The sequence below is a fragment of the Pseudomonas sp. NCIMB 10586 genome, assembly GCF_023127895.1.
GTDB classification, from domain to species: domain Bacteria; phylum Pseudomonadota; class Gammaproteobacteria; order Pseudomonadales; family Pseudomonadaceae; genus Aquipseudomonas; species Aquipseudomonas synxantha_A.
In genome coordinates this window covers 57,672-288,357 of the sequence record NZ_SPKQ01000037.1, presented here as the reverse complement: position 1 = coordinate 288,357, position 230,686 = coordinate 57,672, and the positions used below count along the sequence as shown (strand labels likewise).

Here is a 230,686-nt window from a genome sequence, read left to right as displayed (position 1 = left end):
ACATCGAAGGCCTGGGCCGCCAGTTGTATCCGGACCTCGATCTGTGGAACACCGCGCAACCGTTCCTGGAGCGCTGGATGCGTGAGCGGATGAGCCCGAAGACCATGTTGGGCAACCTGCACAGCCAGTTCGAACAACTGCCGCACCTGGCCAACATGACCCGCGATCTACTGGAGCGCATGTCCCAGCCCCACGCCAAAGACCCCGAGCCGCCTTGGCGCAAGCGCAAGGACGACTGGTTCCTGCGCCTGCTCGGCGCCGCGCACCTGGTGGGCGGTGTGATGCTGGTGATCGGCGGGCCGCTGAATCAACTGGGTCACTGGCCAGCCGGAATCATGGTGGCGGTGGGTGTTTATCTGATCGTGCGTCGATAGCCAATCCGGTTATACACTGTCGCAAATTGCCGGAGCCGAACATGAAAAACTGGCTGGACGAGATCAAGTGGGACAGTGACGGCCTGGTGCCGGCCATTGCCCAGGACTACAAGACCGGGCGCGTATTGATGATGGCCTGGATGAACCGCGAGGCGCTGAGCCTCACCGCCACTGAGCAGCGCGCCATCTACTGGTCACGTTCGCGTGGCAGACTGTGGCGCAAGGGCGAAGAATCCGGACACGTGCAGGTTCTGCATGAAATGCGCCTGGACTGCGACGCTGACGTGGTGATCCTGATGGTCGATCAGATCGGCGACATCGCCTGCCATACCGGGCGCCACAGCTGTTTCTATCGCGTCTTCGAAGACGGCGAATGGAAGACAGTGGACCCAGTGCTTAAAGACCCGCACGCCATTTATTCGGCAGGACACTGAACATGAGCGATACCCTGAACCGTGTGGCCCAGGTGCTGGAAGACCGCAAAGGCGCGGATGCCGACAGCTCCTATGTCGCTAGCCTTTACCACAAGGGTCTGAACAAGATTCTGGAAAAACTCGGCGAAGAATCCGTCGAGACCATCATTGCGGCCAAGGACGCGCAAATCAGCGGTGATTACAGCGATGTAATCTATGAGACCGCCGACTTGTGGTTCCATAGCCTGGTCATGCTTGCCCAACTGGGGCAGCATCCACAGGCCGTGCTGGATGAACTGGACCGTCGCTTCGGCTTGTCCGGGCACGCCGAAAAGGCCTCGCGCCCGTCCGCCTGATTAACCAAGACTTGAGGATTTGCAGCATGGGCATTTTTGACTGGAAACACTGGATCGTCATTCTGGTGGTGGTTGTTCTGGTGTTCGGCACCAAAAAACTGAAAAACCTCGGCACCGACGTCGGCGAGTCGATCAAGGGCTTTCGTAAAGCCATGAACGACGACGAAAAACCCGCCGAGCCAAGCGCAAACCCGGTGCCACCGGCACAGCCTGTGCACCCGCAGGCCGCTCAGCCGATCACCGAGCGTCGTACCTTCGACGTGCAGGCTGAAAAAGTCCAAGAGCCGACCCGCAAAGACTCGTGAGCACTGACTAATGTTTGGTATCAGCTTCTCTGAACTGCTGCTCGTCGGCCTGGTAGCCCTGCTGGTACTGGGGCCGGAACGCCTGCCCGGTGCCGCACGCACCGCCGGCCTGTGGATCGGGCGCCTGAAACGCAGTTTCAACGCGATCAAACAGGAAGTTGAACGTGAAATCGGTGCCGACGAGATCCGCCGGCAATTGCACAACGAACATATCCTGTCGTTGGAGCAGGAGGCGCGCAAGATTCTTTCCCCGGTGCAGGAGCCGGCCAAGCCGGTCACTCCGGTGGCCGAGCAGAGCATCGCGCCGGTGTCCCCTGCAGAAGCCGTTCCCGCCCCGATAACGCCTGCGCCGACGCCCGTCGCGTCGCCCGCGCCCCATGACCCTACACTGCCGCCGCGAGCCCCATGAGCGCTGATAAACCGGAAAACGACCAGCACATGCCGCTGGTCTCGCACCTCACCGAGTTGCGTACCCGCCTGCTGCGTTGCGTAGCGGCCATCTTCATCATCTTTGCCGGGCTGTTTGCCTTCACCCAGCAGATCTACACTTTCGTTTCCACACCGTTGCGCCAGTACCTGCCTGTCGGTGCGACGATGATTGCCACCGACGTGTCGTCGCCGTTCCTGACGCCATTGAAGCTGACCATGATGGTTTCGCTGTTTCTGGCGATCCCGGTGATCCTGCATCAGATCTGGGGCTTTATTGCGCCGGGCCTGTACAAGCACGAGAAGCGCATCGCAGTGCCGTTGCTGGTGTCGAGCATCCTGCTGTTCTATACCGGCATGGCCTTCGCCTACTTCCTGGTGTTCCCGCTGATCTTCAAGTTCTTCGCCGCCGCCACCCCGGCCGGCGTGGAGATGATGACCGATATCACCAGCTACCTCGACTTCGTGATGACGCTGTTCTTCGCCTTTGGCGTGGCCTTCGAAATCCCGGTGGCGGTGGTGTTGCTGGTGTGGATCGGAGTGGTCGACGTCAAATATCTGAAGAAGATCCGCCCGTACGTGATCATCGGCTGCTTTGTGGTCGGCATGATCCTCACGCCGCCGGACATCTTCTCCCAGACCTTGCTGGCCGTGCCGATGTGGATGCTGTTCGAAGTGGGCATCCTGTTCAGCGGCTTGATCAGCAAGCGCGGCGAACACCCGGACGACCAGCCTGCCGACGACGACCAGCCGCCAGCGACCCAGCCGTGAACCTGCTGCTGCTGGAAGACGCCGACTTCATCGCGGCCGACCGCGTGGTGCTGCGTGATCGGCGCCTGGTGCATATGCAGGAAGTCCACCGCGCCGCCGTAGGCGACAACCTGCGTGTGGGCCGCATTGGTGGGCTGATGGGCAATGCCCAACTGCTGCGCCTGGACGCAGGCGAAGCCGAGCTGCAAGTCAGCTTCGACCAACCGCCGCCGCCAAAGCTACCCCTGACACTGCTGCTGGCCCTGCCCCGCCCGAAGATGCTGCGCCGGGTGCTGCAAACCGTGGCGGCCATGGGCGTGCCCAAGGTCGTGCTGGTCAACAGCTACCGCGTGGAAAAAAGCTTCTGGCAGACCCCTTTCCTGGAACCTGAAGCGGTTCGCGAGCAACTGATCCTCGGTCTGGAACAGGCGCGGGACACGGTGCTGCCCGAGATCATTATCGAAAAGCGCTTCAAACCGTTTGTCGAAGATCGCCTGCCGGCCATGACTGCCGGCACCCTGGGCCTGATCGGTCATCCCGGCGATTACCCTGCGTGCCCCCGGGGGCTGGATGAGCCGGTGACGCTGGCGATTGGCCCAGAAGGTGGTTGGATTCCCTATGAGGTGGACCTGCTGACCAAGGCCGGTCTACAGCCGGTGCAGCTAGGTGCGCGCATCCTGCGGGTTGAAACCGCCGTGACGGCCCTGCTCGCCCGACTGTTCTGATATCAAATCCAAAAACACTACAGCCCCCTCCCACATTGGATCTCTGGCGCTACAGAATCCTATGCCCATGCCGATAGCCTCTGAATAAGTCCAAGCCTTGTTCCAGGGGAGTTCGCAGCATGTATCGTTGGTTAGCCGAGAAACTGGGGAATGTAAGCGTCAACCGCAAGCTGAGCGTCGGCTTTGGCCTGGTGTTGATCCTGACGCTGTTGATCACCTTTACCGGCTGGACCGGCCTGGGCGACGTAATCAATCGCGGCGATAAGCTGGGTTTTATCTCCAGCCTCAATGGCCTGACCAAAGACCTGCGCCTGGCGCGCCTGGACTTTGATATGCGCCGCGGCGAACAAGGCACCGACGCGGTCACCGGCCTGATTACTCAGTTGGACAATGGCCTTGAAACCGCCGCGCAGTTAATCGAACAGCCCAATGACAAGGCCCTCGTCGAACAACAACAGGAAGCGTTGAGCCAATACAAAAAAGCCTTCGCGGCCATGGTCCAGGCGGGCCTCAAGCGTGAGGGCGCGCGCAGCAAGCTCGGCGACACCGCCGACAATGCCGTGGCCAAAACCAACGAGATTGAAAAAAGCCTCCTGCAAGGCGACAGCGTCACCCAGTTCAACAGCGTGGTTGACCTGAGCAAGCTGATCCAGCAAGCGCGCTTCCAGGTACGCGGTTACACCTACAGCGGCAAAGTCGAGGCCGAGCAACCGGCCCTTGATGCCATCGACAATGCCCTGAAAAAAATCACCGAACTGCAAAGCCAACTGCCAGCGCCCTACCAGGCCAACCTGCAAGAGGCTGGTGTCTCACTGCAAGCCTATCGCGCCGCCGTCAGCCAATATCGCGACTCCCAAGTGGCCAGTGCCGCCGCCCTTAAAATCATGAGCGCCCAGGGCGATATTCTGCTGGGCCATAGCGAGAAACTCACCACGTCGCAAACCGCAGTGCGCGACCACGATGTGGCCCAGGCCAAGTATCTGTTGCTGCTCGCCACCGTACTGGCGATGGTCTTCGGCCTGTTCGCAGCCTGGGCCATCACCCGCCAGATCGTCATCCCGCTAAACCAGACCCTCAAGGTCGCCGAGCGCGTGGCCTCCGGCGACCTGAGCCACAACCTGGACTCTGGCCGCCAGGACGAGCTGGGCCAGTTGCAACGCGCCATGCAGAGCATGACCGTGGGCCTGCGCGCGTTGATCGGTGGTATCAGCGACGGCGTCACCCAGATCGCCAGCGCGGCCGAGCAGTTGTCGGCCGTGACTGAACAGACCAGCGCGGGGGTCAACAGCCAAAAGGTCGAGACCGATCAGGTCGCCACCGCCATGAACGAAATGGCCGCCACCGTGCAGGAAGTTGCACGCAATGCCGAGCAAGCCTCGGAAGCTGCTGTAGCCGCAGACCAACAGGCCCGTGAAGGTGACAAGGTGGTCGGCGAAGCCATCGCCCAGATCGAACGCCTGGCGACCGAAGTCGGCAACTCCACCCTCGCCATGGGCGACCTGAAGCGCGAAAGCGACAAGATCGGCAGCGTGCTTGACGTGATCAAATCCGTAGCCCAGCAAACCAACCTGCTGGCGCTGAATGCGGCCATTGAAGCGGCGCGTGCCGGGGAGGCCGGGCGTGGCTTCGCGGTGGTGGCCGATGAAGTGCGCAGCCTGGCCCAGCGCACACAGAAGTCCACCGAAGAGATTGAAGAGCTGATCGTCGGCCTGCAAAACGGTACCCAGCAGGTGGCCTCCATCATGGACAACAGCCGTGGGCTGACCGACAGCAGCGTTGAACTGACGCGTCGCGCCGGCAGCGCATTGGCGAATATCACCCGCACGGTTTCAACCATCCAGGCGATGAACTCACAAATCGCCACCGCCGCCGAGCAACAGAGCGCCGTAGCCGAAGAGATCAACCGCAGCGTGTTGAATGTGCGTGACGTATCCGAACAGACGTCCTCGGCCAGCGAAGAAACCGCTGCGTCGAGTGCAGAACTGGCGCGCCTGGGCATTCATCTGCAAGCATTGGTCGGCCGCTTCAGGGTCTGACACGCTCACACCAGGGAGTGGCCCGTGCGGGGTCCTCCCTGCAACTTGTGAAATTTCCTACACGTCTTTCAGGTCAACACTTACGCGCCCCGTGCCGAAAAGATTTAGCGTTCCCACTCCTCCTGACCTGCGTCAGTCGGACTGCGAGACGCTTTCTCTTTGCTGATGGAGGTGCATCATGTTTCGACCACTGACCCGCGTATTGGGCAATACCAGCGTCACCCTCAAGCTTATCCTTGGCTTCGGCCTGGTGCTGGCACTGTGCATGGCTGTCGCCCTGACGGGATGGCAGGCACTGAACGACTCGCTCTTTCGTGCACAAACCTTGACCACCCTTTCTCGATTGGCCGTGGCCGGTGAAGAGCTACGCGCCGAACGGATTGTGTACCGCACCCTCAATGAACCGACGAACTTCGACAAGATCGGCCGGCACATGGAAAAAATCGACGGTTACCTGGTCGAGTTGGCGGATCGCCTGAAAATCCAGGCACATCTGCAGCAAGTCCAAGACTCCAGTCGCCTCAGCGCGCGCTTCAAGACCGCACTGGGCGGGCTACCCACCTTGATGCAACAACGTGAGCAAGCGCAGAAGGGGCTCACCAGCAGTTCTGTGGCGGCCAGCGACACCCTTGGACAATTTTCCAGTGACTTGCCCGACCAGAACGATGAGAAAGCCTTGGATAGCGTGGAAAACCTGCGCCTGGCGTTGGAAAAAGCCGAAGACCGCGCCAAGGCACCGGCATGGGCCGCAGACACACTGCAGATTTACACCCAAGGCGTGGACGACGCGCTCAAGGCCCTCGACGGTGCTCAGTCTGCCGTGACGGCTTTACCGGTCGACAGCACCGCTCTGAATAGCGCCCTGCTCGACTATCGCGCCCAACTCAACCGCGTCAAGGACGCGCAGGTCACTGTTGAAAACACCCAGAATCAACTGGAGCAGTGGCTGGACCAGTTACTCTCGCAAAGCGACCGCCTGAGCGAGGAACAGACCCTGCAACGCGATAAAGAAGCAGACTTGGCTCGCCTGATGTTGCTCTACGTGACAGGCGCAGCGCTGCTGCTCGGGGCCCTCGCCGCCTGGCTGATCGCCGGCCAGATCGTGCGGCCGTTGCGCCAGGCGCTGCTGACAGCCAACCGCATCGCCGAGGGCGACCTGAGCCACGATATCACTACCTCGCGGCGCGACGAACTGGGCCAATTGCAACGCAGCATCGGCCAGATGACGCTCAACCTGCGCGCCCTGATCGGCGGTATCAACGACAGCGCCCGCCAGATCGCAAGCGCCGCCGAGCAACTGTCCGCCGTCACCGAGCAAACCCGCGCCGGGGTCAATGGCCAGAAACTGGAAACCGAGCAAGTCGCCGCCGCCATGAACGAAATGCTCGCTACCTCCCAAGAGGTCGCTCGTCATGCAGAGCAAGCCTCGATTGCCGCCACTGAGGCTGATCAACAAGCGGGGGTGGGCGACCAGGTGGTGGCCGAAGCGATTACCCATATCGAACATCTGGCCGAGCAGATGAACCGCTCGAGCCTGGCGATGCAAGGCTTGCAACAGGAAAGCCAGAAGATCGGCAGCGTGCTGGAGGTGATCAAATCGGTGTCCGAGCAAACCAACCTGCTGGCCCTTAACGCCGCTATCGAAGCGGCACGCGCGGGTGAAGCCGGTCGCGGTTTCGCTGTAGTGGCCGACGAAGTACGCACCCTGGCCCAGCGCACCCAGCAATCAGCCGAGGAAATCGAGGTATTGATCGAGGGTTTGCAGCGTGGCACGCAACACACCGCCGATATCCTGGACAACAGCCTCAGCCTGACCGACAACAGCGTGGAGCTGACGCGCCGCGCAGGCGCAGCCCTTGCCAACATCACCCGTACGGTATCGGTGATTCAGGAGATGAACCCGCAGATTGCCGCAGCAGCCGAGGAGCAAAGCGCGGTGGCCGAAGAGATCAACCGCAGCGTACTGAAGGTCAAGGATGCGTCGGAACAAACCTCGACCGCCAGTGAGCAGACGGCGGCGGCCAGCATCGAGCTGGCGCGCCTGGGCACAGACCTGGCGCGCTCGGTAGGCCGGTTCAAGGTCTGAGCAGTTACAACACCTGGCGCAGGAAGGCTTGAGCCCGCGGGTCCTGGGGGGCTGCAAAGAAGGCTGCGGGCGCGGCATCTTCGAGCAGTTTGCCATGGTCGAAGAACAGCACCCGGTCCGCCACTTCGCGAGCAAAGCCCATCTCGTGGGTCACGCAGACCATGGTCATGCCTTCCAGGGCCAGGGTCTTCATGACGTCGAGGACTTCGCCAACCATTTCCGGGTCGAGCGCCGAGGTGGGCTCGTCAAACAGCATCACCTTGGGCTCCATGGCCAGCGCTCGGGCAATCGCGACCCGCTGCTGTTGGCCGCCAGACAGGCGCGATGGAAACTCATGGGCCTTCTGCGCGATACCCACCTTTTCCAACAGAGCCAGGGCCTTGGCCTCGCGCTCTTGCTTGCCGCGCTTGCGCACGACCTTTTGCGCCAGGCACAGGTTTTCCAGCACGGTCATGTGGGGGAACAGGTTGAAATGCTGAAACACCATGCCGACTTCACGGCGATAGGCGTTCACATCGGTTTTAGGATCGGCCAATTGCAGGCCATCAATGCTCACCGAGCCCGAGTCGAACTCCTCCAACCCATTGAGGCAGCGCAGGAAGGTGGACTTGCCGGAACCGGACGGGCCAATGACAACCAGCACTTCGCCCTTGGCCACCTGGGTGGTGACGTGATCAACCGCGCGTACCACATGCCCACGGGTGTTGAAGACTTTTACCAGATCGCGCACTTCAATCACTTTGGGCGAGCCTCCGCTCAAGCCGGCTGGCCATTTTCGACAGCGGCAGGTTGATCAGCAGGTACAGGCCTGCCACACAGAACAGGATCTCGAATGGCGAAAACGAGGTGGTGATCACTTCGCGGCCACTCTTGAGCAATTCGGTAATCGCGATCACCGACACCAGGGACGTGTCCTTGACCAGGCTGATAAATTGCCCGGCCAGGGGTGGCAGCACGCGCTTGAAGGCTTGCGGCAACACCACATGGCGCATCGACTGGCTGGCGCTCAAGCCCAAGGAACGCGCCGCTTCATCCTGGCCACGGGTGATAGACTGCACGCCGGCGCGGACGATTTCGGCCACGTAGGCGCCGGTGAACAACGACAGCGCGGCGATCCCGGCAAACTCCCGGGAGAGGTTGAGCACCGTGCCGATGAAGAAATAGAAAATGAAAATCTGCACCAGCAGCGGCGTACCGCGCACCAGTTCGACGTAGATCGTCGACAAATCCCGCAGGGTCGGGTTTTTGGAGAGCCGGCACAAACCGGTCGCCAAACCTATCGCCAAGCCCAGGATGCCGGACACCACCGACAGCCACAGCGTGGTCCACAAGCCCCACATCAGCGGCCCCAACGCCCACTGGCGGGTCACGCCGACCACATCGCCCTCAGCCACATCATCACCGCGCGCCACTTGCAGGCTGTTGTCGGCAACCGTGAGCTTTTGCTCGGCCCCCGCGTCGTTGCGCAGGGTGACTTCGGCCACATCGCCTTTGCGCACCAACTCGACCACGGTGGAAATATCCGCGGCGCGCTGGGAGGTTTCGGCTTGATAGGCGAAGTATTGCGGCACGCGGTTCCAGCGCCACTCGTAGGACATCAACGAAGTGGCGTAGTACAAGGCGCCAGCCAGGCCGACCAGCACGACCACCGTCAGCAGGTGCCAGGGCCATTGGGCTTTTTTCTGTTTCATTTCACTTTCCGGATATGTGTTGCCTGATAGGCCGCCATCGAGGGCAAGCCCCCTCCCACATTTGATGTGTAAATACAGTCAAATGTGGGAGCTGGCTTGCCTGCGATGCAGGCAACTCGGTGTCAGGCCTTATTCCATGTCCTTGAGCCACTCGGAGCTCTTGAACCACTTGTCATGGATACGATCGTAGGTGCCGTCGTTACGGATCTGGTGCAGGAAGTTATTGATGAAGTTGATGCTGTCGTAATCGCCTTTCTTCAAACCGAACGCCAGGGGTTCAAAGGTGAAGGGTTCTTCCAGGAACACCAGCTTGCCGTTGCCGACTTTCTTCTCGGCTACTACGTTATACGGTGCGTCATAGACGAAGGCGTCAGCCTTGCCGTTGACCACATCCAGCACGCCTTCCTGCTCGTTGTCGTAGCCGTGGTACTTGGCCTTGGAAATCAGCTTTTTGGCGACCATCTCACCGGTGGTGCCGAGCTTGGAGGTCAGACGGTATTTCTCATCGTTCAGGTCTTTGTAGGACTTGATGGTGCCTTCCAGGTCCTTGCGGATCAGCAGGGTCTGGCCGACCACGATGAAGGGTTCGCTGAAGTTCAGGCGCAGGTTGCGCTCCTGGGTCAGGGTCATGCCGCTGCCGATCATGTCGAACTTGCCGGTCAGGAAGGCCGGGATGATGCCGTCATAACCGGTGGACACCAGCTCCAGCTTGACCCCCATGGACTTGGCCATGGCCTTGAGGATGTCGACTTCGAAGCCGATGATTTCACCGCGCTTGTCAGTCATTTCGAACGGCATGTAGGTCGGGTCCATGCCGACTTTCAACGTGCCGCGCTTGACCGCATCGTCGATGGCACCGGCCTGGGCCGCAGTGGCAGCGACCATCGCGGTGACGCCGAGCATCAGCATCGAAAGATACTTTTTCATCTTCAAGACCCCTGAACGATTCTTATAAGGTCGGCGCACAAAAGGGCTGCGCCATTTCGGGATGCGATCCTAACCCACTCGTTGTCCGTCACAAAGGTTTCAGCGGTAAATGTTATCGGCGTATGTCGTAAAAGTCCTACGGCGGCGCAGTCAAGCGCAGGGGTAGACGCGTCTACGCAGCCCCTCGACAATTGATTGATATGTAAGTAGTTATGACGATCACTCAATCTCTGCCATCCAGGCCGTGTCCCTGAACCACTTGTCATGCAGGTGATCGTAGGAGCCATCCTGAGCGATCTGGTTGAGAAAGTGATTGATCCAGTTGAGGCTGTCGTAATCACCCTTTTTCAAACCAAACGCCAGGGGCTCAAAGGTGAAGGGTTGTTCCAGTGTCAACAAGGCGCTGTTCTGCGGCCGGCTCATCGCGATCAGGTTGTAGGGCGCATCATGGATAAACGCATCGAACTTGCCTTCCACGACCTGCCGCACACCGTCTTCCGGGGTCGTCACCGTGCTCAGTTGAGCAGCCCCCAGAAAACGCTGGGCTGCTGCCTCTCCGGTCGTGCCCTGGATAGTCACCACCCGGTAGCTGGCGTCGTCCAGCTCTTCGATGCTGGAAACGATGCCGGCCAGGCGGGGGTGCAGCAGCACGGTCTGACCCACCACAATGAAAGAGTCGCTGAAGTTGAGCTTCAGGTTGCGCTCTTGGGTGACGGTCATGCCACTGCCAATCAGGTCGAATTTCTTCGCCATCAACCCCGGTACCAAATCCGTATAGGGCACCGCAATCAGCTCAAGTTCCACGCCCAGTGCACGGCTCATGGCGCGGAGCAAGTCAATTTCAAAACCGACGATGCGCCCCTGCTTATCGAGCATCTCGAAGGGCACGTAATTGGGCGTGGTCCCCACCTTCAACACGCCGCGACGAACAGCATCGTCCAGGGCGCCCGCACTCAGCAGACCCGCGTAAGCCCATAGGAAAACGCTAACCAGCAATACCGAACAATACCTTTTGATCATGAATGCCCCCGTGGCGAGTCAAATTTTGGGGGGCGATGCTAACCCAGCGACAGGCACGACAATACGCCTCGATCAAAGGTCTTTTGTTTCGAAATAACAAGGAGTTAGGGATAAAAGGAAGCGACTGTAAACGCTGTAGGACCAGCGTCTGCAGCGCCCCCGAGGCGAGCCCTCGGGGGCGTCTGAATCAGGCCGGTTGGGCCTGCGGCGACTGCGGTTGCAGAGGCAGCAATGGCGCGTGCGGATCTGCCTTGATCGAAGCACGCCAGGCACCGAGCCACTCGGCATGACCTTCGTTCCAGACCTGCTCATGCAGGCGAGCCAGGGCTACCGGGTCGCTGAGCAGGGCCAGGCGTTCGCTGTTGTTGAGGCCGGCAGGCCCGACTTTCAACGCATGGCGAACGCGCTCCATGCGCAGGTACTCGATCGGCTCGGCCTCACGGTGACGCGAGGTCGCCAAGGCACAGGCCAGGGCGTTCTGCTGCGGGTCGACCACCGAACGCACGAAACCGTCATTGAGGGCGTGCCAACGGTTTTCGTGGGTGTACTTCTCGGTCGACAGCAGCGCTTGCGGCGGATTGTACTCCTCGGGGATCAGGAACAGGCTCTCGTCACGGGACTTGAGGCCCAGCTTGACCCGGCTGGAAATCACCGACACCGGAATCGACAGCATCAGCGAGCCGACAATCGGCACCAGCCACCACAGGAAACTTGGGTTCAACCACACCACCAACAGCGCCCACAGGAAGCCGAGGATAGTTTGCGGGCCGTGACGCTTGACCGCTTCACTCCAAGGCGTGGAGTCGTCGTCACGCTGCGGCGAGTTCCAGGTGGCAGCCCAACCGAGGAAAGCGGCGAGGACGAAACGGGTGTGGAAAATCATCCGCACCGGCGCCAGCAGCATGGAGAACAGCATCTCCAGCAGCATCGACAAGGTCACCTTGAACTTGCCGCCGAACTCCTTGGCACCCTTGGCCCAGATCAGGATGATGCTGAGCAGCTTGGGCAGGAACAACAGCACGATGGTGGTGGAGAACAGCGCCACCGCCTTGTCCGGGTGCCATTGTGGCCATAGTGGGTACAACTGGCGCGGCGCCATGAAGTACTGCGGCTCCATCAGGGTGTTCACCGCCAGCAACGCCGTGGACAACACCAGGAAGAAGAACCACAACGGCGCCGACAGGTAGGACATCACGCCGGTCAGGAACACCGCACGGTGCACCGGGTGCATGCCTTTAACCAGGAACAGGCGGAAGTTCATCAGGTTACCGTGGCACCAGCGACGGTCACGCTTGAGTTCGTCCAGCAGGTTCGGCGGCAGTTCTTCGTAACTGCCCGGCAAGTCGTAGGCAATCCACACGCCCCAGCCGGCACGGCGCATCAGCGCGGCTTCAACGAAGTCGTGGGAAAGGATTGCACCGGCGAATGCGCCCTTACCTGGCAACGGCGCCAGGGCGCAGTGTTCGATAAACGGTTTCATGCGGATAATGGCGTTGTGACCCCAATAGTGGGATTCACCCAACTGCCAGAAGTGCAGGCCGGCGGTAAACAATGGGCCGTATACGCGGGTAGCGAACTGCTGCATACGCGCATACAGGGTGTCCATGCCCGACGCCCGCGGCGCGGTCTGGATAATCCCCGCATCCGGCGTGGCTTCCATCAGGCGTACCAGGCTGGTCAGGCATTCGCCGCTCATCACTGAGTCCGCGTCGAGAACGACCATGTATTTGTAGTCGCCACCCCAGCGACGGCAGAAGTCGTCGAGGTTGCCGCTCTTGCGCTTTACACGACGGCGGCGGCGGCGATAGAAGATCTTGCCAAAGCCGCCAGCTTCGCGGCACACGTCGAGCCAGGCTTGCTGTTCGGCGATGCAGATGTCGGCGTCGTTACTGTCGCTGAGCACAAAGAAATCGAAGCGATCCAGGTCACCGGTGGCGGCTACCGATTCGAACGTGGCACGCAAACCTGCGAATACCCGCGGCACGTCTTCGTTGCAGATCGGCATTACCAGTGCGGTGCGCGCATCCTTCGGAATTGGCTCGTTACCGGCACTTTTACCGGAGATGCGGTATTTATCGTGACCGGTCAGCAGCTCCAGGAAGCCCATGAGTGCGGTCCAGAAACCGGCCGAGACCCAGCAGAACAGAATCCCGAACATGATCAGGATGCTGGTTTGCAGCGCGTAAGGCATTACCTGAGTGGCGGTTTGCAGCAGGGTCTGGTTGCGGATTTCATCGAAGTCGACCAGCGACCAGCCCTGGTACGGCATGATGCCTTTCATGTACCAGCCGGCGACAATGGTCTGGCCCAGCATCAACACCAGCAGGATATAGCGACGGATCGAACCCACGGTACGCCAGCGGGCAGCGGGCAGTACGCGCTCATCCTTGGGTGGCTTGGGCGGGTTGGTGCGACCCGTCATCCGGCGCCAGCCGCGCACCAGGATGTTGGTGCGCCAGGGCTCGGGCACCACTTTGGTCCGGCGGATCGGCGGCGTGGCTTTAAGGCACACGCGACCGCTGGCGTCGAGCGCCAGCATCTCGGCGTCTTGCAGCTCTTCGGCGCTGTTGAGGGTCAAGCGACGGCCGACCGAAGCCTGGGCGGCCTCAGTCGGCGCGTCGAAAGTCGACGACGACAAGCGTTCGTGCAATTCGCTGAACGAGTTGCAGCCCGCCAGCTCGGCGCGCTGCTCAGCGGTCAACGGGAGGTGCGCCAGATACTCGCTCAGAGTCTCTGGCCGGACATTTGAATTACTCATCGGCAGGCAACTGATAGCTCCAGGTTTCGGTCAGGACTTGTTCGGTCTTGGCCGGCTCCGGTGTGGCTGGGGCAGCTTCTGGCTGCGGGTCTTGCTTGTCTTTTGCGTCTTTCTTGGCCTGTTTCTCGTGCTGCTTGGCCAGGACTTTGTCAGCCTTCAACACGTGATTGGAAACCGGCTCAGGCGCTGGTTGCACCACATCCTGCACCAGTGCCGCACGCATTTCGGTCGGTTTGCCTGCGTCCTTGATCTTCATACGCAGGGTCAGGCGCCAGCCTTTGGTGTGTTCGTTGTAGCGCACACTGTTTTCAACCAGTTCGGCGTTGTCGCCCACGCTCACCTGGCTGCGCACCGGGGCGTCCGGCAGCAGTTTCTTCAGGGCTGGGCCCTCGAAGTCCACCAGGTAGGCCACGCTGCCATCGGGCTGACGGATCAGGTTGGATTGCTTCACGTCACCGGTAGAACGCAGGGTCTGCTTGACCCAGGCGCTGTCCGGCGAATGGAATGCAGCATCGTCCAGGGTCCAGTGCAGACGGTAGGCGATGTCCAGCGGCTTGCCGACTTCCGGCAGTTCGGCCGGGCTCCAGAACGCCACGATGTTGTCGTTGGTTTCATCGGCAGTCGGGATCTCTACCAGGTCAACGGAGCCTTTGCCCCAATCGCCTTCAGGTTCGATCCAGGCGCTTGGGCGCTTGTCGTAGTTGTCGTCCAGGTCTTCGTAGTGGCTGAAGTTGCGGCCACGTTGCAGCAGGCCGAAGCCACGCGGGTTCTCGACGCTGAAGTTGCTGACCGACAGGTGTTTAGGGTTGTTCAACGGGCGCCAGATCCACTCGCCATTGCCGGCGTGGATCGACAGGCCGCTGGAATCGTGGAGCTCGCGACGGTAGTTAAGCACCTTGGAAGGCTGGTTGGCGCCGAACAGGAACATCGAGGTCAACGGGGCAACCCCCAGCTTGCTGACCTTGTCGCGCAGGAACATCTGGGATTTCACATCGACCACGGTGTCAGTGCCGGGGCGCAGGATCAGGCGATAGGCACCGGTAGCGCGCGGCGAGTCCAGCAGGGCGAAGATCACCAGGTGCTTGTCGCCCGGCTTTGGTCGCTCGATCCAGAACTCGGTGAACCGTGGGAACTCTTCACCGGACGGCAGCGCGGTATCGATAGCCATGCCACGGGCAGACAGGCCATACACCTGGTCCTTGCCGACGACGCGGAAATAGCTCGCGCCGAGCATGGTCATGATTTCGTCTTGCTTGTCGGCCTTGTTGATCGGGAAAAGCACACGGAAACCGGCATAGCCCAGCTGTTCGGTGGCTTTGGGATCAAATTTCACGTCACCGAAATCGAAGCGAGTCGGGTCGTACTTGATTTCATGCACGCTGTCGGCGGTGACTTCATTGATTTTCACCGGCGTATCGAAATGCATACCCTGGTGATAGAAGGACAGCTTGAACGGGGTGTTCTGATCGGCCCACTCGGCTTTTTCGTTGCGGAAACGAATCTTCTGGTAGTCAGCGAATTTCATTTCGCGGAATTCGTTCGGCAGATTGCTGCGCGGAGCTTCGTATTTCTGCCCGGCCAGCTCTTTTGCCTTGGCCGACACATCATCCAGACTGAATGCCCACAGTTGACCCGCGCCGAACAGGCAAAACAGGGCAGAGCCCGTTACCAGTGCGTTTCGTAACCGTTTGGCAGACAATTTTGGTGCATTACAGGGACTAACAATCACGAGCAACCCTCGCCGAAAACAGATCAAAAAACCAACGGCCAGCTATCTATATGCCAGGTTGGCGAGCAATGTTCCGACTCCCCCAAGGCAAAATGATTCCCCAAAGGCTATCGGACAAGGCTCTACCTAAGTCAAAAATGGACCAAACAACGCTGATCCCCGTAGCGCGCGATTATCTAGTAGCCCGCGAGACAACGCATCAGGGACAGCGAAGTATTTGTAGCGAAAACCTGCGTTTTTAGGCATTAAAGTCGTTTTTCATACATTCATGTCTGTAAGAGAAAGGTCACAGGGCCATCATTGACCAAATGCACCTGCATATCAGCGCCAAAACGCCCTGACGCCACCTTGCCATGCAATTGTTGCGCTTGTAACAACAAGTGCTCAAAAAGCGCCGCTCCCAAGGCCGGAGGGGCAGCGGTGGAGAAGCTTGGCCGCAGCCCGCTCTTCGTGTCCGCCGCCAGGGTGAACTGCGACACCAGCAGCAACCCGCCGCCGATATCCTTGAGCGAGAGGTTCATCTTGCCCTCGGCGTCACTGAACACCCGGTAGTTAAGCAGCTTGTGCAGCAGTTTGTCGGCGCTCTCGGGCGTATCTGTAGGTTCGACGGCGACCAGCACCAGCAAACCTTGGTCAATCGCCCCCACGACCTCACCGGCTACTTCGACGCGGGCGCCACGCACCCGCTGCAACAGGCCCTTCATGCTTCTTCAGGCGGCAGATCAAGCAGGCGCCGTGCCATCTCGCCGGTGGCGCGCACCAGCGCGTCGGTGATGCCCGGCTCAGACGCGGCATGGCCAGCCTCGCGAATCACCTGCAATTCACTGTTGGGCCAGGCCTGATGCAGCTCCCAGGCGTTATCCAGCGGGCAGATCATGTCGTAGCGACCATGGATGATGATCCCCGGCAGATGGGCGATCTTGTGCATATCGCGAATCAGCTGGTTGGGCTCCAGGAAGGAGTTGTTGGTGAAGTAATGGCACTCGATACGCGCAATGGACAGCGCGCGTTGCGGTTCGGAAAAACGCTCCACATGCTGCGGGCTCGGGCACAGGCCGAGCATGCGCCCTTCCCAACCCGACCAGGCTTTGGCCGCATGCATCTGGGCGATCTGGTCGTTGCCGGTGAGGCGCTTGTGGTAGGCGGCAATCATGTCGTGGCGTTCTTCCACCGGGATTGGCGCCAGGTAGTCCTGCCAGTAGTCCGGGAAAAGACGGCTCGCGCCCTCTTGGTAGAACCAGTGAATATCCTGCGGGCGGGCCAGGAAGATGCCGCGCACAATCAGGCCAAGCACACGCTCTGGATGGGTTTGTGCGTAGGCCAGGGCCAGGGTTGAACCCCAGGAGCCGCCGAACAGCACCCATTTGTCGATGCCCAGGTGCTCGCGGATGCGCTCAAGGTCGGCGACCAGATCCCAGGTGGTGTTGTTCTCAAGGTTGGCGCGGGGGGTGGAGCGCCCGCAGCCACGCTGGTCGAAGGTGACGATGTGGTAGAGGTTCGGATCGAAATAGCAGCGGCTCTGGGCGTCGCAACCGGCACCTGGCCCCCCGTGGATGAACACGACGGGCAAGCCCTCGGGAGAGCCACTTTCATCGACATACAGCGTGTGGGTGTCATCGACTGCCAGATCATGCCGGGCGTAGGGTTTGATCTGCGGGTACCAAGTCTGCATTGCGCGCTCCGTAGGGTGTCGGGTTCATCCCTGGGGGGACGTCTATTATTTTGCCGTCTCGCATCATAAACCCGAATTGTGCAATGAGCATGTCATTGAGCGCTTAGACCTGTGTCAGCCCTTCGCTGCTCAGGTAATGCAGCACGTTATCGTCGAGTTGCTGCAATTGCGTCACTGCCCTTTCCTACAAATCAGCGAGCAAGACATCTCACTACTGCGGAAAACTCTTAATTGCGACTGGATTCGACATCGCCAAGCTCAGAGCTCGCCAACTTTGAATAGAGAATCCCATGTCGATCAGCAGACTTCCCCCGCAAGGAAGTGCCACATATCAACAAGTTGAACAGTTCAGGCGTCGTGATGATCGTGGCGGGCACATCGAAATCAACGGCCTGAAGTCCAAGACCGCAGAGGAAGCCACTGCGCGACTGATAAGCCCGAATCCGATCTGGAAGGATAAGAACGGCGATGGCGTCATCACCATCACCTATTCATTTACCCCCGGCTCCGATAAACCTGAAGGGCAACATGACAGTTACCAAGGCGTGACTGATGTGTCCGAAGCAAACAAAGCCAAAACCCGCGAGGCACTCAAGCTCTGGGAAGATGTGACAAACGTGAAATTTGTAGAAGGGCCGAGAAATGAACAAAGCGAAGGTCATATCAACTTCGGCAACTTCAAAACCAGACTGAATGACAAAGGTCAGTACACCCCTTTCAACCCCCACGCCTTGCCGCCGACGAAAGACAGGCTAACGGCGCATGTCTGGACCACAGAAAAAGAAAGTGCAGGCCCGAGCGGCATGACGACTCTGATCCATGAAGTCGGCCACACGCTTGGCTTGAAGCATCCAGGAGGCAACTACGGAACAAAATATGAACAGCAAAAACTCGGTTATGTGGAAGATTCCCGTTCCCACACCATTATGAGCAAATACCAGCATGGCTCGGTTGCGAAGTCCCCCCTACAGGATGACATCACCGCCATACAGACCCGGTACGGTGTGAACCACAATACTCGCAAAGAGGACACCGTCTACGGCTTCAACTCCAACGCCAACCGAAACTTCCTCAAGCTCAAGTCCGACAAGGATGAGCTCAGAGGTACCCTTTGGGATAGCGGCGGCAACGACACACTGGATTTATCCGGCTATCAGAAAAACCAAAAGATCAACCTGACGCCTGGCACCTTCACCAATGCCAATGGCCGCGATCGAAACCTCTCTATTGCCCGGGGCGTCATCATCGAAAACGCGATTGGTGGCAAAGGCAATGACCTGATAATCGGTAACGACGCCGACAACATACTCAAGGGTGGTGATGGCGACGACATTATTGATGGTGGCAGAGGCGCGGATAAACTGTGGGGCGGAAAAGGTGCCGACACCTATGTTTATGGTAGTTGGACTGAATCGAACAGCGTGGATGGAACCGACGAAATCATGGATTTTGAAAGCGGCAAGGACAAGGTCGATGTGTCGGGCATACGCAGTAAAATCGGAGACGCCCCATTGCGATTTGTCGATGGCAAATCGGCGCAGATGCAAAAAGGCGACGCCTCCATATCCTACGACCCACACAAGAACATCAGCACACTGCGGGTCTTCGATGGCCAAGGTCAGCCACTGGAGGTGAAGGTGCACGGCGACCTGAAACAAAGCGATATTGTCCAGTGACGGTCAAACGCGCGTGCAACTCTTAGCAACACCGCCCGCCTCCTCAGCGCTGCTGTCGATTCCTGGCCGAGCCACCGATCACAGCGGTCATCCACAGGCCGGCAACGATCAGCAGGCGCGACTGGCTTGCGGTGGCGATTTCAGCCGTACTGCTTTTTCCCCCAGGCCAAACAACCTTGCAACAACTGCTTCAATACCTCCCGCGTCGGCTCAGCCAAATCCGCCCGATACCGAAACGGCTCAACCTCTTCCATATACGTGCATTGCCCCAACTCCAACTGCACCGCATGAATATCCTGCGCGGGGTTGCCGTAGTGACGGGTGATATGCCCGCCCTTGAAGCGCCCGTTCAACACATGGCTGTACCGCGGATGCCCGGCGCAGATGGCCTCCAGTTGGCTGGCCAACTCGGGATCACAGGCAGCGCCGTTGAAGGTGCCGAGGTTGAAGTCCGGCAGCTTGCCGTCGAACAGGTGCGGGATCACCGAGCGGATCGAGTGCGCATCGAACAGCAACGCGTAGCCGAATTCGGCCTTGAGCCGTGCCAGTTCCTCCTGCAGCGTGCGGTGATACGGGCCCCAAATCTTCTGCAAGTAACTGGCGCGCTCGGTCTCGTTCGGCTCCAGCCCCTCGCGGAACAAGGGCACACCATCGAACAGCGTCTCCGGGTACAGGCCAGTGGTAGCGCCGGCATAGAGCGGCTTGTTGTCGGAAGGCCGGTTCAAGTCGATGACAAACCGCGAGTACTCCGCCGCCAGGGTGCTGGCGCCCAGTTCTTCGGCAAAGTCATACAGCAGCGGAATATGCCAGTCGGTGTCCGGCAGGCTTTGCGCTTGGGGAATCAACCCGGCCTCGACCGCAGGCGTCAGGCGCACGCCGGCGTGGGGCATGCTGATCAGCAGCGGTACGCGGCCTTGTTTGAATGTCAGAACCTTATCCACAACACCACTCCTTACACAGTGACGTCGGCGCCGTGGCGCACAACGCGTTTATCCAGCTCGCCGCCCAGCCAGTAGGCCAGGTCAGCGGGGCGATCAATCTGCCAGGCGACAAAGTCAGCGACCTTGCCCGCTTCCAGGGAGCCATGGGTGTCGCCCATGCCCAACGCGGTGGCGGCGTGTTGCGTGGCACCGGCCAAGGCTTCTTCGGGAGTCATGCGGAACAGGGTGCAGGCCATGTTCAGCATCAGACGCACCGACAACGCAGGGGAAGTGCCGGGGTTGAGGTCGCTGGCGATGGCGATCTTCACGCCGTGCTTGCGCAGGGCCTCCATGGGCGGCAACTGGGTTTCGCGCAGGAAGTAAAAAGCGCCCGGCAGCAACACGGCGACCGTGCCGGCAGCGGCCATGGCGATGGCATCTTCTTCAGTCATGAACTCAAGATGGTCGGCCGACAACGCGTGATAGCGCGCCGCCAGGCTGGAACCGTGCAGCGATGAGAGTTGCTCGGCGTGCAGCTTTACCGGCAAGCCAAGCTGGTGGGCAACCTTGAACACGCGCTCGACCTGTTCGGGGGAAAACGCCAGGTATTCACAGAAGGCATCCACCGCATCCACCAGGCCCTCTGCGGCCAGCGCCGGCAGCATCTCATTGCAGATGTGCTCAATGTAGTCATCGGCGCGGTCCTTGTACTCCGGCGGCAGCGCGTGAGCGGCCAGGCACGTGGCGCGCACGCTGACCGGCAGCGCTTCACCCAGGCGCCGGGCCACGCGCAGCATCTTGCGCTCGTTGGGCAGATCCAGGCCGTAGCCGGACTTGATCTCCACGGTAGTCACGCCGTCACGCAAAAGGCTGCGCAGACGTTTTTCAGCGCTCAGGAACAATTGATCTTCCGTGGCTGCACGCGTGGCACGCACGGTACTGGCAATCCCGCCGCCCTTGGCCGCGATCTCGGCGTAGCTGACGCCTTCGAGGCGCTGCTCGAATTCGCCGCTGCGATTGCCACCAAACACGGTATGGGTGTGGCAGTCGATCAGCCCGGGGGTGACCCACGCGCCTTGCAGGTCATGCACCTGGGCGTAATCGGCCGTAGGTGCCTGGCTGCGCGGGCCGATCCACTCGATCAGCGAGCCCGCTGTCACCATGGCGGCATCCTCGATAATCGAGTATTTGCCTTGGGCCATGGTTGCGACGTGGCAGTGTTGCCAAAGGGTTTTCATCAACGCCTCCCTAAGTTATCGATGAGACAAAGCCTGTTCGTAATGGACCTTGGCCGCTTGCCCGGCAGCGGGCTTGACCCACAGCAGGTACGCGACGATCAGCAGCACGATCCACACAGCGCCGACCATCAAGGCCGCCTGGGTGTCCGGGAAGTAACCGAGCACACCAAACACAAACAGCATGAACACAATGGCCGCTGCCGGCGCATAGGGCCAGAACGGCACCGGGAATTTCAGTTCGGCGACCTGCTCCCTGGTCATCGAGCGACGCATGGCGACCTGGGTAAACAGGATCATCAGCCAGACCCACACGGTGGCAAAGGTGGCGATCGAAGCGATCAGCAGGAAGACGTTTTCCGGGATCAGGTAGTTGAGCACCACGCCGCCGAGCAACGCGGCGCCCATCACCACCACGGTCATCCACGGCACGCCTTGTTTGGACAGCTGCGCAAAGCCCTTGGGCGCCTGCCCTTGCTGGGCCAGGCCGTACATCATGCGACCGGCGCCGAAGATGTCACTGTTGATGGCCGAGACCGCCGCCGAGATCACCACGATATTGAGAATGGTCGCCGCCGAGCCTATCCCCAGGTTACTGAAGATCTGCACGAACGGGCTGCCCTGGCTGCCAATTTGCGGCCACGGGTAGATCGCCATCAGCACGAACAGGGTCAGCACGTAGAACAACAGGATACGCAGCGGTACCGCGTTGATCGCCTTGGGGATCACTCGCTGCGGGTCCTTGGCTTCACCGGCAGTGATGCCGATGATTTCGATACCGCCGAACGCAAACATCACCACCGCAAACGAGGCGATCAAGCCACCAATGCCGTTGGGCATGAAGCCGCCGTGCGCCCACAGGTTGCTCAGGCCGCTAGCCTGGGTTTCACCCGCCGAGTGAATGCCGAACAGCATGATGCCGAAACCGCCGAGGATCATCGCCACGATGGCACCGACCTTGAGCAACGACAGCCAGAACTCCATTTCGCCAAAGACCTTGACGTTGCACAGGTTCAGGCCGCCGATCAAAAACACGATGCCCAGCACCCAGACCCAACGGGCCACCTCGGGAAACCAGAAGCCCATGTAGATACCGAACGCGGTGACGTCGGCCAGGCAGACGATGATCATTTCAAAGGCGTAGGTCCAGCCGAGGATAAACCCCGCCATGGGCCCCAGGTAGGTGCTGGCGTAGTGGCCGAACGAGCCGGACACCGGGTTGTGCACGGCCATTTCACCGAGGGCGCGCATCACCATGAACACGGCGGCGCCGCCGATGAGGTAAGCCAGCAGTACGGCGGGGCCGGCCATCTGGATAGCGGAGGCAGAACCATAGAACAGCCCGGTGCCGATCGCGGAACCGAGTGCCATGAAGCGAATATGTCGGGCGTTGAGCCCGCGTTTCAAACCTTTTTCTGGCTGGTGCATTTCTCTTCCCTATTATTCTTATCCCGAGAAAATCTGAATCTGGCGAAAATCAATGTGGGAGCTGGCTTGCCTGCGATGGCGGACTTCCAGCCAGCCCATCTGGCGCAGACACACCGCTATCGCAGGCAAGCCAGCTCCCACATTGGGTACCGGGGTGCTTAAAGGCTCGGCAGCAACTTGGCCGGTACCAGCTCATTCAGGCAGCGGGTGGCGAGCAGTTCGCTGGCGGCGTTGATGTCTGGGGCGAAGAAGCGATCCTTGTCATAGAACGCCACCTTATCGCGCAGGATGCCGCGGGCTTTTTCAAGTTTCGGCGAGGTCTTCAGGCCGTCGCGCAAATCCAGGCCCTGGCACGCTGCCAGCCATTCCACCGCGAGGATGCCACGGGTGTTCTCGGCCATTTCCCACAGACGCTTGCCCGCAGCCGGGGCCATGGACACGTGGTCTTCCTGGTTCGCCGAGGTCGGCAGGCTGTCGACGCTATGGGGATGGGCCAGCGCCTTGTTCTCGCTGGCGAGCGCAGCAGCCGTCACCTGGGCAATCATGAAGCCGGAGTTCACCCCGCCATTGCCCACCAAAAACGGTGGCAGTTGCGACATGTGCTTGTCCATCATCAACGAGATGCGTCGCTCGCTCAGGGAGCCGATTTCGGCAATCGCCAGGGCCATGTTATCGGCGGCCATGGCCACCGGTTCGGCGTGGAAGTTGCCACCGGAAATCACATCGCCTTCGGCGGCAAATACCAGTGGGTTATCCGACACCGCGTTGGCTTCCACCACCAGCACTTCGGCAGCCTGGCGGAACTGGGTCAGGCAGGCGCCCATGACCTGTGGCTGGCAACGCAGGGAGTAAGGGTCTTGCACTTTGTCGCAGTTCTGGTGCGACTGCGAGACCTGGCTGCTTTCGCCCAGCAGGTCACGATAGGCCGCAGCCGCATCGACCTGCCCACGCTGGCCACGCGCCGCATGAATACGCGCATCGAACGGCGAGCGCGAACCCAGTACGGCTTCTACGGTGAGGCCGCCGCAGGCAAGGGCGCCGGCGAACAGGTCTTCACCTTCGAACAGGCCGCGCAATGCATAAGCGGTGGACACCTGGGTACCGTTGAGCAGGGCCAGGCCCTCTTTGGCGGCCAGGGTCAGCGGTGTGAGGCCAGCCACTTTCAGCGCTGCGGTCGCGTCCAGCCATTCGCCTTTGTAGCGCGCCTTGCCTTCGCCGAGCAGCACCAGGGACATATGCGCCAATGGCGCCAGGTCACCGGATGCACCGACCGAACCCTTGAGCGGAATGTGCGGGTACACCTGGGCGTTGATCAGCGCAATCAGCGCGTCGATCACCTGGCGACGGATCCCGGAGAAACCACGGCTCAGGCTGTTGACCTTGAGCACCATGACCAGCCGCACCAGCGCATCGCTGATCGGCTCACCGACGCCGGCAGCATGGGACAGCACCAGTGAACGCTGGAGGTTTTCCAGGTCTTCGCTGGCGATACGGGTCGAGGCCAGCAGGCCAAAACCGGTGTTGATGCCATAGGCGGTGCGGTTCTCGGCGAGGATCTGCTCCACGCAGGCAACGCTGGCTTCGATCTGGGCCGAGGCGCTGTCATCCAGGCTGAGGGTTACCGGCTGCTGGTAGATGGCACGCAGTTGGGCGAGGCTCAGTTGGCCTGGAATCAGGTTTAGCGCAGTCACATTCGTTCTCCTTGTGAATTATTCTTAAGTGTTCAGTGCAAATTCGGTAACGCAGTGTCTTTAAGCAACTGGGCAGCGGCGGCAATATCCGGCGCCAGCCAGCGGTCCTGCTCGTAAGCGGGGACCACTTCGCGCAGCAAGCGCCAGGCGTGGTCGGTACCGGCGCCCAAGCGCTGGTCCTTGAGGAACTCGAACGCCTGGGCCGCCAGCAAGTATTCGATGGCAAGAATCTGGGTGACGTTGGCCAATACCTGGTGCAGCTTGAGCGCGGCGTTGGTGCCCATGCTCAGGTGGTCTTCCTGCAGGCCCGAGGTGACGAAGTTGTCGAGCACCGCCGGTTGCGCCAACTGGCGGTTTTGCCCGCACAAGGACGCGGCGACGTACTGCACGATCATCATCCCGGAGTTGACCCCGGGGTTGCTGACCAGAAAGGCCGGCAAGCCGCTGACGTGCGGATTGATCAGGCGATCCAGGCGGCGCTCGGCCACCGAGCCGATTTCGGCCATGGCGATGGCGAGCATGTCGGCCGCCAGCGCCACGGACTGGCCGTGGGGGTTGGCCTGGGACACCACGCGGTAGCTGACCGGCGTGCCGAGCACCAAAGGGTTGTCGGTGGCGCTGTTGAGTTCGGTCTCGATCTGGCGCGTGGCGTGCTCCACCTGATCGCGGGCCGCGCCGTGGATCTGCGGGATCGAGCGAATGCTCAAGGCGTCCTGGGTGCGGATACCTTTGCTGCTGGCGATCACCTCACTGCCGTCGAGCAACGCACGCAGGTTGCTGCCCACTTGCTGCATACCCGGGTGCGGCTTGAGGGCGATGATTTCTTCGTCGAAGGCATCGATCTGGCCGCGCTGGGCTTCGAAACTCATGGCGCCGATCACGTCGGCCCATTGCAACAGGTGGTGCGCGTCGGCCAGGGCCAGGCAACTCAGGCCGGTCATGCACGGCGTGCCGTTGACCAGGCACAGGCCATCCTTGGCACCGAGTACCACGGGCTGCAAGCCTTCAGCCTGCAACGCGTATTGCGCCGTGACGATCCGGCCGCGGTAACTCACATTGCCGATGCCGAGCAAGGCCACACCGACATGGGCCATGTGGGTCAAATACCCCACCGAACCCTGGGATGGCACTTGCGGCGTGATGCCGTGATTGAGCAGCGCCAGCAACGCGTGCACCACCTGCGGGTGCAGGCCGGATTTACCGTGGCTGTAGTTGATGATTGCCGCGCACATGATCGCGCGGGTCTGCTCGTCGCTGAGCACCGGGCCGACGCCGCAGGCATGGCTGAGCAGCGTATTGCGCGACAGTTGGCTCAGTTGCCCGCCCTCAAGCGACACATTGCACAACGCGCCCAGGCCGGTGTTCACGCCATAGGCGCGCTCGCCGCTGGCGACGATGCGCTGCACGATGGCCTGGGCATTGTCGATGCGCGCCCAGGCGTGGCCCGAGAGTTCGAGCACTGCGCCGTGGCGAGCAACGGCGGCGACGTCCTGCCAGCGCATCGGGGCGTCGGCGATGATGATTTTGGTTGCCTGGGACATCGTTGACCTCTTCATATTCTCTAAACCTTTGGCGGCCTCATCGCGGGCAAGCCCGGCTCCCACATTTGAACTGTGTGAACCCAATCAAATGTGGGAGCTGGCTTGCCTGCGATGGCGTCCGTCAGACCACCGCCGCCCGCCGCTGAACAAACCGGTCCACATACTCATCCGCCGGCGAATGCAAAATCTCCCGCGGCGTGCCGACCTGGATCAACTTGCCGTCCTTGAGGATCGCAATGCGATTACCAATGCGCACGGCTTCGTCGAGGTCATGGGTGATAAACACGATGGTCTTGTGCAGGGTCTTTTGCAGCTCGAGCAACTGGTCCTGCATTTCGGCGCGGATCAGCGGGTCGAGGGCGCTGAAGGCTTCGTCCATCAGGATGATGTCGGTGTCTGCGGCCAAGGCGCGGGCCAGGCCCACTCGCTGGCGCATACCGCCGGAAAGCTGGTGTGGGTATTTGCTTTCGTAGCCCTTGAGCCCCACGGTTTCGATCCAGTGCAGGGCGCGCTCAGCGCATACCTGCTTGGTTTCACCGCGCACTTTGAGACCGTAGGCGACGTTGTCGAGCACGCTCTTGTGGGGCAACAGGCCGAAGCTCTGGAACACCATGCTGATCTTGTGGCGACGGAATTGGCGCAGGGCTTCCATGTCCAGTTGCAGGATGTCTTCGCCGTCCACCAGGATCGCGCCGCTGGTGGGATCGATCAGGCGGTTGAAGTGGCGCACCAGGGTGGACTTGCCGGAACCTGACAGGCCCATGATCACGAAGATCTCACCCGTGCCGATGCTCAGGGACAGATCGTTCACGCCGACCACGCAACCGGTCTCGGCCAGTACCTGGTCCTTGGTCTTGCCCTGGCCGACCATCGCCAGGGCGTCCTTGGAACGGGCGCCGAAGATCTTGAAGACGTTCTTTACTTCGATTTTGCTGACAGTCGTCATTTGCTCGCCTCATGCCGTGGGCGGCCATAAGCCTGGGTAATGCGGTCGATGACCACTGCGAGAATCACGATCGCCAGCCCGGCTTCCAGGCCACGGCCGACGTTGAGGGTCTGGATGCCGACGAGCACGTCTTCACCCAAGCCGCGGGCGCCGATCATCGAGGCGATTACCACCATCGACAGCGCCATCATGGTGGTCTGGTTGATCCCGGCCATGATGCTCGGCAGCGCCAGCGGCAGTTGCACGCCGAACAGTTGCTGCCAGCGGTTGGCGCCAAAGGCGTTGATGGCTTCCATGACCTCGCCATCGACCTGGCGAATGCCCAGGTCCGTCAGGCGAATCAGCGGCGGCGCGGCGTAGATCACCGTGGCGAAAATCGCCGGCACCTTGCCCAGGCCGAACAACATCAGCACCGGGATCAGGTACACGAAGCTGGGCATGGTCTGCATGATGTCCAGCAGCGGCATCAGCACCGAACGCAGGCGATTGCTGCGCGCCGACAGGATGCCCAGGGGAATGCCGATCAGCACCGAGATCACCGTGGCGACCATCATCAGTGCCAGGGTTTGCATCAGCTTGTCCCACAGGCCAACCGCGCCCACCAGGAACAGCAAACCGACGATCACCGCTGTGGTCACCAGCTTGCGCGTGGCGTGCCAGGCGATGCCCCCGACAATGGCCAGCATCAGCCACCAGGGCGCCATGCGGAGCAGGCCTTCCAGGTTGACGATGGCCCATAGCAGGGTGTCGGAGATGTGCCGGAACACATCGCCGTAGTTGGTGACCAGCGAGTCCACCCAACCGTTGACCCAGTCGGCGATGGAAAACGTAAAACTCTCAGGAAACATATCGTGCTCTCGATCCAGTGGGTTGTGGCCAGCCGCCCGGCCACCCCTGAGGGTAGCCGTGCACACTTGACCTACAAGGCCGCTTCGATTTTCTTGGCTACGTCGTCGCTCACCCAGGCGTGCCAGACTTCAGGATGTTCCTTGAGGAAAATTTTCGCCAGTTTCGGCGACTCGATTCGCTCCTTGGCCATGCGGCCGAGGTTCTGGTTGAGCAGGTCGATGGGCAGGTTGACCTTTTCCAGCACGGCCACCAGTTCTGGCGCTTGTTCGTGGAAGGTCTTGGACAGGCCGACCTTGATGCTTACGCTCTTATCCACGCCGGGCTTTTCTTCCAGCTTGACCAGGTCGACCTGGCCCATCAGCGGTGTCGGTGACCAGTAGTAGAACAGGATCGGTTCGCCGCGCTTGTAGCTCGACAGCACCGCCGCATCCAGCGCCGGGCCGGTGCCTGGGCGGAAGTTGGTGTAGGTGCTTTCCAGGCCGTAGCTCTTGAGCATTTCGCTGTTGTCCAGCTCACAGGTCCAGCCGGCCGGGCAGTTGTAGAAACGGCCCTTGGAGGGCTCTTCCTGGTCCTTGAACACCGAGGCGTATTTGGCCAGGTCGGCGATGTTTTTCAGGTCCGGGGCCTTGGCTTCCAGCTTGCGCTTGGCGTCGCCCTCGATCACATAACGCGGCACGTACCAGCCTTCCACCGCGCCGACCACCGGGGCACCTACACCGACGACTTTGCCGGCCTTCTCGGCCTTGTTCCAGACTTCGCTGCGGCCCACCCACTCTTCGGCGAACACCTGAATATCGTTGCTGCTCAAGGCGTTTTCCATGGTGATGGAATTGCCTGGCAGGCTGTCGGTTTTGCAGTCGTAGCCTTTTTCCAGCACGGTTTGCAGGATGTCGGTGAGCAACATGCCGCTTTCCCAATTCAGGCCGGCGAATTTCACCGGTTTGCCGGATTCGCACCAGCCGGCCGCCTGGGCGCCGGCACTCGCCAGCAAGCCCGCAGAGAGCAACGTAGTCAGCAGGGTCTTATGCATTTTCATTGTTGTGACGCTCCCAATCATGAAATGGATTACGGCAGTCAAAAGGCGTCCTGCCTTGTCCACGTCCCATCAGGCTTGTGCAGCCAGCCCGTCTGTTGTGGGTAAAGCGCCCTGCTCTGTCGGCAGGATCAGGTGATCGGGTACCGTGCCGTGCCATTTTTTCGCACACACGTAATAGAGGGCCGCGGGCAGCACCAGGCCGATGATCCAGGAAATATCCACGTCACCCAGCGCGGCCACCAAAGGGCCGGTGTAGAACTTGGTCGAGATGAACGGCAACTGCACCAGCACGCCGAAGACATAGACACTGATACCCAAGAGGTTCCAGCGGCCATAGCGACCGTTCGGGTCGGCCAGTGCCGGCACGTCATAGCGCTCGCGGGTGATGCAGTAGTAATCCACCAGGTTGATCGCGCTCCAGGGCGTGAAAAACGCCAGCAGGAACAGGATGAACGACTTGAATGCACCGAGAAACGAGTGCTGGCCGAGCAAGGCGATCAGGGTTGCCGTACCGACGATGGCGAGCACGAACACCAGGCGTTGCAGACGCGTAACCTCCAGGCGGCCACGGAAACCGCTGATAATGGTCGCGATGCACATGAAGCTGCCGTAGGAGTTGAGCGTGGAGATGGTGACCTTGCCGAACGCGATGCTGAAGTACAGCAGTGCAGCGGTGGCCCCCGTGCCGCTCAAGCCAACGATGTAGGCCACTTCATGCCCGGCAAATTGGCCGTTGGACATGGCCGCGGCGAACACGCCGAGCACCATTGCCACCTGCGCGCCGATGACCGAACCCGCGCCGGCGGCGAGAAAGGTTTTCACTGACGACGTGTTGCTCGGCAGATAACGCGAATAGTCCGCCACGTAGGGGCCGAAAGCGATCTGCCAGGAGGCCGCAAGCGACACGGCCAACAGAAAGCTGCTCCAGCTGAAGTGGCGGATTTGCAGGAGCGCGCCAACGTCGGTCTGGCTCATCAGGCGACTGAACAGATATACAAAGGCAATCACACCGATGATGCTGGCGACACGGCCGATGAAGTGGATCACCCGGTAACCCAGTACGGTGACCAGCACGATGACACTGGCGAAAATCAGAATACCTACGCTGTCGCTGACTCCGAACAATTGGCCCAGCGCCTGACCCGACAGCACGGTGCCGGTCGCGGTGAAACCCACGTACATCAAGCACACCAGCACGATCGGGATAGCCGCGCCATACACGCCGAACTGCACCCGGCTGGAGATCATCTGCGGCAAGCCGAGCTTGGGGCCTTGCGCCGCGTGCAGCGCCATGACGCCGCCGCCGATCAGTTGACCGATGAGCAGGCCGATCAACGACCAGAACACATCACCACCCAGCACCACGGCCAGGGCCCCGGTGACAATCGCGGTGATCTGCAGGTTGGCACCCATCCATAGGGTGAACTGGCTCAATAGACGACCGTGTCTTTCCGCTTCCGGGATGTAGTCGATCGAGCGCCTTTCGATCAACGGGGTAGTGTCGTTTGCAGCCATGTGGTTCAACCTCTGATGGATTGTCTTGGGGTTGCCGCCGATCCAATGTGGGAGGGGGCTTGCCCCCGATTGCGGTGTATCAGCCAACAGATCAGATGACTGACCCGCCGCTATCGGGGGCAAGCCCCCTCCCACATGGGTCACTTGATCATCGGCAGGTTGAGGCCCTGCTCTTTGGCGCAATCGATAGCAATCTGATAACCGGCATCGGCATGACGCATCACCCCGGTCGCCGGGTCGTTATGCAGCACCCGCGCAATCCGCTCGGCCGCTTCATCGGTACCGTCGCAGACGATCACCATGCCTGAGTGCTGAGAGAAGCCCATGCCCACGCCACCACCGTGGTGCAGCGAGACCCAGGTCGCGCCGCTGGCGGTGTTGAGCAAGGCGTTGAGCAGTGGCCAGTCGGACACGGCATCGGAACCGTCCTGCATGGCCTCGGTTTCGCGGTTCGGGCTGGATACGGAACCGGAGTCCAGGTGGTCACGACCGATCACCACAGGGGCGGACAGCTCGCCGCTGCGTACCATTTCGTTGAAGGCCAGGCCGAGCTTGGCGCGCTGGCCCAGGCCGACCCAGCAGATACGTGCCGGCAGGCCCTGGAAGCTGATGCGCTCGCGGGCCATGTCCAGCCAGTTGTGCAGGTGGGCGTCGTCCGGGATCAACTCTTTGACTTTGGCGTCGGTCTTGTAGATGTCTTGCGGGTCGCCAGACAGCGCCGCCCAGCGGAACGGGCCAATGCCACGGCAGAACAGCGGGCGAATGTAGGCCGGTACGAAACCCGGGAAGTCGAAGGCATTTTCCACGCCCTCTTCCTGGGCCATCTGGCGGATGTTATTGCCGTAGTCGAAGGTTGGGATGCCTTGCTTCTGGAATTCCAGCATGGCCTTGACGTGCACGGCCATGGACTGCTTGGCGGCCTTGATCACGGCAGCCGGCTCGGTTTTGGCGCGGGCGCGGTATTCGTCCCAGGTCCAGCCGGCCGGCAGGTAGCCGTTGAGCGGGTCGTGGGCGCTGGTCTGGTCGGTGACCATGTCCGGGCGCACGCCACGCTTGACCAGCTCTGGCAGAATTTCGGCGGCGTTGCCCAGCAGGGCGATGGAAATGGCCTTGCCTTCCTTGGTGTACTTGGCGATGCGCGCCAGGGCGTCATCGAGGTCGGTGGCTTGTTCGTCGACATAGCGGCTGGCCAGGCGGAAGTCGATGCTGACCTGTTGGCACTCGATATTCAGCGAGCAGGCGCCGGCCAGGGTCGCGGCCAACGGTTGCGCGCCGCCCATGCCGCCGAGGCCAGCGGTGAGGACCCAACGGCCCTGAAGGTTTGAATCGTAGTGCTGACGGCCAGCTTCGACGAACGTTTCATAGGTGCCCTGGACGATGCCTTGGCTACCGATGTAGATCCAGCTGCCGGCGGTCATCTGGCCGTACATGGCCAGGCCCTTGGCATCCAGTTCGTTGAAGTGCTCCCAACTGGCCCAGTGTGGTACCAGGTTGGAGTTGGCGATCAGTACGCGCGGGGCGTTGCTATGGGTCTTGAACACGCCGACCGGCTTGCCGGACTGCACCAGCAGGGTTTCGTCATCGTTCAAATGGGTGAGGCTCTCGACAATCTGGTCGTAACATTCCCAGTTGCGCGCCGCACGGCCAATACCGCCGTAAACCACGAGTTCCTTGGGGTTCTCGGCCACTTGTGGGTCGAGGTTGTTCATCAACATGCGCAGCGGCGCTTCGGTCAGCCAGCTTTTGGCGGTGAGCTTGTTACCGCGGGCGGCGCGGATTTCGACGTCACGGTATTTTGTAGACTTGGTCACTGCTAGGACTCCTCGGCGATCGATGCGCGAACATGGATGGTGCGAAGGAAGCTCTTACGCACACATCTTTACTTGTATGTACAAGCATATGCAATCGAGCGGCCAACTTTAGCCGGGAGTGGTTGGGATTTTTTTGCACGGGGCGTGCGAGCCTTGTAAATCAAGGCTTCAACGCTTGATGAAATTTCTTACGGAGGTTTTTTGCAGCAAGGGAAATTTGTCACGGCAGCGAAGCTTTGCATCACGCTGGGGCATTCGGTAACAAATTGGTGCGCGGGCTGGAAACAGATTTTGTGAACAATGCAAAAACAAATGTGGGAGCTGGCTTGCCTGCGATAGCAGTGTGTCAGTCAGCACATCCTAGGCTGATACACCGCTATCGCAGGCAAGCCAGCTCCCACAGTTTTTAACCGAGTGCGGTCAATTCGATTACGCAGCTGCGGCCGCTGACCGAGATATCCAGCAAGCCAGTGTTACCGTCCACTTGCAGGCAATCGTGATGGCCGAGCTTCTCGCCCAACACCTTCACCTCATCCGCCACGCTGAACACCAACACCGTCTGCGCCGTGCTGAAAAACTGCTGCACACCGTCCACCCACTGCAACCGTGCATGGTAACGCTCGGGCGAGTAGATCAGGTTGAAGTCGCGGATCGGCCCAGTGATCAAGCGGCAGGAAACCTGGCTTTCACCCTGGAACGCGAACGGCTGCAACGGTAACAAGCCGCGCTGCTCCTCGCCGTCCACGGTCAACACCATGCCCGCGCCCTTGATCACCGTGATCACGCGCTGGTAACCGGCGAAGGTGGAAAAACCACCCGACTCGGCGATATCGGCAATCGACACACGCCAGCCAAATCCATCCAGGCCGATGCCGGCGTCGCGGCTGATTTCTTCGGTGCTGCCGCCACCGTTTTTCCACGGCATGCGCACGTAGTCGGCGGCGCGCCAGACCTTCACTGTACTCATTTGCTGAAACGTCCTTCCAGGCTGTGACGGGAACCGGGGTGGATCAATCGCGCAGCGGTTACCGGCTGGCGACCCGACCAGGTGCGACGGCGAATCAACAGGCACGGCTCGCTCGGCTCGATCTGCAACAGCTTGCACTCGGCTGCGTCGGCAAGGATCGCTTCGACCACATGCTCACCCTCGGTCAACGGCGCGACCTGGTTCAGATAGGCATAGGGGGTTTGCTGGGTGAAGTCCTGCTGCAAATATTGCGGCGCAACCAGGGCGTTGACGAAACGATCTTCGATTTGCACGGGAATATCGTTCTCGTAATGCACAATCAACGAGTGGAACACTCGCCCACCTTCACGCATTTCCAGGGCGACGGCGCGTTCGGAACCCGCGGCCTCTTCGCCCAGGGTGATGACCTGGCACGTGTGCCGATGCCCGCGGGAAGCGATTTCATCGGCAATGTTGTGCACTTCAAACAGCGCCGACTGGCTCTTCGGCTCGGCCACGAACGTACCCACGCCTTGCATGCGCACCAGCAGACCTTCGGCGGTAAGCTCACGCAGGGCGCGGTTAATGGTCATGCGGCTGAAACCCAGCTGGCTGACCAGTTCGCTTTCCGACGGCACGCGGTAATGGGGCGGCCAGTTGCCGTTGAGGATCTGCTGGCTGATCATCTGTTTGACGCGGGCATACAAGGGCGCCGGACTTTCGTCCATGTGGGCAGCCAGCGAAGACTTGGCAGGCGGAGTCGGCACGAGGAATCCTTGCAGGGGAAAAAGATGCATAGATTGCCGGAGTTTACCGAGCAGGCAAACGTCTGTATATGTATATACAAATAAACACACGACCGGGGTGCCTTGATCATGTCCGCTTTCTTTGCCGAACGCGCGCTGCTGCCTAATGGATGGGCCAACGATGTACGTCTTGAAGTCAGCGCCGATGGCCTGCTGACCCATGTTGAGCCCAATGCCAGTGCAGACGCTGCCGAACGGCTCAGGGGCCCAGTATTGGCGGGCATGCCAAACCTGCATTCCCATGCCTTCCAGCGCGCAATGGCAGGTCTGGCCGAAGTGGCCGGCAACCCCAATGACAGCTTCTGGACCTGGCGCGATTTGATGTACCGCATGGTCGGCAAGATCAACCCCGAGCAGTTACAGGTCATCGCCCGCCAGCTGTATATCGAAATGCTCAAGGCTGGGTACACCTCGGTGGCCGAGTTTCATTATGTGCATCACGATACCAACGGCCAGCCATATGCCGACCGTACGGAACTGTCACGCCAGATCAGCCTGGCAGCCGCCAGCAGCGGGATCGGCCTGACCTTGCTGCCGGTGCTCTATACCCACGCAGGTTTCGGTGGCCAGGCGCCGAATGAGGGGCAGCGCCGGTTTATCAATAGCACCGAGCACTACCTGGACCTGCAAGCGCGTTTGCAGCCGATCCTGGCGGCACAACCTGCGCAGCAACTGGGCCTGTGTTTCCACTCCCTGCGTGCGGTCACCCCCGAACAGATCCAGCAAGTGCTGGCGGCCAGTGACAAGACCTGCCCGGTGCATATCCATATCGCCGAGCAGCAAAAAGAAGTCGACGATTGCCTGGCCTGGAGCGGCAAGCGCCCGCTGCAATGGCTGTATGACAACGTTGAAGTGGACGAGCGCTGGTGCCTGGTGCACGCCACTCATGCCGATGCTGACGAAGTGACGCGCATGGCCAACAGCCGAGCGATTGCCGGTTTGTGCCTGACCACCGAAGCCAACCTGGGCGATGGGATTTTCCCGGCGGTGGATTTCCTTGCCCAGGGCGGACGCATGGGTATCGGCTCCGACAGCCATGTTTCACTGAGCGTGGTGGAGGAATTACGTTGGCTGGAATACGGCCAGCGTCTTCGCGATCAACGGCGTAATCGCCTGTATCGCAGTGATCAGCCAATGGTTGGCCGCACGCTGTTCGATGCTGCGCTGGATGGTGGCGCACAGGCGCTTGGCCAGCCGATCGGGCGGCTGGAAGTCGGCAAGCGGGCGGATTGGATTGTGCTGGACGGTAGCGACCCGTACCTGGCGACCGCCAGTGAGGATGGGATTCTCAATCGCTGGCTGTTTGCAGGTGGCGATCGCCAAGTGCGCGACGTGCTGGTCAATGGCAAGTGGGTGGTGCGGGATGGGCATCATGCCGGCGAAGAGGAAAGCAACCGGGCATTCACCCAGGTCTTGAAGGCTTTGTTGGGCTAACGGCCAACACCTAACAAATGTGGGAGGGGGCTTGCTCCCGATAGCGGTGTGTCAGTATCAGATGTACTGGCTGACACACTGCATCGGGAGCAAGCCCCCTCCCACATTTGATTACTGCGAACTCTTGGCCATTTGTTTATCTGAAGTACGCCAGATCAACCGCGTAGTGTCATACCCCTGCTGTCGCGCCCTGCTCAACAGGTCTTCACGCGTCTCGGCACTCACCGTCGGCGTGCGCGACAGGATCCACATATAGCGCCGGCTCGGGCTGCCGACGATGGCGGTCTTGTAGTCATCGCTGACATACAGCACCCAGTAATCGCCCTTGGCAACGCCCGGCAACAGTGACGTAAACCAGTTATTGAATTCCACCCAGAGCTTGTCGGTTTTGCCAGGCACCTGCGGCGTGGCCGTGCCTTTGGCTTCTTGCCACTTCCATTCAGGCGTCAGGCAGCGGTTGAACACCGACATGTCGCCATCCGGCAGCAAGGTGTAACGCGCCTCGGACTGCGCGCAGTTGCGCTGGAAGTACATCGGCAATCGGGCCAACTCATACCAGGTGCCCTGATAACGCTTGAGGTTGACGTTGGTTGCCGTCTTGGGTTGCAGATCATCGCCAGAATGGCTGGCGCAGCCCGCCAAAAACAGGCTGGCGCAAAGGAACAAAACAAAACGCATCATTCTTCTTCTCCCGCAGGCTCGCGCCCCGGTTTACTTCAGGCCTTGCCCGGAAAACATCAGAACTTTGTCACCGGCGTACTGCACGCTGATAAAGCTGTTTTTATCGCCCCAGGTGCAGCTGGACATGCCCAGCGCACCGGAACAATCGGTCGGCTTACCCAGCAACGACTCCACCTCGGCCTTGGCCATGCCAGCCGACAGTTTCTGGTAGTTTTCTTGAGTGACCTTGCTGCAAGCGGCTAACAGCACGCAAAAAGTCAGCAGGGCGAGACGGCGTAAAGACATGGAAAAGCTCCTGGAGAGACAAAGCAGCTGGGGTATCTGCCAGAAGCTTAGAAGGGAAAAGGGGTGTCTGGTTCCCGACGAGCGAAAACAAAAAAGCCCCGAAAACGCTGAAACGTTTCGGGGCTTCTTCAAGGGTGAACGGCCTCACAACACAGTGGATAACTTATCGCCGTGTATTACTTCTTGTGGTAGCTGGTCACACGCTCAACTTCTTCCTTGGAACCCAGGAACACCGCCACACGCTGGTGCAAACCTTCAGGCTGGATGTCGAGGATGCGCTGGTGGCCATCGGTGGACGCACCGCCTGCCTGCTCAACCAGGAACGACATCGGGTTGGCTTCGTACATCAGGCGCAGTTTGCCCGGCTTGGACGGCTCGCGGCTGTCGCGTGGGTACATGAACAGGCCACCACGGGTCAGGATGCGGTGCACATCGGCAACCATCGCAGCGACCCAGCGCATATTGAAGTTCTTCTTCAACGGGCCTTCTTCGCCTTCCATCAACTCGTTGACGTAGCGTTTCACCGGTTCTTCCCAGTGACGCTGGTTAGACATGTTGATGGCGAATTCCTGGGTAGAAGCAGGAATCGAAATGTCTTCGTGGGTCAGCACGAAGCTGCCCATTTCGCGGTCCAGGGTGAAGCCTTTGACGCCATCACCCAGGGTCAGCACCAGCATGGTCTGTGGACCGTAGATGGCATAACCGGCAGCGACCTGCTCGGTGCCCGGCTGCAGGAAGGCCTTTTCGTTCAGGGCTTCGTTCTGGCTCAGGTATTCATTCGGGCAACGCAGTACCGAGAAGATGGTGCCGACCGGTGCATTGATGTCGATGTTGGACGAACCGTCCAGTGGGTCGAATACCAGCAGGTAAGCGCCTTTCGGGTACTTGCCAGGGATCTGGTAGGCATTGTCCATTTCTTCGGACGCCATGCCGGCCAGGTGACCGCCCCATTCGTTGGCTTCGAGCAGGATTTCATTGGAGAGTACGTCGAGCTTCTTCTGCACTTCACCTTGGACGTTTTCAGTGCCCATGCTGCCCAGGACGCCGCCCAGTGCGCCTTTGGAAACGGCGTGGCTGATTTCCTTGCAAGCACGCGCCACCACTTCGATAAGGAAGCGCAGATCGGCAGGCGTGTTGTTGCTGCGGGTCTGCTCGATCAAATAGCGACTCAGGGTAACGCGGGACATGGAAGGCTCCGGAGAATGGGGGGCTGAAAACCCGCGCAGTTTAACGCGAGTCGAGGGTTATTTCCTCTAATCAGAGGATTTAACGCCAATAGAGTTCACGACCTGGCGCCACGACCCTCTCCAACATCGCAGAACCCATGTGGGAAGGGGCTTGCCCCTCCCACATTTTTTAACCGCAGTGGTCAGTCGAGGGCTTTCCAGATCTCGGTGGCGTACTCGCGAATGGTCCGGTCCGAGCTGAACCAGCCCATGCGCGCGGTATTGAGCACCGCCGAACGCCACCATTCCTTGGAATCGTGCCAGTGGGCTTCGACCCGCGCCTGGGCGTCCCAGTAGGAATCAAAGTCGGCACACACCAGGAAACGGTCGTAGTCGATCAGCCCATCGATCAGGCCCACATAGCGCCCCGGATCATCCGGCGAGAACACCCCGCCACGGATCGCTTGCAACACGTCGTTCAAGCGATGGGACGCGGCGATGTCCGGCCCGGCGTTGAACTCACCGGCGTGCTTGCGGGCTTCCACCTGCTGGGCACTGAGGCCGAAGATAAACATGTGCTCGGCGCCGACCCGCTCGTGCATCTCCACGTTGGCGCCGTCCATGGTGCCGATGGTCAGCGCGCCGTTGAGGCCGAACTTCATGTTGCTGGTACCCGAGGCTTCAAAGCCGGCAGTGGAAATCTGCTCCGACAAGTCCGCCGCCGGAATAATGCTCTCCGCCAGGCTGACGTTGTAGTTGGGCAGGAACACCACTTTGAGCAGACCGCGCACGGTCGGGTCGTTGTTGACGGTGCGGGCGATGTCGTTGGTCAACTTGATGATCAGCTTGGCCTGGTGGTAGCTGGCTGCAGCCTTGCCGGCGAAGATTTTCACCCGTGGCACCCAGTCGGTGCCCGGCTCGGCGCGGATCGCCTGGTACAGCGCCACGGTGTGCAGCAGGTTGAGCAGTTGGCGCTTGTACTCATGAATGCGCTTGACCTGCACATCGAACATCGCCGCCGGGTTGATCGCGATACCCAGGCGCTCATGGATGATCTGGGCCAGTGCACGCTTGCTGTGCAGGCGCTGTTCAGCGAAGGACTTGCGGAAAGCCTGCTTCTCGGCGAACGGCTCCAATTCGATCAAGCGCTGCTCGGGCTGGTCGAGAATATCCGGCCCCAGGGCTTCCACCAGCATATCGGTCAGCTTGGGGTTGGCCTGGTACAACCAGCGGCGGAAGGTGATGCCGTTGGTTTTATTGTTGATGCGCTCGGGATACAGCTTGTGCAGCTCGGAGAACACCGTGCTGCGCATCAACTGGGTATGCAGGCCCGATACGCCGTTGACGCTATGGGAGCCGAGGAACGCCAGGTTGCCCATGCGCACGCGGCGGCCGTTGTCCTCTTCGATCAGCGAGACGGCGCGCAGTACGTCGAAGTCATGGATGCCCTTGGCGCGCAGCGAGTCGATGTGTTGGGCGTTGATCAGGTAGATGATCTGCATGTGCCGGGGCAACATGCGCTCCATCAGACCTACGGGCCAGGTTTCCAGCGCTTCGGGCAGCAAGGTGTGGTTGGTGTACGACAGGGTTTCGACGGTGACATCCCACGCGGCTTCCCACGGCACGTCATGCAGGTCGACCAGTTGGCGCATCAGCTCGGCCACGGCGATGGACGGATGGGTGTCGTTGAGCTGGATCGCGGCATGTTCGCCCAGGCTCAGCACCGAACCGTGCATGTTCTTGTGGCGGCGCAGCAAATCCTGCAAGGACGCCGAAACGAAGAAGTACTCCTGGCGCAGGCGCAGTTCCTGCCCCGCTTCAGTGCTGTCGGCCGGGTAAAGCACGCGAGAGATGCTTTCGGCACGGGCCACCTCGGCGACGGCGCCCAAGTGGTCACCGGCATTGAAGCGCTCCAGGTGCAAGTCTTCCACAGCCCGTGCACGCCAAAGGCGCAGGGTGTTGACGCTGGCGCCACGCCAGCCGACTACCGGGGTGTCATAGGCAACAGCCCTGACAGTTTCGTTGGGCGACCACACCTGGATCATCTTGCCGGAGGCGTCCGCCAGGGTTTCGACGCTGCCGCCAAAGCCGATCGGGTAAATCACTTCGGCGCGTTCGAACTCCCAAGGGTTACCAAAATCCAGCCAGCGTTCGGTCTGCTCCTGCTGCCAGCCATCAACGATGGCCTGGCGGAACAAGCCGTGCTCATAGCGAATGCCATAGCCATGGCCGGCAATCCCCAAGGTCGACATGCTTTCCATAAAGCACGCCGCCAGACGGCCCAGGCCACCATTGCCGAGCGCCGCGTCGGGCTCCAGCAGGCGGATGCGCTCCAGATCGACGCCCAACTCCGACAGCGCTTCACGGGCGATCTCCAACACGCCCAGATTGCTCAGGCTGTCGTACAAAAGACGGCCAATGAGAAATTCCAGCGAGAGGTAATAAACGCGCTTCTGGCCTTTGCGATAAATACGCCGCGTGTGGTCCATCCAGTGATCGACCATCTGGTCGCGGGCGGCCAGGGCAATGGCTTCGAACCAGTCATGGTCAAAGGCGTGATCCGGGTCTTTGCCCACCGCGTAGGTGAGTTTGGTCAAGACAGCATCGCGGAATGCGGCTACCTCTGCTTCTCGTGCAAGCGGTTCCTGAGACATCGGTGCGACCTCGGGCGAGATTGAAGGAGTTGCTAGAGCCTAGTCGGTCTGACAGACGGTAGACGTGCTGGTTCGGCAGTTTTTTAACTCATTCACCATTGGCTGAATTTGATGCAGGGGTCGTGCCCGATCAGGCCGCGGCGAAGCCTTTGAGCTGAAACCTGCAAAATATTGTTCAAAAAACCACCAATCCCGGTATGATCCCGCGCCCGTATACCGCCCCACCCTGGAACCCTGATGAAGCCTCAACTGATCGCCGCCGCGGAACTCGACCGTCTCGAAACGTGGCAGAAATATTCCGCCCACATGTGCGGCGGCTGCGTGTCCAGCTGTTGCACCCTGCCGGTTGAGGTGAAGATCAAGGACCTGATCCGCATTGGCATCGTCGACGAGTTCGAGCGCGGCGACCCGCCGAAGAACATCGCCAAGCGTTTGCAGAAAGAAGGCATCGTCGAGCGCTACAACAACAAATCCGAGATTTTTACCCTGCAGCGCATGAGCAACAACGACTGCCTGTACCTGGATCGTAAGACGCGCTTCTGCACTATTTATGACAAGCGCCCGGATACTTGCCGCAACCACCCGAAAATCGGGCCGCGGCCGGGGTATTGCGCTTACAAGCCCAAGGAAGTGGTACGCGAGACCAACTTCAAGACTCTCGATAAATTCTGACTCGGGTTTTGTAGTGTTCTGAAGGGCCTCATCGGGGGCAAGCCCCCTCCCACATTTTGATTTGGGAACACATTCAAATGTGGGAGCTGGCTTGCCTGCGATGGGGCCAGTAAAGACGACACACAAACTGCGGGCACAAAAAAACGCCCCCGGCCTTTCGACCGGGGGCGTTTTTCATTCAGCCTGAGTTAACTCAGTTCTTGGCTTTCTTGGCAGCGCGGGTACGCTCGCCTTCGTCCAGGATCTTCTTACGCAGGCGGATCGACTTAGGCGTGACTTCGCACAGCTCGTCGTCCTGGATGAATTCCAGGGCCTGTTCCAGGGTGAAGCGAACAGGTGGAACCAGAGCGATGGTTTCGTCTTTGCCCGAAGCACGCATGTTGTCGAGCTTCTTGCCTTTGGTTGGGTTGACGCCCATGTCGTTGTCACGGCTGTTCAGACCAACGATCTGGCCGTTGTAGATCTCTTGACCGTGTTCAACGAACAGCTTGCCACGCGCCTGGAGGGTTTCCAGGGAGTAGGTCAGCGCCTTGCCGGTTTCTACCGATACCAGAACACCGTTCTGACGGCCGGACATGTCGCCGGACTTCATGGTGTCGTAGCGATCGAAGATCGAGGTCAGGATGCCAGCACCGTTGGTCAGGGTCAGGAACTGGTTACGGAAACCGATCAGACCGCGAGCAGGGATGTTGTATTCCAGACGTACACGGCCTTTGCCATCCGGCACCATGTTGGTCAGGTCGCCCTTACGCAGGCCCATCTCTTCCATGACCTTGCCCTGGGATTCTTCAGGGGTGTCGATGGTGACGTTTTCGAACGGTTCCTGCTTCACGCCGTCAACAGTACGGATGATCACTTCCGGACGACCAACACCCATTTCGAAACCTTCGCGACGCATGGTTTCGATCAGTACCGAGAGGTGCAGCTCACCACGGCCGGAGACCTTGAACTTGTCAGCCGAGTCGCCTTCTTCAACGCGCAGAGCAACGTTGTACAGCAGCTCCTTGTCCAGACGCTCCTTGATGTTACGGGAGGTCACGAACTTGCCTTCTTTACCGCAGAACGGCGAGTCGTTTACCTGGAAGGTCATGGAAACGGTTGGCTCGTCAACGGTCAGAGGCTTCATCGCCTCAACGTTGTCCGGCTGGCACAGGGTGTCGGAGATGAACAGCGAGTCCATGCCGCTTACGCATACGATGTCGCCAGCGAAAGCTTCTTCAACGTCGATACGGTGCAGACCGTGGTGACCCATCAGCTTCAGGATACGACCGTTACGCTTCTTGCCGTCGGCGCCGATAGCCACAACCGGGGTGTTCGGCTTGACGCTACCACGAGCGATACGGCCAACGCCGATAACACCCAGGAAGCTGTTGTAGTCCAGTGCCGAGATTTGCATCTGGAACGGGCCGTCACGGTCAACTTTCGGCGCGGGTACGTTGTCGACGATCGACTGGTACAGCGGGGTCATGTCTTCAGCCATGTCGGTGTGGTCAAGACCAGCAATACCGTTCAGGGCCGAGGCGTAGATGACCTGGAAGTCCAGCTGTTCTTCGGTGGCACCCAGGTTGTCGAACAGGTCGAAGATCTGGTCCAGAACCCAGTCCGGACGCGCGCCTGGACGGTCAACCTTGTTGATGCACACGATCGGACGCAGGCCGGCTTCGAAGGCCTTCTTGGTCACGAAACGGGTTTGCGGCATAGGGCCGTCTTGAGCGTCAACCAGCAGCAGAACGGAGTCAACCATCGACATTACGCGTTCTACTTCGCCGCCGAAGTCGGCGTGGCCCGGGGTGTCCACGATGTTGATGTGGTAGCCGTTCCAGTTGATGGCGGTGTTTTTTGCCAGGATGGTAATACCGCGCTCTTTTTCCTGGTCGTTGGAGTCCATCACGCGCTCGTCGTTGAGCTCGTTGCGCTCCAGGGTGCCGGATTGACGCAGGAGTTTGTCTACCAGGGTGGTTTTACCATGGTCAACGTGAGCAATGATGGCGATGTTACGTAGATTTTCGATCACTTGTGTATCTCGATCAGAGGATTCGGTGTGCTGACAGGTCGTGGCAGCGATTAACAGTAGAGTCAGGCCTTGCCGTTACAGCTTGACGGCAGAGTCGGGGGGCCGGTGACGCAGGCCACAGGCAAACAGCCCCGGGCTCTTAGCTCGGTCGATAAACGCGCACATTGGCATGCCCCTCACTGAGCAAATGGTGGGCATGCAGGCGACTCATCACGCCTTTGTCGCAATACAACAGGTACTGACGGCTGTTATCCAGTTCCTTGAAACGCGCGTTCAGTGCGTAGAACGGCAGCGTTTGCACGTCGATGCCGGCGATTTCCAGCGGCTCATCCTCAGCGGCATCCGGGTGACGGATGTCGATGACGATCTGGCCGGCCAGGGCTTCGCTGACTTCTTCGATTTTTACATCCTGGCCCAACTCGTCGATCACCCGATCGATTGGGACCAGCTTGGCGTTCTCGAGCGCACGCTCCAGAATCGCCATGTCGAATTCTTTCTCTTCATGCTCCACGCGGTGACGCTTGGCGTGGGTCTTGGGGTTCACCGAGATGACCCCACAGTACTCGGGCATGTGCTTGGCAAAGTCGGCGGTGCCGATTTGCTCTGCCAGGTCGATGATGTCCTGCTTGTGGCTGGCGATCAGCGGGCGCAACACCAGCTTCTCGGTGACGCAGTCGATGATCGACAGGTTTGGCAGCGTCTGGCTGGACACCTGGGAAATCGCCTCGCCGGTCACCAGCGCGTCGATCTGCAATTGATCGGCGATTCGGGACGCGGCGCGCAACATCATACGCTTCAATACCACGCCCATATGACTGTTATCGACTTTGCCGAGAATTTCGCCCAGCACTTCCTCGAACGGCACGCTTACAAATAGCACGCGCTGGGAGCTGCCGTACTTCTTCCAGATAAAGTGCGCAACTTCCATCACGCCCAATTCATGGGCACGCCCGCCCAAGTTAAAGAAGCAGAAGTGGCTCATCAGGCCGCGACGCATGATCTGGTAGGCCGCCACCGTGGAATCGAAACCGCCGGACATCAATACCAGGGTCTGTTCCAGGGCGCCCAGCGGGTAGCCGCCGATGCTGTTGTGCTGGCTGTGGATCACAAACAACCGTTGGTCGCGAATTTCCATGCGCACTTCAATTTGCGGCGCTTTAAGGGAAATTCCAGCGGCGCCGCACTCGCGACGCAGCTTGCTGCCGACGTATTTCTCGACATCCATGGAGCTGAAGGTGTGCTTGCCGGCACGCTTGCAGCGCACCGAAAAAATCTTCCCTTCAAGTGCACTGCCGTAGTGCTGCTTGCACTTTTCGGTGATGTCGTCGAAGTCGCCCAGCGGGTACTCATCCACCTGCAGGAAATGCGCGATGCCCGGCATGCAGCTCAGGCGCTCGGTCATGTCCTTCAAGGCTTTGGCGTCAGTAATGCGGGTTTCCAGCTCGAGGTTGTCCCACACACCGTTCACCACCACAGCCGGGTCCAGGTCACGGAGCACGGCACGGATGTTCTTGGCCAACTGACGGATGAAACGCGTCCGTACCGGTCGGCTTTTGATGGTGATCTCGGGGAAGACTTTAACGATTAATTTCATGGAAACAGCGCGCGCCGGGCCTGCTGAAAAAGGGGGGCGCGGATTATAGCGGAAATCGCTCAAGGTTTAACCAGTTAATATGCATCGAACGTGCAACGCACCAAAACGGGTCATTTACACAAATAAACGCTACATTGCAGTGCGCTATTTCTCGCACTTTGGCCTATTGCACCGCTATAGGGGCCATTTTGAGGCAAAAAGACCATGTTGGCGCACTGGCATGTAATTTGCTCTCTTGTGAGGCAGGTTGCCTTGGCGGAGTATCCGCGCCGGCATCACCCACATTTTAAGGGCTAACTCCACTACCCAAGCCCGAAGCCACCCGGAGGACACCATGTCGAAGTCGGTTCAACTCATCAAAGATCATGACGTTAAATGGATTGATCTGCGCTTCACGGACACAAAAGGCACTCAGCACCACGTGACCATGCCGGCTCGCGACGCGCTGGATGATGCTTTCTTCGAAGAAGGCAAAATGTTCGACGGTTCCTCCATCGCCGGCTGGAAAGGCATTGAAGCTTCCGACATGATCCTGATGCCGGACGACAGCACTGCCGTGCTGGACCCGTTCACCGAAGAGCCGACCCTGATCCTGGTCTGCGACGTGATCGAGCCGTCGACCATGCAAGGCTACGACCGCGACCCACGTGCGATCGCCAAGCGTGCCGAGGAATACCTGAAGTCCACCGGTATTGGTGACACTGTATTCGTGGGCCCGGAGCCAGAGTTCTTCATCTTCGACCAGGTGAAGTTCAAGTCCGACATCTCCGGCTCCATGTTCAAGATCTACTCCGAACAAGGTTCGTGGATGTCCGACCAGGACGTGGAAGGCGGCAACCATGGCCACCGTCCAGGCATCAAAGGCGGCTACTTCCCGGTTCCACCGTTCGACCACGACCACGAAATCCGTACCTCCATGTGCAACGCCATGGAAGACATGGGCCTGGTCATCGAAGTGCATCACCACGAAGTGGCGACTGCCGGCCAGAACGAAATCGGTGTGAAGTTCAACACCCTGGTGGCCAAGGCTGACGAAGTTCAGACCCTGAAGTACTGCGTACACAACACTGCCGTCGCTTACGGCCGTACCGCTACCTTCATGCCCAAGCCTCTGTACGGCGATAACGGTTCGGGCATGCACGTTCACCTGTCCATCGCCAAAGAAGGCAAGAACACCTTCGCAGGTGAAGGTTATGCCGGCCTGTCCGACACCGCCCTGTACTTCATCGGCGGCATCATCAAGCACGGTAAGGCCCTGAACGGCTTCACCAACCCGTCGACCAACTCCTACAAGCGTCTGGTCCCAGGTTTCGAAGCTCCGGTAATGCTGGCCTACTCGGCGCGTAACCGCTCTGCCTCGATCCGTATTCCTTACGTGTCCAGCCCGCGCGCTCGCCGTATCGAAGCTCGCTTCCCGGACCCGGCTGCCAACCCATACCTGGCCTTCGCTGCACTGGTCATGGCCGGCCTGGACGGTATCCAGAACAAGATCCACCCTGGCGACGCCGCCGACAAGAACTTGTACGACCTGCCGCCTGAAGAGGCCAAAGAGATCCCACAAGTGTGCGGCAGCCTGAAAGAAGCCCTGGAAGAGCTGGACAAGGGCCGTGCGTTCCTGACCAAAGGCGGCGTGTTCAGCGACGACTTCATCGACGCTTACATCGCCCTGAAAAGCGAAGAAGAAATCAAGGTGCGCACCTTCGTACACCCACTGGAATACGAGCTGTACTACAGCTGCTGATCCGGTAGCGTTGCTAAGGTAGCGTGATGAAAAAGACCTCCTTCGGGAGGTCTTTTTTTTGCCTGGGCGTTATGCAGCTTCAAATCTGCAAACCCAATCAAAAAGGTGGGAGGGGGCTTGCTCCCGATGGCAGAGTGTCAGGCAATATGTGTGTTACTGACACACCGCCATCGGGAGCAAGCCCCCTCCCACAAGGAGATCTGCGTTGAAACATAAATTCGTGTTCGCCCTGCTGTTCGTCAGCGCCGGTGTTTACGCCGCCCCACCTACCTTGGAGCCACTGCTCAACAGCATCGCCGAACGCCTGGAGATTGCCGATCAGGTGGCCTTGAGCAAATGGGACAGCCACAAACCCGTCGAAGACAAAAACCGCGAGCAGGAAGTGATCGCCAGCGTCGTCGCCCAAGCCCCGAGCTACAAGCTTGACCCCGCCGCCGCCGAGCAGTTTTTCTCGGCACAGATCGAAGCCAACAAACTGGTGCAATACACCCACCTGTCCGACTGGCAGTTCCAGGGCAAGGCCCCCGACGATCCGCGCCCGGATTTGGTCAAGCAGATCCGCCCGCAACTGGACGAGTTGCAAAAACGCTTGCTGCAACAGTTGGCCGACTTCACCCCGCAACGCACCGACCCGCAATGCCCGCAATGGCTGGCCGAGGCGGTGCATGAGCCTTTGAACGATCCGCTGCGCCAACTGGCAATGATCCGCGCCACCGCCGAACTCTGCATCTACAAAGGTTAATGACTGCAAACCCGGTAAAAATGTGGGAGCGAGCCCCTCCCACATTTGGACTGTATCCATTCAGGGCCATCTCTGGCAGCTTCCTGAACAACCTTCACAAAACCGCACTATATTGGTGCGATAGGTTGCACCCTTACTCCAGCCACAGCCCATTTTGGTTCGAATCTTCCCGACAAAGCTGGCAGAACGCCACAGTTTCGCGCCACAAACCCCTATTTCAGGGCTTTAACGCTTCTTTTCGGAGCCTTGGTTTGGTTTTTGCATTTTCCTTGTATCAGCGTGTGCCTCAAGCCTGCGCCTTGCTCCAAAAGAGGTCCCGATGACCATCAGCGATGCACTGCACCGTTTGTTACTCGACAACCTGACCACCGCGACCATCCTGCTCAATGCCGACCTGCGCCTTGAGTACATGAACCCGGCGGCGGAGATGCTCCTGGCCATCAGCGGCCAGCGCAGCCATGGGCAGTTCATCAGCGAGCTGTTCACCGAGTCGGCCGAAGCCTTGAGCTCGTTGCGCCAGGCCGTGGAGCAGGCACATCCGTTCACCAAGCGCGAAGCGATGCTCACCGCCCTCACCGGCCAGACCCTGACGGTCGATTACGCCGTAACCCCCATTCTGAGCAATGGCGCCACGCTGCTATTGCTCGAAGTACACCCCCGCGACCGCCTGCTGCGCATCACCAAGGAAGAGGCGCAGCTGTCCAAGCAGGAAACCAGCAAGATGCTGGTGCGCGGCCTGGCTCACGAGATCAAGAACCCGCTCGGCGGGATTCGCGGCGCCGCGCAGCTGCTGGCCCGCGAGCTGCCCGAGGAGCATCTCAAGGACTACACCAACGTCATCATCGAAGAAGCCGACCGCCTGCGTAACCTGGTGGACCGGATGCTCGGCTCCAACAAGTTGCCGTCATTGGCGATGACCAACGTGCATGAGGTGCTGGAGCGCGTCTGCCAACTGGTCGAGGCCGAAAGCCAGGGCTGTATCACCCTGGTACGCGACTATGACCCAAGCATTCCCGATGTATTGATCGACCGCGAGCAGATGATCCAGGCGGTGCTCAATATCGTGCGCAACGCCATGCAGGCCATCAGCAGCCAAAACGAGCTGCGCCTGGGCCGCATCAGTTTGCGCACCCGCGCCCTGCGCCAGTTCACCATCGGCCATGTGCGCCATCGCCTGGTGACCAAGGTCGAGATCATCGACAACGGCCCCGGCATTCCCGCCGAACTGCAGGAAACCATCTTCTTCCCCATGGTCAGTGGCCGCCCGGACGGTACCGGGCTGGGCCTGGCCATTACCCAGAACATCATCAGCCAGCACCAGGGCCTGATCGAATGTGAGAGCCATCCCGGCCACACCACGTTCTCGATCTTCCTGCCATTGGAACAAGGAGCCCCCACGACATGAGCCGTAGTGAAACTGTCTGGATCGTCGATGACGACCGTTCTATCCGTTGGGTCCTGGAAAAAGCCTTGCAACAGGAAGGCATGACCACCCAGAGCTTCGACAGCGCCGACGGAGTGATGAGCCGCCTGGCACGCCAGCAGCCGGACGTGATCATCTCCGACATTCGTATGCCCGGCGCAAGCGGCCTGGACTTGCTGGCGCGCATCCGCGAGCAGCACCCGCGCTTGCCGGTGATCATCATGACTGCGCACTCGGACCTGGACAGCGCTGTCGCGTCCTACCAGGGCGGCGCCTTTGAATACCTGCCCAAGCCATTCGACGTGGATGAGGCGGTGGCGCTGGTCAAGCGCGCCAACCAGCACGCCCAGGAACAACAGAACCAGGAAGCCCCGCCAACCCTGACCCGCACCCCGGAAATCATCGGTGAAGCGCCAGCGATGCAGGAAGTGTTTCGCGCCATCGGGCGCTTGAGCCACTCCAACATCACTGTGCTGATCAATGGCGAGTCGGGCACCGGTAAAGAGCTGGTGGCCCATGCCCTGCACCGTCACAGCCCGCGTGCGGCCTCGCCGTTTATCGCGCTGAACATGGCGGCGATCCCCAAGGACCTGATGGAGTCCGAGCTGTTCGGCCATGAGAAAGGCGCGTTTACCGGCGCGGCCAACCTGCGGCGCGGGCGCTTTGAACAGGCCGACGGCGGCACGCTGTTTCTCGATGAGATCGGCGACATGCCGGCCGATACCCAGACCCGCTTGCTACGGGTGTTGGCAGACGGTGAGTTCTATCGTGTCGGCGGGCACACACCGGTCAAGGTTGATGTGCGCATCATTGCGGCCACCCACCAGAACCTCGAAACCCTGGTACACGCGGGCAAGTTCCGTGAGGACTTGTTCCACCGCCTCAATGTGATCCGCATCCATATCCCGCGCATGTCGGACCGCCGCGAAGACATCCCCACCCTCGCCCGCCACTTCCTCAGCCGCGCCGCCTTGGAGCTGGCGGTGGAGCCCAAGCTGCTCAAAAGCGAGACCGAGGAATACCTCAAGAACCTGCCGTGGCCCGGCAACGTGCGCCAGCTGGAGAACACGTGCCGCTGGATCACCGTAATGGCCTCCGGGCGTGAAGTGCATATCAGCGACCTGCCGCCTGAGCTGCTGAGCCTGCCGCAGGATTCGGCACCGGTAACCAACTGGGAACAAGCGCTGCGTCAATGGGCCGACCAGGCACTGGCGCGCGGCCAGTCGAACCTGCTGGACAGCGCCGTGCCGGCATTCGAGCGGATCATGATCGAGACCGCGTTGAAGCATACCGCCGGCCGTCGTCGCGATGCGGCCGTGCTACTGGGTTGGGGGCGCAATACCCTGACGCGCAAGATCAAGGAATTGGGGATGAAGGTAGATGGTGGGGATGATGATGAGGGTGATGAGGCCTGATCACACCTCCCAGTTCCACTGAAAGTCTAATGTGGGAGGGGGCTTGCTCCCGATAGCAGTAGTTCAGTCACCACATCTGTGTCTGACCCACCGCTATCGGGAGCAAGCCCCCTCCCACATTTGGATCTCTGCAATTCCACGACTGTGCACCGCTTCAATGCACCATGAACCGGCATCGGGCACGGGCTGGATACGTGGAAGACCGTTATCGCGGGACAACTCTCGCAAGCTGAAACCACCAAAGCCCCGTATTCCGGGGCTTTGCGCTTTTTGGAAAAATTTTATGGGTGAAATTGCAAACTCTGGCACGCGCCCTGCAATAACCCTCGTACAACCCAGTTTCGGGGACCTTGGTACAGGCAGGCCGAGAATCCCCTCTTTAACACCGAAGCCTTAGGCTTCACCCCGTTTTGGGAGCCCTGGTACAGGCAGGCCGGGAACTCCCTCTTTTATTGCTCCTGGAGATGGACCTCCAGCCGCCAGCGGTCATCGACCTGCTCGCCTTTCCACTCCCCACGCAACGGTCGCGCCGCCACCAGGTTCAGCAGCAAACCACCATCGGTCTTGCGCACACGCCAGTTCACGTCCTTGTCATTGACCTTCAGTTGCCCGCTGGCCGCCTTGCCCTGGGCGTCAAACAGCAGCGCCACGGTGCCGTCGATATGCTCACCGTGCAGCTTGGGCTCACGGTTGAACCACACCGCTACACCGTCGACAGCAGGCACCACCTCCAGTAACTGGACTGGGTCTGGCGTGGTCAGGCGACCGATCATCAAACCCACCATCAAGCCGACAATCGCCAACGAGCCCAAAACCCTCGGCAATAGCTTCGGCCTCGGGTCTTCTTCAGGGGTAGAATGCAGCGCATCTTTGCCTTCGGAGCCGTGCATGTTTCACGTCATCCTTTTTCAACCAGAAATTCCGCCGAATACCGGCAACGTTATCAGGCTGTGCGCCAACAGTGGCTGCCACCTGCATTTGATCGAGCCGCTGGGCTTCGACATGGACGACAAGCGCCTGCGCCGCGCTGGGCTGGACTACTACGAGTACGCCACCCTCAAGCGCCATGCAGACCTGGCCAGTTGCCTGGAAAGCCTGGGCCATCCGCGCCTGTTCGCATTCACCACCAAGGGTTCGCGACCATTTCACGATGCCAGCTTTGCCGAGGGCGATGCCTTCCTGTTCGGCCCGGAAAGCCGTGGCCTGCCGGCCGAGGTGCTCGACGCCCTGCCCGATGGCCATCGCCTGCGTTTGCCGATGCGTGAGGGCTGCCGCAGCCTGAACCTGTCCAACACCGTAGCCGTCGCCGTCTATGAAGGCTGGCGCCAGCTTGGCTTTAAATAACACCGCATAACAAATGTGGGAGGGGGCTTGCTCCCGATGGCGGAGTGTCAGTCGACATCTAAGTGACTGTTCCACCGCTATCGGGAGCAAGCCCCCTCCCACATTGAGTGCTGCGTCGGGTTCGAGATTACTGAACCGTCGGCGCGCCTTCCTGTTGCATGCGCTGCAGCTCTTGGGCGTACAGGGCATCGAAGTTCACCGGAGCCAGCATCAGTGCCGGGAACGAGCCACGGGTGACCAGGCTGTCCAGGGTCTCACGGGCGTACGGGAACAGGATGTTCGGGCAGAACGCGCCCAGGGTGTGGCTCATGGACGCTTCGTCCAGGCCCTGGATCAGGAAGATACCGGCCTGTTGCACTTCAGCGATGAAGGCCACTTCTTCGCCGTTCTTGACGGTGACCGACAGAGTCAGCACCACTTCGTGGAAGTCGCCTTCCAGGGCTTTCTGACGGGTGTTCAAGTCCAAGGCAACGCTTGGGGTCCATTCCTGACGGAAGATCGCCGGGCTTTTCGGCGCCTCGAACGACAGGTCGCGCACGTAGATGCGCTGCAGCGAAAATTGTGGGCCTTGGTCTTGCGCTGCTTCGGTGTTCTGTTGATCAGTCATCGCAGATCCTTCTTTATCTTGGGGTTCTTAAGGGGTTAGCAGTCAGACGGACAGCAGCGCATCAAGTTTACCGGCGCGCTCCAGGGCGAACAGGTCATCGCAACCACCGATGTGCTTGGCGCCGATCCAGATCTGCGGGACCGACGTGCGGCCGGCCTTCTGGGCCATTTCGGCACGCACCTGGGGCTTGCCATCGACCTTGATCTCTTCGAAGGCAACACCCTTTTTCTCAAGCAGGGCCTTGGCCCGCATGCAGTAAGGGCACCAATCGCTGGAATACACGACAACCTTATTCATGTCACTTCACCAACGGCAGGTTATCGCCACGCCAGCTGCTGATACCACCCGACAGCTTGGCGGCGGTGAAGCCGGTCTTGAGCATCTCGCGGGCGTGGGTGCCGGAGTGCTGGCCTTGGGCGTCGACCAGAATGATGGTCTTGGCCTTGTATTTTTCCAGCTCGGCCAAGCGTGCAATCAGCTTATCCTGCGGGATGTTAAGGGCACCAACGATATGGCCGGCGGCATAATCCTTGGCCGGGCGAATATCGACGACAACGGCCTCATCCTTGTTGACCAGCGCGGTCAGCTCCGACGTGCTCAGGCTGCGACCACCGCGGCTCAGTTCATGTGCGATCAGCAACGCCAGCAGGATGACGAAGGCACCCACGAGCAGGTAGTGGGCAGTGGCAAATGCAATCAGGTGATCAACCATCAAGGAGGTTCCAGGGCGTTAAAATGGCGGTAAGTATACACAGCCGCCAAGGAGGGCCAACCCCCGTAAAGCGGTGACGCGCTCGGAACTTCGCTTTAAACTGCCACTCCCTTTTCCATTGTCTTCCTTTATTACCGCCGCGAGAGGATCTATGACTACCACGCCTAAACCTTTGGTCCTGATAATTCTCGATGGCTTCGGACACAGTGAAAGCCACCACGACAACGCCGTGTACTCGGCCAACAAGCCCGTGCTGGACCGCCTGAGCGCTACCGTCCCCAACGGATTGATCTCCGGTTCCGGCATGGACGTGGGCCTGCCGGACGGCCAGATGGGCAACTCGGAAGTCGGCCACATGAACCTCGGCGCCGGACGAGTGGTATACCAGGACTTCACCCGCGTCACCAAAGCGATCCGCGATGGCGAGTTCTTCGAGAACCCGACCATCTGCGCCGCGGTCGATAAAGCCGTGGCCGCCGGCAAGGCCGTGCATTTCATGGGCCTGCTGTCGGACGGCGGCGTACACAGCCATCAGGATCATCTGGTGGCAATGGCCGAACTGGCCTTCAAGCGCGGCGCCGACAAGATCTACCTGCACGCCTTCCTCGACGGTCGCGACACCCCGCCGAAAAGCGCGCAATCGTCCATCGAACTGCTCGACACCACCTTCGCCGCCCTCGGCAAGGGCCGCATCGCCAGCCTGGTGGGCCGTTACTTCGCCATGGACCGCGACAACCGCTGGGACCGCGTGTCCCAGGCCTACAACCTGATCGTCGACGGCCAGGCCGAATTCAATGCCGCCACGGCCCAGGAAGGCCTGGAAGCGGCCTACGCCCGTGGCGAGAGCGATGAGTTCGTCAAGGCCACCACCATCGGCGAGCCGGTGAAGGTCGAAGACGGCGACGCCGTAGTATTCATGAACTTCCGTGCCGACCGTGCCCGCGAGCTGAGCCATGTGTTCGTCGATGAAGGTTTCAAGGACTTCGAGCGCGCACGCCAGCCGAAAGTCGAGTTCGTCATGCTCACCCAGTACGCCGCCAACATCCCGGCCCCGTCGGCGTTCGCCCCGGGCAGCCTGGAAAACGTGCTGGGTGATTACCTGGCGAAAAACGGCAAGACCCAGCTGCGCATCGCCGAGACCGAGAAGTACGCCCACGTGACGTTCTTCTTCTCCGGTGGCCGTGAAGAACCGTTCCCGGGCGAAGAGCGCATCCTGATCCCATCGCCAAAAGTCGCCACCTACGACCTGCAGCCGGAAATGAGTGCGCCGGAAGTGACCGACAAGATCGTCGATGCCATCGACAACCAGCGTTACGACGTGATCGTCGTCAACTACGCCAACGGCGACATGGTCGGCCATAGCGGTAACCTGGAAGCGGCGGTCAAGGCCGTTGAATGCCTGGACCTGTGCGTTGGCCGCATTGTCGACGCCCTGGAAAAAGTCGGCGGCGAAGCGCTGATCACCGCAGACCATGGCAACTGCGAGCAGATGTCCGACGAGTCCACCGGCCAGGCACACACCGCCCACACCACCGAGCCGGTGCCGTTCATCTATGTCGGCAAACGTGACCTGAAAGTGCGTGAAGGTGGCGTGCTGGCGGATGTGGCGCCGACCATGCTGATGCTGATGGGGCTGGAGAAGCCTGAAGAGATGACTGGGACCTCGATCCTGGTCTGATCTAAATGTGGGAGGGGGCTTGCTCCCGATAGCGGTTTATCAGTCAGCTCATAGGTAGCTGACCCACCGCAATCGGGAGCAAGTCGAATCGTCGCACCGCCCCTCCCACATTGGTTTTGTGGTGTTTGATAGATGTCTTTTTGCCATACCCCCGCCACTCGGCACCTATCTTGCCGTAACTCCCCAATTGGGCGTTTTTTTTGCAGCGCTTGGCGGGCATACTAGGCCGTCCTTTTCCCCTGGTGTCGCCCGCCTCTATGCTTCGCGCCTTGATAACCCTTGCTCTTGTCTGCCTGCTTCAACCGGCGTTTGCCGATGAGCGCGCACAAACCCAACAACAGTTGGACGCTACGCGTCAGGACATTACCGAGCTGAAAAAGCTGCTCGGCAAGCTCCAGGAAGAAAAATCCGGGGTGCAAAAAGACCTGCGCGGCACCGAAACCGAAATGGGCAAGCTTGAGAAGCAGGTCCAGGAGCTGCAAAAAGAACTAAAGAAGAGCGAGTCGGAACTGGAGCGACTCGACGCTGAGAAAAAAAAACTCCAGAGCGCACGCGTTGAACAGCAACGCCTGATCGCGATCCAGGCCCGTGCCGCCTACCAGAGCGGTCGCCAGGAATACCTCAAGCTGCTGCTCAACCAGCAGAACCCGGAAAAATTCGCCCGCACCCTCACCTATTACGATTACCTGAGCTAGGCGCGCCTGGCGCAATTGAAGGGTTTCAATGAAACCCTGCGCCAATTGGCCAATGTCGAGCAGGAAATTGCCGACCAGCAATCGCAACTGCTCGACCAGAAAAGCGCCCTCGACGTTCAGCGCGACCAGTTGGACAAGGTGCGCAAGGAGCGCCAGCAGGCCCTGGCCAAGCTCAACAGCGATGTAAAAGCCCGCGACGCCAAGCTCCAGGCCCGCGAGCAGGATCAGGCCGACCTGGCCAAAGTGCTCAAGACCATCGAAGAAACCCTGGCCCGCCAGGCACGCGAGGCCGAAGAAGCGCGGCAAAAAGCGCTGATCGCCCAGCAGGAAGCGGAAAAAAAGCGCCAGCGTGAGGCCGAACTGGCTGCCACCAGCGACGCGCCGGCACCGCGCAAACCCGCGCGCGCCAGCCCCGGCCCGCTGGTTTCCAGCAGCGGCGAGTCGTTCGGCGGCCCTTTTGCTTCGGCACGGGGCAAACTTCCATGGCCGGTTGATGGTCGACTATTGGCACGCTTTGGGGAAACCCGTGGCGATGACACCCGCGCCAAGTGGGATGGGGTGATGATCAGCGCCTCAGCCGGCAGCCAGGTCCATGCCGTTCACGGTGGGCGCGTGGTGTTTGCCGATTGGCTGCGGGGCGCCGGTTTACTGGTGATTCTCGACCATGGAAATGGCTATTTGAGCCTTTACGGCCACAATCAGACATTACTCAAGTCGGCAGGTGATGTTGTAAAAGCCGGTGAATCCATCTCCACTGTCGGTAACAGTGGCGGCCAGGACACACCGGCGCTGTACTTCGCTATTCGTCAGCAGGGTCGCCCGAGCGATCCCGCACAATGGTGCCGTTCCCAAGGATAGGGCCGCATCTACATTAGGAGTTCGTTCGACATGCTGCATTTGTCCCGCCTCACTTCGCTGGCCCTGACGATCGCCCTGGTGATCGGCGCGCCTCTGGCTTTTGCCGACCAGGCTGCACCCGCTGCAATGGCCGCGACCACCAAGGCGCCGTTGCCGCTGGATGAGCTGCGCACCTTTGCCGAGGTCATGGACCGGATCAAGGCAGCGTATGTCGAACCCGTAGACGACAAGGCCCTGCTGGAAAATGCCATCAAGGGCATGCTCAGCAACCTCGACCCGCACTCCGCCTACCTGGGCCCGGAAGATTTCGCCGAGCTGCAGGAAAGCACCAGCGGTGAGTTCGGCGGCCTGGGCATCGAAGTGGGCTCCGAAGACGGCCAGATCAAAGTGGTCTCGCCCATCGACGATACCCCTGCGTCCAAGGCCGGTATTCAGGCCGGCGATCTGATCGTGAAGATCAACGGCCAGCCGACCCGTGGCCAGAGCATGACCGAGGCCGTCGACAAGATGCGCGGCAAGCTCGGCCAGAAAATCACCCTGACCCTGGTGCGCGACGGCGGCAACCCGTTTGACGTGACCCTGGCCCGCGCGACCATCACGGTCAAGAGCGTGAAGAGCCAGTTGCTGGAGTCGGGTTACGGCTACATCCGTATCACCCAGTTCCAGGTCAAGACCGGCGACGAAGTGGCCAAGGCCCTGGCCAAGCTGCGCAAAGACAATGGCAAGAAACTCAACGGCATCGTGCTCGACCTGCGCAACAACCCCGGCGGCGTGTTGCAGTCGGCAGTTGAGGTGGTCGACCACTTTGTCACCAAGGGCCTGATCGTTTATACCAAAGGCCGTATCGCCAATTCCGAACTGCGCTTCTCGGCCACCGGCAACGACCTGAGCGAAAACGTGCCACTGGCGGTGCTGATCAACGGCGGCAGTGCCTCGGCGTCGGAAATCGTCGCCGGCGCGCTGCAAGACCTCAAGCGCGGCGTGCTGATGGGCACCACCAGTTTTGGCAAAGGTTCGGTGCAGACGGTGTTGCCGTTGAACAACGAACGCGCATTGAAAATCACCACAGCGCTGTATTACACACCGAACGGCCGCTCGATCCAGGCCCAAGGCATCGTGCCGGACATCGAAGTGCGCAGGGCCAAGATCACCAACGAGATCGACGGCGAGTACTACAAGGAGGCCGACCTGCAGGGTCACCTGGGCAATGGCAACGGCGGCGCCGACCAGCCTACCGGCAGTGGCGCCAAGGCCAAGCCGATGCCGCAGGACGATGACTACCAACTGGCCCAGGCACTGAGCCTGCTCAAGGGCCTGAGCATCACTCGCAGCCGTTGATCATGCGTTTTGCCCTGATCATCGCTGTGCTGTGCAGCCTGGCAGGGGTCGCTCACGCGGCCCCTGCCGGCGAACCCCACAAAGCCTACCTGACTCTCATCATCGACGACCTGGGGCAAAACCTGCCGCGCGATCGCCGTGTACTTGCGCTGCCCGGCCCGGTGACCACCGCGATCATGCCCGACACGCCCCATGCCGCCGAATTCGCCCGCGAGGCGCACAAGGCCGGCAAGATCGTGATCCTGCACATGCCCATGGACCCGGCCACCGGCCCCTTCGCCTGGCACCCCGAGTTACCGGTGGAGGAACTCGGCAAGCGCCTGGACGCCGCGTTCCAGGCTGTGCCCTATACCGCCGGCATCAACAACCACATGGGCAGCCGCATGACCGCGCAACCGCAGGCCATGGCGTGGTTGATGGCCGAGCTACAACGGCGCCACAAGTTCTTCGTGGACAGCCGCACCAGCGCGCAGACCGTCGCCGCCGCCGAGGCGCAGAAAATCGGCTTGGCGCATGTTTCGCGGGATGTGTTCCTCGATGACGAACGCACCGAGGCAGCAATTACCACCCAACTGCAAACCGCAATCAAGCTGGCGCATAAGCAGGGTTCGGCGGTGATGATCGGGCACCCTTACCCGCAGACCCTGGCGGTGCTGGAGCGCGAGCTGCCCAAGCTCAAGGCCCAGGGTATCGACTGGATCGATATCAAGCTGATGATCAGCGTGCGCAGTAATCGGGCCATGAGTGCCCACGGCAAAAACGGCATTTACCGCTAAATGAAGGCAGCGAAGATCCAATGTGGGAGGGGGCTTGCCCCCGATGGCGGTGTGTCAGCTGAAAATGTATTGGCTGATCTACTGCTATCGGGGCAAGCCCCCTCCCACATTTTGACCGCGTTTATTCTGCGCAACTGCCAACTTCAGAGGTAACGCGCCATGATTTCGTCTACACGACCGCTCTTGCGCAACTCATCCAGCGCCGTCTGGAGCTTGGCGACCACCTCATCAGGCACTTCCCTGTTCAACGCCAAATAAAGCTGCGCACTGTTGAACCGCAACACCGTCTTGAGCCCGCTCACACCAACCTGGCGCGCCAGGTAACGCCCGGCGGGATCGCCGGTGGCCCACAGGTCGATCTGGCCGTCCATGAGCTTTTGCGCATTGTCCTGATCGCGCAGAGCGACAACCGGGTTAAGCCCCTGTTTCCCCAAGGTTTCCGCAATCGCATCGCCCTTGTAAGCACCGATCTTGTAGCGGCGGGCGTGCTCAAGATCGTTGAGCTGGATTGTGCTGTCGGCCTTGGCCAGTAATACCCAATCGTCCGGCCCGATGGGGCCGACCCATTTGAACAAGGCTTCACGGTCCGGCAGCCGCGCCATCACAAATACACCGTAACCAGGCTTTTCCAGGGCGAGTTTGTAGATTCGCTCCCAAGGAAAACGCAACGTAAGGTTGTAGGAAATGCCGGCGCGCTGGAAGGTTTCGCGCACAATGTCCACGGCGATGCCTTCGATGTTCTCGTCCTTGGCGAAGTTCTTGCCGTTTTTCGCCATGTTGTAGGGCGGGAAATTTTCCGTCAGCAGCACCAGGGAGGCGTCAGACGGCTCTTCGGCTTGGGCCGTACCGGCCATGAGCATGGAGGTACTGGCGAGGGCGAGCAGCAGGTGTTTGAACATGAAGGCTACCGGAATCCATGGCAAGCGCAGAGAGTGCCGCGAGCCTGCCATGGTGTCCAGCAGCGTTTAGCGAACGACGATACCGCGCGCTGCCATGTAGGCCTTGGCCTCAGGTACGGTGTATTCACCAAAGTGGAAAATACTCGCCGCCAGCACTGCGCTGGCATGGCCTTCGATAACACCGTCGGCCAAATGCTGCAGGTTACCGACGCCACCGGAGGCGATCACCGGGATACCCAGTGCATCGCTGATAGCGCGGGTCACGCCCAGGTCGAAGCCGTTTTTCATGCCGTCCTGGTCCATGCTGGTCAGCAGGATTTCACCGGCGCCCAGGCCTTCCATCTTCATCGCCCACTCCACCGCGTCCAGCCCGGTAGGTTTGCGCCCGCCGTGGGTGAAGATCTCCCAGCGCGGGGTTTCGCCCGGGCCGGAGACCTTCTTGGCGTCGATTGCGACCACGATGCACTGCGAGCCAAAGTGTTGCGCGGCTTCACCGACGAACTCGGGGTTGAATACCGCGGCGGTGTTGATCGAGACCTTGTCCGCGCCGGCATTGAGCAGGTTGCGGATGTCTTGCACAGTGCGCACGCCACCGCCCACGGTCAACGGGATGAACACCTGGCTGGCCATGCGCTCGACGGTATGCAATGTGGTGTCGCGGCCATCGACGCTGGCGGTAATGTCGAGAAAGGTAATCTCGTCGGCACCTTGCTCATCGTAGCGACGGGCGATTTCCACCGGGTCGCCGGCATCGCGGATGTTCTCGAACTTGACGCCCTTGACCACCCGACCGTTGTCGACGTCCAGGCAAGGGATGATGCGTTTGGCCAGCGCCATGGTCAGTCCTCAGCCGTTGTAGGCGTCGCAGTAAGCCTGGGCTTGCGCAACGTCCAGGGTGCCTTCGTAAATCGCACGGCCAGTGATGGCGCCAATGATGCCAGGCGCCTTGGCGTCCAGCAGCGACTTGATATCGCCCAGGTTGTGAATGCCGCCGGAAGCGATCACCGGAATCTTCGTGGCCGCTGCCAAGGCTGCGGTGAACGGCACATTGCAGCCCTGCATCATGCCGTCTTTGGCGATATCGGTATAAACAATGGCGGACACGCCGTCGGCTTCGAACTGCCTGGCCAGGTCGATCACCTGCACGGTGCTGATCTCAGCCCAGCCGTCGGTAGCCACGAAGCCGTCTTTGGCATCCAGGCCAACGATGACCTTGCCAGGAAACGCACGGCAGGCTTCGGCGACGAAGGCCGGGTCTTTCACGGCCTTGGTGCCGATGATCACGTAGCTCACGCCAGCTTTGACGTAATGCTCGATGGTTTCCAGGGAGCGAATGCCGCCGCCGATCTGGATCGGCAGGTTCGGGTAGCGCTTGGCAATCGCGGTGACCACCTCACCATTGACCGGCTGGCCTTCGAAGGCACCGTTCAAGTCCACCAGATGCAAACGACGGCAGCCACCTTCCACCCATTTGGCGGCCATGCTCACCGGGTCGTCGGAGAACACCGTGGAATCTTCCATGCGGCCCTGGCGCAGGCGTACACAAGCGCCGTCCTTGAGATCGATAGCGGGGATAATCAGCATCTGGCAAACCTTATTCGATATTCAGCAATGCTTGGGAAATCAGGGTTTCTCAAGCGACCACAAGTCGCTTTCGATGCTTTCGAACCTTTCCTTAAGGAGCGTCTGCGTGTCGAAAATCGCCCTGTTGTAATAGTGCGGTGCCACTTCGGTGGTGAACAGCTCAAGAATCTCGGCGACCTCGAACGAGCCCAGCTTGAGCTCGAAGCGGTCTTCCATGAAACGCTTGATCTTGTCGGTTGCCTCACGCTCTTGCTCGGGCGTGAGGTTCAAGATCGGCGGCTTCGGTTTCCTGGCCATTTACCAGCGACCATCCCACGCGGCGAAGTTCTGCAGCAATTGCAGGCCATGGGTATGGCTCTTTTCCGGGTGGAATTGCACGGCAAAACGTGAACCTTCGGCCAGCGCTGCGGCGAAGTCGACACCATAGTGCCCGCCACCCACCACCTGGCGCGGGTTACCGGCAGCGATGTAGTAGCTGTGCACGAAGTAGAAACGCGCCATGTCCGGGATTTCGTGCCACAGCGGGTGGTCGACGGTACGGCGCACCTCGTTCCAGCCCATGTGCGGGACCTTCAAATGCTCACCGTCTTCATGCAAGTCTTTGCCGAAGAACTTCACCTGGCCGGGAAACATACCGATGCAATCGACGCCGCCGTTCTCCTCACTGCTGTCGAGCAAGGCTTGCATGCCGACGCAGATACCGAGGAATGGACGATCCTGGCTGACCTCGCGCACCAGGCTGTCAAAGCCCAGGCGGCGGATTTCGGCCATGCAATCGCGAATCGCGCCAACACCGGGGAACACCACACGGTCGGCTTCGCGAATCACGTTGGCATCGCTGGTGATCAGCACCTTGCCGGCGCCTACGTGCTCGAGGGCCTTGGCCACCGAGTGCAGGTTGCCCATGCCGTAGTCGATAACCGCGACCGTCTGCATTACAGGACGCCCTTGGTCGACGGCATTTGCCCGCCCATGCGCTCATCGACTTCCACAGCCATGCGCAACGCGCGGCCGAAAGCCTTGAACACGGTTTCGATCTGGTGGTGGGTGTTGGTGCCGCGCAGGTTGTCGATATGCAGGCTGACCAGTGCGTGGTTGACGAAGCCCTGGAAGAATTCCTGGAACAGGTCCACATCAAAGCCACGGCCCACGTTGGCGCGGGTGTAGGGCACGTGCATCTGCAGGCCTGGGCGGCCGGAGAAGTCGATCACCACACGCGACAGCGCTTCATCCAGCGGAACATAGGCATGACCGTAGCGACGGATGCCTTTCTTGTCGCCGATGGCCTTGGCAAATGCCTGGCCGAGGGTTATGCCCACGTCTTCCACCATGTGGTGGTCGTCGATGTGCAGGTCGCCCTTGCCGACGATATCCAGGTCGATCAGTCCATGACGGGCGATCTGGTCCAGCATGTGCTCAAGAAAAGGGACACCGATATCAAATCGGGCCTTTCCGGTGCCATCCAGGTTGATCGAGGCTTTGATCTGGGTTTCCAGAGTGTCGCGCTCAACAGACGCCTTACGTTCGGCCATCACCAGCTCCGCAAAATCATTGGGCGAAAAAGGCAGCCATTATAGGGGCGCGGGCGCCAAACAGAAACATCGAAGGGGATAAGACTGACGGCGTGTCGGGGTTAGACATGTGCATACATGCATAACCAATGTGGGAGGGGGCTTGCTCCCGATAGCGGTAGATCAGTCAACAATGCACTGACTGATGCGCCGCCATCGGGAGCAAGCCCCCTCCCACAAGGGTTTTGCAGTGTTAGTGGAACAGTACCGCGGTCTTCTGCAGGGTCACCCACACACCCCACGCCAACGGAATACCCACCACCAGCCAGGCGGCGATCGCCAACGGCTTGCTGGCGGCGGAGGCCTTCCACTCCAGCACGGTGGACGCATCGGCACCCTTGTCATGCCCGAGCGCCTGTTCGGCGGCCAGTTCGGCATCGGTCATGAAGTACTTGTCGGCCACCGGGCGTACCAGCAGGTTGCAGATGAAACCCAGCACCAGCAGACCGGCAAGGATGTACAAGGTGATGTCATACGCCGCGGCGCGTTCAACGCCGATGCTCAGCTGATATTCACGCAGGTAGTTCACCAGTACCGGCCCCAACACGCCCGCAGCAGCCCAGGCGGTCAACAGGCGACCGTGAATAGCACCGACCATCTGGGTACCGAACAAGTCGGCCAGGTAAGCCGGAACCGTCGCAAAACCACCGCCGTACATCGACAGGATGATGCAGAACGCCGCCACGAACAGCGCCACGTTGCCCAGATGCCCCAGGTTCGGGATCAGCGCGTACAGGGCAAAGCCCAGGGCGAAGAACACAAAGTAGGTATTCTTACGTCCCAGGTAGTCGGAGAACGACGCCCAGAAGAACCGGCCACCGATGTTGAACAGGCTCAACAGGCCGGTAAAACCAGCGGCAATGGCTGCAATGGAGGCAAGCTGACCGGCATCCAGCTGGCCAAATGGCACATCAACACCCAGCAACTTGCCGCCGAACACTTCCTGCAACAGTGGCGAGGCCATGCCGAGGATGCCGATACCGGCCGATACGTTCAGGCACAGCACCAGCCATACCAGGCGGAATTGCGGGGTTTTCCACGCGACATTCACATGCACGTGACGGTGAGTGATCATCGCGTTGCTGGCTTTTTTCGCCGGCGCGGTCCAGCCCTCAGGCTTCCAGCCGGTCGGCGGAACGCGATACAGCAGTGCGCCACCGATCATGAACACGAAGTAAATCGCCGCCATGACCACAAAGCTCTGCCATACACCTACGCTGGTCGGCGAAGAGAAATGGCCCATCAGTGCCGCAGCCAGGGGCGCACCCACCATCGCGCCGCCGCCAAAGCCCATGATCGCCATGCCGGTAGCCATGCCGCGCTTGTCCGGGAACCACTTGATCAAGGTCGAAACGGGCGAGATATAGCCCAGGCCCAGGCCGATACCGCCAATGACACCGGAGCCGATCCACATCAGCCAGATCTGGTGGGTATAGATGCCCAGCGCCGAGATCAGCAGGCCACCGCACCAGCACAACGCCGAGACCACACCGGCCTTGCGTGGCCCGGCATGTTCGAGCCAGCCGCCCCAGATCGCGGCCGAGCAGCCCAGGAAGATGAAGAACAGGGTGTAGATCCAGCCCAGCATGGAGATGGGCCAGTCGCATTGGGACGAGAAGACCTGGGCGATGAAGCTCATGTCTGGCGCGCAGGCGACCGGTGCGGTGATACCCAGCGCTTTGGACAACGGCAGCCAAAACACCGAGAAGCCGTAGGCCATGCCGATGCACAGGTGGATGGCCAGGGCGGCCGGTGGAACCAGCCAGCGGTTGAACCCCGGCTTGGCGATGATGCGCTCCTTGGACAGGAACGCAGGCTGTGCGGCGGCGGTGCCGGCCACAGTGCTAGTGCTCATTGGTGTTTCCCCCAGTTATTGGTATGCGTCCGTCAGGCGCTCTCCTCCTCGGCCTTGCACGCAAAGCGTGGCCGTTTTTTTGAGTGAAGCTCCATTTAAAGCGCGACGATACGTCGCAGAAGGCGGACGAACGTGCAGAGATTAGCATCAGTGGATGACAGAAAAATCAAACTGCCACTACCTTTTTTGGATTATCTGTACTTTTCTGACGTCAAAATCCCATTTCCGAGCCCCTGGATACAATGTAACGATCCGTGAACTGACGCAGGCCGTCGGGCGTTATACTCTTCGGCTAAATTTTGAAATCGACATACAAGGACTCGCCCATGAAAGCGTTCGGCAAAATCCTGGGTCTGGTACTTCTCGGGCTGTTGCTGATCATTGTGGCGCTCGGCTTTGCCCTGACCCACCTCTTCGATCCCAACGACTACAAAGAAGAAATTCGCCAGATAGCCCGCGACAAGGCCCACATCGAGCTGACGCTCAATGGCGATATCGGCTGGAGCCTGTTCCCCTGGCTGGGCCTGGAGTTGCACGAGGCCAGCGTCGCGACCCTGACTGCACCGACTCAACCTTTCGCCGATTTGCAGATGCTCGGCCTGTCGGTACGCGTACTGCCGCTGCTGCGCCGCGAAGTGCAGATGAGCGATGTGCGTGTGGAGGGCCTGAACCTGCGCCTGAACCGCGACAAGCAAGGCCATGGCAACTGGGAAGACATCGGCAAGAACCTGCCCGACGAAACCACGGATACCCCTGCGCCGGCCCCCGTCGAACCGGTGGCTGAAACCAAACCGGAAAAACCCCCGCAGCCGATCCGCCTGGACATCGACAGCCTGACCATCAACAACGCTCGCGTGGAATACACCGATGAACAGACCGGCAAGCAATTGAGTGCCGAGAGCATCCAGTTGAGCGCCGGGGCCATCCACGAGGGCGCCAGCATTCCGCTCAAACTCACCGCGTTCCTGGGCAGCAACCAGCCACTGATGCGCGTCAAGACCGAGCTGAACGGCAACTTGCGCATCCAGCGTGCCCTCAAGCGCTACCAGTTCGAAGACATGCGCCTGAGCGGCGAAGCCACCGGCGAGCCGCTGCAAGGCAAGACCGTGAGTTTCTCCACCCAGGGCCAATTGTTGGTGGATCTGGCGGCCAACGTCGCCGAATGGACCAACCTGAAACTGTCGGCCAACCAGTTGCGCGCCTTGGGCGAACTGAAGGTCAACGACCTGGACAAGACCCCGCAGGTCAGTGGTGCTTTGTCTGTGGCCCAGTTCGATCTGGCCAAGTTCCTTGAGAGCGTCGGCCACCCGCTGCCGGCCATGGCCCCTGGCAGCCTGAGCAAGGTCGAGCTGGTGAGTCGCCTCAAGGGCACGCCCACCAGCGTCGCCCTGGAAAATCTGAACCTGAAACTCGACGAAAGCACCTTCAGCGGCCGTGTCGCTGTCGATGATTTCGCCAAGCAGTCGCTGCGCGTACAGCTCAAGGCCGATACCTTCAATGCCGACAACTACTTGCCGGCCAAATCAGAAGCCGCCAAAGGCGCAACCGCCGCTCGCCAGGCCGAAGTGCAGAACAGCGAGGCCGGTGCGATGGCAGCCGGCGGCAACACGCCACTGCCGGACGCCCCGACCAAAGGCGCCTGGAGCACCGACAAGCTGCTGCCGCTGACCCGCCTGCGCAGCCTGGATATCGACGCCGACCTTGCGTTCGGACAATTGACCCTGAGCCAGCTGCCGATCCAGAACGCGGCGCTGAAAGCCTCCGGCATCGACGGCCAGCTCAAGCTCGACACCCTGAGCGGTGGTCTCTACAACGGTACCTTCCAGGCCAATGGCACGCTCGATGTGCGCCAGGATCTCCCGCTTCTGGCCATGCAAACCCATATCAAGCAAGTACCGGTTGAGAAAATCCTGCAGGCCCAAGGGAAAAACCCGCCGGTCAAAGGCCAGGTCACCCTGGACAGCAACCTGACCGGGCGTGGCAACAGCCAGAAGGCACTGATCGACAGCCTCAACGGCACCGCCAGCTTTGTGATCAATAACGGTGTGTTGCTCAACGCCAATATCGAGCAACAGGTCTGCACCGGTATCGCCCTGCTCAACCGCAAGACCCTGGCCAGCACGCCACCGGGCAAGGACACCCCCTTCCAGGAACTGCGCGGCAACCTGACGTTGCGTAACGGCGTGGCCAGCAACCCTGACCTGAAAGTGCGTATCCCAGGGCTGACGGTCAATGGCAACGGCGATGTCGACTTGCGCGTGCTGGGCATGGACTACCGCGTCGGCATCATTGTCGAAGGCGACAAGCGCGAGGTGCCGGACCCGGCCTGCCAGGTCGGCGCCAACTTCCAGGGCATTGAAGTGCCGCTGCGCTGCCGTGGCCCGCTGGAGCTTGGCGCCAAGGCCTGCCGTCTGGACAAGGACGGCCTGGGCCAGGTCGCCCTCAAGGCTGCCGGCAATCGCCTGAACGAGAAATTGGAAGAGAAGCTCGACAAGGTCAATCCAAAAATCAAGGACGCCTTGAAAGGTCTGTTCAACCGATGAGAGACGAGCAGTTTTCAGCGGCGGTACTCGATTGGTACGACCGCCACGGCCGTCATGACCTGCCCTGGCAACAGGGCATCACCCCGTACCGGGTGTGGGTGTCGGAGATCATGCTGCAACAGACCCAGGTGAGCACTGTGCTCAATTACTTCGACCGGTTCATGGCATCCCTGCCGACGGTCGAAGCCCTGGCCGCCGCACCGGAAGACGAAGTGCTGCACCTGTGGACCGGCCTGGGCTACTACACCCGGGCGCGCAACCTGCAAAAGACCGCCAGGATCGTGGTGGCCGAATACGGCGGCGAATTCCCCCGCGACGTCGAAAAGCTCACCGAACTGCCGGGCATCGGCCTATCGACTGCCGGTGCGATAGCCAGCCTGAGCATGGGCCTGCGCGCGCCGATCCTCGACGGCAACGTCAAGCGCGTGCTGGCACGCTTTACCGCGCAGGAGGGCTACCCGGGCGAGCCAAAGGTGGCCAAACAACTGTGGGCCACCGCAGAGCGCTTCACACCCTTTGAGCGCGTCAACGCCTACACCCAGGCGATGATGGACATGGGTGCCACCCTTTGCACCCGCAGCAAACCCAGCTGTCTGCTGTGCCCGCTGGAAAAAGGCTGCGAAGCCCACATGCTCGGCCTGGAGACGCGTTATCCGATCCCCAAACCGCGCAAGACCATCCCGCAAAAGCGCACGCTGATGCCCATGCTGGCGAACGCCGAGGGCGCGATCCTGCTTTACCGTCGCCCTTCCACGGGCCTGTGGGGCGGTTTGTGGAGCTTGCCCGAGCTGGATGACCTGAGCGACCTCGACCACCTGGCCAACCAGCACGCCCTCGCACTGGGCAAGCATCAGGAACTGCCGGGGCTGATCCACACCTTCAGCCACTTCCAGCTGGCTATCGAACCCTGGCTGGTCCAGGTCGAGGAATCCGCCCATCACGTGGCCGAGGCCGACTGGCTTTGGTATAACCTCGCCACCCCGCCGCGCCTGGGCCTTGCCGCCCCGGTGAAAAAACTGCTGAAGCGCGCGGCGCAAGCATTGAACGCAGGAGTTTCGTCATGACCCGCACCGTTATCTGCCGCAAGTACAAAGAAGAACTGCCAGCCCTGGAACGCCCTCCGTACCCAGGTGCCAAGGGCCAGGACATCTACGACCACGTCTCCGCCAAAGCCTGGGGTGACTGGTTGAAACACCAGACCCTGCTGATCAACGAAAAACGCCTGAACATGATGAACGCCGAAGACCGCAAATACCTGGCCGGCGAAATGGATAAGTTCTTTTCCGGCGAGGAATACGCCCAAGCCGAAGGTTACGTGCCACCTGCTCAATAATTGATCAAAAACCGGGGTCGGCACGTAAGCGACGGTAATAATTAAATATTTTTTGAAAACTTGCTTGACGACCCCCTGAAAAACCCGTTTAATGCGCCCCGTTGCCCAGATAGCTCAGTCGGTAGAGCAGGGGATTGAAAATCCCCGTGTCGGCGGTTCGATTCCGTCTCTGGGCACCAAAATACCGAGAAACCCCAAGGAACAATGTGTTCCTTGGGGTTTTTTATTGCCTGCGATTTAATGTGCTCTGGATCACCTTGGACCCGGATGCCGAGCAGGAGCGCCTTGAATAAAGGCAATCACGATACCGGCACCGATCAGGCCCATCGAGAGAGCCGTCGAGGGAGTGAGCCTTCCAAGCGCCTGGATTTGAATACTCTGTGGCGCCAGATAGTACGGACGCAAAAAATGCTCAAGGAAATATGTATGAAGTATTGCTGGATCGCACTTGCCCTGCTGCTTGGCGCCTGCGCAAGAACCCCTTCCCCAGAGCAACTGGCAGAACAGCAGCTATGGGAACAACAGTTGATAAGCCATATACAACTGTTCAAATTTTACCCGGCAAACGCTCAGGCGCAGGGGCTGGAAGGCCAGGTCAATATTGAATTCATCATCGATGCCCACGGCAACTTGTTGCGTCAGCGCGTGATCAGTCACTCAGGCTCTGAGCTTTTTGTTGCTGCCGTGCAGGCATCTCTTCCAGCAGCATCGCCAATGCCTGCTCCGCCTGCGTCAGTTCTCAAGGATGGTGAAGTCGAGGTGCGCGCACCCTTTGTGTTTTGCGTGACCCCATCCTGCGCAGGCTAAGCTAAGCCCCAGAGCGATTGAGGCTTGTTTTTCACTGGCTTCAATCGTCCACCCTTTACCCCATTCACAGCTGTAAGGTTTCTTTCATGACACGCCTCTTGCTCTGCTCGCTATTACTGCTGACTGCACTACTCAGTGGATGCGCCACGCAAATGGACGTAGCGATCAACGCGACACCCGATCCGGACTATCACTTCGATCGCCAGGCAACCGTACTGGTGACGTCTGTCGGGGGCAGCGACGAAAACGCACTCAATGCCCGGTACTACCTGCGCGACATGGTCAGCGCCATGAAGGACCAGGGCTTTCGCAATGTCTTTACCGACACCACGCTGCCCAAGAACCATGCACCGATCAAAATGACCATCACCCTTGATGTCGAAAGCAAGCAGGTCACTTACCGCTACACCGCTACCGAGTATGGCCAGGTAGCAAACAGCACCACCACACAGTGCAAGAAGAACAAGAAAAAGACCGATCAACTGACCTGCACCAGCACCCCGAACACCTCCTATGGCCCGGTAGGCACATCGGAACGCACCGGCTACACCACCCTCACCACCTTCCGGGCTACCGCTCGGGACGAGGCGAGCAGGCGCGCGGTGTATGTGCTTCGAGTATCGTCCTATAACGACGATTGCCAGGCGGCGAAGGTCGAAGCCTTCCTGGTACAGCAGGGCCTGCAGAACCTGAACTTCCAGGACCGCGTGCAGCGCAATTACACGGTGACGATGCCTGAGGGGTATCGCTGCAAATAGCTTGCTCCCGTCCGGATACAGCTTGGGCACCCTGACCAAAGTCAACCGGACCTAGTTTCATTGGGGATGTTTTTCACTTATCCGAACTGTTTTTTTGAGATAGTGTAGGGCCTCATCAGGCCCCTAACGCCTTCCCTACGGGCATCAAATCAGCCTGCTTTCGAGATAATCAAAATATCAATTGGAGATACTTTCCATATGCCCGAGTTTGCTCATCACGATCTGGAGCTATTGAACCCCTCGTTCGACTCGGGCCTGGTTGATGTTCTGAGCGAGCTGGAACACCTGCGCCGCCTGCAACTGGGTGGCGATACACCGCCTGCTGTTTTTTTCCAGTTGAAAGCCCTGTTTCATACGCTGGAAAGCCTGGGCTCTGCACGTATCGAGGGCAACCACACGACACTGGCCGACTACATCGAAAGCAAAGTCGAAGGGGCAGCCGAGGCTTCAGATCCGTTGCGGGAAATTGCGAATATCGAAAAGGCCATGGACTACGTCGAAAGCATCATGCAGACCGGCGCTGATCTCACGGAGTTTGCGATTCGAGAGCTTCACTCAATCACCGTCCAGGGACTGCAACGCGAAGGTGATCGTACGCCAGGTGCTTACCGCGAGTCCGGGGTCAGCATTGCCCAGTCCGATCACCTCCCGCCCGAGGCGGTGATGGTGCCAGGCTACATGCAAGAACTCGTCGCCTTTGTGAATAAGCAGGATGCCCCCAAGTACGATCTGATGAAAGTCGCGCTGGCCCACCACCGGTTTGGCTGGATCCACCCATTTGGCAACGGCAATGGCCGCGTCGTGCGCCTTCTGACGTACGCAATGTTGATGAAGTACGGCTTCAACGTGAGCGCTGGCGGCCGAGTCCTGAATCCGACGGCAGTCTTCTGTATCGACCGCGAAAAGTATTACTCGATGCTTTCCACCGCTGACACAGGCACCAAGGAAGGCCTTGAGGCTTGGTGTACGTATGTGCTGGCAGGCATTAGAGATGAATTAGAGAAAGTCAGCAGGCTGACGGACTACCGCTACCTGACCAGGCACATTCTTGCCCCCACCATTGCATTGGCGAAAGACCGCGCATGGATAACGCCTCTTGAAGAGAAAATTCTGAGCACGGCGATCCAACTGAAGGTGGTCAAGTCGGGCGATATCGCTGACGCTCTACCGACACTGTCCGCCGCCCAAAGAACCTATCAAATAAAAAAACTGGTCGACCAAGGGATGCTGCTTCCCATCAGTCCAGGCGCTCGGCAGTACACAATCGGGTTCTCAAATAATTATTTGATCAGAGGGGTTATCAAATCCCTGCGCGAAGAAGGCTTTATCCCTGAGCAGCTGGACAAACCTTATCCATGAGGAGGCCCGCCAAGTTGCCCCCTCACTTCAGCAAAAACACCATCAACGGATTGTCATTCAGCCGCCCCGCAAAGCTTGGCGCCAATTGCTCCACCGGCGAGCCCTTCAACAGCGCAGTCTCCTTGCGCGGCACAATCACCCAGGATGGCCGGGGCAGCTCACTCAGTTTCTCAAGCTGGTGACGCCCGACAAACAGTGGCTGCTCATCGTGATCCAGATTCATCATGTAGCGCACCGCCCAGGTGTCTCGGGCCAGGTCGACAAATACCAAAGGGCCCGGCTGTGATTCCCGCAGCGCCTCCACCTGGCTGACAAACCGTCGGGTGTCGAATTGCAGGTCCTTGGCCGGTTCTATCACCGCTACCAGCAACAACCATTGCGCCGCCAGTGCGATCACGCTGAGCCATACCAGACGCAACGGCCGGCGCCAGGCAATCAACGCCGCGAGTTGCAACACCACCAACACACCAATCATCAGCGGCAGGGAAATATCCGGCCAATAGCCCTGCTTGTGCCAGGCGTTCCGACACACAAACAACACAACCACGCACAACGCCGGTAACGCTGCGACAAGCCCTTCGTAACAACGGCGCACGCCCAACAGCCAGCCTTGCGCCTGGAGCAGCCCATAGGCCGCGACAGCCGCAAACATCGGCACCATCGGCAAGATGTAATAAGCGCGCTTGAAGTGCGGCACCGACAACCCGAGCAGAATCATCAAGCCACACGCCCCGAGGCGCACTAGCAGTTGCACCTGCCCGTCGACCCAGCGCTCCGGCCAGCGATGGCGCAGCGCGACCAGAGTGGCTAACGCCAGCGGCACCACCGGGAAGTAACGGTACAAACTCAGCTGGAAATAGAAATAGAACGGCTCACCGGACTCATCCAGGCGCCCGCCGACCTGCATCCTGAACACTTCATCAGCAAAGGCATCACCGCCACTCAATCGCGCAAGCTTCATCAGCAGCCACCAGCACACTGCTAGCAGCACCAGGCCGATAACGCCGTGGATCAGGACTTGCCGGACGCGTTCGCCCGGCCTGCCCAGCGCCCAATACACGCACACCACCCCACAGACCTCAATCAACCCCAGGGGGCCACGAATGGCAAAGGCCAGGACGAACAACGGGAACACCGCCAATTGCCGCAGCCGCGACCCCAGGCGCTCGCCACTGTGCAGCAGATAGAAACTGCCGACACACAGCAGCGCGATCATCTGGTCCAGGCAGACCGAGCGCGATTTTTCGAGCAACTGGGTGGTGAGCAGCGTCAGCAGCACCGTCAAAAATGCCCATGGGCGACTGAACGGCGCCAGCAGGCGGTACATCAGTGCGATCACACCGGCCGATGCAAGCGCGGTGGGCAGCACATTCGCCAGATGGTTCGGCGCATCAAACCAGCGAGCGAATACAAAACTGAAGAAGGTCGCGGTGCCTGGGTAGTCCGCGTAAGGCTGACCGTAAGTAGTGGGGAAAAAACTTGCGCCGTGGCGAAACATTTCCTGCATGAACAGCGCCCAGCGCCCATCAAAGCCCTGAGGCTGCTGATCCCAGATCCCCAACGTGAACAACAACAGGGCGATCAGAAAGAGGCCCAAGGACTCCAGGCGAAAACGGTTGCGATGATCCATCGGGTGACCTGTCAGGTGGGAAGCGCTGGCGTATGGTGCCGAGCACTGCCCTGAATAGCGCCTGAACAAACCTGAACATTCACGCTTTTATCGACTTGCGGGCCACACCACTGCCGGGATCAGGCGAACGTAGACCAACTCGGCCACCAACTCGACCAGGGTTTGCAGGATCACCGCCGCGGCAGCCAACCCGCGCATGTCCTCCGGCAAGGCCAGCGCCAATGGCAATACCACCAGCGAGTTGCGCGTCGAAGCACTGAACGTCACCGCCCGTGCGCTTGGCGCAGGCAGCGCAAACAGTCGCGCAGCCAGGATCCCCATCAACGGCGCCAGCAGTACGAAGCCCAGGTAGATCGCAAGCACTGGCAGCAACAGGTCGAAGTCGCGCATGACCGATGTGATTTGCGACCCAATCACCACGAACAACACCAGGGCCATCGCCGGCACCGGCAACCAAGCCCACGCACTGCTCCATTTGTCGACCAGCCTTGATCGTCGCGCCAGGTAGGCCGTCAGCACAGCCAGCAGCAACGGCACCACGATCAACAACAGGAATGCCTCGATAAATGGGCCGATCTCAACCACCACACCCGAGTGTGCGCCCAGCATAAAACCCAGGTACACCGGCAGCAGTGCCAACTGCAACAGCAACAGCAACGGTGTGGCCGCCAGCATCAACCGCGAATCGCCCTTGCCGATGTGGGTGAACACCACCACGTAATCAATACAGGGCGTCAACAACACCAGCAAGGCCCCCACCAACAGCCCGGGATGCCCCAGCAGGCCACGGGTCAGCGCCCACACCAGCAATGGCACCAGAACAAAGTTGGCCAGCAACAACGCCGAGACAAAGCGAATATTGCCCAAACCCTGGCGCAGATCGAGGAAAGGAATCTGCAGGAACATCGCGTACATCAATACCGCGATGGCGGGCGTGATCAATACGCTCAAGCCGTGAGCCACTAGAGGCGCGAACACACCACAGGCAGCGGCCAGCAGGATGGCGACAAAATAGAAGGGGATCTGGTTATGCTCAAGGGCATCGCGGGTCATGAAGACGCTCTGGCAGATGACAAAGGCATAGCCTATTGATCTATGGCCTGGTGGTCGAGCGCGATGAACGACCAAACCCGCCCGGATTTCCTTGGGATTTGCCCCAACCTGCGCTTCAATACTCCACCCCGATCCAGAACCCAAGGATGTTGAGCCCATGGCTTCGCCGAACAAGCAGCAAAAACGCGCCCAGCGGGCAAAGACCAAGGCCAAGCAAAACCGCACCCAGCGCGCCGTCGCGGCCAAGCCGGATGCGTTCGCCGGCGACGACAGCCGCATCGATCTTGAATCGGTGGACTTGACCGAACTGTTCGTCGAGATGCGCACCGCAGGCGAGATCAGCCAGCAGGCACTGTGCGCGGTATTCCTCGCACACCCGCTGTTGGCGCTGGTGCTGGAGCAGGAAGGCGAAGAGGAAGCGACCGACTTTATCCTGGCGGCGCTGATTGAATATCGGCAGTGGGCCACTGACAGCGATGACGAGGCCGCTGCGTTGGCGTGGATCGAATCGCCGCAGTTCCAGGCGGACTATGTAGCAGCATCCCAGGCGCTGACAGCCTCAACAGACTGACACATATCAAAATGTGGGAGGGGGCTTGCTCCCTCCCACATTTGCACCACATTCCGTCAGTTGAGCACTGCTGCGCCTGATTTCTAGGCCTTGCCGCAGCTCGCCACTACCAATACCACCTGCAAGCTCAGCATCTCAGTCGCTGACAACCTCAGCAGACTGACGCGCATCAAAATGTGGGAGGGGGCTTGCTCCCGATGGCAGAGTCTCAGTCGACATCTCAGTGACTGACACACTGCATCGGGGGCAAGCCCCCTCCCACATTTGCGTCACATTCCGTCAGTTGAGCACTGCTGCGCCTACCTTCTGGGCCTTGCGGCGGCTCGCCACGAACAACCCAGCCAGCACCACCAGCAAGCTCAACACTCCCGTCGCGATGATCTCGACCCGGTGCGCTTCCTGGAACAGCATGATGGTCAACGTACCGACGATAAACACCATCACGGCGTACGTCAGGCCAGGAAACAGCCACATCTTGAACACGATCTTCTCGCCCGCCGCCGCACGCTTTTGACGCATGCGCAGTTGCGACACGGCAATCACCAGGTACACCAGCAACGCAATGGCGCCGGAGCTGGCCAGCAGGAATTCGAACACGGCCGCCGGGGCCACGTAGTTGGCAAATACCGCCAGGAACGCCGCACCGGTGGACAGCAACACCGCCCAATAAGGTGTACCACTTTTGTTGGTGCGCTTGGCCACCGCTGGTGCATCACCGCGACGCCCGAGGGAGAACAACATACGCGAGGCGGTGTAGAGCGCCGAGTTGAGGCAACTGGTAACAGCCACCAGTACCACCAGGTCGACGATCAGTTTGGCATTCGGGATGCCCATGCGCTCAAGTACCGTCTGGTAGGAACCTACGGCGGCCAGGGCCGGATCGTTCCAAGGCACCAGCGACACGACAATGAAGATCGACAGCAGGTAGAACAAACCAATCCGCCAGATGACCGAGTTGGTGGCCTTGGTGATTTGCTGGCCGGGGTTCTTGGATTCCGCTGCAGCGATGGTCACGATCTCAGTGCCCATGAACGAGAACATGGTGGTCAGGATCGCTGCCAGAACCGCGCCCATCCCATTAGGCATAAAGCCCTGGGTATCGAACAGGTGCGAAACACCGCTGACCTGGCTGGTGGGCAAAAAGCCGAAAATCGCGGCCAGGCCGAGGATTACAAAGCCGACGATGGCCACGACTTTAATCAACGCAAACCAGAACTCGAACTCACCGTAGTTCTTCACGCTGAACAGGTTGGTTGCAGTCAGCAACAACGTAATGACCAGGGTAAACACCCAAATCGCCACGTCGGGGAACCAGGCGTGCAGGATAGTCGCCGCCGCGTTGGCTTCCAACGGAATCACCAGCACCCAGAACCACCAGTACAACCAACCAATGGTAAACCCAGCCCAGTGACCGATTGCGCGGTCGGCATAGGTAGAGAACGAACCGGTATCGGGTGACGCAACAGCCATCTCGGCCAGCATCCGCATCACCAGCACCACCAACGTACCGGCGGCCGCATAGGCCAGCAGCACGGCGGGGCCGGCGGCAGCAATCGCATGGCCAGAGCCGACAAACAAACCTGCGCCGATTACGCCGGCAATCGACAGCATGGTGACATGCCGCGGCTTGAGCCCCTGTTCGAGGTCATTGGAGCTTTGAGTACTACTCATTGACACACCTTTGCGAGGAATTGCGAAAACGGGTTCGCCCGGCCTGCAGCCTTTCTCGTGAAAAGAATCCAACAGGGCGTTCTTTATTTTTTACGCAAGATTTGCGCCAAAATGTAACAGAGCCGCCATTGACGCGGGCTGTAGGACAATTCATCGGCGCTCGCAAGTCTTTGAGAATCATGGCATTCCGCTATAGCGTTACCGTGCGACTCACCTTCAAGCCAATCAAGCGCACCAAAAACACACACTAAAAGTACGTGACGCCCCATAAACGGGCTGATATGGACCGTTTGCCCGGTTAACCCTTCCAACACCCGGCCAAAGCTGGCACCATCGCGCCCTTTTTACGCGAAGCCTGTGGATCTTTCGGGTTCAAACGTCTGTAGGTTGTTGATGGCGCGACACGCTACTGCGCCGATGCGACACACTGCCGCAGACCACCAGTTAACCGTCCGCAGCGCTGTTGGCTGTCATCCAAACGCTATGCTAGCTTGGCGCCTCGCCAGGAAGGCGGCCCAACAGCGAAGATCGCAACGAACACAATGAGGACCGCACATGGCCCAGGCCACGCCCGCGCTTGAAATCCGCAACTTGCACAAACGCTATGGTGAGCTTGAGGTACTCAAGGGTATCTCGCTGACCGCTCGCGACGGCGATGTGATCTCGATCCTGGGTTCCTCCGGTTCCGGCAAGTCCACCTTCCTGCGTTGCATCAACCTGCTGGAAAACCCGCATCAGGGCCAGATCCTGGTAGCCGGCGAAGAGCTCAAGCTCAAAGCCGCAAAAAACGGCGAGCTGATGGCCGCCGACGGCAAGCAGATCAACCGCCTGCGCAGCGAAATTGGTTTTGTGTTTCAAAACTTTAACCTGTGGCCGCACATGAGCATCCTCGACAACATCATCGAGGCCCCTCGTCGCGTGCTCGGCCAAAGCAAGGCTGAAGCAATAGAAGTGGCCGAGGCCTTGCTGGCCAAGGTCGGTATTGCCGACAAGCGTCACGCCTACCCTGCACAACTCTCCGGCGGCCAGCAACAACGGGCGGCGATTGCGCGCACCCTGGCGATGCAACCCAAGGTCATCCTGTTCGATGAACCCACGTCGGCGCTTGACCCGGAAATGGTTCAGGAAGTACTTAATGTGATCCGCGCACTGGCCGAAGAAGGCCGCACCATGCTGCTGGTCACCCACGAAATGGGCTTCGCCCGCCAGGTATCCAGCGAAGTGGTGTTTTTGCACCAGGGCCTGGTCGAAGAGCAAGGATCGCCACAGCAGGTGTTTGAAAACCCGCTTTCGGCGCGCTGCAAACAATTCATGTCCAGCAACCGCTAACGGAGCAACATGCATGCAGACCTATAAGAAATTCCTTCTGGCCGCGGCCGTCTCGATGGCGTTCAGCGCCACGGCCATGGCAGAAACCTTGAAAATGGGGATCGAAGCGGCTTACCCGCCGTTCAACAATAAAGACGCCAGCGGCAACGTAGTGGGCTTCGACAAGGACATCGGCGACGCCCTGTGCGCCAAGATGAAAGTCGAGAAGTGCGAAGTGTATGTGTCCGACTGGGACGGCATCATCCCGGCCTTGAACGCCAAGAAGTTCGACTTCCTGGTGTCTTCGCTGTCGATCACCGATGAGCGCAAGCAAGCGGTTGACTTCACCGACCCGTACTACTCGAACAAGCTGCAGTTCATTGCGCCAAAAGCCACGGCAGACTTCAAGACTGACGCCGCTTACCTGAAGGGCAAGGTGATCGGTGCACAGCGCGCAACGCTGGCCGGTACCTACCTGGAAGACAAGCTGCCGGACACCGAAGCCAAGCTCTACGACACCCAGGAAAACGCCTACCTCGACCTGACCTCCGGTCGCCTCGACGGCATCCTGGCTGACAAATACGTGCAGTACGAATGGCTCAAGAGCAAAGACGGTTCGGCCTATGAATTCAAAGGCGACCCGGTGGTAGAAAGCGACAAGATCGGTATCGCCGTGCGCAAAGGCGACCCATTGCGCGAGCGCCTGAACAAAGCCCTGGCAGAGATCAAGGCAGACGGCACCTACAAAAAGATCAACGACAAGTACTTCCCGTTCAGCATCGAATGATCTGAACGACCTGCCCGGCGCGCTCCTGGGAGCGCGTCGGCTTTTAGCAATGCCTGCCGCGATATGAAAACACCATGAATTTCGATCTCTACGGATTCGGCCCGGCCCTCGCCGCCGGCGCGCTGATGACCGTCAAACTGGCGCTCACGGCCCTGTGCCTGGGGCTGGTGCTCGGCCTTGCCGGCGCCTTGGCCAAGACTTCGCCGTACAAGCCGCTGCAATGGCTGGGCGGTGCGTATTCGACCATCGTTCGCGGTATTCCCGAATTACTGTGGGTGCTGCTGATTTACTTCGGCACCGTCAACCTGATGCGCGCCCTGGGTGAGTTTTTTGGCAACCCCGACCTGTCGCTGAGTGCCTTCGCCGCCGGCGTCATCGCCCTGGGCCTGTGCTTCGGCGCCTACGCCACCGAAGTGTTTCGCGGCGCGATCCTCGCCATTCCCAAGGGCCACCGCGAAGCCGGTGTGGCATTGGGGCTGTCGAAATTTCGGATTTTCACCCGGTTGATCATGCCGCAGATGTGGCGTATCGCCCTGCCGGGCCTGGGCAATTTGTTCATGATCCTGATGAAAGACACCGCACTGGTGTCGGTGATCGGCCTTGAAGAAATCATGCGCCACGCGCAAATCGGCGTGACAGTGACCAAACAGCCATTCACCTTCTTCATGGTCGCGGCGTTCATGTACCTGGGCCTGACCGTACTGGCGATGACCAGCATGCACTTCCTGGAAAAACGCGCCGCCCGCGGCTTTGCAAGGAGCACCCAATGAGCGGCGACTACAGCTGGCTATCGCACTTTGACCTGGGCCTGAACTGGGCCGTGATCATCAAGTGGCTGCCGAAGTTGGCCCAGGGTGCAACCCTGACCCTGGAGCTGGTGGCAATCGCCGTGATCGCTGGCCTGCTGCTGGCGATTCCACTGGGTATCGCGCGCTCTTCGCGCCGCTGGTACGTGAGCGCCCTGCCCTATGGCTACATCTTCTTCTTCCGTGGCACGCCGTTGCTGGTGCAGTTGTTCCTGGTGTATTACGGCCTGGCGCAGTTCGATGCCGTGCGCAACAGCTTCATGTGGCCGTACCTGCGCGATCCGTTCTGGTGCGCCACGGCCACCATGACCTTGCACACCGCCGCCTATATCGCCGAGATCCTGCGCGGTGCAATCCAGGCCATTCCGCCGGGCGAGATCGAAGCAGCGCGGGCATTGGGCATGTCCAAACCGAAAACGCTGTTCTACATCATCCTGCCCCGCGCCTCACGCATCGGCCTGCCGGCCTACAGCAACGAAGTGATCCTGATGCTCAAGGCCAGTGCCCTGGCCAGTACCGTGACCCTGCTGGAACTGACCGGCATGGCCCGCACCATCATTGCCCGCACTTACCTGCCGGTAGAGATTTTCTTCGCCGCGGGCTTGTTCTACCTGCTGATGGCCTACGTGCTGGTGCGCGGTTTCAAACTGCTGGAAAAGTGGCTGCGCGTCGATGCGTGCCAAGGACGTTGAGGCACGCTTCCAGGCACTGGATGCATTCCTGATCGAGTACCAAGGGCTGTGGCGACCACGGCCCTTTACTCAGTTGCAGCTGCCCTGGGAAACCGAGCATCCCGAGTTATCCCAGTGGCTGCGTCGGCGTTCGCTGGCCGAAGCTGAAGCCAGTCACAACCACCCCCACAACCTGCCTGCGCCTGCGCCGTTTCCACAGCTGGCCGCTCAAGCGCTGCGCCTGAGTGCTGTGGGTAAGTTACCCGCCCACTCACTGGACCCCGCTCGCCACCGTATGAATGTGGACGTGCCCGGGCGCAAGTGGCAACAGATCGAAGCCTTCGGCGCCGCACTGACTTTTGCCCAGACGCCTGCCCACTGGCTGGACTGGTGCGCCGGCAAAGGCCATCTTGGCCGTCGCCTGCTGCAACCCGGCCAACGGTTGACCTGCCTGGAATATGACCCGGCCCTGATTGCGTCCGGCCAAGCCCTGAGCGATCACCACGGCTTGCCCGCTGCCCATTGCCTGCAAGACGTGATGGCCGATGTAGCGATCGACCCCGAACACACACCTGTGGCCCTGCACGCCTGCGGCGACCTGCACGTGCGCCTGCTGCAACTGGCCAGCGCCGCTGGCTGCAAACAATTGGCCCTGGCGCCCTGCTGCTACAACCGCATCAATGCCGAGCGCTACCAGGCACTGTCCGGCGCCGGGCGCGCATCCCTGCTAACCCTGTCGATTGATGATCTGGGATTACCCCTGAGCGAAACCGTCACCGCCGGCAACCGCGTGCGCCAGCAACGAGACACCTCCATGGCGCGGCGCCTTGGCTTTGATCGACTACAGCGACAACTGCGCGGCTCCAACGACTACCTGCCGACGCCCTCCCTGCCTGCCAGTTGGCTGGATAAATCCTTCGCCGACTACTGCCGCGAGCTGGCAAACCTCAAGAATTTATCCACAGATGAACAAGACTGGCCGGCGCTCGAAGCTCACGGCTGGCAGCGCCTGGCCGAAGTGCGAAACCTGGAATTGGTAAGGGGTTTGTTTCGGCGCCCACTGGAAATGTGGCTGGTGCTGGACCGCGCACTTTTTTTGAGCGAAAAGGGCTACAACGTCGAGGTCGGCACCTTCTGCGAACCAACGCTCACCCCACGCAACCTGATGGTGCTGGCCCAGCGCGAATAAGGTGCAAAATTTCCAACACGCGCCCTGTGGATAACTCTGTTGATGGAATCTTTGCAGAAGCTGTAGCAATGGGCGCTGAACGCCAAAAGCGAGGCTGGTCATTTTTTGTTCACAAAATAAAACGCACACAAAACAGGCAGTTGCAGCGTGTTGAGAACGGCTGCACAAAATGGCTGTTTCGTGACAGCTGTTACCAACCGATTGTGCATAAGCATCAGACGTTAAATATATAAAGCGGACTTTGCAGGGTGGTTTTTGGCGGTTTCAGCGGGTGGAGAAGCTCGTTGGACGTCGGATCGCTCAGGTACGCGGGGTACCTGGCCTGACGCCGAAGTGACGGCTTTTTATGCTGCCACGCCGTGTGGAAAACACGCTAATCGCAAGAAACCTTGGTTTTTGCAAAAATAGTCAGAATTCAGGGGTTTACAGAAGCTTTCCAATCGCTATAATCGTCGCCCTAACACGCCGGTATAGCTCAGTTGGTAGAGCAACTGACTTGTAATCAGTAGGTCCCGGGTTCGACTCCTGGTGCCGGCACCATACAAAACGAAGCCTCCACAGAAATGTGGGGGCTTTGTTGTTTCTGGGGATCTATATTCCTCACCTCTGACGCCACCCTTTCAAAGCCTCTGAAATTGCGATGTGCTGTACCAGAAGTTCATTTTTTGAGCTTTATGCTAAATTATGAACTGGCAATAATTATGGCGTATCCATAAAAAGGGATAATTGCATGAGCAGCATATTTCAGCGCCCTGAATTGGCTGAATCGATGGCGAACCAGCTTCTGAACCCAGGCGTGCTTGATGAAGGCTTGCGCTCAGGCCTTTTTCTGTCTGGCCTGCGCCGCACGGGTAAAACGACTTTTCTGAGAAATGACCTGATCCCAGCCTTGGAAGCAGCAGGCGCCCTGGTGATCTACGTCGACCTCTGGAGTGACACGCTGGCCAACCCGGCAACGCTCGTACACAACGCCATCTACAAAACCTTGAAAGAACTACAAACCCCAGGCTCGTCGGCACTGGAGATGCTCAAGCGCGTCAGCAACGTTGACTTCGGTGCAGCGGGATTCAAATTCGGTTTCAAGCTCGACAGCGTCGGTAACCCAGACGGCCCGACATTGGCTCAAGCACTGACAGAGGTGGTCGACCAGGCGAAGACCGATCTAGTGCTGATCATCGACGAAGTGCAACACGCCATTTCCTCTGATGACGGGAATCAGCTGCTACTGGCACTCAAGGCTGCACGTGATGCGATCAATCCACGCCCTGATACGCCAGGATATTTCCTCTTTATTGGTACTGGCTCTCATAGGGCGCAAGTAAGTGAGCTAACCGCCAAACGCAATCAGGCATTTTCCGGCGCCACGTCAGCTGCGTATCCGCTGCTAAAAGGTGATTACGTCGAGTTTCTGCTCAATCGTCTTGCGATGACGGTAAAGAAAGAAAAGCTCCCCTCTCTCAAAGTTGCCATTGAGGCATTCAACACCTTGGGGAATAGACCTGAGGAAATGCTAAAGGCCCTGCGCCAACTCTTGCAGCAGGAGGGTGATCCCGACCTTTTCCTCCCCGTGATTGCAAGCACATTACGCTCGGCGGCAGCGAATATTGAGCTTGAAAAAGTCGAGCAACTGGGCAGCCTCGCTCAGGCGATTTTCAACAAAATCGCCGCAACCGAAGGGGATGCCCGCGGGATATTCTCTATTGATGCAGCCGCTGAGTATTCAAAAATGGTCGGCCGCGAGGTGCGGGTTGAAGAGATTCAACCGGTAGTGATTGCACTAGTGGCGGAGAACATCATCATGCGGCGCGGGCATGGGATTTACGCGATTACGGATCAGTTTGTTCAGGAGATTTGGTTGGAGGAGCGGGCGTTGATAGAGGGGAGTTAGGGAGCACTCAAAATAAATCTGTCACCTTTTTCGTCACCTTTTTCCTTCGGCATGGTCAATGCGCACAGTGATGGGTGGCAGGCGTTTGTCTGCGGGTGTCGATTGCCAAGCGGAAGCAAATAGAGTCTTGAAAATGGTCGTATTCGCCAGAGGCACAAGCACACCGTATTCACACGGAAAATGAACGGCAGTTCACCTTGAAATCATCCCGCTCATCGAGCCCCCCTAACCCACTACTTGATTTAGTGGATGAGCATCGGCATCTTTGCAAACATTAACGACTGGCCTTTTGCCAGGTCGACGAAAACCAGCTACTGAGGCTGGTAGGTGAGCTATGGAACGCTATTTAGACCCCGATAGGATTTTGTCAGGGGACAAAGACGAAAATTTCTATTTTTTTACAGAGTTCAGAGATCTGCTCGTTCTTCTGATCAACACGTCCTTCAGTAACTTACCAAGCCCTGTCAGGCTCGACAGGAACGGTCGTTTAAAATCGACAGCGGAGGTATTTGGTATTTTAAAAACCAAAGAACTTCACATCAATCACGTAGGTTTTCCCGGAGACTGGGAGGGTGAGGAAATAATAAAAATCCTAGAACACTTCGGTAGCATACGCTTCACCCAATGCCAATTTTACCTAAAAAAAATAGATTTACGGTCGCCCAGAATCTCATTTTTCGAATGTCGATTTAGTGCCACGCACGAGGTTCTCAATGTAAGACTACGCAAAGACCATAGCTATGATGACTGCATTTATCAAAACTGCATATTCGATGGAGATCTGCATTGCGGGATTGATGACGAGAAAGAAAGAACTATAATTCAACACCCTCTATTTTCAAAATGCACGTTCTCAAAAAATTTAAAATTAAGAAATGTAGAACTTGAGGGTTATTTATTTGACCCAGACCAACGGTACCCCACAACACTTCACAGCATTACTGCAACAAACTGCATTTTTCAATCTGGCACATATCTCAACATTAAAAATTTAATGGACGCAGCAGTTTTTCGCTCATGCATATTCAAAGGGAAATTTGAATTCAAACGGAACCGTATCGGAGCATTGATAATTAACAACTGCAACTTCGAAAAAGTTGCCGACTTCCATGGAAGTCTATTTCTACGTTTCAAAATAAACAAAAGTATCTTCAGCACATTTGCAGGATTTGAAAACTGTATCTTTGGTCAAACGCCGCTTGAAGAAAAAAAGGCAACAAAACTAGCGCGAGCCTCGCGAATAGTCGCAGACTTCAGCTATGTAACATTTCTTGAGCACTCAAGCTTTCGAAATGCTGTTTTTGTAACGGGATTAAATATAGAAAAAATAAATACAATTGAGCCGCCAAACTTTCACAACACCCAAGTCTCCTTCGAACACACAAACAGGGAGACATTCAGAATAATAAAGCATGCACTGGATGCTCATGGCTCTCATATAGAAGCAAACAAATACTTCGCTTTAGAAATGAAGAAATTTCAAAAAGAGTTAAGCACAAATTTTTGGGACAGCTTAATCTACAAAATAAACGGGCTCACGTCAGATTTTGGCCAAAGCTATCTACGTGCAACTTCGTGCATTATTATTCTTTCTATCACCTTCAGTTTATTGAGCCTAGGCCAAGAAAATAACATCCTGTACAAAATTTATCCTCCTGCGAATGACATTATCCGTTTCATCTCAAGCTTATTTAACGGCTTTGCATCTGGCTTTCTACCATTCAAACAATTCCTACGCACAGACATGGAATTTATTAGTCTAATATTTTACATAATGTTCGGTATTCTTATTTGGCAAACCATCATAGCAGTCAAGCGGCTTATCAAACGATAGTGCTTAATGAATAGCATATAAAATATATCTCCCGAGACCGTTGCCGAGCGCTTAACCATCAGTAAGCGCTTCATAAACCCGCACAAAAGCCACTACCTAATCTGCGATGCTATGCTCCCGATTCCGTTTCAGCGTTTGCTTTCGGCTCATCAGGAAAGGCAGCTAGTTGCTTGGGCCCCACTCGTTGACCGCTCGGACTTATCCCAAGAGATAGGCGCCGCTACTCTGCGACTCTTTAAGGATCAGCTTCTGGCCGAGGCTGTGTAGAAACGTTTTCTATCGGTGCGCCTAAGCGGAATGCCTAATCTATAAAATTCATAACCGGCCCTTCAATCTCATCTCTCAACACAGAGGGCACACAACCAATCCATTTTCCCGATTGCTCCCCACGCCCCACCACGCTACCCTCCCTCCTGTCGCTGCCAATTCAGCGACCGGGCCTGAGAACCCGGCAAGATGCAGGCGCACCAAGCGCACCAAAAACCCGATTTGCAGGCGTTTTTTTTCGCCTCACAATTCGTGCAATGGCGGCTGTGCGTGGGAGACCTTCGGGTCTGCCGGGTTCCTGTATCTCCGGTTTCTCAGCCTGCGCATAGCTGCCACCCATTCGCCTGAGAACGAACGTGGTAGCTCTCACTCGATACGGGAGTTCTACCAATGACCGCTCCAAATCCGTCCGCGTTAACCACCCTCGGCGTCACCCCCTTTTCCTTTCACTCCGACCAACCTCTGTTCCGCGTCAACAGCGGTGTTTCCCTGCATGAAGCCTTGCATCACGTTTCTGACCTGCTCCACCTCGCCAAGCTGCTCGCAGAAGATGCGGCGATGACGAAGGACACGGACCGTTACGCCTGGGCGTCGCATTTTTTGCAGGAGATGAGCAAGGCGGTGATTGATGATGTGGTGAAGGTGTTGGAGTCGCTTGGGAATATTGAGCAATAAAGAAGTCGTGTGGCTCGCGGGCTGACGTCATCGCGGGCAAGCCCGGCTCCCACAGAGGAAAGCCCTGGCCTGAATAGGTCGGGGCTTTTTGCGAAAGACGAGCCAAAGGCAATATGGCACTTAGCCACTTATTCGATTGACACCCCCTCCCCACTCCTTTAAAAACCCCGCCTTGCTTGCGCTTTTATCGAGACATGGATGTTGTCCAACCCCCCGCTGTTCAAATACCGCCGCTATTGGCTGGCGGTCATCATCGTGTTGCTGGCGATTCTTGATCCTTTCGGCCTGGCCAGTTCCAGCGACAAGGCGTCGGCGCAGTGGCTCAATCGTATGTTCGCCAGCCACTACCCGAGCCTTGGGCAGCAGCGGGTGGCGGTGGTGTTGATTGATGATGCCTACCTGATGCGCAATGACAGCTCATGGCCCATGCCCTATGGCGAGCAGAGCAAGTTGTTCAAGCGTTTGCTGGCGTACAAGCCTGCGGCGGTGTTTGTGGATTTGCTGTACAGCCATGACCACTCGTTGGGCGACCCGGCGCGGGGCAGTCAGTTGCTGGCGAATGTGTTTGAGCGTTATCAACGCCAGGGCATCCCGCTGTGGTTGGCCAATACCGGGTTGACGCGTGCGGAGGCGGGCCAGGCCAACACGCTGGCGCCTTTTATGCAGGTCAGCCGCCCAGCCTTGGTGGTGTGGGAAGGGGTGGATGACAAGTATCCACTGGCCAAGCACACCCAGGCCGGGCTGATGGAAACCCCCGCCTTGGCGCTGTACCGGGTGTTCTGTGCCACGCATGGCTGCAAGCCGCCGCCGGTGGATGCGCAGACCGCTGTGCAGCGCCAGCCCATCGCGGTGCAATGGGGGCTGAAGCTGGCGGCGGAACAGGCGCGTATTGCTGATATCCGCCACTGCGCAGCGGCGCGGCATTTCTTGCTGGATGGGGTGGCGCAGTTCTTTCAGGCCGTGTTCTGGAAGCTTGATGACTCGGCCCAGGCACGGTGCCCTTATACGCTGACATTGTCGGCCAGTGACCTGGAGGTCAGCGACCCCGACGATCAGGCACTGATCGCAGAGTTGCTGCGCGACCGCCTGGTGCTGGTGGGCGCCAATATCGCGTCCACGGGGGATCTGGTTGAGTCGCCGGTACATGGCCAACTCCCCGGCGTGTACTTGCACGCCATGGCCCTGGATAACCTGATCAATTCTGGCATGGACTACGACCATGAACCGGCCGACTTTCCCCGCTTGCCCTTCAATTGGCTGGACCTGCTCGAGCTCGGGCTGTTGGCGTTGATTGCCGTGCTCAAGGCGCTGCACGCACGTCGCCTTGCGGGCCAGCGCACCTGGAGCCGGTGGCGGCGCCAGGAAATCTGGTTTTTTACTTCGCCGTGCCCCTCGTGGCTGTTGGTGATGTCGATGTTGGCGGCGGTCAGTGTGTTGCTGAGCCTCAATGACATCACCCCGGTCAACGTGCTGGGCATTGTTTTGCTGTCGTTGGTGTTGTTCAGCGAGCGAATCGAAGCCTTCTTCGACCGCGACCGCTGAGTGTGCCGTTTTGTCATTTGACTCAAGGAATTCAAGGATGAACAGAAGTCTCATCGTTTTGCTCACCGCCCTCTTCACCCAGGGTGCCTGGGCGGAAACTCACAGTATCAAAGCGTTTCTGGCCGACCCGGTGACCGTACTGGACGAGCAAGGCAAGCAACAACGTGAGCTGGCGAAAAAGGATGCGCCCACCCAGCCCCTGCCGGTGTTGCAGTACAACCAGGCGCTGGACCTGGTGCAGGTCGAGCTGGCGGGCCAGAAGGTCTGGCTGGACACCATGGACCTGCGCATCGAGCCGCCGCTGAACGTCGTCGACCTGCCCTGCCAGGGCCTGACCAAAAGCCAGGCCAAAGACAGCCGCAATAACTCCACCATTGGTTTTGGTGCCGGTTGCAATCAATAAAAGGAGCGGTGCGGTGAAGGGATATCTAGTCGCGGCCAGCCTATTGGCCAGTTCGGTGCTCAGCGGTTGCGCCACCTTGAAGGGCGCGGACCAGGCGTTCCTGAACCTGGTGGGGCCTTCGACCCAATCCCGGGTTCAGGGCCACTACGTGGACAACACTGACGTACGCCAGTATTACAAGCTCGACCCACAGCGCCAGAGCCAACAGCGCCTGAGCTACGACGGGCGGGCGGTGCCGGCTGCCGAAGCGCGTCAGCAGAACCTGGTGGATATCCCGATGCTGCAAGCCTACTTGCAGGGCATTGTCACGCGCTTGTCCAAGGGCTGGCCGGGGGAGTTGCCGCCGCTGCAGGTGAAGATCACCGACAGTTATGGTTTCGGGCCATCGGCAGACCCTTACGGCAACCTGTTCGTGCCGCTGGGTATGCTGGACAACGTCGCCAGCGAAGACGAAATCGCGGCGATGCTTGGCCATGAAATGAGCCACGTGTTGCTGCATCACCATGACCGCATGGCTGCCTTCCAGCAGCAGAAAGACATGTTCACCACCGTCGCCTCCACGGTCGCCTTGGCCACCATGGCTGCCGATACGGGCGTCGACCGCAGCTCCGGGACGATGAAGCTGTTCAGTAAAGACCCGGCCGGCACGCAAAAGACCATCGGTAACACCGTGCTGTACACCGCACTGGCCAATACCTTTTCCGATCAGGTATGGAGCACCGCCTGGGGCCGCAGCCAGGAAGACCAGGCCGACTTGCTGGGCACTGACTTGATGATCCGCGCCGGTTACGCCCCGCGTGCCGCCACCCATAGTCTGGAGCGCCTCAATGACTTTCAAGGCAAGCAAAAACCCTTGCTCACGGGCTTCCTCACGGCGCGCAAGAATGCCATGCAGGATTCGCTGCAGCAGTTCAATCTCAACCAGTTCACCAAAGAGCTGGACGTGCTGGTCAAGGACGGCTTGACCACCGGCATCACCGCAACCACGCAATACTTCAACCGCTCGCACATGTCGGCGATGGACCGTGACACCGAGCTGCGCCAGTACTTGCAACGCGAATATCGCCAGGAACGCCGCGCTCGGGTCAACCCACAAAGCTGGTCGAAGATGAAGACTACGCCGCAAGTGGCGAAGGCCTTACAGGGTTATAAAGACGCGTACTTCGCCATCGATGCCCTGGAGAAAAACAAAGTGCCGGATGCTGAAGGGTTTATCCGCAAGGCCCTGGCGTCACCGGTCAAGGACCAGCCGAGCATTCGGCGCACGGCCTATACCGTGCGCCTGGCCCAGGGCAAAAACAGCGAAGCGCTGAAAGAGTTGCAGACGATCAAGGACTGGTCCCTGGCTGGCCCTTCTACCTATGACTTGATGATCAGCTACCACCTCAAGCGGGGTGATGGGCAAGCGGCACTGGCGATGATCGACAAGGCCGAACGTAATCTGGGCTCGGAGGAGCTGTTCATCACCGAAAAGCTGCTGGCCAACCAGCAGCTGCAGAATGCGCAGCAGGTGCAAACGGTGTTGCGCAAGTGCGAGCAGTACCCGACACGCAAGGAAAACTGCAAGAAGCTCGCACCGGCCAAGGCCTAGGCGGCAACATTCGCACCTGGCATAAAAAAACCCCGAACCAGTCGGGGTTTTTTATTGCCTGGCATCAGGCACGACGCTCGATCAATTAGAAAACGTTGATCGGGTAGTCGGCGAACAGACGGATTTCGTTACCGCCTACGTTGTAGTTGCTGGCGTTGTTGGAAACGCGCAGCCACGAGGCGCGAGCACGCAGGCTCAGGTCTTTGGCTGGGCCGCTCTGTACGACGTACTTGAACTGGTTCCAGATTTCACGCTCGGTGCCATCGCCACGGCCTGTGCCGTCGTCGATGTTGGTGCCACGCACGTAGGCAATGTTGTAGGTCAGGCCCGGTACGCCGAAGGTGGCGAAATCGATGCCGTAACCTGCTTGCCAGGAACGCTCGTCCTTGCCGTTGAAGTCAGACCAGTAGGAGTTGGCCAGCAAGATGGTATTGCCGCCGTCGCCGATGCCGCCAGCGTTGCGGTAGCCGCCGTACAGGTAGCCAGTGTCGCCGGTGCTGCGCTGGTGAGCGATGGTGAAGCTGTGCGCTCCAACGGCCCAGGTCGCGCCCAGGCTCCAGATCTTGTTGTCGCGCGCGTCCGCATCACCTTGGTTTTCCAGGGCGAAACTGCGATCAAGCTTGGTTTTGTAGCCGTTGAAGTCAAACGTCAGCGATTGCTTCTCTGGCAGGGCCAGCACGTAGTTGACGTTGACGTATTGCTTTTTCAGCACGTCTTGCATGTCGGAGGCATACAGGGCAGCCGACAGGCTTTCGGTGAATTTGTAGCTACCGCCGATGTAGTTGATGCTCTTCAAGCGGCCGCTGTCGCTGCCCTCGGCGCTCTTGCGAGCTTCCTTGGTGAAGTGACCGGCGTCCAGTTGCAGGCCGGCGATCTCTTTGGAAACAATCGAGGTGCCCTCATAGGTTTCCGACAGCAAGCGCGAGTTATCGTACTGCAGGACCGGTACGGCCGGCATTTGCTGACCGTATTTGATCACGGTGTTGGAGATACGCGCCTTCACGGCCGCGCCGCCTTTGGCCAGGTCGTTGGCGGCTTCACCGCTGTCACCTTGCTTGAAGAAGTCGATACCGCCAGCGCCGCTGCGGCCTTTACCACCGTCCAGGCGGATAGCGTATTGGCCAATCACGTCCACACCCACACCCACGGTGCCTTGGGTGAAGCCGGACTCGAACTTGCCGATGAAGCCTTGGCCCCATTCAGCTTTGTCCTGCTTGCCGTTTTTGTAGTCACGGCTGATGTAGGCGTTACGTGCGGCGATGTTCAGGTGGCTATCTTCAACAAACCCCTTGGATTGCTCCTGGTCGTTTGCCATTGCTGTCGATGCGCTCAAAATCCCCAGAGCGATCAGACTCATCCGTTGCTTCAACATATTCTTATATTCCTTATTACGGGTTGAGTACGCGCTGTGACACCAGGCTCCATGTTGCTATTTCTGGTGTCGACCTTTGCCGCAAAAAGAAAGCCCGCGGACGACTGAACTGCCGCGGGCCTTTTTTATTGGAGTAAGTCATGGCGGTGAGCCACAGGCGTTGGGCGCAATCCTATGCGGGCGTTGAACTATGTGTCAATTTCGTGAATCGTCTGTATTTAGGCGATATTCGTCTAAGGGGCGAGCTAAAGCACTACGCTGAAAACGATTGAATGACCTACGGCACCGGTAAATAACACATCAAGTAACAAATCTGCCAGCGACACGACAGGGAATAGATAACACGCGCAAATGCAAAGCATTACCATTCGTGCAAATTTCCTGCCCAACTTGTTGGATACACCCCCATGCCCACCCCTTGCCTGACGCCCATCGCCCTTGGGCTCTCCATGCTGCTGTCTGCCGGTTTTGCCTGCGCGACTACGGTATTGCCCGAGACCTCGATCAATGCCGAAGCGGATGAAGACGACCCACGGGTCAAAGAGACCAACACCGCCACGCGCACCGCGACCTCCGTACGCTATGTGCCCCAGGCGATCGACTCGGTAAAAACCGACAATCTGCGGTCCTACGGCACCAACGACCTGGGCCAGGCGTTAAGCGGTATTCCCAACGTCAGCAGCGGCGCCGACACACGCTTCGACAGCCTGCGCATACGCGGTTTCGACGCCAGCAATGACTTCTATCTGGACGGCATTCGCGACGACAGCCAGTACGTGCGCGACCTGCACAACATCGAGCGTATCGAAGTGCTCAAGGGCCCGGCCGCCGTGCTGTACGGGCGAGGTGGCCAGGGTGGGATCGTCAACCGCGTAAGCAAATTGCCCACGCCGGGTCATAAGTCGAGTATCGAAGCCCAAGGTGGCAGCAACGATTTGCGCAGCCTGTATGCCGACCTGAGCGCCGACCCGAGCGACACCATCAGCCTGCGTCTGAACATGGGCAACCAGGACAACAACAGCTTTCGCGATGGCGTCAGCGGCAACCGCCAGTTGTTTGCGCCGTCGATGAGCTGGCAGCTCACCCCCGACCTGAACTGGCTGGTGCAATACGAATACAGCCGCTACAACCGCACGCCGGACCGTGGCATTCCCGGGGTCAACGGGCGCCCGGCGGATGTGAGCCGCAGCACCACTTATTTCGATCAAGGCGACTACATCGACGATAAATCCCAGTCACTGCGCTCCAAGCTCGCCTACGAGCTCAACGCCAACTGGCAACTGCGCCACACCCTCGGTGTGTTCAAGCTCGACAGCGATTTCGACAACACCTACCAGACCGGCTACGACGCGAAAACCAACAGCGTCAGCCGCCAACACTGGCAGCAAGACCTGACCACCCGCAATGTTTTCAACAACCTTGAGCTGGAGGGTGGTTTCGACACATTTGGCCTGGAGCATCGCCTGCTCACCGGTATCGAGCTGGGCAGCCAGCGCCGCGATCCGAAGCTGTACTCGGCTCGGGATGCCAAAACGGTACCCAGCCTGGACCTCAACCAACCCAATCGCCGCCTGAGCCACACCGGGAGCATGCGACTGTCGAGTTACAACCACACTGAAGTCGAAAGCAGCGCGCTGTACGTGCAGGATCAACTGCGCCTGAACGACCAGTGGCAACTATTGGGCGGGCTGCGTTATGACCGCTTTGAAGTGGACACCACCAGCAAGGTGCTCAACACCCAAGAGAACGTGAAGAGCCACAGCACCAGCCCGCGCGTCGGCCTGGTGTGGACGCCGCTGGAGCATCATTCGTTCTATGCCTCGTGGAGCAAAACCTTCTCGCCAGCGGGCGGCGGCCTGATCGGTATCACGCCGAACGCCGCCGGGAACGTCAACGACCTTAGCCCGGAGCTGACCAAGCAGAAGGAAATCGGCGTGAAGAGCGACTGGTTCGACGACCGCCTGAGCACCACCCTCGCTGTGTACGAGCTGGAACTCTACAACCGCCGCACCAGCGACCCGCTGGACCGCACCATTACCCTGCTCACCGGCGAGCAACGCTCACGCGGCGTGGAGCTGACGGCTACCGGCAAGATCATCGACAACTGGTACGTACGCGGTGGTGTAGGCCTGCAGGACGCCAAGGTGGAGAAGGACAACAACGGCTTTGAAGGCAAACGTATCAGCGACGTGGCCAAGCGCAATGCCAGCGTGTTCATCACCTGGAAACCGGAAATGGGCTGGTACGCCGAAACCGGTTTGACCCTGGTGGGTGATCGCTACGCCGACAACCTCAACACCGTGGTACTGCCGGGATACGGGCGCTGGGACGCGCTGGCCGGGTTCCGTCAGAAAGAGTGGGACGTGAGAGCGGCGCTGAACAATATTGCCGACAAAAATTACTACGCCTCGGCGACCAGTGCGGCGCAGATTCAACCAGGGGAGCCGCGTAGCCTGGTGGTCACCGGTACCTACAGTTTCTAATATTTCATCTGGCACACTGACTGCAGTGTGCCTTCACTTACTCATCAACTCGCATAACGCCTGCACTTCATCCTCCGTGAACAACCCCACCGGGTAGCGTTCTCTCATCACCCTGCGCAAGTCAGGCACCTGCCTGACCTGGCGCGAGCGGTTTGCCTTCAACCACAGCGCCAACGCATGGATCGCATCGCCGTTGACTCGCAAGGGGTGAAACGTGCGCATGTTCATCAGGTCGATATCGGCATTCATTTCAGCGCTCTCTCCTGCTGCGTGAGCGGCTAACTTACTCAAGGTTTGTGACAGAACTGCGCAGTCATCGCACAGATTCACTGTGCCGACAGCGATACAAGAGCTATGCCAATGTGCCGTCCGCCTTGGCATTCAGATACAAAAAAGCCCGCGACCTGGCTGGGTCGCGGGCTTGGCTGGAACACTGCGGTTGCGCAGCGCACACGCGCCCTCAAAGCACCGTTACAACTGCACTCAATTTCTGTGCGGTGCGGGCTGCTGTTGGGTCAGGCAATGAATATTGCCTCCCCCCAGTAACAGTTCGCGGCCCGGCACCATCACCACTTCGTGCTGCGGGAACAGGCTCTGCAGGATTTGTTTGGCCTGGTGGTCCAGCGGGTCATCGAAACTCGGCGCGATGATGCCGCCGTTGACGATCAGGAAGTTGACGTAGGACCCGGCCAACCGCACGCTCGGGTTACGTTCCTGGCTGCCGTCCACCGGGTCGACACCGGCGCATTCTTCCTCGGTGGCATACAGCGGTCCCGGGATTGGCATTTTATGCACGATGAACGCGCGCCCCTTGGCGTCGGTGCTGTTTTGCAGCACATCCATGGCTGCGTGGCAGCGTGGGTAGTTCGGATCTTGCGGGTCATCGGTCCAGGCCAGCAACACTTCGCCCGGGCGCACATAGCAGCAGAAGTTATCCACATGGCCATCGGTTTCATCGTTGAACAGGCCATCCGGCAACCAGATGATCTTATCCACCGCGAGGTGATCAGCCAGTACAGCTTCAATGGCCGCACGATCCAGGTGCGGGTTGCGATTGCGGTTCAACAGGCACTCTTCGGTGGTGATCAGGGTGCCTTCGCCATCCACATGGATCGAACCCCCTTCAAGCACGAAGCCTTGGGTGCGATAGCGCGGCGCGCGCTCGATCTCGAGGATCTTGCCGCCTACCTGGGAGTCACGGTTCCACGGTGCATACAGGCCGCCGTCAAAACCACCCCAGGCATTGAAATCCCAATTCACACCCCGCACTTCGCCGCTGTCGTTGATCACGAACGTGGGGCCCGTATCGCGGACCCAGGCATCGTCGGAAGACATTTCCACCAAGCGAATATTGGGTACATCCAGGCGTGCACGGGCGTTCTCGTACTGGCCGGCGGAAACCGCAACGGTCACGGGCTCAAAGCGGGCGATGGCCTTGGCCACAGCCACGTGGGCGGCCTGCGCAGGCTTGCCGCCCAGACGCCAGTTGTCGGGGCGCTCGGGCCAGATCATCCAGGTTTGGGTCTGTGGCGCCCATTCGGCAGGCATATGGAAGCCGTCGGCGCGAGGTGTGCTGTGCAGGGTGGTCATGGCGTTCAAAACTCCGAATGGGGTGAAGACCGACTTGATATGGATAAAAATCGGCTTTGGAAGCGTTTAACGATTATAGATCCCGAATATTACACAAAATAGCCGATAACAATCGATCTATCACAGCTGCTCATCCAGTACTTTCGACAACATGTCGACAAAGAAGTCCACGCTTTGCCGGGTGGTCACCATCGGCGGTTTGATCTTGAGAATATTCAGGTAGTCACCCGTAGGCTGCATGAAAATCCCCAATTCCCGAAGACGATCACATAACAGCGCCGTCTCTTGCGTCGCTGGTTCCAGGGTGTGTCGGTCACGCACCAGTTCCAGGCCCAGATAGAAGCCCGAACCGTGTACCGCTCCGACCAGCGGATGGCGGTCGATCAGGGCTTGCAGCCGAGCCTTGAAATGCCCGCCAACCACCTGGGCGTTTTCCCAGAGTTTCTCTTCTTCCATCACGTCCAGCACCGCCATGCCGATTTGACAACTGACCGGGCTGCCCCCCGATGACGAGAAGAAATACCCTTCGGTCTCCAGCGCCTCGGCAATTTCTCGACGGGTGATCACCGCCCCCAAAGGCTGGCCGTTGCCCATGCCTTTGGCCATGGTGATGATGTCGGGCACCACGCCCTGCTCTTCAAAGCCCCAGAAGAAGTGGCCCATGCGGCCGTAACCTACCTGCACCTCATCGGCGATGCACACGCCCCCCTGGGCACGGACCAAGCCATAAACCTGCTGTAAATAACCCGGCGGCAGAGAGATGCCCCCGGCATTGCCGTATACCGGCTCACAGATAAATCCGGCCAATTGGCGCTGGCTTGCGGCAATTTTCGCCAGGTTGTGTTCCACGCTTCGCACGTAGTCCGGTGCGCTGTCCGGCCCGCGGAATTCGCCGCGGTAGGTATTGGGTGCTGTCACCGGGTGCACCCAGTCCGGGCGGCTGCTCAATGCCTGGGGGTTATCGGCAATTGATGTGGACACGGCGTCTGCCGCCACTGACCAACCGTGGTACGCCTCCAGCACGCTGAGCATGTCGCGCCCACCGCTGTAGGCCCAGGTCAGGCGAATCGCCAGGTCATTGGCTTCGGTGCCGCTGTTGACCAGGAACACGCGGTCCATGCCCTTGGGCGCCAGCGCCAGCAACCGTTCGGAAAACTCGGCAATCGCAGCATAGTGAAACCGCGAGTTGGTGTTGAGCAGCGACCACTGCCGCGCTGCCACCGCGGCCATGCGCGGGTGACCATGGCCCAGCACGGCTACGTTGTTGAGCATGTCCAGGTAGGATCGGCCCTGCATGTCGATCAGGTGGTTGCGCCAGCCCCGCTCGATACGTGGCGGGTCCACGTAGTAATGCTTCTGGGAGCGGGCGAAGCTGGCATCACGCCGGGCCAGCAGAGCCTGCGGGTCCAGTTCCGGCTCGGCATCGCAGGCCAGCCCCAACAGCGCCGCCGGTGACGGGCACAACGCCTGCCAGGCCGAGGCTCGGGAGGGCGTGCAGAACAGTGGCGGTTCAAGGTCGGCGCTGCATAACTGCACAGTCAACGGCGCGTGAACCTCCCCCATTACTTGCCCTTTCACCACCAACGCTCCAGGCGTGAGTGACGTTTTTAAGCCCCACACACGCAGGCTCAGCCTAGGGTCGTGCAAGCACAGCAAGCCATCGGCGCCTTCACGCAGCGTGCCTGCAAAGGGGGCTTGCAGCACGCTGCCGTGGGGCAGGTGCAGTTCGACATGGAGGGGCAAGGTCTGCGGCTCTACCGCGCTGTCGGCACAGGTACGCGACAAGCGGTATTGCCCATACCGGCTGGCCGCCAGCCCATGTACTGCCGCTGCTTCAGCCAGCAACCGCCGATCTATTCCCGGGGTTTCCCAATTACCGGCCTCCCAATGCGGGCTGAGTACGCCCAGGTCGATCAGCGCGAACTCGCGGCCCACCAGGCCCGGCAACAAGGGTGCAAAGTCATGGCTGGCAACCGGTGGCAACGTCTCGCCAACGCCAGTGAGAATCGCCGCTTGCATCAGCGCAAACGGCACCGCCGTCGCAACATGGAAAATTTCCCACTCGTGCTCAGCGTTTTTCTTTAAATACGTGTTATCCGGGTCCAGGCGTTGCTGCTGTTCACTGCTGAGCACCAGCACCGCCGCGCGTGCGACGATCAGCGGCCACAACACTTCCAATTCTTCGCGCTGTAACGGCATCACCGCGTGACAGGCCTGGATTGCCGGCAGAATCGCAAACGGGTCACCGTGGGTGTGGTGCAACAGGGACGCGCAGGTTACCGACAGGTCAGCAATCCGCCAGGTGTGCACCAGATCGCCGAAATCAATCACGCCGTGGATACGCCAGCGCCGCTGAGCATCACGCTGGCACACCACATTGTCATCGGTGATGTCCAGATGTACCGCTTGCCACGGCAGGCGTGGTGCCAACGGTTGGACATACGCCTCGACCTGCGTGGCTACGTGCTCCAATACGGCGCGTTGCGGCAGGTCAGGCAAGGTTGCCAGCAGATGAGTGATCAACGCCTGCGCATGGCGCGGATCCCATTGCAGGGTGCGCGCAAGGCCCGGATGCTCGAAACCTTGCAGCGCGAGGCTCATCTGTGCGCACAGCTCACCGAAGCCTGCGATCACATCGCGGCCCAGGTGCGGTAAATGCGTGAGGGGCTGGCCGTCGATGTACTCCAGTAGCCGCAGGTGCAGGGTGTGCCCGTCGACGCTTACCGTCAGCAGCTCATTACCATCCAACGCTTGAATCACCTTGGGCACGCGCAGATGGACATGTGCTTGCAGACTATTGAGGGCCGCGTGTTGGGCCTCGAGTTCAACGGCGGCGTAGTCACCGCGACAGATTTTGAGAACAAAACGGCCCTGGGCGTTGTCAATCTTGTAGTTGAGGTCTTGTTGACTGCCCAACGCTTGCAGCACACCGCTCATCCCATAATGCCGCTCGAGTAGGCTGGCCGCCTGGTCGGGGCTTACTTGTGGGCAAGGTAAACTGGCGCGGTGGGTCAATGTGGCTAACGACATTGTGACGACCTTTGTTTTTTCAGACGTCTATATCGCCATTGTTCCGGGTCACAAGGCAACCCCCAGTAAACGCCGGACTTGCACCACCCGGCCCACACAACTCAAGCTATGCTTCATTCGCTTAATGTCCATCTAAGGAAAGGGCCCTCCGATATGCGCATTCTCGTTACTGGCGGCGCTGGCTTTATCGGCTCAGCCCTGATCCGCTATTTGATTCAAGATACCGAACATGAAGTGCTCAATCTGGACAAGCTCACCTATGCCGGCAACCTTGAATCGCTGACCAGCATCGCGTCCAACAGCCGCTATGAGTTTGTCCAGGCCGATATCATCGACCAGGCCGCCGTCAGCACCGTACTCGCACGCTTTGAACCTGATGCGATCATGCACTTGGCGGCCGAATCCCACGTTGACCGCTCCATTGACGGTCCGTCGGATTTTATCCAGACCAACATCGTCGGCACCTACAGCCTGCTGGAAGCCACACGGGCTTACTGGCAGAAGCTGGCAGAACCGGCCAAAAGCGCGTTCCGCTTCCACCACATTTCCACTGACGAAGTGTATGGCGACCTGCACGGCGTAGACGACCTCTTCACCGAAACCACGCCTTACGCGCCCAGCTCTCCCTACTCCGCGAGCAAGGCGGCATCCGACCACCTGGTACGCGCCTGGCAGCGTACATACGGCCTGCCGATACTGCTGACCAATTGCTCGAACAACTACGGGCCATTCCACTTCCCCGAAAAATTGATCCCGCTGGTTATTCTCAACGCCTTGGCGGGCAAGCCACTGCCTGTCTACGGCGATGGTTTGCAGGTACGTGACTGGCTGTTCGTCGAGGATCATGCCCGTGCACTGCTCAAAGTAGTGACCACTGGCGTTGTGGGCGAGACCTACAACATCGGCGGTCATAACGAGCAGAAGAACATCGACGTGGTTCGTGGCATTTGCGGCCTGCTGGAAGAGCTGGCGCCGCAGCGCCCCGCCGGCGTGGAAAAATTCACTGACCTGATCACCTTCGTCAAGGATCGCCCTGGCCACGACCAGCGCTACGCCATCGACGCCAGCAAGATCGAACGCGAACTGGGCTGGGTCCCGGAAGAAACCTTTGAGACCGGCCTGCGCAAAACCGTACAGTGGTACCTCGATAACCTGGAATGGTGCCGCAGGGTCCAGGACGGTAGTTATCAGGGCGAACGATTGGGCAACACCGACTTGAAGGATCTAATCGCATGATGAAGGGCATCGTATTGGCTGGCGGCTCCGGCACCCGCTTGCACCCCATTACTCTGGGAGTGTCCAAACAGCTGTTGCCGGTGTACGACAAACCCATGATCTACTACCCGATATCCGTGCTGATGCTTGCCGGGATCAAGGACATCCTGGTGATCTCCACGCCGGTAGACTTGCCACAGTACCGAAACCTGCTGGGAGATGGCAGCCAGTTTGGCGTGCATTTCACCTATGCCGAACAGCCGTCTCCAGACGGGTTGGCTCAAGCATTTATCATTGGCGAAGAGTTCATCGGTGATGACGCCGTGTGCCTGATTCTGGGGGACAACATCTTCCACGGCCAACATTTTAGTGATCAATTACGCACTGCAGCCGAGCGTTCATCGGGCGCTACGGTATTCGGCTACTGGGTAAAAGACCCGGAGCGCTTCGGTGTGATTGATTTCGACAAAGAGGGCCGCGCCCTGTCCATCGAAGAAAAACCGGCGAAGCCCAAGTCACCCTATGCCGTCACCGGCCTGTATTTCTACGATAACGACGTGATCAAGATCGCCAAGGCCGTCAAGCCTTCGCCGCGCGGCGAGTTGGAAATCACCGACGTCAACAACGCCTATCTTCAGCGCGGCGACCTGCATGTAGAACGCTTCGGTCGCGGCTTTGCCTGGCTCGACACCGGCACCCATGACAGCCTGCTGGAGGCCTCGACTTACGTGCAGACCATCGAGCACCGCCAGGGCTTGAAAGTGGCTTGCCTGGAAGAGATCGCCTACGAAAACGGCTGGATCGACCGCGACTATCTGCTGGAACGCGCCAAATACTTCGGCAAGACCGGCTATGGCCAGTACCTGTATTCCCTCGCCGGAGAGACCCAGTGAACATAGTTGAAACCACACTACCTGGCGTGCTGATCCTTGAGCCAAAGGTATTCGGTGACGAGCGCGGTTTCTTCTACGAAAGCTTCAACGCCCGCGCTTTTGAAGCAGCTACCGGGCTCAAGCGTGATTTTGTGCAGGATAACCACTCGCGCTCGCAAAAAGGCGTACTGCGGGGCTTGCACTATCAGCTTGAGCACACTCAAGGCAAGCTGGTGCGTGTCACTCACGGCGAAGTGCTGGATGTAGCCGTCGACATCCGTCGCAGCTCCCCAAACTTCGGACACTGGGTGGGTGTACGCCTGTCGGCACAGAACCATCGTCAATTGTGGGTGCCGGAAGGTTTTGCGCATGGTTTCGTGGTGTTGAGCGACCACGCAGAGTTCCTGTACAAAACCACCGATTACTACCAGCCAAGCGCCGAGCGCAGCATTCTCTGGAATGACCCAACGCTGGCTATCGACTGGGAGCTGGTCGAGCCGCCGCAATTGTCTGCCAAAGACCAGGTCGGAAAACTGCTGATGGAAGCCGACCTGTTCCCATGAAAATATTAATCACCGGCCAACACGGCCAAGTCTCCCTGGAGCTGCAACAGCGGCTCCAGGGTCTTGGCGAACTCGTCATCCTGGGCCGCGACCAGCTTGACCTGGCCGACGCTGACCTCATCCGCCAACAGGTACGCGCCCACCGCCCTGGCCTGATCATCAACGCGGCAGCCCACACGGCCGTCGATCTGGCCGAGAGCGAACCGGACGCAGCCTTTGCGATCAACGCCATCGCCCCCGGCATCCTCGCCGAGGAAGCCAAGGCACTGGGCATCCCGCTGATTCATTACTCGACCGACTACGTGTTCGATGGCAGCAAACCTGCCCCTTACATCGAAAGCGACACGCCGAACCCATTGGGTGTCTATGGTCAGAGCAAACTGGCGGGTGAACAGGCGATTGCTGCCGTGGGTGGCGAACACCTGATCTTGCGCACCAGTTGGGTGTATTCGAGCCATGGCAAGAATTTCCTGCTGACCATGCAGCGCCTGCTGCAGGAAAAACCGCAGATGCGCATCGTCGCCGACCAGATCGGTGCGCCGACCTGGGCCGGGACCATCGCCAGCAGCACCCGCGCGCTGATTCAGCAGTGGCAGGCTGGCAAGGCCGGGGACTGGGGGGTTTACCACCTCACCGCACAAGGTGAGACCTCGTGGTTCGGCTTTGCCCAAGCCATTGGCGAGCAATTGCGGATCGAAGGCAAAGCCTGCGCCGAACTGGAGCCGATCCCTTCCAGTGCCTACCCCACCCCCGCCAAGCGCCCGCTGAACTCGCGCCTGGATTGCTCGCGTCTGCAACAGCAATGGCACGTCAGCCAGCCCCATTGGCAAGATGCATTGCACGAGTGTCTTGCCAAGCAGCACTAGGCATAATGCGCCTGTACCCACAGGCGCACACTCCCCATGACTCCACCCCTTCCGCGAAGACCCCGCTGGCGCAGCCTCGCCCTGCTGGCATTGTGCTTGGCACCGCTGCTGTGGCCGCTGGAGCATTTGGCCGAGCGCTACTACCGCAGCGAATTGGCCGGGCAAAACCGCCAGACTCTCGACCTGTATGTCGCCAACCTGTTGGGCACCCTGCACCGCTATGAAGTGTTGCCGCAAATCCTCGGCGATTTGCCGGCCCTGCGCATCGCCCTGGACGCACCTCACGTCAGTACCAACCTGGCCAATGCCAACCTGCTGCTCAAGGATGTCGCCGCCCAGGCGGGCGTGGAAGTGATGTACCTGATGGACACCACCGGCAAGACCCTTGCCGCTTCCAACTGGGACAAACAAGACAGCTTCGTCGGGCGCAATTTCTCCTTTCGCCCCTATTTCAGCGAAGCCATGGCCGGGCGCCTGGGTCGGTTTTTCGGCCTGGGCACCACCTCAGCCAAGCGCGGCTACTTCTTCGCCGCCGCGGTGCGTGACGGCGACACCATCATCGGCGTGCTGGTGGTCAAGGTCGACCTTGATCACACCGAAAGCCTGTGGGGCAATACCCCGGAACAACTGCTGGTCACCGACCACAACGGCGTGGTGATCCTCACCTCGCGCCCGCAATGGCGTTTCCGCGCCACGCGGCCACTGACCGCCGAAGAGCGCCAGGCCATCATCGCCATACAGCCCTACCCCACCCGTGACCCGCAGCCGCTGAGCCTGAGCAGCAGCGCCTGGCTGCGCCAATCCACCGCCATCGCCGAAACCGGCTGGAATGTGGAAATCCTGGCGCCACGCTCGCTGATCAACCGTCCGGTGCGCACGGTTGTCGCCGTGGGCGGTGCCACGTTGTTGGTGCTGATGCTGTTGCTGGGATTGTTGATGCAGCGCCGTCGGCACTACCTGGAACGCATCGCCTTCGAAGCCAAGGCCCGCCGTGAGCTGGAAATGCGCGTGGCCGAGCGTACCAGCGACCTGGAGGGCCTGAACCGGCGCCTGAAACAGGAAGTGCTGGAGCGCGAACACGCCCAGCAGGAACTGGTGCGCGCCCAGGACGACCTGGTCCAGGCCGGTAAACTCTCGGCCCTGGGCACCATGTCGGCGAGTATCAGCCATGAGCTGAACCAACCGTTGGCGGCGATTCGCAGCTATGCAGAAAACGCCGAAATCCTCCTCGACCATGAGCGCACCAGCGATGCCCGCGGCAACCTCAAACTGATCAGCGAGCTGACCGGGCGCATGGCCTCGATCATCGCCCATTTGCGTGCATTCGCTCGCCGTGATCGTCACGCGCCGGAGAGCGTAGCCTTGCAACCGGCCCTGGACGACGCCCTGGCGTTGCTGGCCAAGCGGCGGCGCTCGATGGAAGTGGAATTGATCCGCGACCTGCCGGAAGCAACCCTATGGGTGCAGGCCGGTGAAACCCGCCTGCGCCAGGTACTGGGTAACTTGCTGGCCAACGCCCTGGACGCCCTCACTGAAAAAGGCCCGCCGCGCAAACTCTGGCTGAGTGCCGAAACCACGCCCCAGGGCGTCAACCTGTACATTCGCGACAACGGCCCAGGCTTTTGCATGGAAGCCCTGGGCCGCGCCAGCGAGCCGTTCTACACCACCAAGACGCGCACCCAGGGCCTGGGCTTGGGCCTGGCAATCTGCGACACCCTGATGCGCGCCTTTGGTGGCGAACTGCTGTTCGCCAACCACAAGGAAGGCGGCGCGCTGTTAACCTTGAAATTGCGTGCCGGCTCGCCGGGCGTCAGTCTGCAACCGTCCGAGGACCGCAGTGTATGAGCATCGACAACCAGATTCAGGTGGTGTTGATCGACGACGATCCACACCTGCGTCAAGCCCTGTGCCAAACCCTGGACCTGGCCGGACTCAAAGTCCTGCCCCTGGGCGAAGCCACCGGCCTCACCGCACGCCTGTCCCGCGACTGGCCTGGAGTGGTGGTCAGCGACATCCGTATGCCCGGCATGGACGGCCTGGAGCTGCTGGCCGAACTGCATGGCCAGGACCCGGACCTGCCGGTGCTGCTGATCACCGGCCACGGCGACGTACCGTTGGCGGTGCAGGCCATGCGTGCCGGCGCGTATGACTTCCTCGAAAAACCCTTCGCCAGCGACGCACTGCTCGACAGCGTGCGCCGCGCCCTGGCCTTGCGTCGCCTGGTGCTGGACAACCGCAGCCTGCGCCTGGCCCTCAGCGATCGTCAGCAACTGAGCACGCGCCTGGTGGGGCACTCCCCGCAAATGTTGCGCCTGCGCGAGCAGATTGGCGCCTTGGCCGCGACCAAGGCCGATGTGCTGATCCTGGGCGAAACCGGTGCTGGCAAAGAAGTCGTCGCCCGCGCCCTGCATGACCTTTCAAGCCGCCGCAGTGGCCCATTTGTGGCGATCAACGCCGGGGCGCTGGCCGAATCGGTGGTAGAAAGCGAACTGTTCGGCCATGAGCCGGGGGCGTTCACCGGCGCGCAGAAACGCCGCATCGGCAAGTTCGAGTTCGCCAATGGCGGCACGCTGTTTCTCGATGAAATCGAAAGCATGAGCCTGGATGTGCAGGTCAAGTTGCTGCGCCTGTTGCAGGAGCGCGTGGTGGAGCGCTTGGGCGGCAATCAGCTGATTCCGCTGGATATCCGCATTATCGCCGCCACCAAGGAAGACCTGCGCCAAGCCGCCGACCAGGGCCGTTTCCGTGCCGACTTGTATTACCGCCTCAACGTCGCACCGCTACGCATCCCGCCTCTGCGCGAGCGTGGTGAAGATGCATTGATGCTGTTCCAGCACTTCGCCGACGAGGCCAGCAGCCGCCACGGCCTGCCCCTGCATGAGCTGCAACCGGGCCAACGCGCGCTGTTATTGCGCCACAGCTGGCCGGGCAATGTGCGGGAACTGCAAAACGCCGCTGAGCGTTTCGCCCTGGGCCTGGAGTTGGCGCTCGATAGCGCCCAGGACAATCCCGCCGCGGGCGTGCTGACGTCCACGCCCGGCGGCTTGAGCGAGCAAGTCGAGCAGTTCGAAAAAAGCTTGATCGCCGCCGAACTCACCCGCCCTCACAGCTCCGTGCGCAGCCTCGCCGAAGCGTTGGGCGTGCCGCGCAAGACCTTGCACGACAAGTTACGCAAACACGGTCTGAACTTCGCCGACAGCACCAGCCACAGCGCCGACGACGAATGAACCCGCCTACCACCAAGAGACCGCTATGAGCCGCGACAGCCGTTACCTGGAAGCCGTCCTTCACCACGACATTCCCCTCACCCGGGAGATGGGTCTCAAGGTGCTCGACTGGCGACACGACCAACTGCAGCTGCACCTGCCCTTGCAAGCCAATATCAACCACAAAAGCACCATGTTCGGTGGCAGCCTCTACTGTGGCGCCGTACTGGCAGGCTGGGGTTGGCTGCACCTGAAGCTGCGCGAAGCGGGGATAGAAGACGGTCATATCGTGATTCAGGAAGGGCAGATCAGCTATCCGCTGCCGGTGACGCAGGATGCAACGGCCATTTGCGCGGCGCCGGAAGAAAAAGTGTGGAAGCGTTTCCTGGCGACGTACAAGCGTTATGGACGGGCGCGGTTGGCGCTGGAGACATGGATTGTGAATGAAGGCAGTGAGGAGCGTGCAGTGGCCTTTACCGGCCAGTACGTCCTGCACCGCTAGCAGCCATTACATAAAATAAAAGTGGGAGCTGGCTTGCCTGCGATAGCGGTGGATCAGCCAATACCTGTATGACTGACACTCCGTCATCGCGGGCAAGCGATGCTCCCACATTTTGCTCTGCAGTGATCTTAAGATCTGGCCAGGGTCAACAGGCGCTCACGCCATGCGGCCTTGGCTGGCAGCGCCAGAAAGAACGGGTTCAATAGCGATTCCCGCGCCGGGTAGCTGAACGGCTGACCATTCAACTCCAACACTTCACCTCCCGCGCCTTCCAGTACGCCCTGTGCCGCAGCGGTATCCCACTGTGAGGTCGGTGCCAGGCGCGGATAGCAGTCAGCACTGCCTTCGGCCAGCAGGCAAAACTTCAACGAGCTGCCGATATTCGCCAGCTTCAGCGCGCCCAAACCTTCGCTCAAGCCATCCAGCAGGCGTTCCTGCTCAGGGCTGGTATGCCGACGACTGGCGACCACAGTAAAGGCTTCGCCCACGGCCGGGGTCTGGCGTACCTGGATCTGCTTGGGTGCGGCCTTCACATCTGAACGCCATGCCCCAAGGCCCGCGCCACCGAAGTAGCAACGGCCAGTGGTCGGCATCGACACTACGCCGAACACCACGCGGCCCTGTTCGATCAAGGCAATATTGACAGTGAATTCTTCGCTGCCGGAAATGAATTCCTTGGTGCCATCCAATGGGTCCACCAGCCACCAGCGCTGCCACTGGGCACGCACGCTCAGATCGATATCGGCGTCTTCTTCGGAGAGTACCGGAATACTCGGATCGAGCGCGGTCAGGCCCGCGAGAATCAGATGGTGAGCGGCCAGATCGGCAGCCGTCACCGGCGAATCATCCGCTTTGGAGGTCACGGCTACATTGGCGCGCCAGTAGGGCAGGATAGCTTCGCCGGCCTGGCGGGCCAGCTCAATCACGGGGGCGATAAACGGGTGGCCTAAAAACAGTTCGCTCATGCGTTGAACGCTCCACGCTGGGTCAACAGATCGCGTACCAGGTACAGCGCGGCAAGCGCTCGGCCCTCGCTGAATTGCTCGTTTTGCGCAAGCGCAGAAAGCTCCCGCAGGTTGACCCTGTCCACGCGCATCGGCTCAGGCTCATCGCCCTCCAGGCGCTCTTCGTAAAGGTCGGTGGCCAGTACTACCTGAATTTTCTGGCTCATATAGCCCGGCGATAACGACAGCTCGGTGATGTGCTCCAACTGCCGTGCGCCATAGCCAGCTTCTTCCTTGAGCTCGCGGTCCGCCGCCGCCAGCACGTCCTCGCCGGGCTCGATCAAACCTTTGGGCAAGGACAATTCATATTCGTCAGTGCCACCGCAGTATTCTTCGACCAGCAATGCATGATCCTCGTCGATCATCGCCACAATCATCACCGCGCCGTAGCCCGCGCCGCGCCCCACCAGGCGCTCGTAGGTCCGTTCAACGCCATTGGAAAAGCGCAACTGCACTTCCTCCACGCGGAACAAACGGCTACTGGCGACTATTTCGCGGGCGAGGACGGTGGGTTTCTGGCGCATAAGCGGCTCCTTGGCGTGATCGGGTTACTATACCGTGGCTTTTCCGATTGTCTGTGTCGGATATCTTTACTTACATGAGAACGCACCATGCCCTCTTTGCCCTGGCACGCCATCGACACCGTCCTGCTGGACATGGACGGCACCCTGCTCGACCTGCATTACGACAACCATTTCTGGATGGAACATCTGCCCCACCGATACGCCGAACTGCACGGCGTGAGCCGGGCCATGGCCGAAATGGAGTTGCAGCCGTTGTTTGAGCGTAACGCCGGACAGTTGCAATGGTATTGCCTGGATTTCTGGAGCACTGAACTGGCGATCCCGGTGCGCGAACTCAAGTTGGAAACCGCCCACCTGATCGCCCTGCGCCCGGATGCCGATACTTTTCTGAAGGCGATCAAACAGGCCGGCAAGCGCGTGATCATGATCACCAACGCTCATCGTGATTCGCTGTCATTGAAGTTGGAACGCATTGAACTGGCGCCGTATTTCGAGCGATTGATCAGCTCCCATGACTACGGTTTTCCCAAGGAAAACCCACAGTTCTGGGAAGCGTTGCAAGCCGATATCCACTTTGACCCGGCCCGTAGTCTGTTTATCGACGACACCTTGCCGATCCTGCGCAGTGCCCGGGATTTCGGCGTGGGGCATTTGCTGGCAGTCAAAGAGCCCGATAGCAAGAAAGGCCCGAAGGACACCGCAGAATTCGCGGCTGTCGGGGATTACCGAGATCTCATTGTCGGGCTCTAAACCCATGTGGGAGGGGGCTTGCTCCCGATAGCGGTGTATCAGCCAAGTATCAGGTGACTGAACCACCGCCATCGGGAGCAAGCCCCCTCCCACATTTTGTCCTGCGTATTACTCAGGGATACGCAGTGTCTGGCCTGGATAGATTTTGTCCGGGTGCGACAGCAGCGGCTTGTTAGCCTCGAAAATCTTGTTGTACTGGTTGGCGTTACCGTACACCGCGAGAGAAATCGCGCTGAGTGTGTCGCCCTTTTTCACCACGACGAAGCGAGCCGCGGCAACTGCAGGGCCGGTGACAGTGATCTGGTCATCTACGCTTGCCACGCCGGCAATGTTGCCCAGTGCCAAAAGGATCTTTTCTTTCTCTTCCTGGCTCGCCACTTCACCAGTCACAGTGACCTTGTCGCCGTCCACCGTGGTCTGCACGTTTGGATTACCCAGGCCCACCTTGCTCACATGTTCCTTCAGCTGCTCACTGGCGTTCGCATTACCCGGCGTCAACAGGTCGACAATCTTTTCGCCGGCTTCTTTGATAAAGCTAAAAATACTCATGGTGCGCTCTCCTTGGGATTTAATTTCCAGATGCCCAAGACTAGACCAGTCCAGCAGACTTGGGTTCCAAACCGGCTAAAGACTCAAAAGTATCCAGATCCGCCGTCCCTGGAATAAGCCCCCGGCGAAATGGGCGGGAACCTTGATCGACGCCATCTATCAATACATCAATACTGGCAATTAGACGCGACCCTTTGTCGCGCCTAGTCTGAACACTGATCAATCCGTCGGTGGTACTGCCCCATGAACGCCAAGCGCCCAACCTGCGCGGCGCCCGCCCTTGAAACGCCCGCGCCCGCCGCCAGCCAGAGCTACCAATACTGCAATCTTGAACACACTGAAGTCGGCAGCACTGCGTTGGCCGAAGAGGTGGCGTTGGCCATTGCCTATAACGATATCAGTCAGGCTGTCATGTTGGTCACACCGACTGATCTTGAGGATTTTATCGTCGGCTTCAGCCTCGGCAGCGGCATTATTGCCGACGTTAGCGATATTTATGATCTCAAAATCAGCGGCGCGGGCTCCGCTCAGTATGCTCAGGTACAGATTTCCAGCCGCGCCTTCTGGAGTCTCAAGCAGCAGCGCCGCCAATTAGCGGGCACCAGCGGCTGCGGCCTGTGCGGTGTAGAAGCGGTTGAGCAGGCCCTGCCCGACCTTCAAGTGCTGCCCGGCGCGCCCTTGCCGCCAGCGCAATGGCTCGACGGCCTGCGCCAGCGCATCAGTGCGTTCCAACCGTTGGGCCAGTACAGCGGTGCAGTGCACGCAGCGGTGTTTATGAACGATCAAGGCGAATTGCTGTTGGGCCGTGAAGACATCGGCCGGCATAACGCCTTGGATAAATTGATCGGCGCGTTGATCCGCCAAAAGATTCAGACCGACGGCGGCCTGGCGATTGTTACCAGCCGCTGCAGCCTTGAATTGATCCAGAAAGTCTTGCGTGCAGGCATCCAAACCCTGGTCAGCCTGTCGTCGCCCACCGGCCTGGCCTTGCAATGGGCGCGCCGGCATAACCTCAATCTCATCCACCTGCCGCAGAAAAGCGCGCCACGGGTCTACAGCCCAGCGATGGAGCACCAGCCATGAGCCTTCACCACCAAGCCGACCAAACCCCGACTCCGCGCTACAAGCCTTATAAAGGCCCGGCCGGCGGCTGGGGCGCCCTGATCAGCGTGGCGCAAGCCTGGCTGACCAGCGATAACGCGCTTAAAAACCTGCGCATGATGCTCAAGACCAACCAGAACGGCGGCTTCGACTGCCCGGGCTGCGCCTGGGGCGACTCGCCGGAAAGCGGCATGGTCAAGTTCTGCGAAAACGGCGCCAAGGCGGTCAACTGGGAAGCCACCAAGCGCCGCGTCGATGCAGCCTTCTTCGCCAAGCACAGCGTCACGGCATTGCTGGAGCAAAGCGACTATTGGCTGGAATACCAGGGCCGCCTGACCGAGCCGATGCGCTATGACGCACAAACCGACCGCTACACCCCCATCAGCTGGGATGCGGCATTTGACTTGGTCGGCAAGCACCTCAACGCGTTACCCAGCCCGAACATGGCCGAGTTCTACACCTCGGGTCGCGCCAGCAACGAAGCCGCCTACCTGTATCAGCTGTTTGTGCGCGCCTACGGCACCAACAATTTCCCGGACTGCTCGAACATGTGCCACGAAGCCAGCGGCGTAGCCCTGGCGCAGAGTGTGGGCGTGGGCAAAGGCACCGTGACCTTTGACGACTTCGAACATGCCGACGCTATTTTCGTCTGGGGCCAGAACCCCGGCACCAACCACCCGCGCATGCTTGAACCGTTGCGCGAAGCGGTGAAGCGCGGTGCCCAGGTGGTGTGCATCAACCCCCTGAAAGAGCGCGGCCTGGAGCGCTTCCAGCACCCGCAACATCCGCTCGAAATGCTCACTAACGGCGACAAGCCGACCAACACTGCCTACTTCCGCCCGGCCCTGGGCGGCGACATGGCGATTCTGCGCGGCATGGCCAAGTTCCTGCTGCTGTGGGAACGCCAAGCGCTGGCCGAAGGCAAGGAAGCGGTATTCGACCATGACTTTCTCAATGAGCACACCGCAAACGTTTTGGAGTATCTGGGCCAGATCGACGACACCTCATGGGAAGAAATCGTCGAGCAATCCGGCCTGACCCTGGTCGAGATCGAGCAAGCGGCGCGCATGTACGCCAAAGGCAAGAACGTGATCATGTGCTGGGCAATGGGGATTACCCAGCACCGTCACTCGGTGCCGACCATCCAGGAAATCGCCAACCTGATGCTACTGCGTGGCAATATCGGCCGCCCTGGTGCCGGCCTGTGCCCCGTGCGCGGTCACAGCAACGTGCAGGGCGATCGAACCATGGGCATCAACGAGCGCCCACCGGTGGCGTTCCTTGACGCGCTGGAGCGTCGTTTCCAGTTTCAGGTGCCGCGAGACAATGGTCACAACGTGGTGGAAGCGATTCACGCCATGCTCGAAGGCCGCTCCAAGGTGTTTATCGGCCTGGGCGGCAACTTCGCCCAAGCCACGCCAGACAGCCCGCGTACCTTCGAAGCCCTGCGCAATTGCGACCTCACCGTGCAAATCAGCACCAAGCTCAACCGCAGCCACCTGATGCACGGTAAAGACGCACTGATCCTGCCGTGCCTGGGCCGTACTGATATCGACATCCAGGCCGACGGCCCGCAAGCGGTGACGGTGGAAGATTCGTTCAGCATGGTCCATGGCTCCAATGGCCAACTGCAACCGCTGTCGGCGCTGATGAAATCCGAGCCCGCGATCCTGGCCGGAATTGCCGCCGCCACCCTGGGCAGCACACCGGTGGACTGGAACTGGCTGGTAGCCGACTACGGGCGCATCCGCGACCTGATCGCCGACACCATCCCGGGCTTCAAGGATTTCAACGAACGCATCAAGCACCCAGGTGGTTTTTACCTTGGCAACTCGGCCGGTGCACGTCGCTGGAACACGCCGTCGGGCCGCGCCAATTTCCGCCCTAACATCCTGCCCAAAGACCTGATCCACGAACGCACCCACGCCACGGGCCGGGTACCAGACCTGATCATGCAGTCGATGCGCTCCCACGATCAGTACAACACCACTATTTACGGCCTGGACGACCGTTACCGTGGCGTCAAGGGCCAGCGTGACGTGCTGTTCGTCAACGAAGCCGACATCATCCGCCTGGGCTTCAAGCCAGGGCAGAAGGCCGACATTGTGTCGCTGTGGGAGGACGGCCGTGAGCGCCGGGTGAAGGGCTTTACCTTGCTGGCGTTTGATATTCCGGCCGGACAGGCGGCGGCGTACTACCCGGAAGTGAACCCACTGGTGCCGTTGGAAAGCACCGGCGACGGCAGCCATACGCCAACGTCGAAGTTCGTCGCAATTCGTCTGGAGGCGGCGAGTGATACTGGGTTGATCATGGCGCGCTCGGCCTGACCCGGGATCTTTGTTGTTTGAATGACCGCTTTCGAGGCCCGCACAATCTCTACATATTCTACGGGCACAAAAAAGGCCGCTTTTGCATAAAAGCGGCCGTTCCGAAGTAACTAGAGACCTGTAAAAACAACTTAAGTTCCCCATACAAAACAGCAACTTAGCAAATTGTATACAACCTCTGCCGCCGGTCGGATTTCGATTGTCAGCGGCTCGATACAACCTCAGGATCGCGCCGTCATCCCCTTGAGGTTTCCCTGAATGAAGTTCTCCTCGATTCTCTTGTTGTCCCTTGGCCTGGTCAGTGGCGCAGCCATGGCCGGTGGCACCACCGAAGCCGGTGTAGGCGGCGCATTGGGCGGGGTTCTAGGTTCTGTTGTCGGCCAGCAGCTGGGCGGCAATACCGGTTCGACCATCGGCGCGGCCCTGGGCGGCGCGGGTGGTAGTGCGGTCGGCGCCGACAAGCGCAGCCGTGGCGAAGCCGCCATTGGCGGCGCACTGGGCGCAGCTGGCGGCAACGTCGTGGGCCGCAGTGTCGGCGGCAGTACCGGCGCACTGATCGGCTCGGCGGCCGGCGGTGGCGCGGGCGGTGCACTGGGCAACTACATGGGTAACGAAAGTGACCGCGACGACCGCCGTTATCGCGACCGCGACCGTGACGACCGTCGCTACTACCGCGATGGCCATCCAGGCCGTGGTCATGCCTATGGGCATCGCAAGAACAAGCACCACTACCGTCATCGGTAAGCTCTGAAGAGCACCTCAGTAATAATGTGGGAGGAGCAAGCCCCCTCCCACATGGGGTGCCGCAAGGTCAGACCACCAGTCGCTGCAACGCCTCGCGCAACATCCCCGGTATCGGCACAGGCTGGTTCGAGGCCCGATCCACAAACACATGCACAAAGCGCCCCGCCGCACAGGCTTCTTCTTCGCCTGCCTTGAACACCGCCAGCTCATACTGCACCGAACTGTTGCCCAACTTGCCCACTCGCAGGCCGATTTCAATGCGCTCGGGAAAGGCAATCGAGGCAAAATAGTCACAGGCCGAACTCACCACAAACCCCACCACCTCACCGTCGTGAATATCCAGCCCGCCCTGTTCAATCAGGTAGGTATTCACCGCCGTATCGAAAAAGCTGTAGTAGGTGACGTTGTTCACATGGCCGTAGGCATCGTTGTCGTGCCAACGCGTGGTGATCGGCTGGAAGTAGCGGTAATCGGCGCGCAGGGGCGTTGAGTCAGGCATCGGCAAGTCTCTTCAGAGTAGGTCTAATTGAGCGCGGGCCCATTCGCGCACTTCGGCGTAGGGGTAGTCCTCCAGCGCGGCGAAACCGGGAATGCCCCGCGCCTTCAACTTGGTAAACAACGGCACGCTGATACCGCCAAGAAACCGCGTCAGCCGCTCGGCACTGGGTAGCTCGCCAGTGTGCTCATGATGCCTGTGGATAAAATCGCCGCACAGCCCCATGAAGCTTTTATCCACAAGCGGCGGCAGGCTTGGCGGAGGCGGCAGATACGCGACATGGCCGTGGCACACCGAACAATGTCCACAACGCTGGGGAGCGTTTTCATCACCAAAGTACTGCGCCAGGCGCTGCCCCAGGCAGTGCTCGGTGGCGAACAGGTCGAGCATGGCGTGAATCCGCGCCACCTCCGTTACTTCATGCTGCTTGAAGCCTGTGTATAACTCGGCGCTCAACACCACTGTATCGAAATCGGTGTCGAGCAAACTGTAGACCTCGGTCATCTGTTTGCTTTCCAGCTCGATCAGGCCCTGCTCCTGGAAGTAATCCAGCGCCTTGACCACCCGGCTGCGCTCGGCATTGTGCTGTTGATACAGCGCGTCGAAATCCACCGTTGCCCAGGTTTTCGCACGCTTGCACACCTGGATGATCGCCGCGACGAACTGCTGCCGCTCGCCGGAAAAACGTGCGAGCAAAGCGTCGGGCTCGACCAGGTACTTGAAACGGTATTCGGCATAAAACGCGTAGCGCGGCGCGATCACACCCTTGAGTTCCAACTGCACCAGCAGCGTCTTGAGTGGCAGCTCGCGAATATTGCTGTGATCGGACAACGACCTGAGCAGGAACTCCCACTGCCCTTCACTGCGTGCGGCCTGCAACTCCTCGAGGACACGGCCAATGCCCTCTTGCTCCGGCGTGTCGCCGTAGACGAAATTTTCCAGCACATTGAGGCTGTCGCGATTGGCCAACACCAGGCAATCCGACGGCAGCCCGTCACGCCCTGCACGGCCGATTTCCTGGCTGTAGTTCTCGATGGACTTTGGCAGGTCGAAGTGCACCACATTGCGGATATCGCTTTTATCGATGCCCATGCCGAACGCGATCGTCGCGACAATGCAATTGGAGCGCCCACCCATGAACCGCTGCTGGATGCCCTCGCGTTTATCGTGGGGCAGCCCCGCGTGGTAAGCCTCGGCCTGAATGCCGTGGCGGTTCAGATGCTCGGCAATCTGCTCGGCGGTTTTTTGCAAAGTGACATAGACGATGCTCGGTTGGTTGGCCCGCTCCTGCATCCATTCAACCAACCTGCGGCGCTTGTGCTGACCGCTGACCGGTTCCACCAGCAGGTTGAGGTTGGGCCGATAGAAGCCGGTGGTCACCACATCCCCGGGGGCAATCGCGAACTTGGCCTGCATGTCGGCGATTACCTTGGGCGTCGCCGTGGCCGTCAGCAGCAACGCTTGTGGGATATTGAACTGGCGCTGGTAGTCCGGCAGCTTCAAGTAATCCGGGCGGAAGTTATGGCCCCATTCGGAGATACAGTGCGCTTCATCCACCACCAGCAGCGAAATCTGCACGCTGTGCAGGAAGTTACGAAAGCGCTCGTTCTTCAAACGCTCCACCGAAATCATAAGGATTTTCAACTCGCCCGAACGCGCACGGGCCATCACATCGTTGGCCTCATCACGGCTCTGGGCCGAATCGATACTGCCTGCCGAAATGCCATGGTGCTGCAGAAACCCCAATTGATCCTGCATCAACGCCAGTAAAGGCGACACCACCAGCGTCAGGTGCGGCAGCAACACCGCCGACAGCTGGTAGCACAAAGATTTACCCGACCCCGTAGGGAAAATTGCTGCTGCCGAACGCCCGGCCAGGACCGCGCTGACCGTCTCTTCCTGGCCCAGGCGAAACTGTGGATAACCAAAGACCTGCTGGAGGGTGTCGTGCATAAGGCTGTCACTGCATTGACCGCTGAACGTGGCTTAAAAACATAGCCCAGTAAGTTCGGCGAATCGAGAAAGGTCGCAAGGAAATAAGAGACAGGATGATACACAGGCAGGGGATGGCCCAGGGCCCACGGGGAATATTGCGAAAACTCACATTGAATTAAGATCTTCGGCGGGATTTTGATACAGGTTACGACTTGGTTTTTATACTGCCTTCCCCCTGAAGCATTGCGCTACAATCACAGCCTTGCTACCCAGGAGTACGCTGCAATGAGCGAACTGACGTTTGAGCAAAAGCAGGATCACTATCACAAGATCCGCCGTTCCAATTACCTGGCCAGCCTGCGCCTGGAAGGGTTCGATACCCAACCGACCGATGTCGACAAGCCCCTGCCGACCCGCGAAGCCGTCCTGGCCAAATACCGCAACACCTCACGCTGATGCTCGACAAATACGGGGTGGGCCAGGACCCGTACTGCTACCCCGGTAGCAGCGTCCTGCGCAACCGCCTCGATTTGGTCGATGAACACCGCCTGCACGAGGCAGAGCGGGAGTTATCCGAGATTGCAGTAGGCAACCTTCCGCTGTTTCCGCCGCCCTACGACCTTGATCGTCTGCAACACATCCACCGCGTCCTGTTCGGTGACATCTACGATTGGGCCGGTGAACTGCGCAGCGTCAACATCCAGAAAGGTAAGACGCTGTTCTGCACCCCGGAGCGCATCCCGCCGGAAGCGGCGAAGATCAGTCGGCATATGCAGGAAGCCAATTGGTATACCGGCGCGTCCCAGGCCGATCTCGTTCACCACATCGCTGAAGCTTATGGCGATCTGAATGTCATCCATCCCTTCCGTGAAGGTAATGGACGGGCTCAGCGGATCCTCTTTGAACAGATCATCGTGAATGCGGGATTTTCGGTGAATTGGTGGCTGGTGAAACACGCGGCATGGATACCCGCGAATATTGATGCGGTGGCGTGTGACTATCGAGGACTGGAGGCGATTTTTGAGCGGTGTATCAGTAAGCCTCCCAGAGCCTGATCGAACCGCGAACGACTAAACCATATGTTTATTGCTCGAGAACAACCTCACTTCTAAGGTTCAGCTCGTCGCTGCCAAATCAGCGACCGGGTTTGGTCACCCGAAAAACAGCAGAGACAAACGTGCCAGCTCCTCTGGCGTATTTCTTTGAATCTGTATTGGAACACTGTGATGACATCCAATCCGCCGCCCACCAGCGTATCCGCGCCGCCAGCGATTTAGTGGAAACCTTCTCTTGCCTGACCTTCGAACACGCCGACCTCAAAGACATTTCTCACATCATCAATGCGCTGTACCTGCTCGTTCAGGACGGCTGTGATTTGCTCGAAGCTACTCAACACGTGCAAATGCGACCAGCGGCCGACCAACCAACACAAAGCGATCCGCTACACAGCTAAACGTGTGGGAGCTGGCTTGCCTGCGATGGCGGCGTATCGGGCTATATTTTTTAAACCTGACGCACCGCCATCGCGGGCAAGCCCGGCTCCCACTTTTTGCCAGTTCAGCCTGCCAAATCGGTATCAAGCCGTAAACCCAGGAAACCACTGTAAGAAACCACCAAATGGCGCGACGTCCGCTTCCCAAACTGCTTCAAACAATCGCTCGCCCTCTACGGAAATACCTTTCGCCTGAGCGAAACTAGCGCCCTCTCCAAGCTCTGTCGGCATAAATTTGTGAACATCGAAAGGACTCAATATGTCGGTCACTATGGCATCACTTTCACGGTGATTCGCCTTACGATTTTACCAACCCACCGACACGTGCTGGCAAAGCTGTGTTTATTAGAAGCTGGCTCCAGCGCAAACGAGGTGCGTCATCGACTAGTCGATCTCTACGAAAAAATGCTTGCCCGTGATTTGCCTTGCAAGATGACTGTTGCTATCTCCAAACCGCTGACCCGGCAACGAGCTGACTTGCTCAACGTTCGCGGGGAAATCGTTGCAGGACTCATCGGCGGCGCAGTATCAGCTCCAATGAGCCTGGTATCGCCTCCAATTGGGCTCGCTGCCGGAGCAGCTGTTAGCCTGACGATTAAAGGCATTATTCGCAGCTATCACGCCGGTGACGTTGTTATCGGCGTCGACGCACAGGTCAACGGCGGAATTGGTCCTCAGCGATCATTGTCGGCAATGGTTCGGCAGTTCCAAGGTGGCTAGTGCGGTGAATGAACACATGCAGTGGATCAATCTGCTTCTCTTCCTAGTACTGGCCGCCGTTATTGATAAGACAATAAAGTTGCCCGTACTCAGAAAATGGCTTGGGCTCTGTCTATTGATAACAGGCCCAACAGTTCTGCTGTATGCCACTTCTTGGACCATAGGGGCACAGCTTGAAAGCCTGCCGATAGTCGCCTTCGTGACAGGCATCGGGTTGCTGAGCACCCCGAATATCTATCGCAGAGTAAAAACCACTCACCCTTTGTTGATTGCCCCAATCTTGAACCTTGCGCCTGACTTCCCTGACGACCCGATCATGCTTCACCTTCTGCAAGTCCTGCACGAAGGTATCGGCCTGCCCAAGCACAAGGCGATCACCCTCGACACATCGGTCAATCATGATCTTGGCTGTAGCAGTACCGAAGCCAAGCAATTAATGAGGGTACTGAAGCAAGAATTTGGCCTGAGATCAGGCGACTACAAAAACAGCCGCTACTTCAAACACCGCAGCCTTGACGCACATTTGCGATATGTAGAAAGAGGCAGTGAGGAAAAGCTCCCACTTACCATCGACATGCTCTATCAGGCTGTCAAAGCCAAGCACTGGGATACCCAGACACTCGAAGCGAAGAGGTGCCATGAGCCATGAACCTCTACCTGCAATTAGTGTGCTTTATCGGGCTATACCTTTTGCTGCACTACCAAATAACCGACTGCTCATTAAGAAAGCGTTTCGCCGTTACCTTCATCATAACGGGACTGGTTCTATTGTTCTGGCTGCCCTACGTCGCCATCATTCTGAACATTCAACTCCTTCCCCTGGCACTGTTCTTGATAGGCTTGGCTCTCTTTATCACTCGAAACAAATACCGCCTGAAGCGTAACAGGCCCCCTCACCCACTCCTACGTGCCCCCACCATGAACCTGGCCCCCCACTTCCCCGAAGACCCCGTCATGCAGCAGCTCCTGCAATTGCTGCATGAAGAAATCGGTCTGCCGCAACACAAGACCATTCGCCTGCAAACCTCGCTCAACTTCGACCTTGCTTGCGATGGCGTTGAGGCCAAGCAATTCATGGAGGCACTGGAACAGGATTTTGGGGTCGACCTAAGCGACTACGACGCTTATCGTTACTTTCAGCCGCCGGTGTTCGACGTGTTCTTGAAGCGTCGCGCCAAGGGCCGCGGGGACAAAATACCGCTGACCATCGGTATGCTCTACCTGGCGATCAAGACCCAAAGGTGGGACACGCAGACCTTGGAAAACCTGAGCTGATCCCAAGAGCACTGAGATCCAAATGTGGGAGGGGGCTTGCCCCCGATTGCGGTGGGTCAGCTATAGATAAGCTGACTGATTCACCGCCATCGGGAGCAAGCCCCCTCCCACATTGGTTCTGCGTTAATCTGGCGAGCGGTATGCATAACAAGGACCTTACATGGACGTACTAATGGGCCTGCTGGCCGCCCTGCTCTGGGGTGGCACGGACTTTCTCGTGGGCCTCAATGCCCGCGCCGTTGGCGTTAAACGCGCGGTGTATTTTGGCCAAGCCCTTGGCTTTCTGATCATGACTCTGCTGCTGGTCATATTCCCGACCTACCTTTTCAAATCCCTCGATGCGCCGTTGAGCGTCTGGCTCCTGGGCATCGCAGCGGCCCTGCTGACCGTCTCTGGCGCCCTCGCACTGTCCAAGGCATTCGCCCTGGGCAAAGCCGCCATCGTCGCGCCATTGGTCACTTCTTATGGTGTAGTAACCACCCTGTTGTCCTGGGCCAGCGGTGAACATATCAGCCTGGTCCAACTCGGCTGCATCGCGCTGTGCGTACTCGGAGTGATCCTCTCCAGCATCCACAAGGACAACGGCACGCCCCACAACAACCCGCGCCTGTCCATCGCCTACGCCATGCTCGCAGCAACGCTGTACGGCACCAGTTTCTGGCTGCAAGGTCGCTACACCCTGCCGGCACTGGGGCCGATCACCATGTTGTGGTTGGGGTACCTGGTGGGCCTGTGCGTGCTGGTGGTGATGGTGCTGAAGATCAAGGACGGCCTGAAGATCCCACCGCTGAAAAATTGCGCGACGTTGACCGGTGCGAGCCTGATGAACCTCGGCGGGTTCTCGGCGTTTTCGTGGGGTGCGATGGCAGGGTCGGTATCGGTGGTGACGGTGATCAGTACGCTATCGGGCGGTATTGCGGCGATCCTGGGGTTTGTGTTTTTCAAGGAGCGCTTGTCGGCGGTACAGGTGCTCGGGGTTGTGCTGGTGCTGGTCGGCGCGGTGCTGCTGCACATCGCCCACTAACCCTGTACGCACAAAAAAGCCGCCTACAGGAGGCGGCTTTTTCACAACAGCTAAGTCTTACAACTTAGGACCCGCAGCCTTGATCGCATCGCTCACTTCAAACTTCTTGAAGTTCTCGATGAACAGGCCAGCCAGCGCTTTCGCAGCTTCGTCGTAGGCGGCTTTGTCAGCCCAGGTGTTGCGTGGGTTCAACAGACCCGTCTCAACGCCCGGCACGGCCAACGGCACGTCGAGGTTGATGGTGTCCAGGTGCTCGGTTTGCGCACCGATCAACGCGCCGCTCTGGATCGCGGCGATCACGCCGCGAGTAGTCGGGATGTTGAAGCGCTTGCCAACGCCGTAGCCGCCGCCGGTCCAGCCGGTGTTGACCAGGTAGACCTTGGAGCCGAAACCACGGATACGCTTGATCAAAAGCTCAGCGTATTCGCCGGCCGGACGCGGGAAGAACGGCGCGCCGAAGCAGGTGGAGAAGGTCGACTTGATACCGCTGCCGGAACCCATTTCAGTCGAGCCCACCAACGCGGTGTAGCCGGACAGGAAGTGGTAGGCCGCTTGTTCTTCGCTGAGGATCGACACTGGCGGCAGTACGCCGGTCAGGTCGCAGGTCAGGAAGATCACTGCGTTTGGCTCGCCGCCCAGGTTCTTCTCGGAACGCTTGGCAACGTGCTCCAGCGGGTAGGCGGCACGGCTGTTCTGGGTCAGGCTGACATCAGCGTAGTCGGCGTGCTTGGCCTCGTCGATCACGACGTTTTCCAGCACGGCGCCGTGCTTGATGGCTTTCCAGATAACCGGCTCGTTCTTCTCCGACAGGTCGATGCACTTGGCATAGCAACCGCCTTCGATGTTGAACACTACGCCTTCGCCCCAGCCGTGTTCGTCGTCACCGATCAGGTAACGGCTTTCGTCGGCCGACAGGGTGGTCTTGCCGGTGCCGGACAGGCCGAAGAACAGGGTCACGTCGCCTGCTTCGCCAATGTTGGCGGCGCAGTGCATCGGCAGTACGTCGGCGGCCGGCAGCAGGAAGTTCTGCACCGAGAACATGGCTTTTTTCATTTCACCGGCGTAACGCATACCGGCGATCAGCACTTTTTTCTGCGCGAAGTTGAGGATCACGCAACCGTCGGAGTTGGTGCCGTCACGCTCTGGCACGCACTCGAAGTTAGCCACGTTGAGCACTTGCCACTCTTCACGACCGGCCGGGTTGTACTGGGCCGGGTTGATGAACAGGCAACGACCGAACAGGTTCTGCCAGGCAGTCTGGGTGGTCATTTTCACGGCCAGGTAGTGGTCTTCTGCGGCCCCTACGTGAACATGGGAAACGAAATGCTCTTGCGCGTTGTTGAACGCCTCGACGCGAGCCCACAGGGCATCGAACTTGTCGGCCGGGAACTTGCGGTTGATCGGGCCCCAGGCAATGGCGTCCTGGGTGGAAGGCTCTTCAACGATAAAACGGTCGACCGGCGAACGACCGGTGCGGTGACCGGTTTCGACAACCAGCGCACCAGTATCGGCAAGCACGCCTTCACCGCGCTGCAGGGCTTCTTTGACCAGATCGTCAACACTCAGATCGGTGTATACGGCGTTATTGGCTTGCGTCATGAGGTTCCCCGTCGGCCTATGGCCGAGTGCTCCAAACGTTTTGTAGTAGAAAGTTGCGCACTACTACCGCGAAAAAAGTGGGCCGGATTATGCCAGAAAAGCCCAAAAAGAGTAGGGCCCTCCCGTCAGAACACCTCTAATCCGGCGTTTGTCAGGTGATTTACCTGTGCTTAAACGTTTTAGTGGCGGGTGTCGGAAGGGGTGTCGATGCCCGCTCCGGCGAACAATTGGGCTACATCAGCGGCATCGAACAGGTAGCGCTGGTTGCAGAACTGGCAATCAATCTCGATATGGCCGCCGTGTTCCACCACCAAATTTTGCGCATCTTCCAGGCCCAGGCTGACCAAGGCGTTGCCTGAACGCTCGCGCGAACAGCTGCAATGAAAGTGCAAGGCTTGCGAGTCAAACAACCGCACAGCCTCTTCATGGTAAAGGCGGTGCAGGATGGTTTCGTTGTCCAGGCCCAGCAGTTCTTCGGCCTTCAACGTATCAGCCAAGGCGATGATATGCCGCCAGCTTTCGGCACGATCATCCTCATCCTTGATGCGGTCGGCCGGCAATTGTTGCACCAGCAAACCACGGGCACGTTTGCCGTCGGCGTTAAGCCAGAACTTGGTGCCCACCTGCTGGGACATTACGAAGTAGTTGGTGAAGCACTCCGACAGGGTTTGGCCATCGAGGTCGACAATGCCCTGGTAGCGTTGGCCTTCGGTCGGGTCGACGGTGAGTGCCAGGACGCCATTGGGCATCAGGTCGGCCAGGGTGGCGTCCGCGGCGATCTGGTCGGCTTCATAACGGGCCAGGCCACGGATTTCGCGCTCGCTGGAGCACTCGATCATCAACATGGGCACCGGCCCTTCGGAACGGGCCTGCAAGATCAGCAACCCGTCGAACTTCATGGTGCCAACCAGCAGCGCCGCGGCGGCCATCAGCTCGCCGAGCAATTGCGCGACCGGCTCCGGATAGGCGTGCTTGGCAAGGACTTCGGCATAGCTGAGCTCCAACGACACCATCTCGCCGCGGGCATCGCTCTCATCGAAGATGAAGCGTTGGGTGAAGTCGGTATCCGGTAGATCAGTCATAGGTCTGGGTATCTGAAGTGATGACAAAATGATTACAAGGTTTATAAAATTAAACGCTTTAGCACCATCTTGGTGCGACTTCTCCTGAATTCAAGGAGCTGAATAGAGCGATGAGGGACAGTTTATGAACAATCCGGGTTTGTTCCAAGCCAACTGGAACCTCCGGCGATGGGCTCTTTGCAATCTACTCGCTATCGGACTGCTGTGTTTTTGGCTGTGGCCCACGGGCCAGATGCTGTGTGTGATTTTCGACGAGTGGCTGTTTCATCTGCTCAATGGCCCGCTGGCCACCAATTCGACCTGGCTGCATGTGTGGGCCGTGGCCAGTCTGCGGCCGTTTGATGCAGTGGTCGGCGTTATTTTGCTGACGCTGCTGATCCGCGGCGACTGGGTGTTCAAGGCCGTGCAGGTGCGCCAGGCGTTTTTTGGTTTTCTCGGCATTCTGCTGCTGTTGCTGTTTATTCGCATGTTGTTCTCCAAACTCGCGGCGCATATGGGCTGGCAGCACAGCAGCCCATCCATGGTGATCAGCGGCGCGATTCAGATGAGTGATTTTTTCCCGGGACTGGAGAAAACCTGGGAGTTGAAGGACCGTTCCAGCCAGAGCTTCCCGGGCGACCATGCCTCGGTGCTGTTGATCTGGGGGATGTTCATGACCGTATTTGCCAAGCGTATCGGCCAGGTGCTGGTGATCTGGGGCCTGGCGCTGCTGTTCATGATGCCGCGCCTGGTTGCGGGCGCGCACTGGGGTCAGGACGATTACATAGGTGGCGTACTGCTGGCGCTGTTGGCGCTGGGGTGGGGGTATTACACGCCGTTTGCGGCGAAGGTGTCGGGGTTCCTGTTGCGGGTAACCGCGCCGGTGTTCGGGTTGCTTGGAAAACTGCCGGTGATCGGGCGATTGAGCGTCATACGCACCGCTCCTTAAATGCGCGGGTTAAATGTGGGAGGGGGCTTGCTCCCGATTTGCAGTGGCTCAGTCACAAGTGTAATGGCTGACACTCTGCTATCGGCAGCAAGCCACCTCCCACATTTTGATCTGCTGCCGGCAGGAGATTCGTAATCAATCGTCGTTGCCGCTGCCGCGGAACTTGAATAGATCGCGGCGCTGCTTCTTGCTTGGCTTGCCATCGGTGGTCATTCCAGTCGCTCCAGCCTTGCGCATGGCCGCTGCATTTTCGCGCTTGGCGATACTCGCTTCGGTCTCGGTGTACAGCGCCTGCGCTTCGGGTGCCCCACGGCGCACGACAGACAGCGCCTGCACCACGACGGTCTTTTCATCAAACCCTGTACGAATCTGAAACTCATCGCCGATACGTGGCTCCTTGCCCGGCTTGCAGCGCTCGCCGCGATGATGAACCTTCCCGCTTTCGATTGCGGCCTTGGCCAGGGCACGGGTTTTGTAGAACCGCGCGGCCCACAACCACTTGTCCAGTCGGACCTTTTCTTCCTCTTCCTGTTTTTGACCCACTTGAATTCCTCACTCTGAAAAATGTCGCAACCTTACCGTTGAAACCCTTCGACGCATAAACCCCAAGGCTCACCTAAGATACGCCAGGTAGCACCCTGTTTTCGCGAGGATACGCTGTGACCGACTTCCCCCTTTCACTCACCTCGCCCAACCAGCGGTGCGTGGGTTGCCAGCAAAGCGAGCCTCTGGGGTTCGACTTTGCGTTCGCCTACCAGCCTATCGTAGACCTGCGTGACCACTCGATATTCGCCAACGAAGCCTTGGTGCGCGGTACCCAGGGAGAAGGCGCGCTCTCGGTGCTGGCCCAGGTCAACGAAACCAATCGCTACCGCTTCGATCAGCGCTGCCGAACCAAGGCCATTGCCGGTGCCGCAGCGCTGGGCATGCAGACTCACCTTTCCATCAATTTCATGCCCAATGCCGTATACCGTCCGGAACTGTGTATTCGCAGTACCCTGGAGGCCGCCCGGGCGCACAATTTCCCGCTGGACCGGCTGATTTTCGAGACACTGGAAAGCGAGCATGTAGATAACTATCGCCATTTGACGAATATTCTGCGTGAATATCGCGAATTCGGCTTCAAGACCGCCATCGACGACTTCGGTGCGGGCTATTCGGGGCTGAACCTGCTGGCCGATTTCCAACCCGACCTGATCAAACTCGACATGGCGTTGATTCGCGATGTCGATCAAGACCGTGTCCGTCAGGTGATCGTCCGGGGGATTGTCACAATCTGTGAGCAGTTGGGAGTTACTGTCATCGCCGAAGGCATCGAAAGTGCTGGCGAGCGGGATTTCCTCTCCGACTGTGGAATATTTCTGATGCAGGGTTTTTGGTTCGCCAAACCTGCATTCAATGCCCTGGCCAAGGTTTCTCCTCAAGCCTGGGCAAATTGACCGGTACCCATATTGAAGACATTTGACCATTTGACCGTTGTGGGTCTGCGTGAATGGGTGGCACTTCCCGACCTGGGAGTGGCGGGCCTGCGCGCGAAGATCGACACCGGTGCCAGCACCTCAAGCCTGCATGCCACCGATATCGAGCCGTTTGAGCGCGACGGTGAAAAGTGGGTGCGCTTTACCGCGCACCTGGGCAGCGTGGTGCAACTGCGTCACCGTCGCTGCGAAGCGCCCCTGGTGACGATGAAAACCATCAAGAGCTCCAACGGCCATGCGCAGGTGCGCTACGTGATCAGCACCACCCTGGCGCTGGGTGACCGGGTATGGCGGGTGGAATTCACCCTCGCCTGTCGCAAAGCCATGCGTTATCGCCTGTTACTGGGCTCCAAGGCGTTGATTGACGGCCAGTTGCTCGTCAATCCAGGCGTCAAGTACGTTCAAGACAAGCCGGTGTTCCCGGTCTCCACTATTTCTGCCCCAGGTGCTGCATGAAGATTGCTGTGCTGTCGCGAAACCCGCGTCTGTATTCCACCCGCCGCCTGGTCGAGGCCGGCACTGAACGTGGCCATGAAATGGTGGTGATCGACACGTTGCGTGCCTACATGAACATTGCCAGCCACAAGCCGCAGATCCACTACCGGGGCAAACCCCTGGAAGGCTTTGATGCGGTGATCCCGCGTATCGGCGCTTCGGTGACGTTTTATGGCTGCGCGGTGTTGCGTCAGTTTGAAATGATGGGGGTGTTTCCTCTCAACGAATCCGTGGCCATTGCCCGCTCGCGGGACAAACTGCGTTCGCTGCAGTTGCTGTCACGCCGGGGTATCGGCTTGCCGGTCACCGGCTTTGCCCACTCCCCGGATGACATCCCTGACCTGATCGAGATGGTCAATGGTGCACCGCTGGTGATCAAGGTACTGGAAGGCACCCAAGGCATCGGTGTGGTGCTGTGTGAAACGGCGACGGCAGCTGAATCGGTGATCGAGGCGTTCATGGGCCTCAAGCAGAACATCATGGTGCAGGAGTACATCAAGGAAGCCGGCGGCGCGGATATTCGCTGCTTCGTGGTGGGCGACAAAGTGATCGCGGCGATGAAGCGCCAGGCCAAGCCCGGTGAGTTCCGCTCCAATCTGCACCGTGGCGGCAGCGCCAGCCTGATCAAGATCACACCGGAAGAACGCATGACCGCACTGCGGGCAGCCAAGGTGATGGGCTTGAGCGTGGCAGGCGTGGATATCCTGCGCTCCAATCATGGGCCGCTGGTGATGGAAGTGAACTCATCGCCGGGCCTGGAAGGGATCGAGACCACCACCGGCAAGGACGTGGCGGGGATCATCATTCAGCACTTGGAGAAGAATGGTGGGCCGAATATGACTCGGACCAAGGGCAAAGGCTAAAAGCCTATTTTAATCCCGACATGAAACCAATGTGGGAGGGGGCTTGCTCCCGATAGCGGTGTCACAGTCACTGAACTTCTTGACTGAAAGACCGCCATCGGGAGCAAGCCCCCTCCCACATTTTTGATATTTGTTGTTTGTCAGACCGCATCTCTAGGCAGCATCAGCCCAAGCGGCAAGCGCACCCGCGCCTCCAACCCGCCTTCTTCCCGGTTACGCAACTCGACATTGCCGCCATGCATCGAGGCGATTCGTCGCACGATCGCCAACCCCAACCCGGTGCCCTTGCCACCTCGGGCTCGGTCGCCACGGGTGAACGGGTTGAAGATACCCTCAAGCTCGGCAGGGTCGATCCCCGTGCCACGGTCCATCACGCTCAGCACCACGTAAGGCGCGGCACTGTCACCGGAGACATACGCCGCCACCTCCACATCGGAACCGGCATGATGCAAGGCATTGCCGATCAGGTTGTTCAGCAGGCGCTTCATCGAGACCCGGCGCAATGCAAACGGCTGGATCGGCTCCAGGCGCATGCGCACCTGCTCACCGTTCTGGTTATAGGGCGCAACCACCTCACGCACGAGGTCCGTGAGGTCCACCTCCTCAACCACTTCATCACGCCCGTCGCGGATGAAGGCCAGGAACTGGTCCAGGATAGCGTCCATGTCCTCGATATCGCGCACCATGTCATCGGTGAGGTCGGTATGGTCCCCCATCAGCTCCAGGGACAGGCGCAATCGCGTCAACGGTGTGCGCAAGTCATGGGACACACCTGCCAGCATCAGCTCGCGCTCGCGCCCGGCCTGCTCGACGTCTTCCGCCATCTGGTTGAACGCGCCGTACACCTCGGTCATCTCACTGGGCGTGTCGCTGACCGGCAGGCGCACACTGCGCCCCTGGCCCAATTGGCGAGCGGCAAATACCAGGCGCTTGAGTGGTTGGTTGAGCTGACGGACGAAGATCCACGCGGAGGCCGTTGAAAGCAAGCCGATGGCCAGGAACCAGCCCAGCACGTTCCAGATTTTCTGCCCGCGCAGCGGGTGCGGATAAAGCGGCACCTTGATCCAGGCATCGCCCAGGCTAGGTGCCCGCACCCATAACGCCGGTGAAACATGCATGCGCAGCCTCACCTCGGTGTCGGCGCCCAGTTCGGCCTGCATCTGGCGCTGATAGATCTCGCTGTAAGGCCAATGCTGCTCGCCTTCAGGCACGCCGGCCCCATCAACCCGAGTCAAGGTCGACGCCTTGGCCACCTTTTCTCGGTTCTCAGGGTCTACGGCCCAATAGCCCCGCAACGTCAGGGCCACACCGTGGCTGTACTGCCGATCCACCAGCACGTCTTCGTTCATCAACAGATAAACCAGCGTGAGCGCCTTGGAAAACAGAACGACAATAAGCACCAGCCAAAGGGTGCGAGAGAAGAAACTTTGTGGGAACCACAGCGGGGTTTTCATAGATGAAAGCTGCACACCTTGCAGGAACGAGCGGTGCTCGCAGAATTGCAGACGCCGGGCATCCCGTCGACTCTTATGGAGTCAAACGCCGGATACCCGCCCCTGCAAATCATCGGTCACTTGGTTGCGGTGCCATCCGGCACAAACACATAACCCACGCCCCACACCGTCTGGATATACCGCGGCTTGGAGGGGTCCGGCTCAATCATCCGGCGCAGTCGGGAAATCTGCACGTCGATGGAGCGCTCCAGGGCGTCCCATTCACGGCCACGGGCCAGGTTCATCAGCTTGTCACGGGTCAGCGGCTGACGGGCGTTCATCACCAGAGCCTTGAGCACCGCAAATTCGCCGGTGGTAAGCATGTGCACTTCTTCGCCACGCTTGAGCTCACGGGTGGCCAACGACAGTTCGTAGTCGCCAAAGGTGACGCTTTCGTCTTCGCTGCCCGGTGCGCCCGGCACGGCCGGTGCCTGGCGACGCAATACGGCCTTGACCCGCGCCATCAGCTCATCAGGGTTGAACGGCTTGGCCAGGTAGTCATCAGCGCCCAGTTCAAGGCCCTTGATGCGGCTCAACTCATCGCCCTTGGCGGTGAGCATGATGATTGGAATCTGGTTGTTGGCACCACGCAGGCGCTTGCAGGCGGTAAGGCCGTCTTCGCCGGGCAGCATCAGATCGAGCACGACCAGGTTGAACACTTCACGCCCCAACAGGCGGTCCATTTGCTCGGTGTTCGGCACCGCGCGGGCACGGTAGCCCTTGGAGTTGAAAAAACGCTCCAGCAGGCTGCTCAGCCCCGGATCGTCATCAACGATGAGAATTTTTTCGCCTTCAGCAGTTTGTGCGGTGCTGCTCATTGGATGCTCCTCTTATCTCGGCGCGCATTATGGCGTAGCTGCCGTTATACGCACCGTGTGCATTGTTAGCAGATTTTTCATCTACTGCCAGCGAACCCACGCCCTACAACCTCCGGCGCAGTACCCCCCAATAGCAGAACGCTGGTTATAATGCGGCGCCTCCGTGCAGGGCAACGTCAGATCGTTACCGTTTGCTGCCGGGCTTTTTTTACCCGCTTGTCGTGAATTTTTCGATTTCGAGGGTCAATAGGCAGCCTCTTGACCCAGGCAGCGGCGCCAGTCGGGCCGCTCAACCAGCCTCGCCGGGCCTTGTTTTTACGGGCCGGCGCGCTGATTTTAAGAATTTCAGGTGGTTTTATGGACAGCATCAACAGCCGCATCGCCGAGGAACTCGGTGTACGCCCACAACAGGTCGAAGCGGCCGTCGCTCTACTGGATGAAGGCTCCACGGTGCCTTTCATCGCCCGTTACCGAAAAGAAGTGACCGGCAGCCTCGACGACACTCAACTGCGTCACCTGGAAGAGCGCCTGCGCTACCTGCGAGAACTCGACGAACGGCGTATCAGCATCCTCGCCAGCATTGAGGAACAGGGCAAGTTGACCCCTCAACTGGAGCGCGACATCAAACTCGCGGACACCAAGACCCGCCTCGAAGACCTTTACCTGCCATACAAACAGAAACGTCGTACAAAGGGCCAGATCGCTCTGGAAGCCGGCCTGGGCGATTTGGCCGATGGCCTGTTCAACGACCCATCGTTGACGCCGGAAACCGAAGCCGCTCGCTTCATCGACGCGGAAAAAGGCGTCGCCGACGTCAAGGCTGCCCTCGAAGGCGCCAAGTACATCCTGATGGAGCGCTTCGCCGAAAACGCCAGCCTCCTGGAAAAACTGCGTACCTACTTGAAGCAGGAAGCCATCCTCAGCGCCCGCGTCATCGCCGGCAAAGAGGAGGAAGGCGCCAAATTCCGCGACTACTTCGAACACGACGAGCCGCTCAAAAGCATGCCGTCCCACCGCGCCCTGGCGATTTTCCGCGGCCGCAACGAAGGCATTCTCAGCTCCGCGCTGAAAGTCGGTGACGAACTGCCAGGCACCATGCACCCGTGCGAAGGCATGATCGGTCAACAATTCGGCATCCAGAACCAGAATCGCCCTGCGGACAAGTGGCTCGGTGAAGTCGTGCGCTGGACCTGGAAGGTCAAGCTCTACACCCATCTGGAAACCGACCTGCTAGGCGAGTTGCGCGACGGCGCCGAAACCGAGGCGATCAACGTGTTCGCCCACAACCTGCACGACCTGCTGCTGGCCGCACCGGCCGGCCCGCGTGCCACCCTGGGCCTCGACCCGGGCCTGCGCACCGGTTGCAAGGTCGCTGTGGTCGATGCCACCGGCAAGCTGCTGGACCACGCCACCGTGTACCCGCACGTTCCGCACAACAAGTGGGACCAGACCCTGGCGATCCTTGCCGCCCTGTGCGCCAAGCACGCGGTAGATCTGATCGCCATCGGCAACGGCACTGCCAGCCGCGAAACCGATAAGCTGGCCGCCGAGCTGATCAAAAAATACCCGGCCATGAAGATGACCAAGGTCATGGTCTCCGAGGCGGGTGCTTCGGTGTACTCGGCTTCGGAGCTGGCGTCCAAGGAGTTCCCGGACCTCGACGTGTCGATCCGTGGCGCCGTCTCCATCGCCCGTCGCCTGCAAGACCCGCTGGCCGAGTTGGTGAAGATCGACCCCAAATCCATCGGCGTCGGCCAGTACCAGCACGACGTGTCGCAGCTTAAACTGGCACGCGGCCTGGATGCGGTGGTGGAAGACTGCGTAAACGCCGTGGGCGTAGACGTGAACACCGCTTCAGTAGCGCTGCTGGCGCGAATCTCGGGCCTCAACGCGACCCTGGCGCAGAACATCGTCAGCCATCGCGACGAAAATGGTGCGTTCAAAACCCGTGCTGCGCTGAAAAAAGTCGCACGCCTGGGTGAAAAAACCTTTGAACAAGCGGCCGGCTTCCTACGCGTGATGAATGGCGATAACCCGCTCGACGCCTCGGCGGTTCACCCGGAAGCCTACCCGCTGGTGCAACGCATTGCCGCCGAGACCGACCGTGATATCCGCTCGCTGATCGGCGACGCCGCCTTCCTCAAGCGTCTGGATCCAAAGAAGTACACCGACGAAACCTTCGGTGTGCCGACCATCACCGACATCCTGCAAGAGCTGGAAAAACCTGGCCGCGACCCACGTCCCGAGTTCAAGACCGCCGAGTTCCAGGACGGCGTCGAAGACCTCAAGGACCTGCAACCGGGCATGATCCTCGAAGGCGTGGTGACCAACGTGACCAACTTTGGCGCCTTCGTGGATATTGGCGTGCATCAGGACGGTTTGGTGCATATCTCCGCGCTTTCGGAGAAGTTCATCAAGGACCCGCGTGAAGCGGTCAAAGCCGGTGACGTGGTCAAGGTCAAGGTCATGGAAGTCGATATCCCGCGCAAACGCGTGGGCCTGTCGATGCGCATGAGCGATACCCCGGGCGAGAAGATCGACGGTGCTCGTGGCGCTCGCCCAGGTTCGGCACCGCGCCAGTCGCAGAACAACGCGCCGCGCAAGGACGCTACGACTGCCGCGCCGAGCAACAACGCCATGGCATCGCTGTTCGCCAATGCCAAACAGTTGAAGAAGCGTTGATGGAAATCCCGGCGGGTTTGACCCAGAGCGCGTTCAGCGAGCTGATCGGCTGCCGCCTGCAACGCCTGGATGAAGGCGTTGCCGAGGTGGCCCTGACCCTGGAGCCGCACCTGCGCAACCGTGCAGGCAAGCTCCATGGCGGGGCGATTTTCAGCCTGGTGGACATCACGATGGGCCTGGCCTGTTCCAGCGCCCATGGTTTCGACCAGCAGAGCGCCACCATCGAATGCAAGATCAATTATATTCGCGCCGTCGAAGACGGTGACGTGCTGTGCACCAGCCGGGTAATTCACGCCGGCCGGCGCACGTTGGTGGTCGAAGCCGACGTGTACCAGGGCGAAAGACTTGTCGCAAAAGCGCAGGGCACGTTCGCTGTCCTATAGCTCCCTACCCTCGATTTGAGTTAATTTCGGCGCTGCGATAACAGCGTCGGAATTTTCTCGCTGCGCTGTAGCCCAATTCATGGAGTGAAGTCGGCATTTTCAGAGCGGGTCAAATCGACTCAGAACCAGGCGATCACGCCAGTTTCCACTTCACCCTTGTAGACCGTCCTGCCCACCCCCATATTGGGGCGACTGACGCGTGAAGGAATCCAACTTGAGCGAACTTCTCAACCGCCGCCTGGCCCTGCTCGGCAAGCGCGAACACCTCTCCCTGCTAGAGCAGTGCTTGCACGGCATCGAGCGCGAATGCCTGCGCGTCACCAGCGAGGGTCGCCTGGCGCAAACGCCGCACCCTGAAGCCCTGGGCGCTGCGTTGACCAACGAACAGATCACCACTGACTATTCGGAATCGCTGCTGGAGTTCATCACCCCAGCCCTGCCCAACCCGGCCGAGACCCTGGGCAGCCTGGACAAGATCCATCGCTTTGCCTACTCCAAGCTGGGCAGCGAATACCTGTGGAGCCCCTCGATGCCGTGCCCGTTACCGGCCGAGGAAGATATTCCGATCGCCTACTACGGCACCTCCAATATCGGCCAGCTCAAGTACGTGTACCGCAAGGGCCTGGCCCTGCGCTACGGCAAGACCATGCAGTGCATTGCCGGCATCCATTACAACTTCTCGCTGCCGGAAGAGCTGTGGCCGTTGCTCAAGGAAGCCGAAGGCTTTGTCGGTACGGACCGTGACTATCAGTCCACGGCCTATATCGCGCTGATCCGTAATTTCCGTCGCTACAGCTGGCTGTTGATGTACCTCTTTGGTGCCTCGCCAGCCCTGGACGCCGGTTTCCTGCGCGGCCGCTCGCACCAGCTTGAAGTCCTGGATGCCGACACCCTGTACCTGCCCTACGCCACGAGCCTGCGCATGAGCGACCTGGGTTACCAGAGCAACGCCCAGGCTGGCCTGACGCCTTGCTACAACGACCTGGCCAGCTACACCGACAGCCTGCGCGAAGCAGTGGCAACGCCCTACGCGCCGTATGTTGAAGTCGGCACACACAAGGATGGTGAGTGGGTGCAGCTCAACACCAACATCCTGCAGATCGAAAACGAGTACTACTCCAATATCCGCCCCAAGCGTGTGACCTACACCGGCGAGCGGCCGATCCAGGCGCTGATGGCCCGCGGTATCCAGTACATCGAAGTACGCTGCCTGGATATCAACCCGTTCCTGCCGATGGGGATCGACTTGCCGGAGTCGCGATTCCTCGACGCATTCCTGCTGTATTGCGCGCTGAACGACAGCCCGCTGTTCGCCAACAACGAGTGCGGCAACGCCACCTCCAACTTCCTCAGCGTGGTCAAGGAAGGTCGGCGTCCGGGCCTGCAATTGCAACGTGACGGCCAGCCGGTGGACATGAAGGAATGGGCTGCGCAGTTGCTGGAGAAGATTGCACCGTTGGCCGCCTTGCTCGACGAGAGCCAGGGCATGACCGAACACAGTGAAGCGCTGGATGCCCAACTGGCCAAGGTCAAGGACCCGTCCCTGACGCCGTCGGCCCAGGTGTTGGCGGCCATGGCTGAACGCAAGGAAAGCTTTGCGCAGTTCTCTCTGCATCAAAGCGAAGTACATGCCGAATACTTCCGCAAGGAGCCTTTGGCGCCTGAGGAACAAGCGCACTTTGAAGAATTGGCCCGTGCGTCGCTGGCGCAACAGGCGGAGCTTGAGCAGAACGAAGTGGGCGATTTCGATGTGTTTGTCGGGTCGTACCAGGCCAGCATCCTCGCCATCAGCAACTAACCGGAGCTCTACTCAGTTCCAATGTGGGAGGGGGCTTGCTCCCGATAGCAGTGGGTCCGTCAACAGATGCAGTGACTGACACTCAGCAATCGGGAGCAAGCCCCCTCCCACATTTGGTCATCACGGGTACAAAGATTTGCTTCAACCTTTCTACTCATAAGCTAATTCGAAAAGGTTATTTATTTTCGAGTTCTTAGATCATTTAGTCTCCTCACACGCCGACTCTCGGCCGCCTGATTGAGGAGCTTCCCCTTGAAACTGCTGACCCCTCTGCGCTTGCTGGCCGCGTTGTCCCTGGCCGGTGCCAGTCTGTTTGCCCAGGCGGCGGACGTGACTATCGCTTACCAGACCACCGTCGACCCGGCCAAAGTCGCCCAGGCTGACGGGGCCTATGAAAAAGCTACCAACGCCAAAATCGACTGGCGCAAATTCGACAATGGCGCCGACATCATCGCCGCCATTGCCTCCGGCGACGTGCAGATCGGCTACCTCGGTTCCAGCCCGCTGACCGCCGCGGTAACCCGCAAAGTCCCAGTAGAAACCTTCCTCGTCGCCACCCAGATCGGCGGGGCCGAAGCCCTGGTGGCGCGCAATGGGTCGGGGATCAACAGCCCGCAGGACCTGGTCGGCAAAAAAATCGCCGTGCCCTTCGTCTCCACCGGCCACTACAGCCTGCTTGCCGCGCTGAAACACTGGAACATCGACCCGGCCAAAGTCACCATTCTCAACCTGGCGCCTCCGGCCATCATCGCCGCGTGGAAGCGCGGTGATATCGATGCCACCTACGTGTGGGACCCGGCTCTGGGCGTAGCCAAGGAAAACGGCAAGGTGCTGATCACCTCCGGCGAACTGGCCAAGTTCGGCGCGCCAACATTCGATGCCTGGATCGTGCGCAAGGATTTTGCCGAGAAGCACCCGGACATCGTCACCGCCTTCGCCAAGGTCACCCTGGATGCCTACGCCGCCTACCGTAAAGACCCACAAGCCTGGCTGGCCGACACCGGCAACGTCGACAAGCTGGTGAAACTCTCCGGCGCCAAGGCCAGCGATATTCCCTTGCTGCTGCAAGGCAACGTCTACCCGCTGGCCGCTGACCAGGTGACCCTGCTGGGCGCGCCGACCACCAAGGCAGTCACCGACACTGCTGTGTTCCTCAAGGAACAAGGCAAGGTCGATGCCGTACTGCCCGACTACGCCCCTTACGTCAGCGCCAAGTTCATTTCTAACTGATCCAAGGAGTTCATCGCGATGGCCTTGCTACAGCTGGAGCGCATCAGCGCACAGTACCCAGGCGCCCCGGAACCGGTACTGTCCGATATTTCACTGGAGCTTGGGCCCCAGCAGCTGCTGGTTGCCCTGGGCCCGTCCGGCAGTGGCAAGACATCGCTGTTGAACCTGATTGCCGGTTTCGTCGAGCCTTCTGCCGGGCGTATCACCCTCGACGGTGTGCCGGTCAAAGGGCCCAGCGCCGAACGCGGTGTGGTGTTCCAGGACGACGCCCTGTTGCCCTGGCAGGACGTGCTGACCAACGTCGCCTTCGGCCTGGAACTGGCCGGCGTGCCCAAGGCGCAGCGTGAAGTACGCGCCCGCGAAATGCTCGCTCTGGTGGACCTGGCCGGTTTCGACAGCCGGCGCATCTGGCAACTCTCCGGCGGCCAGAAGCAACGCGTCGGCCTCGCCCGCGCCCTGGCGGCCGACCCTCGCGTATTACTGATGGACGAACCCTTCGGTGCGCTGGATGCCTTCACCCGCGAACAAATGCAGGAGTTGCTGCTGCAAGTGTGGCGGCGCACGGCCAAGCCGGTGTTCCTGATTACCCATGACATTGAAGAAGCGGTGTTCCTGGCCACGGACCTGATCCTGCTGGCGCCCAACCCCGGCCAGATCGTCGAACGCCTGCAGCTGGATTTCGGCCAACGTTACGCTGCCGGTGAATCAGCCCGCGCAATCAAGTCCGACCCGCGCTTTATCGAAACCCGCGAACACGTGCTGGGCAAAGTGTTCTCCCAACGGCAGGTGTACGCATGAGCAGCTACGAACTTCCCGCCACCGCCAGCAAGCCGGTGGCACCCGCCGTTATCCCGTTACGCCGCAGCCTGAGCACACGCTGGATCAGCGTACTGACCCTGGTCGCTCTGCTTGCCTTGTGGTGGGCGGTGACCGCCACCGGTTTGATCGAACCTTTGTTCCTGCCGCCACCGTCCGCCGTGTTGCAAAAAGGCTGGCTGCTGGCGACCACCGGCTACATGGATTCCACCTTGTGGCAGCACCTGGGCGCGAGCCTGAGCCGCATCGGCCTGGGCCTGGGTTTTGCAGTGCTGACCGCCGTGCCGGTGGGGATTGCCATCGGTGCCAACCGCATTGCCCGAGGCATTTTCGATCCGTTGATCGAGTTCTACCGGCCGATTCCGCCGCTGGCCTACCTGCCGCTGATCGTGATCTGGTGCGGCATTGGCGAGCTGTCCAAGGTGCTGCTGATTTACTTGGCGATTTTCGCCCCGATCGCCATCGCCACCGCAACCGGGGTGCGCACCGTCGACCCGGCCAAGCTGCGAGCTGCGCAGTCGTTGGGCGCCACCCGTGCGCAACTGATTCGCCATGTGATCCTGCCCAGCGCCCTGCCCGATATCCTCACCGGTGTGCGTATCGGCCTGGGTGTGGGCTGGTCGACCCTGGTCGCCGCCGAGTTGATTGCCGCCACCAGCGGCCTGGGTTTCATGGTGCAGTCGGCGGCGCAGTTTCTGGTCACCGATGTGGTGCTGCTGGGGATCCTGGTGATCGCCCTGATCGCCTTCGCCATGGAAATGGGCCTGCGCGCCCTGCAGCGTAAATTAGTGCCCTGGCATGGCCAGGCACACTGAGTGAAGAATCTACAATGAGCAGCCTGACCGTTACCCCATTAAGTACCGCCCTGGGCGCCCAGATCAGTGGCGTCGACATCACTCAGCCGCTGGCCCCTGAACAGCGCGACGCCATTGAACAGGCGTTGCTCGACTATTCGGTGCTGTTCTTCCGTGATCAGCCAATCACCCCGCAACAACAGGCACGGTTCGCGGCCAATTTTGGCGACCTGCACATCCACCCGATCTACCCCAACGTGCCGGAACAGCCCGAAGTGCTGATCCTCGACACCGCGGTCACCGACGTGCGTGACAACGCCGTTTGGCACACCGACGTGACCTTTCTGCCCACGCCTGCTCTGGGCGCTGTGCTCAGCGCCAAGCTGTTGCCGGCGTTTGGCGGCGATACGCTGTGGGCCAGTGGTATTGCGGCGTATGAGGCGCTTTCCGAACCGTTGAAGGTATTGCTCAACGGGCTCACCGCCACCCACGATTTCACCAAATCTTTTCCGCTGGAGCGTTTTGGCAATACCGCCGAAGACTTGTTGCGTTGGGAGCAAACCCGCCGCAAGAACCCACCGTTGTCGCATCCGGTGGTGCGTACCCATCCCGTCAGTGGGCGTAAATCGCTGTTCGTCAGCGACGGTTTCACCACCCGAATCAATGAACTGGAAGCGGCCGAAAGCGAGGCCATTCTCAAGCTGCTGTTCGCCCACGCCACCCGCCCGGAATTCACCATCCGCTGGCGCTGGCAAGAGAATGACGTGGCGTTCTGGGATAACCGCGTGACCCAGCATTACGCCGTGGATGACTACCGGCCACAGCGGCGGGTGATGCACCGGGCGACGATTCTTGGGGATGTGCCGTTCTAGTCGCCACACCGAAAACCAAATGTGGGAGGGGCGGTGCGACGATTCGACTTGCTCCCGATGGCGGTGGTTCAGTCAGCTCATCCGTAGCTGACCCACTGCTATCGGGAGCAAGTCGAATCGTCGCACCGCCCCTCCCACATTTTTGACCCAGTTGTGTCAGTTATTCAGCAGTGGATGGCTTTTCCCACAAGTTGATCCCGCCTTCCTGCGCAAACCGATCAATCTCCGCCAGTTCTTCAGCGCTGAAGCTCAAGTTCTTCAACGCCCCGACGTTCTCGATGATCTGCTCCGGCCGGCTCGCGCCGATCAGCGCGCTGGTCACCCGTGGATCACGCAGGGTCCAGGCCAGCGCCAATTGCGCGAGGCTCTGGCCGCGACGCTGGGCGATTTCATTCAGGCCGCGTACATGGGCAATGTTGGCCTCGGACAGGTGCTGGGCCTGCAACGAACCACCACCCGGACGATTGACCCGTGCATCGGCCGGTATGCCATTGAGGTACTTGTCGGTGAGCAAACCCTGGGCCAGCGGCGTGAAGGCGATCACCCCAGCGCCAAGTTCTTCGGTGGTGTCGAGCAGGTCCTTTTCCACCCAGCGGTTGAGCAGGTTGTAAGCCGGTTGGTGAATCAACAGCGGCACTTTCCACTCTTTGAGCAAGGCTGCGATTTCGCGGGTTTTCACCCCGGAATAGGACGAGATACCGATGTACAACGCCTTGCCTTGTTGCACAGCGGTGGCGAGGGCGCTGGCGGTTTCTTCCAGGGGCGTGTCGGGGTCAAAACGGTGGGAGTAGAAAATATCCACGTAGTCGACGCCCAGGCGTTGCAGGCTTTGATCCAGGCTCGCCAGGATGTATTTGCGCGAGCCACCGCCCTGGCCGTAGGGGCCGGGCCACATGTCCCAACCGGCTTTGCTGGAGATGATCAATTCGTCGCGGTAGTGCTTGAAGTCTTCACGCAGCAACCGACCGAAGTTGATCTCGGCGCTGCCATAGGGCGGGCCGTAGTTGTTGGCCAGGTCGAAGTGGTTGATACCCAGGTCAAACGCCGTGCGCAGCAAAGCGCGCTGGGTGTCGATCGGGGTGCTGTCGCCAAAGTTGTGCCACAGCCCCAGGGACAGTGCCGGCAGCACCAATCCACTGCGGCCTACGCGGCGATAGGGAATAGATTCATAGCGGTTTTCGGCAGCAATGTACGTCATCGAACCCTCTCTGGACTGAGGGTTAAAAGGCCCGGGAATAAGGTTATTCCCAAGCCTTTTAACCCGCTGAATCGCTTAAGTCTGCCTCTTCCTTTTACAGCAAAGACCTACTTGAGAGGAACGGTATCAGCGCACCAAATGCAGGAACTGCAGATGGCGCTCGTACTGGTCGAGGATGTCGTTGATGATCTGCTCCTTGGTATAGCCCACCAGGTCATAGTCCTGGCTACCCTCACTCAAGTGCACCTCCGCACGATAGTAACGGCGGTTGTTGATCTCTTTGGAACCCATGCCACCGCGGGCAAACGACGGCGTGAAATAGCCGCGCATCTGCACCTGGTAGATGAACGGATGCTCCTCGCCATGGCCGATTTCCAGGCTGACGCTGTCGTTGGACGGGTCCGGCTGAGTGACTACATTCAGGCCCTTCTCGACAAACACCGCCGTCACTTCTTCGATCGCCGGGCGCACCGTCGATTCAAGGAAGCGATACACCTCATCACGTGACGGGAAATGCACGGCCTGGCTCAAGCGCTGGCGCCAGCCGCCACGGCCTTTGCGTGAAGCCGATATTGGCGCCAGGGAATGCAACTGCGCGATCTGCTTTTGCGACTCCAGGTAAAACGCCTTGTGCAGCCCCCACATCATCAGCAGCAGAATCAGCGAGAACGGCAGCGAGGTCAGGACCACCGCAGATTTCAACGAATCGATACTGCCGGCGAACAGCAGGGCACTGGTCACCAGTGCTGTCATCGCACCCCAGAACACCCGCAGCCACTTCGGCCCGTCTTCATCAGCGTTGCCGCCTTTGGACGACAGGGTGGACAGCACCACCGTGCCTGAGTCCGCCGAGGTCACAAAGAACACAAAGCTGATAAACACCGTGACCGCAATCACCGTCTTGCTCCACGGGTAGGTTTCCAGCAGCAGGTAGAGGCTCATCGACGGGTCATCGATGGCCGACTGGCCCAGCGCGGCCATGCCATGGTTGAGCACTTGGTCGATGGCGCTGTTACCGAAGATCGACATCCACGCCAGGGTAAAGCCCAGCGGAATCAGCAGCACGCCAAACACGAATTCGCGGATGGTACGGCCACGGGAGATACGCGCAATAAACAGACCTACGAACGGTGACCATGCGATCCACCAGGCCCAGTAGAACACTGTCCAGCCGCCCAGCCAGTCGCTTGGCTTGTCGTAGGCGTACACATCGAAACTCTTGGTCGGCAGCGCGCCCAGGTAGTCCCCGATGTTCTGGATCAAAGTGTTGAGCAGGTGCTGGGTAGGCCCGGCGAATAACACAAACAGCAACAGCGCACAGGCCAGCAGCATGTTGATGTCGGACATCACCCGTACGCCCTTGTCGACGCCGGCTACCGCAACAATGATCGCCGCGCCCATCATCAACGTGATCAGGCCCACCTGGATCCACTGGGTGTGAGCAATGCCAAACAGGTAGTCCAGGCCGGAATTGAGGTGCAACACGCCAAAACCCATGTCAGCGCCCAGGCCGAACACCGTCGCGATGATACCGAAGCCATCCACCGCATAACCGATAGGGCCATTGATGCGCTTGCCGATCAGCGGGTACAGCGCCGAACGCAATGCCAGCGGCAGGTTATGCCGGTAGGCGAAATACGCCAGGGCCATGCCCACGAACGCGAACACACCCCAGCCATGCAGGCCCCAGTGCAGGAACAGCACCTGCATGGCCTGGCGCGCTGCATCGGCGTTCATCGCTTCGCCCTGGGGCGGCTGCACCAGGTGCGTCAACGGCTCCGAGACGCAGAAGAAAAACAGCGTGATGCTGATTCCGGCGGCGAACAACATGCCGGCCCAGGACAGGTAACTGAATTCGGGCTCGTCGTGGTCGGCACCGAGTTTTATCTTGCCGTAGCCCGATAGCGCGGTGACCACCACGAAGACCAGATACAGGGTCATCGCCAGCATGTAGTACCAGCCGACCGTATTGGCCGCCCAGTTTTGCGCCGCCAGCAGCCAGGCTCCGGCCTGTTGCGGGATAGCGATGACTGTGATGCCAAACAGCAGGATGAAGGTGGCGGCAAAGTAGAAAACGGGCGCATTCATGCGCACCATGCCGCTGGAAGGGGTGGACGATGCACTCATGAACGATGCACCTCAAGGTTGCGGGATATGGCTGTAAATAACGGACTCAGCAAAGGTAAGCCTCCTGTTGTGAGCGGGCAGCGAACCACCGGGTTTAACTTGAACGAACGTTCAAGTTAAACATGAATAGGCGGTCTGGGACTAATCGCAGGGCTGAGTGGTAGATGATTCCTACACTAGCTCAAGGATTGGTATGACGGATGAAGAAGGCAAATCGTTCAGCGACCCCACGTTGAAATACATACGAAATGTGGGAGCTGGCTTGCCTGCTCCCACACGGGTCGGCGGTTGGCTCAGGTATTACTTCTGCGCCCCATCGTCATGCTGCAAGTTCGCCTGGGTGATATTCGCCCCCGCCGGCACGCTGCGGGTCAGCCACACATTGCCGCCAATGGTCGAACCCTGGCCGATGGTAATCCGCCCCAAAATCGTCGCCCCGGCATAGATCACCACATCATTCTCAACAATGGGGTGCCGCGGATGGCCTTTTTGCAGCTGCCCATCCTCATCGGCTGGGAAGCGCTTGGCGCCCAGTGTCACCGCCTGGTAGATACGCACGCGCTCGCCGATGATCGCCGTTTCGCCAATCACTACGCCAGTCCCGTGATCGATGAAGAAACTCGGGCCAATCTGCGCGCCGGGGTGGATATCAATGCCAGTGGCCGAGTGGGCGATTTCTGCACTGATGCGCGCCAGCAGCGGCAAACCTGCGCGGTACAGGTGGTGGGCCAGGCGATGGTGAATCACCGCCAGGATGCCCGGGTAGCACAGCAGCACTTCATCCACACTGCGTGCAGCCGGGTCGCCGTGGTAGGCGGCCAGTACGTCGGTATCCAACAGGCTGCGCAGAGCCGGCAATGCCAGGGCAAAATCCTGGATCAGCCGAATGGCATGGGCATCCACACCGCTGTCATCTTCGCCGCCCTGGCGTGCGGCGTAGCGCAACTCCAGGCGCGCCTGGGCGAGCAAGGCGTTTAGCGCCACGTCGAGGGTATGCCCCACGTAGAAGTCTTCGCTTTCTTCACGCAGGTCCACCGGGCCCAGGCGCATGGGAAATAGCGCGCCGCACAAGGCTTCGAGGATTTGCGCCACCGCCTCACGGGACGGCAATTCACGGCCACCGTGCTCGCCGCTCAAGCGACCGTTGCGCGTTCGCCACTGGTCCCGCGCGCCGCGCAGTTGGCTGACGATGGTCTGCAATTGCCAATGACTGGAACGCTCACTCACGGTATTCACTCCTGACGAAATGGCCATCACTTTACGGTATGCACCCTGGCAGCTCTTAAGAACCAATGGTGTGGTCGTAAGAACTATTGTTCATAAGCGATTGACGGTTGCCCGATGAAAAGTGCCTGCCTATAGTCCTCCCCATCATTCAGTCACCGTGCGTAGCCATGATCAAACAACAGCTCGAGCGCTTTAACCGTCTGGAACTACTGGGCGGTGCCACCGCTCTGGAAAAACTTGAACGGCTGTCGGCCTGGCTGGGCAGGGACATTTACGTCAAGCGCGATGACACCACGCCCCTGGCCATGGGTGGCAACAAGCTGCGCAAACTCGAATACCTGGCGGCCGACGCCATTGCCCAGGGCGCCGACACCTTGGTCACCGCCGGCGCGATCCAGTCCAACCACGTCCGCCAGACCGCCGCACTGGCCGCCAAACTCGGCCTGGGCTGCGTTGCTCTGCTGGAAAACCCTACTGGCACCGAAGACGCCAACTACCTGGCCAATGGCAACCGCCTGCTGCTGGAGCTGTTTGACGCCAAAGTGGAACTGGTGGAAAACCTCGACAACGCCGACGCCCAACTCGCCGCCCTCGCCGACCGCCTGCGCAGCAATGGCAAGAAGCCCTACCTGGTGCCTATCGGTGGTTCCAATGCACTCGGCGCTTTGGGTTACGTGCGCGCAGGGCTGGAACTGGCCGCGCAGATTGAAGACAGCGGGATTGAGTTCGCCGCCGTGGTGCTCGCCTCAGGCAGTGCCGGCACGCACAGCGGCCTGGCCCTGGCCTTGAGCGAAGTACTGCCGCAGTTGCCGGTGATCGGCATCACCGTGTCGCGCACCGAGCAAGCGCAGTTGCCCAAAGTGCAAAGCCTGGCAGAACGCACTGCCGAGTTGCTCGGAGTGGCTATTCCCGACGCCTTCAAAGTGATCCTGTGGGACGAGTATTTCGGCCCCCGTTATGGCGAACCGAATGCCGGCACACTTTCCGCGATCAAACTTTTGGCCAGCCAGGAAGGTCTGCTGCTGGACCCGGTCTATACCGGCAAGGCCATGGCCGGTTTGCTGGACGGCATCGGGCGCCAGCGGTTTGAAGAGGGGCCGATCATTTTCCTGCATACCGGTGGGGCGCCGGCATTGTTTGCCTATGACTCAGTATTCAATTGATTGAATGGCATATATTCTCAAAAGAAATATGAAATTGTTTTTTTATTATTTTCAAGTCTTAAAAACCCGCTTTATCATCGCGCCGAAGGCGAAGACGCGCTTCGCGCTTTAAGGCAGGATACGACTACTGCGTCACCTGCTTCGCTCACCATAAAAACACAGGGGCTCTTCATGACTATTTCTGTATTGCGTCGCACGCTGCTGGTCAGCACTTTGGGCCTGGCGCTTGGCGCCGGTTGGTTGGGCCAGGCGGTTGCCGGCGAGCAGTTGAACACCATCAAGAAGGCCGGCGAGATCAAGATCGGTCTGGAAGGCACCTACCCACCGTTCAGCTTCGTCGATGAAAGCGGCAAGCTCAGCGGTTTCGAAGTGGAACTGTCCGAAGCACTGGCCAAGGAGCTGGGCGTCAAGGTCAAGCTGCAAGCTACACCGTGGGACGGCATTCTCGCCGCGCTGGAATCCAAGCGCCTGGACGCCGTGGTCAACCAGGTGACCATCTCTGAAGAGCGTAAGAAAAAGTACGATTTCTCCAAGCCATACACCGTGTCCGGCATCCAGGCACTGGTCCTGAAAAAGAACGTCGACTCGATCAAGAAAGCCGACGACCTGGCCGGTAAAAAGGTCGGCGTGGGCCTGGGCACCAACTACGAACAATGGCTCAAGGACAATCAACCCAAAGCCATTATCAAGACCTACAACGACGACCCAACCAAGTTCCAGGACCTGCGCATCGGCCGTATCGACGCGATCCTGATCGACCGCCTGGCCGCCCTCGAATACGCCAAGAAAGCCCCCGACACTGCCGCTGCCGGCGACGCCTTCTCCCGTCAGGAATCCGGTATCGCCCTGCGCAAAGGCGAGCCTGAATTGCTCGATGCGGTTAACACGGCCCTCGACAAACTGCGCGCCGACGGCACCTTGAAGAAGCTGTCCGAGAAGTACTTCAACGCTGACGTCACTCAATAATGGAAGCAGGTCTTCAACTCGCGCTGGACTCCGCGCCCTTTCTGCTCAAGGGCGCGTACTACACGGTAATCCTCAGCCTGGGCGGGATGTTTTTCGGCTTGCTGCTGGGCTTCGGCCTGGCCTTGATGCGCCTGTCGCGCTTCAAGTTGCTGAGCTGGACGGCCCGAGTCTACGTGTCGTTCTTTCGCGGTACGCCGTTGCTGGTGCAGCTGTTCCTGATCTACTACGGCTTGCCGCAAGTGGGCATCGAGCTGGATCCGATCCCGGCGGCCATGATCGGCTTTTCGCTGAACATGGCCGCTTATGCGTGTGAAATCCTGCGGGCCGCCATCGCCTCCATCGAGCGTGGCCAGTGGGAAGCCGCCGCCAGTATTGGCATGACCCGCGCGCAAACCCTGCGCCGGGCCATTCTGCCGCAAGCGATGCGCACGGCATTGCCGCCCCTGGGCAACAGCTTCATTTCGCTGGTCAAGGACACTGCGCTGGCCGCCACCATCCAGGTACCCGAGCTGTTCCGTCAGGCCCAACTGGTATCGGCGCGGACCTTCGAAATTTTCACCATGTATCTGTCCGCAGCCCTGATCTACTGGATCCTGGCGAGCATCCTGGCGCATCTGCAAAATCGTCTGGAAGACCGGGTCAACCGGCATGACCTGGAGTCCTGAAGCATGATCGTGGTTGAAAAACTGACCAAACAATTCAACGGTCAAGTGGTGCTTGACGGCATCGACCTTGAGGTCAAGGAAGGCGAAGTGGTCGCCATCATCGGCCCCAGCGGTTCCGGCAAGACCACCTTCCTGCGCTGCCTGAATTTCCTCGAAGAACCCACCAGCGGCCGCATCAAGGTGGGGGATATCCAGATCGACGGCAGCAAGCCGCTCAACCAGCAACAGGAGCTGGTGCGTCGTCTGCGCCAGCACGTGGGCTTTGTGTTCCAGAACTTCAACCTGTTCCCCCACCGCACTGCGCTGGAAAACGTCATCGAAGGCCCGATTGTGGTCAAGAAGATGCCACGGGAAGCGGCCACCGAACTGGGGCGCAAGCTGTTGGCCAGGGTCGGCCTGGCGGGCAAGGAGGCGTCCTACCCAAGGCGGCTGTCCGGCGGCCAGCAACAGCGTGTGGCGATTGCCCGTGCGTTGGCCATGGAGCCGGAGGTGATTCTGTTCGACGAACCCACCTCGGCTCTCGACCCGGAACTGGTGGGCGAAGTGCTGGCAACCATTCGCAGCCTGGTCGAAGAAAACCGCACCATGGTCATCGTGACCCACGAAATGAGCTTTGCGCGGGACGTAGCCAACCGGGTGATCTTTTTCGACAAGGGCGTGATCGTTGAACAGGGTGAAGCCAAAGCGTTGTTCGCCAACCCCAGGGAAGAACGCACCCGGCAGTTTCTGAGCAAATTCCTCGCCCACTGACCCACCCTCTGTAGGAGCGAGCTTGCTCGCGAAAAACGCCCAGGCAACTCGGTCGATCTGAATCACCGCGTTACCGTTTACGTTCTTCGCGAGCAAGCTCACTCCTACAACGGGTTACCATTTCAGCGCATAAAATACCCCCGCCGTCCCCCCCTTAAAATCCCCCTCCCCGTCAGACCCTTCTGAATATCCTCAAACCCGCCGTTTAGCCTTTTGCCTCCATTGACGCTCCCCGGCCAACCCTCTTATCTAGCGCCTTGAGGATTGGATCCCATCCCGGCTACTGACTGAATCGTTCCTTTCGAATCGCCCTGTGCCTATGCGCCGAAGGTTCGGAACGATGACTGCTGGCTGCAACAAGGAGATTACTTATGACACATACCCAAACCCTGGCCATGCTGCCTGCCCCGAAGCTGCCCCAGGCGGTAGGAAACGGCATCAGCGCCCTGGCCTCCACCCATCTGCAGGTCGACATATCCCCCTACTCGGGCATGGAGGAAGGCGACCTGATCGAACTGTTCTGGAACAACTGCTTTGCCGCCTCGCGCAAGGTGACGGCGTGCAAGATCGGCACGTTCACTCATCTGTGGGTACCGGAAAGCTTCGTGCAGGACGGGCCGGCACGCGTCCACTACCAGGTCCTGCAAATCGGCCATGGCCCGATGCGCTCGGCCGTCGCCCTGGTGCGGGTCAAGACCAACTACCCCGGAGGCCAGCCTGCGCCATGCCTCAACCACGAAAGTGATGAAAACCAGAATCTCGCCCCCGTGGGTTTGCCCGAGACGATCCGCCGCCATGGCGTCAATCGCAACCAGGTTCGGCGCGGCATTCCGCTGACCATCGAACCTTACTTGAACATGAGTGCCGGCGATGCCATCACACTGCGCTGGGGTGATGTGCGCCTGGACCTGCCGAAAATCCAAGCCAAAAACGTCGGCCTGGCAGTGCAGGTGTGGGTACCGTCCCAGATCATTGTCGAAGCGGGCGACGACTGCCGATTGGAAGTCACGTACTGCATTCTCGATCGCGTGGGCAATAATTCACGCTGGGCACCGGCCCGCACGCTACGTATCGCCGCTTGCACGCCAGTCGTGCCAACCCCACCTGCTTCGCCCGCGCCGGGCTATCAACCGCGTCGCTTCGGCTCACCCTGTGAACCGGGGTGACAGCCCTTCTATGCATATTCCTAAAAGTTAGTTTATTTAAAGAATTAACACGCTTAGGGTATATGCACCGGACCACCGGACATTCCTGATTTTTCTGTTTTTATTTCATTGAATGCGAGGTCGGTATGGTCAGAATTACCCCGGTGCATAACGCCAGGGCATTGCGTGCAGCCAAGGAGCGGCGCTGATGTCTAACTTGGCTCTAACACCCCCCCAGAGTGATCTGGACGTAGCCCCCCTGTTGTTGCCCGCCACGGTGCTGCGCAACGACGCCCAGGCACTGAGTGCGGCTCATGAGCTGGCCCAGGCTGCGCGCCTGCAGGCCGCTACGCGCGACCAGCAGCGCAAACTGCCGTGGGCGCAACTCGAACAATTCACCCGCAGCGGCCTGGGCAGTATTTCCATTCCCCGCGAATACGGCGGCCCACAGGTGTCGTTTGTGACCCTGGCCGAAGTCTTCGCGATCATCAGCGCAGCCGACCCGGCCCTCGGGCAGATCCCGCAGAACCATTTCGGCATCCTGCACGTATTGCAGGGCACCGCGACCGAGCGCCAGAAAAAGCAGCTGTTCCAGAGCGTGCTCGACGGTTGGCGCATCGGCAACGGCGGCCCGGAACGCGGTACCAAAAACACGCTGGAGCTCAAGGCACGCCTCACGGCCGAAGGCGATGGGTTCGTGGTCAGCGGCCAGAAGTTCTACTCCACCGGCGCACTATTTGCCCACTGGGTCGCGATAAAGGCATTGAACGATGACGGCAAGCAAGTCATGGCCTTCGTGCGGCGCGGCAGCGAGGGGTTGCGCATCGTCGATGACTGGTCCGGTTTTGGCCAACGCACCACTGCCAGCGGCACCGTACTGCTCGACCGGGTGGCGGTAGACCCGGAGTTGGTCATCGACAACTGGCGCCTGGGCGAAAGCCCGAATATCCAGGGTGCCGTGTCGCAACTGATCCAGGCAGCCATTGACGCCGGCATCGCCCGTGGTGCCCTCGACGACACTATCGCCTTTGTACGCGAGCGTTCACGCCCCTGGATCGACGCCAAGGTCGAGCGGGCCAGCGATGACCTGTATGTGATCGCCGATATCGGCAAGTTGAAGATCGAACTGCACGCTGCCGAGGCACTGTTGCGCAAGGCCGGTCAGGTGCTGGACCAGGTCAGCGCGGCGCCGATCACCGCGCAGTCCGCCGCGCGCGCCTCGATTGCCGTGGCCGAGGCCAAGGTGCTCACCACCGAAGTGGCATTGCAGGTTACCGAAAAGCTCTTCGAACTGGCCGGCAGCCGCGCCACCCTCGCCGAATTCAACCTTGACCGTCACTGGCGCAACGCGCGGGTGCATACCCTGCACGATCCGGTGCGCTGGAAGTATCACGCCATCGGCGCCTATCGACTGAACGGCACCTTACCTGCTCGTCATTCCTGGATTTAACCGACCAGAACACTTTTTCCACGAGCTTCTGGAGAAACTCATGACCCTTTCTCACCACGTCGCGGTTATCACCAGCGATGAGCAAGCCCTTATCGTCGCCAGCGACCTCGCTGAAGATTTGCGCCGCGACAGCGCCCAGCGCGACCGCGAACGCCGCCTGCCGTGGCCCGAGCTGGACGTGTTTTCGCGCTCCGGCCTGTGGGGTATCACGGTGCCCAAGGCATTCGGCGGCGCGGGCGTATCCAATGTCACCCTGGCCAAGGTGATTGCACTGATTTCCCAGGCCGATGGTTCCTTGGGCCAGATCCCGCAAAATCATTTTTATGCCCTTGAAGTGCTGCGCGTAAACGGCAACCCCGAGCAGCAAAAGCGCCTGTACGCCGAGGTGCTGGCCGGTCAGCGCTTTGGTAACGCCTTGGCGGAACTGGGCACCAAGACCGCCCATGACCGCGTGACCAGCCTCACCCGCGACGGCGACGGTTTTCGCATCAACGGGCGCAAGTTCTACGCCACCGGCGCGATCTATGCCCAACGCATTCCCACCTCGGTGGTGGATGAAAACGGCATCCAGCAACTGGCGTTCGTACCCCGTGACAGCGAGGGCCTGACGGTCATCGACGACTGGAGCGGCTTCGGCCAGCGCACCACTGGCAGCGGCTCAGTGGTATTCGATAACGTGTGGGTCGCAGCGCAGGACGTGATCCCATTCCAGAGCGCCTTCGAACGCCCGACCACCGTGGGCCCCTTGGCGCAGATCCTTCACGCCGCCATCGACACCGGCATCGCCCGCGCAGCGTTTGAAGATGCGTTGCATTTTGTGCGCACCAAGACCCGCCCGTGGATCGATTCCGGCAACGACAAGGCCACCGAAGACCCGCTGACTCTAAAGAGCTTCGGCCACCTGAGCATTCGCTTGCACGCCGCCGAGGCGTTGCTGGAGCGCTCCGGCGAATTCCTCGACCGCGCCCAGGCCGACAGCAATGCCCAGACCGTCGCCGCCGCGTCCATCGCCGTGGCCGAAGTGCGCGCCCTGAGCACCGAGATTTCCCTCGCAGCGGGCAGCACCTTGTTCGAACTGGCCGGCAGCCAGGCGACTTTGGCCGAGCATGGCCTGGACCGCCATTGGCGCAACGCCCGGGTGCACACCCTGCATGATCCGGTGCGCTGGAAATATCATGCGGTAGGCAACTATTACCTCAACGATGAAAACCCGCCGCTGCGGGGGACCATCTGATGAGCAAGAAAAAGATCCTGCTCAATGCCTTCAACATGAACTGCATCGGGCATATCAACCACGGTTTGTGGACTCACCCACGGGACAACTCGACCGAGTACAAGAGCCTCGAATACTGGACCGAATTGGCGCAGATTCTTGAGCGCGGGTTGTTCGATGGTTTGTTTATCGCCGATATCGTCGGCGTCTATGACGTGTACCAGAACTCGATTGACGTGCCGCTCAAGGAGTCCATCCAACTACCGGTCAACGACCCGTTGCTGCTGGTCTCGGCCATGGCCGCCGTCACCCGGCACCTTGGCTTCGGCCTTACCGCCAACCTGACCTACGAGCCGCCCTATCTGTTCGCCCGGCGCATGTCCACGCTCGATCACCTGAGCCGTGGCCGCGTCGGCTGGAACATCGTCACCGGCTATCTCGATAGCGCGGCCAAAGCCATGGGCCTCACCGAACAGGTCGAACATGACCGGCGCTACGACCAGGCCGATGAATACCTGGAGGTGTTGTACAAACTCTGGGAAGGCAGCTGGGAAGACGACGCGGTGCTCAACGACCCGCAAACGCGGGTGTATGCGCAACCGGGCAAGGTGCACAAGGTGGAGCACCACGGTGAGTTTTATCAGGTAGAGGGTTATCACCTGTGCGAGCCATCGCCGCAGCGTACGCCAGTGTTGTTCCAGGCCGGCAGTTCCGAGCGCGGGCTGCTGTTCGCCGGGCGCCACGCCGAGTGCGTGTTCATCAGCGGGCAGAACAAGGCCGCGACCAGGCTACAGGTGGACAAGGTGCGCGCCAGCGCAGTGGAGGCTGGGCGCAACCCGGATGACATCAAGGTGTTCATGGGCCTCAACGTGATCGTGGGCGCCACCGAAGAACTTGCATGGGCCAAGCACGCCGAGTACCTGAGCTATGCCAGTGCGGAAGCCGGCGTGGCGCACTTTTCGGCGTCCACAGCGATTGATTTTTCTGCCTACGAACTGGACGAACCGATCCAGTACGTGAAGAGCAACGCGATCCAGTCGGCCACCAAGAACCTGCAAAACAACGACTGGACCCGGCGCAAATTGCTCGAACAGCACGCCCTGGGTGGGCGCTATATCACCTTGGTGGGCTCGCCTGAGCAGGTGGCGGATGAACTGGAATCCTGGATCAGCGAAACCGGGCTGGATGGTTTCAACCTGACGCGCATTGTGACGCCGGAGAGCTATGTGGATTTCATTGACCTAGTGATACCGGAACTACAACGACGTGGGTCGTACAAGACCGCCTATGAGCAGGGCACCCTGCGGGAAAAAGTTTTCCACGGCACCGCTCGGCTACCCGAACAACACACCGGCGCCACCTACCGTCACTGATCAAAAAATGTGGGAGGGGGCTTGCTCCCTCCCACATTGGATCTCCATTGTTTGTGCCTATACCTTATGACTGGAAATTGATTATGAAAAAAACACTGCTCACCCACCCAGTCAAAGCACTGGCCCTGGCCTTCGGGTTATTCAGCACAGCGGTCTTCGCCGCCGACCCTCCCCTGAAAATCGGCACCACCGCCGCCTTCGCCATTGCGCTGGAAGCGGCCGTTGAAGAGGCCGGCAAACAGGGCCTGAAAGTCGAACTGGTCGAGTTCAGCGACTGGATCGCCCCCAACGTCAGCCTCGCCGCCGGCGATATCGACGTGAACTACTTCCAGCACATTCCCTTCCTGGAAAACGCCAAGGCCGCCGCCGGGTTCGACCTGGTGTCTTACGCACCGGGCATCATCAACAACGTCGGCCTGTATTCGAAGCAATACAAAAGCTTCAACGACCTGCCCGAAGGCGCCAGCGTGGCCATTGCCAACGACCCGATCAACAGCGGGCGCGGCCTGCAACTGCTGGCCAAGGCCGGGTTGATTACCCTCAAGCCGGGCGTGGGCTACAAGGCCACCGAAGAAGACATCGTCAGCAACCCCAAAAAGCTCAAGATCCTGCAGGTGGAAGCCGTGCAACTGGTACGCGCCTACGACGACGCCGACCTGGTGCAGGGCTACCCGGCGTATATCCGCCTGTCCAAGACCTTCGATGCGCAATCGGCGCTGCTGTTCGATGGCCTCGACCACCCGGAGTACGTGATTCAGTTCGTGATTCAGCCCAAGAGCAAGACCGACCCACGAGTGATCAAGTTCGTCGACATCTACCAGCACTCGCCGGTGGTACGTGCCGCATTGAATAAATCCCTGGGCAAGCTCTACCAAGTCGGCTGGGAAGATAAAAAATGACCGCCGCCAACGCCCAACTGCGCGACCTGGGCCATGCGCCCAGGGACGCCGAGCAAACTGAACTGCACCCGGACCTCAATCGCGCCCACGTGCGTTTTATCAACCTGGGCAAAACCTATGGCGGCACCGTGCACGCCCTGCAAGGCATCGACCTGGCGATCCAGCGTGGCGAAGTGTTCGGCATCATCGGCCGCAGCGGCGCCGGCAAGTCGTCGCTGATCCGCACCATCAACCGCCTGGAACAACCCAGCAGCGGGCGCGTACTGATCGATCAGGTGGACATCGGCGGCTTCGATGAAGACCACCTGGTAGCGCTGCGCCGGCGCATCGGCATGATCTTCCAGCACTTCAACCTGATGTCGGCCAAGACCGTGTGGCAAAACGTCGAACTGCCTCTCAAGGTCGCCGGCGTGAACCAGGCACAACGCGTGCGTAAGGTGCATGAACTGCTGGAGCTGGTAGGTCTGCAAGACAAGCACAAGGCGTATCCGGCGCAGCTTTCCGGAGGGCAGAAACAGCGCGTCGGCATCGCCCGCGCGCTGGTGCACGACCCCGAGATTCTGCTGTGCGACGAGGCCACCTCGGCCCTCGATCCGGAGACCACCCAGTCGATCCTCGGCCTGCTGCGTGAGATCAACCAACGCCTGGGCCTGACCATCGTATTGATCACCCATGAGATGGCGGTGATCCGCGAAATCTGCGACCGCGTGGTGGTGCTGGAACACGGGCGCATCGTCGAGCAAGGCCCGGTGTGGCAAGTGTTCGGCAACCCGCAGCATGAGGTCAGCAAGACCCTGCTCGCACCGCTGCAACACGGCCTGCCGCCCGAATTGCAAGCCCGCCTACAACCGACACAAACCTCGGCTGATGCGGCGCTGGTGCTGCGCTTGCAGTTCACCGGCAGCGATACCGATGAGCCGGACCTGGCCGCACTGTTCAGCGCCCTCGGCGGCCGCGTGCGTTTGCTGCAAGGCGGTGTGGAGCGGATCCAGGGGCACGCTCTGGGGCAATTACTGCTGGCGGTGAATGGGTCGCCGCACAATGCCGAAGAGCTGCGTAACCGCGCCGGCAATTGGGCACAACGGGTGGAGGTGCTGGGCTATGTGGTTTGATCGTTTAGTACAGGGCGCTATCGACACCTTGTTGATGGTCGGTGTGTCGTCGCTGATCGCCTTGCTGGTCGGTATCCCGCTGGCGGTATTGCTGGTTACCAGCGACAAGGGCGGCATCTACCAGGCGCCGACGCTTAACCGCGTGCTGGGGGCGTTCGTCAATCTGTTCCGCTCCATTCCGTTCCTGATCCTGATGGTGGCGTTGATCCCGTTCACTCGGCTGATCGTCGGCACCACCTACGGTGTATGGGCGGCCGTGGTGCCGCTGACCATCGCCGCCACACCGTTCTTTGCGCGCATTGCCGAAGTCAGCCTGCGCGAGGTCGACCACGGCCTGATCGAAGCGGCTCAGGCCATGGGTTGCCGGCGCTGGCACATCATCTGGCATGTGCTGCTGCCGGAAGCCCTGCCGGGGATCGTCGGCGGGTTCACCATCACCCTGGTCACCATGATCAACTCATCGGCCATGGCCGGTGCGATCGGTGCCGGTGGCCTGGGCGACATTGCCTACCGCTATGGCTATCAGCGATTTGATTCGCAGATCATGCTCACGGTGATTGTGTTGTTGGTGGTGCTGGTGGCGGTAATTCAACTGAGTGGGGATCGCTTGGCGCGGGTATTGAACAAGCGCTGAACTCACGGGCATTCGTCCAACTGCGCGACGCTGGCATGGGGTACGAAGCTGACGGTTTTTTCCTTGGCCTGCCAGGGGCGCACGATGTAGCTGCCGTCCGAGTCTGCCATTACCCGCAGTTTTACACTGCGCTGCGGGTTGTCGGCGTCTACCAGCCCGCGAAGAACCTTGGCGTCGTCCGACCAGGTCATCAGCGTACACACGCGCCCTCCGGAGGCGGAGCCTTGCAATGGCAACCCACCCAGCTTCGACCCGCTTGCCGGGATCAGCCCGAGGAAGACGATGAGTGCAAAGGCTGCCAGTGATGCGAAGGCAACCGGGTTCTTGTGATCGCGCATGTACACCACAAGGCAGGCCCCACAGCCCTGGACCAGGAACAGCACGACCACCTCGGCAAACATGAACGGTGCAAAGAGCACAGCGCTGTCGGAATACTCAAGGAAGGCGCGGGAGACCGGCACGGTTACCATCAGGATTACCAGCATTTGAACCGCGCCAGCACCCACACTGGCCAGCCAGAACTCGCCGGATATGTCACGCAATCCAACCTGAGCAGGGCGTGCGCGCATGATGATGCCGACATAGGCGAGTACCGCCACCACGATCGCCACAATCCAACTGACAGTCAGCAAAGGCCCACTTTCGGCGTTCACCGACAGGTACACGGCGCACATCCAGAAGATGGCCATGACGACCAGGCTGGCAGCCCAGTGCAACAATAAACGCCGGTGCTGGGCCGTCAACTGAGGGGAAAGCGGACTGAGATTCAGCTGATCACTAAGGCGCACGCCCGTGTCGTTAAGGCGTTTGAACAAGATGAATGTAGGGATCAGGATCGACGCGCCCATCATGCCGATGACGAATACCAACATGGCGAACATGGCCGGCAATGCGGTGAACGCCGCGGCCGACAGAATGCTCAGGGGTACTTTTTCCACCTGGATGTACTGGTACAAATACAAGCCTGCCACCGACAGGATCCCCACCGTCAGCGGCCAGGCGCGTTCATTGAGCCAGAACAGGCCGCTGCTGAGTTTCGTGGCGTATTGGTCCACCTTGTTTGCAGTGAATTTCTGACCCTCACGTGAACGTTTTTCTTCTTCCATGAATGTACAACCCTCTTTGAATGAGGGCCGAATCTTACCCAGAATCCTGCGGGGCGGTCTGTCGGATTCTCCCTACACGCACACAATGAACCGCCCTACACCAGATACACGTCTTTCAACTCAAGGGTGAGCCTGAGGTATAGTCCAACGACCTCAACCGCAGCGGTGCGCCACACCATGAAACTCGCCCCCGACGACCTCAACCAGATCACCTCCACCACCCTCGGCCATTACAACAAAGTCGCCGAAGACTTCCGTGAAGGCACCCGTGATCACGATGTGAGCCAGAACATCGACGCGCTGTTGCGACATATCCAGGGCTCGGCGCCGTTTACCGTGCTGGATTTCGGCTGCGGGCCGGGGCGGGATTTGCAGACTTTTACGCGCATGGGGCATATCGCCGTGGGGCTGGATGGCTCCGAGCGGTTTGCGCAGATGGCGCGGGACGACAGCGGCTGTGAGGTATTGCAACAGGATTTTCTCAAGCTGGACCTGCCACCCGAGCGCTTCGATGGCGTGTTTGCCAATGCGGTGCTGTTTCATATTCCCAAGCAGGAATTGCCGCGGGTTCTCAAGCAGCTGCATGGCACGTTGAAGCCTGGAGGCGTGCTGTTCAGCTCCAACCCTCGAGGTGAAAACCAGGAGGGTTGGAATGGGCCGCGGTATGGCTCTTATCACGACCTGGAGGCGTGGCGGGGCTTGCTGACCGAGGCCGGATTTGAAGAGCTGGAGCACTACTACCGGCCGGCCGGGTTGCCGCGGGAACAGCAGCCTTGGTTGGCGAGTGTGTGGCGTAAAATTTAGTGCCGCATCGCCTGTACCGACCTCATCGCAGGCAAGCCAGCTCCCACATTCGGAATGCATTTCACTGTGGGAGCCGGGCTTGCCCGCGATGGCGCCGTAACAGGCAGCGTTATTTCACCTGATACACCACCGGCTTCTCCCCCTCCACCAGCGCCGTCACACTGCGCCCGGCATACCCATCTTTCTGCGCGTCCGAAAAATTCGCCACCAACCGCGTCCCATCGGCGAAGGTGGTTTGCTGCAACAGTTTGTCCGCTGTCAGCCAGCGAAACTCAGTCATTGCCTGAGTCCCCAACCGTTGATGCAGCGGCCGAAAGAACCGGTCCTGGCGCTGAATCACCGGCAGCCTGTCCTTGAGTGTCGTCGCGCTCAGGTGATACAGCGGCGGTACGTTGTAGAGCAGTTGGGCCAGTTCATTTTCAGCCCGTACATTGCTCAGCTTGAGGTTGTCGAACAGCCAGTGATGAGTGGTGATTACCGAGCCATGGAACACCGCCTGATACAACGGCAGCCGCATCGTCGGGTCGAAATACACCGTGCGCAGCGACGCTTTCAACGGCACAGGCTTGAAGAACACCGCCGGCTGCTCCGCCGGGTACCAGTTGCCGACGTAATAGGGCGACTGCCGGTCGCGGGTCATGTCCCGGTCACCCCAGCCGATCACCGGAGTTTGCATACCATGGGCAAACATAATGCCCTGAGCGGTGACGGCGTTGCCGTCTTCGGAACCTGCGGGCAGTTTTAGCGAAGTGTTGATCCAGCGCGAGGCGTCGATATTGCCCTGGGCATTCTGCACCTGACTCATGGAGGCGCCGTCGCGGTAGCTGTCAAAGATCATGCTGGTGGCGTACGCATCGAGGAACCAGGCATTGAATCCGGCTGCGGCCTGCACCGCCTTTACCCGTGCTTCCAGCAACGGTCGCACACAGCGCGGGTCCGTGTAGTGGCCGGATTGTTGGAAACCGGCTTTCGGCTGGCCGTTCTTCAATATGATTGCGCAGTCACGGTACGCCTTGCCGCCCAGGTGGGCAGTGGCCCAATCCGGATTTTCGCTGGCCGACAGCGCCGTTTCATACGAATCGTAAGGCGCCATCAGATACCCGGCATCCACGCCTGCGCGAATCGCTTCGGGATGCCAGAGCCCGCCTTCCCAGCCATCACCCAGGGTCAACAGCAGACGCGAGAGCCCCGCGTCACGCAAGGCTTGGATAGTCGAATGCCCCCAGGTTTCGGGGCGATCACTCAAGGCTGAGGCGAAATCCACGGCCAGCTCGCTACGCAACTCGCCGTAGCGAGTGGCAAGGCGACTCATGTCGGGCTCTTCCACTTGCCAGGCTTGCCGGGCCTTCTGGTTGATGGCCGCATTGAGGCCGCGCAGCAACACGGTTTGCTCATAACGATTCAATGCGGTTGTCTGTGCGAGCACCTTCGCAGACTCTTTGTCCAGCAGCCTGCCAAGCTCATGGGTGCGCAGCCGTTTGATCAACGTTGGCCAATCACGGACATCATCCAGCGTCAGCAAGCCGTTGCCCCAGAGGTAAACGTGACTGGCGCCGAGCAATTTCACCGCCTCGGGGGTTTGCCGCAGCTTGTCCGCCAGCGGCTCGTAACGGCCCTGCTCCACCAACCATTGGCGATAATGCTTGGCCCCGGCCAATGGGTCTGCATCGCCCAGGTACAGGCGCAGCGTCATCGGTACGTCGGGGGCAAGGGTGGTGAATTCATGGGCCGCTGACAGCGCCAGACCCTGGCCGTCCGCTTGCCATTCAAGGCGATTGTTGTAAGGGTTGGTCAGCAGCCAGTTAAGCGTGAAGCGCCCGTGATCCAGGCCCCACAAGGGCAAGCTCAGGTCCTGGGTGGTATTGACTTCGCCGTGCTCAAGCAGGAACGCCTTCCACACGGGGTTATCAAAGGGCACATAATGCCCTTCAGCCAACGGCCAGATCAGCGCCTGGCCCATGGCCGTGGCCGGCTGGCGCAGCAGGGCCAATTCACCCGGCTCGCGGGCGCTGATAGACAGGGACAGTTCGCGCTGTTCAAGCCGGGCCGTCAGGCGATAGGCGCCGCTGTCCCATTGCCAGGAGACCTGTGCGGCATCAGCTTGCAACGCACTGACAGCGTGCACGGCGACACCGCTGGAGGCTTGTACCGGGGCCTCCCCCGCTGGCGTGACACGCAGCGCCAGGGTTGCAGGGTCGAGGTCAACGCGCCACAGGGCGTTTTCCAGCATGGTGGAGGCAAAGACTGAGGGCGCAAGAACAAGCGCACAGAGCACAAAGATGAGGCGCAGGCACTGCATGGGAATCGACCTGGACGGAGAAGTTAGGTCGAGAGGGTAAAACATGCAGACAGTGGCCGGGGCAACAAGTGGATCTTTCGGAAGCTTCCCACAGCCTCAAGCGAGATGAAGATCCAAATGTGGGAGGGGGCTTGCTCCCGATGGCGATGGGCCAGATACAGATGCACTGACTGAACCATCGCCATCGGGAGCAAGCCCCCTCCCACATTTTTAACCGCGCTGTTCCTGATGCTCTTGTTTGGGTTCGCGGATTTTGTACCAGGCCACATACAGCGCCGGCAGGAACAAAAGCGTCAGCAACGTGGCGATGATAATCCCGCCAATCATCGCGTAGGCCATCGGCCCCCAGAACACTTCCCGGGCAATCGGGATCATGCCCAGGCTCGCCGCTGCCGCCGTAAGCAGAATCGGCCGACGCCGGTGTTCGGTCGCTTCCACCACCGCATCCCACGGCGTATAGCCCGCCACTTCATACTCATGAATCTGTGTGACCAGGATCACCGAGTTGCGGATGATGATGCCGATCAGCGCCAGGATCCCCAGGATCGCCACAAACCCCATCGGCGTACCGGTGGGGATCAACGCCAGCACCACGCCGATCAGCCCCAGCGGTGCAACGCTGGCCACCAGGAACATTTTCTGCACGCTGTGCAACTGGATCATCAGGAACGTGGCCATCAGGAACAGCATCAACGGCACCACACTGGCAATCGGGCCCTGGGCCTTGCCGCTTTCTTCCACGGTGCCGCCGGTGGCGACTTTGTAGCCCACCGGCAGGCCGTCACTGAATTTCTGGATGGTCGGCGCCAGTTGCTTGACCAGGTCGGTCGGCTGCATCTCATCGCGCACCGCGGCCTTGATGGTAATCGTCGGCTTGCGGTCACGACGCCACACCAGCGGCTGCTCCAACTCGTAACGCACCGTGGCAAACGCGAGCAACGGGATCGAGGTGCCGTTGGGCGTAACGATCTGCAGGTTCTGCAAGGTTTCCGGCGTACCGCGCTCGGCATCTTCGGCGCGACCGACCACATTGATCAGGTAGATATCGTCGTGCACCTGGGTCACCGCCGCGCCGCTGACCACGCTGTTCATCAACTGCGCCACGTCTTCCGACGACAGCCCCAGTTGCCGCGCCTTGTCCTGGGCGATGTCGACGCGTAGCACTTTGCCCGGCTCGTTCCAGTCGTAGATGATCTCGCCCAAGTGGGTGTTCTGGTCCAGCAAGGTCGCCAGTTCGATGGCGTGCTTGCGCACCTGGTCGGTGTCTTTACCGGAGACGCGGTACTGAATCGGCCGCCCGACCGGCGGGCCCATTTCCAGCGGCTGCACATAGCTGCCGATACCGACAAAATCATCGCGCAGGCGTTTCTGCAATCGCGCAATCAAGGCGCTGCGCTCCTCCAGGCCCTTGCTGACGATCACCAACTGCGCGTAGTACGGGTTCTCCAGTTGTTGGTCCAGCGGCAGGTAAAAACGGATCGCGCCCTGGCCGATGTAGGTGCTCCAGCGAGAAATGTCCGGGTCGTCCTTGATGATCGCTTCGAGGCGGTCAACCGCCTTGCGCGTCTCGTTGATCGAGGCGTTTTGCGGCAGGTTCAGATCAACCAGGATTTCCGGGCGATCCGATGACGGGAAAAACTGGTTCTGCACAAACTGCATGGAAAACACCGAGGCCGCAAACAGCGCCACGGTGATACCGATGGCCCACCAGCGGTTGCGCATGGCCCAGAGCATACCGCCATTGAACGCGCGACCAATACGCCCAGGTTCGGCGTTATGCGGCTTCACATTGGCGCTGAGGATATGCACGCCGATCACCGGCGCAAACAGCACCGCCACGACCCACGACACCAACATCGCCACGGCGATCACCGCGAACAGGGTAAAGGTGTACTCGCCCGCCGAACTGGCATTGAGGCCAATCGGCACGAAACCCGCCACGGTCACCAGCGTACCGGTGAGCATCGGGAACGCTGTTGAGGTGTAGGCGTAGGTGGCGGCCTGCTCCTTGGTTTCGCCTTTTTCCAGGCGCGTGATCATCATCTCCACGGTGATCATCGCATCATCCACCAACAGGCCGAGAGCAATGATCAAGGCGCCCAACGATACCCGCTGCATGGTGATGCCGCTGTATTCCATAAACACGAACACCAGCGCCAGCACCAACGGAATCGAGCACGCCACCACCAGCCCGGCGCGCATACCGAGGCTGATAAAGCTCACCACCAGCACGATGATCACGGCTTCGAACAACGCGCTGGTAAAGCCGCCGACGGCCTCTTCCACCACTTCGGCCTGATCAGACACCTTGTGCACACCGACGCCCACCGGCAGGTCGGCAGTCAGCTCATCCATGCGCCCGTGCAGCGCCTTGCCGAACGACTGGATATTGCCGCCCTTTTGCATGGCGATCGCCAAGCCAATCGCCGGCTTGCCATTGAAGCGGAACATCGGCCTTGCCGGGTCGACGTAACCGCGACTGATGTCAGCGATATCCGCCAGCCGATAGAAGCGGTCATTGAGGCGCAGGTTGACGTTGGCCAGGTCTTTCTCCGAAGCGAACTGCCCGGAGGTGCGCACCGAAATCCGCTCCGGCCCGGCCTCGATCACCCCGGCGGGCGTTACCGCATTCTGCGATTGCAGGCTTTGCACGACCTGACGTTGATCAATGCCCAATGCCGCCAGTTTGCGCGTGGAGAAGTTCAAGTAGATCACTTCGTCCTGCTGGCCGATCATCTCGACCTTGCCCAGCCCCGGCACCGAGCGGATTTCGGCGCGCACCTGCTCCACGTAGTCGCGCAACTGGCGCATCGACAAGCCGTCGCCAGTAAAGGCGTACACCGAGCCGAACACATCACCGAACTCATCGTTGAACGACGGCCCCTGCAGCCCCTGGGGGAAGGTGCCGCGAATATCATCGATCTTCTTGCGAACCTGGTACCAGATCTCCGGAATGGCCTTGGCGCTGGTGGTGTCCTTGAGGAACACGAACACCGTGGACTCACCCGGTCGCGTATAACTTTTCACGTAGTCGAGGGAGTCGAGCTCTTCGAGTTTTTTCTCGATGCGATCGGTGACCTGCTTGAGGGTTTCCTCCTGGGTAGCGCCCGGCCAGCGGGTCTGGATCACCATGGTCTTGATGGTGAACGAGGGGTCTTCTTCGCGGCCCAGGTTCATATACGAGAACACGCCCATCAGTAGCGCGACGAACATCAGGTACCAGACGAAGGACTGATGCTTGAGTGCCCAGTCGGATAAGTTGAAGCTCCCTTTCATCGCGGGCTGTCCTCGTCGATTTTGACTTTTTGCCCGGGTTTCAGGCTGTTCACGCCGGCGGTGACGATGCGTTCACCGGCTTTGATGCCGCCATTGACCAAGGCGCTGTCAGCATCCCGGCTGACCACACTGACGTCGCGTGGCTGCACGGTCTGGCTCTGGGTATCAAGCAGCCAGATGCGCGTCTTGCCGTCGACGTCCTGCAAGGCGCTCAAGGGCAATTCGATACGCGGCGTAATGGCGCTGCTCAAGGTCACGCTGATGGCGGTGCCCAGGCGGAACGCGGCGGGAGTGTCGGTCAGGCTCAGACGTGCGCGGCGGGTGCGCGTGGCACTTTGGGCCTGGGGTTCGATCTCGCGCACGATGGCGGTGGTATGCACGCTGGGGTCCAGTTGCCCGGCGACCAGAAACACCACATCCGTCGGCAGGCGCTCGGCCAGGCCGGCAGGCAGGTCGATCACCGCCTCCTTGATGTCCGGGCGAGCCAGGGTCACCACCTGCTGCCCCGCGCTGACTACCTGGCCAGCCTCGGCATTCCAGGCGGTGACGATACCGGCGTGGTCAGTGTGCAGTTCGGCGTAATTGAGCTGGTCCTTGGCTTGATTGACCGAGGCGCGGGCCTGATCAAGGGTGGCCTGGGTGGTTTTCAGGTCAGTCTGCGCCACATCCAACTGAGCCTGGGCGCCGACGCCCCGGTTGAACAGCTCCTGCTGGCGACGGGCATTGGCCTGGGCATTGATAAACTGTGCCTGCACGCGGGCGAGGTCGCCCTGGGCGGCACGCAGTTGGTTCTGCTGGTCGGTGGGGTCGAGCACGGCAAGCAAGGCCCCCTTCTCCACCTCGGCGCCCACGTCGACGGCGCGACGGGCGATGCGGCCCGACACCCGGAAACCCAGGTTGCTTTCGTAGCGGGCCTGGATAGTGCCGGCGAAGCGGCCGAGGTTTTCCTGATCTTCAGCCTTCACTTGCATGGACAACACCGGGCGCACAGGTTCAGGCGGCGCCTCTTCCTTGGAGCAAGCCATCAGCAACAGGCTGGCGGCGACGATAACCGTCAGTTGCTTCATGGCTGGGCTCCTTGCTGGGCGATCTCGACTACCATGCCGGGGTGCAGCAATTGCCCACCGGCCACTACGACTTTTTCGCCGCCTTCAAGGCCCTCGCCAATAATCACCTTGCCGGTGAGGTAACGCGCCACCTTGACCTTGTGCAGCTGCGCCTTGCCGTCGGCATCCACCAGCCATACGGCAGGCTCGCTGAGGTCTTTGGTCAAGGCCGCCCAGGGTAATTCGATGCTGGCCTTGGCCGGGCCGTTGGCGGTGGCGCTCACCACCGAACCCAGCTCCATGCCTTTAGGCAGGTTTTGCAGGGCGATCTTCACTTGTATGGTGCCGGTATTGGCCGCCACTGCCGGGGTCACTTCCCGCACCTTGCCCACGGCTTTGATGCTCGGGTTGTCCAGCAGGCTGACGGTAATCGGCGCATCCGGCGGCGGCTCCACCAGCAGGGATTCATACACGTTGAACACCGCGTCACGTTCGCCATCACGGGCCAGGCTGAAGATCGGTACGGTGGCTTGTACCACTTGGCCGACTTCGGCCTGGCGCGCCGTGATGATCCCCGGTGCATCGGCGACCAGCGCCGTGTAGCCAAGTTGCTCACGGGCGTTGGCCAATTGCGCCTGCGCGGCGGCCAGGGCACTTTGGCTGCTGCGCAACGCGGCCTGGGCGGCGTCGTATTCGCTGCGACTGGTGTAGCCCTTGGGTAAGAGTTTTTCCTGGCGCACGAAGGCGGCGGCGGTCTGCTTGACCCGCGCCTGTTCGGCCACAACCTGGGCCTGGGCGGAATCGACGTTGGTTTGCAGGTCCTTGGGGTCAAGCTTGGCCAGTACTTGCTTGGCCGTTACTCGGTCGCCCACGTCCACCATGCGCTGAATGATCTTGCCACCCACGCGAAAGGACAAATCGGTCTGCACCCGCGCCTGGATATCGCCCGTCAGCGTGACCGCCGCGGCAAAATCCGCCGGCTGCACGGTTTGCACAAATACCCGTGAATGCTGCTTGGGCTCGGCTTTGTCTTGGCCACAGCCGCTCAGCAGCGCCAGGAGGCCAAGGCTGAAAATTAATGTCGAAGCGCGACCGCCCATGCAGGCTCCTTTTGCGTGATGCTCACGTACAAGTGTGTATGCGACTGTGAGCTTAGAACAGGGTTCCTTATCTGCATGGAGGATCCCATACTCCAATGGTTCCCCAGCCGATTAAATGCATATGCTGAAAACCCTCGCGGTGGCCAATTACCGCTCGATCAACAAATTGGTAGTGCCGCTGGACCGCTTGAACCTGATCACCGGGCCCAATGGCAGCGGCAAGTCCAACCTGTACCGGGCCCTGCGCCTGCTGGCAGAAACCGCCCAGGGCGGAGTGATCAATGCCCTGGCCCGTGAAGGCGGGCTGGATTCGACCTTCTGGGCCGGGCCGGAAACCATCAGCCGGCGTATGCGCACTGGTGAAGTACCGATCGAATCCAATGTGCGCCAAGGCGTCAAACGCCTGCGCCTGGGGTTTGCCGCCGAAGATTTCAGCTACGCCATTTCCCTGGGATTGCCGGAGCCCTGCGAGTCGTTTTTCAGCCTCGACCCGCAGGTAAAGAAGGAATGCATCTGGGCCGGCCACGTCTACCGCCCGGCCAGCCTGTTGGTGCAGCGCTCAGGTGCCATGGTGCGTGCCCGCGAAGGCCGTGCCTGGGATGTACTGGCGCAGCACACACCCAACTACCACAGCCTGTTCGATCAGGTCGGCAGCCTGCGCGGCTCGCCGGAAGTGCTGCTGTTGCGTGAAAGCATTCGTGGCTGGCGCTTTTATGATCACTTTCGCAGCGACGTGGACGCGCCAGTGCGCCAGCCCCAGTTGGGTACGCGTACGCCGGTGTTGCACCACGATGGCCGCGATTTGGCGGCCGCGTTGCAGACTATCCGCGAGATCGGCGACCCCGAGGCGCTGCAACGTGCCGTAAGCGATGCATTCCCGGGGGCGCGCCTGAACATTGAACCGTTGCAAGGCGGACGCTTTGCCATTGAGTTCTATCAGGAAGGCTTGCTGCGGCCGTTGTCGGCGGCGGAGCTGTCGGACGGCACCTTGCGCTACCTGCTGCTGATCGCAGCGCTGCTGACGCCACGCCCGCCGACCATGATGGTGCTGAACGAACCGGAGACCAGCCTGCACCCGGACCTGCTGCCCGCCTTGGCGCGCCTGATTATCGAAGCGTCGAAGCAGTGCCAGGTGTGGGTGGTGTCCCATGCCAGCCGCTTGATTGCGGCGTTGCAGCAGGATGAGGGGTGCAATTCGATTGTGCTGGAGAAGGTGTTGGGGGAAACGCGGATCGTGGGGCAAGGGATTCTGGATGGGCCGGCCTGGCATTGGCCGGAGTAGGTGGTGACTGTACCGGCCTCATCGGGAGCAAGCCCCCTCCCACATTTTGACCTGTGAGTACATTCAAATGTGGGAGCTGGCTTGCCTGCGATAGCTATATCAGCCCTGCCACTTCCCGCCTTCAACAATCACACTTTCAGGCTTGGTGTCATCGCTCAGTTCTTTGCGCACATATTGGTCATAGAGCTTGAGCAGAAACTTCTCCTCGCCCAGCTTCGCCAGCTCGGCATTCACCCAGTCGCGCAGTTCGGTATTGCCCTTCTTCACCGCCGGAGCAATCGGTGCTTCATCACCCAGCTTTTCTTCCAGCACACGGTAGCCCGGGTTCTGCTTGGCCCAGCTGAACAGCACCAGGTTGTCCTGGGCATATGCATCGCCACGCCCGGCCGACAGCGCTTGCAGCGACTCGGAGTTTTTCTCGAACTTGAGCAGCTTCCAGTCCGGGTGGTTTTTGGTCAGCCAGATGTCGGCGGTGGTGCCGGTGGTGACAATGGTGGTGCGAGTGGCCAGGTCATCCAGGCTTTTTACCGTGCTGTCATTCGGTACAAGGGCCTGCACCGCGACTTTCAGGTTGGGGTTGGTAAAGTCCACCGCTTCCTTGCGCTCGGGCGTCACCGTCATGTTGGCGAGAATCAGGTCGACCTTGTCGCTTTGCAGGAACGGAATGCGGCTGGCGGGCTCAACGGCGACAAACTCCACCTTGTTTTCGTCGCCCAACAGGTCCTTGGCGAATTGACGGCCAATGTCAGTATCGAAGCCGACGTAGCGGCCAGCCTCGTCGACAAAGCCAAACGGTGGCTTGTCGGTGAAGACGCCAACGATCAGCTTGTCCCGCGCTTTTATTTTGTCGATGTAGCTGACAGCCGCGGGTTTTACCGGCTCTTCGGCCTTTTTATCGCAGCCGGCCAGCACGGCGACGGCAAACAGTGGCAGCAGTAACTTTTTCATATCAGCTCCAGTTCCTTGATCTTTTTGGGCAGTGTTGAAACGAAGGAGAACTTCTCCAGGAACTGCTGCGCGCGTGCGGTCTGCGGGTTCGTAAAGAATGCCTCGGGGGTGTTGTGTTCGAGGATGCGACCGGCCTCCATGAACACCACGCGGTCAGCGACGGCGCGGGCGAAGGCCATTTCGTGGGTGACGATCAGCAGGGTCATGCCATCGCGGGCCAGGCCCTGGATCACTTCCAGCACTTCCTTGACCATCTCCGGGTCAAGGGCCGCCGTGACCTCATCAAAGAGCATGACCTGGGGGTTCATGCACAACGAACGCACGATGGCGATGCGTTGCTGCTGGCCGCCGGAGAGCTGGCGCGGGAACGCGTCGCGCTTGTCGGCCAGGCCCACGCGCTCCAGCAGTTTTTGCGCCTGCTCACGAGCCTCGCGGGGGTCACGCTTTTGCACTTTCAGCGGGCCGAGCAGGATGTTGTCGAGCACGCTCATGTGCGGGAACAGGTGGTAGCTCTGGAACACCATGCCGATGTCCTGGCGCACCTGGCGCCAGTCGGTGTTTTTATCCAGCAGCTCAACGCCTGCAAACCGCAGGCTGCCGCTGTGCGCGACTTCCAGCCCATTGAGGCAGCGCAGCAAAGTGCTTTTGCCACAGCCGCTGGGGCCGAGGATCACCACCACTTCGCCGCTTTGCACGCTCAAGTCGATGCCCTTGAGTACCTGCGCCTGGCCAAAGAATTTGTTGAAACCCTGGAACTCGATCAATGCGCTCATGCGTGGGCCCAGCGCCGTTCCAGCACCTTGGAGGCGGCCGACAACGGGTAGCAGATAAAGAAGAAAAACAGGAACAGCGCGCCGTAGATCAATACCGACTCGTAGGTACGCTCGATGATTTGCTGGCCGACCTTAATCACATCCACCACGCCAATCAGCACCGCAAGGGAACTGGTCTTGATGATGCGCGTGTAGACGTTGATGGTCGGCGGCGTCATGCGTTTAAGGGCCTGGGGCAGCAGCACGTAGCCGTACAACTGCGGGTCGGACAGGCCAATCGACAAGCCCGCTTCACGCTGGCCACGCGGCAGCGAATGCAATGCACCGCGCACCACCTCGCCGACTTCGCTGGCGCCCCATAGCGACAACACCAGCACCGCGCACCAGAAGCTCGGCAGGCTCACACCAAAGAAAATCGGCAGGCCGAAAAACAGCAGGTACAACCACACCAGCACCGGAATCGCCCGGAACAGCTCCAGGTAGATGCGCAGCACACCGTTGATCACCTTGTTATTCAAGGTGCGCAGCACGCCATACAGCACGCCGCCGACCGTACTGAAAGCGATGCTCAAAAACGAAATCGACAGGGTTTGCGCAGCGCCTTTGCCCAGTTGTGGCAACGACACCCACAGCAACTCAAGACCCGAACTGGCCATGCTGGAGCCTCCTTTCCAAACGGCTGAGCAGCAACGACAACGGCAAAAACAGCAGCACGCAAATCAGCGTCAGCACGGCGAGCATCTCGTAGGTCTTGTAGTAGAGGGCGATGTAGCTCTTGGTGGTGTAGAGAATCTCCGGCACCGCCACCGCGGAAACCACCGTGGTTTCCTTGAGCAGAAAGATGAAATTGGCGAACAGCGCCGGCAGGCTGAGGATGCCGGCCTGGGGCAGAATCACATGGCGCAGCAGCTGCCAGTCGGACAGGCCAATGGACTTGCCCGACTCGATCTGCGCCAGCGGCACCGCTTCCACACCGGCGCGCAACACTTCAGTGAGGTAGGCGCCGCCGAGAAAGGTCATGGTGATGATTGCCGCCCAGAACCCGGAGATATTCAAACCCAGGGCCGGCAGTGCGAAGTAGACGAAAAACAGTTGGATCAACAGCGGCGTGTTCCGCGCCAGCTCCACATACAGCGCTACCAGCCGTGACAGGTACGGCGTGCGAAACACCAACAAGGCTGCATTGATCAGCGCCACCAGCAAGGAGGTGCCGATGGCGATCAGGCCCACTTGCAGGGTTACGCCCACCGCTTGCAGGAACGCCGGCAAGGTGCTGAGGATAAAAGCGAAATCGAAGGTCATGTGCAGTCCATATCGCCGCATGGGTAATGCTGCGAGCGCAATCCGTTCCGGCGTGGATAACGTCGGGTAGCGCGAACTTTAAAGGTATAAAAAGCAAAATTTAAATACCGAAATAGCATATTGATATCACCCAAAAAACTAACCTTCGCCAGGGCGATCAATGTGGGAGGGGCAGCCCCCTCCCACAAAAAAACGCCGACGCTGTAGTAGCCGTCGGCGTTGAAACCTTGAAGGGGGTTTTGAGTTACATCAGAACGCCGGCACGACTGCGCCGTTGTACTTCTTCTCGATGAAAGCTTTGACTTCCGGGCTGGTCAGGGCCTTGGACAGTTTCTGGATAGCGTCGCTGTCCTTGTTGTCCGGGCGCGCTACCAGGAAGTTCACGTAAGGGGATTTGGCATCTTCGATGATCAACGCGTCCTTGGCCGGGTTCAGACCGGCTTCCAGGGCGTAGTTGGTGTTGATCACATCCAGATCAACCTGATCCAGCACGCGTGGCAGCAGGGCCGATTCCAGCTCTTTGAATTTGAGGTTTTTCGGGTTGTCCTTGATGTCTTTTGGCGTGGACAACGCGTTGGTCGGGTCTTTCAGGGTGATCAGCCCGTTCTTCTGCAGTAGCAACAGGGCGCGTCCACTGTTGGAGCCTTCGTTCGGGATGGCCACGGTCGCGCCGTCTTTCAGATCTTCAATTTTCTTGATCTTTTTCGAGTAGCCGCCGATGGGTTCAACATGCACACCGACTACAGTGACCAGGTTAGTGCCCTTGCCCTTGTTGAAGTTTTCCAGGTACGGCAGGGTCTGGAAGTAGTTGGCGTCCAGGCGCTTCTCAGCGACTTGCACGTTTGGCTGCACGTAATCGGTGAAGACTTTGATCTGCAGGTCCACGCCTTCCTTGGCCAGGGTCGGCTTGATCAACTCCAGGATCTCAGCGTGCGGAATCGGCGTGGCCGCTACCACCAGCTTTTCGTTGGCCTGGGCGAAGCCGGCAGTCAGGGCAGCCGCCAGGGCGGTAAACAACAGAACCTTTTTCATGCAGTGTCCTTTTCTAACGACCATTTTTTATGTGAGGTGCCAGCGAAATGCTATCGCGGCGTAGGAAGGACAATACCTAGATTTTTTATTCCCGAACAATATCTTTTATTCACGTTGATATTCCATTTTGTTCATACAGGAAGGTACGCAGCGATTCGCGCTCGGTCGCACTGGCGCTGGCAAAAATTCGTCGCACTTGCTCCAGCGGCGAGCCGGCCACCGGCAGGTTCAAATGCTCGGGCAAGATTTCATCGCCACTGCTCACCAGCAAGGCAAAGTGAATGACGTTTTCCAGTTCGCGGGTATTGCCCGGCCAGGTGTGACGCTCCAGTACCTGTTGAGCGGCGTCGCTGATAAGCGGCACCGGCAGGTCCAGGCGCTGGCTGTAGATGCCGAGGAAATACTCGGCCAGAGACAAAATATCCCCCACCCGCTCGCGCAACGCCGGCAGGTCCAGCCGGCCTTCGCTCAAGTAATGAAACAGGCGCTCGTGAAACTTGCCAACGGCCACAGCCTGGGCCAGGTCGATGCTGGTAGCGGCCACCAGACGTACGTCTACCGGGCTGGGCTGATGGGCACCGACGCGGGTGACCTCATGATTTTCCAGGGCCGCGAGCAATTTCACCTGGATCGGCAGTGGCAAGTCACCAATCTCATCCAGGTACAAGGTGCCGCCGTTGGCAGAGCCAAACCAGCCAGCTCGACTGCTCGCTGCGCCGCTGTGGCTGCCGGCGGCATAGCCAAACAACTCCGCATCCGCATAGGTAGGACTGATGGCGCCACAGTTGACCGAGACAAACAGGCCAGTACGGTCACTGCCACGGTGGATGTGTCGCGCCAGCAGTTCTTTACCACTGCCGGTTTCACCGCGGATCAATACGGGTAAGGCGCGCGGCGCAAGGCTTTCCAATTCTTCACGCAGTTGGCGTGAGCGTGGGTCGACGAACACCAACGCCTTGGCGCGGATGCTCAGTGGGCTCTTTTCGGCATCGGGAAAGGTCAGCAAAGGCTGGCCGTAGGTTTCATGCAAACTCATGGCAGGCTCCCGCCCCAATCCACTCAGGGACGGGGCGTTGAAAAATATCAGGCACTACGCCGAGCATGGTGCTCGAGGCGGCTCTGCAGGCGATAGAGATAGGCGAAACCCTGCTCCCAGCGGCGGTGGCCGGACTTCACATTGATATGCCCGGCGCCGGACAAAATGCCGGCTTCGGCCCCCCATTGACGCGCCAACTCCAGAGCCCGGGGCGCGCTGACGGCGCTATCGTTGTCGGAGCTGACCACCTGGCTGGGAAACGGCAGCAGGTCGGTGGGAATTGGTGCGAAGTTACGCAGGGCGGGGGCACAGGCTGCGCGCTCGACATCGGCTGGGGCTACCAGCAAGGCGCCGCGAACCTGACGCAAGAAATGCACGGGGGCAGTGGCCACCCAATGAGCCACGGTGATGCATCCCAGGCTATGGGCAATCAGGATTACCGGTGTGCTGTCGGCGGCAATCGCCTCGGCCAGTGCAGCTACCCAATCCTCTCGACGCGGCGTCAGCCAATCGGCCTGCTCCACGCGAGCGCTGTTGGGCAGGCTGTGCTGCCAATGGGTTTGCCAATGATCTTCTGGCGATCCTTGCCAGCCCGGCACGATCAGATAACGAATCGACTCGCTGTGCATGGGTGTGCCCTCCTGCAGCTTTTAACGTTGCTGACCAGTATAGGGGCGCCCCAACAATCAAATAAGGAATAAAAAGGAATTTATTAATAACCAAAAACTCATCACATCATTTATTCGAATCCGACTCCCTTCCACATTCCAGAAAACCCAACCATTGTGCCCCCCGACACCATGGCATCGGGGGGCCGGTAATGTTGAGTTGGATAACCCAATGCTCAACGACCGCTACCGCTATACCGACTCAACGAGAATGATGCATAGAGTGCTCCGAGCCGATATCGACCCCAAATTTACGATTCATGGGCATATAGAAATCGCGTACTTCCGTGTACTTTTTTCCGAAATCTTCGGGCAAAAGAAGACGCGCATTCAAAAGTTCAGTCATGTCATCAACAAACGGGAAGAAACCATATTCCTCTTGTGCCACTACATCACCAAACATTCTCGGCCCGGTAACCTCGAAGATTTTCGTTTCGTACTCTTTATAGGCTTGCCGTTCTATGTCTGTCGAACCTTCTCTTAAAAACGGACGATTATTGTTAAACCACGACTCGTTGGCTTTGAACCGCTGATATGACTCCTCCAGAATCTTGTCAAATAATGGATTGTCTGCATGGCTTGCGAAATTACTTGTATTGAACCCATTGAAATCCGCTCCCTCATAAGTAATGGGCGAGTTCATCAATAGATCACTTGGTGTGGCTTTCAGCGTGACATCCTCCACGTTGAAGGTCAGCGTGTCATCCGTATCCAGGTATATTCCACCGTGCTTCTTTATCAGTGCAACGCGCATCACATCCGATGAAGCCGCTAAATTTTGCTCTTGACCTGATCTAAAATACTGATACATCTCTCCATATTTACTTGCCGTTAGCTCTCGAAAAGCTTCATCCTCTTTCAGATCATGCACCTCCAGCCCACCCACTTTGTGATCCAGAGCAGATTTTATTTTCTGAAACGCACTCCCGCTGTTTGCATCCACGTGAACGACAGACTTGTAACCCGGGCTTTTCCTGGCGTTCTCAATAATGTTCTGGATTAAATGCTCCGGCATTTCATTGCCAGCCCAAAAATAATGAATGACTTTGGGCACTTCTGTCGTGCCGGATGGCAGCGACGGCAACCGCGGCAACTTAAGCGTCTTACTTATCATCGAAGGAGGTGCGTTTTTATTCCCTTCGATCGCTTCGGCTTTAGTACCACCCAACCATCTTCCTCGGCCTTTACGCCAATAATATACGTCATTCACTTGACCATTTTCGTTGAGCCCACGCCAGAGGCGTGCCTCAACGTCATAAGTGACTTTAGTACCGTACTGCCCGACAAAAACCATGTAGTCCTGAGAAAACATTCGCTGCACGTCATCCATGGGGACCGTGAACTCATCGAGGATAACGGGAGGCGTAGTAGGCCCCATTGGGTAGCCGATATGCCCATTGACTCGTCGTGGGGGATTGAAGAATGGACGCTCCTGTTCAGCCACTTGAGTGGGCGCCTGGGCTGCGGCGTCAACCCCTGCTGTAACGCCCCCGTTGGCCATTCTCTCTGTCATCGCTTTCGCCAGCGGCGCCCCCGCATGGGTGACCAAGGGCGGTATCGCGTTCAGTACTCCAAATACAATCCGGTCAGAACCCGTGGCCTTTCCTTTGACGGCATCATCAATACCGATACCTGTTTGAGTGGCTCCGGCTGCCATGAAAAAAACATCCAAGCCTATCGCTACTTCCGGCATGACCAATGCCAGAGGCGTCATGAACATGGCAACCTTCGTGGCCTCTTCCACACCTTGCAAGACTTTGTTCTTGGTGTAGTCACCATCGCTGACGATCGCGTTTTCTGCATCCGAATAAGACCGCGCCTTTTGCCGGACCTTGACCGCTTCAAAAGGGTCGCTGCGCAAAGGCTCAACCGAGATAAAGCGATCGGGCACCCAGCCGTTGATCCTTGCAAGGAAGCCGTTGCCAGATACTTGCGCATTGGACCAATGTGCCATCCCGTCCAAGGATTGACGCACACCGTCTGCCAACAGCTTTTGGGCCTGGTCCTTGAGGGAAAAATGCGTCAGCAGTGATTCAAGTTTCACAGGATCAGTGGCTTGCTTGGCCAGCCAGATATTCATTTGCTGTGGGTTATCGAAACGATGTATCGGCGAGGAGTTACCAGGGATGTAAAGCAAGGTCAGCTGGGTTTTGCGATCGGTCACACACATCAAGTCGGTTGACTGCAGGCCATTGATGCTCAGCAACCCGATATCCAGGTTCGGATCCTTGACGGCAGGTGCTGAAAAGTCCTGAACCGTCAGCTCGGACCATTCCTTTTGCGCAACAGGCCCCAACGCCCTCTGGGCGAGTGCCGCCTCGACTGGGCCAAGCGTGCCTTCCAAGCGCTGTAGGTTGATCGCTTTAACAAAGGATATTTTACTCAATGAAGCATAGGAACTACTGTGCTTGTCCCAAAACCCGTCAAGGGTGTTCTTGTAAAGTTTGGTTCGGTCTGTATCCCAGACCAAGGCTTTGAAGTCTTCAACAGGAATGGACACTTGAGTGTCTGCACTATACAGCGCAGAACCTGGGGAACTCGGCTCTCGGTAAATAGCTTGTCGACTGTGTGCTTCCTGCACCCAGCCGTCAACTTTATTGTAAATATAAACTGCCGGCGAAAAATACTTGACAATCTTTACAAACCAGCCCTCATTATCCTCAATCGTTACATCTTGTCTGTTTTTCAACGCCGCTTGTGTCAGCGTTATTTTTTCCACAACATCTTTATCATCTTTACCATTATCTTTAAACGTAACCAGATACGTTTTATCAGGATCAACGTCGACGCCCCAATGTTGTTTTATTTTCGCCGAGAGTATCGTCGAAATTTCTTTCTCGGGAGAAATGTAGTCAAAAGAGTGTGTGCTGATATAAGCATCTATTTCAGGGTTTGGTTTCAACACCGGCGCCCCGGCCTTTGGCGCTTTACTCTCTCGATAATCAGCGCGACTTAATGATTTTTTGGGAAGCGGATGCTGCACACCCGGCCTATCAGGCCGCGAATAAATCCTTGCAGTGGGGGTTTCTTCGAGCTGAGGGGGAGTTGATTGTGGGTTAACAAATGCACTTACCGAATGAATAGGAAAGCGTACGTTCATGCAACTTCTCCATTAGTTAAATTTCTCCATGCGCCGACTAGAGTAATCATACCGTTGTGAATTGCACGCCCAGAAATATTCAAATACGTGAAAATTCTTTTCCTCTATAAACACTGTAACCACAAAATAAAAAAAGGCCGCACCCTGCCAAGGAAACGGCCTAAAAAACGTGTCGCGGCGGATGAAACTAACGTGCGGTAATCACCGATAATTTGGTAATCCCCGCACGTTCAATCGACGCCATGGCGCGTGCCACTTCGCCGTAGTTCACTCCATCGTCAGCCTGCAATTGCACCCGCACATCGGGGTCCTTGGCCTTGGCCGCCTGCAGGTTGAATTCCAGCAGGTCCGGCTGGATTTCGTCCTTGTTGATAAACAGTTTGCCGGCGCCGTCGATGCTCACCACCAGCGGGTCTTTCTGCTCGACAGGCGCCACGGCCTGGGTCTTGGGCAGGTTGATCGGGATCGAGTTGGTCAACAGCGGAGCGGTGACGATAAACACCACCAGCAGCACCAGCATCACATCCACCAGGGGCGTGACGTTGATCTCGCTCAGCACCTCATCACTGTCTTGCGTGGAGAAGGCCATGTCAGGACGCCTCCTTCACTTTTTGCGGGCTGGCGGCGCTGGCTTTGGTCAGTGTCGGGTGCAACAGCACGCGGAATGAGTTCTTCTGCGCCAGGCTGTAAAAGTCGTGGGCAAAGTCATCCAGGTCTGCCGCTGTCAGCTTCAGGCGGCGCAGGAAATAGTTGTAGACCAGCACCGCAGGCACGGCCACGGCGATCCCCACGCCGGTCGCCACCAGCGCCGCACCAATCGGCCCCGCCACGGTTTCCAGGCTGGCGGACCCGGCGGCGCTGATCCCCTTCAGGGCTTCCATGATGCCCCACACGGTGCCAAACAGGCCGATGAACGGCGAGGTGCTGCCGATACTGGCGACCACAGCCAGGCCGGTCTCCAGGGAGCGGCGCTCGCGCACGATTTGCTGGCGCAGGGCGCGTTCGAGGCGGTCCTGATGATTGATCGCCTGGCTTAGATCCGCAGCGTGAGGGGTATCGCCCACCTGGATTGCGGCATAGCCGGCCTGGGCCACACGCGCGGCGGCGCCGGGCTGGGTTTCGGCGAGTTCGGCGGCTGAATCGAGGCTCGATGCCGCCCAGAACTGTTTGTGAAACTTGCGATCCTGGGCCTTGAGGCGACCGAACTGCACGCCCTTGAGCAAGGCCAGGCCCCAGGTGGCGACCGAAAAGATCACCAGCAGCCAGATCACCGCGCTTTCGATGGATTCAAGTGGAGACGCTAATGCCATGATGTTTTCCCTCTTGTGCAGGTCGCGGCGTGTGCACACCGCGGCCGAATAATTAATGAATCTTGAAGTCGATCGGTACGCTGACCCAGCCGTCCTGGGCCACATCCCCCTGCTTGGCCGGTACGAAGCTCCAGCGCTTTACGGCGGCCAGTGCGGCGTCATCGAGCTGCTGGCGCCCGCTGCTTTTCTGCACCTGAATCTCACCCGGTTTACCGCTGGCCAGCACATGCACCCTTAACAACACCGTGCCTTCCCAACCGCGTCGCTGAGCCAGTGACGGGTACTCCGGTGCCGGGTTTTTCAGGTACGCGGCGTTGGCCGAAGCCGGCGTCACCGGCGCGGGTGCGGGCGGAGCAGGTGGGGCTGGCGTCGGTGGCGCAGGCGGCTGCTCGACGGCTTTGGGGGCCGGCTTGGGCTCAGGTTTCGGCGCGGGCTTGGGTTTCACAACAGGTTTGGGCGGCGCCGGCTTGGCCGCCAACTCATCCACCACCGGCGGTGGCTCGACCACAGGCGACGGCGGTGGTGGCGGTACAGGCGGTGGCGGTTCAACCACCGGCGGCGCCGGCTGGGAAAATTCGATGGTCATCGGCGGAATTTCCGGCGGCACAATCGGCAGCACCGGCGTGGGTTTCTGGCTCACCCAATAGATCACTGCGCCATGCAGCGCCAACACCAGCAACCCGAGCAAAATCCCTTCGCGGCGGCTGGAAAAACGCTTCGGGGTCTTCTGCAGGCGCAATTGCCCCAACGGCGCGCGATGCGGCCGGCCAAGGTCGACCAACTCACCACTCGGTGCCTGGCGCCATTGCGCCTCGGGTGCACTGGCGGCGGTCTGGACATTGCCCATTGATTCACTCCCTACGGTTTTGAAAAACCGACGGGCCAGCGTGCAGCCCGTCGAGGGCTGAATCATCGGGGCCAGACACTTATCTCTTAAAGTAATCTTTAAAGTTATATATAGAACAAAAACGCATAAATGAGACAACCGCTGACGTCAAAGCCACGTGACTCGGGGCCTGGCGCCAGACCCTTGTTTTTCAATGCTTTAAAGGCATACAAAATATTCAGCAAAGGTATGGCTCAGTGCGGGTTTCCACTGCACAACGCCAGCAATTCTCCCAACAAACTCTGGCCCGCTGCGCCCAAACCACTGCGGCCATACAGGGCCAATCGCACACCATGAACAGGCGGCAGGCCACTCTCTGGGCCGAGTATGCAATGGCCCGGTTGCAACACCCGCTCCGGCAACAGGCTGATGCCCAAGCCTGCCGCCACCGCTGAACACACGCTGGCCAGGCTGGCGCTGGAGTAGCCGATGCGCCAACGCCAGCCGGCCCGCTCAAGATGGTGAAGCATGTCGTTGCGGTACAAGCCGCCCACCGGGAAAGCCACCAGCGGCAGCGGGTCGCGACCCAGCGCCGGGGTGCTCAGGCTGTCGACCCAATACAAGGGCTCCGGCCACGACGCCACACAGTCGTCGCTGTCGCCCATCTGCTTGACCAGCAACACATCGAACTCACCGCTCCGGTACTGGCGCTGCAATTCAGGGCCCAGACCGCTGGTGACTTCCAGCCGCACCCGTGGATAGGCCACGACAAACGCTGAAAGCAGCGGCATCAGGCGCTCGGCGGCAAAGTCCTCCGGCACGCCAAGGCGTAACACACCGTCGCTCTGCTGGTTGATCAGCACGTCAGCGGCTTCTTCGTGCAGTGCGAGAATGCGGCGCGCATACGCGAGCAGACGCTCACCCTCGGCGGTAGCCACCACGCGGCGCTGGTCGCGGTCCAGTAACTGACAAGCCACGGCGTCTTCCAGCCGGCGGATCTGCTGGCTGACAGTGGACTGGGTCAAATGCAGGCGCTCGGCAGCGCGGGTGAAATTGCCGCAGTCCACCACGGCGACAAAACTGCGCAACAACACGGGATCGAACAACGTCATCACCATTGCGTTTGCCACTGATTGGCATGTTTATATTTAATTTCAGCATACCCCGGTGGCTGACCATACTTCACCTTTCATCGCGCCCGGGGGGGCTTGTATGACCAACGATCAACCACACCTGCAACGCGCTATCGGCTTGGCCCGCACCAACGTCGCCCAAGGTGGCCGACCCTTCGGCGCGGTGCTGACGCGCAACGGTGAAGTGCTGGTGGAAGCCGTGAATGAGATCCACCTGACCCAGGACCCCACCGCCCACGCCGAGCTGCTGGCGATCCGTGCAGCGAGCCGCCAACTGGGTGCACGCCTGGACGGCTGCGTGATCTACGCCAGCGGCCAGCCTTGCCCGATGTGCCTGAGCGCCATGTACCTGTGCGGTGTAGAACGTGTGGTGTTTGCCGCCAGCAACGAAATGGCCGAGCCGTTCGGCCTGTCGACCGCAGCCATTAGCCAACAGGTCGGCTTGCCCATCGGTGCGCAACGCCTGCCCATCCAGCACCTGCCCGACCCAGCAATGACTGCGCTGTATCACCAGTGGAAAACCCTGCATGACCCTGAATAAATCCCTTGCCGGCTGGGGCCTGCTGCTGGTGCTCGGCCTGAACCTGCGCCCCATCCTCAGCTCCATCAGCCCGTTGCTCGGCGAGATTCGCCAGGCCACCGGGCTGAGCTTCCAGAGCAGCGCCTTGCTCACCAGCCTGCCGGTGATCTGCATGGGGTTGGTGGCACTGGTCGGCGTGCGCGTGGAGGCTCGCTTGGGCGAACGTCGCGGCATCGCCCTGGGCTTGTTGATGATTTTGCTGGCGTGCCTGGCGCGCTGGTTGATGGGCCAGGCTTCGGCGCTGTTGGTTACCGCACTGCTCGGCGGCGCGGGCGTGGCGCTGATCCAGGCGCTGGTGCCCGCGATGATCAAGCGCGAATTTCATCACCGCGTGCCGGTGGCGATGGGCGTGTATTCGGCCTCGCTGATGGCCGGGGGTGGGCTGGCGGCGCTGCTTAGCCCTGTGGTGGCCCTGCATTTCCAGCAATGGCAGGCAGGCCTGGGGGTGTGGTTATTGCCGGCGCTGGGGGCATTGCTGCTATGGGCCTGGCTGCCGCTGGGTGCCGCGCGAAACCCACAACAGGCACCTGCGTTCAAAGGGTTGCGCAACCGGCGTGCTTGGCTGCTGGCGCTGTATTTCGGCCTGGTCAATTGTGGCTACATGAGCATGGTCGCGTGGCTGCCCGCCTACTATCAGCAACTGGGTTGGGGCGTGCTGCCCAGCGGCTCGTTGCTGGCGTTCATGACCATCTTCCAGGTGATCGCCGCATTGCTGATGCCAGTGCTGGCACAACGTGGGATTGATCGGCGCCCGTTGCTGAGCATCAGCCTGCTGGCGCAAACCATCGGCTACCTCGGCCTGCTGATGGCGCCACAGCAATTCCCGCACCTGTGGGTGGCGCTGATCGGCTTCGGCCTGGGCGCGTGTTTCGCCCTGAGCCTGCTGCTGACCCTCGACCACCACCGCGACCCACGCCAAGCCGGGCAGCTGGCGGCATTCGTGCAAGGCGTAGGCTTTTTGATCAATGCGATTTCGCCGTGGCTGACCGGTTGGCTGCGCGAACTCACCGGCACTTTTGTCAGCGCCTGGGTGGTGCTGACCGTGACGGTGGTGGCGATGCTGCTGGTGACTCGGGTGTTCAGTCCGGCCACCTATCGCACCGACCTAGAAGTCGTAGCGCCCAGTCACGCCTAGGGTGCGCGGCGTGCCCAACAGGCCCTCGTAACCGCCGTTACCGCCGGTCCACAGGGTGGTGTAGTAGGTTTTGTCGAAGGCGTTTTTCAGCCACAGCGACACGTCCCACTGCCCCTGCTCATAGTTACCGCGCAGGCCGGTGGACAGGTTGACCACCGCATACGCCGGGATCTGCCCGTAGTCGGAATCTTCCACCGTGCCCACCGCCTTGGAACGGAACGCGTAGCTGGCGGTGACGTAGGGTTCCAAACCGTTAGCCAGGTTCCATTTGTATTCGCCGTTGGCGTTGGCGATCCACTTCGAGGCGCCCACCACCTGGTGGCCGGTCAAGTCGCACGACGCCGGTGCACCGGGGCGCAAGCTGGTTTCGGGTGGGCACGGTGCATCCTTGTACGACAGGTAGCTCACGTCGTTGAACGAGCCGTTGATATTCAGGGTCAGGCCCTTGATCGGCACCAGTGTGCTTTCCACTTCCACGCCCCGCGAACGCACGGAACCGGCGTTGGTCAGGTACTGCACGCGGTTGTCCTGGTCGTAGGCGTTGGTCTGGTAGCCGTTGACCTGGGTCCAGAACAGGTTGGCGTTGAGTTGCAGGCGGCGGTCCCACAACGTGCTCTTGAAACCCAACTCGGCGTTGTTGGCGCGCTCGGTGCCGATCAGTAACGAGTCGGCCCCGGCCGTGGGCGCAGACCCTACCGCCAGGTTGACCCCACCAGACTTCTCGCCATGGGACAGCGTCGCGTAGCCCAGCAGGTTGTCATTGAAGTGATAACTGAGGTTGAGCAGCCCCGAAGGGGTGGCGCTGTACTGCGTCAGGTCGCCCGAGTCATACGCCCCGGTGCGCCCCCGCCGTGCAGTGGCCCCCGCACCGCTCACCGCAGCACCGCCCAGCGGCGCATTGCGCGTGACCCAGGCGCTTTTTTCTTCGTAGGTGCCGCGCAGGCCGGCGGTAAAATCCAGGCGCTCGGTGAGGTGCCAGGTGCCTTGGGCGAACAGGGCAAAACTGTCGGTGCGGATATGCCCGTTGCCGACGCTGCTCACATTGCTCAAAGCGCCGTTCGGCGTGCCGTTCCAGATATCGGCCTTGGGGCCGTAATAAGCGAAGGATTTGTTGTCCAGGTCGGAGCCGAAGTAATAGGCGCCGAGCACGTAATCGAAGAAGCCGCCGGTAGGCGATGCCAGGCGAAACTCCTGGGACCACTGCTTATCTTCCACCGAAACCCCGGCGTTATACGACGCCGGTACGTTGAGGCCGTCATCATTGCGTGGGGTGAAATTCCACCAGCGATAGGCACTCACCGACGTCAGGGTGAAGTCGCTTGGCAGCGCCCAGTTGGCCTCCAGCGAGGTACCACCCTGGAACACGGTGACATGCTGGTCGTTGTCCAGGTTGACCTTGCGATGGGTGCCATCCACCAGGGTCGCCCCCGCTGCGTTGGCCCGGGATTGATACAGGTTGGTGCCATTGATGGTCGGCCCGGTGCTGTACAACACGCGGGTGCCGGCGCTGGAATCTTCTTCGTTGTAATCACCGATCCAGCGCAGGTTGAACGCCTCGTTGGGCTTGTACAACAGTTGCCCGCGAAAGCCCTGGCGCGAACCGCCGTTAAGCTCATGGCCGTCGTGCTCGTTCTTGATGTCGCCGTCGCTGCGGGTGCGATAGGCCGAGAAACGCCCCGCCAGGTCCTCGGTGAGTGGGCCGGAGATCGTGCCCTTGGTCTGGAAATAACCGTCCTCGCCCAGAGAGGTTTCGATGCTGCGCTCCGGGGTAAAGCTCGGTGCGCGGGTGCTGATGTTGATGACCCCGGCGGTGGTGTTCTTGCCGAACAACGTCCCTTGCGGGCCACGCAGTACTTCAAGCTGCTCGATGTCCATCAGGTCGAACACCGCCATGCCCGGGCGCCCGAGATAGACGTTGTCGATGTACAACCCCACGCTGCCTTCCAGGCCATCGCTGGCCGGGTTGTTGCCCAGGCCGCGAATCGACACGCTGGACTGGCGCGCGTGCATGTAGGCGACGTTGACGCTGGGCACCAGTTGCTGCAAATCCTGGATGCGGTACACCCGCTGGGTTTCCAGCGCCTGGCCGCCGACCACGCTCATGGGCGTTGGCACGGCCTGGGCACTTTCGGTACGCCGCCGGGCCGTCACGGTGACGGTTTCCAGTTGGCCACTGGCGCTTTCGCCCTTGCCGGCAGGCGCGGGTGTTTCAGCGGCCTGGGAAGGCGACCAACTGCTGCTACCGGCCACCAGCATCGCCAGCGGCAAGGACTTGAACAGACTCATAAGCGGCTCCAGAACCCGGAGATATCCGTCGCCAGATATTCCTAAAGGTTATTTATTTATGTTTTTACGAACATTTACTGCATAAGAGATAGCCTTTATAAGGAGTCGACCTAATGCATAGCCAATGCATTTCCCGGATATTTTTGATGTGAAAAATGCATATCGATTTGCGCCAGCTTCGCCACTTCATCGCCCTCGCCGAGCAACGCAGTTTTGTCGCGGCAGCCTTGGCCGTGAACCTGTCGCAGTCGGCGTTCAGTCGCAGCATCCAGGCCCTTGAACACAGCGCCGGCTGCCAGCTGGTAGACCGTGGCCGCAAGGACCTGGCGCCCACCAAGCAAGGTCAGGTACTGCTCGAACATGCCCGGCGCCTGGTCAGCGGCGCCCAGCAATTGGCCAACGAGATCAGCCAGTTCAACGGCCTGGAAGCCGGCGAGCTGCGCTTCGGCTGCGGCCCGGCCCCGGCAGGTGGGTTGATCCCGCGCGCCATCGGCAGTTTTATCGGGCGCTACCCCAAGGCCCGCGTGCAGTTCCAGGTGGATGACTGGCAAAGCCTGGGCAAACGCCTGCTCAGCGAAGAGTTCGAATTCTTCGTCGCCGACACTCGCCACTTCGAAGCCAACCCCGACTACCACACCCACCGCCTGCGCGCCCGTCGCTGGTATTTCTGCTGCCGCGCCGGCCACCCCCTGGCCGGCCGCGAAAGCATCCGCGCCGATGAACTGATGAGTTATCCGCTGGCGGTCACCATTCGCCCGCCGAACCTGCGCAAGGTCATCGCCGACCTCAGCGGCCGGCCCGATTACCAACCCAATGTGGAGTGCGAAAACGGCTATAGCCTGATGGGCGTGGTGCTGCGCTCGGATGCCATCGGCATCGTCAGCGCCAACAGCGATGTGCTGCACATGGCGCGGGGCGAACTGGTGTGTTTGAAGATCGATGACCTGGATGAAAACCTGGAGGAGCGTTACACCCGCTACGGGATTGTCAGCCGTGCGGGGTATCGATTGTCGCCGTTGGCGGAGGCGATGATTGAGCAGATCAAGGAGATTGATACCTTGGATGAAGAGGTGTGTGCACTGGAGAATGTCGCCGTCTGAACTGGCCTTTCGCGAGCAAGCTCGCTCCCACACTTCAAATGCGTTCCAAATGTGGGAGCGAGCTTGCTCGCGAAAGCGCCGGTGGCAACACCCATGCATTCATTGCATGGAACCCAGTCCCCAAATGCACTTGCCAGAGCACCCCTCGAACGGCGAAAAAAACCACCTGTCCTCCGTTCGGTAAATTCCCATGTCTGATCCCAAACCCGTGCGCAATGTGCTCTACATCATGTGCGACCAACTGCGTCGCGATTACCTGTCGTGCTACGGCCATGCCCATCTGCACACGCCGAATATCGACCGCCTGGCCGCTGCCGGTGTGCGTTTCAGCCGTGCCTACACCCAGGGCACGATCTGCGGCCCGTCGCGCATGTCGGCCTATACCGGGCGTTACGTCAGCAGCCATCAGGTGGCATGGAACGCCGTACCGCTGCCGCTGGAAGAGCTGACGATTGGCGACTACCTGCGCCCCCACGGCATCCGCACCGCACTGGTGGGCAAGACCCACGCCACGCCGAACCTGGAGGCGTTGCACCGCCTGCATATCGACCCCGACAGCGCCCAGGCCGAACAGCTCAATGAGGTGGGCTTTGATGCGTACCTGCGCCACGACGGCATCTATCCTGACAGCCCGCTGTTCGACGACAAACGCGAGTCGGCGCCCTACACCCAGTACCTGCGCGAGCAGGGCTACGGTGGTCGCAACCCCTGGCATGACTGGGCCAATGCGGCCCAAGGTGAAGACGGTGAAGTGCTCAGCGGCTGGCACATGCGCAATGCCGGCAAACCTGCGCGGGTGGCCGAACAACATTCGGAGACCGTCTACACCACCGACCGCGCCATCGACTTTATCTGCGAGCAGGGGCAGCAGCCATGGTGCCTGCACCTGTCGTACATCAAGCCGCACTGGCCCTACATCGCCCCGGCGCCGTACCACGCGCTGTATGGCGCCGAGCATATCCAGGCGCCGATTCAACCTGAACACACCAGCGATCACCCGGTGTACCAGGCGTTTCGCCAACACCAGGAGAGCCTGAATTTTTCCAGGGATGAAGTGCGCCTGACGGTGATTCCCACGTACATGGGCCTGATCAAACAGATCGACGATCAACTCGGGCGGCTGTTTGATTTTCTGCAAAGCAACGACCGCTGGGACGACACGCTGATCGTGTTTACCAGCGACCATGGTGACTTCCTCGGCGATCATTACCTCGGCGAAAAAGAGTTTTTGCTGGAGCCCGCCGTGGGCGTGCCATTGATCGTGCGCGACCCGCGAGCCAGTGCCGATATCAGCCGTGGCACCGTGGACGCACGCCTGGTAGAAACCATCGACGCCCTGCCCACTTTCCTCGACGCTCTGGGCCTGCCCGCAGCCGACCATCGCCTCGAAGGCCGCTCGCTGATCCCGCTGTTGCACGGCGAGCAACCCACCTGGCGCCACTACGCCATTGCCGAATACGACTACGCCTTCCAGGCCCCGGCTCGGGAACGCCTGGCGCAGCCCATCGACCGTTGCCGCATGACCATGGTGCGCAGCGAACGCTGGAAGTACCTGGCCTATGACGGCTTTCGCCCGCAGCTGTTCGACCTGGAAAACGACCCGCAGGAAATCCACGACCTGGGCAGCGATCCCGCCTATGCCCAGGTGCGCGAGACTCACTTGGGTTATCTGTTCGAATGGCTGCGTGGGTTGAAGCGGCGTACCACCATCAGCCACACCGAGATCGAAGTGCGCGGGCAATGGTTTCGCTATGGGGAGCCGGAGGCGGAAAAAGTGGTGCAAATTGGGGTCTGGTAAACGCCACAAATCCAATGTGGGAGGGGGCTTGCTCCCGATAGCGGAGTGTCAGTCACAACATCTTTGACTGGCCCACTGCTATCGGGAGCAAGCCCCCTCCCACATTTTAATCTCCAACCGGCTTAAAGACCTTTAGTGGTTTTGCTTGATTGCCCCTGCACACCCACCGGCACATCACCCTTGAGCGTGACCCGGCGTACGACGCGCTCTTGGGTGCCATAGTCGTCTACCGCGTAATGCTGGGTGGCGCGGTTATCCCAGATCGCCACGTCACCGGTATTCCAGCGCCAGCGCACGGTGTTTTCCAGGCGGGTGACGTGGCCTTGCAGCAGGTTGAACAGCTGGGTCGACTCCGCCTGGGAATAGCCTTTCAGGCGCTTGACGAAGTGCCCCAGCAGCAGGGTTTTCTCACCGCTGACCGGGTGCACACGCACCACCGGGTGTTCGGTTTCGTACACTGTCGAAGTGAAGACCTTGCGGTATTCCTCCAGCTTCTCCACCGCCACATCCGGCTTGCGTGCGGCGTAGTCGTATTCGTTGCTGTGCACCGCCCATAGGTGGTCAGCCAACGCACGCAGCTCGACGCTGAGGTCGTTGTAAGCGGCGGCGGTATTGGCCCAGACGGTGTCGCCGCCGGACGCTGGCGCCAGCACCGAACGCAGGATCGAAGCTTTCGGGTAGGCATCGACGAAAGTCACGTCGGTGTGCCAGGAGTTGGCGCGCTGTCCACGGGTGCCATCCAACTCCATCAGAAAGCGCGTACCGTCGCGCACCGGCACCGTAGGGTGTGCAATCGGCTCACCAAGCAGGTGGGCGAAGGCTTCCTGGCTCTGGTCATCAAGGTGGGTTTGCTCGCGGAAGAAGATCACTTTGTACTGCACCAGTGCCTGCTGGATGGCCTCAACGGTGGCGGCATCCAGGTCACCAGACAGTTTGATGCCACGGATCTCGGCGCCGATACGACCGGCCACCGGGTGGATGTCGAGCGCGTGGGCGATGGGTTGAACAGCTAATGCGGCGTTGCTCATTGTGATGACCCTCATGTGCCTGCTGATGGTGGAGATGCTTTCCAGCAACGCTCTATCCATATGCATTTTAGATCTAGCAAATGAATCAATGCTTCGTTGACGGAATAAGAGCTTGCATTTAAAACCTCAGCTTGCTCGGTCGCAAATGCCTTCGACCTATTTTTAAAATGCCGGGAAAGCATATGGATCTTCGCCAACTGCGCTACTTCATCGCCCTTAACGAACACCGCAGTTTCGTGCGTGCGGCGGACGCCATGGGCATCACCCAACCGGCGTTCAGCCGCAGCATCCAGGGGCTGGAACAGGAGTTTGGTTGCCTGCTGGTAGACCGCGGCCACAAGGACCTGCGCCCCACACCGGAAGGTCAGGTGGTGCTGCAACATGCCCTGAGCCTGGTGCATGGCGCAGCGCTGCTGAGCAGTGAAGTGACGCGTATGACCAAGCTCGACGCCGGCGACCTGCGCTTCGGCTGCGGCCCCGCGCCAGCGGTGAAGTTGGTGCCGGATGCGGTGGCGCGATTTATCAACGCCCACCCGAAAATCCGCACGAGTTTCCAGGTGGACAACTGGGAAACCCTCAGCCGCAGCCTGAGCCGTGAAGAGATCGAATTCTTTATCGCCGACATCCGTCAGTTCGAGGCCGACCCGAATTTCCAGACCCGCGCACTGACACCCAAGCGCGGCGTCTTTTTCTGCCGCCCTGGGCACCCGTTGCTGGCCAAGGACAGCCTGTCGACCAACGACATGTTCGACTATCCGCTGGCCGCGCCGCTGATCTCCCAGGGTATTCGCAAACTGCTGGCGAACCTGAGTGGGCGCATGGATTTTTCCCCGAGCATCCAGACCGAGCACTTCCCGGCGCTGGTGAAGATTGTGCTGCAATCCAACGCCATCGGCGTCGGCACCGAGGAAGCGTTCGCCGAGGATGTGGCCAGCGGTTCGCTGGTGCTGCTGCATTGGCGCAACCTGCCGCAGCACATGGATACCCTGAGCGCACGCTGCGGGATCGTCAGCCGCACGGGGTCGCGGTTGTCGCCAGCGGCGAAGGCGATGATCGAGACGTTGGTGGAGGTGGATAGTCAGCAGGTAAGTGTGGCGGTTTGAAGGGCCTCATCGCAGGCAAGCCAGCTCCCACATTGAGCGGTGAACACATTCAAGTGTGGGAGCTGGCTTGCCTGCGATAGCGATAGCCCAGGCACCGACAAGCTCAGAGCCCCGCCGCCACCAAACCCGGCGCCACCCAATCGCTCACCTGAAACGACTTGCGAATCAGCTTCTCCTTCGAGGCCAAATCCACCGCATCCTGCAATTTGCCCAGGAACACCGGGTCCAGGGTCGAGGGGAAAATCTCACTGAGTTTCTGGTCTTTCAAATCATTGGTCAGGATCACCGGCGGGTAACTGGCCAACCCCGACACCAGCGCGATATAGGCCTGCTTGTTGTTGTCATCGGTCAACCACTGCACTGCTTGCTGCTGGGCCTTGAGCAGCTTGGCCACAGCATCTGGGTGTTCGTCGACAAACTTGGCGCTGCCCACCAGCACGGCCTGGATGCTGCCGGCATCGCCCAGGTCCTTGGTGGTCAGCGGTATTTCTGCCAAACCTTTGGCCTGCAACGCCGTGAGAGTGGAGCCGCCCCAGGTTGCGTCAATCTGCTTGGCGGCCAACGCAGCGCTGGCGGCATTGAAGTCCAGGTTGATGACCTTCAGGTCCTTCTCACTCAAGCCCTGGCTGGCCAATGCGCTGTCGAACGACAACTGGCTGGCCGTGCCGCGGAACACCGCCACGCGCTTGCCCTTGAGGTCTTGCAGCGTCTTGATGCCAGAGCCCGGCACCACGCCGAGGTAGTGCTTCACACCACGCGCGGTGGCGCTGAGCAGGCGAGTATCCAGGCCATTGGAGCGGCCGATGATTGCCGCCAGGTCACCCAGATAGGCAAGGTCCACCTGGCCATTGGCGAAGGCTTCATTGATCACAGGGCCCGCGCCCTTGAAGTAATTCCACTGGATCTTGATGCCTTGGTCGGCAAAGGCTTTTTCATAGATTTGCTGTTCACGCAAAACGTCGGTGATGCCGCCGCCACTGTGCTGGCTGCCGGCACTGAGGTCGGGCACGGCGATGCGAATTTCCTTGAGGTCCGCGGCATGTACCAGCCCGGCCAGGGCGGTACCGGCGAACAGACTGATCAGACGTTTGAAGGGCAGTTTCATAAGCGCAGCTCCTGGTGGGCGACGGTCGCCTGGGGAGCAAAAAATAGGCACAGCACGAACAAAACTTTAAATACTATAAATGCACAATTTAATAGCTTTTTGGACTATGCGAGCGAATACACAGGCTCCAGAGCGGTATGCATGAACAGCATCGAAAATATTCTTCGAATGCATTGGATGCGTGGGGAGCTGAGGCTTTAAATGATTTCTCTTATCTCGCAATCATCTTGATTACGTTTTTATAAGATCGAAATCACATAATGCATTTGGCGACACGGAGGTCTTCCATGGCCCGGATTTCACTTTTGAGCCTACCTCTGCCGGCCCCGTCCAACGGCAGAGTGCCGCGTTGGCCGCAGCTGAGTCAGCGCCTGTTGCCGTGGCTGCTGCCGTTCACGTTGTTTGCCCTATGGTGGTTGGCCAGTCGCAATCACTGGATGAGCGAACAGATTCTGCCCGCCCCCACCCTGGTGTGGAGCAGCGCAGTGGAGTTGGCCGGTGGCGAGTTATGGAGCCATCTTGCGATCAGCTTGCAGCGCCTGTTCTGGGGCCTGCTGGCCGGTATCGGCGTGGGCGCGATACTCGGCGCAGTCCTGGGTTTCAGCGCCCGCGCCGAGCGTTTGGTATTCCCCACGTTCAGCGCGCTGTCGCAGGTCCCGACCTTGGCGTGGATTCCGCTGTTCATGGTGTTTTTCGGCATTGGCGAAACCTTGAAACTGGTGGTGCTGGTCAAGGCCATTGTGGTGCCCGTAACCCTGCACACCTTGGTGGGCGTGCGCGACGCCCAACCCAACCTGCGCGAAGCCGCCCGCGTGTTGCGCCTGCCCACCCACTTGCTGATCCGCCGCCTGATCCTGCCCGCTGCGCTACCAGCGTTCATGGCCGGGGTACGCCTGGCCCTGGCGGCGGGCTGGACATCGTTGCTGGCCGTGGAGTTGCTGGCCTCCAGCGAAGGCATCGGCTACCTGATGGTGTGGGCGCGCCAGTTGTTCATGCTCGATATTGTCTTTGTGTGCATCGTGGTCATCGGTGTGCTGGGCGTAGTGATGGACCGCGGCATCGGTTGGCTGGATCGCAAGTGGGTGTACTGGCCCCATCCGGCTACAGCGCAGATCCGCCGCGGGCCACGCTATGAAGGCTGGCAACGCTTGCAACCGTGGCTGCTGCCGCTGCTGTTGCTGGCGCTGTGGCAGCTGGCGACGCAACAGGGCTGGGTCGACCCGAATATTCTGGTCAGCCCCTGGGCGGTGCTGCAAACCACCATGGCCGGTGTGCTGGATGGCAGCCTGAGCGCGGCTTTAGGCAAAAGCCTCGGCCGGGCCGTGGGTGGCTTGCTGCTCGGCGGCAGCCTGGGCTTTGCCGTGGGCTTGTGGCTGGGGCTGTCGCGGCGCAGTGAGCGGGTACTCGGCCCGACCCTGGCCGCGCTGCGCCAGATCGCGATTTTCGCCTGGGTGCCGCTGCTCACCGCCTGGTTCGGCCTGGGTGAACTGGCCAAGTGGGTGTTTATTGCCCTCGCCGCGTTCTTCCCGTTATTCATCGCCACTCAGCGCAGCGTGCTCAACCTGTCGCCGCAACTGCGCGAAGCCGCGCAAGTGCTGCGCCTGAGCCTGTGGCAACGTCTGCGTCGCCTGGTACTGCCGGGCGCAGCGGCGGGTATTTTCGCCGGCCTGCGCCTGAGCCTGATCTACGCCTGGATGGGCACCATCGGCGCGGAATATTTCATGCCTTCGGACGGCGGCATCGGCAGCCTGATGATCGGCGCCCAACAGTTGCTGCGCATGGACCTGATCATGAGCGGAATGCTCCTGGTCGGCCTCACCGGCGGCGCCCTCAACCTGATCGGCCAACGCATCGAAACCCGTGCCACCCGCTGGAGACACGCATGAACGCACCAATTGTCAGCTTCAACCATGTGGGCAAAAGCTTCGACGTCGACGGCTTCGAACTGGAAGCCATCCGCGAATTCAACCTGCAGATTGCCGAAGGGGAATTTGTCGCGATTGTCGGCGCCAGCGGTTGCGGCAAGTCCACCCTGCTGCGTCTGCTGGTGGGGCTCGACACGCAATATCGCGGCGAGATCCAGGTTGATGGCAAGGCCGTCAGCGGTATCAGTGGCGAGCGCGGCATCGTGTTCCAGGAGCACCGCCTGTTTCCCTGGCTGACCGTGGCGCAGAACATCGGCCTGGGCCTGGTCAACGAGCCGCTGAACGAGGCCGAGCGCAACCGGCGCATCCGTGACTTTATCGAGCTGGTGGGCCTCACTGACTTCACTCGCGCCTACCCGCATCAACTTTCCGGCGGCATGGCGCAACGGGTGGCGATCGCTCGTGGCCTGGTGGCCAGCCCGCGCATCCTGTTGCTGGACGAACCGTTCGGCGCCCTGGATGCACTCACTCGCCAGCAGATGCAGGACGAACTCCTGGCAATTCGCGCCCGCGCCAGGATCACCACGGTACTGGTCACCCACGACGTGGAAGAGGCGATTTTCCTCGCCGATCGCGTAGTGGTGATGGAGCCCCGGCCCGGGCGCATCAAGCAGATGGTGGACATCGCCCTGCCCCATCCGCGCCAGCGCAGCAGCTTTGAATTCCACCAACTGCGCGAAGAACTGCTGCATGAATTGATCAGTGATGACCACTACCAGCCGCCGGTGCGCGAACACATCCGCGACCTGCCCCTGGCGTTCATCGCTTGCTGAAAGCGAGTTTGACGTCCGGCTGCTCCTGGCGCTCAAACCGATTGGCCCGGGCGAAGGTGCCGAAATCATTGAAGCGCACGCCCATCTGGGCCATGACCTTATGCGCCACCTTGACGGTCATCTGGCGAATGTAGAACGGCTCCTTCACCACAAAGTGATGGATGCCATGGGTGCTGCCGAAGTTGAAGCAGAACGCCTGCAACGGCCACAGCCACCAGGGGTTCAATACCTGGGTCTGCTGGATCACGTTGCCCAGTTCCACATCGCCGTAGTAGTGCATGTTGGAGCTGACAAAGTGCAGGCAGAACGTACGCAATACGTTGGGGCCGATGATCACCACTGCAGCGATGTCGATCACCTGCATCATCTGCAAGGTGCCGGCCGACCACATGATCGGCGCGCCCAACAGGCTGGCGATGCCGTTGGCGGCATGAAAGCCCAGGAAGACGTACCAGGCGCCCCAATGCAGCAGTGCCAGCGGGGCATACACCAGCACCACGCGCTTGAGGATGCTGAGCTTGTGTGCCCAGGTCTTGGCCCGCAGCATTCGGATCAAGGCCGACATCATGTTGTCGCCCACCATCAGCAAGCGCGCAACCCCCCAGGGCTCGCCGTTGGTAATGGCGCGCTCTTCCATATCGGTCTCCGTGCCGGAGACCTTGTGATGGTTGAGGTGCAAATGCCGGCGTATCCACGGGTTGATCGTGCTTGGCCGTGCCAGCCATACCAGGCCCATCATCAGGTTGTGGGGCAGGCGCTGCTTGCGAAAGTACATGCTGTGGATCAGGTCGTGCTCTAACTCGTGGGTCAGTGAAGCAAAGAACGCATTGAGCAGCAGGCACGCCCACCAGGCCAGGTGACCGCTGATATAGAGCGCCGCCGAGCCGAGCATGCCCAACAAGGCAAACGCCAGGATGCCCGCGCCCAGGGCGTCCTGATGCAGCAGCCAGGGATGGCGCTGGCGCAATCGGGCGCCCTCGGCCAGCACCACCTCACGGATATGCGCTGAACGTTGTTGTGCGTTCATCTGTTGGGGACTTGCAGAAGTACCGTCCATGCTTCCATCCTCTTGTACATTGATGTGTCCATCCTGCCCTAAGCGATCGGGCAGGACGCTAGCCCCGGACGCCAACCTGTTGACCGCAAGCGCCAATCGCCATGACCGAACCCACTTCCCTCGCCAGTTGGACCCGCGCCCTGCGCAAGCAGCTCGACGCCCTGGGCCTGAACAGCGCCACGCTGTGCGCCGAGGCCGGACTCGACCCGCAGCAGATGGACGACCCCAACGCACGCTATCCGTTGTCGGCCACCACGCGCCTCTGGCAACTGGCGGTGCAGGCCAGCGGTGATCCGGCGATTGGCTTGCGGGTGTCGCGGTTCGTCAGCCCCACCACCTTTCACGCCCTCGGTTATGCCCTGGTGGCCAGCGGCAGCTTGCGCGAGGTGTTCGAGCGCATCGTGCGCTATCACCAGGTGGTCAGTGACGCCCTGAGCCTGGAGCTGACCCGCCATGGCGACGCGTATCACTTTCGCCTGCTCCAACCCCAAGGCAGCCCCGCGCCGGCGCCGGAGGCCATCGACGCCTTCGTGGCGATCTATGTGCGCACTTGCCGCAACCGCCTGGGGCGTGACTACGCGCCGTTGGCCGTTTATCTAATGCGCCCGGAACCCGCCGACCCCACGCCGTGGCATACGGTCTTCCGCTCGCCGGTGTTTTTTGCCGCCGAGGAAGATCGCCTGGAGTTCGCTGCCCACGACTTCGACAGCCATCTTGACGACGCCAATCCGGAATTGGCCGAACACAATGAAACCGTGCTCAAGCGCACCCTCGCCCACCTGCAACCGCTGACCTGGGAGCGCAAGGTGCGCGCCGTGATCGAGGCGCAATTGCCCGATGGCGAGCCGAGTGCCGAACGCGTTGCCCAGGCCTTGCACCTGAGCTTGCGCAGCTTGCAGCGCCACTTGGCGGATGAAGGCTGTCGGTTTGATGCGCTACTCAATGAGTGCAGGCAGAACCTGGCGTTGCTGCACCTGAGGGATCCGCAGTGTTCGTTGGCCGAGATCAGCCATTTGCTCGGGTTTGCCGATACCAGCAGTTTCAACCGGGCGTTCAAGCGCTGGACGGGGATGACGCCCGGGCAATTTCGGGAGGGATTGCGGTAGGAGGATTTTCAGTGGCTGTGATGGCCTCATCGGGGGCAAGCCCCCTCCCACACTGAACTGTGAACGCGGTCAAATGTGGGAGGGGGCTTGCTCCCGATAGCGGTCGCCAGGCAATCAGCGCCCACGATCCCGGCGCAATACTTTCCTCACCCGCGCCACCAACACCTTGGCGTCAAACGGCTTTAGCAGGTAATCATCCTCGTGCAGCTCCAACCCCCGCAACCGGTCTTCAATCCCGCCAGGCGTGGTCAAAAACAAAATCGGCGTTTTGCCGCGTTGGCGAATCGCCTGCTGCAATTTCCAGGCGTTCAAGCCCGGCAGCATCACATCCAGAATCACCAGCTCGTACACAGTGCTTTCCACAAACCGCTGCGCCGCCATGCCGTTGGCCGCAACTTCCACAGAGAAGCCGGCCTCGCTCAGGCCCTGGGCCATAAGCTGCGCCAGTTGCGGCTGGTCTTCCACTAACAACACCTGCATGTCTTACCTCTGGGTTTGATTACAAACCTGTCATCCAATTGTGCGGCTTTTGTCCGCGTCCACTGGCTACCGTGAGCACCTGCCTCCTGGAGCCACAAACATGTATCGCACCGCTTTGTTCTTGAGCCTCGCTGTGACCACCGCTGCACAGGCAACGCCACCACTGCCACGCCATGCCGAGCTGGATTTGCACACTGCGCGCCAACTGGCCGACGCCAGCCTGGCCCACTGCACGGCCGCGCTGACGGTATTGGACCGCGGTGGCAATTTGCTGGTGGCCCTGCGGGCGGACGGTGTCGGCCCGCACAACAGCTTCGCCAGCCAACGCAAGGCATACACGGCGCTGTCGACCAAAACCCCAACCCGGCTGTTTGCCGAGCGTGCGCGTAACAACCCTGAAGCCGCCAACCTTAACAGCTTGCCCGAGTTGCTGTTGCTCGGCGGCGGCGTGCCGCTGTTTGCCGAGGCTGAGCTGGTCGGCGCGCTGGGCATCGCCGGTGCCGGCGGCGCTGCGCAGGACGAAGCCTGCGCCGTACAGGCTGCCGAGCAACTGGGCTTGAAAATCACCCCCTGACTTGACCCCTTCCAAAAGGACTTCCCCATGAAAACCCTAAGCACGACCCTTGCCGCCCTCAGCCTGAGCGGCCTGTGCAACCTGGCCCTGGCCGCCGGCAACCCGCTGAGCGTACACGTGCTCAACCTGGAAAACGGCCTGCCATCGGCCGGTGTCAGCGTCACCCTGGAACAGCATGTGGGCGATCAGTGGCAATCACTGTCCCAGGGCGTGACCAATCAACAGGGACGCATCGCCGAACTGTTCCCCGCCGACCAGAGCATGAAGCCGGGCGAGTACCGTGTGGTGTTCAAGACCGGCGATTACTACAAGAAGGCCAACCGCGAGACGTTCTTCCCCGAGGTGCCGGTGATTTTCCAGGTCAAGCAGGTCGACCAGCACTACCACATCCCGCTGTTGCTCAGCCCTTACGGCTTCTCCACCTATCGTGGTTCATAGGCCCGCGGCAAGGCGCAGCCCGGCGAGGTCCAGTATCTCGATGGCGCCGTAGCTCAAACCAATGATGCCCTGTTGCTCCAGCGCCTTGAGCAGACTGTTGATGGTCTGGCGCGACAGGCCCAGCATCGCCGCCAGATCCTCCTGAGGCAGTTGCAACATGCGGCGCGCCTGCTCTATTTCGCCGTAACCCTGGGCGATCATCAGCAACCGATGGGCCAGACGCTTTGAGGCGGGCATCAGGCTTATCTGCTCAATGTTGATCAAAGACAGGCGCAGTTTATGGCTCATCAACAGCGCCATATCGCGCCAGAACACCGGATGCTGTTCGAGAATGGCGAGGATGGCCGCCTGCGGTACCTGCAACAGCGTGCAGGCTCCCGTGGCGAGGGCATCGTGGGTGCGTGGCAGGTTGTCGAACAGGCAGATCTCGCCGAACCAGTGAGGGGTTTCCACCAGGCTCAATACCGCTTCCTTGCCTTGGGCGCTGACGGCACTGATGCGCACCGCCCCTTCCAGCACCGCATACAGGCCACACGGCGGGTCGCCGCGTTTGAACAGGAACTGCCCCGTTGCCAGTACGCGCAACCGCGCCGCCCCCAGCAGGCTACGCTGAAAGTCTGGCGGCAAGTGGCTGAACCACTGACCGCGAACCAATTGCGCGTGCCATTTGCCTGTGTCCATGGGAACTCCGAAGATTGTCGCCCAATTGACAGTTAGGCACCGACTGACAGGGCATGATCAAACATCCTACAGGAGGAACAACAATGAAAAGCCTCGTCGACCACCTCAGTCAATACGCCGCCTACCACCGCGACCCGCGCAATATTGTCAGTCACTTTATCGGTATCCCATTGATAGTGGTTGCCGTGGCTGTGCTGCTGTCACGCCCCGAGTGGACGGTGGGTGGCCTTTGGGTCTCGCCAGCGGTGCTCCTGGCGTTGTTCTCGGCGTGGTTCTACCTGCGCCTGGAACTGGCCCTGGGCGCGCTGATGACGGTGTTGATGGGTCTGTCGGTATGGGCTGGGCATGTATTGGCGGCACAGAGCACGATGGTATGGCTGAGCAGTGGCGTGGGTATGTTTGTGGTGGGCTGGGTGATTCAGTTTGTCGGGCACTACTACGAAGGCAAGAAACCCGCGTTTGTGGACGATGTGTCGGGGCTGATCGTGGGGCCGTTGTTTGTGGTGGCGGAGTTGGCGTTTTTGCTGGGGTTGCGGCAGGACCTGCAAAAGCAGATTGAACAACGTTCAGGCCCGGTGGGACGCCGCGATCTCAAGCCAAGTGAAGTCTAAATGTGGGAGGGGCGGTGCGACGATTCGACTTGCCCCCTCCCACATTGGGTTCTGTATTGAGCTTAAGCTTTTTGCCAGACCTTGGGTTTGAAGAACAGGGTCTCGCCACGGGCCAGCCCGGTGAGGCTGTCGTGGTCTTTCACCACCTCAGCCTCGATCAGCTCGCTTTGCCCTTCCACCTTCAAGGTCACGCGAGTCGTTGCGCCCAGCGGACGAATATCGCGTACCTCGGCCGCATGGTGATCTTCCAGTTCATGCCGCGACAACGACACTTCGTGGGGGCGGAACAGCAGGTGCTTGTCTTCGCCCAAATGCAGGCGGTTCGAATCACCCAGGAAGTGATAAACAAAATCGCTTGCCGGGTTTTCGTAGACATCCCCCGGTGAGCCGATCTGCTCGATCACGCCCTTGTTCATCACCACGATGCGGTCGGCGACTTCCATGGCCTCTTCCTGGTCGTGGGTCACAAACACCGAGGTCAGGTTGATGTCTTCGTGCAGGCGCGCCAGCCAGCGGCGCAGCTCTTTACGCACCTTGGCATCAAGGGCGCCGAAGGGCTCGTCCAGCAGCAGCACTTTAGGCTCCACCGCCAGCGCGCGGGCCAGGGCGATACGCTGGCGCTGGCCACCGGAGAGTTGTTCCGGGTAGCGGTCGGACAACCAATCGAGTTGCACCATGTTGAGCAGCTCATGGACCTTGGCCGCGATCTGGCTTTCATTCGGGCGCTGGTTTTTCGGCTTCATGCGCAGGCCGAAGGCGACGTTGTCGAACACGGTCATGTGGCGGAACAAGGCGTAGTGCTGGAACACAAAGCCAACATTGCGATCCCGCACATCGTGGCCGGACACGTCTTCGCCGTGGAACACGATGCTGCCGGCATCCGGGGTTTCCAGGCCGGCGATGATGCGCAGCAAGGTGGTCTTGCCGCAGCCGGACGGGCCCAGCAACGCCACCAGCTCGCCACTCTGGATATCCAGGTTGATGCTGTCCAGGGCCTTGAAGGCGTTGAAGTTCTTGCTGACATTACGGACTTCGATCGACATGACTTATTCCTCACCGGCGCTGTTGCGCAGGCGGTTGATTCGGTTCTCGCTCCACTGCTTGAGCAGCAGGATGAAGAGCGCCAGGATCAGCAACAGGCTGGCCACCGCAAACGCGGCAACATGGTTGTATTCGTTGTAGAGGATCTCGACGTGCAGCGGCAGGGTGTTGGTGACGCCGCGAATGTGCCCGGACACCACCGACACCGCGCCGAACTCGCCCATGGCCCGCGCCGTGCACAGCACCACGCCGTAGATCAGGCCCCATTTGATGTTCGGCACGGTGACATGCCAGAACATCTGCCAGCCATTGGCGCCCAGCAGGCGCGCGGCCTCTTCTTCCTGAGTGCCTTGCTCCTGCATCAGCGGGATCAGCTCACGGGCCACGAACGGCACAGTAACGAAGATGGTCGCCAGCACGATGCCGGGCAAGGCGAACACGATCTGGATGTCATGGTCCTGCAACCATGGGCCGAAGAAGCCCTGGGCGCCGAACATCAGCACGTAGACCAGGCCCGCAATCACCGGTGAAACCGAGAACGGCAGGTCGATCAACGTGACCAGGATGCTTTTGCCACGGAACGAATACTTGCTTACGCACCAGGCCGCGCTGACCCCGAACACCAGGTTGAGCGGCACCGAAATCAACACGGCGATCACCGTGAGTTTCAGCGCCGACAGCGCGTCCGGCTCAAGGATCGCGGTGAAGAACGAACCCAGGCCATTCTTCAGGCCCTGGGACACCACGATCACCAGCGGCAACAGCAGGAACAGGGCGAACACCAGCCAGCCAAGGCCGATCAGGATACGTCGCGACGTCGCGCTGCCACGGCGGGCAGCGTTGGCCGAGGACGCGGCGGAAATAGACGATTGGGACATGTTCCGCGCCTCCTTATGGACGTTCGATGCGCCGCTGCAACAAGTTGATCAGCAGCAGCAAGACAAAGGAAACCACCAGCATCAGCACACCAATGGAGGTGGCGCCGCGGTAGTCGTATTGGTCCAGCTTGACCATGATCAGCAACGGCAGGATTTCGGTTTTCATCGGCATGTTGCCGGCGATGAAGATCACCGAACCGTACTCACCCACGCCACGGGCGAAGGCCAACGCGAACCCGGTCAGCCAGGCAGGCAACAATGCCGGCACGAGGATATGGCGGAACACCTGCAGTGGCTTGGCGCCCAGGCAAGCGGCGGCCTCTTCGACTTCCCGGGGGATATCGGCCAGTACCGGCTGCACCGTGCGCACCACGAAGGGCAAGGTCACGAAGGTCAGCGCCAGGGTGATGCCCAAGGGGGTATAGGCGATCTTGAAGCCCAGGTCGGTTGCGAACTGGCCGACCAGGCCGTTAGGCGCATACAGCGCGGTCAAGGCAATACCGGCGACGGCGGTGGGCAAGGCGAACGGCAGGTCGATCATCGCATCGATGATCTTGCGGCCGGGGAAGGTGTAACGCACCAACACCCAGGCCAGCAGCGTGCCGATCACGCCGTTGATCAGCGCGGCGTACAGCGCGGTGCTGAAGCTCAGCTTTAACGCCGCCAGCACGCGAGGTGCGGAGATGATGTTCCAGAACTGATCCCAGGTGAGTTGGGCGGCGTGTACAAACATCGCCGCCAGCGGGATGAGCACGATCAGGCTGAGGTACACGACGGTGTAGCCCAGCGTCAGCCCGAAGCCGGGTATGACGGGGGAAATACGACGCGACATAAGAGTCCTTGGTTAAAGGGTAGACACCACTGTAGGAGCGCGCTTTTTGTGGCAGCTGGCTTTTCTGTGGGAGCCGGGCTTGCCCGCGATGCAGGCACCTCGGTGTATCAGCCACACCACGGTGATGCTATCGCAGGCAAGCCAGCTCCCACACAAGCCCAGTTCCTACAGAAAGTCAGGCCCCTACAGTTACTTTGGCTTACTGCGCCGTGTAGATCTGGTCGAACACGCCACCGTCGTTAAAGAATTTCGGTTGGGCAGTTTTCCAGCCGCCGAAATCTTTGTCGATAGTCACCAGGTCCAGTTTCGGGAACTGCTGGGCGTATTTGGCGGCTACTTTCGCATCGCGTGGGCGGTAGAAGTTTTTCGCCGCAATCTCCTGGCCGGCCGGGCTGTACAGGTGTTTGAGGTATTCGGTGGCGATCTCGGCATTGCCTTTTTTCTCGGCGTTCTTGTCGACCACAGCCACCGGCGGCTCCGCCAGGATCGACAGGGACGGCACGACAATGTCGAACTTGTCGGCGCCGCCGTCTTCTTTCAAGGCCAGGAACGCCTCGTTTTCCCAGGCCAGCAATACGTCACCCTGACCGTTGTTGACGAAGGTAATGGTAGAACCCCGGGCGCCGGTGTCCAGTACCGGGACGTGCTTGAACAGCTCTTTCACGTACTCCTGAGCCTTGGCTTCGCTGCCTCCGGCCTTGAGGCCATAGGCCCAGGCAGCAAGGAAGTTCCAGCGCGCCCCGCCGGAGGTTTTCGGGTTGGGCGTGATCACCGACACGTCTTTCTTGATCAGGTCGCCCCAATCCTTGATGCCTTTAGGGTTGCCCTTGCGCACCAGGAACACGATGGTCGAGGTGTACGGGGTGCTGGCGTCCGGCAGACGCGTCTGCCAGTTTTCCGGCAGGGTCTTGCCCAGCTTGGCGACTTCATCGATGTCACCGGCCAGGGCCAGGGTCACCACGTCGGCGCGCAGGCCGTCGATCACTGCTCGTGCCTGCTTGCCCGAGCCGCCGTGGGACTGCTGGATCTTGACGTTGTCGCCGGGGTGAGACTGCTTCCAGAAGTTGGTGAACTCTGCGTTGTAGTCCTGGTACAGCTCACGGGTCGGATCGTACGAGACATTGAGCAACTCGTAGTCCTTGGCAACAGCGGAACCGGCAAACACGGCACTGGCCAGCGCGGCCAAGGCATAACGGCGAATCGACGACATAGAAGCTCCTGAAATTCTTGAGTGTTGGCTTTTCTTATAGTTGCGGGTCTATCGCCGTTCTTGCTCAGCTCGGTTTGTTACCCGGGTTCTGCAGACGGAATTTTTCCTTGCGCTCGATCTGTACCACTTGGGCGTTGTGCACAGTGATTTCCACCGCGCCAAAGCGCAGATCGCGCAAGGCGCTCTGGATCTCACGCAAAATGGCTGCTTCGTCCTGGCCGTCGACGCTACGTAGAGATGCGCTCATGGTCTCGCTCCTGAAATGAATAGTGCCTGGCAGTGACGACACTGCTTGCGGCGTGAGGGCGATAGTAGATAAGCGTGGATATTCTTAAAAATACTATTTAAGAATGTTTATATAACCAGAAAGAATTTTCTGATAGGGCGCGGGGTTGCGTGTGGATTTTCTGCTCAGATGCTGAAGTTAAGGCCTGATGTGATCCAAATGTGGGAGGGTCGGGGCGGTCGCACCGCCCCTCCCACAGTTTGACCGTGTTTCAAGGTCGGATGGCGGGGGCTCGTGACCAATCAATCTCCTGGGCCGGCATCGGTCGTCCAAACCAATACCCCTGGCCCATATCGCACTCCTGACCCAACAGGAACCGCGCCTGTTCCACCTGCTCGATTCCTTCGGCATGTACCTGCATCCCCATGCTTTTGGCCAGGGCGATGACCACGCGCACGATCGCAGCGTCGTCTTCGTCCCACGGCAGACCGGCGACGAAGCCTTGGTCGATCTTCAGCTTCTGCACCGGCAGGCGCTTGAGGCGCAACAGCGAAGAGTAGCCGGTGCCGAAATCGTCGATGGCCAGGCGCAAGCCCAGTTCGCGCAGACGGTGCAGTTGCTCCAGAGCCACTTCGGGGTCGTCCATCACTGCGCTTTCGGTGACTTCCAGCTCAAGAAACGCCGGGTCCAGGCCCGTGTCGTGCAGCACCTGAGCCACTTGTTCATAGAGTTCACGCCGGGCAAACAGGCGGCTGGAGACGTTGACGGCGATAAAGCCCAACGGCGCGCCGTCCGCCAGCCATTGGCACATCTGCCGGCACGCCTGGTCCATCACCCACGCGTCGATATCGGCAATCAACCCGGTGCGTTCGGCGATGGGGATGAATTCGCCAGGGGGCACCAGGCCGCGCTCCGGATGCTGCCAGCGCACCAGCGCTTCAACGCCCACCAAACGGCTGTCGGGCAGGTTATGCACCGGCTGGTAGTAGACGCGCAGTTCCTGCTGGTCGAGGGCACGGCGCAGTTCGCTGGCGATCTCCACGCGATTTTGCGCGTGAGCGGTCAGCTCTTCGGTGTACAGGGCATAGCCCTCGCGGCCGGCGCTCTTGGCCTTGAACAACGCGGAGTCGGCGTTGCGCAGCAATTGCTCGGCGCTCAAGGCATCGCTGGGGAACAGGCTGATGCCGATACTGGCGCTGATAAACAATTGATTACCGTCAAAAACAAACGGGTCTTTCATGGCATTGAGCATGCGCTGCGCCAAGGCAGCGGCCTGGATCACCTGTGGACAACTTTCCGCCAGCACAGCGAACTCGTCGCCGCCCAGCCGCGCGAGTGTGACCCCAGGCCCGAACAGGCCCTTGAGACGGTCAGCCACCAGCTTGAGCAACTGGTCTCCAACATTGTGGCCCAGGCTGTCATTGATGATCTTGAAGTGGTCCAGGTCCATCAACAGCAGGGCACAGCCACGCTTGTGCACTTGCGCCGAGGCCAGGGCCTGCTCGGTACGATCGGTGAATAAAAGGCGGTTGGGCAGGTCGGTGAGCGGGTCGTGATGGGCCAGGTGCGCCAGTTCGTGTTCGGAGTCCTTGATGGCGCTGATGTCCGAGAACACCGCGACGTAATGGCTGATATGGCCCCGCTCATCGCGAATCACACGGATGGTTTGCCACTGTGGATACACCTCGCCGCTTTTGCGGCGGTTCCAGATTTCGCCGCTCCATTCGCCTTCGCGTTCCAGGGTCTGAAACATCTGTTGATAGAAAGCCGACGAATGGCGCCCGGACTTGAACAGGCTGGGCGGCTGGCCCATGACGTCGTCCCGGCGGTAGCCGGTAATCTCCATGAATGCCCGGTTGACGTGCACGATCAGGCCCTGGGCATCGGTGACCAATACACCTTCGCGGGTGCAATCGAACACGGCTGCCGCCTGTTGCAGGCGTACGCGGTTTTCTTGCAGGGGCAGCTGCAGTTGGTGGGCGCGGGCGAAACGTACGCCCATCAGGTATATAGCCAGCGCACTCAGGGCTACCCAGACGTAGCCGCGAAGTTGCAGCCAATGCGCCAGCGCCCCCGGTTCATCAATAAAGTTGATCAATAATTGGTGGCTGAGTCTGAGCCATACAACGGAAATCAGCAGGTATACCAGCCCCGCACGTAGGGCTCCTCGGTATGAAAACAGCATATGGTCAGTAATCCTTACCAAAAAAACAGAATCGCCCTACGAAGGCTGGGGATTATAGAATAAGAAACATCCAGTCACTCCTATCTGAAAGAGCGGCTGGTTTTCTCTGTAGGCTTAGTGATAATGCGTGAGCTGTTCTTTTCTTTATCTGAGGGCCATACAGCCTATGTGGTACAACGGTTTTCTTGACCTGTCAGCCTGGCAACTGGTGGCAGTCACGCTGTTGATGACCCACGTGACCATTATTGGGGTCACTGTCTATCTGCACCGTTATTCGGCCCATCGCTCCCTTGAGCTCAATGCCGGCCTGAAACACTTCTTCCGCTTCTGGCTGTGGCTGACCACGGCGCAGAACACCCGCGAGTGGACCGCCATCCACCGCAAGCACCACGCCAAATGCGAAACCGTCGATGACCCGCACAGCCCGGTGATCAAGGGCCTGTCCACCGTGCTGCGCAAAGGCGCCGAGCTGTACCGTGCCGAGGCGGAAAACCCCGAGACCCTGCGCATCTACGGCAAGAACTGCCCGGACGACTGGATCGAACGCAAGCTCTACACGCGCTACCCGCTGTTGGGCGTGGCGCTCATGGGCGTGATCGACCTGCTGCTGTTCGGCACCATCGGTATCACCATCTGGGCGATCCAGATGATGTGGATTCCGTTCTGGGCCGCCGGCGTGATCAATGGCCTGGGCCATGCCGTGGGCTATCGCAACTTCGAATGCCGTGACGCCGCCACCAACCTGGTGCCGTGGGGCATCATCGTCGGCGGCGAAGAGCTGCATAACAACCACCACACCTACCCCAACTCGGCCAAGCTGTCGGTGAAGAAGTGGGAGTTCGACCTGGGCTGGGCCTGGATCAAGGTGTTCAGCTTCCTGCGCCTGGCCAAGGTGCAGCGTGTTGCCCCCATCGCCCACCGCGTCGAAGGCAAGGGCAGCCTGGACATGGACACCGCCATGGCGATCCTCAACAACCGCTTCCAGATCATGGCCCAATACCGCAAGTTGGTGATCGGCCCGCTGGTCAAGCAGGAGTTGGAGAAGGTCGATCACTCGGTACGTCACCAGTTCCACCGTGCCAAGCGCCTGTTGTCACGGGAAACCAGCTTGCTGGATGACCGTCACCACTTGCGCATCCAAAGCATGTTGGAGCACAGCCATGCGCTGACCGTGATCTATGAAAAGCGTCTGGCGCTCCAGCAGATCTGGCTCAAGACCAGCACCAATGGCCACGATATGCTGGCCGCGATCAAGGAATGGGTGCACGAAGCCGAGGCCAGTGGCATTCAATCCCTGCGCGACTTTGCCCACCAGTTGAAGACCTACTCGCTGCGCCCTGCGGCGGTCTGACGGTACTGTGGGAGGGCTTGCCCTCCCACACACTGGCTTTTTGGCGCCATTTTCCGGGCACCGTCAATCCACGCCGATCACGGAACTTCACTGCAAATCCCCTCTCTCAAAGAACACTTCGCCATCATGGTGACCCCTTGTAGTGACCGCTGCTCCATCCTGCGGCGCGCCCAGAGAGAGTTGTACCGATGGTTCACGAAAAGCCCTGCCTGCCCGATGTGCCCACTGCCGAGCCGCCGCGTCCGGCTGCGGCGGCGACCCTGTTGGCGCTGATGCATGCCCAGGGCGAAGTGGAGCGGCTGAGTGAGCGCGAGCAGTTGCTCAGTTCGCTGTTGGTCAGCGTGAACGCCGTGCTCTGGGCCATCGATTGGGCAACCCGTCGCGTGCTGTATGTGAGCCCAGCCTACGAGCGCATATTCGGTCGTTCGGCCGGTTTGCTGTTGGCCGACCACCGCGAATGGCGCAACAGCGTTCACCCCGAAGACCTCGATTACGCCGAACACAGCCTGGCCCGCGTGCTGGAACAAGGCGCCGTGGAAGACCGCGAGTACCGCATCATCACCGCCGACGGGCAAATCCGCTGGCTGAGTGACAAGTGCTACATCAACCAGCAGGTGGTGCCCGGTGAACCGCTGATTGTGGTTGGCATGGCCGAAGACATCACCGAAAAGAAGCTGCTGGAGCTGGAACTGCAACGTCTGGCCACCACCGACGTGCTGACCCAAAGCAGCAACCGCCGGTATTTTTTCGAATGCGCCAACCAGGCGTTCGACAACGCCTGCGTTCAGGGCACACCGCTGGCGTTCCTGTTGCTGGACATCGATGACTTCAAGGACGTCAACGACACCTACGGCCACCTGGAGGGCGATCAGGTGCTGCGGCGCATCGCTGAGAGTGGTCGGGGGGTATTGCGCCGTGGCGACCTGTTCGGGCGCATTGGCGGCGAAGAATTCGCCGCTGTGCTGCCCGGTTGCGCGCCAGAAATGGCCCTGCAAGTAGCCGAACGGCTGGGCAAGGAGATCCAGGCCTTGTTGTTCAGCTATGAAGGGCGCGAGTTCAGCGTGACCGTCAGCCAGGGCCTGGCCAGCTTGCGTGAAGATGACTCCACCCTCGACAGCCTGTTCGCCCGGGCGGATGCAGCGATGTATGAGGCAAAACGCCAAGGCAAGAACCGCGTTATAGCCGGTTAATACCGATCAACTGTGGGAGCTGGCTTGCCTGCGATGGCGTCTTGGCTGACCCACCGCTATCGCAGGCAAGCCAGCTCCCACAATTGATCGGTGTGTGTTTCAGGTTTTGCGTACTCGCGTCAGTTCGGACAAGCCCACCTTTAGCAGCCGTGCGGTCTTGCTGCCGGCCAGCTCTTGCAGCCCTTCGTGCTCGGTCAACCGCGCCATCTGCGTCGCCAGGTTCACCACCAAGGCTTCGCGTGAATACACACCGCCTTCCAGTGAATAGGTGGCCGCGATCAATTGGCGCAATTCCAACGGCAAGCGCCAACGCGTGCGCAACGCCGAACCGTAGGCGGCGCCAAAGGCGTCGAGGGATTCGCCTATGGCTTCGTCATCCAGGGCGCCGCCGCCCTGGCGCCAGTCCTCCAGGCAGCGCAACAAGGCCAGGTCGCCCAACCGATGCAGGATGCAGGCGCTGTAGCAGCGCTGGTGATCCAGTTCCAACATGCGTGCCAGGCGCCGGGCGTACTCGGCGCTGTCCTCGGACAACTGCCAGTGCCGCTCGGCGTAGGCCACCAGCCCAGGGTCACCCAGCACCACGTTGTGCTTGAGCGCAAGGCCCAGGATGAGGTTCATGCTTTGCCCGGGGACCAGCTTGTTCAGGGCTGCGTGCAGGGTCTGCACCGGCGTGCCGTGATACCCGGCACTGTTGGCGGCAGCGATCAGCACAGCGGTGATTTGCGGGTCCATGCGCACCTGATCTTCAAGCTGCTGCAGGTCCACGCCCTCGGGGCCCAGGCTGCGATGCACCGCCGCTTTCACGTCCACACGCAACGGTGCGCCATCGCAGACCTCTCGGCGCTGCTCCAGGAATGCTGGCAAGGTCATTCCCGGTGCCAGCGCCGGGATCTCGCAATACACGCTTTCGCCTTCGTTAAGCAGCAGGTCTTGCAGGCGCTGGGTCAGGCTCTCCATGTTCAGCGGGCGGGTCAGGTAGGCCGTGGGCGCCAGGGGCAAGGCTTCGCGTACGCTGGCGCTGTCGTTGCGACTGCTCAGCAGAATAAATGGCAATGCGGGGGAGCGGCGCTGCTGGCGCACACTGCGCAGCAGGCTCAGACCATCGACGCCTGCAAGCTCCCAATCCGCCAGGATCAGGTCATAGCTTTTCTCACGCAACAGCGCAGCAGCGTGGTCACCATCTGCGCACACATCCAGCCGCGCGTCACAACGCACATTCAACAACACTTGCTTGAGCAGGTCCCGCGACCAGGGGTCCGCCTCGGCAATCAACACTCGGGGTACAGCAGGTAAATCAACAGCAGTCATCCAGCACGCTCCATCGGCAATGCTTGCACCTTAGACAATGCCGCCGCGTGCGTACAATGAAGCAGGCACAAAAAAACCGCCGAAGCGGTTTTTTTGCTTTTCGTAGAAGCGGGGCGTGTCAGAGTTCGGAGAAACACTCTTCGATAATCGCCAGACCCTTGTCCAACTGCTCGTCCGGCGAGGTCAGCGGCACCAGTACGCGCAACACGTTGCCGTAAGTACCACAGGACAGCAGGATCAAGCCCTTGTCACGCGCCTTGGCCACCACGGAGGCAACGGCGGCAGCGTTTGGCTTGTGGGTGTCGCCGTCTTCGAACAGCTCGACCGCGATCATCGCGCCCAGGGCACGCACTTCGCCGATCACCGGGTACTTGGCCTGGATGGCCTTGAGGCCGGTCACCAGGCGCTCGCCGACAGCCTTGCAGCGGTCCAGCAGGTGCTCTTCTTCGAACACTTCCATCACCGCAAGGGCTGCCGCACAGGCAATCGGGCTACCGGCATAGGTACCGCCCAGGCCGCCTGGGGCAATGGCGTCCATGTATTCGGCCTTGCCGCACACACCGGCCAGTGGGAAGCCGCCAGCGATGGATTTGGCGAAGGTGGTCAGGTCGGCGGCAACGCCCATCTGTTCCATGGCGAAGAAGGTACCGGTACGGCCGGCACCAGTTTGCACTTCGTCGGCGATCAGCAGGATGCCGTGCTTGTCGCACAGTTCGCGCAGGCGCTGCATGAAGGCTTTCGGCGCGACGTAGAAACCGCCTTCGCCCTGTACCGGTTCGATGATGATTGCAGCGATATCACGTGGCTCGGCATCGTTCTTGAAGATGCGTTCGATGCTGGCGATCGAGTCATCGACGCTCACACCGTGCAGTTCGTTCGGGTACAGCGCCCGGAACACGCCACCTGGCATCAGGCCCATGCCCGCCGAGTACGGCACGACCTTACCGGTCAGGCCCAGGGTCATCATGGTGCGGCCGTGGTAAGCGCCAGTGAAGGCGATCACACCAGCACGGCCCGTGGCGGCGCGGGCGATCTTCACCGCGTTTTCCACCGCTTCGGAACCGGTGGTGACCAGCAGGGTTTTCTTGGCGAAATTACCCGGCACCTTGGCGGCGACTTTTTCGCACACTTCGACGTAGGGCTCGTAGGCCAATACCTGGAAGCAGGTGTGGGTCAGCTTGTTCAACTGCTCGGTCACGGCCGCGATGATTTTGGGGTGCACGTGGCCGGTGTTCAGCACGGCGATACCGCCGGCGAAGTCGATGAACTCGCGACCTTCAACGTCGGTCACGGTGGCGTTCTTCGCAGAGTCGGCGAAGATCGGGTGAATCTGGCCAACACCGCGCGGTACAGCGGCTTCGCGGCGTTTCATCAGGGAAGCGTTGGTCTTGCTCATAAAGTCCTCATTCGCCACTCATCGGGTGGCGTGGTCCAAGGCATACGTGGCGGGGAGGCAACTACGGCAGCATTCGATGATCGACTGCCCCAGCTTTCCCGGCCACTACGAATTACGATGTGAAACACGCAAAGGGACAGCGCTCTCGTGCCCTCTGCGTTTACTGCAATCCCGCGCCTTAGATACCCAGGCAGAGGTATTTGATTTCCAGGTAATCCTCGATCCCGTACTTGGAGCCTTCACGGCCCAGGCCCGACGCCTTGATGCCGCCGAACGGTGCCACTTCGTTGGAGATCAACCCGGTGTTGACGCCGACCATGCCGTACTCCAGGGCCTCGGCCACACGGAACACACGGCCCAGGTCACGGGCGTAGAAGTAAGAGGCCAGGCCGAACTCGGTGTCGTTGGCCATCGCGATAACGTCGGCTTCATCTTTGAAGCGGAACAGCGGCGCCAGCGGGCCGAAGGTTTCTTCCTTGGCCACGGCGGCGTCTTTGGAGACGTTGGTGAGGATGGTCGGCTCAAAGAAGTTGCCTTCCATCGCCTTGCCACCGGCCAGCAGCGTGGCGCCTTTGCTCAGGGCATCCGCGATATGTTCCTGAACCTTGGCCACGGCTTTTTCGTCGATCAGCGGGCCCGTGGTGGTGCCTTCTTCCAGACCGTTACCGATCTTCAATTTGGTCACCGCCACCTTGAGCTTTTCAGCGAAGGCGTCGTACACCGAATCCTGAATGTACAGACGGTTGGCGCACACGCAGGTCTGGCCGTTGTTGCGGTACTTGGAGATGATCGCGCCTTCGACGGCCTTATCCAGGTCAGCGTCGTCGAACACGATGAACGGCGCGTTACCGCCCAGCTCCAGGGAGACTTTCTTGATGTCCTTGGCGCATTCGGCCATCAACTGGCGACCAATTTCGGTCGAGCCGGTGAAGGACAATTTACGCACGATCGGGTTGCTGGTCAGCTCGCCGCCGATATCGCCGGCGCTGCCGGTGACTACGCTGAGCACGCCTTTGGGGATACCGGCGCGGTGCGCCAGCTCAACCAGGGCCAGGGCCGAGAACGGCGTTTGCGAGGCCGGCTTGATCACCATGGTGCAACCGGCGGCCAGGGCCGGGCCGGCTTTGCGGGTGATCATCGCCGCAGGGAAGTTCCACGGGGTGATGGCTGCGGTCACGCCGATAGGCTGCTTGATCACGATCAGGCGCTTGTCGGGCTGGTGGCCGGGGATCACGTCACCGTAGATGCGCTTGGCTTCTTCGGCGAACCACTCGATAAAGGAGGCGGCGTAGACGATTTCGCCCTTGGCTTCGGCCAGTGGCTTGCCTTGTTCGAGGGTCATCAGGCGGCCGAGGTCGTCCTGGTTTTCGATCAACAGTTCAAACCAGCGGCGCAGCTTGTTGGCGCGCTCCTTGGCGGTGAGTGCACGCCAGGCCGGCAGCGCCTTGTCGGCGGCTTCGATGGCGCGGCGGGTTTCCGCGGCGCCCATCTTCGGCACGGTGCCGAGAATCTCGCCCGTGGCGGGGTTGTTGACCTTGATGGTCTGACCGTTGTCCGCATCGACCCAAGCGCCATCGATAAAGGCTTGCTGGCGGAACAATTGGGTATCTTTGAGCTGCATGTCGGCTTTCCTTAACAGCACCGCGCGCACGCGGAGCGAATTAGAGTTGTTGAAAGGCGCCTTGTGGGCTGCCGTCAGGGAAATCAGCCCCAGCGCGCAGAAGAAATGAAAGTGCGCACGGGAGACAGAGCGTTTGAAATCTCAAACGAATCCTAGGATCAATGGGGGTACAGGGCAATAGGATGTTCGAAAAAAAGAACGAATATGGCGCATCCGGCTCATCTTTCAGATCAAGCGCACACACGACAACAGCCCCGGAGCCTTGTGGGCGCCGGGGCCGTTGGGGACCTCGCAGCTTAAGGTTGGAACGACTTGAGCACGGCCAGCAGGCTGGTCAAGTTGTCGGCCACGCCGCCCTGGGCGACTTTTTCGGTGGCCGCGGCGCCAGCGGTGGTGTCGACACTGTAGATCTGCATCACGCCCTGGTTGGTGGCCGCCTGAGCCAGGGTGTTTTGTTGCTGTTGGGCCGAGACCGAGTTCTGGAACAGGATCGCCGTGGCCTGGCCCATGGATTGGTAGATGGTGCTCATGGCCATCGCGGGTGATTCGGCAACCACCTTGACGTTGGTCTGGGTGACGGCATCGGTGATTTGCGGGCTGACTGTACTCATGGTTGAAACTCCTGGGTTGAGAAAGAACAACATCCGTTATCGCTCAGTGCTTAAGGCTGGAAAGACTTGAGCACGGTCAACAGGCTGGTGAGGTTATCCGACACGCCGCCCTGGGCGACTTTCTCGGTGGCCGCCGCACCTGCGGTGGTATCGACGCTGTAGATCTGCATCACGCCCTGGTTGGTGGCCGCCTGGGCCAGGGTGTTTTGCTGCTGTTGGGCCGACACGGCGTTCTGGAACAGAATCGCCGTGGCCTGCGCCATGGATTGATAGATGGTGCTCATCGCCATCGCTGGCGATTCGGCCACCACTTTGACGTTGGTCTGGGTGACCGCGTCGGTAATTTGCTCGTTAACAAATGCCATGATCAATTTCCTTATTTAGTACACGGTGCATTCCGTGTTCATCAATGAACGTTGCCAAACAAGGGCTGTGAAACCTGTGGCTTCAGGATTTCGCAGGTCCGGCCAGGGCGGCCTCGATCCGTGCGATCAACTGCTGGATCTCCTTGTTCACTTCACGCTTGAGATCCAACTGCTCGACGCTTTGATCGGGCGCGCCATTCAGCGCTTGGCGTACCGCCGCCTCGCTCTGCTGGGCGGCCTGGCGAATGGCCTGCTCGTTGGTCTTCGATTGTTCAAGCACCTGCACCGCGCGCTTGAGGCTTTCGTCAACGATGGCTCGCGGCGCACCCTCGAACATCTGCGGGCTGCGCAGCATCGCCTCAAGCCGCTGGCGATCAGCGCTGGATAGAACCGGTGGCTGCATGTGAACCTCCTGCGGCACTGGCTGGGCGGCAACAGCGCCGCTAAAGCCGCACCTCAACGTTGTCCTGCCAGAACCCTGCAAAGTAAAAGTGCGGCGAGGAATCACAGAAGGTCGCCAACTCCGCAGGCGTTATGGCGCTAGGCTGGTTGGGGAAAATGGCAGGCGGAGGCGGCAGCAGATTGGCCTCGTTGTAGAGGTTGCCGACTTCATAGCAGTTGGCCGCGAACTGCGAACAAAAGGACCCGCTGCCGATGTCGATGGACTCGTTGATCCGCGTCACCAGGCTGGTATCGGAAGTCCAGCGCCGGAACGCTGAAATCATCGCGTTCCACACGCTGTAGCGGCCCCGAATATCACCGCCGATCTTGTCGAAGTAGAACTGCTTGGCAGCTACCGTCGCCGCCTCGCCCAGTTCGGTATCCACGCAGGAAAACACCATCGCCGAGCGCGGCGGTTTTTCCAGGCTCAGGTCGGTCAGGGCCAGGCCACTGCCCACACTTTCGATCACCATCGTGTCGCTTACCGCAATCGCCGGGTGAACCACATTCAGGTAGGTCGTGTCCTGCGAGAACACCTTGGCCTTGACCAGTTGACCTGCTTTGATAAACGCCCGCGTAGCGCTGTCGTCATCTTGTTTGACAGAAAAAATAATATCTCCAGGCTGCATGATGTCGCTCCTCACTCAAGAAAAGTTGCTTTCAAGTTGCTGTTGCACCGCTCCAGCCGAACGCTGGAGCGCTGTGCTGGGTTCAGGCCGCTGGCGCGGCCCGGTTGGCCAGGGTGCTCGCGTACTTGGCGATGCTCTGGTCGATCTTGTCGATGGCCACGCTGGCGGCTTCGGCTTCCATGGCTCCGGCGGCGGCGGCCACGGCGGCAGCGGCGCCCACCAGCAGGTCGGTGGCCAAGGCGCCCAAGGCGTCTTCGGCAGCGCCTGGCAGGTTGTCGTTGACGATGTTCTCGGTCATTTGCTGGAGCAGCACGGCCTGGGCCGCCAGGGCGATCTTGCTGACCCCGTCGAAGTACCCCGCCGCCGCCTGCGCCACCAGCCCGGCCGCCTGGCTGATCATCATGTCGGCCGGCACCGCGATCTGCGCCGGGGCATAGGCAAAGTTCTGCGCGTTGGTGAACTGCACCGCCTGCACGATCTGGCTATTGAGCGCCGCCGTGCTATCGGGCGACGGCGTGCTTACCTGGTTGAGCAGGTGCTCGTTCATGCGCGCCATGATCGAGCGCGAGGCCGGTGCAGCGGGCGCTGGCGGCGGCGGGTCGGCGGCGGGCGTTGCTTGGGAGGCGGCGGGTTTCTTTCTGCTGAACCACGACATAATCAATCTCCCGAGGCCTCAGCCCTTCTCGCCAATCTGCATGATCAGCGCCACGGCCTTGGAGATCACCGCGTTGGAAATCTGATTCATCGCCTGCTGGCTGTTGACCGCGTTCTGCAACGACAGGCCCGCCGCGCTGCTGGCCACCTGGTACAGCGACGCGATGGCCTGGGCCGGCGCCTCGGCCACCACCTTGACGTTGGTTTGAGTGACCGCGTCGGTGATCTGGCTGTTGACCTCTGTCATACATCTCTCCTTGATGGCATTCACCCAGGTTTGGGTGTGGATAGCGGCGGCGTGCTGCGCTCATATCACTAGAACGCCCCACGCCAACGTCTGTGAATCACCTTCAGCGCAAAGCACTGCGCAGCAGTTGCACGCGCTTGCGCACCAGCGGCAGCTTCACGTGCAACTCGGCGGCGATTTGCGGGTAAGGCAGGTCGTCGACAAAACGCATCTCGAACAAACGCTGCTGCAACAGCGGTAACCGTGCGACGTGCGCCTCGATCTGCTCCAGGCGCTCATAACATTCCACCCGCTCCAGCACCGAAGCGCAGGGCGCGGCGAGCGCGGCCAAGTGATCGTGTTCAAGATCCACCGAATCATCGAACAGCCGCCCCTCGCGCTTGCTGCGCCGCAAGCTGTCGAGAAACACATGATCGAGTACCAGAAACAGAAACCCCTCAGGGTCACGAATGCGCTCCGGCGAACGCCGAAAAAACAGCAGGGCCTTGATCGCCGTGGCCGACAACCACTCCTGGCCCTGATCCAGATTGCCCTTGGCCCGCCGCAACGCCCGGCGCTTTAGCTCGCCCTGCACGGCGCGCCAACTCGCTTCGAACAAACGGTCATCGGCGGCCCATTGATCCTTGAACTCAACAGTCATCCCCATCGCCAGCACTCCTGTGCATCCTTGATGAAGGGCCAGTCTGCGAGGGCTCGACGGGGGTACGCTGTTACCTGGGGAACACTGCGGCAACTAATTCAAGGCAAACGCCTTGCGCCGCAAATGCTCAAGATCGTTGATCACCATGCGCTCCAGATTGCCGCTGATCACGCCACTGCGGCGCCACAACTGCAGCTGCACATTAAGCTTGGGACGGCTGGTATTCAGCATCGACGCCAACACCCCCTGGCTGGCGGGCAGCGACACACTGGGCAAGGCCAGCGCCAGGTCGATCTCGCCCAGGTTGGCCAACAGAAACCGCGCCAACCGCGACTCCAGCCGATGCAGGCACACCAACTCCAGCAACTCGATGGCGTGCAGCAAACGCAGCATCATCAACATCAACAAACGCCGCAGAAACGCCGGTTCCTCAAACAGCACAGCAAAATGCCGGCTACCCAACTGCAACAAGCGCGTAGGGCCACTGGCAAAGGTGGAAGACTCGCGCCCATGATCCTTGATCAACGCCGTCTCCCCCACCACCTGCCCGGCCCCGGTGCTTCCGATGATCTGCTCGCGCCCATCCGGCCCATGCACCACCGAATAAATCCGGCCCTCCACCACCAGTGCAATGAATTCGAGGGTGTCGTCCTTGAAATACAACAGCTCACGATCATCCAGCGTGCGCTCCACCATATGGGTGGCAACGTAGCGCAAGAGGTGCTCCGGCATACCTCGAAACAAATCGGAGCGAGCCAGCAGGGTTTGTCTGAGCGGGAGATCGAGCATCACGGTTCCTTTGGAATGCATGCGTTCACCTGAGGAATTGCGGCGTGGAAGCGGGTTAAAGCCACAAGAGCAAAGCAAACAAAGGGACGCGCGGCGCGGGGAGTTGTGAATGAGGGTGGCGATTAGCCATTTTTTATCGGAAATGGACGACAGGGGGCGGGGGAAATGCCGGAATGGACGCATCAGGTCGACATGGGTATGATGTCGCCCGCACAAGCATCCGTAGCTCAGCTGGATAGAGTACTGCCCTCCGAAGGCAGGGGTCGTGGGTTCGAATCCCGCCGGGTGCACCATATAGCAGTCTCGGGCTGTCTCAGACAGTCTACGAAACACCCCAAGAAGCCCGCCCCGTGCGGGCTTTCTTGTTTCTGGCTATCCGTCCCTGTCCACCCCTATAACTTCCCGCCGTGTATGCCCACGTGTATGCTTTGAGATTCCTATAACTGGAGGCATACAGGAAGTGAAGCGCTCTGAAATCAAACGCCGCCCCTTAGCAGACACCACGCTCGCAGGCCTGGAGCCCGAGCACGCTACGTATCGGGAGCAGGACGGGAATGGTCTGTACTTTCGGGTAAAACCTAACGGACAAAAATCGTGGGAGCTGCGATACAAAAAGCCAGACGGCAAATGGTCTTGGCTGGGCCTCGGCGGCTACCCGGAAATCAGTGGCTCATTAGCGAGACAGAAAGCAGCTCAACTTCGGGATGATGCATCGACTGGCAAAAATCCTTTGGTGAGCAAGCAAGCTCGCAAGGTTGCAGACCAGGTTGCTGCCAACAACACCTTTGAAGCGCTAGGCCGCGAGTGGTTTGAGGCCAGACGCACAAGCTGGGAATCAGGTACGTCTCGACGAGTACTTGGCGCACTTGAGCTTCACGTGTTCCCCGTCTTCGGCAAACGCGTGTACACAGAAATATTGCCCCTAGAATGGATGGAGTTTCTACGTGGCATGGAGCAGAAGGGGATCATTGAACAAATGGGCCGAGTTCGTGCCTTTTGCAAAGAGATCTATGACCTGGCCCGTGTAACAGGACGAGCCGTCCACAACCCCCTTGAAGGTCTCAGCAAATTCCTGCAATCACGTAGCGCTGAAAACTATGCACACGTTTCGATTGAAGAACTGCCTGCGCTACTTCGAGCGATCAACTCCTACCCTCACGCAAAGGACGTTCGTATAGGGCTTCGCTTGCTTTCCTTATTAGCATCGCGCCCGAGCGAGATCCGAGAAGCACGCTGGTCAGAAATCGATCTTTCCAAAAAGCTATGGACGATCCCAGCCGAGCGAATGAAACGTCGTCGCGAACATGTGGTGCCTCTCTCTCGACAGGCAATTGAAGCGCTCACTGAGTTACGAACACTGACAGGTGCGTACCCTCTCCTATTTCCAGGCAGGAAAGACAGGACAATCCCCCGTAGCAATACAGTCTTTCTAATGGCGCTCCACAGACTGGGATATGCCGGTCGGCAAACAGGTCACGGCTTTCGTCACATCGCGAGCACCATACTCAATGAGCAGGGTTTCGATGAGAATCACATTGAGGCCCAGCTCTCTCACGCAAAGGAAGGAATAGCAGGGGTGTACAACAAGGCGGTTTACCTGCCTCAGCGCAGAGTGATGATGCAGTGGTACGCAGATCATCTGGATGAGCTAGTAGATGGCAACATTATTCAGGGACAGTTTGGCAAGGCGGGTTGAATACGCCAACCCCACACCCATCAAAAATCGGTGTTACTGGTGTTACGCACGTTACGCACCCGATCAACCAATTGATTTTATTGAATATTTCTTGCGTAACACGTATTAAAAGAGATCCGTACACCATGTGTTACGCGTCAAAAGCGTGTTACGCCTAAGGCGCCCAAAACCTCTGGCGGCCATCTCTTATTGGTCGCCGCACGCTTAGGAGAGGCGCTGTTATCGGACTACCAGAAGGGGCTCAGGGGATTACCGTTCGTCGGAACTTCACTGGATTTTATTTCTCACGCTCCAATTTTTAACTGTATAGAAAACCAGTAGGTCAAGGTAGGACAGCCCCGAAAAAAACTGAAACTTTGCTGCGATCTTGCTGACTTAAATTGCCTTATCCATAAAACCAGCGTCGAAAACTATAAAAATAAAACTTTTAAAAAATAGAAAATCGTTTACATAGCTGGGGCCTGTACGAACTACGACAGGAAACGCGCTATGCAGCCTCACGACACTTCAGACCACTCCACTACCTCTCTCACCCCTGCTTGTCTGCTCACTACCGATCAAGTCGCTAATGCACTAGGTCTGTCCAGCCGAACGCTTGCCGCCTGGCGAAGTTCTCGCAGCAACTCACTTCCCTATATCAAAACCGGGTCTCGGGTTCGCTATCGCTACCAAGACGTGGTCGCGTGGCTTGAAACCCAACTGCGCTCACCTGCAAAAACCGCTGGAGACAGGACCTGATGGGCGCCCCAAAGCAATCTGCAAAAGTTGTGGGGCTTGCGCCCTCCACTCCACGAGAAAGTCACCAAAAGGCCCCTAGCGGATCCGCATGCTTGCCGATCAGCGCGCCTCATACGGAAATTGGACAGTTCGATCCGGCCGCCACGCTGATACGCATCAATCAAGTCATAGCCCTGACGGGTATCGGCCGCGCAACGGTTTACAAACTTATGAGCCAGCCAGAGAGCGGCTTTCCGCAAGCGGTAAAGCTCACCGACAGCAATGCGCGTGGGGCTCCGGTCGCTTGGGTATTAGCCGAAATTTTGAATTGGACAAGGGCGCGTATCGCGGCCCGCGACCGGGTGGCGGCATGACGAATCGTGTCGCTAACAAGGCCATTTTGCAGCCCTTCTCTGTACTCAAAAAAGTCGGTTTCTCGTCGCGGTGGATGCGACGTTTTGAGCTTCACAGAACGCAACAAAAACGCCTGAATCGAGTAGTTGTAGTCATGCAATGGGCAGACGGCACTTGGTGTGCACTTTCAGTACCCAGCGAAGCCCCGCGTGCCGTGATCGTGGATGAAGGGCAACAAATCGAAGCTTACGAAGATGCACGATCTTGCCTCGACGGCGACTTCCTCCCACTGCTATCCCTGCGCTGGGAAGCCAATGCCTGAAACGAAAACGCCCCCGGCGGCAACCGGAGGCGTTGAGGTAAATCTACATGCCTGAGCAATTTATTCCCCACCGAAAAAATCCGCAAGCGATCTGCACGGTTGCACTTTCAAAAAACCGACGTTACTCTCTGGCCGTCGTTGCAAATTCAACGACCGGGTTTAGCGGCCCGAGCACATACAGGCGCACAAGCGCTTCCGACTCGATTGCATGCGCTTTTTTTGTGCCTGCGACTCTCGTTTATGGTGGCTGTGCGTGGGAGACCTTCGGGTCTGCCGGGATCCTGTATGCCCGGTCCGCTAACCCGCGCACAGCTGCCACCCTAATTCGTTTAGCGGCGAACCGTGGCAGCTCCTCACATACAGGAGCTTCACCAGATGCACGCCATCAATCCGTCCAAAATTCGCGCCGCCGCTCATCGAGCAATGGCTCTCGCCGCTTTACACGCCAACTCCAGCCTCGCCACACGCCTTTCCCGTTACAACGCCCATATGTCCAAGGCTCGCGCCCTGGAAGCCGCAGGGGGTGCACAATGAGCATGCTCCCAGGCTTTGCACTGCCCGAAGATCTACTCTGCGTCAGCCAAGACGCCGAAGCCGGCCTGCCTATCGACGCGATCACCTGTGCGCTCGACCGTGCCGATTCAGTGCTCATGCTGTTGGAAGATCACTTAGACGGCGATAAACCCCTGCTTTCCAACCGCGTGCTGTCGTCTGTTATTTGGGACGTGCGCGGCACCTTGGGCTTGATCAAAACACTCACCATGTACGGTGACGCCTCCTCTGTGCCGATGGGCCAGAAAGGCGGTGCGCTGTGACCCACTCCAGCACGTGTGGACGGTCCGAGTTTTCCCCTGCCAACGGTAACGGCCAAAACCTGTTTCGGGTGAATGCCGGTATCCCGCTGGAGGACGCACTTGAAGCCGTCTCCCAGATTCTGCACCACGCCAATCAACTGATCCTCGACGCCGCCATCAGCGATGCGGGCGAGCGTTTTAGTTGGCCTGCGTTCTACCTCGGCGAGATGGCCAAGGCACTGATCGACGACGTGAACGAGGCGTTGCTTGAGTCGAGGACCGCACCATGACTCAACGCACCGGCAACACCTCAAAACGCCCCAGCTTTGCCGACGTAAAAAGCGTTGCCCTGAAGCACATCGACCGTGTGCTTGCGCACTGGCTGCCGAACGGCAAACGCGTCGATGGTGGCAAGGAATACACCGCACCAAACCCGACGCGCACGGACAAACGCGCAGGCTCACTCAAGGTCAATTTGAGCAAAGGCACCTGGGCGGATTTTGCCACCGGCGATAAAGGCGGCGACCTGATTGACCTGGTGCGCTACATCGACGGCGGCACGGACGTTGAAGCCTGCAAAAAACTGGCGGATCTGCTCAACGTCTCCACTGGTTCCGCGACCACCAAAAGCGCACCGGCCAAAAGCGCAACGCCGGAGTGGATCACGATTCAACCGATCCCGGCCGAGGCCATGAACAAGTGTCCAACCAAACACCGGCAACACGGTGTTCCGTCCAAAGTGTGGATCTATCGCGATGCTCAGGGCCAGCCGGTCATGGCGCTGTATCGCTTCGACCTGGGTCCCGATGAAGACGGCAAGCCGCGAAAGGTTTTCGCACCATTGACCTGGTGCAAGCGCTCCGATGGACAAACCACACAATGGCGCTGGCAAGGTTTGCCGGAACCTCGGCCCCTGCTGCGCTTGGATGAGCTGGCACAGCGCGCCGATGCGCCTGTAGTGTTGTGTGAAGGCGAAAAGGCTGCTGATGCCGCCGCTGAACTGATGCCCGACCATGTAGCCACGTGCTGGCCGAACGGCTCCAACTCTTGGCACAAGGCCGACCTGACGCCACTCAAAGGGCTCACGGTGGTGCTATGGCCGGATAACGATGCCAGCGGCAAGACCTGCATGGACGCCATCGAGCTCAAGCTGAATGAGCTGGGCGCAGCCTCAGTACAACGAATCTCGCTCGACGTGTTCAAGCTCAAGCCCAGCAGCAAAGGCGGCAAGCCTACGCTGATCAAGGGTGGAAAATGGGCAGACGGCGATGACGCAGCGGATGCGTTAGCCAAAGGCTGGACCGCTGGTCACGTCGCCGAGCTGGTGCGCAACGGTGAGTTTTTCGGCGGTGCCGTTGAGCCAACTGAACCCCAAGAACAGACGGCCAAGGCGCCCGCCAAACGCCCCGCGAAATCGAAAAATGATCTGTTGCCGGGCGGCTTTCGCCTGACGCCTGAAGGGGTGTTTTATTCCGGCGATGATGGCGAGGCGCGCCCCGTGTGTTCGCCTTTGGAAATCATCGCCCGCACTCGCGACGACAAGGGCCACAACTGGGGTTTATTGGTCGAGTTCGATGACCCGGACGGCGCCAAAAAGCGCTGGAACATTCCAGCCCGAACCATGACCGGCGACTTCGGCAAGGACGTACTTGGGCCACTGGTAGATATGGGCCTACGCCTCGCTGGGAGTCGGTCGGGGCGCAATGCCCGTAATGACCTGCAGAGCTATCTCGGCGGCTTCGATAGCGCCCAGCGCGCACGATTGGTGACGCGCCTGGGCTGGCACGACAACGCCTTCCTTTTGCCCGAACAGCAAATCGGCTCGCATGCCGAACACCTGCATTTTTATGAAGCCGGTGCGCAGCTTCCACCAATCAGCGAAGCGGGCTCTCTGGAGCAATGGCAGCAGCAAATCGGCGCACTGTGCATTGGTAATCACCGCTTGGCTTTTGTCGTCTCTGTGGCCTTTGCAGGGCCTCTGTTGAACCTGCTCGGGCATGAATCGGGCGGCTTCCACCTGTATGGCGACAGTTCCGGGGGCAAGACTACCCACTTGCAGGTCGCTGCCTCGGTTTATGGCGGGCCGCGTCTGGTGCGTTCGTGGCGCTCGACAGACAACGCCCTGGAGTCCATCGCCGCTGCGCACTCAGACGGTCTCCTGGTGCTGGATGAAATCGGCATGTGCGACCCGCGCATTATTGGCGAGACGGTCTACATGCTCGGTAACGGCACCGGTAAGGCCCGGGCGAATGATCGAGGACAAGCGGGCCGACAGGTGCAGGAGTGGCGCTTGCTGTTTCTCTCTACGGGAGAGAAGACGTTGGCGCAGCACATGGCGGATGCCAACAAGGAGCTGAAAGCCGGTATGGAGGTACGCATGCTCGCTCTCCCTGCCGATGCGAGCAAAGGCCTCGGCATGTTCGATGTGCTGAACGGTTTTGAGGACGCTGCCACCCTCTCCGATGCGCTCAAGGCCCGCGTTGCCAAATACTACGGCACGCCCCTCACCACTTTCCTGCATGCACTGTGTGCGCCTGGCGAAATGCTCAGATGGACGGTGATCATTCGCCGCACGGTTGAACAGTTCATCACCCAAAACCTGCCCGCCTCGGCCAGTGGTCAGGCCCAGCGTGCCGCTCTTCGCTTCGGGCTCGCAGCAGCGGCCGGAGAGTTGGCCACCGCCTTCGGCGTCACCGGCTGGCCGGACGGTACAGCCACGACCGCCGCTCGGGTGTGTCTGCATGCGTGGCTGGCCGAACGCGGCGGCGCCGGTAACTTCGAGGGAGATGCGATCTTGGCTCGGTTGCGCCAGGTCATCGAACGCTTTGGAGAAAGCCGCTTTACCCGCTGGGAATCTGCCGCCGCCAAGATCGATGAACACGGCCCACGCACGATTGATCGGTTGGGCTTTCGCAAGACGATGGAACATGGGATGGGCGACGCCCTGCACACCACCAACACCTACTACGTGCTGCCTGAAGCCTGGAGGGCCGAAATCTTCAAGGGAATGAACATCAGCGCGGTGAACAAGGAGCTGCTGCAACGGGGCGTACTTGAGCCGGGAAGCGACGGAAAAGCGTACAGCCTGATTCGCCTGCCCGGGTTAGGGCCTCAACGCTGCTACGTGGTGAAGACCGTACCAGGAACGGACGAAGGCGAGGCTAAGGCCGCCTGACGGCATGCCTGCTGATCGAGGTAGCGCCGGCTGATTACCGGCCTCGCCAGCCGTTCGACAACCATCCCTATCAACCGCAGTACCCAGAGACAATTCAGATGAACACTATCCAAGAACTGAAAGACCGCCGCGACACACTGACCCTCGAAATGGAGAGCATTCAGGGTGACCTGGCTCCCTTCGAAGAGGCGCTGGAAAGCCCGGAGGTTATCCAGCAGGGCCGTCAACGAGCCGTGCAGGATGAAATCAACGATCACAAAAGACGTATCGACTCGCGAAATCTGGAGATCAGCAACCTGAATCAAAAGATTCTTCGCCATGAGAGATTGGCAAACCGTGAGAGCTTGGCTGCGGGATATCTCAGCGATATGGCGAACTGGAAAGCCGACGAGATGGAACTCAACGAAAAGCGCAGCAGTATCGAGACCCGGTTGCAGCAGGTCCGCCAGAGCGATCAGGAAGACATGGCAAAAGCTCGACAAGCTGAAACGGACGCGGCTACCGCTTATGCACAGGCTGTCGCCTGGGGCGACGTAGAGGGCGAAAAAGCGGCTAACGCAGAAGCTCAAAAGGCAGCAAAAAACCTCACGGCTGCGGCTGAGCATCACCGCCGCCAACAACTGCTCATCACCGCACTGGAGCAGGAGCTGGTGACGATTGATCTGCATATCACAGAGGCACAAAAGGAACGCACCGAGATCGAGAATAAAGCGGCTCACCTGGCAAACACTGTGCTGGAAGAACAGTGGAATGAGGCCGCCAAAACACTGCTGGAGACCGGCGGCAAGCTGTGGGCCGCACGCAACCTGATTAGTCGTGACCCGGTTGCACTGATGAAGCTGGATATCCCTGAACTGGGCGAGCACTTTGGAAGCTGGACCTGGCGAGAACTCGCGGCTCGCTCACACCAACACAGCCTGCTTGACCTGTTGGCGGCCTAACTCAAACCTTCCCCGAAGCAACCGGCAAGGGTCGGCTGCTTCGGGCCAACCATCGGTCTAACCATGAATAAACCACCACAGAACAGTGCACAGATGCCTGATTATCTAAAGACCCGAAAGCTCCATTTGAACGGGATAATGGTCGGCATGGCAGGCGCGAAAAAGCTCAACGCGAAAGCAAACACTGAAACTAAAGTTGAGAGGCTCACGATTGATGCGATCAAGGCAGAGCTTGATTTCATTGACATCCAACTCAAAAGAAAGGGAGGGTGATACAGAAGCGAAAGCCTAGGCAACTCCTCTTCGCTAGATCCTCCCATTACAAACAAGGCTCCAGATTTTTCTGACTTCTGATCTGTGGCGGCTGTGGTCTTATGACCGCGGTCGGCCGAGGCTGTGTAAAAACGTTTTTGAGTGCGACAGGTACTCAAAACCGGACTGGAAATCGCGCGTCTACGCGAAATCCACATCTGCTGACGTGCCGATAAATTTCAGATTTAACGTAGGCGCACACACTTCAATTTTGGCGAAACGTTTTGACACCCTCGGGGCCAAAAGCGGTCGTCGGGTGTCAACGAAAAAAGTGCGCTTCAGTATGTCCTGTACGGTAAAGAATCAAGTCATACCTTCCCAGGAATTTGTCAGTATCGATCATCATCCCAAAGCGGCATACTACTTGGTGCCTTGAGGGGCGGCTTCATACGTCACTTTGAATATAGGAAAGTAGGTCATACGGAATGAAATTTCTCGACGATATAATGCAGTCAATCTCTGGAAATACAAAAACAAAGGTCGAAGATCCATTTATTGGCGCATTCATAGGGTCATGGATAGTTTGTAATTGGAATCACCTGGCGATATTAATATGGGGTGAGGGGACTGCTGCAGAACGAATTAGTACTCTCAGCGGCTACTTTAAAGACGCTCGCATACTTGAATTAAATACAATCCTTATAATCCCTTTTCTCATGACATTGCTATTTTTGTTTGCTTTTCCTTGGGCGTCGCTCTTGTTAAAGTCCTTACAGAAGTTTGCAAATGAGCGTTTGCACCAACAAGCCATATCAATTGAAGTTGGCAAGGTCAAGCAACAGGAAGCATTAAATAAGCAAAAGCTACTGGCAGATCCCGATAAGAAGTTTTTAGAACAGAACGTCCAGTTAGATATTGATCACCGACAAGAGATAATCGAACAATTAAAACTCAGAACTTCAAGATTTAAACAAAAAGCCGAAGCAGCGACAGCAGCTTTGGAAGCGGCTGTAGCCGCAGCTGCGGAAGCTAAAAGCCGAGCGATTCAAACCGAGCTTGAAGAAGAGAAAAAACAGAAAAACGCTGCACTGGAACGACAACGTTTCGATGTGGAAAGCGCTCAATTAAAGTCAACACAGGCCTCTAACCGATTTCCATCATCTTACAACTTCATGTTGGAAATCGAAGAGAGCTTGAAGGCGGATGGAATAAACTTATCTCTAAGTGGGCTTGGGGAGATAGTTGCTATGGTTTTTGGTTACGCAGGCTTTTACTCTCTGGTTCATGATGAAAACTTTAATAATGATAAACTATCACAAGTTTTATGGATCTACTACGACCCTAAAGAGTTTGCGTCAAGGCTCGAAACAATCGTGCAAGACGAAGAACCCAATATAAACTTAGAATCTGGCAACCTATTTGATCATGTGATATTAGTTCTGGAAAATCTAGATTACAAATTTCTCACAGAGGATCAAGTAGAAGAGGTTTGTAGAGATGCCTGCGAGGGCTTTAAGTATGACTTACTAAATAGGGAAGAATTTTCAGGATCCATCGCAGAGTCTGATACGATCATTGAAGAGGTTGAAATCGGAGAGTTGGACTCTTTTTCATTTAATGGTGGTTTGAGTGCTATTTTTAGCGGTTCAGCAGGCGGCTCTCATAGAAACGACTCTGAGGTCCCTGGTCGCGATATTAAATTCACTGTCGAAATTAAAAGTACGGTGCTTTTCGGTACCAGAGCTTTAGGCAAATTTGAGCTTGGTGAAGTGTCGGCAAGCTTGATTGATTACGATTATGATTATGAGATCGAAGATGACACCGATTTATCGTGGGGGCCACGCAATTGACGCTGGACAGTTGGGAAAGGCGAGGAGCCAGTGTATAACCGACACGACAGGTGCAAGTGAGTCGTTTCTGATTCCGTAGAACCTGAACGTCTGCGCTGACCGAGAGCGACCGTTGGTGAATACGGCCAAGAGAGGACGTCGTTGGACAGCGGCCACCGGCCAACTCGCACCACAGCTATCAGGCTAAAGATGTTCTTCAACGGGCTACGCACCAGAAGGCATTTTTCACTTGATTGCAGGGCGAGATCTGAGGCCGAACGAAACTGCTGAGAATCTTGATTCTGCTGCTACAATATTGACATGCCTTATAATAGCCAGCCAAATATGCTTGGCACACCAGCCGCATTCAAGGACGCTTTCAATGCGCCATTCTTTTTCAGGGATAATCGTCAGGTATTTATCTGACACAGAGATACCCGTTCAATGTGACTGCGATCAGAGAAAAGCGGTCTCTCTAGGCGATCAGCCGAAGCAGACAGCTCCAGTGCCCTCCACTGCATCTGAAAGCGAGTCCGATAGCCACGTAGACAATAATGCTAATTTTTCAACTCGTAGCTGGAAAGCCTTTACAAAAAAAGCAACTGCAGAACGTATTGCTGAGAAAGAGGCTGAAAGGCGTAAAGCCACGGGTGATCTATGGGAAAGGGAACTAGAAGACGAGCTCCATGTAAATCTTTGGGAGACAGGACGAGATCGTATTTCTCCATTTATGGATGTTGGAGTAATGATAGGTCAGCGGGACAAGTACTGCGCGGTCGTAGTTGACCTACCTTGGAAAGTCGAGCTGAAGGATGTTAGTGATTTAGGGGCAAGATTAAATGGCGAAAAAAGCGTAGCTGCAATATTTAACGAAGTTGTACACTATGATGGTTTTGCGGAAGGAAACTTCGCCAATATTAGCTTTCGAAAAGATGGCATAGATGAAAAGCCGTTCTCACTCCTTAGACTAAATACGCAACTTTTTAAAATCGAACCTATATTCTTAAGCGATGAGAACCTTTGCACTCGATTAACCATTGCACTACCTGGCCGCCCCGGCTTTGTTAAGCCAGAAGATAAGCGACAATCAGCTTATATACGATTTCGAATCAGGAATATACCATCAACTGTATATAGCATGAATTTCTTACAGAAAGACCGGGCGCTCATTAGTTCCAATACAGAAACCCGCATTATTGACTTTAGAATTAATGTTTTACGCGGAGTTCCGGAAGAGCTATTAAGCGGTAACGAAAAACTAGAATTTCCAAAATTCAAGCGCATTCATTGTTTTCTGACAACGATTCGTGACGAAGTCTGCGTTTCTGACACTAAAGACTATAAAGGTTATCGTTCCTTAATGGACGAAGAAGTCTGGAATGAATATATTCGCTTGGATAATAGCGTAGGGGTTTCGGAGGAGAACAGTGTTAGAAACTACCTGGGATACCAATGGACGGCAAGTAGAGAGGACAGCACAAGAGTAAAGGACTTAATAGTGCTCGGTCGATTTTCCAAGGTGAAATCGGATTATCTATCGATTATTAGATTTATAGCACTAGTACTAATATTCGGAGTTGCCGGTAGTGCTTTGTGGGACATCACCAATGACTGCATAATACAAAAATTCCCAAATGGTTGCGGTGTAAAAACTAGCTGGCTTTTTATGTACCTAGGTATTGGCTTTCTAATAATCGGGGCGAAGCCATTATTTGAAAGCGCAAAGAAAAGAATGCTACGGTATTTACGTAGTAAAAACTAACTTACTTTGGGCGCTCGAAACACGTTTAAAACTTGGCTCAGGCTCAATCAAGCCATTGAAGCTCAACTCGTCTTTTTGCGGACGGTAATAGCTATAGTATTTTTTTGCGAGCTCGAAGCCATAGTATTTAAAAAGTTTCTCAAATACATGTTTTTGCTCTTCGGCGATTGAAAGTAATGGTGCGCTATTATTCAGCGCCTCGAAAGACCTTTCAAACAGCTTCAGACCTACTCCAGTTCCTTGGAACTTCGGCAGAACACGTAAACAGCACAGTTTCTGTTCTGCTGAATCATCCTTGACGATTGCTATGCCAGCGAGTTGACCACGGCTGTGCTCCAAGAGAATTGATCTCTCACCCGATACTAGACCAGGAATAATCTTATGATTCACCCATTGATTAAACTCTGGATAATAACCAGATAATTCACAAAGGTGCCCCATAATAAGAGGCATTAACTCATCGTACGCCCACGGATTCGCAATAAGAAACTTACGATCAACAACTTTCAATAAGCCCGAATCCCACGCCATACCCCCCCCTAACACTAGTCTTGTCACCACTGAAAGCCCCTATACAAGCTCAAGCTCTCGCTGTCGGTCACAGTCGACAGCTTTAATATAGCAGAAAGATTGAGGAGGAGAGATTCCCATCCCGATATCCGATAAGCTTTTAGGCTTTTCGTATTCGTGGACAGCACCAACTGCAATCGCTACCGCTAAACTTTTACCTTCGTAGTAGCTGTCGAAATATTTTTTATCAATACCCGCATAGCGCTTCGTCCGCCTCCAGATATTTGTAGGTGAATCACTATAAATCTTCAAAACCTCAAACTCACCAACGACTTTGCCAACTGGTTTCGTTGCATAAATCACCACAGTTTTGATTTCGCTATTAGTAAAAGATACTTTTCGAAATTCAAATTTCTTTTCACCGCTAAGGATTTTGCTGGCATATTCGGGCTTAATTGACAATAATACTTTCATTTATTTCACCTTTATCCGCGATCCATCTTAGCTGAGCTTCTTTAATCCGGGTGAAATCCCATCGAGTACGAGTGCTAATTAAACATTCTTCAATTAATCGCTTTCGGATAATTCTTTTCTTCAGAGCCGCATTGTAAGTAAATTTTATTATATATGATTTTTGCTTGTTGGTAAAATATTCTTTTAGCTGCTCAATAGTAAATATGCTATAAGGCTTTGCATATTTAATAAACTGAGATTCGTTTTTGAATGATCTTATTTGACGAACCTCTTCTACCACGCCTAATGATGAAACCACTGAACGGTAATATGCTTTTCCCTTCCCGTCGTTGGTTCGGTAAATAGCAATAATGTCTCCGGGCCTCAGGCACTTTGTGCGATTTATACCTGAGATATAAATCTTGTGAATGCTGTTCGTGTGAGATACATCTTCCAATATATCATGGTTCTCTCCATTTAGTATTGAGTCAGGCAAAAATGAGGAATGGTATTGGGGATAGATAGCCAATAGATAATATTGTTTATTGGAGACATCGAAATGAGGAAAATCTTTGACTACATCTCCGGATATCTCATTTAAAGTTCGGACCAAGACGTGTTCGGCTCCATTATGACTAATTTTCTCTCCCCGCTTTTCAAATCCATAACGTTCTAGTAATGCAATGAGCCCGTCATGCTTCTCAAACACTGTTACGTAAATATAATCAACGCCTAGACTGATTGCATGATCAAAAACTTTTTTTACGAATCGTTCTCCAAGCTTTGTGCCATGGGCGTTGATTTTCAATGTGCCCACTTTAAGAGCCGTTCCCGCTGGGAGAGGTGGATCGATAGTAATGTCAGCGGCGGCTTCCTTTTTTAAATATAGGAAGCCGTCCATCCTGCGGCGGGAATTATAGAAGACGTAGGCTTCCTCTCCCGCGACTGACTTCTTCAAAAACCAATCTGTGAACTCACTATAGTCAGCTTTTAATGAGTCAAAAAAAATGTCATTGATGTTAATCTCGGAGAATTTATTATATTGCAGGCCGTTCACTTGCCGCTCCTTGATCCGTAGATCATTTTTTATTGCTATTTTCGATATCTAATATAAATCTCACAATTTTTTGCAATTCATTTCTTTGAAAAATCGCAATGGGGATACCACTTTCGCGATGAAATCTGAGCGCGCCTTCTCGCTCAGCTGTTATTAAGCTTTCTAAGACATGTAACTCCCAACTAACAGAATCCCTTAGATTTAAGCGTGCTAGTATTTCTGCGGGTTGATCTTCAATCAACAGCACTGCATCAATATTTAATGCTAAAAAAACATTAACATCGATCTTCAGAATTTCTCCCGCATTATCTAAAAGCGCGAAATGACCATCCAATATACTCTTTTTATTGGTATTTTGAAAATCATGTACTGCTTGGATTAAATGATTCTGATTTGTTGGGATGTCGCTCGTTCTTTTTAAACGGTCCCAATTCCACTCACCCCGACGCCTTTTAATTAGTGCGCTAGCGCTAACTGAAACATAGCCAAGACTACTTGCCAAAAAGTTGCAAATAGTTGTTTTTCCAACACCATATACGCCCGCCACAAATATCATCATTGTGCTAAAAAAACATGATTGTTGCGTCGACTTACAACGGAAAGCATTGCGATGGTTGCGTTATACATGGAATCCGCCCCGTAGCCTGTCGGTGGACCAGCACTCTTTGCATGACGGTACCAACGTCAGTAACGCATGTCCATGGCTCTCGAGGCAGAATATTATTCCATCGGCTTGAGCGATTACGGGCAGGGATGGTAATTGACCAATGAAGGCGGCTATAGCCGATGACAGTCGCTAGCAGTAGAGAATTTTAACCGCTCATCTCTCGCCAAAACGGCGAGCCGATCGCAACCTTTCTTGATACCTCGATGCAACGAACTTTGATACCCGTAACTCCTTATGAGTTATTAGAAACTATGACGATGAGCAAGAGCTCATCGGTTAGGTACCGGTAAGGGCCGTACTCTCCGTGCCACTGAAGCCTGTTCTCATGTTTCCCCTCCCCGTCGAGTCTGTACCCCGAAGAGAAACGGCGAGAGCGCGTATTGATCAGTTTACGAGAGGCTATGCATACCCCTTTGCTGAGACTCAGGGGATACACATGCGCCCCTGTCGGTCCACCGTCCGCTCTTGGACCAAGTGTGTAAAAACTCTTCGCCAAGACTGAAGTGTCCGTGTCTACGTTAAATCTGAAATTTATCGCCACGTCTGCAGATGTAGATTTCGCGTAGAAACGCGATTTCCAGTCCGTTTTTACACAGCCTCGGCCAGTAGCGGCCCTTCTAGGCGAAAGCCCACAGTTCGATGGCACCCGACGTAATCATCACAACTGCTCCTCCCAAGGCATTCATTGATGTAACACCTATTTGCCATGTAACACGCATATCGACAAACCGGCCACATCTGCGTAACGCCATATAAACCCTTTTAAATCATGTAGTTATATAATTGTGTAACACGCGTAACACCCGTAACACTGTTTTATTAGCGTATCCCCCTAGCCCCGTTAGCATTGCTCCTTCAGCGAAGCGCGGTGGGTCATACTCTTAACCTTGGTTCGATGGAGGGGCCCCTGAAGCATTCTTCTAGGTACGGGGAATAGAACCCGCCGGATCTCGTTAGTGGCTGGGTTCCAAAGTGAGTTGACTGGTTGACCGAGTTGACCGGGCCAATCGTTCACTATCCTGAACGAAACCCATGACCGTTACAGATCCGGTAAGGATGCCCTTTTCTCTTCAAGATCCTTTCAATTTCAATGTTGAAATTTCAGTAAGCTGGTGCGGCTGCCGCTACCACGATCCCGCGGGTTTCATGCCCCGTGTGTTTAAGAATCCCCCAGGGGCCCCGCCAATTTCCTCAGCGTAGATCAGACAGCGGCTATTCTCCGGGCGGGTAACCAACCCAGAATGCATGAGTTTCGGACAATGACTCGTACGGCAAACCACGGAGCTCATGAGCGTCACGAACTCTTGAGTCGTTCATCACAAAAATCAGCGCGGCCATTCGGTGACTACCATCAACCAGGTGAATTTGAGCAGCTGTATTCACGATCACAGGTGGCTCGGTGAATCCTCCTAATTTCAGAAGGTCACCCACTTGCCGAAAGAAACGCCCTTTGCTGCTCTCCCCGAGAAATATGGTCAACAGCGTTTGCTGACCATAGGCATGACCCAAGATCATGTCATGCAGATCTCGAAGCTCCTTCTCAGTAAAGGTCAGTTGGTCTGGTCTCAAATACTCCAATTTCCAGACCACAGTGCGCCAGTAGTGAAGTGGCTTTTTTAGGATTGATTGCCAACGTGCAATCTTCATCGTCGGATCGGCGTTGAATACCGGCGGCCACCCTATGTCCTCCGCGAAGGGAAGTAGCCAGTGATAGATCAGGCTTTCCGGAAAATTTGGCAGCTCCCTACGGATGTCGTTGAACATTTGCTCTTGAGCTTCGGTTGCAAATACCAAGGGTTCGAAATCATTTTCAAGAGGCACGGTAATAACCTTCCTGCATAGCGCTGAGCTTCAATCTACACAGCTTTGCAACCCTCAGCAGCCAGCACCGTGTATGCCAGCTTGTATGCCTAACCGATCAACGCCCGACAAAGCCCATATAAACCGGGCATAAAACCATCCAGTTCAAACGACGCCGGGGCACCAGATATGAATGAGAAAGCCCCAAGATCGTGAGATCTGGGGCTTTTTTGTGCGTTTCGACTCAGCGCTTGCGCAACACCTCCAACCGCGCCGGCAGATCCTCCTTCGGAAAGCGCTTATGCAGCGCCAGCAGCTTTTCATCAGCCGCCTTGCTCTCCCCTGCCTCACGCAGCCTCACGATGGCCTGCAACTCCTGCTCCAACGATGGCAACGCACTCGGCGCCGTCTTGCTGAGTCTTTCCGCTGGCGGGGCCGCCATTACGTCAGCGATTTCAGCCTGTGCAGGCGCACTTTCAACCCGTGGCGCCATCGCCATGCGGGCCATTGGCGCGGGGGCGGAAAACGCTTGCGGCGCTGGGTGGGCGGCTTCTTCGTGGCGCAGGGCGGAGAATGTCGCCGTAGAGATTTCGGGTTGCGGCACGGGGGAGCGCATGAACACGCCGATCATCAGCGCCAACCCGGCGACGGTGGCGAATGCCATTTGCCAGCGCGGGCGTTGGCAGGCTTGCAGCCAGCGTTGCCACAAGCTGGGTTGCGGCTGCGGGGTTTCGCGGCGGGCGGCGTTGAGGATGAAGGCGTCGAGGGACGCGGGCGGTTCGCCGGTGCTGTGTTGACGGTAGTGCTGGAGCAGCGCGTCGTCCGGGGTGTGTCGGGGGTCATTCATACAGGTACCTCCTCGGCCAGCAGGCGCCGCAATTTTTGTAGGGCGTAGCGCAAGCGGCTTTTTACGGTTTCCAGCGGGGCGCCGGTGAGGGTGGCGATTTGCGGCACTTCGAGGTCGCCATGCAGGCGTAACAAAAACACCTCGCGCTGGTCTTCGGGCAGTTCTTGCAGGGCGGCGTCGAGGCGCGCCTGGTCGCGGCTCAGGCTCAGTTGTTGCTCGGGGCCGACGCTGTCGTCGGGTAGGGCGTGCAGTTGTTCGTCGTAGCTGTCGTGCAGGGGGTTGTGGATGCCGTGCCTGCGCCAGTGGTCGATCAGGCGGTTGCGGGCGATCTGGAACAGCCAGGTACGAAAACTCGCCCGGCCTTGTGGCTGGGTGGTGCTGCGGATCAGGCTGAGCCAGGTGTCTTGATAGATTTCTTCAGCCAGGTCGGCTTTGTTGCACAGGGACACGAGGAAGCGGTACAGGCCCTGACGGTGGCGCGTGTAGAGGGCTTCAAATGCGCCAGCGTCGCCGGTTCGGTAGCGGGCCAGCAGCGATTCGTCGCTGGGTGGATCGTCTGGGACGGCCATGTAATGGGCGAACTCCTTTTTGTCAGCCGAAGCAGGATTACTGTGGGAGGGGGCTTGCTCCCGATAGCAGTGGGTCATACAGCACATCGGATACTGACACACCGCCATCGGGAGCAAGCCCCCTCCCACATTTGAACATCGTTGTAGGCCAGATCAGGGTTTGAGGCTTTGGGCCAGTTCCACCAGTTGCACGAATTCGTTGCGCAGGCCGAACGGGTCATCGCCGCGGGCCGAGCGGGCAAGTTTGGCGGTGTCTTGCAAACTCATGTTGCCAGTGTAGCGGCCATCCCCCTTGAGCTGTTGGGCGAACGCGGCAACGGCAGAGGAGAAGCGCAGGTCGTCGCTGGCCGGGGTGGCCTGGTTGGCGATAGGGCGCTCGATCAATTGGCTGTTGCCGCCCGCAGCGGGCTTGTAGCGCACCCGTAGCATCGCCAGCTCGGCGGATTTGCCTTCGGCCGTTGGTGCATTGGCATATCGCAACGGCTCCAGCCAACCCTTCTCGCCCTTGGGCACGATTTCGTACAGCGCGGTCACTGTATGGCCTGCGCCGATTTCGCCGGCATCGACTTTGTCGTTATTGAAATCCTCACGCTTCAAGGCGCGGTTTTCATAGCCCAGCAGTCGGTATTCGCTGACCTGGGCGGGGTTGAATTCCATCTGCAATTTCACATCCCGTGCGATCACGGCCAGGGTCGAGCTGAGTTGCTCCACCAGCACCTTGCGCGCTTCACGCAGGTTGTCGATGTAGGCGTAATTACCGTCGCCCGCGTCGGCCAGTTGTTCCATCAGGTGTTCGTTGTAGTTATCCACACCGAAGCCGAGGGTGGTCAGGGATACGCCGCTTTTGCGCTGGGTCACCGCCATTTGCTTGAGGCTGTCAAAGTCGCTGATGCCCACGTTGAAGTCGCCATCGGTGGCCAGCAGGATGCGGTTGATACCCTTGTCGATAAAACCTTCGCGGGCCATCTGGTAGGCCAGTTCGATGCCGGACGCGCCTGCGGTGGAGCCACCGGCGGTGAGTTGGTCGATGGCGTTGCGGATCTTGGCTTTTTCAACGCCCGAGGTGGGCTTGAGCACCACGCGGGATTCACCGGCGTACACCACCAGTGACACGCGGTCCTGATCGCGCAGTTGGTCCACCAGTAATTTCAGCGTGCTTTTGACCAACGGTAAGCCTTCGCGGCGGTCCATGGAGCCGGACACGTCCACCAGGAAGACCAGGTTGGCGGGCGCCAATTCTGCCACGGCTTTATCGGAGGCCTTGATACCGATGCGCAGCAGTTTTGTACGCGGGTTCCAGGGCGTGGCGGCGAGCTCGGTGGTGACGCCAAATGGGGAGCCATCGGTGGGCAGTGCGTAGTTGTACGGGAAGTAGTTGACCATTTCCTCCAATCGCACGGCGTCTTCGGGCGGCAGGCGACCTTGATTGAGGAAGCGCCTGACGTTGGCATAGCTGCCAGTGTCGACGTCGGCGCTGAAGGTGGAGACCGGGGTTTCGGCGACGCGATGCACCGGGTTATCCGGCAGGTTGGCGTATTGCTCGCGGGGTTCGCTGCGGTAGTCCATCGTCGCCATTTCTCGCACCGCCATCGGTGCCGGCATCGCCATACGCTTGATCACTGCATTCTGGATCGGCGCGCTGTGAAGTTCGGCGAGAGGCGCGGGTTCAATCGGCTTGGCGACGTCGGGGGACGATGACAGCCCACACCCGGCCAGCGCCACCAGCAGGGTGACGGCAAAGCTTTGGGCAGCAGGACGCAGCAAGAGCACAGAGCGGGACATGGGCTGAACCTCGTGAATGAATGATCCGTTCAACAGCTCAGACGTAACGCAGCACCGGTACGGGTTAACCACGGATATTTCTTCGCCCAATTGCTGCGTCACACTTCGAGACACAAGCAACTGAACCGGCCATCACCACAAACCACATATCGAGAGTTCGCCTCCCTGTCAGAACAGTCTATTTATTGATGCCTTGGGAGGCTTTTTACATCAGAGAAATCGCGATGAGCTCCGTAAACAATACCCTCACACACCGCTATGAGCCGCCTTCATTCACCGAACGGCCCAGCTATGCCGGGGCCTCTTCAGACAAGCTGTCCTACGCCACCGAGCAAGCGGCAGAGCAAATCACTCGAACGGGCTATCGTTGGAAAGTGCAGAACCCAGACGGCACCACACCTATCGGCTATCGTTTTTTCACACCTTCACAAGCCACCTACAGCACACCCACCGGCGCTAACGAGTTCTCACCGTCGCAAAAAGAGCAGGCCAGGCGCGCCATGCAGTCTTGGGCGGATGTCGCCAATATCTCCTTCACTGAGAATGCACCCGAGGCCAATGGGCAGCTGTTACTGGGTAATGACCCGAACCAGACCGGCCTGTCGGGCCATGCGTCTTATCCGGGCATCTACAGCGATGGCACCCAAGCCTGGTTCGCGTCAGACGGCATAAATCGCCCCTTCACTCACGGTAGTTTCAGCCGGTACCTGCTGGCCCATGAGATCGGCCACACCCTGGGCCTCATGCATCCCGGCAAATACAACAATGGCGGCAGTTACGCTGAAAACGCCCGCTACGCCGAGGACAATCGCGCCTACAGCCTGATGAGTTACTGGTGGGCAGGTCATCTGGGCCATGATCACAACAAAAACCGCCAAACTCACTATGCCAGCGCGCCGCTGATGGACGACATCACCGCCATCCAAAAGCTCTACGGTGCCAATTACAAAACCCGCGACACCGACACGGTGTACGGCTTCAACTCCAATACCGGGCGTGACTTCCTCAGCCTCAACTCCGCGGACGACGCGCCCGTGTTCAGCGTGTGGGATGGGGGCGGCAACGACACGCTGGATTTCTCGCGGTTTCATCAGGACCAGACCATCAACCTGAAGGCTGAACACTTCTCCGATGTCGGCGGCATGAAAGGCAACGTCTCCATTGCCAAAGGCGTGACGCTGGAAAATGCCATCGGCGGCACGGGTGCTGATCGACTCATCGGCAACCACGCCGATAACCGCCTGACCGGTGGCCTGGGCCAGGACACCCTTACCGGTGGACAGGGCAGCGATACCTTTGTGTATAACAACGCCAGCGAGTCGACCGCGCAACGCCCCGACCTGATCACCGATTTCACCAGCGGGCAGGACAAGATCGATGTGGCTGCCGCGCTGCAGGCCGCGGGTATCAAGGACCTGCAGTTTGTGCGCCGCTTCAGCGGCCGGCCGGGCGAGGCGTTGCTTGGTTATGAGCCGAACACGCGCCAGCACAGCCTGGCGATTGACCTGGATGGCTCGGGCCAAGCCGACCTGTATATCAAGAGCCAAGGGCCAATCAAGCCAAACGACGTGATCAGCCGAGCTTCCCAGCCGAACCGTGTGCCAACCCCACCCGCCCGAGTTACGCCGCAACCACCAACAACTCCGCAACCGCCGACGCCAGCGCAGACAGCACCGTACAAGCCCCGCCCCGAGCCAATGCTCGCCCCACAACAAGCGCCGTTCTCCTTGCAGAACTAC

Annotated in this window: 212 protein-coding genes, 3 tRNA genes and 1 pseudogene (2 of these 216 only partly in view); 111 read left to right on the top strand and 105 right to left on the bottom strand. The window is 59.3% G+C overall.

The annotated features are described in order from the left end of the window. From ubiB to E4P01_RS14510, 9 genes are all read left to right on the top strand, one after another. Positions 1-374, top strand: the final stretch of a protein-coding gene (gene ubiB / locus E4P01_RS14550; RefSeq protein ID WP_005783998.1) for a ubiquinone biosynthesis regulatory protein kinase UbiB. 1,231 nt of this gene lie to the left of the window's left edge; the window shows 374 of its 1,605 coding nt (coding positions 1,232-1,605); its start codon lies off the left edge, out of view; it ends in the stop codon at positions 372-374. Between the two features lie 41 nt (positions 375-415). Beyond that, a complete protein-coding gene (gene hisI / locus E4P01_RS14545) occupies positions 416-808 on the top strand; it encodes a phosphoribosyl-AMP cyclohydrolase (protein WP_005783996.1) in 393 nt (130 codons plus the stop codon). A gap of 2 nt (positions 809-810) precedes the next feature. Further along, positions 811-1,143, top strand: coding sequence for a phosphoribosyl-ATP diphosphatase (locus E4P01_RS14540; protein ID WP_003187881.1), 333 nt, complete (start codon positions 811-813; stop codon positions 1,141-1,143). A 26-nt stretch (positions 1,144-1,169) separates the two neighbouring features. Further along, positions 1,170-1,448, top strand: coding sequence for a twin-arginine translocase TatA/TatE family subunit (locus E4P01_RS14535; RefSeq protein ID WP_005783993.1), 279 nt, complete (start codon positions 1,170-1,172; stop codon positions 1,446-1,448). 10 nt (positions 1,449-1,458) lie between these two features. Further along, a complete protein-coding gene (tatB, locus tag E4P01_RS14530) occupies positions 1,459-1,857 on the top strand; it encodes a Sec-independent protein translocase protein TatB (protein ID WP_078820080.1) in 399 nt (132 codons plus the stop codon). Continuing rightward, positions 1,854-2,645, top strand: a complete 792-nt coding sequence (tatC, locus tag E4P01_RS14525) for a twin-arginine translocase subunit TatC (RefSeq protein ID WP_005783990.1) — start codon at positions 1,854-1,856, stop codon at positions 2,643-2,645. The genes tatB and tatC overlap by 4 nt, the downstream gene beginning before the upstream one ends. Continuing rightward, positions 2,642-3,349: a 16S rRNA (uracil(1498)-N(3))-methyltransferase gene (locus tag E4P01_RS14520; protein WP_078820079.1), complete on the top strand. Its 708-nt coding sequence runs from the start codon at positions 2,642-2,644 to the stop codon at positions 3,347-3,349. Before tatC ends, E4P01_RS14520 begins: the two co-directional genes overlap by 4 nt. 119 nt (positions 3,350-3,468) lie before the next feature. Further along, positions 3,469-5,385: a methyl-accepting chemotaxis protein gene (locus tag E4P01_RS14515; protein ID WP_005783986.1), complete on the top strand. Its 1,917-nt coding sequence runs from the start codon at positions 3,469-3,471 to the stop codon at positions 5,383-5,385. Between the two features lie 178 nt (positions 5,386-5,563). After that, a complete protein-coding gene (locus E4P01_RS14510) occupies positions 5,564-7,471 on the top strand; it encodes a methyl-accepting chemotaxis protein (protein ID WP_216090620.1) in 1,908 nt (635 codons plus the stop codon). A gap of 4 nt (positions 7,472-7,475) precedes the next feature. Here E4P01_RS14510 and E4P01_RS14505 read toward each other — a convergent pair whose 3' ends face one another. From E4P01_RS14505 to pip, 8 genes are all read right to left on the bottom strand, one after another. Then, on the bottom strand, positions 7,476-8,210 hold the full coding sequence (locus tag E4P01_RS14505) for an amino acid ABC transporter ATP-binding protein (RefSeq protein ID WP_078820076.1): 735 nt from the start codon (positions 8,208-8,210) through the stop codon (positions 7,476-7,478). Next, complete coding sequence (locus E4P01_RS14500) at positions 8,203-9,162, bottom strand: amino acid ABC transporter permease (protein ID WP_005783980.1); 960 nt, start codon at positions 9,160-9,162, stop codon at positions 8,203-8,205. The genes E4P01_RS14505 and E4P01_RS14500 overlap by 8 nt, the downstream gene beginning before the upstream one ends. Positions 9,163-9,291: 129 nt before the next feature. Beyond that, positions 9,292-10,089, bottom strand: coding sequence for a transporter substrate-binding domain-containing protein (locus E4P01_RS14495; RefSeq protein ID WP_005783978.1), 798 nt, complete (start codon positions 10,087-10,089; stop codon positions 9,292-9,294). A gap of 219 nt (positions 10,090-10,308) precedes the next feature. Beyond that, the gene (locus E4P01_RS14490) at positions 10,309-11,109 is read right to left on the bottom strand and encodes a transporter substrate-binding domain-containing protein (RefSeq protein WP_032878330.1); all 801 of its coding nucleotides are present in this window, start codon (positions 11,107-11,109) and stop codon (positions 10,309-10,311) included. Between the two features lie 187 nt (positions 11,110-11,296). Beyond that, the gene (gene mdoH / locus E4P01_RS14485) at positions 11,297-13,867 is read right to left on the bottom strand and encodes a glucans biosynthesis glucosyltransferase MdoH (RefSeq protein ID WP_005783974.1); all 2,571 of its coding nucleotides are present in this window, start codon (positions 13,865-13,867) and stop codon (positions 11,297-11,299) included. Beyond that, positions 13,860-15,596 (bottom strand): glucan biosynthesis protein G, encoded by a 1,737-nt coding sequence (locus E4P01_RS14480; RefSeq protein WP_032881138.1) that lies wholly within the window; start codon positions 15,594-15,596, stop codon positions 13,860-13,862. The genes mdoH and E4P01_RS14480 overlap by 8 nt, the downstream gene beginning before the upstream one ends. 266 nt (positions 15,597-15,862) lie before the next feature. Further along, positions 15,863-16,300: a D-aminoacyl-tRNA deacylase gene (dtd, locus tag E4P01_RS14475; RefSeq protein WP_005783971.1), complete on the bottom strand. Its 438-nt coding sequence runs from the start codon at positions 16,298-16,300 to the stop codon at positions 15,863-15,865. Next, a complete protein-coding gene (gene pip, locus E4P01_RS14470; RefSeq protein WP_005783969.1) occupies positions 16,297-17,268 on the bottom strand; it encodes a prolyl aminopeptidase in 972 nt (323 codons plus the stop codon). Before pip ends, dtd begins: the two co-directional genes overlap by 4 nt. Positions 17,269-17,558: 290 nt before the next feature. Here pip and E4P01_RS14465 point away from each other — a divergent pair, with 290 nt between their 5' ends. Beyond that, positions 17,559-18,944 (top strand): M10 family metallopeptidase C-terminal domain-containing protein, encoded by a 1,386-nt coding sequence (locus tag E4P01_RS14465; protein WP_158254342.1) that lies wholly within the window; start codon positions 17,559-17,561, stop codon positions 18,942-18,944. A 140-nt stretch (positions 18,945-19,084) separates the two neighbouring features. On the opposite strand, the gene hutG is transcribed toward E4P01_RS14465, so the two are convergent. The 12 genes from hutG to hutC form a co-directional block, all read right to left on the bottom strand. After that, positions 19,085-19,885: an N-formylglutamate deformylase gene (hutG, locus tag E4P01_RS14460; protein WP_103733949.1), complete on the bottom strand. Its 801-nt coding sequence runs from the start codon at positions 19,883-19,885 to the stop codon at positions 19,085-19,087. Positions 19,886-19,896: 11 nt separating this feature from the next. Continuing rightward, a complete protein-coding gene (hutI, locus tag E4P01_RS14455; RefSeq protein ID WP_032878334.1) occupies positions 19,897-21,102 on the bottom strand; it encodes an imidazolonepropionase in 1,206 nt (401 codons plus the stop codon). A gap of 15 nt (positions 21,103-21,117) precedes the next feature. Further along, entirely contained in the window at positions 21,118-22,527 is a 1,410-nt protein-coding gene (locus E4P01_RS14450; protein WP_032878336.1) for an amino acid permease, read from the bottom strand. 158 nt (positions 22,528-22,685) lie between these two features. After that, positions 22,686-24,218 (bottom strand): histidine ammonia-lyase, encoded by a 1,533-nt coding sequence (hutH, locus tag E4P01_RS14445; RefSeq protein ID WP_032878337.1) that lies wholly within the window; start codon positions 24,216-24,218, stop codon positions 22,686-22,688. Between the two features lie 32 nt (positions 24,219-24,250). Continuing rightward, complete coding sequence (gene hutH, locus E4P01_RS14440) at positions 24,251-25,759, bottom strand: histidine ammonia-lyase (protein WP_032878339.1); 1,509 nt, start codon at positions 25,757-25,759, stop codon at positions 24,251-24,253. 121 nt (positions 25,760-25,880) lie between these two features. Beyond that, complete coding sequence (locus tag E4P01_RS14435) at positions 25,881-26,705, bottom strand: glycine betaine/L-proline ABC transporter ATP-binding protein (RefSeq protein WP_050549364.1); 825 nt, start codon at positions 26,703-26,705, stop codon at positions 25,881-25,883. Next, entirely contained in the window at positions 26,702-27,553 is an 852-nt protein-coding gene (locus E4P01_RS14430; protein WP_032878340.1) for a proline/glycine betaine ABC transporter permease, read from the bottom strand. Before E4P01_RS14430 ends, E4P01_RS14435 begins: the two co-directional genes overlap by 4 nt. Before the next feature lie 71 nt (positions 27,554-27,624). Further along, the gene (locus E4P01_RS14425; RefSeq protein ID WP_216090619.1) at positions 27,625-28,590 is read right to left on the bottom strand and encodes an ABC transporter substrate-binding protein; all 966 of its coding nucleotides are present in this window, start codon (positions 28,588-28,590) and stop codon (positions 27,625-27,627) included. Positions 28,591-28,659: 69 nt separating this feature from the next. Next, entirely contained in the window at positions 28,660-30,105 is a 1,446-nt protein-coding gene (locus tag E4P01_RS14420; RefSeq protein ID WP_216090618.1) for a cytosine permease, read from the bottom strand. 140 nt (positions 30,106-30,245) lie between these two features. Next, positions 30,246-31,916, bottom strand: a complete 1,671-nt coding sequence (gene hutU / locus E4P01_RS14415) for a urocanate hydratase (protein WP_032878345.1) — start codon at positions 31,914-31,916, stop codon at positions 30,246-30,248. A 406-nt stretch (positions 31,917-32,322) separates the two neighbouring features. Next, complete coding sequence (locus E4P01_RS14410; protein ID WP_148853049.1) at positions 32,323-32,883, bottom strand: HutD family protein; 561 nt, start codon at positions 32,881-32,883, stop codon at positions 32,323-32,325. Beyond that, entirely contained in the window at positions 32,880-33,659 is a 780-nt protein-coding gene (gene hutC / locus E4P01_RS14405; RefSeq protein ID WP_177327403.1) for a histidine utilization repressor, read from the bottom strand. The genes E4P01_RS14410 and hutC overlap by 4 nt, the downstream gene beginning before the upstream one ends. Positions 33,660-33,737: 78 nt before the next feature. Between hutC and E4P01_RS14400 the strand changes: the two genes are divergently transcribed. Then, on the top strand, positions 33,738-35,102 hold the full coding sequence (locus tag E4P01_RS14400) for a formimidoylglutamate deiminase (RefSeq protein ID WP_032878347.1): 1,365 nt from the start codon (positions 33,738-33,740) through the stop codon (positions 35,100-35,102). Between the two features lie 111 nt (positions 35,103-35,213). Here the strand turns inward: E4P01_RS14400 and E4P01_RS14395 are convergent, their stop codons facing one another. From E4P01_RS14395 to E4P01_RS14380, 4 genes are all read right to left on the bottom strand, one after another. Then, the gene (locus E4P01_RS14395) at positions 35,214-35,783 is read right to left on the bottom strand and encodes a lipocalin family protein (protein ID WP_032878349.1); all 570 of its coding nucleotides are present in this window, start codon (positions 35,781-35,783) and stop codon (positions 35,214-35,216) included. A 30-nt stretch (positions 35,784-35,813) separates the two neighbouring features. Then, complete coding sequence (locus E4P01_RS14390) at positions 35,814-36,068, bottom strand: hypothetical protein (RefSeq protein WP_005783949.1); 255 nt, start codon at positions 36,066-36,068, stop codon at positions 35,814-35,816. Positions 36,069-36,244: 176 nt separating this feature from the next. Continuing rightward, the gene (locus E4P01_RS14385) at positions 36,245-37,255 is read right to left on the bottom strand and encodes a class 1 fructose-bisphosphatase (RefSeq protein WP_032878350.1); all 1,011 of its coding nucleotides are present in this window, start codon (positions 37,253-37,255) and stop codon (positions 36,245-36,247) included. Between the two features lie 182 nt (positions 37,256-37,437). Beyond that, on the bottom strand, positions 37,438-39,888 hold the full coding sequence (locus tag E4P01_RS14380; protein WP_078820070.1) for a glycogen/starch/alpha-glucan phosphorylase: 2,451 nt from the start codon (positions 39,886-39,888) through the stop codon (positions 37,438-37,440). A gap of 237 nt (positions 39,889-40,125) precedes the next feature. On the opposite strand from E4P01_RS14380, the gene E4P01_RS14375 reads away from it, so the two are divergent. After that, positions 40,126-40,560, top strand: coding sequence for a YkgJ family cysteine cluster protein (locus E4P01_RS14375; RefSeq protein WP_003187815.1), 435 nt, complete (start codon positions 40,126-40,128; stop codon positions 40,558-40,560). A gap of 193 nt (positions 40,561-40,753) precedes the next feature. On the opposite strand, the gene typA is transcribed toward E4P01_RS14375, so the two are convergent. After that, entirely contained in the window at positions 40,754-42,574 is a 1,821-nt protein-coding gene (typA, locus tag E4P01_RS14370) for a translational GTPase TypA (RefSeq protein ID WP_005783945.1), read from the bottom strand. Positions 42,575-42,713: 139 nt separating this feature from the next. Then, the gene (thiI, locus tag E4P01_RS14365) at positions 42,714-44,168 is read right to left on the bottom strand and encodes a tRNA uracil 4-sulfurtransferase ThiI (RefSeq protein WP_005783943.1); all 1,455 of its coding nucleotides are present in this window, start codon (positions 44,166-44,168) and stop codon (positions 42,714-42,716) included. A 334-nt stretch (positions 44,169-44,502) separates the two neighbouring features. Here thiI and glnA point away from each other — a divergent pair, with 334 nt between their 5' ends. From glnA to ntrC, 4 genes are all read left to right on the top strand, one after another. Then, positions 44,503-45,909 carry a type I glutamate--ammonia ligase gene (gene glnA / locus E4P01_RS14360; protein ID WP_005783941.1) on the top strand — a complete coding sequence of 469 codons (1,407 nt, stop codon included), beginning with the start codon at positions 44,503-44,505 and terminating at the stop codon, positions 45,907-45,909. Between the two features lie 205 nt (positions 45,910-46,114). Next, positions 46,115-46,651 (top strand): chorismate mutase, encoded by a 537-nt coding sequence (locus tag E4P01_RS14355; protein ID WP_216090617.1) that lies wholly within the window; start codon positions 46,115-46,117, stop codon positions 46,649-46,651. A 319-nt stretch (positions 46,652-46,970) separates the two neighbouring features. Then, positions 46,971-48,056: a nitrogen regulation protein NR(II) gene (gene glnL, locus E4P01_RS14350; protein WP_005783937.1), complete on the top strand. Its 1,086-nt coding sequence runs from the start codon at positions 46,971-46,973 to the stop codon at positions 48,054-48,056. After that, entirely contained in the window at positions 48,053-49,489 is a 1,437-nt protein-coding gene (gene ntrC / locus E4P01_RS14345) for a nitrogen regulation protein NR(I) (protein ID WP_003187806.1), read from the top strand. The genes glnL and ntrC overlap by 4 nt, the downstream gene beginning before the upstream one ends. 449 nt (positions 49,490-49,938) lie before the next feature. On the opposite strand, the gene E4P01_RS14340 is transcribed toward ntrC, so the two are convergent. After that, positions 49,939-50,379, bottom strand: a complete 441-nt coding sequence (locus E4P01_RS14340; RefSeq protein ID WP_078820069.1) for a hypothetical protein — start codon at positions 50,377-50,379, stop codon at positions 49,939-49,941. Between E4P01_RS14340 and E4P01_RS14335 the strand changes: the two genes are divergently transcribed. Continuing rightward, entirely contained in the window at positions 50,378-50,833 is a 456-nt protein-coding gene (locus tag E4P01_RS14335; RefSeq protein WP_248130077.1) for a tRNA (cytidine(34)-2'-O)-methyltransferase, read from the top strand. The two genes, E4P01_RS14340 and E4P01_RS14335, sit on opposite strands and share 2 nt — an antisense overlap. A gap of 127 nt (positions 50,834-50,960) precedes the next feature. Here the strand turns inward: E4P01_RS14335 and secB are convergent, their stop codons facing one another. The 3 genes from secB to E4P01_RS14320 are packed head-to-tail and all read right to left on the bottom strand — an operon-like array spanning position 50,961 to position 52,152. Beyond that, positions 50,961-51,440 (bottom strand): protein-export chaperone SecB, encoded by a 480-nt coding sequence (gene secB, locus E4P01_RS14330; protein ID WP_005783933.1) that lies wholly within the window; start codon positions 51,438-51,440, stop codon positions 50,961-50,963. A gap of 42 nt (positions 51,441-51,482) precedes the next feature. Next, on the bottom strand, positions 51,483-51,737 hold the full coding sequence (gene grxC / locus E4P01_RS14325; RefSeq protein WP_078820067.1) for a glutaredoxin 3: 255 nt from the start codon (positions 51,735-51,737) through the stop codon (positions 51,483-51,485). Position 51,738: 1 nt separating this feature from the next. Next, the gene (locus tag E4P01_RS14320) at positions 51,739-52,152 is read right to left on the bottom strand and encodes a rhodanese-like domain-containing protein (protein ID WP_003187796.1); all 414 of its coding nucleotides are present in this window, start codon (positions 52,150-52,152) and stop codon (positions 51,739-51,741) included. A 151-nt stretch (positions 52,153-52,303) separates the two neighbouring features. On the opposite strand from E4P01_RS14320, the gene gpmI reads away from it, so the two are divergent. The 4 genes and pseudogenes from gpmI (at position 52,304) to E4P01_RS14300 (ending at position 57,497) form a co-directional block, all read left to right on the top strand. Next, positions 52,304-53,830 carry a 2,3-bisphosphoglycerate-independent phosphoglycerate mutase gene (gpmI, locus tag E4P01_RS14315; protein WP_078820066.1) on the top strand — a complete coding sequence of 509 codons (1,527 nt, stop codon included), beginning with the start codon at positions 52,304-52,306 and terminating at the stop codon, positions 53,828-53,830. A 257-nt stretch (positions 53,831-54,087) separates the two neighbouring features. Next, positions 54,088-55,383: pseudogene (locus E4P01_RS14310) on the top strand (murein hydrolase activator EnvC). A gap of 30 nt (positions 55,384-55,413) precedes the next feature. Continuing rightward, positions 55,414-56,721: a S41 family peptidase gene (locus E4P01_RS14305; protein WP_005783925.1), complete on the top strand. Its 1,308-nt coding sequence runs from the start codon at positions 55,414-55,416 to the stop codon at positions 56,719-56,721. Positions 56,722-56,723: 2 nt separating this feature from the next. Continuing rightward, positions 56,724-57,497, top strand: a complete 774-nt coding sequence (locus E4P01_RS14300) for a divergent polysaccharide deacetylase family protein (protein ID WP_216090616.1) — start codon at positions 56,724-56,726, stop codon at positions 57,495-57,497. 143 nt (positions 57,498-57,640) lie between these two features. Here the strand turns inward: E4P01_RS14300 and E4P01_RS14295 are convergent, their stop codons facing one another. From E4P01_RS14295 to E4P01_RS14265, 7 genes are all read right to left on the bottom strand, one after another. Then, the gene (locus tag E4P01_RS14295; RefSeq protein WP_248130076.1) at positions 57,641-58,396 is read right to left on the bottom strand and encodes an ABC transporter substrate-binding protein; all 756 of its coding nucleotides are present in this window, start codon (positions 58,394-58,396) and stop codon (positions 57,641-57,643) included. A gap of 66 nt (positions 58,397-58,462) precedes the next feature. Then, a complete protein-coding gene (hisF, locus tag E4P01_RS14290; protein ID WP_003171107.1) occupies positions 58,463-59,233 on the bottom strand; it encodes an imidazole glycerol phosphate synthase subunit HisF in 771 nt (256 codons plus the stop codon). A 9-nt stretch (positions 59,234-59,242) separates the two neighbouring features. Then, positions 59,243-59,980 carry a 1-(5-phosphoribosyl)-5-[(5-phosphoribosylamino)methylideneamino]imidazole-4-carboxamide isomerase gene (hisA, locus tag E4P01_RS14285; protein WP_003171106.1) on the bottom strand — a complete coding sequence of 246 codons (738 nt, stop codon included), beginning with the start codon at positions 59,978-59,980 and terminating at the stop codon, positions 59,243-59,245. Between the two features lie 39 nt (positions 59,981-60,019). Next, complete coding sequence (locus E4P01_RS14280; protein WP_032878360.1) at positions 60,020-60,277, bottom strand: DUF2164 domain-containing protein; 258 nt, start codon at positions 60,275-60,277, stop codon at positions 60,020-60,022. Beyond that, positions 60,278-60,916, bottom strand: a complete 639-nt coding sequence (gene hisH / locus E4P01_RS14275) for an imidazole glycerol phosphate synthase subunit HisH (RefSeq protein WP_005783914.1) — start codon at positions 60,914-60,916, stop codon at positions 60,278-60,280. Next, the gene (gene hisB, locus E4P01_RS14270; protein ID WP_003187781.1) at positions 60,916-61,512 is read right to left on the bottom strand and encodes an imidazoleglycerol-phosphate dehydratase HisB; all 597 of its coding nucleotides are present in this window, start codon (positions 61,510-61,512) and stop codon (positions 60,916-60,918) included. Before hisB ends, hisH begins: the two co-directional genes overlap by 1 nt. A 232-nt stretch (positions 61,513-61,744) precedes the next feature. Further along, positions 61,745-63,406: an OFA family MFS transporter gene (locus E4P01_RS14265; protein ID WP_005783912.1), complete on the bottom strand. Its 1,662-nt coding sequence runs from the start codon at positions 63,404-63,406 to the stop codon at positions 61,745-61,747. Positions 63,407-63,732: 326 nt separating this feature from the next. Here E4P01_RS14265 and E4P01_RS14260 point away from each other — a divergent pair, with 326 nt between their 5' ends. From E4P01_RS14260 to E4P01_RS14230, 7 genes are all read left to right on the top strand, one after another. Continuing rightward, positions 63,733-65,949, top strand: coding sequence for an AsmA family protein (locus E4P01_RS14260; RefSeq protein WP_216090614.1), 2,217 nt, complete (start codon positions 63,733-63,735; stop codon positions 65,947-65,949). After that, positions 65,946-67,013, top strand: a complete 1,068-nt coding sequence (mutY, locus tag E4P01_RS14255) for an A/G-specific adenine glycosylase (RefSeq protein ID WP_216090613.1) — start codon at positions 65,946-65,948, stop codon at positions 67,011-67,013. Before E4P01_RS14260 ends, mutY begins: the two co-directional genes overlap by 4 nt. Further along, positions 67,010-67,282 carry an oxidative damage protection protein gene (locus tag E4P01_RS14250; RefSeq protein WP_005783905.1) on the top strand — a complete coding sequence of 91 codons (273 nt, stop codon included), beginning with the start codon at positions 67,010-67,012 and terminating at the stop codon, positions 67,280-67,282. Before mutY ends, E4P01_RS14250 begins: the two co-directional genes overlap by 4 nt. A 103-nt stretch (positions 67,283-67,385) precedes the next feature. Then, positions 67,386-67,461: transfer RNA gene (locus E4P01_RS14245), tRNA-Phe, on the top strand. A 106-nt stretch (positions 67,462-67,567) separates the two neighbouring features. After that, a complete protein-coding gene (locus E4P01_RS14240) occupies positions 67,568-68,089 on the top strand; it encodes a TonB family protein (protein ID WP_248130075.1) in 522 nt (173 codons plus the stop codon). A gap of 86 nt (positions 68,090-68,175) precedes the next feature. Further along, positions 68,176-68,847 carry a hypothetical protein gene (locus E4P01_RS14235; protein WP_005783902.1) on the top strand — a complete coding sequence of 224 codons (672 nt, stop codon included), beginning with the start codon at positions 68,176-68,178 and terminating at the stop codon, positions 68,845-68,847. A gap of 198 nt (positions 68,848-69,045) precedes the next feature. After that, the gene (locus E4P01_RS14230) at positions 69,046-70,206 is read left to right on the top strand and encodes a Fic family protein (protein ID WP_032878370.1); all 1,161 of its coding nucleotides are present in this window, start codon (positions 69,046-69,048) and stop codon (positions 70,204-70,206) included. Positions 70,207-70,228: 22 nt separating this feature from the next. Here the strand turns inward: E4P01_RS14230 and E4P01_RS14225 are convergent, their stop codons facing one another. Further along, positions 70,229-71,836, bottom strand: a complete 1,608-nt coding sequence (locus E4P01_RS14225) for a hypothetical protein (RefSeq protein ID WP_216090612.1) — start codon at positions 71,834-71,836, stop codon at positions 70,229-70,231. An 87-nt stretch (positions 71,837-71,923) separates the two neighbouring features. Further along, entirely contained in the window at positions 71,924-72,889 is a 966-nt protein-coding gene (locus E4P01_RS14220) for an arsenic resistance protein (RefSeq protein WP_216090611.1), read from the bottom strand. Between the two features lie 157 nt (positions 72,890-73,046). Between E4P01_RS14220 and E4P01_RS14215 the strand changes: the two genes are divergently transcribed. Then, entirely contained in the window at positions 73,047-73,460 is a 414-nt protein-coding gene (locus E4P01_RS14215; protein WP_005783897.1) for a hypothetical protein, read from the top strand. A gap of 279 nt (positions 73,461-73,739) precedes the next feature. Here E4P01_RS14215 and gabP read toward each other — a convergent pair whose 3' ends face one another. Then, complete coding sequence (gene gabP, locus E4P01_RS14210) at positions 73,740-75,131, bottom strand: GABA permease (RefSeq protein WP_216090610.1); 1,392 nt, start codon at positions 75,129-75,131, stop codon at positions 73,740-73,742. A 555-nt stretch (positions 75,132-75,686) separates the two neighbouring features. Between gabP and E4P01_RS14205 the strand changes: the two genes are divergently transcribed. The 12 genes from E4P01_RS14205 to E4P01_RS14150 all read left to right on the top strand — a co-directional run bounded on the left by E4P01_RS14205 (position 75,687) and on the right by E4P01_RS14150 (position 88,092). Next, the gene (locus tag E4P01_RS14205; protein WP_003187760.1) at positions 75,687-76,460 is read left to right on the top strand and encodes an ABC transporter ATP-binding protein; all 774 of its coding nucleotides are present in this window, start codon (positions 75,687-75,689) and stop codon (positions 76,458-76,460) included. 13 nt (positions 76,461-76,473) lie between these two features. Beyond that, positions 76,474-77,226 carry an ABC transporter substrate-binding protein gene (locus tag E4P01_RS14200; protein WP_005783892.1) on the top strand — a complete coding sequence of 251 codons (753 nt, stop codon included), beginning with the start codon at positions 76,474-76,476 and terminating at the stop codon, positions 77,224-77,226. A gap of 74 nt (positions 77,227-77,300) precedes the next feature. After that, positions 77,301-77,996 (top strand): ABC transporter permease, encoded by a 696-nt coding sequence (locus E4P01_RS14195; RefSeq protein WP_005783890.1) that lies wholly within the window; start codon positions 77,301-77,303, stop codon positions 77,994-77,996. A 38-nt stretch (positions 77,997-78,034) separates the two neighbouring features. Next, positions 78,035-78,724 (top strand): ABC transporter permease, encoded by a 690-nt coding sequence (locus E4P01_RS14190; RefSeq protein WP_032803763.1) that lies wholly within the window; start codon positions 78,035-78,037, stop codon positions 78,722-78,724. Continuing rightward, positions 78,705-79,892 (top strand): methyltransferase, encoded by a 1,188-nt coding sequence (locus tag E4P01_RS14185; protein WP_216090609.1) that lies wholly within the window; start codon positions 78,705-78,707, stop codon positions 79,890-79,892. The genes E4P01_RS14190 and E4P01_RS14185 overlap by 20 nt, the downstream gene beginning before the upstream one ends. A 464-nt stretch (positions 79,893-80,356) precedes the next feature. Further along, a tRNA-Thr gene (locus tag E4P01_RS14180) sits at positions 80,357-80,432 on the top strand. A 190-nt stretch (positions 80,433-80,622) separates the two neighbouring features. Then, positions 80,623-81,780 (top strand): AAA family ATPase, encoded by a 1,158-nt coding sequence (locus E4P01_RS14175; protein ID WP_216090608.1) that lies wholly within the window; start codon positions 80,623-80,625, stop codon positions 81,778-81,780. A 334-nt stretch (positions 81,781-82,114) separates the two neighbouring features. After that, positions 82,115-83,614, top strand: coding sequence for a hypothetical protein (locus E4P01_RS14170; protein WP_148853106.1), 1,500 nt, complete (start codon positions 82,115-82,117; stop codon positions 83,612-83,614). A 657-nt stretch (positions 83,615-84,271) separates the two neighbouring features. Next, a complete protein-coding gene (locus E4P01_RS14165) occupies positions 84,272-84,556 on the top strand; it encodes a DUF3077 domain-containing protein (RefSeq protein ID WP_216090607.1) in 285 nt (94 codons plus the stop codon). Positions 84,557-84,754: 198 nt separating this feature from the next. Further along, complete coding sequence (locus tag E4P01_RS14160; RefSeq protein ID WP_216090606.1) at positions 84,755-86,098, top strand: CHASE2 domain-containing protein; 1,344 nt, start codon at positions 84,755-84,757, stop codon at positions 86,096-86,098. A gap of 37 nt (positions 86,099-86,135) precedes the next feature. Further along, positions 86,136-86,501: a hypothetical protein gene (locus E4P01_RS14155; protein WP_216090605.1), complete on the top strand. Its 366-nt coding sequence runs from the start codon at positions 86,136-86,138 to the stop codon at positions 86,499-86,501. Between the two features lie 13 nt (positions 86,502-86,514). Next, complete coding sequence (locus E4P01_RS14150) at positions 86,515-88,092, top strand: M48 family metallopeptidase (protein WP_216090604.1); 1,578 nt, start codon at positions 86,515-86,517, stop codon at positions 88,090-88,092. Positions 88,093-88,177: 85 nt separating this feature from the next. Here E4P01_RS14150 and E4P01_RS14145 read toward each other — a convergent pair whose 3' ends face one another. Beyond that, positions 88,178-89,464 (bottom strand): OprD family porin, encoded by a 1,287-nt coding sequence (locus tag E4P01_RS14145; protein ID WP_148853114.1) that lies wholly within the window; start codon positions 89,462-89,464, stop codon positions 88,178-88,180. 407 nt (positions 89,465-89,871) lie between these two features. Between E4P01_RS14145 and E4P01_RS14140 the strand changes: the two genes are divergently transcribed. Beyond that, on the top strand, positions 89,872-91,947 hold the full coding sequence (locus E4P01_RS14140; protein ID WP_216090603.1) for a TonB-dependent siderophore receptor: 2,076 nt from the start codon (positions 89,872-89,874) through the stop codon (positions 91,945-91,947). A 33-nt stretch (positions 91,948-91,980) separates the two neighbouring features. Here E4P01_RS14140 and E4P01_RS14135 read toward each other — a convergent pair whose 3' ends face one another. The 3 genes from E4P01_RS14135 to E4P01_RS14125 form a co-directional block, all read right to left on the bottom strand. Next, positions 91,981-92,196 (bottom strand): hypothetical protein, encoded by a 216-nt coding sequence (locus tag E4P01_RS14135; protein ID WP_032878386.1) that lies wholly within the window; start codon positions 92,194-92,196, stop codon positions 91,981-91,983. Positions 92,197-92,430: 234 nt separating this feature from the next. Beyond that, positions 92,431-93,537 (bottom strand): agmatine deiminase, encoded by a 1,107-nt coding sequence (gene aguA / locus E4P01_RS14130; protein ID WP_005783865.1) that lies wholly within the window; start codon positions 93,535-93,537, stop codon positions 92,431-92,433. Positions 93,538-93,657: 120 nt separating this feature from the next. Beyond that, on the bottom strand, positions 93,658-96,567 hold the full coding sequence (locus E4P01_RS14125) for an aminotransferase (protein WP_216090602.1): 2,910 nt from the start codon (positions 96,565-96,567) through the stop codon (positions 93,658-93,660). A 153-nt stretch (positions 96,568-96,720) separates the two neighbouring features. On the opposite strand from E4P01_RS14125, the gene rfbB reads away from it, so the two are divergent. The 7 genes from rfbB to E4P01_RS14090 are packed head-to-tail and all read left to right on the top strand — an operon-like array spanning position 96,721 to position 103,791. Next, the gene (gene rfbB, locus E4P01_RS14120) at positions 96,721-97,803 is read left to right on the top strand and encodes a dTDP-glucose 4,6-dehydratase (RefSeq protein WP_216090601.1); all 1,083 of its coding nucleotides are present in this window, start codon (positions 96,721-96,723) and stop codon (positions 97,801-97,803) included. Then, the gene (rfbA, locus tag E4P01_RS14115) at positions 97,800-98,675 is read left to right on the top strand and encodes a glucose-1-phosphate thymidylyltransferase RfbA (protein WP_005783860.1); all 876 of its coding nucleotides are present in this window, start codon (positions 97,800-97,802) and stop codon (positions 98,673-98,675) included. The genes rfbB and rfbA overlap by 4 nt, the downstream gene beginning before the upstream one ends. Beyond that, positions 98,672-99,217, top strand: coding sequence for a dTDP-4-dehydrorhamnose 3,5-epimerase (gene rfbC / locus E4P01_RS14110; RefSeq protein WP_216090600.1), 546 nt, complete (start codon positions 98,672-98,674; stop codon positions 99,215-99,217). The genes rfbA and rfbC overlap by 4 nt, the downstream gene beginning before the upstream one ends. Beyond that, positions 99,214-100,083: a dTDP-4-dehydrorhamnose reductase gene (rfbD, locus tag E4P01_RS14105; RefSeq protein ID WP_148853126.1), complete on the top strand. Its 870-nt coding sequence runs from the start codon at positions 99,214-99,216 to the stop codon at positions 100,081-100,083. Before rfbC ends, rfbD begins: the two co-directional genes overlap by 4 nt. Before the next feature lie 36 nt (positions 100,084-100,119). Further along, positions 100,120-101,928: an ATP-binding protein gene (locus E4P01_RS14100; RefSeq protein WP_032878392.1), complete on the top strand. Its 1,809-nt coding sequence runs from the start codon at positions 100,120-100,122 to the stop codon at positions 101,926-101,928. Continuing rightward, positions 101,925-103,310 carry a sigma-54 dependent transcriptional regulator gene (locus E4P01_RS14095; RefSeq protein WP_032878393.1) on the top strand — a complete coding sequence of 462 codons (1,386 nt, stop codon included), beginning with the start codon at positions 101,925-101,927 and terminating at the stop codon, positions 103,308-103,310. The genes E4P01_RS14100 and E4P01_RS14095 overlap by 4 nt, the downstream gene beginning before the upstream one ends. 25 nt (positions 103,311-103,335) lie before the next feature. Beyond that, positions 103,336-103,791: a thioesterase domain-containing protein gene (locus E4P01_RS14090; protein ID WP_032878395.1), complete on the top strand. Its 456-nt coding sequence runs from the start codon at positions 103,336-103,338 to the stop codon at positions 103,789-103,791. 128 nt (positions 103,792-103,919) lie between these two features. Here the strand turns inward: E4P01_RS14090 and cysQ are convergent, their stop codons facing one another. Continuing rightward, positions 103,920-104,756, bottom strand: a complete 837-nt coding sequence (gene cysQ / locus E4P01_RS14085) for a 3'(2'),5'-bisphosphate nucleotidase CysQ (protein WP_005783847.1) — start codon at positions 104,754-104,756, stop codon at positions 103,920-103,922. Next, positions 104,753-105,319, bottom strand: coding sequence for an ADP compounds hydrolase NudE (nudE, locus tag E4P01_RS14080; RefSeq protein WP_005783845.1), 567 nt, complete (start codon positions 105,317-105,319; stop codon positions 104,753-104,755). Before nudE ends, cysQ begins: the two co-directional genes overlap by 4 nt. An 87-nt stretch (positions 105,320-105,406) precedes the next feature. Between nudE and yrfG the strand changes: the two genes are divergently transcribed. After that, positions 105,407-106,069, top strand: coding sequence for a GMP/IMP nucleotidase (gene yrfG / locus E4P01_RS14075; protein WP_078820044.1), 663 nt, complete (start codon positions 105,407-105,409; stop codon positions 106,067-106,069). Between the two features lie 108 nt (positions 106,070-106,177). On the opposite strand, the gene lysM is transcribed toward yrfG, so the two are convergent. Next, positions 106,178-106,618, bottom strand: a complete 441-nt coding sequence (gene lysM, locus E4P01_RS14070; RefSeq protein WP_078820043.1) for a peptidoglycan-binding protein LysM — start codon at positions 106,616-106,618, stop codon at positions 106,178-106,180. Positions 106,619-106,861: 243 nt separating this feature from the next. Here lysM and fdhD point away from each other — a divergent pair, with 243 nt between their 5' ends. From fdhD to E4P01_RS14055, 3 genes are all read left to right on the top strand, one after another. Beyond that, complete coding sequence (gene fdhD, locus E4P01_RS14065) at positions 106,862-107,701, top strand: formate dehydrogenase accessory sulfurtransferase FdhD (protein WP_216090599.1); 840 nt, start codon at positions 106,862-106,864, stop codon at positions 107,699-107,701. Beyond that, positions 107,698-110,046 (top strand): FdhF/YdeP family oxidoreductase, encoded by a 2,349-nt coding sequence (locus E4P01_RS14060; RefSeq protein ID WP_032878400.1) that lies wholly within the window; start codon positions 107,698-107,700, stop codon positions 110,044-110,046. Before fdhD ends, E4P01_RS14060 begins: the two co-directional genes overlap by 4 nt. A gap of 258 nt (positions 110,047-110,304) precedes the next feature. Continuing rightward, a complete protein-coding gene (locus E4P01_RS14055; protein WP_005783837.1) occupies positions 110,305-110,790 on the top strand; it encodes a glycine zipper domain-containing protein in 486 nt (161 codons plus the stop codon). Between the two features lie 67 nt (positions 110,791-110,857). Here E4P01_RS14055 and E4P01_RS14050 read toward each other — a convergent pair whose 3' ends face one another. Together E4P01_RS14050 and E4P01_RS14045 are read right to left on the bottom strand one after the other, a co-directional pair. After that, complete coding sequence (locus tag E4P01_RS14050; RefSeq protein ID WP_032878401.1) at positions 110,858-111,289, bottom strand: thioesterase family protein; 432 nt, start codon at positions 111,287-111,289, stop codon at positions 110,858-110,860. Between the two features lie 12 nt (positions 111,290-111,301). Next, positions 111,302-113,239, bottom strand: coding sequence for a RecQ family ATP-dependent DNA helicase (locus tag E4P01_RS14045; RefSeq protein ID WP_216090598.1), 1,938 nt, complete (start codon positions 113,237-113,239; stop codon positions 111,302-111,304). Positions 113,240-113,506: 267 nt separating this feature from the next. Between E4P01_RS14045 and E4P01_RS14040 the strand changes: the two genes are divergently transcribed. The 7 genes from E4P01_RS14040 to E4P01_RS14010 all read left to right on the top strand — a co-directional run bounded on the left by E4P01_RS14040 (position 113,507) and on the right by E4P01_RS14010 (position 117,732). After that, the gene (locus E4P01_RS14040; RefSeq protein WP_003187692.1) at positions 113,507-113,677 is read left to right on the top strand and encodes a YhfG family protein; all 171 of its coding nucleotides are present in this window, start codon (positions 113,507-113,509) and stop codon (positions 113,675-113,677) included. After that, the gene (locus E4P01_RS14035; RefSeq protein ID WP_216090597.1) at positions 113,677-114,276 is read left to right on the top strand and encodes a Fic family protein; all 600 of its coding nucleotides are present in this window, start codon (positions 113,677-113,679) and stop codon (positions 114,274-114,276) included. Before E4P01_RS14040 ends, E4P01_RS14035 begins: the two co-directional genes overlap by 1 nt. Positions 114,277-114,398: 122 nt before the next feature. Then, on the top strand, positions 114,399-114,674 hold the full coding sequence (locus E4P01_RS14030) for a hypothetical protein (RefSeq protein WP_032878404.1): 276 nt from the start codon (positions 114,399-114,401) through the stop codon (positions 114,672-114,674). Positions 114,675-114,950: 276 nt separating this feature from the next. Beyond that, the gene (locus E4P01_RS14025) at positions 114,951-115,433 is read left to right on the top strand and encodes a hypothetical protein (protein WP_078820039.1); all 483 of its coding nucleotides are present in this window, start codon (positions 114,951-114,953) and stop codon (positions 115,431-115,433) included. A gap of 16 nt (positions 115,434-115,449) precedes the next feature. Then, complete coding sequence (locus tag E4P01_RS14020; protein ID WP_236648041.1) at positions 115,450-116,082, top strand: DUF1493 family protein; 633 nt, start codon at positions 115,450-115,452, stop codon at positions 116,080-116,082. 269 nt (positions 116,083-116,351) lie between these two features. Then, positions 116,352-116,708, top strand: a complete 357-nt coding sequence (locus E4P01_RS14015; RefSeq protein WP_216090596.1) for a DUF1493 family protein — start codon at positions 116,352-116,354, stop codon at positions 116,706-116,708. Between the two features lie 160 nt (positions 116,709-116,868). Then, positions 116,869-117,732 (top strand): DMT family transporter, encoded by an 864-nt coding sequence (locus tag E4P01_RS14010; protein WP_248130074.1) that lies wholly within the window; start codon positions 116,869-116,871, stop codon positions 117,730-117,732. Between the two features lie 57 nt (positions 117,733-117,789). On the opposite strand, the gene E4P01_RS14005 is transcribed toward E4P01_RS14010, so the two are convergent. Beyond that, entirely contained in the window at positions 117,790-119,331 is a 1,542-nt protein-coding gene (locus E4P01_RS14005) for a phosphoenolpyruvate carboxykinase (RefSeq protein ID WP_005783824.1), read from the bottom strand. A gap of 179 nt (positions 119,332-119,510) precedes the next feature. Continuing rightward, positions 119,511-120,413, bottom strand: coding sequence for an Hsp33 family molecular chaperone HslO (hslO, locus tag E4P01_RS14000; protein ID WP_005783822.1), 903 nt, complete (start codon positions 120,411-120,413; stop codon positions 119,511-119,513). A gap of 124 nt (positions 120,414-120,537) precedes the next feature. Between hslO and E4P01_RS13995 the strand changes: the two genes are divergently transcribed. Then, complete coding sequence (locus E4P01_RS13995; RefSeq protein WP_032878407.1) at positions 120,538-121,341, top strand: phosphatase PAP2 family protein; 804 nt, start codon at positions 120,538-120,540, stop codon at positions 121,339-121,341. A gap of 135 nt (positions 121,342-121,476) precedes the next feature. Here E4P01_RS13995 and E4P01_RS13990 read toward each other — a convergent pair whose 3' ends face one another. Continuing rightward, a complete protein-coding gene (locus E4P01_RS13990; RefSeq protein ID WP_005783819.1) occupies positions 121,477-121,884 on the bottom strand; it encodes a S4 domain-containing protein in 408 nt (135 codons plus the stop codon). Positions 121,885-122,000: 116 nt separating this feature from the next. Here E4P01_RS13990 and E4P01_RS13985 point away from each other — a divergent pair, with 116 nt between their 5' ends. The 3 genes from E4P01_RS13985 to rimK are packed head-to-tail and all read left to right on the top strand — an operon-like array spanning position 122,001 to position 124,177. After that, positions 122,001-122,780, top strand: coding sequence for an EAL domain-containing protein (locus tag E4P01_RS13985; RefSeq protein ID WP_078820035.1), 780 nt, complete (start codon positions 122,001-122,003; stop codon positions 122,778-122,780). 30 nt (positions 122,781-122,810) lie between these two features. Then, positions 122,811-123,275: an ATP-dependent zinc protease gene (locus E4P01_RS13980; protein ID WP_216092215.1), complete on the top strand. Its 465-nt coding sequence runs from the start codon at positions 122,811-122,813 to the stop codon at positions 123,273-123,275. Further along, positions 123,272-124,177 (top strand): 30S ribosomal protein S6--L-glutamate ligase, encoded by a 906-nt coding sequence (gene rimK / locus E4P01_RS13975; protein ID WP_003187674.1) that lies wholly within the window; start codon positions 123,272-123,274, stop codon positions 124,175-124,177. The genes E4P01_RS13980 and rimK overlap by 4 nt, the downstream gene beginning before the upstream one ends. Before the next feature lie 140 nt (positions 124,178-124,317). On the opposite strand, the gene E4P01_RS13970 is transcribed toward rimK, so the two are convergent. Next, positions 124,318-125,631, bottom strand: a complete 1,314-nt coding sequence (locus tag E4P01_RS13970) for an ATP-binding protein (RefSeq protein WP_005783812.1) — start codon at positions 125,629-125,631, stop codon at positions 124,318-124,320. A gap of 116 nt (positions 125,632-125,747) precedes the next feature. Beyond that, positions 125,748-126,488 (bottom strand): two-component system response regulator OmpR, encoded by a 741-nt coding sequence (gene ompR, locus E4P01_RS13965; RefSeq protein ID WP_003187669.1) that lies wholly within the window; start codon positions 126,486-126,488, stop codon positions 125,748-125,750. A gap of 357 nt (positions 126,489-126,845) precedes the next feature. Here ompR and E4P01_RS13960 point away from each other — a divergent pair, with 357 nt between their 5' ends. From E4P01_RS13960 to tauD, 7 genes are all read left to right on the top strand, one after another. After that, positions 126,846-129,170, top strand: coding sequence for a Tex family protein (locus tag E4P01_RS13960; protein ID WP_032878409.1), 2,325 nt, complete (start codon positions 126,846-126,848; stop codon positions 129,168-129,170). Continuing rightward, positions 129,170-129,553 (top strand): PaaI family thioesterase, encoded by a 384-nt coding sequence (locus E4P01_RS13955; RefSeq protein WP_050549370.1) that lies wholly within the window; start codon positions 129,170-129,172, stop codon positions 129,551-129,553. The genes E4P01_RS13960 and E4P01_RS13955 overlap by 1 nt, the downstream gene beginning before the upstream one ends. A 214-nt stretch (positions 129,554-129,767) precedes the next feature. Next, positions 129,768-131,351 carry a glutamate--cysteine ligase gene (gshA, locus tag E4P01_RS13950; protein ID WP_078820033.1) on the top strand — a complete coding sequence of 528 codons (1,584 nt, stop codon included), beginning with the start codon at positions 129,768-129,770 and terminating at the stop codon, positions 131,349-131,351. A 252-nt stretch (positions 131,352-131,603) separates the two neighbouring features. Continuing rightward, positions 131,604-132,581, top strand: a complete 978-nt coding sequence (gene tauA, locus E4P01_RS13945; protein ID WP_005783803.1) for a taurine ABC transporter substrate-binding protein — start codon at positions 131,604-131,606, stop codon at positions 132,579-132,581. Between the two features lie 18 nt (positions 132,582-132,599). Next, positions 132,600-133,379, top strand: a complete 780-nt coding sequence (gene tauB / locus E4P01_RS13940) for a taurine ABC transporter ATP-binding subunit (protein ID WP_216090595.1) — start codon at positions 132,600-132,602, stop codon at positions 133,377-133,379. Beyond that, positions 133,376-134,212, top strand: a complete 837-nt coding sequence (tauC, locus tag E4P01_RS13935) for a taurine ABC transporter permease TauC (RefSeq protein ID WP_216090594.1) — start codon at positions 133,376-133,378, stop codon at positions 134,210-134,212. Before tauB ends, tauC begins: the two co-directional genes overlap by 4 nt. Positions 134,213-134,226: 14 nt before the next feature. Further along, positions 134,227-135,063 (top strand): taurine dioxygenase, encoded by an 837-nt coding sequence (gene tauD / locus E4P01_RS13930; protein WP_216090593.1) that lies wholly within the window; start codon positions 134,227-134,229, stop codon positions 135,061-135,063. Positions 135,064-135,223: 160 nt separating this feature from the next. Here the strand turns inward: tauD and mgrA are convergent, their stop codons facing one another. The 3 genes from mgrA to epsC form a co-directional block, all read right to left on the bottom strand. Then, entirely contained in the window at positions 135,224-136,261 is a 1,038-nt protein-coding gene (mgrA, locus tag E4P01_RS13925) for an L-glyceraldehyde 3-phosphate reductase (RefSeq protein ID WP_005783797.1), read from the bottom strand. Between the two features lie 126 nt (positions 136,262-136,387). Continuing rightward, positions 136,388-138,349: a choline transporter BetT gene (gene betT, locus E4P01_RS13920; RefSeq protein ID WP_164366000.1), complete on the bottom strand. Its 1,962-nt coding sequence runs from the start codon at positions 138,347-138,349 to the stop codon at positions 136,388-136,390. A gap of 339 nt (positions 138,350-138,688) precedes the next feature. Further along, positions 138,689-139,615 carry a serine O-acetyltransferase EpsC gene (gene epsC, locus E4P01_RS13915; RefSeq protein WP_005783794.1) on the bottom strand — a complete coding sequence of 309 codons (927 nt, stop codon included), beginning with the start codon at positions 139,613-139,615 and terminating at the stop codon, positions 138,689-138,691. 167 nt (positions 139,616-139,782) lie between these two features. Between epsC and E4P01_RS13910 the strand changes: the two genes are divergently transcribed. The 11 genes from E4P01_RS13910 to E4P01_RS13860 all read left to right on the top strand — a co-directional run bounded on the left by E4P01_RS13910 (position 139,783) and on the right by E4P01_RS13860 (position 150,985). Further along, positions 139,783-140,778, top strand: coding sequence for a D-cysteine desulfhydrase (locus E4P01_RS13910; protein ID WP_078820029.1), 996 nt, complete (start codon positions 139,783-139,785; stop codon positions 140,776-140,778). Positions 140,779-140,949: 171 nt separating this feature from the next. Next, positions 140,950-141,744, top strand: a complete 795-nt coding sequence (gene tcyJ, locus E4P01_RS13905; protein WP_032878419.1) for a cystine ABC transporter substrate-binding protein — start codon at positions 140,950-140,952, stop codon at positions 141,742-141,744. Next, positions 141,744-142,409, top strand: a complete 666-nt coding sequence (tcyL, locus tag E4P01_RS13900) for a cystine ABC transporter permease (RefSeq protein WP_032878420.1) — start codon at positions 141,744-141,746, stop codon at positions 142,407-142,409. Before tcyJ ends, tcyL begins: the two co-directional genes overlap by 1 nt. A 3-nt stretch (positions 142,410-142,412) precedes the next feature. Further along, positions 142,413-143,159 carry an L-cystine ABC transporter ATP-binding protein TcyN gene (tcyN, locus tag E4P01_RS13895; RefSeq protein ID WP_216090592.1) on the top strand — a complete coding sequence of 249 codons (747 nt, stop codon included), beginning with the start codon at positions 142,413-142,415 and terminating at the stop codon, positions 143,157-143,159. Between the two features lie 371 nt (positions 143,160-143,530). Then, the gene (locus E4P01_RS13890; RefSeq protein WP_032878421.1) at positions 143,531-144,325 is read left to right on the top strand and encodes a hypothetical protein; all 795 of its coding nucleotides are present in this window, start codon (positions 143,531-143,533) and stop codon (positions 144,323-144,325) included. A 187-nt stretch (positions 144,326-144,512) separates the two neighbouring features. Then, the gene (locus tag E4P01_RS13885) at positions 144,513-145,754 is read left to right on the top strand and encodes an SfnB family sulfur acquisition oxidoreductase (RefSeq protein ID WP_032803216.1); all 1,242 of its coding nucleotides are present in this window, start codon (positions 144,513-144,515) and stop codon (positions 145,752-145,754) included. A gap of 40 nt (positions 145,755-145,794) precedes the next feature. Then, complete coding sequence (locus tag E4P01_RS13880) at positions 145,795-146,988, top strand: SfnB family sulfur acquisition oxidoreductase (protein WP_005783783.1); 1,194 nt, start codon at positions 145,795-145,797, stop codon at positions 146,986-146,988. After that, on the top strand, positions 146,988-148,340 hold the full coding sequence (locus E4P01_RS13875) for an LLM class flavin-dependent oxidoreductase (protein ID WP_103733994.1): 1,353 nt from the start codon (positions 146,988-146,990) through the stop codon (positions 148,338-148,340). Before E4P01_RS13880 ends, E4P01_RS13875 begins: the two co-directional genes overlap by 1 nt. An 83-nt stretch (positions 148,341-148,423) precedes the next feature. After that, positions 148,424-149,239, top strand: coding sequence for a MetQ/NlpA family ABC transporter substrate-binding protein (locus E4P01_RS13870; protein ID WP_216090591.1), 816 nt, complete (start codon positions 148,424-148,426; stop codon positions 149,237-149,239). Beyond that, a complete protein-coding gene (locus E4P01_RS13865) occupies positions 149,236-150,351 on the top strand; it encodes an ATP-binding cassette domain-containing protein (protein ID WP_216090590.1) in 1,116 nt (371 codons plus the stop codon). The genes E4P01_RS13870 and E4P01_RS13865 overlap by 4 nt, the downstream gene beginning before the upstream one ends. After that, entirely contained in the window at positions 150,341-150,985 is a 645-nt protein-coding gene (locus E4P01_RS13860) for a methionine ABC transporter permease (RefSeq protein WP_032878426.1), read from the top strand. Before E4P01_RS13865 ends, E4P01_RS13860 begins: the two co-directional genes overlap by 11 nt. Before the next feature lie 2 nt (positions 150,986-150,987). Here E4P01_RS13860 and E4P01_RS13855 read toward each other — a convergent pair whose 3' ends face one another. Further along, positions 150,988-152,091, bottom strand: coding sequence for a hypothetical protein (locus tag E4P01_RS13855; RefSeq protein WP_216090589.1), 1,104 nt, complete (start codon positions 152,089-152,091; stop codon positions 150,988-150,990). A gap of 177 nt (positions 152,092-152,268) precedes the next feature. Here E4P01_RS13855 and E4P01_RS13850 point away from each other — a divergent pair, with 177 nt between their 5' ends. After that, on the top strand, positions 152,269-152,895 hold the full coding sequence (locus E4P01_RS13850; RefSeq protein ID WP_032878428.1) for a class I SAM-dependent methyltransferase: 627 nt from the start codon (positions 152,269-152,271) through the stop codon (positions 152,893-152,895). 109 nt (positions 152,896-153,004) lie between these two features. Here E4P01_RS13850 and E4P01_RS13845 read toward each other — a convergent pair whose 3' ends face one another. The 4 genes from E4P01_RS13845 to E4P01_RS13830 form a co-directional block, all read right to left on the bottom strand. Beyond that, positions 153,005-155,194: a glycoside hydrolase gene (locus E4P01_RS13845; RefSeq protein WP_216090588.1), complete on the bottom strand. Its 2,190-nt coding sequence runs from the start codon at positions 155,192-155,194 to the stop codon at positions 153,005-153,007. Between the two features lie 210 nt (positions 155,195-155,404). Then, positions 155,405-158,470 (bottom strand): efflux RND transporter permease subunit, encoded by a 3,066-nt coding sequence (locus E4P01_RS13840; protein WP_032878431.1) that lies wholly within the window; start codon positions 158,468-158,470, stop codon positions 155,405-155,407. Next, on the bottom strand, positions 158,467-159,537 hold the full coding sequence (locus E4P01_RS13835) for an efflux RND transporter periplasmic adaptor subunit (RefSeq protein WP_032878432.1): 1,071 nt from the start codon (positions 159,535-159,537) through the stop codon (positions 158,467-158,469). Before E4P01_RS13835 ends, E4P01_RS13840 begins: the two co-directional genes overlap by 4 nt. Beyond that, entirely contained in the window at positions 159,534-160,616 is a 1,083-nt protein-coding gene (locus tag E4P01_RS13830) for an efflux RND transporter periplasmic adaptor subunit (RefSeq protein ID WP_216090587.1), read from the bottom strand. The genes E4P01_RS13835 and E4P01_RS13830 overlap by 4 nt, the downstream gene beginning before the upstream one ends. 121 nt (positions 160,617-160,737) lie before the next feature. Between E4P01_RS13830 and E4P01_RS13825 the strand changes: the two genes are divergently transcribed. Then, positions 160,738-161,898: an AAA family ATPase gene (locus tag E4P01_RS13825; RefSeq protein WP_216090586.1), complete on the top strand. Its 1,161-nt coding sequence runs from the start codon at positions 160,738-160,740 to the stop codon at positions 161,896-161,898. A 99-nt stretch (positions 161,899-161,997) separates the two neighbouring features. Here E4P01_RS13825 and E4P01_RS13820 read toward each other — a convergent pair whose 3' ends face one another. The 12 genes from E4P01_RS13820 to E4P01_RS13765 all read right to left on the bottom strand — a co-directional run bounded on the left by E4P01_RS13820 (position 161,998) and on the right by E4P01_RS13765 (position 174,011). Continuing rightward, complete coding sequence (locus E4P01_RS13820) at positions 161,998-162,846, bottom strand: transporter substrate-binding domain-containing protein (RefSeq protein ID WP_078820017.1); 849 nt, start codon at positions 162,844-162,846, stop codon at positions 161,998-162,000. After that, entirely contained in the window at positions 162,843-163,619 is a 777-nt protein-coding gene (locus E4P01_RS13815) for an amino acid ABC transporter ATP-binding protein (RefSeq protein WP_005783763.1), read from the bottom strand. Before E4P01_RS13815 ends, E4P01_RS13820 begins: the two co-directional genes overlap by 4 nt. Continuing rightward, entirely contained in the window at positions 163,616-164,275 is a 660-nt protein-coding gene (locus E4P01_RS13810) for an amino acid ABC transporter permease (RefSeq protein WP_078820016.1), read from the bottom strand. Before E4P01_RS13810 ends, E4P01_RS13815 begins: the two co-directional genes overlap by 4 nt. After that, the gene (locus tag E4P01_RS13805) at positions 164,256-164,921 is read right to left on the bottom strand and encodes an amino acid ABC transporter permease (protein ID WP_005783759.1); all 666 of its coding nucleotides are present in this window, start codon (positions 164,919-164,921) and stop codon (positions 164,256-164,258) included. The genes E4P01_RS13810 and E4P01_RS13805 overlap by 20 nt, the downstream gene beginning before the upstream one ends. A 249-nt stretch (positions 164,922-165,170) precedes the next feature. After that, positions 165,171-165,953: a MetQ/NlpA family ABC transporter substrate-binding protein gene (locus E4P01_RS13800; protein WP_032878438.1), complete on the bottom strand. Its 783-nt coding sequence runs from the start codon at positions 165,951-165,953 to the stop codon at positions 165,171-165,173. Positions 165,954-166,062: 109 nt separating this feature from the next. Further along, complete coding sequence (locus tag E4P01_RS13795) at positions 166,063-166,989, bottom strand: sigma 54-interacting transcriptional regulator (RefSeq protein ID WP_032878439.1); 927 nt, start codon at positions 166,987-166,989, stop codon at positions 166,063-166,065. 47 nt (positions 166,990-167,036) lie between these two features. Continuing rightward, a complete protein-coding gene (locus tag E4P01_RS13790; protein WP_216090585.1) occupies positions 167,037-167,618 on the bottom strand; it encodes an alpha/beta hydrolase in 582 nt (193 codons plus the stop codon). Positions 167,619-167,859: 241 nt separating this feature from the next. Continuing rightward, on the bottom strand, positions 167,860-170,757 hold the full coding sequence (locus E4P01_RS13785; protein WP_248130073.1) for a DUF6543 domain-containing protein: 2,898 nt from the start codon (positions 170,755-170,757) through the stop codon (positions 167,860-167,862). Between the two features lie 187 nt (positions 170,758-170,944). After that, positions 170,945-171,346 carry a biopolymer transporter ExbD gene (locus E4P01_RS13780; RefSeq protein ID WP_034125467.1) on the bottom strand — a complete coding sequence of 134 codons (402 nt, stop codon included), beginning with the start codon at positions 171,344-171,346 and terminating at the stop codon, positions 170,945-170,947. Position 171,347: 1 nt separating this feature from the next. Continuing rightward, positions 171,348-172,070 (bottom strand): MotA/TolQ/ExbB proton channel family protein, encoded by a 723-nt coding sequence (locus E4P01_RS13775; protein ID WP_103734064.1) that lies wholly within the window; start codon positions 172,068-172,070, stop codon positions 171,348-171,350. 49 nt (positions 172,071-172,119) lie between these two features. Next, positions 172,120-172,914, bottom strand: coding sequence for an energy transducer TonB (locus E4P01_RS13770; RefSeq protein WP_216090583.1), 795 nt, complete (start codon positions 172,912-172,914; stop codon positions 172,120-172,122). Positions 172,915-173,147: 233 nt separating this feature from the next. Continuing rightward, positions 173,148-174,011 carry a LysR substrate-binding domain-containing protein gene (locus tag E4P01_RS13765; RefSeq protein WP_078820013.1) on the bottom strand — a complete coding sequence of 288 codons (864 nt, stop codon included), beginning with the start codon at positions 174,009-174,011 and terminating at the stop codon, positions 173,148-173,150. Positions 174,012-174,105: 94 nt separating this feature from the next. On the opposite strand from E4P01_RS13765, the gene E4P01_RS13760 reads away from it, so the two are divergent. Continuing rightward, entirely contained in the window at positions 174,106-174,567 is a 462-nt protein-coding gene (locus E4P01_RS13760; protein ID WP_216090582.1) for a nucleoside deaminase, read from the top strand. After that, positions 174,554-175,741, top strand: coding sequence for a CynX/NimT family MFS transporter (locus E4P01_RS13755; RefSeq protein WP_216090581.1), 1,188 nt, complete (start codon positions 174,554-174,556; stop codon positions 175,739-175,741). The genes E4P01_RS13760 and E4P01_RS13755 overlap by 14 nt, the downstream gene beginning before the upstream one ends. On the opposite strand, the gene E4P01_RS13750 is transcribed toward E4P01_RS13755, so the two are convergent. Then, entirely contained in the window at positions 175,712-178,027 is a 2,316-nt protein-coding gene (locus E4P01_RS13750) for a TonB-dependent receptor (protein ID WP_216090580.1), read from the bottom strand. The genes E4P01_RS13755 and E4P01_RS13750 overlap by 30 nt on opposite strands. Before the next feature lie 155 nt (positions 178,028-178,182). Between E4P01_RS13750 and E4P01_RS13745 the strand changes: the two genes are divergently transcribed. Both E4P01_RS13745 and E4P01_RS13740 read left to right on the top strand, forming a co-directional pair. Further along, positions 178,183-179,127 carry a LysR family transcriptional regulator gene (locus E4P01_RS13745; protein WP_216090579.1) on the top strand — a complete coding sequence of 315 codons (945 nt, stop codon included), beginning with the start codon at positions 178,183-178,185 and terminating at the stop codon, positions 179,125-179,127. Between the two features lie 190 nt (positions 179,128-179,317). Then, positions 179,318-180,925: an alkaline phosphatase family protein gene (locus tag E4P01_RS13740; protein ID WP_216090578.1), complete on the top strand. Its 1,608-nt coding sequence runs from the start codon at positions 179,318-179,320 to the stop codon at positions 180,923-180,925. A gap of 122 nt (positions 180,926-181,047) precedes the next feature. On the opposite strand, the gene E4P01_RS13735 is transcribed toward E4P01_RS13740, so the two are convergent. Further along, positions 181,048-181,953 (bottom strand): TauD/TfdA family dioxygenase, encoded by a 906-nt coding sequence (locus E4P01_RS13735; RefSeq protein ID WP_216090577.1) that lies wholly within the window; start codon positions 181,951-181,953, stop codon positions 181,048-181,050. A 182-nt stretch (positions 181,954-182,135) separates the two neighbouring features. Here E4P01_RS13735 and E4P01_RS13730 point away from each other — a divergent pair, with 182 nt between their 5' ends. Beyond that, positions 182,136-183,056, top strand: a complete 921-nt coding sequence (locus E4P01_RS13730; protein WP_216090576.1) for a LysR family transcriptional regulator — start codon at positions 182,136-182,138, stop codon at positions 183,054-183,056. Between the two features lie 103 nt (positions 183,057-183,159). Here E4P01_RS13730 and E4P01_RS13725 read toward each other — a convergent pair whose 3' ends face one another. Beyond that, positions 183,160-184,161 carry an ABC transporter substrate-binding protein gene (locus E4P01_RS13725; protein WP_216090575.1) on the bottom strand — a complete coding sequence of 334 codons (1,002 nt, stop codon included), beginning with the start codon at positions 184,159-184,161 and terminating at the stop codon, positions 183,160-183,162. Positions 184,162-184,448: 287 nt separating this feature from the next. Between E4P01_RS13725 and E4P01_RS13720 the strand changes: the two genes are divergently transcribed. Further along, complete coding sequence (locus E4P01_RS13720; RefSeq protein ID WP_216090574.1) at positions 184,449-186,047, top strand: ABC transporter permease; 1,599 nt, start codon at positions 184,449-184,451, stop codon at positions 186,045-186,047. After that, positions 186,044-186,859, top strand: a complete 816-nt coding sequence (locus E4P01_RS13715) for an ABC transporter ATP-binding protein (RefSeq protein ID WP_216090573.1) — start codon at positions 186,044-186,046, stop codon at positions 186,857-186,859. The genes E4P01_RS13720 and E4P01_RS13715 overlap by 4 nt, the downstream gene beginning before the upstream one ends. Here E4P01_RS13715 and E4P01_RS13710 read toward each other — a convergent pair. Beyond that, positions 186,846-187,916: a fatty acid desaturase gene (locus E4P01_RS13710; protein ID WP_216090572.1), complete on the bottom strand. Its 1,071-nt coding sequence runs from the start codon at positions 187,914-187,916 to the stop codon at positions 186,846-186,848. The two genes, E4P01_RS13715 and E4P01_RS13710, sit on opposite strands and share 14 nt — an antisense overlap. A gap of 101 nt (positions 187,917-188,017) precedes the next feature. On the opposite strand from E4P01_RS13710, the gene E4P01_RS13705 reads away from it, so the two are divergent. Next, positions 188,018-189,022: an AraC family transcriptional regulator gene (locus tag E4P01_RS13705; protein WP_216090571.1), complete on the top strand. Its 1,005-nt coding sequence runs from the start codon at positions 188,018-188,020 to the stop codon at positions 189,020-189,022. A gap of 114 nt (positions 189,023-189,136) precedes the next feature. On the opposite strand, the gene E4P01_RS13700 is transcribed toward E4P01_RS13705, so the two are convergent. Beyond that, positions 189,137-189,502 (bottom strand): response regulator, encoded by a 366-nt coding sequence (locus tag E4P01_RS13700; RefSeq protein ID WP_032878457.1) that lies wholly within the window; start codon positions 189,500-189,502, stop codon positions 189,137-189,139. 100 nt (positions 189,503-189,602) lie between these two features. Here E4P01_RS13700 and E4P01_RS13695 point away from each other — a divergent pair, with 100 nt between their 5' ends. Continuing rightward, the gene (locus E4P01_RS13695; protein WP_216090570.1) at positions 189,603-190,076 is read left to right on the top strand and encodes a heme-binding protein; all 474 of its coding nucleotides are present in this window, start codon (positions 189,603-189,605) and stop codon (positions 190,074-190,076) included. A gap of 27 nt (positions 190,077-190,103) precedes the next feature. Next, positions 190,104-190,514, top strand: a complete 411-nt coding sequence (gene uraH / locus E4P01_RS13690) for a hydroxyisourate hydrolase (RefSeq protein ID WP_032878459.1) — start codon at positions 190,104-190,106, stop codon at positions 190,512-190,514. Here the strand turns inward: uraH and E4P01_RS13685 are convergent. Then, positions 190,509-191,195: a Crp/Fnr family transcriptional regulator gene (locus tag E4P01_RS13685; RefSeq protein WP_216090569.1), complete on the bottom strand. Its 687-nt coding sequence runs from the start codon at positions 191,193-191,195 to the stop codon at positions 190,509-190,511. The genes uraH and E4P01_RS13685 overlap by 6 nt on opposite strands. Before the next feature lie 83 nt (positions 191,196-191,278). On the opposite strand from E4P01_RS13685, the gene E4P01_RS13680 reads away from it, so the two are divergent. After that, positions 191,279-191,806, top strand: a complete 528-nt coding sequence (locus E4P01_RS13680) for an Mpo1-like protein (protein WP_032878461.1) — start codon at positions 191,279-191,281, stop codon at positions 191,804-191,806. A gap of 62 nt (positions 191,807-191,868) precedes the next feature. Here the strand turns inward: E4P01_RS13680 and E4P01_RS13675 are convergent, their stop codons facing one another. The 6 genes from E4P01_RS13675 to dibA form a co-directional block, all read right to left on the bottom strand. After that, positions 191,869-192,849, bottom strand: a complete 981-nt coding sequence (locus tag E4P01_RS13675; protein ID WP_005783710.1) for a sulfate ABC transporter ATP-binding protein — start codon at positions 192,847-192,849, stop codon at positions 191,869-191,871. Between the two features lie 3 nt (positions 192,850-192,852). After that, positions 192,853-193,725: a sulfate ABC transporter permease subunit CysW gene (cysW, locus tag E4P01_RS13670; RefSeq protein ID WP_032878463.1), complete on the bottom strand. Its 873-nt coding sequence runs from the start codon at positions 193,723-193,725 to the stop codon at positions 192,853-192,855. 13 nt (positions 193,726-193,738) lie between these two features. Continuing rightward, positions 193,739-194,557, bottom strand: coding sequence for a sulfate ABC transporter permease subunit CysT (gene cysT, locus E4P01_RS13665; protein ID WP_005783708.1), 819 nt, complete (start codon positions 194,555-194,557; stop codon positions 193,739-193,741). 199 nt (positions 194,558-194,756) lie between these two features. Further along, positions 194,757-195,767, bottom strand: coding sequence for a sulfate ABC transporter substrate-binding protein (locus E4P01_RS13660; protein ID WP_078819998.1), 1,011 nt, complete (start codon positions 195,765-195,767; stop codon positions 194,757-194,759). 64 nt (positions 195,768-195,831) lie between these two features. Next, positions 195,832-196,014 carry a sulfur starvation response protein OscA gene (gene oscA / locus E4P01_RS13655; RefSeq protein ID WP_003170956.1) on the bottom strand — a complete coding sequence of 61 codons (183 nt, stop codon included), beginning with the start codon at positions 196,012-196,014 and terminating at the stop codon, positions 195,832-195,834. Between the two features lie 250 nt (positions 196,015-196,264). Then, positions 196,265-198,178, bottom strand: a complete 1,914-nt coding sequence (gene dibA, locus E4P01_RS13650; RefSeq protein WP_078819997.1) for a phosphodiesterase DibA — start codon at positions 198,176-198,178, stop codon at positions 196,265-196,267. A gap of 166 nt (positions 198,179-198,344) precedes the next feature. Here dibA and desA point away from each other — a divergent pair, with 166 nt between their 5' ends. After that, on the top strand, positions 198,345-199,529 hold the full coding sequence (desA, locus tag E4P01_RS13645) for a delta-9 fatty acid desaturase DesA (RefSeq protein WP_005783697.1): 1,185 nt from the start codon (positions 198,345-198,347) through the stop codon (positions 199,527-199,529). Between the two features lie 188 nt (positions 199,530-199,717). After that, entirely contained in the window at positions 199,718-200,719 is a 1,002-nt protein-coding gene (locus E4P01_RS13640) for a sensor domain-containing diguanylate cyclase (protein ID WP_032878465.1), read from the top strand. A gap of 99 nt (positions 200,720-200,818) precedes the next feature. On the opposite strand, the gene E4P01_RS13635 is transcribed toward E4P01_RS13640, so the two are convergent. The 11 genes from E4P01_RS13635 to E4P01_RS13585 form a co-directional block, all read right to left on the bottom strand. Continuing rightward, positions 200,819-202,027, bottom strand: coding sequence for an HDOD domain-containing protein (locus tag E4P01_RS13635; protein WP_078819995.1), 1,209 nt, complete (start codon positions 202,025-202,027; stop codon positions 200,819-200,821). A 118-nt stretch (positions 202,028-202,145) separates the two neighbouring features. After that, entirely contained in the window at positions 202,146-203,423 is a 1,278-nt protein-coding gene (gabT, locus tag E4P01_RS13630) for a 4-aminobutyrate--2-oxoglutarate transaminase (RefSeq protein WP_078819994.1), read from the bottom strand. A gap of 178 nt (positions 203,424-203,601) precedes the next feature. Then, positions 203,602-205,044 (bottom strand): NADP-dependent succinate-semialdehyde dehydrogenase, encoded by a 1,443-nt coding sequence (gene gabD / locus E4P01_RS13625; RefSeq protein WP_032878469.1) that lies wholly within the window; start codon positions 205,042-205,044, stop codon positions 203,602-203,604. A gap of 296 nt (positions 205,045-205,340) precedes the next feature. Beyond that, the gene (locus E4P01_RS13620; RefSeq protein ID WP_003187551.1) at positions 205,341-205,655 is read right to left on the bottom strand and encodes a RebB family R body protein; all 315 of its coding nucleotides are present in this window, start codon (positions 205,653-205,655) and stop codon (positions 205,341-205,343) included. A 50-nt stretch (positions 205,656-205,705) separates the two neighbouring features. Then, positions 205,706-206,020, bottom strand: coding sequence for a RebB family R body protein (locus E4P01_RS13615; RefSeq protein WP_005783676.1), 315 nt, complete (start codon positions 206,018-206,020; stop codon positions 205,706-205,708). An 82-nt stretch (positions 206,021-206,102) separates the two neighbouring features. Beyond that, entirely contained in the window at positions 206,103-206,423 is a 321-nt protein-coding gene (locus tag E4P01_RS13610) for a hypothetical protein (protein WP_032878470.1), read from the bottom strand. 40 nt (positions 206,424-206,463) lie between these two features. Continuing rightward, positions 206,464-207,090 (bottom strand): hypothetical protein, encoded by a 627-nt coding sequence (locus E4P01_RS13605; RefSeq protein ID WP_003187547.1) that lies wholly within the window; start codon positions 207,088-207,090, stop codon positions 206,464-206,466. Positions 207,091-207,172: 82 nt separating this feature from the next. Continuing rightward, positions 207,173-207,745, bottom strand: coding sequence for a hypothetical protein (locus E4P01_RS13600; RefSeq protein WP_078819992.1), 573 nt, complete (start codon positions 207,743-207,745; stop codon positions 207,173-207,175). An 18-nt stretch (positions 207,746-207,763) separates the two neighbouring features. After that, positions 207,764-207,991: a RebB family R body protein gene (locus E4P01_RS13595; RefSeq protein WP_003187543.1), complete on the bottom strand. Its 228-nt coding sequence runs from the start codon at positions 207,989-207,991 to the stop codon at positions 207,764-207,766. 103 nt (positions 207,992-208,094) lie between these two features. Beyond that, on the bottom strand, positions 208,095-208,637 hold the full coding sequence (locus E4P01_RS13590; protein WP_050989018.1) for a sigma factor-like helix-turn-helix DNA-binding protein: 543 nt from the start codon (positions 208,635-208,637) through the stop codon (positions 208,095-208,097). An 87-nt stretch (positions 208,638-208,724) separates the two neighbouring features. After that, a complete protein-coding gene (locus tag E4P01_RS13585; protein WP_248130072.1) occupies positions 208,725-209,420 on the bottom strand; it encodes a Crp/Fnr family transcriptional regulator in 696 nt (231 codons plus the stop codon). Positions 209,421-209,636: 216 nt separating this feature from the next. On the opposite strand from E4P01_RS13585, the gene E4P01_RS13580 reads away from it, so the two are divergent. The 13 genes from E4P01_RS13580 (at position 209,637) to E4P01_RS13520 (ending at position 221,262) form a co-directional block, all read left to right on the top strand. Next, a tRNA-Arg gene (locus E4P01_RS13580) sits at positions 209,637-209,713 on the top strand. A 167-nt stretch (positions 209,714-209,880) separates the two neighbouring features. Continuing rightward, complete coding sequence (locus tag E4P01_RS13575) at positions 209,881-211,116, top strand: tyrosine-type recombinase/integrase (RefSeq protein ID WP_216090568.1); 1,236 nt, start codon at positions 209,881-209,883, stop codon at positions 211,114-211,116. 489 nt (positions 211,117-211,605) lie between these two features. Further along, complete coding sequence (locus tag E4P01_RS13570) at positions 211,606-211,854, top strand: helix-turn-helix domain-containing protein (protein WP_216090567.1); 249 nt, start codon at positions 211,606-211,608, stop codon at positions 211,852-211,854. Between the two features lie 92 nt (positions 211,855-211,946). Continuing rightward, complete coding sequence (locus E4P01_RS13565; RefSeq protein ID WP_056847294.1) at positions 211,947-212,207, top strand: AlpA family phage regulatory protein; 261 nt, start codon at positions 211,947-211,949, stop codon at positions 212,205-212,207. Next, positions 212,204-212,509 (top strand): hypothetical protein, encoded by a 306-nt coding sequence (locus tag E4P01_RS13560; RefSeq protein WP_216090565.1) that lies wholly within the window; start codon positions 212,204-212,206, stop codon positions 212,507-212,509. The genes E4P01_RS13565 and E4P01_RS13560 overlap by 4 nt, the downstream gene beginning before the upstream one ends. Before the next feature lie 375 nt (positions 212,510-212,884). After that, positions 212,885-213,043, top strand: coding sequence for a hypothetical protein (locus tag E4P01_RS13555; protein WP_216090564.1), 159 nt, complete (start codon positions 212,885-212,887; stop codon positions 213,041-213,043). Continuing rightward, positions 213,040-213,324, top strand: a complete 285-nt coding sequence (locus E4P01_RS13550) for a hypothetical protein (RefSeq protein ID WP_017846196.1) — start codon at positions 213,040-213,042, stop codon at positions 213,322-213,324. Before E4P01_RS13555 ends, E4P01_RS13550 begins: the two co-directional genes overlap by 4 nt. Then, positions 213,321-213,593: a DUF3077 domain-containing protein gene (locus E4P01_RS13545; protein WP_216090563.1), complete on the top strand. Its 273-nt coding sequence runs from the start codon at positions 213,321-213,323 to the stop codon at positions 213,591-213,593. The genes E4P01_RS13550 and E4P01_RS13545 overlap by 4 nt, the downstream gene beginning before the upstream one ends. Continuing rightward, entirely contained in the window at positions 213,590-216,478 is a 2,889-nt protein-coding gene (locus tag E4P01_RS13540) for a DUF927 domain-containing protein (protein ID WP_216090562.1), read from the top strand. The genes E4P01_RS13545 and E4P01_RS13540 overlap by 4 nt, the downstream gene beginning before the upstream one ends. Positions 216,479-216,576: 98 nt before the next feature. Beyond that, the gene (locus tag E4P01_RS13535) at positions 216,577-217,419 is read left to right on the top strand and encodes a chromosome segregation protein SMC (protein WP_216090561.1); all 843 of its coding nucleotides are present in this window, start codon (positions 216,577-216,579) and stop codon (positions 217,417-217,419) included. A gap of 63 nt (positions 217,420-217,482) precedes the next feature. After that, positions 217,483-217,692, top strand: a complete 210-nt coding sequence (locus E4P01_RS13530) for a hypothetical protein (protein WP_248130071.1) — start codon at positions 217,483-217,485, stop codon at positions 217,690-217,692. Between the two features lie 464 nt (positions 217,693-218,156). Next, complete coding sequence (locus E4P01_RS13525) at positions 218,157-219,521, top strand: hypothetical protein (RefSeq protein ID WP_216090560.1); 1,365 nt, start codon at positions 218,157-218,159, stop codon at positions 219,519-219,521. Between the two features lie 361 nt (positions 219,522-219,882). Then, positions 219,883-221,262, top strand: coding sequence for a hypothetical protein (locus E4P01_RS13520; RefSeq protein ID WP_216090559.1), 1,380 nt, complete (start codon positions 219,883-219,885; stop codon positions 221,260-221,262). Here the strand turns inward: E4P01_RS13520 and E4P01_RS13515 are convergent. The 8 genes from E4P01_RS13515 to E4P01_RS13480 all read right to left on the bottom strand — a co-directional run bounded on the left by E4P01_RS13515 (position 221,245) and on the right by E4P01_RS13480 (position 228,947). Next, on the bottom strand, positions 221,245-221,793 hold the full coding sequence (locus tag E4P01_RS13515) for a GNAT family N-acetyltransferase (RefSeq protein ID WP_216090558.1): 549 nt from the start codon (positions 221,791-221,793) through the stop codon (positions 221,245-221,247). The two genes, E4P01_RS13520 and E4P01_RS13515, sit on opposite strands and share 18 nt — an antisense overlap. Before the next feature lie 39 nt (positions 221,794-221,832). Beyond that, the gene (locus E4P01_RS13510) at positions 221,833-222,246 is read right to left on the bottom strand and encodes an ASCH domain-containing protein (protein WP_216090557.1); all 414 of its coding nucleotides are present in this window, start codon (positions 222,244-222,246) and stop codon (positions 221,833-221,835) included. Continuing rightward, complete coding sequence (locus tag E4P01_RS13505) at positions 222,224-223,282, bottom strand: N-acetyltransferase (RefSeq protein ID WP_216090556.1); 1,059 nt, start codon at positions 223,280-223,282, stop codon at positions 222,224-222,226. The genes E4P01_RS13510 and E4P01_RS13505 overlap by 23 nt, the downstream gene beginning before the upstream one ends. A 22-nt stretch (positions 223,283-223,304) precedes the next feature. Next, positions 223,305-223,829: an ATP-binding protein gene (locus E4P01_RS13500; protein ID WP_216090555.1), complete on the bottom strand. Its 525-nt coding sequence runs from the start codon at positions 223,827-223,829 to the stop codon at positions 223,305-223,307. Positions 223,830-225,161: 1,332 nt separating this feature from the next. Then, on the bottom strand, positions 225,162-225,770 hold the full coding sequence (locus E4P01_RS13495; protein WP_216090554.1) for a hypothetical protein: 609 nt from the start codon (positions 225,768-225,770) through the stop codon (positions 225,162-225,164). Positions 225,771-225,993: 223 nt separating this feature from the next. Continuing rightward, positions 225,994-226,596, bottom strand: a complete 603-nt coding sequence (locus E4P01_RS13490; protein ID WP_216090553.1) for a hypothetical protein — start codon at positions 226,594-226,596, stop codon at positions 225,994-225,996. Continuing rightward, positions 226,593-227,165: an RNA polymerase sigma factor gene (locus E4P01_RS13485; RefSeq protein ID WP_216090552.1), complete on the bottom strand. Its 573-nt coding sequence runs from the start codon at positions 227,163-227,165 to the stop codon at positions 226,593-226,595. The genes E4P01_RS13490 and E4P01_RS13485 overlap by 4 nt, the downstream gene beginning before the upstream one ends. Positions 227,166-227,318: 153 nt before the next feature. Continuing rightward, a complete protein-coding gene (locus tag E4P01_RS13480; protein WP_216090551.1) occupies positions 227,319-228,947 on the bottom strand; it encodes a VWA domain-containing protein in 1,629 nt (542 codons plus the stop codon). Between the two features lie 224 nt (positions 228,948-229,171). Between E4P01_RS13480 and E4P01_RS13475 the strand changes: the two genes are divergently transcribed. Further along, positions 229,172-230,686, top strand: the 5' portion of a protein-coding gene (locus E4P01_RS13475; protein WP_216090550.1) for a M10 family metallopeptidase C-terminal domain-containing protein. 705 nt of this gene lie beyond the right edge of the window; 1,515 of the gene's 2,220 nt are visible here — the first part of the coding sequence; the start codon lies at positions 229,172-229,174; the stop codon falls past the right edge of the window.

Excerpts from the sequence above, each read along its gene's own strand:
- hisI (WP_005783996.1), top strand. The coding sequence starts at position 416 with ATGAAAAACTGGCTGGACGAGATCAAGTGGGACAGTGACGGCCTGGTG.
- E4P01_RS14540 (WP_003187881.1), top strand. The coding sequence starts at position 811 with ATGAGCGATACCCTGAACCGTGTGGCCCAGGTGCTGGAAGACCGCAAA.
- E4P01_RS14535 (WP_005783993.1), top strand. The coding sequence starts at position 1,170 with ATGGGCATTTTTGACTGGAAACACTGGATCGTCATTCTGGTGGTGGTT.
- tatB (WP_078820080.1), top strand. The coding sequence starts at position 1,459 with ATGTTTGGTATCAGCTTCTCTGAACTGCTGCTCGTCGGCCTGGTAGCC.
- tatC (WP_005783990.1), top strand. The coding sequence starts at position 1,854 with ATGAGCGCTGATAAACCGGAAAACGACCAGCACATGCCGCTGGTCTCG.
- E4P01_RS14515 (WP_005783986.1), top strand. The coding sequence starts at position 3,469 with ATGTATCGTTGGTTAGCCGAGAAACTGGGGAATGTAAGCGTCAACCGC.
- E4P01_RS14510 (WP_216090620.1), top strand. The coding sequence starts at position 5,564 with ATGTTTCGACCACTGACCCGCGTATTGGGCAATACCAGCGTCACCCTC.
- E4P01_RS14500 (WP_005783980.1), bottom strand. The coding sequence starts at position 9,162 with ATGAAACAGAAAAAAGCCCAATGGCCCTGGCACCTGCTGACGGTGGTC.
- E4P01_RS14495 (WP_005783978.1), bottom strand. The coding sequence starts at position 10,089 with ATGAAAAAGTATCTTTCGATGCTGATGCTCGGCGTCACCGCGATGGTC.
- E4P01_RS14490 (WP_032878330.1), bottom strand. The coding sequence starts at position 11,109 with ATGATCAAAAGGTATTGTTCGGTATTGCTGGTTAGCGTTTTCCTATGG.
- mdoH (WP_005783974.1), bottom strand. The coding sequence starts at position 13,867 with ATGAGTAATTCAAATGTCCGGCCAGAGACTCTGAGCGAGTATCTGGCG.
- dtd (WP_005783971.1), bottom strand. The coding sequence starts at position 16,300 with ATGAAGGGCCTGTTGCAGCGGGTGCGTGGCGCCCGCGTCGAAGTAGCC.
- pip (WP_005783969.1), bottom strand. The coding sequence starts at position 17,268 with ATGCAGACTTGGTACCCGCAGATCAAACCCTACGCCCGGCATGATCTG.
- E4P01_RS14465 (WP_158254342.1), top strand. The coding sequence starts at position 17,559 with ATGTCGATCAGCAGACTTCCCCCGCAAGGAAGTGCCACATATCAACAA.
- hutI (WP_032878334.1), bottom strand. The coding sequence starts at position 21,102 with ATGAAAACCCTTTGGCAACACTGCCACGTCGCAACCATGGCCCAAGGC.
- E4P01_RS14450 (WP_032878336.1), bottom strand. The coding sequence starts at position 22,527 with ATGCACCAGCCAGAAAAAGGTTTGAAACGCGGGCTCAACGCCCGACAT.
- hutH (WP_032878339.1), bottom strand. The coding sequence starts at position 25,759 with ATGTCCCAGGCAACCAAAATCATCATCGCCGACGCCCCGATGCGCTGG.
- E4P01_RS14435 (WP_050549364.1), bottom strand. The coding sequence starts at position 26,705 with ATGACGACTGTCAGCAAAATCGAAGTAAAGAACGTCTTCAAGATCTTC.
- E4P01_RS14430 (WP_032878340.1), bottom strand. The coding sequence starts at position 27,553 with ATGTTTCCTGAGAGTTTTACGTTTTCCATCGCCGACTGGGTCAACGGT.
- E4P01_RS14425 (WP_216090619.1), bottom strand. The coding sequence starts at position 28,590 with ATGAAAATGCATAAGACCCTGCTGACTACGTTGCTCTCTGCGGGCTTG.
- E4P01_RS14420 (WP_216090618.1), bottom strand. The coding sequence starts at position 30,105 with ATGGCTGCAAACGACACTACCCCGTTGATCGAAAGGCGCTCGATCGAC.
- E4P01_RS14410 (WP_148853049.1), bottom strand. The coding sequence starts at position 32,883 with ATGAGTACAGTGAAGGTCTGGCGCGCCGCCGACTACGTGCGCATGCCG.
- hutC (WP_177327403.1), bottom strand. The coding sequence starts at position 33,659 with ATGCATCTTTTTCCCCTGCAAGGATTCCTCGTGCCGACTCCGCCTGCC.
- E4P01_RS14400 (WP_032878347.1), top strand. The coding sequence starts at position 33,738 with ATGTCCGCTTTCTTTGCCGAACGCGCGCTGCTGCCTAATGGATGGGCC.
- E4P01_RS14395 (WP_032878349.1), bottom strand. The coding sequence starts at position 35,783 with ATGATGCGTTTTGTTTTGTTCCTTTGCGCCAGCCTGTTTTTGGCGGGC.
- E4P01_RS14390 (WP_005783949.1), bottom strand. The coding sequence starts at position 36,068 with ATGTCTTTACGCCGTCTCGCCCTGCTGACTTTTTGCGTGCTGTTAGCC.
- E4P01_RS14385 (WP_032878350.1), bottom strand. The coding sequence starts at position 37,255 with ATGTCCCGCGTTACCCTGAGTCGCTATTTGATCGAGCAGACCCGCAGC.
- E4P01_RS14380 (WP_078820070.1), bottom strand. The coding sequence starts at position 39,888 with ATGTCTCAGGAACCGCTTGCACGAGAAGCAGAGGTAGCCGCATTCCGC.
- E4P01_RS14375 (WP_003187815.1), top strand. The coding sequence starts at position 40,126 with ATGAAGCCTCAACTGATCGCCGCCGCGGAACTCGACCGTCTCGAAACG.
- thiI (WP_005783943.1), bottom strand. The coding sequence starts at position 44,168 with ATGAAATTAATCGTTAAAGTCTTCCCCGAGATCACCATCAAAAGCCGA.
- glnA (WP_005783941.1), top strand. The coding sequence starts at position 44,503 with ATGTCGAAGTCGGTTCAACTCATCAAAGATCATGACGTTAAATGGATT.
- glnL (WP_005783937.1), top strand. The coding sequence starts at position 46,971 with ATGACCATCAGCGATGCACTGCACCGTTTGTTACTCGACAACCTGACC.
- ntrC (WP_003187806.1), top strand. The coding sequence starts at position 48,053 with ATGAGCCGTAGTGAAACTGTCTGGATCGTCGATGACGACCGTTCTATC.
- E4P01_RS14335 (WP_248130077.1), top strand. The coding sequence starts at position 50,378 with ATGTTTCACGTCATCCTTTTTCAACCAGAAATTCCGCCGAATACCGGC.
- E4P01_RS14340 (WP_078820069.1), bottom strand. The coding sequence starts at position 50,379 with ATGCACGGCTCCGAAGGCAAAGATGCGCTGCATTCTACCCCTGAAGAA.
- secB (WP_005783933.1), bottom strand. The coding sequence starts at position 51,440 with ATGACTGATCAACAGAACACCGAAGCAGCGCAAGACCAAGGCCCACAA.
- grxC (WP_078820067.1), bottom strand. The coding sequence starts at position 51,737 with ATGAATAAGGTTGTCGTGTATTCCAGCGATTGGTGCCCTTACTGCATG.
- E4P01_RS14320 (WP_003187796.1), bottom strand. The coding sequence starts at position 52,152 with ATGGTTGATCACCTGATTGCATTTGCCACTGCCCACTACCTGCTCGTG.
- gpmI (WP_078820066.1), top strand. The coding sequence starts at position 52,304 with ATGACTACCACGCCTAAACCTTTGGTCCTGATAATTCTCGATGGCTTC.
- E4P01_RS14305 (WP_005783925.1), top strand. The coding sequence starts at position 55,414 with ATGCTGCATTTGTCCCGCCTCACTTCGCTGGCCCTGACGATCGCCCTG.
- E4P01_RS14300 (WP_216090616.1), top strand. The coding sequence starts at position 56,724 with ATGCGTTTTGCCCTGATCATCGCTGTGCTGTGCAGCCTGGCAGGGGTC.
- E4P01_RS14295 (WP_248130076.1), bottom strand. The coding sequence starts at position 58,396 with ATGTTCAAACACCTGCTGCTCGCCCTCGCCAGTACCTCCATGCTCATG.
- hisF (WP_003171107.1), bottom strand. The coding sequence starts at position 59,233 with ATGGCGCTGGCCAAACGCATCATCCCTTGCCTGGACGTCGACAACGGT.
- hisA (WP_003171106.1), bottom strand. The coding sequence starts at position 59,980 with ATGCTGATTATCCCCGCTATCGATCTCAAGGACGGCGCTTGTGTACGC.
- E4P01_RS14280 (WP_032878360.1), bottom strand. The coding sequence starts at position 60,277 with ATGGCCAGGAAACCGAAGCCGCCGATCTTGAACCTCACGCCCGAGCAA.
- hisH (WP_005783914.1), bottom strand. The coding sequence starts at position 60,916 with ATGCAGACGGTCGCGGTTATCGACTACGGCATGGGCAACCTGCACTCG.
- hisB (WP_003187781.1), bottom strand. The coding sequence starts at position 61,512 with ATGGCCGAACGTAAGGCGTCTGTTGAGCGCGACACTCTGGAAACCCAG.
- E4P01_RS14265 (WP_005783912.1), bottom strand. The coding sequence starts at position 63,406 with ATGAGCACTAGCACTGTGGCCGGCACCGCCGCCGCACAGCCTGCGTTC.
- E4P01_RS14260 (WP_216090614.1), top strand. The coding sequence starts at position 63,733 with ATGAAAGCGTTCGGCAAAATCCTGGGTCTGGTACTTCTCGGGCTGTTG.
- mutY (WP_216090613.1), top strand. The coding sequence starts at position 65,946 with ATGAGAGACGAGCAGTTTTCAGCGGCGGTACTCGATTGGTACGACCGC.
- E4P01_RS14250 (WP_005783905.1), top strand. The coding sequence starts at position 67,010 with ATGACCCGCACCGTTATCTGCCGCAAGTACAAAGAAGAACTGCCAGCC.
- E4P01_RS14235 (WP_005783902.1), top strand. The coding sequence starts at position 68,176 with ATGACACGCCTCTTGCTCTGCTCGCTATTACTGCTGACTGCACTACTC.
- E4P01_RS14230 (WP_032878370.1), top strand. The coding sequence starts at position 69,046 with ATGCCCGAGTTTGCTCATCACGATCTGGAGCTATTGAACCCCTCGTTC.
- E4P01_RS14225 (WP_216090612.1), bottom strand. The coding sequence starts at position 71,836 with ATGGATCATCGCAACCGTTTTCGCCTGGAGTCCTTGGGCCTCTTTCTG.
- E4P01_RS14220 (WP_216090611.1), bottom strand. The coding sequence starts at position 72,889 with ATGACCCGCGATGCCCTTGAGCATAACCAGATCCCCTTCTATTTTGTC.
- E4P01_RS14215 (WP_005783897.1), top strand. The coding sequence starts at position 73,047 with ATGGCTTCGCCGAACAAGCAGCAAAAACGCGCCCAGCGGGCAAAGACC.
- gabP (WP_216090610.1), bottom strand. The coding sequence starts at position 75,131 with ATGAGTAGTACTCAAAGCTCCAATGACCTCGAACAGGGGCTCAAGCCG.
- E4P01_RS14205 (WP_003187760.1), top strand. The coding sequence starts at position 75,687 with ATGGCCCAGGCCACGCCCGCGCTTGAAATCCGCAACTTGCACAAACGC.
- E4P01_RS14200 (WP_005783892.1), top strand. The coding sequence starts at position 76,474 with ATGCAGACCTATAAGAAATTCCTTCTGGCCGCGGCCGTCTCGATGGCG.
- E4P01_RS14195 (WP_005783890.1), top strand. The coding sequence starts at position 77,301 with ATGAATTTCGATCTCTACGGATTCGGCCCGGCCCTCGCCGCCGGCGCG.
- E4P01_RS14185 (WP_216090609.1), top strand. The coding sequence starts at position 78,705 with ATGCGTGCCAAGGACGTTGAGGCACGCTTCCAGGCACTGGATGCATTC.
- E4P01_RS14175 (WP_216090608.1), top strand. The coding sequence starts at position 80,623 with ATGAGCAGCATATTTCAGCGCCCTGAATTGGCTGAATCGATGGCGAAC.
- E4P01_RS14170 (WP_148853106.1), top strand. The coding sequence starts at position 82,115 with ATGGAACGCTATTTAGACCCCGATAGGATTTTGTCAGGGGACAAAGAC.
- E4P01_RS14165 (WP_216090607.1), top strand. The coding sequence starts at position 84,272 with ATGACCGCTCCAAATCCGTCCGCGTTAACCACCCTCGGCGTCACCCCC.
- E4P01_RS14160 (WP_216090606.1), top strand. The coding sequence starts at position 84,755 with ATGTTGTCCAACCCCCCGCTGTTCAAATACCGCCGCTATTGGCTGGCG.
- E4P01_RS14155 (WP_216090605.1), top strand. The coding sequence starts at position 86,136 with ATGAACAGAAGTCTCATCGTTTTGCTCACCGCCCTCTTCACCCAGGGT.
- E4P01_RS14145 (WP_148853114.1), bottom strand. The coding sequence starts at position 89,464 with ATGTTGAAGCAACGGATGAGTCTGATCGCTCTGGGGATTTTGAGCGCA.
- E4P01_RS14140 (WP_216090603.1), top strand. The coding sequence starts at position 89,872 with ATGCCCACCCCTTGCCTGACGCCCATCGCCCTTGGGCTCTCCATGCTG.
- E4P01_RS14135 (WP_032878386.1), bottom strand. The coding sequence starts at position 92,196 with ATGAATGCCGATATCGACCTGATGAACATGCGCACGTTTCACCCCTTG.
- aguA (WP_005783865.1), bottom strand. The coding sequence starts at position 93,537 with ATGACCACCCTGCACAGCACACCTCGCGCCGACGGCTTCCATATGCCT.
- E4P01_RS14125 (WP_216090602.1), bottom strand. The coding sequence starts at position 96,567 with ATGTCGTTAGCCACATTGACCCACCGCGCCAGTTTACCTTGCCCACAA.
- rfbB (WP_216090601.1), top strand. The coding sequence starts at position 96,721 with ATGCGCATTCTCGTTACTGGCGGCGCTGGCTTTATCGGCTCAGCCCTG.
- rfbA (WP_005783860.1), top strand. The coding sequence starts at position 97,800 with ATGATGAAGGGCATCGTATTGGCTGGCGGCTCCGGCACCCGCTTGCAC.
- rfbD (WP_148853126.1), top strand. The coding sequence starts at position 99,214 with ATGAAAATATTAATCACCGGCCAACACGGCCAAGTCTCCCTGGAGCTG.
- E4P01_RS14100 (WP_032878392.1), top strand. The coding sequence starts at position 100,120 with ATGACTCCACCCCTTCCGCGAAGACCCCGCTGGCGCAGCCTCGCCCTG.
- E4P01_RS14095 (WP_032878393.1), top strand. The coding sequence starts at position 101,925 with ATGAGCATCGACAACCAGATTCAGGTGGTGTTGATCGACGACGATCCA.
- E4P01_RS14090 (WP_032878395.1), top strand. The coding sequence starts at position 103,336 with ATGAGCCGCGACAGCCGTTACCTGGAAGCCGTCCTTCACCACGACATT.
- cysQ (WP_005783847.1), bottom strand. The coding sequence starts at position 104,756 with ATGAGCGAACTGTTTTTAGGCCACCCGTTTATCGCCCCCGTGATTGAG.
- nudE (WP_005783845.1), bottom strand. The coding sequence starts at position 105,319 with ATGCGCCAGAAACCCACCGTCCTCGCCCGCGAAATAGTCGCCAGTAGC.
- yrfG (WP_078820044.1), top strand. The coding sequence starts at position 105,407 with ATGCCCTCTTTGCCCTGGCACGCCATCGACACCGTCCTGCTGGACATG.
- lysM (WP_078820043.1), bottom strand. The coding sequence starts at position 106,618 with ATGAGTATTTTTAGCTTTATCAAAGAAGCCGGCGAAAAGATTGTCGAC.
- fdhD (WP_216090599.1), top strand. The coding sequence starts at position 106,862 with ATGAACGCCAAGCGCCCAACCTGCGCGGCGCCCGCCCTTGAAACGCCC.
- E4P01_RS14060 (WP_032878400.1), top strand. The coding sequence starts at position 107,698 with ATGAGCCTTCACCACCAAGCCGACCAAACCCCGACTCCGCGCTACAAG.
- E4P01_RS14055 (WP_005783837.1), top strand. The coding sequence starts at position 110,305 with ATGAAGTTCTCCTCGATTCTCTTGTTGTCCCTTGGCCTGGTCAGTGGC.
- E4P01_RS14050 (WP_032878401.1), bottom strand. The coding sequence starts at position 111,289 with ATGCCTGACTCAACGCCCCTGCGCGCCGATTACCGCTACTTCCAGCCG.
- E4P01_RS14045 (WP_216090598.1), bottom strand. The coding sequence starts at position 113,239 with ATGCACGACACCCTCCAGCAGGTCTTTGGTTATCCACAGTTTCGCCTG.
- E4P01_RS14040 (WP_003187692.1), top strand. The coding sequence starts at position 113,507 with ATGAGCGAACTGACGTTTGAGCAAAAGCAGGATCACTATCACAAGATC.
- E4P01_RS14035 (WP_216090597.1), top strand. The coding sequence starts at position 113,677 with ATGCTCGACAAATACGGGGTGGGCCAGGACCCGTACTGCTACCCCGGT.
- E4P01_RS14020 (WP_236648041.1), top strand. The coding sequence starts at position 115,450 with ATGCAGTGGATCAATCTGCTTCTCTTCCTAGTACTGGCCGCCGTTATT.
- E4P01_RS14015 (WP_216090596.1), top strand. The coding sequence starts at position 116,352 with ATGAACCTGGCCCCCCACTTCCCCGAAGACCCCGTCATGCAGCAGCTC.
- E4P01_RS14010 (WP_248130074.1), top strand. The coding sequence starts at position 116,869 with ATGGACGTACTAATGGGCCTGCTGGCCGCCCTGCTCTGGGGTGGCACG.
- E4P01_RS14005 (WP_005783824.1), bottom strand. The coding sequence starts at position 119,331 with ATGACGCAAGCCAATAACGCCGTATACACCGATCTGAGTGTTGACGAT.
- hslO (WP_005783822.1), bottom strand. The coding sequence starts at position 120,413 with ATGACTGATCTACCGGATACCGACTTCACCCAACGCTTCATCTTCGAT.
- E4P01_RS13995 (WP_032878407.1), top strand. The coding sequence starts at position 120,538 with ATGAACAATCCGGGTTTGTTCCAAGCCAACTGGAACCTCCGGCGATGG.
- rimK (WP_003187674.1), top strand. The coding sequence starts at position 123,272 with ATGAAGATTGCTGTGCTGTCGCGAAACCCGCGTCTGTATTCCACCCGC.
- E4P01_RS13970 (WP_005783812.1), bottom strand. The coding sequence starts at position 125,631 with ATGAAAACCCCGCTGTGGTTCCCACAAAGTTTCTTCTCTCGCACCCTT.
- ompR (WP_003187669.1), bottom strand. The coding sequence starts at position 126,488 with ATGAGCAGCACCGCACAAACTGCTGAAGGCGAAAAAATTCTCATCGTT.
- E4P01_RS13960 (WP_032878409.1), top strand. The coding sequence starts at position 126,846 with ATGGACAGCATCAACAGCCGCATCGCCGAGGAACTCGGTGTACGCCCA.
- E4P01_RS13955 (WP_050549370.1), top strand. The coding sequence starts at position 129,170 with ATGGAAATCCCGGCGGGTTTGACCCAGAGCGCGTTCAGCGAGCTGATC.
- tauB (WP_216090595.1), top strand. The coding sequence starts at position 132,600 with ATGGCCTTGCTACAGCTGGAGCGCATCAGCGCACAGTACCCAGGCGCC.
- tauC (WP_216090594.1), top strand. The coding sequence starts at position 133,376 with ATGAGCAGCTACGAACTTCCCGCCACCGCCAGCAAGCCGGTGGCACCC.
- tauD (WP_216090593.1), top strand. The coding sequence starts at position 134,227 with ATGAGCAGCCTGACCGTTACCCCATTAAGTACCGCCCTGGGCGCCCAG.
- mgrA (WP_005783797.1), bottom strand. The coding sequence starts at position 136,261 with ATGACGTACATTGCTGCCGAAAACCGCTATGAATCTATTCCCTATCGC.
- betT (WP_164366000.1), bottom strand. The coding sequence starts at position 138,349 with ATGAATGCGCCCGTTTTCTACTTTGCCGCCACCTTCATCCTGCTGTTT.
- E4P01_RS13910 (WP_078820029.1), top strand. The coding sequence starts at position 139,783 with ATGATCAAACAACAGCTCGAGCGCTTTAACCGTCTGGAACTACTGGGC.
- tcyJ (WP_032878419.1), top strand. The coding sequence starts at position 140,950 with ATGACTATTTCTGTATTGCGTCGCACGCTGCTGGTCAGCACTTTGGGC.
- tcyL (WP_032878420.1), top strand. The coding sequence starts at position 141,744 with ATGGAAGCAGGTCTTCAACTCGCGCTGGACTCCGCGCCCTTTCTGCTC.
- tcyN (WP_216090592.1), top strand. The coding sequence starts at position 142,413 with ATGATCGTGGTTGAAAAACTGACCAAACAATTCAACGGTCAAGTGGTG.
- E4P01_RS13890 (WP_032878421.1), top strand. The coding sequence starts at position 143,531 with ATGACACATACCCAAACCCTGGCCATGCTGCCTGCCCCGAAGCTGCCC.
- E4P01_RS13885 (WP_032803216.1), top strand. The coding sequence starts at position 144,513 with ATGTCTAACTTGGCTCTAACACCCCCCCAGAGTGATCTGGACGTAGCC.
- E4P01_RS13880 (WP_005783783.1), top strand. The coding sequence starts at position 145,795 with ATGACCCTTTCTCACCACGTCGCGGTTATCACCAGCGATGAGCAAGCC.
- E4P01_RS13875 (WP_103733994.1), top strand. The coding sequence starts at position 146,988 with ATGAGCAAGAAAAAGATCCTGCTCAATGCCTTCAACATGAACTGCATC.
- E4P01_RS13870 (WP_216090591.1), top strand. The coding sequence starts at position 148,424 with ATGAAAAAAACACTGCTCACCCACCCAGTCAAAGCACTGGCCCTGGCC.
- E4P01_RS13865 (WP_216090590.1), top strand. The coding sequence starts at position 149,236 with ATGACCGCCGCCAACGCCCAACTGCGCGACCTGGGCCATGCGCCCAGG.
- E4P01_RS13860 (WP_032878426.1), top strand. The coding sequence starts at position 150,341 with ATGTGGTTTGATCGTTTAGTACAGGGCGCTATCGACACCTTGTTGATG.
- E4P01_RS13855 (WP_216090589.1), bottom strand. The coding sequence starts at position 152,091 with ATGGAAGAAGAAAAACGTTCACGTGAGGGTCAGAAATTCACTGCAAAC.
- E4P01_RS13850 (WP_032878428.1), top strand. The coding sequence starts at position 152,269 with ATGAAACTCGCCCCCGACGACCTCAACCAGATCACCTCCACCACCCTC.
- E4P01_RS13845 (WP_216090588.1), bottom strand. The coding sequence starts at position 155,194 with ATGCAGTGCCTGCGCCTCATCTTTGTGCTCTGTGCGCTTGTTCTTGCG.
- E4P01_RS13840 (WP_032878431.1), bottom strand. The coding sequence starts at position 158,470 with ATGAAAGGGAGCTTCAACTTATCCGACTGGGCACTCAAGCATCAGTCC.
- E4P01_RS13835 (WP_032878432.1), bottom strand. The coding sequence starts at position 159,537 with ATGAAGCAACTGACGGTTATCGTCGCCGCCAGCCTGTTGCTGATGGCT.
- E4P01_RS13830 (WP_216090587.1), bottom strand. The coding sequence starts at position 160,616 with ATGGGCGGTCGCGCTTCGACATTAATTTTCAGCCTTGGCCTCCTGGCG.
- E4P01_RS13825 (WP_216090586.1), top strand. The coding sequence starts at position 160,738 with ATGCTGAAAACCCTCGCGGTGGCCAATTACCGCTCGATCAACAAATTG.
- E4P01_RS13820 (WP_078820017.1), bottom strand. The coding sequence starts at position 162,846 with ATGAAAAAGTTACTGCTGCCACTGTTTGCCGTCGCCGTGCTGGCCGGC.
- E4P01_RS13815 (WP_005783763.1), bottom strand. The coding sequence starts at position 163,619 with ATGAGCGCATTGATCGAGTTCCAGGGTTTCAACAAATTCTTTGGCCAG.
- E4P01_RS13810 (WP_078820016.1), bottom strand. The coding sequence starts at position 164,275 with ATGGCCAGTTCGGGTCTTGAGTTGCTGTGGGTGTCGTTGCCACAACTG.
- E4P01_RS13805 (WP_005783759.1), bottom strand. The coding sequence starts at position 164,921 with ATGACCTTCGATTTCGCTTTTATCCTCAGCACCTTGCCGGCGTTCCTG.
- E4P01_RS13800 (WP_032878438.1), bottom strand. The coding sequence starts at position 165,953 with ATGAAAAAGGTTCTGTTGTTTACCGCCCTGGCGGCTGCCCTGACTGCC.
- E4P01_RS13795 (WP_032878439.1), bottom strand. The coding sequence starts at position 166,989 with ATGAGTTTGCATGAAACCTACGGCCAGCCTTTGCTGACCTTTCCCGAT.
- E4P01_RS13790 (WP_216090585.1), bottom strand. The coding sequence starts at position 167,618 with ATGCACAGCGAGTCGATTCGTTATCTGATCGTGCCGGGCTGGCAAGGA.
- E4P01_RS13785 (WP_248130073.1), bottom strand. The coding sequence starts at position 170,757 with ATGAACGTACGCTTTCCTATTCATTCGGTAAGTGCATTTGTTAACCCA.
- E4P01_RS13780 (WP_034125467.1), bottom strand. The coding sequence starts at position 171,346 with ATGGCCTTCTCCACGCAAGACAGTGATGAGGTGCTGAGCGAGATCAAC.
- E4P01_RS13770 (WP_216090583.1), bottom strand. The coding sequence starts at position 172,914 with ATGGGCAATGTCCAGACCGCCGCCAGTGCACCCGAGGCGCAATGGCGC.
- E4P01_RS13765 (WP_078820013.1), bottom strand. The coding sequence starts at position 174,011 with ATGGTGATGACGTTGTTCGATCCCGTGTTGTTGCGCAGTTTTGTCGCC.
- E4P01_RS13760 (WP_216090582.1), top strand. The coding sequence starts at position 174,106 with ATGACCAACGATCAACCACACCTGCAACGCGCTATCGGCTTGGCCCGC.
- E4P01_RS13755 (WP_216090581.1), top strand. The coding sequence starts at position 174,554 with ATGACCCTGAATAAATCCCTTGCCGGCTGGGGCCTGCTGCTGGTGCTC.
- E4P01_RS13750 (WP_216090580.1), bottom strand. The coding sequence starts at position 178,027 with ATGAGTCTGTTCAAGTCCTTGCCGCTGGCGATGCTGGTGGCCGGTAGC.
- E4P01_RS13745 (WP_216090579.1), top strand. The coding sequence starts at position 178,183 with ATGCATATCGATTTGCGCCAGCTTCGCCACTTCATCGCCCTCGCCGAG.
- E4P01_RS13740 (WP_216090578.1), top strand. The coding sequence starts at position 179,318 with ATGTCTGATCCCAAACCCGTGCGCAATGTGCTCTACATCATGTGCGAC.
- E4P01_RS13735 (WP_216090577.1), bottom strand. The coding sequence starts at position 181,953 with ATGAGCAACGCCGCATTAGCTGTTCAACCCATCGCCCACGCGCTCGAC.
- E4P01_RS13730 (WP_216090576.1), top strand. The coding sequence starts at position 182,136 with ATGGATCTTCGCCAACTGCGCTACTTCATCGCCCTTAACGAACACCGC.
- E4P01_RS13725 (WP_216090575.1), bottom strand. The coding sequence starts at position 184,161 with ATGAAACTGCCCTTCAAACGTCTGATCAGTCTGTTCGCCGGTACCGCC.
- E4P01_RS13720 (WP_216090574.1), top strand. The coding sequence starts at position 184,449 with ATGGCCCGGATTTCACTTTTGAGCCTACCTCTGCCGGCCCCGTCCAAC.
- E4P01_RS13715 (WP_216090573.1), top strand. The coding sequence starts at position 186,044 with ATGAACGCACCAATTGTCAGCTTCAACCATGTGGGCAAAAGCTTCGAC.
- E4P01_RS13710 (WP_216090572.1), bottom strand. The coding sequence starts at position 187,916 with ATGGACGGTACTTCTGCAAGTCCCCAACAGATGAACGCACAACAACGT.
- E4P01_RS13705 (WP_216090571.1), top strand. The coding sequence starts at position 188,018 with ATGACCGAACCCACTTCCCTCGCCAGTTGGACCCGCGCCCTGCGCAAG.
- E4P01_RS13700 (WP_032878457.1), bottom strand. The coding sequence starts at position 189,502 with ATGCAGGTGTTGTTAGTGGAAGACCAGCCGCAACTGGCGCAGCTTATG.
- E4P01_RS13695 (WP_216090570.1), top strand. The coding sequence starts at position 189,603 with ATGTATCGCACCGCTTTGTTCTTGAGCCTCGCTGTGACCACCGCTGCA.
- uraH (WP_032878459.1), top strand. The coding sequence starts at position 190,104 with ATGAAAACCCTAAGCACGACCCTTGCCGCCCTCAGCCTGAGCGGCCTG.
- E4P01_RS13685 (WP_216090569.1), bottom strand. The coding sequence starts at position 191,195 with ATGGACACAGGCAAATGGCACGCGCAATTGGTTCGCGGTCAGTGGTTC.
- E4P01_RS13680 (WP_032878461.1), top strand. The coding sequence starts at position 191,279 with ATGAAAAGCCTCGTCGACCACCTCAGTCAATACGCCGCCTACCACCGC.
- E4P01_RS13675 (WP_005783710.1), bottom strand. The coding sequence starts at position 192,849 with ATGTCGATCGAAGTCCGTAATGTCAGCAAGAACTTCAACGCCTTCAAG.
- cysW (WP_032878463.1), bottom strand. The coding sequence starts at position 193,725 with ATGTCCCAATCGTCTATTTCCGCCGCGTCCTCGGCCAACGCTGCCCGC.
- cysT (WP_005783708.1), bottom strand. The coding sequence starts at position 194,557 with ATGTCGCGTCGTATTTCCCCCGTCATACCCGGCTTCGGGCTGACGCTG.
- E4P01_RS13660 (WP_078819998.1), bottom strand. The coding sequence starts at position 195,767 with ATGTCGTCGATTCGCCGTTATGCCTTGGCCGCGCTGGCCAGTGCCGTG.
- oscA (WP_003170956.1), bottom strand. The coding sequence starts at position 196,014 with ATGAGCGCATCTCTACGTAGCGTCGACGGCCAGGACGAAGCAGCCATT.
- dibA (WP_078819997.1), bottom strand. The coding sequence starts at position 198,178 with ATGCTGTTTTCATACCGAGGAGCCCTACGTGCGGGGCTGGTATACCTG.
- desA (WP_005783697.1), top strand. The coding sequence starts at position 198,345 with ATGTGGTACAACGGTTTTCTTGACCTGTCAGCCTGGCAACTGGTGGCA.
- E4P01_RS13640 (WP_032878465.1), top strand. The coding sequence starts at position 199,718 with ATGGTTCACGAAAAGCCCTGCCTGCCCGATGTGCCCACTGCCGAGCCG.
- E4P01_RS13635 (WP_078819995.1), bottom strand. The coding sequence starts at position 202,027 with ATGACTGCTGTTGATTTACCTGCTGTACCCCGAGTGTTGATTGCCGAG.
- gabT (WP_078819994.1), bottom strand. The coding sequence starts at position 203,423 with ATGAGCAAGACCAACGCTTCCCTGATGAAACGCCGCGAAGCCGCTGTA.
- gabD (WP_032878469.1), bottom strand. The coding sequence starts at position 205,044 with ATGCAGCTCAAAGATACCCAATTGTTCCGCCAGCAAGCCTTTATCGAT.
- E4P01_RS13620 (WP_003187551.1), bottom strand. The coding sequence starts at position 205,655 with ATGAGTACAGTCAGCCCGCAAATCACCGATGCCGTCACCCAGACCAAC.
- E4P01_RS13615 (WP_005783676.1), bottom strand. The coding sequence starts at position 206,020 with ATGGCATTTGTTAACGAGCAAATTACCGACGCGGTCACCCAGACCAAC.
- E4P01_RS13610 (WP_032878470.1), bottom strand. The coding sequence starts at position 206,423 with ATGCAGCCACCGGTTCTATCCAGCGCTGATCGCCAGCGGCTTGAGGCG.
- E4P01_RS13605 (WP_003187547.1), bottom strand. The coding sequence starts at position 207,090 with ATGCAGCCTGGAGATATTATTTTTTCTGTCAAACAAGATGACGACAGC.
- E4P01_RS13600 (WP_078819992.1), bottom strand. The coding sequence starts at position 207,745 with ATGTCGTGGTTCAGCAGAAAGAAACCCGCCGCCTCCCAAGCAACGCCC.
- E4P01_RS13595 (WP_003187543.1), bottom strand. The coding sequence starts at position 207,991 with ATGACAGAGGTCAACAGCCAGATCACCGACGCGGTCACTCAAACCAAC.
- E4P01_RS13590 (WP_050989018.1), bottom strand. The coding sequence starts at position 208,637 with ATGGGGATGACTGTTGAGTTCAAGGATCAATGGGCCGCCGATGACCGT.
- E4P01_RS13585 (WP_248130072.1), bottom strand. The coding sequence starts at position 209,420 with ATGCTCGATCTCCCGCTCAGACAAACCCTGCTGGCTCGCTCCGATTTG.
- E4P01_RS13570 (WP_216090567.1), top strand. The coding sequence starts at position 211,606 with ATGCAGCCTCACGACACTTCAGACCACTCCACTACCTCTCTCACCCCT.
- E4P01_RS13560 (WP_216090565.1), top strand. The coding sequence starts at position 212,204 with ATGACGAATCGTGTCGCTAACAAGGCCATTTTGCAGCCCTTCTCTGTA.
- E4P01_RS13555 (WP_216090564.1), top strand. The coding sequence starts at position 212,885 with ATGCACGCCATCAATCCGTCCAAAATTCGCGCCGCCGCTCATCGAGCA.
- E4P01_RS13550 (WP_017846196.1), top strand. The coding sequence starts at position 213,040 with ATGAGCATGCTCCCAGGCTTTGCACTGCCCGAAGATCTACTCTGCGTC.
- E4P01_RS13540 (WP_216090562.1), top strand. The coding sequence starts at position 213,590 with ATGACTCAACGCACCGGCAACACCTCAAAACGCCCCAGCTTTGCCGAC.
- E4P01_RS13535 (WP_216090561.1), top strand. The coding sequence starts at position 216,577 with ATGAACACTATCCAAGAACTGAAAGACCGCCGCGACACACTGACCCTC.
- E4P01_RS13530 (WP_248130071.1), top strand. The coding sequence starts at position 217,483 with ATGAATAAACCACCACAGAACAGTGCACAGATGCCTGATTATCTAAAG.
- E4P01_RS13525 (WP_216090560.1), top strand. The coding sequence starts at position 218,157 with ATGAAATTTCTCGACGATATAATGCAGTCAATCTCTGGAAATACAAAA.
- E4P01_RS13520 (WP_216090559.1), top strand. The coding sequence starts at position 219,883 with ATGCGCCATTCTTTTTCAGGGATAATCGTCAGGTATTTATCTGACACA.
- E4P01_RS13515 (WP_216090558.1), bottom strand. The coding sequence starts at position 221,793 with ATGGCGTGGGATTCGGGCTTATTGAAAGTTGTTGATCGTAAGTTTCTT.
- E4P01_RS13510 (WP_216090557.1), bottom strand. The coding sequence starts at position 222,246 with ATGAAAGTATTATTGTCAATTAAGCCCGAATATGCCAGCAAAATCCTT.
- E4P01_RS13490 (WP_216090553.1), bottom strand. The coding sequence starts at position 226,596 with ATGAATGACCCCCGACACACCCCGGACGACGCGCTGCTCCAGCACTAC.
- E4P01_RS13485 (WP_216090552.1), bottom strand. The coding sequence starts at position 227,165 with ATGGCCGTCCCAGACGATCCACCCAGCGACGAATCGCTGCTGGCCCGC.
- E4P01_RS13480 (WP_216090551.1), bottom strand. The coding sequence starts at position 228,947 with ATGTCCCGCTCTGTGCTCTTGCTGCGTCCTGCTGCCCAAAGCTTTGCC.